The 189,864-nt window shown below is 45.8% G+C and carries 159 protein-coding genes, 1 tRNA gene, 7 pseudogenes and 1 riboswitch (1 of these 168 running past the window's edge); of the genes and pseudogenes, 63 read left to right on the top strand and 104 right to left on the bottom strand.

Going from position 1 to position 189,864, the window contains the following annotated elements:
- A pseudogene (locus tag Q365_RS0104800) lies at window positions 1-413 on the bottom strand (hypothetical protein); the annotation flags it as partial.
- A 299-nt stretch (window positions 414-712) separates the two neighbouring features.
- Window positions 713-2,035, bottom strand: coding sequence for a DEAD/DEAH box helicase (locus tag Q365_RS0104795; protein WP_028022271.1), 1,323 nt, complete (start codon window positions 2,033-2,035; stop codon window positions 713-715).
- 247 nt (window positions 2,036-2,282) lie between these two features.
- Between Q365_RS0104795 and Q365_RS0104790 the strand changes: the two genes are divergently transcribed.
- The 3 genes from Q365_RS0104790 to nhaA all read left to right on the top strand — a co-directional run bounded on the left by Q365_RS0104790 (window position 2,283) and on the right by nhaA (window position 4,858).
- On the top strand, window positions 2,283-2,804 hold the full coding sequence (locus Q365_RS0104790; RefSeq protein WP_028022270.1) for an NUDIX hydrolase: 522 nt from the start codon (window positions 2,283-2,285) through the stop codon (window positions 2,802-2,804).
- Window positions 2,805-3,044: 240 nt separating this feature from the next.
- Complete coding sequence (locus Q365_RS0104785) at window positions 3,045-3,521, top strand: PaaI family thioesterase (protein WP_028022269.1); 477 nt, start codon at window positions 3,045-3,047, stop codon at window positions 3,519-3,521.
- Between the two features lie 131 nt (window positions 3,522-3,652).
- Window positions 3,653-4,858, top strand: a complete 1,206-nt coding sequence (gene nhaA / locus Q365_RS0104780) for a Na+/H+ antiporter NhaA (RefSeq protein ID WP_028022268.1) — start codon at window positions 3,653-3,655, stop codon at window positions 4,856-4,858.
- 540 nt (window positions 4,859-5,398) lie between these two features.
- Here the strand turns inward: nhaA and Q365_RS0104770 are convergent.
- From Q365_RS0104770 to Q365_RS0104745, 6 genes are all read right to left on the bottom strand, one after another.
- Entirely contained in the window at window positions 5,399-8,467 is a 3,069-nt protein-coding gene (locus Q365_RS0104770; protein ID WP_028022267.1) for an efflux RND transporter permease subunit, read from the bottom strand.
- The gene (locus Q365_RS0104765; RefSeq protein WP_035024491.1) at window positions 8,467-9,618 is read right to left on the bottom strand and encodes an efflux RND transporter periplasmic adaptor subunit; all 1,152 of its coding nucleotides are present in this window, start codon (window positions 9,616-9,618) and stop codon (window positions 8,467-8,469) included. Before Q365_RS0104765 ends, Q365_RS0104770 begins: the two co-directional genes overlap by 1 nt.
- A gap of 2 nt (window positions 9,619-9,620) precedes the next feature.
- Window positions 9,621-10,652: an efflux RND transporter periplasmic adaptor subunit gene (locus tag Q365_RS0104760; protein WP_028022265.1), complete on the bottom strand. Its 1,032-nt coding sequence runs from the start codon at window positions 10,650-10,652 to the stop codon at window positions 9,621-9,623.
- Between the two features lie 211 nt (window positions 10,653-10,863).
- Window positions 10,864-14,205 carry an ATP-binding protein gene (locus Q365_RS0104755; protein WP_028022264.1) on the bottom strand — a complete coding sequence of 1,114 codons (3,342 nt, stop codon included), beginning with the start codon at window positions 14,203-14,205 and terminating at the stop codon, window positions 10,864-10,866.
- A 4-nt stretch (window positions 14,206-14,209) separates the two neighbouring features.
- Complete coding sequence (locus Q365_RS0104750; protein ID WP_028022263.1) at window positions 14,210-15,418, bottom strand: EAL and HDOD domain-containing protein; 1,209 nt, start codon at window positions 15,416-15,418, stop codon at window positions 14,210-14,212.
- Between the two features lie 176 nt (window positions 15,419-15,594).
- Window positions 15,595-16,482 (bottom strand): PhzF family phenazine biosynthesis protein, encoded by an 888-nt coding sequence (locus Q365_RS0104745; protein ID WP_028022262.1) that lies wholly within the window; start codon window positions 16,480-16,482, stop codon window positions 15,595-15,597.
- A 329-nt stretch (window positions 16,483-16,811) separates the two neighbouring features.
- Between Q365_RS0104745 and Q365_RS0104740 the strand changes: the two genes are divergently transcribed.
- Complete coding sequence (locus tag Q365_RS0104740; protein ID WP_028022261.1) at window positions 16,812-16,985, top strand: ATPase; 174 nt, start codon at window positions 16,812-16,814, stop codon at window positions 16,983-16,985.
- Window positions 16,986-17,086: 101 nt separating this feature from the next.
- On the opposite strand, the gene Q365_RS0104735 is transcribed toward Q365_RS0104740, so the two are convergent.
- The 3 genes from Q365_RS0104735 to Q365_RS0104725 form a co-directional block, all read right to left on the bottom strand.
- Window positions 17,087-19,843 (bottom strand): M16 family metallopeptidase, encoded by a 2,757-nt coding sequence (locus Q365_RS0104735; RefSeq protein ID WP_028022260.1) that lies wholly within the window; start codon window positions 19,841-19,843, stop codon window positions 17,087-17,089.
- Between the two features lie 293 nt (window positions 19,844-20,136).
- Window positions 20,137-22,311: a catalase/peroxidase HPI gene (gene katG / locus Q365_RS0104730; protein WP_028022259.1), complete on the bottom strand. Its 2,175-nt coding sequence runs from the start codon at window positions 22,309-22,311 to the stop codon at window positions 20,137-20,139.
- A 307-nt stretch (window positions 22,312-22,618) separates the two neighbouring features.
- A complete protein-coding gene (locus Q365_RS0104725) occupies window positions 22,619-24,562 on the bottom strand; it encodes an amidohydrolase (protein ID WP_028022258.1) in 1,944 nt (647 codons plus the stop codon).
- Window positions 24,563-24,695: 133 nt separating this feature from the next.
- Here Q365_RS0104725 and Q365_RS0104720 point away from each other — a divergent pair, with 133 nt between their 5' ends.
- The gene (locus tag Q365_RS0104720) at window positions 24,696-25,586 is read left to right on the top strand and encodes a LysR family transcriptional regulator (protein WP_028022257.1); all 891 of its coding nucleotides are present in this window, start codon (window positions 24,696-24,698) and stop codon (window positions 25,584-25,586) included.
- Between the two features lie 187 nt (window positions 25,587-25,773).
- Here the strand turns inward: Q365_RS0104720 and Q365_RS25450 are convergent, their stop codons facing one another.
- Entirely contained in the window at window positions 25,774-27,855 is a 2,082-nt protein-coding gene (locus Q365_RS25450) for a glycosyl hydrolase family 18 protein (RefSeq protein ID WP_245621494.1), read from the bottom strand.
- A 326-nt stretch (window positions 27,856-28,181) separates the two neighbouring features.
- Between Q365_RS25450 and Q365_RS26660 the strand changes: the two genes are divergently transcribed.
- From Q365_RS26660 to Q365_RS0104695, 3 genes are all read left to right on the top strand, one after another.
- Window positions 28,182-28,340 carry a hypothetical protein gene (locus Q365_RS26660; protein ID WP_155858988.1) on the top strand — a complete coding sequence of 53 codons (159 nt, stop codon included), beginning with the start codon at window positions 28,182-28,184 and terminating at the stop codon, window positions 28,338-28,340.
- A gap of 141 nt (window positions 28,341-28,481) precedes the next feature.
- The gene (locus Q365_RS26100) at window positions 28,482-29,606 is read left to right on the top strand and encodes an AAA family ATPase (RefSeq protein ID WP_051563735.1); all 1,125 of its coding nucleotides are present in this window, start codon (window positions 28,482-28,484) and stop codon (window positions 29,604-29,606) included.
- Window positions 29,607-29,625: 19 nt separating this feature from the next.
- Window positions 29,626-30,780 (top strand): hypothetical protein, encoded by a 1,155-nt coding sequence (locus tag Q365_RS0104695; RefSeq protein ID WP_028022255.1) that lies wholly within the window; start codon window positions 29,626-29,628, stop codon window positions 30,778-30,780.
- Window positions 30,781-31,255: 475 nt separating this feature from the next.
- On the opposite strand, the gene Q365_RS0104690 is transcribed toward Q365_RS0104695, so the two are convergent.
- Window positions 31,256-31,477, bottom strand: coding sequence for a DUF3310 domain-containing protein (locus tag Q365_RS0104690; protein ID WP_028022254.1), 222 nt, complete (start codon window positions 31,475-31,477; stop codon window positions 31,256-31,258).
- A 156-nt stretch (window positions 31,478-31,633) separates the two neighbouring features.
- Here Q365_RS0104690 and Q365_RS0104685 point away from each other — a divergent pair, with 156 nt between their 5' ends.
- The 6 genes from Q365_RS0104685 (at window position 31,634) to Q365_RS27310 (ending at window position 34,977) form a co-directional block, all read left to right on the top strand.
- The gene (locus Q365_RS0104685; RefSeq protein WP_028022253.1) at window positions 31,634-32,263 is read left to right on the top strand and encodes a deoxynucleoside kinase; all 630 of its coding nucleotides are present in this window, start codon (window positions 31,634-31,636) and stop codon (window positions 32,261-32,263) included.
- A 290-nt stretch (window positions 32,264-32,553) separates the two neighbouring features.
- Window positions 32,554-32,814 carry a hypothetical protein gene (locus tag Q365_RS0104680; RefSeq protein WP_028022252.1) on the top strand — a complete coding sequence of 87 codons (261 nt, stop codon included), beginning with the start codon at window positions 32,554-32,556 and terminating at the stop codon, window positions 32,812-32,814.
- Between the two features lie 179 nt (window positions 32,815-32,993).
- On the top strand, window positions 32,994-33,437 hold the full coding sequence (locus tag Q365_RS0104675) for a hypothetical protein (RefSeq protein WP_028022251.1): 444 nt from the start codon (window positions 32,994-32,996) through the stop codon (window positions 33,435-33,437).
- A 247-nt stretch (window positions 33,438-33,684) separates the two neighbouring features.
- The gene (locus Q365_RS0104670; protein WP_028022250.1) at window positions 33,685-34,074 is read left to right on the top strand and encodes an H-NS family histone-like protein; all 390 of its coding nucleotides are present in this window, start codon (window positions 33,685-33,687) and stop codon (window positions 34,072-34,074) included.
- A 210-nt stretch (window positions 34,075-34,284) separates the two neighbouring features.
- Entirely contained in the window at window positions 34,285-34,482 is a 198-nt protein-coding gene (locus tag Q365_RS27500; RefSeq protein WP_035024355.1) for a ParE family toxin-like protein, read from the top strand.
- A 93-nt stretch (window positions 34,483-34,575) separates the two neighbouring features.
- Entirely contained in the window at window positions 34,576-34,977 is a 402-nt protein-coding gene (locus Q365_RS27310; protein WP_051563734.1) for a prepilin-type N-terminal cleavage/methylation domain-containing protein, read from the top strand.
- 106 nt (window positions 34,978-35,083) lie between these two features.
- On the opposite strand, the gene Q365_RS0104650 is transcribed toward Q365_RS27310, so the two are convergent.
- The 24 genes from Q365_RS0104650 to Q365_RS27415 all read right to left on the bottom strand — a co-directional run bounded on the left by Q365_RS0104650 (window position 35,084) and on the right by Q365_RS27415 (window position 59,244).
- Window positions 35,084-38,191, bottom strand: a complete 3,108-nt coding sequence (locus Q365_RS0104650; protein WP_028022248.1) for a hypothetical protein — start codon at window positions 38,189-38,191, stop codon at window positions 35,084-35,086.
- Window positions 38,192-38,395: 204 nt separating this feature from the next.
- Window positions 38,396-39,052 (bottom strand): immunoglobulin domain-containing family protein, encoded by a 657-nt coding sequence (locus Q365_RS0104645; protein WP_028022247.1) that lies wholly within the window; start codon window positions 39,050-39,052, stop codon window positions 38,396-38,398.
- 12 nt (window positions 39,053-39,064) lie between these two features.
- Window positions 39,065-41,110, bottom strand: a complete 2,046-nt coding sequence (locus tag Q365_RS0104640) for a hypothetical protein (protein ID WP_028022246.1) — start codon at window positions 41,108-41,110, stop codon at window positions 39,065-39,067.
- A 4-nt stretch (window positions 41,111-41,114) separates the two neighbouring features.
- On the bottom strand, window positions 41,115-41,489 hold the full coding sequence (locus tag Q365_RS0104635) for an immunoglobulin domain-containing family protein (RefSeq protein WP_028022245.1): 375 nt from the start codon (window positions 41,487-41,489) through the stop codon (window positions 41,115-41,117).
- A 93-nt stretch (window positions 41,490-41,582) separates the two neighbouring features.
- Window positions 41,583-41,936: a hypothetical protein gene (locus Q365_RS0104630; RefSeq protein ID WP_028022244.1), complete on the bottom strand. Its 354-nt coding sequence runs from the start codon at window positions 41,934-41,936 to the stop codon at window positions 41,583-41,585.
- 6 nt (window positions 41,937-41,942) lie between these two features.
- On the bottom strand, window positions 41,943-45,842 hold the full coding sequence (locus Q365_RS0104625; protein WP_028022243.1) for a phage tail protein: 3,900 nt from the start codon (window positions 45,840-45,842) through the stop codon (window positions 41,943-41,945).
- 22 nt (window positions 45,843-45,864) lie between these two features.
- Complete coding sequence (locus Q365_RS0104620) at window positions 45,865-46,233, bottom strand: C40 family peptidase (RefSeq protein WP_028022242.1); 369 nt, start codon at window positions 46,231-46,233, stop codon at window positions 45,865-45,867.
- Window positions 46,221-46,688, bottom strand: a complete 468-nt coding sequence (locus Q365_RS0104615; protein WP_155858987.1) for a hypothetical protein — start codon at window positions 46,686-46,688, stop codon at window positions 46,221-46,223. The genes Q365_RS0104620 and Q365_RS0104615 overlap by 13 nt, the downstream gene beginning before the upstream one ends.
- A gap of 62 nt (window positions 46,689-46,750) precedes the next feature.
- Complete coding sequence (locus Q365_RS0104610) at window positions 46,751-47,329, bottom strand: hypothetical protein (protein ID WP_028022240.1); 579 nt, start codon at window positions 47,327-47,329, stop codon at window positions 46,751-46,753.
- Between the two features lie 44 nt (window positions 47,330-47,373).
- Window positions 47,374-49,464 carry a hypothetical protein gene (locus tag Q365_RS0104605; RefSeq protein ID WP_028022239.1) on the bottom strand — a complete coding sequence of 697 codons (2,091 nt, stop codon included), beginning with the start codon at window positions 49,462-49,464 and terminating at the stop codon, window positions 47,374-47,376.
- 52 nt (window positions 49,465-49,516) lie between these two features.
- Window positions 49,517-49,924, bottom strand: a complete 408-nt coding sequence (locus tag Q365_RS0104600; RefSeq protein WP_051563733.1) for a hypothetical protein — start codon at window positions 49,922-49,924, stop codon at window positions 49,517-49,519.
- Window positions 49,925-49,974: 50 nt separating this feature from the next.
- A complete protein-coding gene (locus Q365_RS0104595) occupies window positions 49,975-50,283 on the bottom strand; it encodes a hypothetical protein (protein WP_028022237.1) in 309 nt (102 codons plus the stop codon).
- A 47-nt stretch (window positions 50,284-50,330) separates the two neighbouring features.
- Complete coding sequence (locus tag Q365_RS0104590) at window positions 50,331-50,780, bottom strand: hypothetical protein (protein WP_028022236.1); 450 nt, start codon at window positions 50,778-50,780, stop codon at window positions 50,331-50,333.
- Window positions 50,780-51,151 (bottom strand): hypothetical protein, encoded by a 372-nt coding sequence (locus Q365_RS0104585; protein ID WP_028022235.1) that lies wholly within the window; start codon window positions 51,149-51,151, stop codon window positions 50,780-50,782. The genes Q365_RS0104590 and Q365_RS0104585 overlap by 1 nt, the downstream gene beginning before the upstream one ends.
- Entirely contained in the window at window positions 51,138-51,755 is a 618-nt protein-coding gene (locus Q365_RS0104580; RefSeq protein ID WP_028022234.1) for a hypothetical protein, read from the bottom strand. Before Q365_RS0104580 ends, Q365_RS0104585 begins: the two co-directional genes overlap by 14 nt.
- Window positions 51,755-52,084 (bottom strand): phage head completion protein, encoded by a 330-nt coding sequence (locus Q365_RS27495; protein ID WP_035024354.1) that lies wholly within the window; start codon window positions 52,082-52,084, stop codon window positions 51,755-51,757. The genes Q365_RS0104580 and Q365_RS27495 overlap by 1 nt, the downstream gene beginning before the upstream one ends.
- A gap of 2 nt (window positions 52,085-52,086) precedes the next feature.
- Entirely contained in the window at window positions 52,087-52,629 is a 543-nt protein-coding gene (locus Q365_RS0104570) for a hypothetical protein (RefSeq protein ID WP_028022232.1), read from the bottom strand.
- A 57-nt stretch (window positions 52,630-52,686) separates the two neighbouring features.
- Window positions 52,687-53,817 (bottom strand): phage major capsid protein, encoded by a 1,131-nt coding sequence (locus Q365_RS0104565; RefSeq protein WP_028022231.1) that lies wholly within the window; start codon window positions 53,815-53,817, stop codon window positions 52,687-52,689.
- Window positions 53,818-53,853: 36 nt separating this feature from the next.
- Window positions 53,854-54,495 carry an HK97 family phage prohead protease gene (locus Q365_RS25430; RefSeq protein ID WP_051563732.1) on the bottom strand — a complete coding sequence of 214 codons (642 nt, stop codon included), beginning with the start codon at window positions 54,493-54,495 and terminating at the stop codon, window positions 53,854-53,856.
- Complete coding sequence (locus tag Q365_RS0104555) at window positions 54,485-55,708, bottom strand: phage portal protein (protein WP_028022230.1); 1,224 nt, start codon at window positions 55,706-55,708, stop codon at window positions 54,485-54,487. Before Q365_RS0104555 ends, Q365_RS25430 begins: the two co-directional genes overlap by 11 nt.
- Before the next feature lie 15 nt (window positions 55,709-55,723).
- A complete protein-coding gene (locus Q365_RS0104550) occupies window positions 55,724-57,526 on the bottom strand; it encodes a terminase large subunit (protein ID WP_028022229.1) in 1,803 nt (600 codons plus the stop codon).
- Window positions 57,526-57,927, bottom strand: coding sequence for a P27 family phage terminase small subunit (locus Q365_RS0104545; protein WP_028022228.1), 402 nt, complete (start codon window positions 57,925-57,927; stop codon window positions 57,526-57,528). The genes Q365_RS0104550 and Q365_RS0104545 overlap by 1 nt, the downstream gene beginning before the upstream one ends.
- 41 nt (window positions 57,928-57,968) lie before the next feature.
- On the bottom strand, window positions 57,969-58,286 hold the full coding sequence (locus Q365_RS26875; protein WP_162176363.1) for a hypothetical protein: 318 nt from the start codon (window positions 58,284-58,286) through the stop codon (window positions 57,969-57,971).
- Between the two features lie 595 nt (window positions 58,287-58,881).
- Window positions 58,882-59,244, bottom strand: coding sequence for a D-Ala-D-Ala carboxypeptidase family metallohydrolase (locus tag Q365_RS27415; protein WP_051563731.1), 363 nt, complete (start codon window positions 59,242-59,244; stop codon window positions 58,882-58,884).
- A gap of 617 nt (window positions 59,245-59,861) precedes the next feature.
- Here Q365_RS27415 and Q365_RS0104530 point away from each other — a divergent pair.
- On the top strand, window positions 59,862-60,155 hold the full coding sequence (locus Q365_RS0104530) for a hypothetical protein (protein WP_028022226.1): 294 nt from the start codon (window positions 59,862-59,864) through the stop codon (window positions 60,153-60,155).
- A gap of 501 nt (window positions 60,156-60,656) precedes the next feature.
- Here the strand turns inward: Q365_RS0104530 and Q365_RS26650 are convergent.
- From Q365_RS26650 to Q365_RS26320, 5 genes are all read right to left on the bottom strand, one after another.
- Window positions 60,657-60,812 (bottom strand): hypothetical protein, encoded by a 156-nt coding sequence (locus Q365_RS26650; RefSeq protein WP_155858985.1) that lies wholly within the window; start codon window positions 60,810-60,812, stop codon window positions 60,657-60,659.
- A complete protein-coding gene (locus Q365_RS25420; RefSeq protein WP_051563730.1) occupies window positions 60,809-61,483 on the bottom strand; it encodes a hypothetical protein in 675 nt (224 codons plus the stop codon). The genes Q365_RS26650 and Q365_RS25420 overlap by 4 nt, the downstream gene beginning before the upstream one ends.
- Window positions 61,484-61,921: 438 nt before the next feature.
- The gene (locus tag Q365_RS0104510; protein ID WP_028022224.1) at window positions 61,922-62,350 is read right to left on the bottom strand and encodes a hypothetical protein; all 429 of its coding nucleotides are present in this window, start codon (window positions 62,348-62,350) and stop codon (window positions 61,922-61,924) included.
- A gap of 48 nt (window positions 62,351-62,398) precedes the next feature.
- Complete coding sequence (locus tag Q365_RS0104505; RefSeq protein WP_028022223.1) at window positions 62,399-63,238, bottom strand: Rha family transcriptional regulator; 840 nt, start codon at window positions 63,236-63,238, stop codon at window positions 62,399-62,401.
- A gap of 61 nt (window positions 63,239-63,299) precedes the next feature.
- A complete protein-coding gene (locus Q365_RS26320; RefSeq protein ID WP_081796130.1) occupies window positions 63,300-63,446 on the bottom strand; it encodes a ribbon-helix-helix domain-containing protein in 147 nt (48 codons plus the stop codon).
- Window positions 63,447-63,590: 144 nt separating this feature from the next.
- Between Q365_RS26320 and Q365_RS0104495 the strand changes: the two genes are divergently transcribed.
- The 5 genes from Q365_RS0104495 (at window position 63,591) to Q365_RS0104470 (ending at window position 67,702) form a co-directional block, all read left to right on the top strand.
- On the top strand, window positions 63,591-63,785 hold the full coding sequence (locus Q365_RS0104495; protein ID WP_028022222.1) for a hypothetical protein: 195 nt from the start codon (window positions 63,591-63,593) through the stop codon (window positions 63,783-63,785).
- A 381-nt stretch (window positions 63,786-64,166) separates the two neighbouring features.
- Window positions 64,167-64,463, top strand: a complete 297-nt coding sequence (locus tag Q365_RS0104490; protein WP_028022221.1) for a hypothetical protein — start codon at window positions 64,167-64,169, stop codon at window positions 64,461-64,463.
- A 16-nt stretch (window positions 64,464-64,479) separates the two neighbouring features.
- Window positions 64,480-64,863, top strand: a complete 384-nt coding sequence (locus Q365_RS0104485) for a hypothetical protein (RefSeq protein WP_028022220.1) — start codon at window positions 64,480-64,482, stop codon at window positions 64,861-64,863.
- 1,449 nt (window positions 64,864-66,312) lie between these two features.
- Window positions 66,313-67,041 (top strand): hypothetical protein, encoded by a 729-nt coding sequence (locus Q365_RS0104475; protein ID WP_028022219.1) that lies wholly within the window; start codon window positions 66,313-66,315, stop codon window positions 67,039-67,041.
- 364 nt (window positions 67,042-67,405) lie between these two features.
- The gene (locus Q365_RS0104470; RefSeq protein ID WP_028022218.1) at window positions 67,406-67,702 is read left to right on the top strand and encodes a hypothetical protein; all 297 of its coding nucleotides are present in this window, start codon (window positions 67,406-67,408) and stop codon (window positions 67,700-67,702) included.
- Window positions 67,703-67,742: 40 nt separating this feature from the next.
- On the opposite strand, the gene Q365_RS0104465 is transcribed toward Q365_RS0104470, so the two are convergent.
- Window positions 67,743-69,308 carry a recombinase family protein gene (locus Q365_RS0104465; protein WP_028022217.1) on the bottom strand — a complete coding sequence of 522 codons (1,566 nt, stop codon included), beginning with the start codon at window positions 69,306-69,308 and terminating at the stop codon, window positions 67,743-67,745.
- Between the two features lie 52 nt (window positions 69,309-69,360).
- A pseudogene (locus Q365_RS0104460) lies at window positions 69,361-69,597 on the bottom strand (glycosyl hydrolase family 18 protein); the annotation flags it as partial.
- 697 nt (window positions 69,598-70,294) lie between these two features.
- Between Q365_RS0104460 and Q365_RS0104455 the strand changes: the two are divergent.
- On the top strand, window positions 70,295-70,765 hold the full coding sequence (locus Q365_RS0104455) for an FKBP-type peptidyl-prolyl cis-trans isomerase (RefSeq protein ID WP_028022215.1): 471 nt from the start codon (window positions 70,295-70,297) through the stop codon (window positions 70,763-70,765).
- An 89-nt stretch (window positions 70,766-70,854) separates the two neighbouring features.
- On the opposite strand, the gene Q365_RS0104450 is transcribed toward Q365_RS0104455, so the two are convergent.
- Together Q365_RS0104450 and ehuR are read right to left on the bottom strand one after the other, a co-directional pair.
- Entirely contained in the window at window positions 70,855-72,798 is a 1,944-nt protein-coding gene (locus tag Q365_RS0104450) for an EAL domain-containing protein (protein WP_456072983.1), read from the bottom strand.
- Window positions 72,799-73,457: 659 nt separating this feature from the next.
- Window positions 73,458-74,870 carry a MocR-like ectoine utilization transcription factor EhuR gene (gene ehuR / locus Q365_RS0104445; RefSeq protein WP_028022213.1) on the bottom strand — a complete coding sequence of 471 codons (1,413 nt, stop codon included), beginning with the start codon at window positions 74,868-74,870 and terminating at the stop codon, window positions 73,458-73,460.
- Window positions 74,871-75,208: 338 nt separating this feature from the next.
- Here ehuR and doeA point away from each other — a divergent pair, with 338 nt between their 5' ends.
- The 5 genes from doeA (at window position 75,209) to Q365_RS0104420 (ending at window position 81,322) form a co-directional block, all read left to right on the top strand.
- On the top strand, window positions 75,209-76,396 hold the full coding sequence (gene doeA, locus Q365_RS0104440; RefSeq protein WP_028022212.1) for an ectoine hydrolase DoeA: 1,188 nt from the start codon (window positions 75,209-75,211) through the stop codon (window positions 76,394-76,396).
- Between the two features lie 81 nt (window positions 76,397-76,477).
- A complete protein-coding gene (gene doeB / locus Q365_RS0104435; RefSeq protein WP_028022211.1) occupies window positions 76,478-77,485 on the top strand; it encodes a N(2)-acetyl-L-2,4-diaminobutanoate deacetylase DoeB in 1,008 nt (335 codons plus the stop codon).
- A 108-nt stretch (window positions 77,486-77,593) separates the two neighbouring features.
- Window positions 77,594-78,073 (top strand): Lrp/AsnC family transcriptional regulator, encoded by a 480-nt coding sequence (locus Q365_RS0104430; protein WP_028022210.1) that lies wholly within the window; start codon window positions 77,594-77,596, stop codon window positions 78,071-78,073.
- 211 nt (window positions 78,074-78,284) lie between these two features.
- The gene (locus Q365_RS0104425; RefSeq protein ID WP_028022209.1) at window positions 78,285-79,799 is read left to right on the top strand and encodes an NAD-dependent succinate-semialdehyde dehydrogenase; all 1,515 of its coding nucleotides are present in this window, start codon (window positions 78,285-78,287) and stop codon (window positions 79,797-79,799) included.
- 110 nt (window positions 79,800-79,909) lie between these two features.
- A complete protein-coding gene (locus Q365_RS0104420; RefSeq protein ID WP_028022208.1) occupies window positions 79,910-81,322 on the top strand; it encodes an aspartate aminotransferase family protein in 1,413 nt (470 codons plus the stop codon).
- A gap of 196 nt (window positions 81,323-81,518) precedes the next feature.
- Here Q365_RS0104420 and Q365_RS25415 read toward each other — a convergent pair.
- The 3 genes and pseudogenes from Q365_RS25415 to Q365_RS0104405 form a co-directional block, all read right to left on the bottom strand.
- Window positions 81,519-84,602, bottom strand: a pseudogene (locus Q365_RS25415) (efflux RND transporter permease subunit); the annotation flags it as partial.
- Window positions 84,599-85,666: an efflux RND transporter periplasmic adaptor subunit gene (locus Q365_RS0104410; protein ID WP_028022207.1), complete on the bottom strand. Its 1,068-nt coding sequence runs from the start codon at window positions 85,664-85,666 to the stop codon at window positions 84,599-84,601. The gene Q365_RS0104410 and the pseudogene Q365_RS25415, both read right to left, overlap by 4 nt.
- Window positions 85,666-86,742: an efflux RND transporter periplasmic adaptor subunit gene (locus Q365_RS0104405; RefSeq protein WP_028022206.1), complete on the bottom strand. Its 1,077-nt coding sequence runs from the start codon at window positions 86,740-86,742 to the stop codon at window positions 85,666-85,668. Before Q365_RS0104405 ends, Q365_RS0104410 begins: the two co-directional genes overlap by 1 nt.
- Window positions 86,743-86,897: 155 nt before the next feature.
- On the opposite strand from Q365_RS0104405, the gene Q365_RS0104400 reads away from it, so the two are divergent.
- The 6 genes from Q365_RS0104400 to copI all read left to right on the top strand — a co-directional run bounded on the left by Q365_RS0104400 (window position 86,898) and on the right by copI (window position 95,212).
- Window positions 86,898-87,635, top strand: a complete 738-nt coding sequence (locus Q365_RS0104400; protein WP_028022205.1) for a TetR/AcrR family transcriptional regulator — start codon at window positions 86,898-86,900, stop codon at window positions 87,633-87,635.
- Window positions 87,636-87,798: 163 nt separating this feature from the next.
- Complete coding sequence (locus tag Q365_RS0104395) at window positions 87,799-88,227, top strand: hypothetical protein (protein ID WP_028022204.1); 429 nt, start codon at window positions 87,799-87,801, stop codon at window positions 88,225-88,227.
- A 94-nt stretch (window positions 88,228-88,321) separates the two neighbouring features.
- On the top strand, window positions 88,322-89,731 hold the full coding sequence (locus Q365_RS0104390; RefSeq protein WP_035024353.1) for a TolC family protein: 1,410 nt from the start codon (window positions 88,322-88,324) through the stop codon (window positions 89,729-89,731).
- Window positions 89,732-89,755: 24 nt separating this feature from the next.
- Entirely contained in the window at window positions 89,756-91,465 is a 1,710-nt protein-coding gene (locus tag Q365_RS0104385) for an efflux RND transporter periplasmic adaptor subunit (protein WP_028022202.1), read from the top strand.
- Window positions 91,462-94,590, top strand: a complete 3,129-nt coding sequence (locus Q365_RS0104380; protein ID WP_028022201.1) for an efflux RND transporter permease subunit — start codon at window positions 91,462-91,464, stop codon at window positions 94,588-94,590. Before Q365_RS0104385 ends, Q365_RS0104380 begins: the two co-directional genes overlap by 4 nt.
- 58 nt (window positions 94,591-94,648) lie before the next feature.
- Window positions 94,649-95,212 (top strand): copper-resistant cuproprotein CopI, encoded by a 564-nt coding sequence (gene copI, locus Q365_RS0104375; RefSeq protein WP_028022200.1) that lies wholly within the window; start codon window positions 94,649-94,651, stop codon window positions 95,210-95,212.
- Window positions 95,213-95,282: 70 nt separating this feature from the next.
- On the opposite strand, the gene Q365_RS0104370 is transcribed toward copI, so the two are convergent.
- Window positions 95,283-95,585 (bottom strand): hypothetical protein, encoded by a 303-nt coding sequence (locus Q365_RS0104370; protein ID WP_028022199.1) that lies wholly within the window; start codon window positions 95,583-95,585, stop codon window positions 95,283-95,285.
- 345 nt (window positions 95,586-95,930) lie between these two features.
- Between Q365_RS0104370 and Q365_RS0104365 the strand changes: the two genes are divergently transcribed.
- Window positions 95,931-96,539: a YitT family protein gene (locus tag Q365_RS0104365; protein WP_028022198.1), complete on the top strand. Its 609-nt coding sequence runs from the start codon at window positions 95,931-95,933 to the stop codon at window positions 96,537-96,539.
- Between the two features lie 167 nt (window positions 96,540-96,706).
- On the opposite strand, the gene Q365_RS0104360 is transcribed toward Q365_RS0104365, so the two are convergent.
- Window positions 96,707-97,360, bottom strand: a complete 654-nt coding sequence (locus Q365_RS0104360) for a GntR family transcriptional regulator (protein ID WP_028022197.1) — start codon at window positions 97,358-97,360, stop codon at window positions 96,707-96,709.
- 143 nt (window positions 97,361-97,503) lie between these two features.
- Here Q365_RS0104360 and Q365_RS0104355 point away from each other — a divergent pair, with 143 nt between their 5' ends.
- From Q365_RS0104355 to Q365_RS25410, 3 genes are all read left to right on the top strand, one after another.
- Window positions 97,504-98,859, top strand: coding sequence for an FAD-dependent oxidoreductase (locus Q365_RS0104355; protein WP_028022196.1), 1,356 nt, complete (start codon window positions 97,504-97,506; stop codon window positions 98,857-98,859).
- A 9-nt stretch (window positions 98,860-98,868) separates the two neighbouring features.
- Window positions 98,869-99,993, top strand: coding sequence for a mandelate racemase/muconate lactonizing enzyme family protein (locus Q365_RS0104350; RefSeq protein ID WP_028022195.1), 1,125 nt, complete (start codon window positions 98,869-98,871; stop codon window positions 99,991-99,993).
- Window positions 99,994-100,179: 186 nt separating this feature from the next.
- Window positions 100,180-101,784, top strand: coding sequence for a BCCT family transporter (locus tag Q365_RS25410; RefSeq protein ID WP_051563728.1), 1,605 nt, complete (start codon window positions 100,180-100,182; stop codon window positions 101,782-101,784).
- Window positions 101,785-101,955: 171 nt separating this feature from the next.
- On the opposite strand, the pseudogene Q365_RS27105 reads toward Q365_RS25410, so the two are convergent.
- A pseudogene (locus tag Q365_RS27105) lies at window positions 101,956-102,108 on the bottom strand (AraC family transcriptional regulator); the annotation flags it as partial.
- A gap of 397 nt (window positions 102,109-102,505) precedes the next feature.
- Here Q365_RS27105 and Q365_RS0104340 point away from each other — a divergent pair.
- From Q365_RS0104340 to Q365_RS0104325, 4 genes and pseudogenes are all read left to right on the top strand, one after another.
- Window positions 102,506-103,390, top strand: a complete 885-nt coding sequence (locus Q365_RS0104340; protein ID WP_162176369.1) for a class I SAM-dependent methyltransferase — start codon at window positions 102,506-102,508, stop codon at window positions 103,388-103,390.
- Window positions 103,391-103,411: 21 nt separating this feature from the next.
- A pseudogene (locus tag Q365_RS27410) lies at window positions 103,412-103,486 on the top strand (YitT family protein); the annotation flags it as partial.
- 142 nt (window positions 103,487-103,628) lie between these two features.
- Window positions 103,629-103,703, top strand: a tRNA-Gly gene (locus Q365_RS0104330).
- 143 nt (window positions 103,704-103,846) lie between these two features.
- A pseudogene (locus Q365_RS0104325) lies at window positions 103,847-104,078 on the top strand (ISAs1 family transposase); the annotation flags it as partial.
- 196 nt (window positions 104,079-104,274) lie between these two features.
- On the opposite strand, the gene Q365_RS0104320 reads toward Q365_RS0104325, so the two are convergent.
- The 10 genes from Q365_RS0104320 to Q365_RS0104270 form a co-directional block, all read right to left on the bottom strand.
- Complete coding sequence (locus Q365_RS0104320) at window positions 104,275-105,201, bottom strand: aminoimidazole riboside kinase (protein WP_028022192.1); 927 nt, start codon at window positions 105,199-105,201, stop codon at window positions 104,275-104,277.
- A 118-nt stretch (window positions 105,202-105,319) separates the two neighbouring features.
- Window positions 105,320-106,798, bottom strand: coding sequence for a sucrose phosphorylase (gtfA, locus tag Q365_RS0104315; RefSeq protein WP_035024351.1), 1,479 nt, complete (start codon window positions 106,796-106,798; stop codon window positions 105,320-105,322).
- Window positions 106,799-106,884: 86 nt separating this feature from the next.
- Entirely contained in the window at window positions 106,885-108,366 is a 1,482-nt protein-coding gene (locus Q365_RS0104310; protein ID WP_028022190.1) for a glycoside hydrolase family 32 protein, read from the bottom strand.
- A gap of 146 nt (window positions 108,367-108,512) precedes the next feature.
- A complete protein-coding gene (locus Q365_RS0104305; protein WP_028022189.1) occupies window positions 108,513-109,523 on the bottom strand; it encodes an OmpG porin family protein in 1,011 nt (336 codons plus the stop codon).
- Window positions 109,524-109,707: 184 nt separating this feature from the next.
- Window positions 109,708-110,841, bottom strand: coding sequence for an ABC transporter ATP-binding protein (locus Q365_RS0104295; RefSeq protein WP_028022188.1), 1,134 nt, complete (start codon window positions 110,839-110,841; stop codon window positions 109,708-109,710).
- A gap of 106 nt (window positions 110,842-110,947) precedes the next feature.
- A complete protein-coding gene (gene pgmB, locus Q365_RS0104290) occupies window positions 110,948-111,583 on the bottom strand; it encodes a beta-phosphoglucomutase (protein WP_028022187.1) in 636 nt (211 codons plus the stop codon).
- Window positions 111,576-113,918 carry a glycoside hydrolase family 65 protein gene (locus Q365_RS0104285; RefSeq protein ID WP_028022186.1) on the bottom strand — a complete coding sequence of 781 codons (2,343 nt, stop codon included), beginning with the start codon at window positions 113,916-113,918 and terminating at the stop codon, window positions 111,576-111,578. The genes pgmB and Q365_RS0104285 overlap by 8 nt, the downstream gene beginning before the upstream one ends.
- An 18-nt stretch (window positions 113,919-113,936) precedes the next feature.
- Entirely contained in the window at window positions 113,937-115,355 is a 1,419-nt protein-coding gene (locus tag Q365_RS0104280; RefSeq protein WP_028022185.1) for a carbohydrate ABC transporter permease, read from the bottom strand.
- Window positions 115,348-116,442: a carbohydrate ABC transporter permease gene (locus Q365_RS0104275; protein ID WP_028022184.1), complete on the bottom strand. Its 1,095-nt coding sequence runs from the start codon at window positions 116,440-116,442 to the stop codon at window positions 115,348-115,350. The genes Q365_RS0104280 and Q365_RS0104275 overlap by 8 nt, the downstream gene beginning before the upstream one ends.
- Window positions 116,443-116,453: 11 nt before the next feature.
- A complete protein-coding gene (locus Q365_RS0104270) occupies window positions 116,454-117,692 on the bottom strand; it encodes an extracellular solute-binding protein (RefSeq protein WP_028022183.1) in 1,239 nt (412 codons plus the stop codon).
- Between the two features lie 261 nt (window positions 117,693-117,953).
- Here Q365_RS0104270 and Q365_RS27100 point away from each other — a divergent pair.
- A pseudogene (locus tag Q365_RS27100) lies at window positions 117,954-118,439 on the top strand (integrase core domain-containing protein); the annotation flags it as partial.
- 62 nt (window positions 118,440-118,501) lie between these two features.
- Here the strand turns inward: Q365_RS27100 and Q365_RS0104260 are convergent.
- Window positions 118,502-119,479, bottom strand: a complete 978-nt coding sequence (locus Q365_RS0104260; RefSeq protein ID WP_028022181.1) for a LacI family DNA-binding transcriptional regulator — start codon at window positions 119,477-119,479, stop codon at window positions 118,502-118,504.
- A gap of 839 nt (window positions 119,480-120,318) precedes the next feature.
- Between Q365_RS0104260 and Q365_RS25400 the strand changes: the two genes are divergently transcribed.
- Complete coding sequence (locus tag Q365_RS25400) at window positions 120,319-121,185, top strand: IS110 family RNA-guided transposase (protein WP_245621493.1); 867 nt, start codon at window positions 120,319-120,321, stop codon at window positions 121,183-121,185.
- Here Q365_RS25400 and Q365_RS0104245 read toward each other — a convergent pair.
- On the bottom strand, window positions 121,172-122,041 hold the full coding sequence (locus Q365_RS0104245; RefSeq protein ID WP_028022179.1) for an AraC family transcriptional regulator: 870 nt from the start codon (window positions 122,039-122,041) through the stop codon (window positions 121,172-121,174). The two genes, Q365_RS25400 and Q365_RS0104245, sit on opposite strands and share 14 nt — an antisense overlap.
- Before the next feature lie 113 nt (window positions 122,042-122,154).
- Between Q365_RS0104245 and Q365_RS0104240 the strand changes: the two genes are divergently transcribed.
- On the top strand, window positions 122,155-123,339 hold the full coding sequence (locus Q365_RS0104240) for an aminotransferase-like domain-containing protein (protein WP_028022178.1): 1,185 nt from the start codon (window positions 122,155-122,157) through the stop codon (window positions 123,337-123,339).
- 144 nt (window positions 123,340-123,483) lie between these two features.
- Here the strand turns inward: Q365_RS0104240 and Q365_RS0104235 are convergent, their stop codons facing one another.
- The 16 genes from Q365_RS0104235 to Q365_RS0104155 form a co-directional block, all read right to left on the bottom strand.
- Window positions 123,484-123,888, bottom strand: coding sequence for a DUF4156 domain-containing protein (locus Q365_RS0104235; RefSeq protein ID WP_028022177.1), 405 nt, complete (start codon window positions 123,886-123,888; stop codon window positions 123,484-123,486).
- A 950-nt stretch (window positions 123,889-124,838) separates the two neighbouring features.
- The gene (locus tag Q365_RS0104225; protein WP_155858981.1) at window positions 124,839-125,702 is read right to left on the bottom strand and encodes a zinc metalloprotease; all 864 of its coding nucleotides are present in this window, start codon (window positions 125,700-125,702) and stop codon (window positions 124,839-124,841) included.
- A 616-nt stretch (window positions 125,703-126,318) separates the two neighbouring features.
- The gene (locus tag Q365_RS0104220; RefSeq protein WP_028022175.1) at window positions 126,319-127,158 is read right to left on the bottom strand and encodes an esterase/lipase family protein; all 840 of its coding nucleotides are present in this window, start codon (window positions 127,156-127,158) and stop codon (window positions 126,319-126,321) included.
- 450 nt (window positions 127,159-127,608) lie between these two features.
- Window positions 127,609-129,372, bottom strand: a complete 1,764-nt coding sequence (gene atzF, locus Q365_RS0104215) for an allophanate hydrolase (RefSeq protein WP_028022174.1) — start codon at window positions 129,370-129,372, stop codon at window positions 127,609-127,611.
- On the bottom strand, window positions 129,372-133,001 hold the full coding sequence (gene uca, locus Q365_RS0104210; RefSeq protein WP_028022173.1) for an urea carboxylase: 3,630 nt from the start codon (window positions 132,999-133,001) through the stop codon (window positions 129,372-129,374). The genes atzF and uca overlap by 1 nt, the downstream gene beginning before the upstream one ends.
- 120 nt (window positions 133,002-133,121) lie before the next feature.
- Entirely contained in the window at window positions 133,122-133,766 is a 645-nt protein-coding gene (locus tag Q365_RS0104205; protein WP_028022172.1) for an urea amidolyase associated protein UAAP2, read from the bottom strand.
- Window positions 133,767-133,790: 24 nt separating this feature from the next.
- Window positions 133,791-134,516, bottom strand: coding sequence for an urea amidolyase associated protein UAAP1 (locus Q365_RS0104200; RefSeq protein WP_028022171.1), 726 nt, complete (start codon window positions 134,514-134,516; stop codon window positions 133,791-133,793).
- 41 nt (window positions 134,517-134,557) lie between these two features.
- Window positions 134,558-135,385 carry an ABC transporter ATP-binding protein gene (locus tag Q365_RS0104195; RefSeq protein ID WP_051563726.1) on the bottom strand — a complete coding sequence of 276 codons (828 nt, stop codon included), beginning with the start codon at window positions 135,383-135,385 and terminating at the stop codon, window positions 134,558-134,560.
- Window positions 135,385-136,209 (bottom strand): ABC transporter permease, encoded by an 825-nt coding sequence (locus tag Q365_RS0104190; RefSeq protein WP_028022169.1) that lies wholly within the window; start codon window positions 136,207-136,209, stop codon window positions 135,385-135,387. Before Q365_RS0104190 ends, Q365_RS0104195 begins: the two co-directional genes overlap by 1 nt.
- A 9-nt stretch (window positions 136,210-136,218) precedes the next feature.
- Window positions 136,219-137,322: a putative urea ABC transporter substrate-binding protein gene (locus Q365_RS0104185; RefSeq protein WP_028022168.1), complete on the bottom strand. Its 1,104-nt coding sequence runs from the start codon at window positions 137,320-137,322 to the stop codon at window positions 136,219-136,221.
- A gap of 56 nt (window positions 137,323-137,378) precedes the next feature.
- Window positions 137,379-137,523: riboswitch (guanidine-I (ykkC/yxkD leader) on the bottom strand.
- A 636-nt stretch (window positions 137,524-138,159) separates the two neighbouring features.
- A complete protein-coding gene (locus tag Q365_RS0104180; RefSeq protein WP_028022167.1) occupies window positions 138,160-138,582 on the bottom strand; it encodes a GNAT family N-acetyltransferase in 423 nt (140 codons plus the stop codon).
- A 139-nt stretch (window positions 138,583-138,721) separates the two neighbouring features.
- Window positions 138,722-141,352 carry a hypothetical protein gene (locus Q365_RS0104175; RefSeq protein ID WP_028022166.1) on the bottom strand — a complete coding sequence of 877 codons (2,631 nt, stop codon included), beginning with the start codon at window positions 141,350-141,352 and terminating at the stop codon, window positions 138,722-138,724.
- A 525-nt stretch (window positions 141,353-141,877) separates the two neighbouring features.
- Window positions 141,878-143,146: a mechanosensitive ion channel family protein gene (locus tag Q365_RS0104170; RefSeq protein ID WP_028022165.1), complete on the bottom strand. Its 1,269-nt coding sequence runs from the start codon at window positions 143,144-143,146 to the stop codon at window positions 141,878-141,880.
- A gap of 90 nt (window positions 143,147-143,236) precedes the next feature.
- Window positions 143,237-143,542 (bottom strand): DUF6482 family protein, encoded by a 306-nt coding sequence (locus Q365_RS0104165; protein ID WP_028022164.1) that lies wholly within the window; start codon window positions 143,540-143,542, stop codon window positions 143,237-143,239.
- Window positions 143,543-143,745: 203 nt separating this feature from the next.
- Entirely contained in the window at window positions 143,746-143,940 is a 195-nt protein-coding gene (locus Q365_RS0104160) for a hypothetical protein (protein ID WP_028022163.1), read from the bottom strand.
- A gap of 325 nt (window positions 143,941-144,265) precedes the next feature.
- Window positions 144,266-145,363 (bottom strand): lactonase family protein, encoded by a 1,098-nt coding sequence (locus Q365_RS0104155; protein WP_162176368.1) that lies wholly within the window; start codon window positions 145,361-145,363, stop codon window positions 144,266-144,268.
- Between the two features lie 709 nt (window positions 145,364-146,072).
- On the opposite strand from Q365_RS0104155, the gene Q365_RS0104145 reads away from it, so the two are divergent.
- Window positions 146,073-147,236, top strand: coding sequence for a DUF5666 domain-containing protein (locus tag Q365_RS0104145; protein ID WP_028022161.1), 1,164 nt, complete (start codon window positions 146,073-146,075; stop codon window positions 147,234-147,236).
- Window positions 147,237-147,459: 223 nt separating this feature from the next.
- Window positions 147,460-150,237 (top strand): DUF2339 domain-containing protein, encoded by a 2,778-nt coding sequence (locus Q365_RS0104140; RefSeq protein WP_035024346.1) that lies wholly within the window; start codon window positions 147,460-147,462, stop codon window positions 150,235-150,237.
- A gap of 89 nt (window positions 150,238-150,326) precedes the next feature.
- Here Q365_RS0104140 and Q365_RS25395 read toward each other — a convergent pair whose 3' ends face one another.
- A complete protein-coding gene (locus Q365_RS25395; protein WP_245621492.1) occupies window positions 150,327-150,824 on the bottom strand; it encodes a M15 family metallopeptidase in 498 nt (165 codons plus the stop codon).
- A 988-nt stretch (window positions 150,825-151,812) separates the two neighbouring features.
- Between Q365_RS25395 and Q365_RS0104130 the strand changes: the two genes are divergently transcribed.
- Window positions 151,813-152,097: a hypothetical protein gene (locus Q365_RS0104130; RefSeq protein ID WP_028022159.1), complete on the top strand. Its 285-nt coding sequence runs from the start codon at window positions 151,813-151,815 to the stop codon at window positions 152,095-152,097.
- A gap of 159 nt (window positions 152,098-152,256) precedes the next feature.
- On the opposite strand, the gene Q365_RS0104125 is transcribed toward Q365_RS0104130, so the two are convergent.
- The 5 genes from Q365_RS0104125 to Q365_RS0104105 form a co-directional block, all read right to left on the bottom strand.
- On the bottom strand, window positions 152,257-152,514 hold the full coding sequence (locus tag Q365_RS0104125) for a hypothetical protein (protein ID WP_028022158.1): 258 nt from the start codon (window positions 152,512-152,514) through the stop codon (window positions 152,257-152,259).
- Between the two features lie 6 nt (window positions 152,515-152,520).
- Window positions 152,521-153,018 (bottom strand): thiol peroxidase, encoded by a 498-nt coding sequence (gene tpx / locus Q365_RS0104120; RefSeq protein ID WP_028022157.1) that lies wholly within the window; start codon window positions 153,016-153,018, stop codon window positions 152,521-152,523.
- 205 nt (window positions 153,019-153,223) lie between these two features.
- A complete protein-coding gene (locus tag Q365_RS0104115; protein ID WP_028022156.1) occupies window positions 153,224-154,450 on the bottom strand; it encodes a S1 family peptidase in 1,227 nt (408 codons plus the stop codon).
- 67 nt (window positions 154,451-154,517) lie between these two features.
- Window positions 154,518-155,132 carry a hypothetical protein gene (locus tag Q365_RS0104110; protein ID WP_028022155.1) on the bottom strand — a complete coding sequence of 205 codons (615 nt, stop codon included), beginning with the start codon at window positions 155,130-155,132 and terminating at the stop codon, window positions 154,518-154,520.
- A gap of 111 nt (window positions 155,133-155,243) precedes the next feature.
- Window positions 155,244-155,936 carry a porin family protein gene (locus Q365_RS0104105; RefSeq protein WP_028022154.1) on the bottom strand — a complete coding sequence of 231 codons (693 nt, stop codon included), beginning with the start codon at window positions 155,934-155,936 and terminating at the stop codon, window positions 155,244-155,246.
- A 508-nt stretch (window positions 155,937-156,444) separates the two neighbouring features.
- Between Q365_RS0104105 and Q365_RS0104095 the strand changes: the two genes are divergently transcribed.
- From Q365_RS0104095 to pyrC, 3 genes are all read left to right on the top strand, one after another.
- A complete protein-coding gene (locus Q365_RS0104095; protein ID WP_028022153.1) occupies window positions 156,445-157,473 on the top strand; it encodes a winged helix-turn-helix domain-containing protein in 1,029 nt (342 codons plus the stop codon).
- Window positions 157,474-157,502: 29 nt separating this feature from the next.
- A complete protein-coding gene (locus Q365_RS0104090) occupies window positions 157,503-157,931 on the top strand; it encodes a hypothetical protein (RefSeq protein ID WP_245621491.1) in 429 nt (142 codons plus the stop codon).
- 305 nt (window positions 157,932-158,236) lie between these two features.
- Complete coding sequence (gene pyrC / locus Q365_RS0104085) at window positions 158,237-159,265, top strand: dihydroorotase (protein WP_028022151.1); 1,029 nt, start codon at window positions 158,237-158,239, stop codon at window positions 159,263-159,265.
- Window positions 159,266-159,491: 226 nt separating this feature from the next.
- Here the strand turns inward: pyrC and Q365_RS0104080 are convergent, their stop codons facing one another.
- Together Q365_RS0104080 and Q365_RS0104075 are read right to left on the bottom strand one after the other, a co-directional pair.
- Window positions 159,492-160,079 (bottom strand): hypothetical protein, encoded by a 588-nt coding sequence (locus Q365_RS0104080; RefSeq protein ID WP_028022150.1) that lies wholly within the window; start codon window positions 160,077-160,079, stop codon window positions 159,492-159,494.
- A 265-nt stretch (window positions 160,080-160,344) separates the two neighbouring features.
- Complete coding sequence (locus tag Q365_RS0104075; RefSeq protein ID WP_028022149.1) at window positions 160,345-160,938, bottom strand: histidine phosphatase family protein; 594 nt, start codon at window positions 160,936-160,938, stop codon at window positions 160,345-160,347.
- A gap of 368 nt (window positions 160,939-161,306) precedes the next feature.
- Here Q365_RS0104075 and Q365_RS0104070 point away from each other — a divergent pair, with 368 nt between their 5' ends.
- From Q365_RS0104070 to Q365_RS0104045, 6 genes are all read left to right on the top strand, one after another.
- The gene (locus tag Q365_RS0104070) at window positions 161,307-162,101 is read left to right on the top strand and encodes a DeoR/GlpR family DNA-binding transcription regulator (protein ID WP_028022148.1); all 795 of its coding nucleotides are present in this window, start codon (window positions 161,307-161,309) and stop codon (window positions 162,099-162,101) included.
- On the top strand, window positions 162,101-163,117 hold the full coding sequence (locus tag Q365_RS0104065; protein WP_028022147.1) for an ABC transporter ATP-binding protein: 1,017 nt from the start codon (window positions 162,101-162,103) through the stop codon (window positions 163,115-163,117). Before Q365_RS0104070 ends, Q365_RS0104065 begins: the two co-directional genes overlap by 1 nt.
- Before the next feature lie 131 nt (window positions 163,118-163,248).
- The gene (locus Q365_RS0104060; protein ID WP_028022146.1) at window positions 163,249-164,514 is read left to right on the top strand and encodes an ABC transporter substrate-binding protein; all 1,266 of its coding nucleotides are present in this window, start codon (window positions 163,249-163,251) and stop codon (window positions 164,512-164,514) included.
- An 88-nt stretch (window positions 164,515-164,602) separates the two neighbouring features.
- Window positions 164,603-165,496, top strand: a complete 894-nt coding sequence (locus tag Q365_RS0104055) for a carbohydrate ABC transporter permease (RefSeq protein WP_028022145.1) — start codon at window positions 164,603-164,605, stop codon at window positions 165,494-165,496.
- Entirely contained in the window at window positions 165,493-166,320 is an 828-nt protein-coding gene (locus tag Q365_RS0104050) for a carbohydrate ABC transporter permease (protein WP_245621489.1), read from the top strand. The genes Q365_RS0104055 and Q365_RS0104050 overlap by 4 nt, the downstream gene beginning before the upstream one ends.
- Before the next feature lie 14 nt (window positions 166,321-166,334).
- Entirely contained in the window at window positions 166,335-167,132 is a 798-nt protein-coding gene (locus Q365_RS0104045) for a phosphodiesterase (protein WP_028022143.1), read from the top strand.
- A 128-nt stretch (window positions 167,133-167,260) separates the two neighbouring features.
- On the opposite strand, the gene Q365_RS0104040 is transcribed toward Q365_RS0104045, so the two are convergent.
- The 4 genes from Q365_RS0104040 to Q365_RS0104025 all read right to left on the bottom strand — a co-directional run bounded on the left by Q365_RS0104040 (window position 167,261) and on the right by Q365_RS0104025 (window position 169,799).
- Window positions 167,261-167,821 (bottom strand): hypothetical protein, encoded by a 561-nt coding sequence (locus Q365_RS0104040; protein ID WP_028022142.1) that lies wholly within the window; start codon window positions 167,819-167,821, stop codon window positions 167,261-167,263.
- A gap of 181 nt (window positions 167,822-168,002) precedes the next feature.
- Window positions 168,003-168,299: a hypothetical protein gene (locus tag Q365_RS0104035; protein ID WP_028022141.1), complete on the bottom strand. Its 297-nt coding sequence runs from the start codon at window positions 168,297-168,299 to the stop codon at window positions 168,003-168,005.
- Between the two features lie 16 nt (window positions 168,300-168,315).
- Window positions 168,316-168,768, bottom strand: a complete 453-nt coding sequence (locus Q365_RS0104030) for a DUF5329 family protein (protein WP_245621488.1) — start codon at window positions 168,766-168,768, stop codon at window positions 168,316-168,318.
- A gap of 5 nt (window positions 168,769-168,773) precedes the next feature.
- Window positions 168,774-169,799: an MBL fold metallo-hydrolase gene (locus Q365_RS0104025; protein ID WP_035024345.1), complete on the bottom strand. Its 1,026-nt coding sequence runs from the start codon at window positions 169,797-169,799 to the stop codon at window positions 168,774-168,776.
- 204 nt (window positions 169,800-170,003) lie between these two features.
- Between Q365_RS0104025 and Q365_RS0104020 the strand changes: the two genes are divergently transcribed.
- The 3 genes from Q365_RS0104020 to rocF all read left to right on the top strand — a co-directional run bounded on the left by Q365_RS0104020 (window position 170,004) and on the right by rocF (window position 172,635).
- Window positions 170,004-170,618, top strand: coding sequence for a TetR/AcrR family transcriptional regulator (locus Q365_RS0104020; protein ID WP_028022138.1), 615 nt, complete (start codon window positions 170,004-170,006; stop codon window positions 170,616-170,618).
- 223 nt (window positions 170,619-170,841) lie between these two features.
- Window positions 170,842-171,570: a MipA/OmpV family protein gene (locus tag Q365_RS0104015; protein ID WP_028022137.1), complete on the top strand. Its 729-nt coding sequence runs from the start codon at window positions 170,842-170,844 to the stop codon at window positions 171,568-171,570.
- 135 nt (window positions 171,571-171,705) lie between these two features.
- Complete coding sequence (gene rocF / locus Q365_RS0104010) at window positions 171,706-172,635, top strand: arginase (RefSeq protein WP_028022136.1); 930 nt, start codon at window positions 171,706-171,708, stop codon at window positions 172,633-172,635.
- A 52-nt stretch (window positions 172,636-172,687) separates the two neighbouring features.
- Here rocF and cuyB read toward each other — a convergent pair whose 3' ends face one another.
- The gene (cuyB, locus tag Q365_RS0104005) at window positions 172,688-173,392 is read right to left on the bottom strand and encodes a cysteate racemase (RefSeq protein ID WP_028022135.1); all 705 of its coding nucleotides are present in this window, start codon (window positions 173,390-173,392) and stop codon (window positions 172,688-172,690) included.
- Window positions 173,393-173,407: 15 nt separating this feature from the next.
- On the bottom strand, window positions 173,408-174,688 hold the full coding sequence (locus Q365_RS0104000) for a TRAP transporter large permease (RefSeq protein WP_028022134.1): 1,281 nt from the start codon (window positions 174,686-174,688) through the stop codon (window positions 173,408-173,410).
- On the opposite strand from Q365_RS0104000, the gene Q365_RS26645 reads away from it, so the two are divergent.
- Window positions 174,679-174,819, top strand: a complete 141-nt coding sequence (locus Q365_RS26645; protein ID WP_155858980.1) for a hypothetical protein — start codon at window positions 174,679-174,681, stop codon at window positions 174,817-174,819. The genes Q365_RS0104000 and Q365_RS26645 overlap by 10 nt on opposite strands.
- A 4-nt stretch (window positions 174,820-174,823) precedes the next feature.
- Here the strand turns inward: Q365_RS26645 and Q365_RS0103995 are convergent, their stop codons facing one another.
- From Q365_RS0103995 to cuyA, 5 genes are all read right to left on the bottom strand, one after another.
- Window positions 174,824-175,330, bottom strand: coding sequence for a TRAP transporter small permease (locus Q365_RS0103995; RefSeq protein WP_028022133.1), 507 nt, complete (start codon window positions 175,328-175,330; stop codon window positions 174,824-174,826).
- A 213-nt stretch (window positions 175,331-175,543) separates the two neighbouring features.
- Window positions 175,544-176,530, bottom strand: coding sequence for a TRAP transporter substrate-binding protein (locus Q365_RS0103990; RefSeq protein WP_028022132.1), 987 nt, complete (start codon window positions 176,528-176,530; stop codon window positions 175,544-175,546).
- Between the two features lie 245 nt (window positions 176,531-176,775).
- Window positions 176,776-178,038, bottom strand: coding sequence for a DegT/DnrJ/EryC1/StrS family aminotransferase (locus tag Q365_RS0103985; RefSeq protein WP_245621487.1), 1,263 nt, complete (start codon window positions 178,036-178,038; stop codon window positions 176,776-176,778).
- Window positions 178,031-179,344, bottom strand: coding sequence for a histidinol dehydrogenase (hisD, locus tag Q365_RS0103980; protein WP_028022130.1), 1,314 nt, complete (start codon window positions 179,342-179,344; stop codon window positions 178,031-178,033). The genes Q365_RS0103985 and hisD overlap by 8 nt, the downstream gene beginning before the upstream one ends.
- A 98-nt stretch (window positions 179,345-179,442) precedes the next feature.
- Window positions 179,443-180,453 carry a D-cysteate sulfo-lyase gene (gene cuyA, locus Q365_RS0103975; RefSeq protein WP_028022129.1) on the bottom strand — a complete coding sequence of 337 codons (1,011 nt, stop codon included), beginning with the start codon at window positions 180,451-180,453 and terminating at the stop codon, window positions 179,443-179,445.
- Between the two features lie 169 nt (window positions 180,454-180,622).
- Here cuyA and Q365_RS0103970 point away from each other — a divergent pair, with 169 nt between their 5' ends.
- Window positions 180,623-181,525, top strand: a complete 903-nt coding sequence (locus tag Q365_RS0103970; protein WP_028022128.1) for a LysR family transcriptional regulator — start codon at window positions 180,623-180,625, stop codon at window positions 181,523-181,525.
- A 43-nt stretch (window positions 181,526-181,568) separates the two neighbouring features.
- Here the strand turns inward: Q365_RS0103970 and Q365_RS0103965 are convergent, their stop codons facing one another.
- A complete protein-coding gene (locus Q365_RS0103965; RefSeq protein ID WP_028022127.1) occupies window positions 181,569-182,009 on the bottom strand; it encodes an Lrp/AsnC family transcriptional regulator in 441 nt (146 codons plus the stop codon).
- A gap of 393 nt (window positions 182,010-182,402) precedes the next feature.
- Here Q365_RS0103965 and yjeH point away from each other — a divergent pair, with 393 nt between their 5' ends.
- Window positions 182,403-183,656, top strand: a complete 1,254-nt coding sequence (gene yjeH / locus Q365_RS0103960; protein ID WP_028022126.1) for an L-methionine/branched-chain amino acid transporter — start codon at window positions 182,403-182,405, stop codon at window positions 183,654-183,656.
- A gap of 124 nt (window positions 183,657-183,780) precedes the next feature.
- Window positions 183,781-184,671: a homocysteine S-methyltransferase family protein gene (locus tag Q365_RS0103955; protein ID WP_028022125.1), complete on the top strand. Its 891-nt coding sequence runs from the start codon at window positions 183,781-183,783 to the stop codon at window positions 184,669-184,671.
- A 194-nt stretch (window positions 184,672-184,865) separates the two neighbouring features.
- Here the strand turns inward: Q365_RS0103955 and Q365_RS0103950 are convergent, their stop codons facing one another.
- The 4 genes from Q365_RS0103950 to dctP form a co-directional block, all read right to left on the bottom strand.
- Complete coding sequence (locus Q365_RS0103950) at window positions 184,866-185,654, bottom strand: alpha/beta fold hydrolase (protein WP_028022124.1); 789 nt, start codon at window positions 185,652-185,654, stop codon at window positions 184,866-184,868.
- Window positions 185,655-185,661: 7 nt separating this feature from the next.
- Window positions 185,662-186,963 carry a TRAP transporter large permease gene (locus tag Q365_RS0103945; protein ID WP_028022123.1) on the bottom strand — a complete coding sequence of 434 codons (1,302 nt, stop codon included), beginning with the start codon at window positions 186,961-186,963 and terminating at the stop codon, window positions 185,662-185,664.
- A gap of 105 nt (window positions 186,964-187,068) precedes the next feature.
- Window positions 187,069-187,608: a TRAP transporter small permease gene (locus Q365_RS0103940; protein ID WP_028022122.1), complete on the bottom strand. Its 540-nt coding sequence runs from the start codon at window positions 187,606-187,608 to the stop codon at window positions 187,069-187,071.
- Window positions 187,609-187,643: 35 nt separating this feature from the next.
- Window positions 187,644-188,648 (bottom strand): TRAP transporter substrate-binding protein DctP, encoded by a 1,005-nt coding sequence (gene dctP / locus Q365_RS0103935; protein WP_028022121.1) that lies wholly within the window; start codon window positions 188,646-188,648, stop codon window positions 187,644-187,646.
- Window positions 188,649-189,110: 462 nt separating this feature from the next.
- Between dctP and Q365_RS25390 the strand changes: the two genes are divergently transcribed.
- Window positions 189,111-189,864, top strand: partial view of a LysR family transcriptional regulator gene (locus tag Q365_RS25390; RefSeq protein WP_051563725.1) — the 5' portion only. 203 nt of this gene lie beyond the right edge of the window; only the first 754 of its 957 coding nucleotides appear in the window; its start codon is at window positions 189,111-189,113; the stop codon falls past the right edge of the window.

Below are 189,864 nucleotides of genomic sequence, written 5' to 3'. Positions count from 1 at the left end.
CCGTCTGTGCCATCACCGCCGTCCGTGCCTTCGCCACCGTCTGTGCCAACGTCGCCTTCTGATCCGTCGCCATCTTCTGAACCGCTGATTTTGGTCAGTCGAATTTCAATGTTACCTCCCAAATCACTCACGCTGATATTGCGTCTCACACTACGGTAATCGTCGTGGTAAACAGAAAACGTATGATTACCAATGGGGAGTGAGAACAGCGCATTGCCAGAAATATCAGTTTGTTTAGTGTCACTTCCCACACTCACGGTGGCGTTTGACACACCCTGATTTGTGTCTTCATTCATCAGAGCAACATTCAGATCATGAGTGAGTGCAGTGCTAGAACTGGTTTCGTCACCACCGTCCCCGCCACCACACGCAGACAGCATCAAAGCAACACATAAACAAAAATATAACTTCATGGTATTCAAGAGGTAAGCCTTATTACTACAACGAATTTGTGCGAATTATTTGTCTAAACAACGAAATGAAAGCGCTTTCTTTTTGCGAGTATAAGTATCCTCTAAACAAAATATTCATTGATGTTCACACTTAAAGGATCCTCTTTACTTTTTACTCTTCGTTTCCAAAAAATAAGACGTTTCTTAGCATGACGGGGTTGGTTGGTTCACCTGTATCCCTATTGAATGAACAGCGATATTTGGCAAACAACAGATACAAAAAAAGCGCCTTTAAAGGCGCTTTCTCAATCAGTTGAAGATTACTCTTCTGCTGGTTTTTTCTTCTTAACCATGAAGACTTGCTCACCCACAGAAACACCTTGATAGAAGCTTTTGTTACGTTTCTTCGGCGCTTCTTTCTTAGATGTAGGTTTGTTTGTTTTCTTCGCTTGAGTCGGTTTCTTGCTAAACGTCTTCTTACGCTTAGGAACCAAACCTTTAAACTTCCCAGCCAACCCTTCAAAGGTGGCAAAGGTCATTTTCTTATCAAGGAAGCCTTCGATGCTTTTGAAGCTGTTCCAGTCTTTCGGGCCAACAAACGAAATCGCAATACCTTTGTTGCCTGCACGACCTGTACGGCCGATACGGTGAACGTATTCTTCTGAGTGTTTTGGCATATCAAAGTTCACCACGTGGGAAACGTTTGAAATATCCAAACCACGCGAAGCAAGGTCGGTCGTTACTAGCACTTTGTGCAGGCCACGCTCAAACTCATTCATGATTCGGTTACGAGCGCTTTGGCTCAATTCGCCACTTAGCGCGACAGCTTTAATACCGCGTTCGATGAAGATATTTGCCAGACGGTCAGTGTCAGCACGTGTCGCTGTGAACACCATCAACTGCTGATATTCTTCATCCGCCAATACGCGGTCAAGCAATGCTTGCTTATGATCGAGGTGATCACATAGGTAGAAACGTTGCTCGATGTCTTTGTGTTCTTCGTTGACGAAGCCAATCGCTACACGCTTTGGATCGTTCAGCATATCCGCAGCAATATCGTTCACCTGATGGTGGTCGAGTGTTGCCGAGAACATCAGCGTTTGACGACGACGGTGTCCTGCCGCTGCGTTGATCGCTTTTAACTGTGGCGCGAAGCCTAAATCCAGCATGCGGTCAGCTTCATCTAGGATCAGCATTTCTAGCCCTTCAAGACTAAGATGGCGATGCTCTAGATGGTCTGCAAGACGACCCGGTGTCGCAACAACGAACACAGGGTCTTTGCGGAATTCTTTCGCTTGATCATTGAAGTTCTCACCACCAAGGATCAACACGGCTTTATACTGTGTACCAGCAATTAGTTTGCGCAGTTCACCATATACTTGTTTTGCCAATTCGCGCGTCGGCGCAAGAATGACAACACGAGGATCACGACGGGTTAACGCTTTGGCGCGCATAACGCGTTGCATCGCTGGGAGCAAAAAGGCCAGTGTTTTACCTGAGCCCGTTTTAGACGACGCCAACAGATCTTTTCCTGCATTAACGACAGGAATGGCTGATGCCTGAACATCGGTAGCCGAATCAAAACCCCAATGTTCAATGGTTTTTAGCAGGCGTTTGTCTAAACCCAGGTCTTCAAATTGCAAGGTGATACTCCAATGTTTCTTTATAGTATGTTTCTTTATATACAGGTCGTTACTGCGCAATACATAAGATGCTTCACGCGCTTTAACACCCACAAAAAATAGCGGCAAATCTTACCATATTTCTTCAGCACCACACATTTTTATTGTGTCTGATCACACTTTCTATGCCATTCACGATCTAATCGTCGGTGATTTGCGTTTGGAATTGTAGCTTAACGACTCACAGACTAAGGCGAGAACCCAATCAATGACTGCCCCAACCTCAATTTATGCATGGAAACGTTTCACGCTTGAAGCTCGCGAGCATACCTTGCCGAACGGACTGGTTACGGAACACATTACGCTTACACATCCCGGTGCAGTGCTCATTTTACCCGTCGCGAACGATGGGAAATTGGTGATGGTTCATCAATATCGTCCTTCGATTGACCGCTGGATCTATGAGTTTCCCGCAGGCACGATGGAGACAGGAGAACATCCTGAAACTTGTGCAAAGCGCGAACTCTCAGAAGAAACGCAATTGGCAGCGTCTGAATGGCACAATATCGGCGAATCTCTTCCCGCTCCTGGATTTTGTGATGAAACCCAGTATCTCTTCGTCGCCAAACAAGTGAGCGCAACTGATGGCGAGCTTGACGAAGACGAAATCATTGAGGTTATGCACTTCTCCGTTGAACAAGTCGCCAATATGATTGCAAACAACGAAATTCAGGACAGCAAAACCATCGTAGCGTTTTGTCGTGCCCAATTATTGGGATTGATTGGCTGAGCCTTTTCGCTCTTGAATTCACACTCCTGACCACATTCTCTGTACAAGCAAATGGGCTGAAGATTTCGAATTCAACGTGTTTGGCTGAATAGAAACATTATTGAATACCCAAACCAACCAGCGTTGCTTGGGTATTCGAAACATCGATCACAACCCGCCTTTTAAACAAAGTGTTAACATTGACATCCGACCAGTTGAGCCTTTACCGTTAATACGGCCATTTCAACTCAAGGAAGAACAATGAAACAGTCTCTCGCACACGCAAACCGAATGCTCAAACTATTCGGGTTCTTCAAAGTCCCTTTGATTTGGTATTGTCGTCCCAAGATTCTTGTTCTCAACGAAGAGCGCGTTCAAATTCGAATTCCTCTTAAGCGCAGAAACAAAAATCATCTAAACAGCATGTATTTTGGCGTGTTGGCGGTAGGAGCTGATGTAGCTGGCGGTTTCATGGCAATGAGTAAGTCTGAGTCTCGCGGCAAGAAAATATCACTCGCATTTAAATCCGTCTCCGCTGAGTTCCTAAAACGTCCAGAGGCCGATGTGGTGTTTACCTGTGATGACGGGAAGCTCATCGATGAGATGCTAGATCAAACAATGGCAAGCGGTGAGCGAATTAATCAACCCGTGAGAATCACGGCTACTTGCCCCTCATTACATGGTGATGAACCAATGGCCGTATTTGATTTAACGTTATCGGTAAAAGCAATAAGCTGAATGTTTCACATGACTTTGTCGGCGAAGCCAAAAAAATTCAATAAGTCTCTAAAATGAAATAACTATTTTTTGCCCTTTTATTGTTTTCGTTATTAGACTTAAGTATTAAATCGAATTCAGCGGAGTCTGTTTTGGGCAAAAAAATCAGTGACTTTTTCCAACTCGATACAGCGCCCGGCATCATTCTTATTGCCTCCGCTTTTTTAGCTCTACTTATTGCTAACTCTCCCCTCGCTCCTTACTACCTTGCCCTACTCGATACACCCATCCACTTCAAAGTGGGATCGCTAGATATCGAGAAGAATTTGCTCCTCTGGATCAACGATGGCTTGATGGCGATTTTCTTTCTCCTCATTGGTTTAGAAGTAAAACGAGAGTTAATACAAGGCGCTCTCCGCACGCGCTCTAGAGCAATGTTTCCGCTAATGGCTGCAATCGGTGGGATGGTGATACCTGTCCTTATTTTTGTGGTGCTCAATGTCAACGATCCTGAAGCACTCGGAGGCTGGGCGATTCCCGCAGCAACAGATATAGCCTTCACCTTGGGTGTGTTGGCACTGTTTGGGAAGCAAGTTCCTGTCAGCTTGAAAGTGTTTTTACTCGCATTGGCGGTTATCGATGATCTTGGAGCTGTCATTATCATTGCGCTGTTTTTCAGTAGTGACTTGTCCATCATTGCACTATCGATTGCTGTGTTAGCGAGCGTGACTTTGTTTTATATGAACGCGAAAGGCGTTGCGCGATTAACTGGCTATTTACTCGTTGGCGGCATACTTTGGGTTGCTGTGCTGAAATCTGGCGTACATGCCACGGTGGCGGGGGTGATTCTTGGCTTCGCCATTCCACTTCGCATCAAACACCACCGCATTCGAAGCCCCTTACGGTATTTGGAGCATGGTATTCACCCATGGAGTAGCTTTGCGATTCTGCCTCTATTTGCTTTCGCAAACAGCGGTGTTCCTCTCGATAACTTTAGCCTTTCCATGTTGGCTGAACCGCTGCCGCTTGGCATCACCTTAGGTCTGCTCTTCGGCAAACCAATTGGTATTTCTCTTGCTTGCTATATATCCATTAAACTTGGTATTGCCAGCATGCCAAAAGGCATCCAGTTCATGCACGTGATGTCTGCGTCTATTCTGTGTGGTATTGGTTTTACTATGTCGATATTTATCACGACGCTTGCCTTCCCGGGCACTGACAACCATGCCTTAGTGGATTTGTCGCGTATCTCTATATTCATCGGTTCGATCCTTGCCGCGGTCTGTGGTTACCTCGCGCTCAAATATTCCTTCAAAACGATATCTCGTCCCTTAGTCGACGAAAGTCAGCCAGACTGAGTTAACACCCTTTCCTCGGAACAAAGCATCCGCTCTACCCAAGAACCTGAATACGCAAGATTCAGGTTCTTGGATGTGTACACAAATTGTCATTTAAGTAATGTATTCTCTTTGGATGCCGACACTGAAGTGTATGTTCGTTGTGATATCCCCTGAGCTTTTGTTCAAAGTCATGCAAAGAACGACTGCATTTTCAGCGTGCATTTTGTCATCGAAAAGTCACAAACTTTTCAAGCCCTCCAGCCCAATTTTTTTGTCCAAAAACCAAGGTATTGACATTTAGAGAACCCGCATTGCATCTATGCTCGGCAAAGTAGTCTACCGAGTTATCAACCGTTTCTGTGGATAAAAAAATACTTATCCACACCAAAAATCACCCATTAACTTGTTGTTATTTATATATAAAATAAGTCACAGTCATCTGTGCTTTTTTTCAAAAAAATTTAGTATGTGATTTTCGACAAAAAATAGAAATGAAAAAGGCCTGCAAAACATACAGGCCTTTGAACGGTGAAAATTGGTTAACTCAGTAAAGGTTTTTTAACCCGCTGCTGGGTATTTCACTCTATAGAAAATTCGATAAAGCACGGGCACCACAATCAATGTAAGCACGGTGGCAAACCCAAGACCGAACATTATTGTTACTGCCATCGGTTTAAAGAAGACATCAGGCAACAGCGGAAGCATACCTAACACAGTCGTTATCGCCGCCATACATACAGGGCGAACACGGCTCACGGCCGCATCGACAATCGCAGTATAAGGTTCTTTTCCGCTCTGCATTTCGATGTTGATTTGGTCAATCAACACGATACCGTTTTTGATGAGCATCCCTGACAAACTCAGGAAACCCAGCAACGCCATGAAGCCAAATGGTGTATTCAGCACCAATAGACCTGTCGTCACACCAATGATCGCCAAAGGCACAGTCAACCAAACGATGAGAGAATCTTTCACTGAATTAAACAGGAACACAGTAATCAGGAACATGAACAGATAGCCAAGAGGCATGGTCGTGAACAAGCTTTCTTGTGCATCGCCCGATGACTCATATTCCCCACCCCATTCAATGCTGTAACCTTTAGGAAGAGGAATCGCCTCAATTTCTGGCTTCACCCTTTTCAGCAAGGTTGCTGCAGTCACATCTCTTAGCGGATCCGGATCGGCAAATACCGTTAATGTGCGCTTGCGATTCTCACGCACAATCAACGGGTCTTCCCAAATCAAATCGTAACCTAAGATAACCTGTTGCAGCGGAACGAAATCATTGAGCACGGGGCTCCAAATTTTTATCCCCTCAATCGTTTTCACATCAACACGTTCTAGCTCTGGCAACCTCGCCACAATGGGCATCAAGGTGGTTCCATCGCGATAAACGCCGACGCTTAAGCCTGAAAATGACATCATGAATAGGTCGTCTACATCCGCTTTAGTGATGCCATAGCGTCGTGCTTGGCTTTCATTAAACTCGGGTTGCAGAATTTTCGTTCGCTCTCTCCAATCGTGACGAACATTCACCGCATCGGGATCAGCTTTTAATGTATCGACTATCTTCGCGGCAATTGAACGCAATACGCTCGGGTCAGACCCGACTATTCGCGTTTCAATTTTTGACCCGCTCGATGGCCCTAACTCGATGCGTTTTAGCTTGTACTGAATGCCAGGGAACTCTTTATCAATGTGCGCTCGCACCGCAGCCATGGAAGGAAGTACGGCATCGTAATCCTGCACACGAATGATCAGTTCACCGTAGGCGGAGTAACTTTTCTCAGGCGCATACGTCAACATAAAACGTTGAGTGCCTTTACCTGTGCTGGTCGACACATATTCAACACTCGATTGCTCGCTCACCCACGCTTCCAACGATGACAGCGTTTCTTGAGTCGCACGAATATCCGTACCTTCTGGCATCCAAACATCCACCATATACATAGGCGTTGTTGAAGAAGGAAAGAAAGACTGTTTCAGTAACGTAAAACCGAAAAGCGAGGCAGCAAGTGCCGCTGACAGCACCAATACGGTGACATAAGCGCGGCGCATACAAATGTCGAGAAACTTCGTGTACACCACAAACAACATACCGTTGTAAGGATCACTGTCTTGTTCACCTTCCTCAACATTTTCTTCATTAAAGAACATGTTAGCGAAAAATGGCGTCAAGGTAATGGCTGTAAACCAGCTTAACATCAGCGAAATTAGCAATACGGTGAATAATGTTCCACAGTATTCACCCGTAGAGTCGCTCGACAAACCAATAGGAGCGAAAGCGGTGACTGAGATGACGGTGGCACCTAACAATGGCCACTTGGTTTGAGTGACAATGTCAGAGGCAGCTTCGACCCTCGTTCGCCCTTTCTTCAAGCCAATGAGTATGCCTTCCACCACCACAATGGCATTGTCCACCAGCATACCCAATGCAATGACCAAAGCGCCCAATGAGATTCGCTGCAAGTCGATTTGGAAATACTTCATAAATATGAAGGTACCCGATACGGTTAGCAGCAGTATCAAACCAATCAGTAACCCTGATCGCAACCCCATAAACAGCAGCAGTACCACGATAACGATCGCCACGGCTTGCGCCAAACTAACCACAAAACCTTTAACTGACGTATCGACTTCTACCGGCTGTGCATACACCACACCGATATCAATGCCAATAGGCTGATTTTCTTTGAGTTCTGCCAAGCGGCGTTCAACCCGCTGACCGATTTCTACAACATTGACGCCTTCGGCAAATGAAATGCCGAGATTCAACGCCCTTTCTCCGTTGTAAGAAAGTAAGTTGCTCGGTACATCTTGGTAGCCACGCGTAATATCAGCGACGTCTTTTAAGTAAATCAGCCCGCTGGAACCGGCTTCATTGATAATGAGATTGCCAAGTTCATCGACACTTTGGAACTCTCCGGTTGGGTGAATACGAATATATTCATCACCCACCCGCAACGCACCGGCATTGCTCACCACGTTTTGCGTCGCTAAAAGGTTGTAAATCACCTGGGGGGAGATCCCCAAGTTCGACAGACGTCGCATGGATATTTCGATAAACACTTGTTCTTGTTGGGAGCCGGTAACTTGTACCTTGGCGACACCATCAACCAACTCGAGATCACGCCGGAGAAAGTCGACGTAATCCGTCAGCTCTTTTGACGAGTATCCTTCACCCGTTATGGCAAGCAAAACACCATACACGTCGCCGAAGTCATCGATAACCTGTGGCGTGTTGACCCCAGGAGGCAGGCTTCCTTGAAGATCATTCACTTTCCGTCGCATTTCATCCCAGATTTGCGGCAAATCATCCGGGCCATAATTGTTCTTCATGGTTACCGTGATTTGTGACAGGCCTCGGCTAGATATGGACGTGACTTCATCGACATACACCAGTTGCTGTACCGCTTTCTCAATTGGGTAAGTGACTTCCTCTTCCACTTGTTGTGGCGTCGCACCCGGGTAGCTTGTCACAATAAGGGCATCTTTCAGTGTGAACGCAGGATCTTCCAATCGCCCCAATCCAAAGAAAGACGAAGTACCACCGATAATGAAAATCAGCGTTAGCATCCAACTAATGACTTTATTTTTAATAAAGTAACTCGCAATAGTCTGTTTCATCAGTTGGCGTCCTCTTCCATCAAGATATTGACGCGCTGATCAGCACGCAGTTTGTTCACACCTGCAGACACCACTTTTTCACCCATTTCTAATCCATCAACGACTAACACTCCCGTTGGCGTGAGTGCTCCCACCATAACGTGTCGTTTTTCGACTTGATTATCTTCGCTCACTACCCAAACAAACTTGTTATCACTATTCAGCCCATCACCATCTTCGTTGAATATGGTTTCCAGAGGGACTTCGAGAATGTTCGCTCGCTCCTTGAGTAGGCCTTGTTCTTTCACCACGACTTCAACGGTCATTCCATCCAAAATGAATTTGTCCTCGGGCATTGGCATGGTCAACGTCACCATAAAAGAACCTGTTGTAGGATCTGGCTCGGCCGTAAACTCCTTAACCCTTGAGGAATAAGTTTTCCCATCGTCTGTTTGAACGCTTGGGTTGATCACGCGAGAATTTTCTTCTCGGGTTCGATCGCCATGCCGAGTGAACATGACATCTGGCACTTGGATCCGAACATCCACCTGTGTGGCATCATGAATATTGAGGATGGTTTGCCCAATGGCGACGTTTTCAAATTGCTCCACGGGAACACGGCTAATGACACCATCAACGGGGGCTGACAGCGTCGTATAGGACAGTTTTAGCTTGGCGATATCCAATTCCGCCTTCGCAATCTGACGCTGTGCGGCCAGTTCATCAAACTGTGATTTCGCCAATGAACCCTTTTCAACAAGGGGTTTAGAACGACGATATTGGCTGTCCGCCACATCGAATTTGGCTTGCGCATTGTCAGCAGCCAACTTGTAGTTGATGGGATCAATGGTCGCGAGCACGGTCCCTTTTTCGACTACCTCTCCGGGTTTTACAAATATCTTGTCAATCTCACCCGCCACCAAAAATGACAATGCCGCTTTGTCGGCTGCGGCAGCAATGGCTGGAAAATGCAATTGGCTTTCAGAGTCATTTCCACCGACTTCTAGCACCTCAACATTTTGAACGGGAATTTGCGCCGTTGTCGGTGGCTCAGAACACGCGGTCAAAACAAAGAGTGCAGTCAACGACAGGGCGAAAAATTTTACTGCTCCCCCTTTTAACTGGATTCTACTTAAGGACGAGTGATGCTTTTCTCTATGTTGATTTTCCATCATTACAGTCCTCTTTCCTTCACCCAAGGGTAGACAACCATGCCATCCTCAAGACTTTGAATGCCATTTACGACAATGACATCGCCGTCAGACAACCCGCTTTCAAGTGCCTCGCCGTTAAGCACAATAGGGACGCTTTCAACCTTGCCTCCGTCTCCCACTCTCCAAACCGAAGTCGCACCTTCACGAGTGTCGATCGCGCTTGAAGGCAGTGTGTTTTGAGCAATAGCGGGTAAATTCGTTGACACTTCAGCCGCCATTCCTGGCAATACGTTCACACCATCAGGACGAGGCAAAGACACGGTAATGCGATAAGACGCCGTGGTGGTGTCAGCTTCTGTATCCACTTCTTTAAATTCAGCGGGGAAAGTCTGGTCTGGGTAGGCATCAAATGAAACAGAGGGAGAATGACTCATCGCTTCGCCGCCAGAAGAGAAGAACTTGAAGAGTCTTTCAGGCAGTTGGAAACTCACGTTAATCACTTCGTTGGTTTGGATATGCATGACAGGTTCCATCGCATTCACAAACTCAAATTTTTCTTTCACTCTTAATGACACCGTACCGCCGTAAGGTGCTTTCAATGTGGTGTAGTTGAAATTGGATTGGGCTAGCTCTAAACCCGCTTTGGCTTCATTTAGTGAAGACACCGCTTTGTCAAAATCTTGAGCCGAAATGAAGTTGGTCTTTTTTAGCTTAACCGCGCGCTGATATTGCACCGTCGCAAGTGCATGAATGGATTTTGCCTTCTCTAAAAGCAACACGTATTCGGCTTTGTCCAGCTCCGCTAGAACTTTTCCTTCCTCAACATCCTCTCCTGAAAATGCAGGCATTGACAAAATCTGCCCTGAAACGCGGAAAGCAAGCACCGCTTGATCGTCGGCTTCGACCATACCCGGAAACGAACGAATGACGTCGCTTTCTCCAATTGATACGGTCATTAGTTTTGCAGGACGAGCATCGGGCTCTGGGACGGGGGCTTCTTCACTACAACCACCTAAACTGAAGAAAAACGCAAAAATAAGCGTTCTTTTCATTGTAACTCTCCTTGTCAGCACACTTTTGTCGGGAAATTCAAAAGCTCTTCAGTCACCGAATTCGACGACTAAGCACTCTTTAGGAAAGCGTAGACAAAGAAAGGAGGAAGTTGGTCGTATATGTCCATATTCTTATGTTTCACACGCTTAAACGTATGATTTAGCAATAATCACTTTATCATCCAAATGTTTATGTGATCTTTATTCCATTCTATGCGGAGCAAATTGCTTCAACCTCTCGCGCAATTGCCACCGTTGTATCATTCAATTGAGGAAGAAATGTCTGTAAGTCTTCCGCGACTTCACAGTCCATTTTTTCAATTTGTAAGCACAAAGCAGCTAAGTCATCAGCACCAATCATTGAAGCTGCTCCTTTCATGCGATGAGCAATCTTTTTCACGGCATCAATATCTTCACTTTCTAGCGCTTTCTCAAAAGCATCAATATCCGCTTGTTGAGATGAGACATATTTGCCAAGAATGTGCTGCATGAGTTCGTCACTATCACCCACCTGATCTCTGATTCGTGACAGGTCTAAACAAGAAGCGGGGGTGTTTGCTGTTGCTGGCAATGCTGGATTTGCGCCGACTTCCTGATCATCGCTGCGAGCGTTGTCGTCCGTAAGGTTGGCAACCTCATCAACGCCGCCATACAGAGAATCATTCACCGTCGAAACATGTTCAGGGCTCACGTAGAGCAACATCAGTTTCACGAGTTGATCTTTGGTAAACGGTTTTGCTAAATGCGCGTTCATCCCAGAGTCAATGCATCGTTCGGCATCACCCGACAAAGCATTAGCAGTAACGGCAATAATTGGCGTCAACTCATCGAACTCACGTATTTTACGAGTCGCTTCGAAGCCATCCATTTCGGGCATCTGACAGTCCATGAGAATCAGGTCATACTGATTCTCGCTATGCATCCCAAGTGCTTTTAGGCCATTCTCAGCCAAAGAGGCAGTACAGCCCAAGCTATTGAGTACCAACATCATGAGATCTTGGTTAACCAAGTGATCTTCTGCCACCAGCACGTTTAGACCATTAAATCTCACATCGACGGACGTTTTTTCTTCGACATTAGTCGGTAATGGGTCATCGATGGAGAGCGCATTAAATAAAGTATCAGGGCTGACAGGGTTAATCAGACAGGGCATACCCAATTCATCGATCATTCCATCGTGACTGATCATAATGGTATTGGCAGCTCCGTTCATCACTTCGCGCATTTCACCAATTTCACTATCATCTACAAATAATAAAGTTGATTCTGTAATGACCTCTGGGGATGTTCTACTTGGGGTAAATTGAGAGACTTCAAGGCCGAGGCTATTTATGTACGCGCTAAATACGGAGTACAACTGCGGATCATGCGTTGCGATAACAACCTTGAAGGTTGAGACGTCTACGTTCAGTGACATTCCCGCAAATAATGTTTCTTGATGGTCGTTTGAAGGCTTTAAGGGTATATCTACCGTAAAAGTGGTGCCTGAACCTTCTTTACTCACCACTTTTAACCTGCCGTCCATTAATTCTGTCAAGCGCAGACAAACTGGCAACCCAAGTCCCGTTCCTTGGTAGGACCGAGAATAGGAACTATCAACTTGCGTAAAATTATCAAAAATAGCCTTTTGGTTTTCTTCAGGGATCCCTATCCCCGTATCTTTAACCTTTAACCGCAGCAATACATTGCCATCAACCACCGCTTGGCTGATGTGAACCATGACAGAACCCTTCTTGGTGAACTTAACCGCATTGCCAACCAAATTAAGAATAATTTGCGTGTATCTCACAGGGTCAATGCTCACCCAACGTGGCAACTCAGGGTCAATCAAACAATGGAGGCGAAGATTTTTCTCTACTGCACGCGCATGGAACACCACCAAGGCATCATGAACAAGATCGACGAGCTCACTATCCTGTTCAAGGAGTTGCATTTTACCCGCTTCAATTTTGGTCAGATCCAAGACATCATTAATGATGTTTAACAAGGCATTCGATGAATGCACCAAGGTATCGACAAAATAAGATTGCTGTTGATTGAGTGGTGTGTCTTTGAGCAGGTTAGACATGCCGACAATGCCATTCATCGGTGTTCGAATTTCATGGCTCATCATCGCAAGGAAGTTAGTTTTGGCTTCATTAGCGCGTTCAGCATCATCTTTCGCTTGAAGCATTTCTTCTGAGATCAAATCGTTAAGTTTTTTCTGACGCACGAAGTTAACCATGGCGCTCAAACTCGACAATACTGGCTCGATCCACGAGAGCAAATCATCGTCGTAACTGGTTGACTCATCGAACAAACAGACCACACCGACCAACTGATTCGACAGAAACAGCGGCGTGCACAAAGCATTAATAATAAGCTTATTATTGTTATTGGTTAAACCCGCCACCTGCAGGCTTCTATCGCCTTTTTGTGTCTCGATAACCTTTGTGATGACACTATTCACAAAATCTTCCGACACATAGCCATTAGCCACTAAACGTGTTTGAGCCAACGGACGATAGTTGTTCTTTTCGCTGTAATCGACCTCAACAATCAACCCATGGTTGCTCTCGCCAATTCTCAGCAGTATTTTGAGCACTTCTTTAAAGCTGTTGTGGTAATCGTCACTCACAAGGAATTTGTCTTGCAGTGTTTTCACCGCGGAGAACAATTCCGCCCCTTTAGAGACTTTTATTTTGTCGAGGTGTTGCTCAGTGATATCGCGAATAATCGCGACTTGCAGTGGCGATTCATTGACTTCAATCTTGGTTGATCGCACTTGGACAATGAGCTTGTCGTTTGCTCGACTGAGCTCATAATTTAGATTCTTGGTATTAAAGCCATATATAGCTTGAGAAAAATAGGCACGAGAGTCTGGGACGACTTTAGAAATAATGTTGGTCAGAGACAGCTGGTCTTGCGGAACATCCTCCAACTCAAACATCCGTTGCGCTGCTTCGTTGAGCGTCGTCACCTGATGGTCTTCACCAAGCACCAATAAACCGTCTTTGTAGCTATGAATGATCGTATTGAGATAGTTCTTACTAGATTCAATCTCTTGAATCGCGCGGGCATATTTCCAAATCAAGAACATGATCATGAGATCGAGCAAAAACACTTGAGCAATACCCGACAAAATCTCAGAAGTCAGCGAGCTATCAATCGGTCTGGGATCTTCGTAGACAATGAGCTCACCCACCAACCGAGGTTCACCCAACTCTTTATAAAGTATTGGGAAACGGTGCAGCCTGAACTCGTTGTCAAAACGTCCATCTTTGGGCGCGGTAATATGTCGAAAACTGTCGTCGTTAGCGATGACCTCAACACGATAAACAAAGCGAGATAGCGCCTCACTTTCTAGATCTTTAATTACCGACTCAAAATCGAAATTCCACATCTGATTTGGCAAGCGATAAGACAATCGCGTTGCTATCGACGAAATCTCATGTTCTAGCTCACCCTGCAAACGCTCGTGGGTTTTCACGTAGTTAAAAACGCCAAACATACTCAAAATGAGTGTTCCGCTAATGAGCAGGATGACCGCGAGTCTTGTTCGTATCATCAACATAACATCAAACCTGCATGCTAGCCGTTATATCAGCGGTCATGCTTCGTGCGCTTTCAAACTCACCCAAGACGCTTTTGTCGTTGAGCTTAAGATGATTGCACCAATGTAATAATCCGTTCCAGTTAGCGTGTTCAATGTCATTACACATGGACAGCAAGTTGCCATACACCCCTTCTTTCGACACCAACGCCTTTTTCACATTCGGTGATAAATCTAACTGGCTAATAATCTCAGACATGGGTTTACTCAACATAATGTCTAACATCGAGAAAGCACCTACGATGAAGGCTTCATCTTGGTTAAAATCGCTCGATTCAAGCGTCAGCATGGATAGCAGTGTGGCGCGAGTTAATGCAGTGCTCTGCAGTTGCGCGGCATGTTGGTGATTTAAATTGGACATAATTAGCAGCGACACCAATCGCCTTAATGCCTGTACGCCCAGATAGACAACCGCTTGTCGAGGGTTCGAAATCTTGTTGGATTTTGTCTTGGCCAGAATGTTGGAACTTGCGATGACCTTGTAAAGCAAGGAAACATCTTTCGAAATGATATTAGTCAGCGTATCGATGTCATCGGGGTTGCGATTAATCACAATACAAACATCGAGCAACGACATGACTGATGGTGCGACGTCTTCTGATCGAATGACCTGCGGTTTTTCAAAAAAGTAGCCTTGAAATAGCGCAAATCCAAACCCTTGGGCGGCAGTAAGCTCTTCTTGCGTTTCGACTTTACGAGCAAGAAATACTTGCTGAGAATATTGAATGATGGTGTCTTCCCAATCGGAAGGATCACTGCGCTCCATACTGACACTGACAATATCCACCAGCTCTAAATATCTTCTCCACTCGTTTTTCATGGCTTTTGCATCCATCAAGATGCGATAACCTTCCGTTCGATAGCTACGAAGTTTACTCACAAGCTCTTGCGTTGGGACGCAATCTTCAGTCACAGAAATAATCAAATGCTGTGGTGGTAATGCTAGAGGGATCTCATCAAGAAGTGACGATTCACCAAAACTCACGATGTATCGTATGTCGGCCTTTCTATCTGAACTTGCTAAGAAATTAGCACTTAGGATTCGTGATGTTGCCGTATCCTCGTCAACTGACGGGAATTTGTTCTCTAGCCCTTCACGAAATAACAGCTCGCTCCCCCAATGCTTCAATTCGTTGTCGAAGATTGGTTGACACGAAAAAAACACTTCAGTCACTTGGTCGTCATCCCATTAATGAAACACATTATTAAAATCTAGACCAAATGACGTATTTTTCCTTTTTTTTCCGAGAAATAGATGAAACCTAAGTGGCCCTAAGCGTTATCTCCTCTAAAACGAAAAAAGAAGCCTCTCGGCTTCTTTTTCTTGTTCTCTTTCAATGTACTTACCGATTACTCGGTCGTTTCCTCAATGCGAAAAGGAATACGCTGGGGTTTATCACTAAAACCACCCACACTCACGCCAGTGATTTTCTCGCCATCGGGTTCTACGCTGGCCCAGATCAATGAGCGTTTATTTAGGTTTTCACCTTGTTCAAACAAGTAGCGATACTTTCCGCCACCTTGATACACATGCAAGTAGGACGCAAGCGCTCCTGCTGCACTGCCCGTCGCGGATTCTTCATCAATGCCCAGTAGTGGAGCAAAGTTACGACAGCGCGCAGAGATATCAGATTCGGACGGCGTTAATGAAAACACATGAACCGCCCCCGTTTTCGATGATTTATTGAATTTCTTAATCGCCGCTAAGTCTGGCGAGACGTTGTTAAGTACCGCTTCGTCGGTTACTGGCACAATGATATCAACCAAGCCAGTCGATACAGCCTTCACTGGCAAGCCTGTGGCTAAAATGTCTTCCGCGGTAATTCCCAGCAAAGGCGCAATGTCTTCAACAGCGAACTCTTTGCCAAACTTCGGTAAGGCTTGCTCCATCGACACTCGGCCTTCCTCAGAAATTGTTACACCAAGCACGCCTGCACCTGTTTCTTGTTTGTAGTCACCCGCGGCCAGTTTTCCATTTTTGAACAAGACAGAAAACGTTCCGACCGTTGCGTGCCCACAAAAATCCACTTCATTGGTTGGTGTGAAAAAGCGGACGCGAAAATCTGCCTTTTTTGACGGTGAAACGAACGCGGTTTCTGAATGACCTAGCTCTTTAGCGATAGATTGCATTTGCGATGGGGAAAGGTGGGCACTGTTAAGAACCACACCCGCAGGGTTGCCGCCTTGATTATCAGCAACAAAGGCATTAACCACATAGACTTCAAGAATCTCTGACATACTACCTTCCTTGTTTTTTATTATTGTCTGTCGGCTATCCACCGTGTAGTACGACGGTGTAGCGCGCTTAGGTATATTTGTTACAGTGTTACAAAAAATCAGAAAACACAAGAAATTGATGCTCTTTCGAGAAATGAAACCCCTTCACCAACACAAATCAACTACGGGCATTGGTTACCTGATTGACTCAGTGTCATCGACAAACTGATAAACCCTTGCCTTGGGCTTATTGTTCCACCAACAAATTTCGCCGCTAGCAGCAGAATCAGTTGCTCGCATGCGGGTGTTTTCCTTAGAATACGAGGCAAACAGACTATGGGTATCAAACAATGATCGATTTAGAAAACTTGATGAAAGATGCACCCGAGCGCGAACCCGATCTTCCTTTGCCTTCTTTAGAAGATCAAAAACGCATTGCAGCTGAACTTAAAGCGCTTGAAGAGAAAGGCGAATTAACGCCAGAAATCTTAGAAAAATACTTCGGCGGAAAATCTACTCATTGATCGCTGAGCCATCAATGAATACATCTGAATAAAAACGCGCCCATTGGCGCGTTTTTGTGTTTCACACATTCCTGCTGACTTAAAGAACACTCTACCCAACATTATTCCGCCGTGTTCTGTGGTCTCAAGATGCTTTCAAACAGGATTCCGTTTTTAAACAACTGACCCGCAAGCCTGCTCAGCCACTGTTCATCAACACGCTCAATCACATCATCAGGATACAACACCCCTTCAATGCCATAATCCCAGAGATCATAACGCGCTAACATGCCAATCATGTATAACCCATCGTTACCTATGTCATACATGTCTCTGGAAAGTTGTCGAGCCGCGTTGTTTCTTTCCAATACGGTGACTGACTCGGACAGTTTTTGTTGAATTTCAGGCCAAAGTGCTTCGAGTTCTGTCTCTTTCTCTGGCGAAATCAATGCCGTCAATGTGGTGACAGACTTCAACTCCCCGTCTCCCGTCCACGATGAAAAATAAGGGTCATAAGTCAGCCCATATTTTTCTCTCACTAGGTTGTTATAGCGCTGTCGTAAAACCCGATTCAGCATGTCTTCGGCAAAAATCAAATCCAATGTTCGCGCTTCAGACTCGTCAACAATGATTCGCTCCACATAGGTTCGGTCTTCTGGCGATACATGCATCACAACGCGTGTGGGGGTGTCGCGATAACTGTTTTGTCTTGTGGGTGTCTCCCGCCTGTCTGTCGCCACTCCCCCTAGATAAGCCGATGCCAATCCCTGCATCGTCTCGACCGGCTCATCAGATACGAGATAGATCTTGAAGCCACCCAAATCGCCGTACAGTTTTTGGTATAGCTTGACGACATCATCAAATGATACGGCCTCATAATCCGCCGATGATAACGGGGAATCATAGGAATCCGCAGGGTTTAACGCATCATAGGATGCTCGCCCAAATTGGTCATAAGGTGAGTCTTCAGCGCTATTCACAAGATGAACAACCCGCGCTTTTTCTCGTTCAAATGTTTCGTTGTTAGGTGTACTTTCTTCAACCATATACCTCAAGGCATTCAGCGCATCAGGAAGAGATTCATTAGGCGTCAACAAAGACAGGTTATGACTCTTTCCAAACACTTCGGGTTCAATGAAAATACCACGAGCTTCGAGGTGGTGCGAAAAGTCATAGGCATTGATGTTGCCAACCAGCCCTGCGCGATAGGTTTCAAACAGAAGGTCTAGCGCCGCTCGCTCTCGTCGCGACAATGCCGATAAGCCACCTTTAGCTTGAACAACCACGTAGGTTTCATAAGTGGGCTGATCCATTTGATAAAACATGACCGGCAAACCGTTGGGTAATTGCCATTCATATAACCCCAGGTGTTGAGTTGTCGCGCTAATGCTGGCTTCACTGAAATATTCCGGTTGAGGAATATTCACATCAAGATAAGCAATGTCGCCTTTATTACCTCGTTTCGACACATTGGCAAAATATGCAGCGCGTTGTGAATCGGCGTCGGCGATCGACTCTCCATTGGCGTAAACCAATGTAATGGCTTGATGTTTCTCGGCGAGTAACGTTTCTAAGCTGTCATTGAATGCCGCTAACGACAATGAACTTAGGAAATCTACAAAATTGGAGCGCTCTTGCTCATCGTCCGGCGAAAGGCGATTGGTATAGAGGTACTGCATCGCAGTTTCAGCGATCTCAACAGACAGTACATCATCAAATAGACCAATCGATGATTTGTATTGCTCTACCAGCGCATTAAACTCGTCATCACTCACACCGTGGTCACGTAGTGACGAGACATTATCAGCGAGCGCTTCCAAGACACGTCGACGGTCAACATCATTGAACTCAAGCACCACCTCGTAGACATCGTACCCCGGCGTAAATGCTGTGCTGTTGTATATGCCATTATGAGAGATACCCTGACGGTCAAATTGCTCTTCCAAACGCAATTGAATGGCATCTAACACCATCCAATCTAGCCAAGTGTCTTGCTGGTCACGAAGGGTGAGAGGAACAGTATGGCGACCCGCCGGAAAGCTCAGTACTACCGCAGGTGATTCTCCCTTTGGTGCATACAACGTCGAAGGATATTGAATGTTCGGGTCAAGCTCAGGGAGCTGATGCTGGGCAGGCTCAGTATTTGTTGTTCTTAGTGAAGAGAATTCTTTTTCAATTTCTTTGCTTAGTGAGGCTTCATCAAACCCACCAATTACCACCAACTGCATGTGATTGGCTTGATACCACTGATGGTAAAACCCTCGTAAGCTTTGGCTTGTGGCATTTAGAAGTGTTTCTTCTGTACCTATGGGATCGCGTTGAATGTAAGGCGTTCCTTGCAGTAACGCATCGTACAACTGGAGCTGCCACGCGGTCGCTGAACGGTTATCCTGACGCCATTCACCAAAAATGACACCAATTTCGCCGTCTACCTCGTCGTCATCTAGCAGTAGCCCATCACCGATGTCTCTAAACCAAGCTAGGGCTTGGTTTGCGCTTTCGTCGTCAGGCAATGACAACTGGTAGATAGTACGACCATACTCGGTTACCGCATTGATATCAGGGCCAAACTCAACCCCGACTGAGGCAAATTCATCGAACACGCTGTTGTTGGGAAAACGTTGAGTGCCATTGAATGCCATATGCTCAATAAAATGCGCGTAACCTCTTTCCCCATCAGCCTCATTCAGACTTCCCACGTTGACCACAAGCCTAACTTCAACATCTTGCCCTTCTAGCGGGTAGAGGTGATAGCGAAAGCCATTGGAGAGTGTTACTGACGTCCAATTGGGGTCCGAAGTCAGTAACGGTGAAGGTGAAAGTGACGAACACCCCGCCGACAACATGACGATGGCAATTAACAGTGAGCGAAAAAGCATAATGGCTCCAAAGACCGCGCGTACGGATGTCAGCAGCCAAAACAAACGATAGAGGCTTTGCTTGGATATAAGGCTGCATACAAAAAATCGATAACACTATTAAGACACAGTGAAGACCAGAAAAATGACACACGGAGGTAAAATGTGAGGCGCAGGTTGCTATTTGTTCTGAAGAGGGCGAGCCTCTCTAGCAAAAAACCGCCCGGAGGCGGTTTTGGTTGTGATGGGAGCCTGAGCAACTAAGCCATTGCTCGGCTAGTTCGCTGCAGTTTTCGGCGCGTGCTCAGCGGATACTAAGATTGGAGATCGAAGCGGTCCAAATTCATCACTTTCGTCCACGCTGATACGAAATCATTAATGAATTTTTGTGAAGCATCTTGCGTCGCATAAACCTCAGCCAAAGCGCGTAATTGCGAGTTTGACCCAAACACCAGATCAACACGGGAACCTGTCCATTTTAGCTCGCCTGTTTTTCTATCTTTCGCTTCAAAAACATCGTCACCCTCAACAGGCTTCCACGCAACAGCCATGTCCAACAGATTCACAAAGAAGTCATTCGTCAGCGTCTCTGGTCGATGGGTAAACACACCGTGGCAATGACCACCTGCGTTGGTGTTAAGAACACGAAGCCCACCCACTAGCACGGTCATTTCAGGTGCGGTTAACGTGAGAAGTTGTGCCTTGTCGATCAACATTTCTTCTGCAGAGACAGCATATTTGGTTTTTTGATAATTTCTAAACCCGTCAGCTTCAGGCTCTAATACAGCGAAGGCATTAATATCGGTTTCATCTTGAGAGGCATCCGTTCTACCAGGGGTAAATGGAACAACGACAGATGTACCAGCAAGCTTCGCGGCTTTTTCGATACCAACACCGCCAGCAAGCACAATAATATCCGCGAGAGAAACACGTTTATCGCCACTCTCAGCACTGTTGAAAGCAAGCTGAACACCTTCCAATTTTTCCAGTACTTTCGCGAGTTGAGTTGGATGATTCACGGCCCAATCTTTTTGAGGAGCTAAGGCAATACGTGCCCCGTTTGCACCACCGCGTTTATCTGAGCCCCTAAAGGTCGATGCTGAAGCCCAAGCTGTTGAGACGAGTTCTGAAACCGTTAAACCCGTTCCGTCGATTCTCGATTTCAAATGCGCAATGTCAGTCGCGTCAATCAAGGCATGGTCGCGCTCTGGGACATGGTCTTGCCAAAGCATCACTTCACTCGGCACCTCTGAACCAAGGTAACGGGAGCGCGGACCAAGGTCTCGGTGCGTTAGCTTGAACCATGCACGCGCAAAAGCATCGGCAAATTGGTCGGGGTTGTCCATGAATCGACGTGAGATTTTCTCGTACGCGGGATCAAAACGCAGCGACAAATCCGTGGTTAGCATGGTCGGCAAATGTTTCGAGTTACTGTCGAACGCATCGGGAATCACGTTATCAGCGTCTTTCGCGACCCACTGATGAGCGCCTGCAGGGCTTTTTGACAGTTCCCATTCGTAGCCAAACAGGTTCTCGAAAAAGTAATTACTCCATTGTGTTGGTGCTTGTGTCCATGTCACTTCAAGACCACTGGTGATTGCATCGCCAGCTTTTCCTGATGCATACGCACTTTTCCAGCCAAATCCCTGCTCTTCAATCGGCGCTTCTTCCGGCGCAGGGCCAACGAGTTCTGCGTCACCAGCCCCGTGCGTTTTACCAAAGGTATGACCGCCCGCAATCAAGGCTACCGTTTCCTCATCATCCATCGCCATACGTGCGAAAGTTTCACGGATATCCGTTGCAGCAAGCAGTGGATCTGGGTTGCCATTCGGCCCTTCTGGGTTGACATAAATCAGCCCCATTTGAACAGCTGCTAGCGGGTTTTCAAGGTCACGCTCACCGCTATAGCGAGAATCATCCAGCCATTCTTTTTCTGTTCCCCAATAAACATCTTCCTCTGGCGCCCAGATGTCTTCACGTCCACCAGCAAAACCAAAGGTCTTGAAGCCCATGGATTCCAACGCCACGTTGCCCGTAAGAATCAGTAGATCTGCCCAAGAGATATGTTGTCCGTACTTTTGCTTTATTGGCCAAAGTAAACGACGGGCTTTATCGAGGTTGCCATTATCAGGCCAGCTATTGATGGGTGCGAAACGTTGGTTACCCGTACCTGCGCCACCACGTCCATCAGACGTGCGGTAGGTACCTGCACTGTGCCATGCCATACGCACAAACAGAGGCCCATAGTGACCGAAATCCGCGGGCCACCAATCTTGAGAATCCGTCATCAGAGCGTGAATATCTTGCTTCACTGCATCGAGATCTAGCAGGTTAAAGGCATCCTTATAACGAAACTCACCACCTAGTGGATTCGACTCAGGCGTGTGCTGGTGCAAGATATCGATGCGAAGTTGATTTGGCCACCAGTCTCGATTTGTGGTGCCGCGACTTGGACTGTTATGAAATGGGCATTTACCTACGTCAGACATATTAATTCCTCCAAATGAAAAACTGTCTTACCTTGCTTGTTCATTGCTCGTTAACAGGTATAGATGGATATGGAGTTGATAGCTAATTGGTTGTTACTACGACTCCAATAGGTTTTTTCGATGCCTCACCGATGTGAAATCAGTTCCCTTTAAAATCAGTAAGATAACAAATAACCCATCAGCCACAATGGGACATCAGTCTCCAATATGAGACTGGCGTTCAATATAAAGGTTTGAAATAACAGGCCAAGTTCACGTAAAAAAAAGCCGCTGATAAGTCAGCGGCAGTCTACATACTCGATATTTTTTATCTTATTGATTCATTCATTGCTTGCTGGAATACCAATGCGCTTTCACACACATCCCCATCCGCATGATTATGGCCCAAGTGCGCGTTGCTTGATGGAATGCGGCTCAGTAATTTCATCACCGTCTGATTATTTTCTGTCGATTTCAATCCTGCGTTAGCCACCTCAATCTCGGCAGTATGGCCACGATATACTGTCGCCGATACATTGATGTCTCTGATATCTTTTGGGTCTACCTTGTAAGGGCTGTCATCCAACACCGTAAAATTCGCATATTTGCCAATATCAATACTGCCTATATCGCCCTCTAATCGAGCTGTATACGCGGCGTCAATGGTAATAGCACGCATGGCTTCATCAACGGTAATTCTCTCTTCTTGCCCCATCACCTTTTCTTCAGACAACCCTAGTCGGTTAACCGCGGCCCAAACCAATGCGAGAGGTTGTGCTGGTGCCATTGGCGCGTCAGAGTGCATTGACAGTTTCCCGCCAGCATCAAGGAAGGATCGCCCTCTTGCCATGACTTCAGCCCGCTCTTTACCGACACCCTCTTCGCTGTAACGCTCCGCGAGAAGATGCGTGTAGTACGGATTCACACTGAAATTTGACCCAGTCGCAACTGCACGTGGAATATCTTCCTTGTCGGTAATACCGAGATGATGGAAGCCGGTTCTGTGGTCTTCGCGAGGCTTATCCTTGCTCAGCTTTTCTACGATATCGACGGCAGATTCAAAACCCAGATCGCCATTCGCATGCACAATAATGGTGTAGTCGTCATTCCAGTATGGGCGCATGCTGGCTTCCAAATCTTCCGGAGTTTGTAACCATTCCCCATCATGACCGTCCAGATACCCACCTTTCAGCTGCATCAACTGGCTGAACATCGCACCATCGGAGAACAGTTTCACGAATTTTGGCATCCATTGGATTTGCTCAACTGATTCAAATTGATGCAACTGTGCTTCGGCAATCTCTTTTCCTTTCTCAGGGTCACCTTCTGCCATCATGTAAGTTACGTTCCCTGCTGGCATCAACCAGTAATCCATCGGGAAATCATCTTCGAGGAGAATGCTCACCATCTGATCATACAAAGCAGGAGTCACAATCACACCAGGATCGACGGCGGTCGTAATTCCCCCGGAATGAACGTAATCACGCGTCCTTTCCATGCCGGTCGCAAAACGTCCGGTTTCCATAACAAATTTCATCAAATCTGGAAGAATGCGCTTCATGCCATTTTCAAATGCATGTCCTCGCTCCCAATCCAACTGATCGCCACCCGGCCCTTCGAACTGCCAGTCTTTTTCTTCCCAGCCCAAATAACTTAAAGCAGCATCATTTAAGAACAACTCATGAGCGCTGCGGTGCCAAACAATAATTGGTCGGGTATCTGACACTTCATTCAAAAGCGCTTTGCTCATTTCGCGGCCATGAAAGTAGTTGTGATAACCCCAAGTGACAAGTGGCTCGCCTTCATCCATTCCTGCTTCAATTTCACGCAAGCGCTCAAAATACGCCTCATTGCCCTGGATGCCTTTCACTTCACCCCAAGGAAGATTCCAATCACCGGGGGTAATGAAGTCGAAGCCTAGGAAAAAGCCACTCATCCAAAGATGGATATGAGGTTCAACAAACCCTGGGGTAATAACCTTGTCTTGAAATTGTTTATCTACTGTCAGATCAGGGTGAGCTTGGTATTTTTTCAATAGTTCGGTTTTATCACCAAGGTCCAGAATTCTACCGTTTTGAACAGCAATAGCCGTGACGTTGTCACTTGCTTCAGGTGACATAGTAATAATGTCATCCGACAAAAATATCGTTACCGGGCTTTCCAACACTGAAGTTGATAGCGAAGCTTGTTTAGAGCTTGCGTCATATTGGGAACAACCCGCTACCGCTGCGATCAAGGCTGACAACAGAGAAACTTTAAGCACCTTTTTCATATCAATACCTTTTGTGATGAGCTTCGCTATACATGTTTTTTTGCATTTCAATAATATGACTTTACCCATAAGGTACCAGCACAACCAATGCATTATGTGGGGTGTTTCCAAACATTTCCCTAAAGGAGAACCCATGTTTTCGTATGAACATCTTGCGGCATTCTGTGCCACGGTGGAGGAAGGCAGCTACAGTAAAGCTGCGCGAAAGCTCGAAAAAGACAGAACCACCATACGCGAACAAATAAAAGCGATGGAAGACAGCTACGCCATTACGCTTTTCGATATACAAGGAAAGTCTGCGGTGGTGACTGATGCAGGTCAGGCGATTTATCAGCAAGCACAGCTACTGGTAAAAAACAGTGAACGCCTAAACACGCGCTTACTAAAAAGCTATCTTGCTCCCGTCACGCAATTGGATATCTATCATGACGTACTGGTGCCAGCGCCCCTTATTCTGCACATTGAAGGTTTCATGGGTGAACACTATCCCGAGGTGAAACTAAACTGGCTACACAGAAACCGGGATGAAGCATTGAAATCTGTCTCAGAGGGGCAAAACAAACTTGCCTTGATGCAGTACAAACTCACCAACCAGTCCCCTTACCCATTGGGTTACGTGAATCTGGGCAGTGATGCCCTCAATGTATTTTGTAATCCAAATCATCCATTGACCCGATTGGAAACGGTAACAACCGGTGACTTACAACTAGAAAAGCAGTACCTGAGCGAGAACTTGATGGTGAGTGCGCCTGAACTGTTTTCCGTTTCAACTGATGTAAGGGTTGTGAGCAACAATGATGTGCTATTGGAGCTGGTAAAACGGGACGGATGGACGGTTATTCCCCAGAGTCTTGCCGAACCGCTGATCAAACAAGGCCAGCTGACAAAACTTCACTTAGATGAGTTGGCGTCCAGCCTTAATGTAGGCATTTCATTCTTCTATCCTGAGGCAAGAGAAAGCACCAAAGAGATCCAAACGTTACTCACATCCATCAAAGCGTTTGCCGCCAAATATTACCAATAGGCACTGGCACTGACATAGACACAGGCACAAACAAAGAAGCCCGCAAAAAAGCGGGCTTCTAACCATGTTATCGTTTTACATCCCGTTAATCGCTATGCCGCTCCGCTAAGTGAGCGGCATTGTCGCAACTGCGAGGCTTGATTCAATAACATCTATGTCGATGTTACTTCACTTAGAAACAATGGGATTATTGCTTTGCCCAAGGGCCCCAAGCTGATCCCGGAGTATCACCTTTTGTCCACCATTTGGCTTTGTAGGTATTGCCTTCATAGATAGTTAGATCACCACCCACATAGACTTTACCTGCACTCCATGTTTGCGCAGAACCGTCATCAAACGCTTCCCAAACAGAAGATGACCCAGGGGTTTCACCCTTCGTCCACCATTTCGCTGTGTACTCAACACCGTTGTATGTCACCTTGTCGCCAGTGTTATAGATTGTGTCTTTATCCCATGAACCGTTTACTGGGTCTGCATTGCCTTTCACGTTAACAACAACCGTCGCGTCAGCACTTGCTGCGCCGTCATTCACGCTAACAACAACGCTGATCACGCTATCTTTATCAGAATCAGGCGTTGAAACAGTGACGGTCGCGCTGTTGCCATTTTGTGCAACAACACCTGTAGACGCAGTAAACGTGAGTGCATCGCCGTCGGCGTCAGTCGCAGAGACTGAAATCACAACTGCATCACCAGCAGTCACATCCGCAGAAGCTGGCACGTTAAGCACAGGTGCCGTATTTTCAACCACACCGCTACCAGTCACGTTCACCGTAACGGAAGCAGAATCGGTACGACGACCATCACTAACAACAACAGTGATCGTATCAGCCAGGTCAGTAGCAGTGTTTGGTGCTTTGTACGTTACTGTCGCAGTACCATCACCGTTATCAATCACGTCAGCACCCGATGCAGAGAAACTCAGCGCATCGCCATCAGCATCATTTGCAGAGACAGCAAAGCTAATCACTTCTCCCGACATTGCAGACTGTGCCATTGGCACACTCAACACTGGCGCTTCATTCGGCGTCACGTTTTGGTTGAAGACCTGATCAATTTGCTCCGCCAACGGGGAACGTAAATTGGTACATTCTTTCAGTTTAGAACCGTGGTTGATGAAGGTGCCTTCACATTGAATGTCACCGTGTACCTGCCAAACGATAATACCGCCAAGATCGTGATTAACGACGTACTCAGCTTTCTTACGAATCGCTTCTTCATCGTCATAGCTTAAGAAGTACTTACCTTTCACTGCATAAGGAACTTCTGCATTCGCATCCCAGAAGTGCTCCCAGCCATTTTGCTTGATGATGTAGTTGTAGTTTGGTTGGCCTTCAAACGCTTTCCAGTTATCAAGGTCAACCGATGAAGGTGTTGGACCATCAACCGAGAAGTTCACAGTACGTTTGTCAGTCGGAGCACCCAAGTACGCGGTGGCTTCTTTAGTTTGAACACCACGACCGTAGAAGGCTGCACCAAAGTTAATCTTGTTTGATGGAATACCACGTGCCTGCATCCAAACACGCAAATCGTCCAAGGTTAATCCGTCAAACTCTTCTTCTGGGTACGGGTATAACGGTGAGTTGTGACCTGTAACATCTGACCAACCACCATTGAGGTCGTAAGTCATCATGTTGAAGTAATCCATCGAGTTAGACAGTCGATTCCAGTCATAACCTTCAAGAGCAGCCGGTACCGCTTTAAATGCAGCCGTTAGAAGTTTGTCGTCACCAATGCGCGCACGAATGTCATCCATCAATTGCTCAAAGTTAGCGTAATCAACGTCCGTACCCGTAAAGTTCATGCCGCCAGAGCCAGGGAATTCCCAGTCGATATCAATACCGTGGAAGCCCAATGCCATTAAACGATCAACATCAGCAAGGAAGCGCTCTTTCATTGCTGGATTCGCGGCCATTTCTGGGAAGTGTTTTGACATACTCCAACCACCAATAGACGCCATCACTTTCACGCCTTTTTGGTTAGCCAAGTCAATCAAACCTGGTGCACCACCGGCTTTTTTCAAAGGAATTGGCATTTGGCCAGTCACACCTGACGGTGCGTGTTTCCAACCACGGCCATCTTTTACAAAGCCTTGAGCTTGTACTTTCGCTAGCTGATCGGCTTGCCACGGTTCGTTTCCAGGAAACTCGTGAATGTACTCAAGCTCACCCCAAAGAATGTGGAAGTCCCAGCTGGAATACACGTCAGGGTGAAGCAGCGGACCCGGTTCTTGAACCGAGTTATCTTGGTAGATGTTTTTGTTTCTCAAATCACCACTGTGAAGAGAGCCATCTTTCGCCACACCGAAAGTTAATAAGGGTAGCTAATGTATTCAGTAACTTAACCCTACCAACCACTACATATAGTATTAAACTTGTTTAATAAGTTACTACATCTTCCAAAAGTTGCCTTTAAAACTTTTCTGAAAATTTTCCAAAATAATGAAGAAAGTTCTTGTGTATATACGTGTATATACATTATATTTATTTCCAACGGAGAGGCACTAAGCCAAACCAAGCTCTTTAACAACATGGAACATCATCACCCTCTCAGGTAACTGAGAGATTCCTTTCCCCCTCACAAGAGGACATACAAATGGCAAAGCCAATAGAAAAGAAAGCAATGTCAGTAAGACTTAAACTCACTCACATTGAGAAGTTAAAGCAACTGTCCGAGCAAGAAGAAAGACCTGTTCAGTGGTTCATTGATGCCGCTTTAGAGGCTTACCTCAAGGACAAGGAGACAGCCGAATGAGTATGACCATCAACCTTACTCTGAACGATGAACTAGAAACAAAGTTGAAAGCAATCGGGACTGAACGACAAGTCAGCCTATCTCAAGTAGTTCGCTCACTAATCAGCGAATACGAATTGAACCACGACAAGGGTACAAACAATGAAACTGAACATCACATCTCTAAACCAAATCGTAAATAACACAGCAAGCTGGAAACAAGCAGCTAACTGGACTATCGAAGACTACATTCCAGAACAGTCTTTTGGTTGCTTGGTAGCACCCTCGAACTCCTATAAGTCATTCCAAGCAGTAGACTTTGCCTGCTCAATTGCAACAGGTCAGCCTTGGAACGGTAAAGAAGTTAAGCAAGGTCGAGTGCTCTACATGGCTGGTGAAGGTCAGGCTGGTGTTAGTAAACGAGTAGATGCATGGGATGCTGCAACAGGTTTGAATGCATCAGCAGAAGTTGCTGTTTACGGTAACTACATTGACCTGCTAGACAACGAACTAGTTAACGACATCATCAAGCTACTTAAAGTTGAACAGGTTGAACTGGTTATCTTCGATACCTTAGCAAGATGCTTCTCAGGTGAAGAGAACAGTGCAAAGGATATTAGCCGCTTCGTAGCAGCTTGTGACCGAATCAAGCAAGAATGCAAATGCTCAATCTTAGTAGTTCACCATACTGGTAAAGACACCTCTAAAGGTGCTCGTGGTTCATCTGCTCTGTACGCAGCAATGGATTATGAATTGGTTATGGAACGTAAGGGAAACCTTCAGTATGTGCTTAGAGTAGACAAGCAGAAGGATGCAGAAGAACAAGAACCATCTACTCACAATCTGCAAGTTGTGGAACTTGGTTCAGACTCAAAAGGTAAGATAGTTAGTTCACTAGCTCCAATCTTCAACGGTGCAATTCAAAAGGCAGCAGTTACTAAAGCTACTGTTAAGAACCAAGCTGAAGAAATGGTTAAAGCAGCACTGTCTACTCCTAAGACTCGTGAAGAACTTAACCTTCACCTAGCAACACTTTCCCCTGCTAATAAGTCGAAGACACTTAAAGCAATGGAAGAGAACGGTGTTATCACTATCACCAAAGACAAGACCAACAAGAAGAAAGACGTGTTCAATCTAATTGGGTCAAAACCACAGTCGTTAATGTCACGTTTTAAAGAGGCTAACCGAGACATCTTACACCTCACTGTTCAACAGGCTGACGACCTTAGCTTAATGCCTCAGATGGCACAGCTAATTCAAGACAAATACTCTAATTACATGCATTAAGACCCAAGAGGTAAATACAATGAACGCTACCCTAAACAGCTTCACCAAATCAGCACAACGTCAGAACATCACCATCAACGAACTAGCCACTAAGAACGAACAACTAAGCGCAGTCGTTGAGCAAGGTTACAAGGTAATGCCAATCACTGAAGCTAGTCTTGAACTACTAAACGGTATGTCTCTTGATGACTTCATTGCTAAACATGCTCAACCTAAGATTGAAGTACCACAAGCCGTACTAGATGAAATGAAAGCCTTGGGTCTTAACACTCTTGAAGAGTACAAAGCTCACTACGCTGCTATCGATGCAGAGAAAGAAGCAAGACGTAAGGCAGAGAGAGAAGCTGAACTTGTAGCAGAGACTTCATCTACTCCGGTTGTAGTTGGTCAGAGCTTGTTTGGTTCAGATGAAGAAGAAGTTACTGTTGAAGAACCAACCTCTACTTATGAAGTAGTGGAGTTCACTCAGGAAGAACTAGATAGTCTGGAAGCAGAGCAAGCTGCAATCAAAGCTAAGAATGAACTAGCTAAAGAAAAGAGTGCAGCGTTCTATGCACAGTTCGAAGAACCAACTAAGCCAGCTAAGGTAGAAATCACCTTTGAAGCTAAAGACCTTGGTTCAAACCCAATTGAAGTAATTGATACCCTGATTGCTAAGAAGCAAAACAAAGACGGTATCAAGAAGACTGGTGAGATTACCAAACACTTCACAAGCTGCGGTTATGACATGGTTCAGTACCAAGAGGCAATCACTCACCTTTACGTTAACCACGCTAAACAGAAGCAACTGATTGAAGAACTACAAGCTCACTACAATGAGACCTTCAAAGATAGTCCAGAGTACAAGGTAATCGAACCAGTACTATCAGCATCAGCACAACGTAAAGAAGATGAACCAAATCCTTTCAGAGATGCAGCGAGAGAGAAGAAGGCAGCACTAGAATCCATTGCAGCAATGCAGAGTAACGGTAACTACCTAGAGCAGCTTAAAGCTAACCGAGTTGAAGCTACTACTGATACTGAAGTACTAGATATGTCTCAACCACTCTTTGCAGAAGTAGAGATTCCACGTATCCAAGCATTCGAAGCTAAGACAGAAGTAGTACCAGCTAAGGTAGATGGGTCAGTAGTCGAGAGTGACGACGGTAGAGTAGAAGTAAGCTTCAACTGGTAAGATAGTACAAATCAATAAGCCCTTTCTTCGGAGAGGGCTTTTTAGTTTCTGCTATTCCTAAAAGCTCCTGTAACGCATCAGGAAGAGAGCTAACCTAAACCTATCCATACGTATTACCTACCCTCTGAAAACCTGCCACAGTAGTGATTTAAGTACTAACTTTCACTAATTCCAAAACTATATTCTATGGTCAATTTAGACCGAATCTATATCCAACCTAGACATTAAAGTAAGCCCTTTACTTTACTTATCAAAATCATACCTTTCATACACCTAGATGGTAACTAGGGTCTCCATGTACTACTTAACAAGTACGCTGCTATATTCTCCCTAAAACCTATGTACTACTTTACGAGTACAAACATAACCTAACTATACCCCCTACATCATAAGAAGTTTATTCAATTAGTTTTATAATGAACCAATAAAAGAAAAGGGCAGCATAAGCCACCCTTCTTCAAATCAATCACTATTCTTACTGAATAGTCACTTCCCCAAACTCAAGTTCTAACATCAACTCGATGTAGTGTTTAGCCTTCAATAAGTCTTGAGCACCGTTTTTCTCTTTATACCGAGAAACATACTTCACTATATTACCAGCCATGAAGCTCATGTTATTAGCATGAATGTACTCAATAGGCTGAATGCCTTGGTTCTTGTAGTGACTACCTGACTCTTGCTTTTGTAATGCTGACATTGGTTAACCTTGAAGGTAGGAAATAAACGAGAGCAGTATAAACAAAGTCATACTAACCACAATATCGTTCATAGGATTATTCATGGGATTATCTATTTACAGATTCACTGTACCTGTTATTAATGACAGTCAATTAAATACACATGAGAACAACAGATGCAAATAGTAGCTATTGAAGGTGGAATTGCAGCAGGTAAGTCTACCCTTATTGCATCCCTAGCCAATCACCTAACAACGTTAACAGGTGATACTTGGGAAACAGTAAAAGAACCAGTAGACGAAGACCCAGAGTTCCATAGGCTACTTAAACAGTTCATTGATAATCCTAACGATGCTGATAAACGTGCTGAATTCCAAATGTACATTACCCGAACCAGACAGAAGCTATTAGCTAGTCTACCAGATGGTAACTATATTATTGAACGCTCACTGTTCAGTGACTTGGTATTTACTCAGTGCAACATGCTATCTACTGAAGGTGCTACAGGAGCTTATCAGGCTGCTTACTACGACATTAAAGAACATCTGAAGGCATACCCTAAGATTGATTTAGTTGTGTACCTGAATAGGTCTCCAGAGGCTTGCTACAATGCAATGGTAGGACGTAATAGAGAAGGTGAAGAAGGTTACACCTTAGAATACTTCCAAGACATTCATTCATTTCATAAAGCATGTTTACCTCAGATTACTAGAACGTATGGTACTAAGTATGTTGAGACTGATTTAGGATGGAAGTTTCCTGATGCACGTCTAATTGCACCAATGATTATGAAGGAACTTAATTAAGAGGCTACGGTCTCTTTTCTTTTATGGTTCAGCCCTTATAGGAAATTCTCTGCTATATATTTTGAACCATGCATTGAACCAATAACCTCATATACAAACCACCCCCCTACCCTCTATTAAGTTTAGTTAAAATCCTTTAGGAAAATCACCTCATGAAGTAAGGGTGTAGTACTTATTAGGTGAGGCTATCAATAAAGGAATACCCGCCCCCCCATACTTCACCTATACCCCTACAACAGCATCTACCGATGCTAAAGGAACTAAACCATTAACTTATTAAAGGAAACAACATGCGCAACGCTTGGTCATCTATCTGGTCATTCATCACTTCACTATTCGAAGCACTAGGCTTAATCATGCCTATCATCAATCCACTACTACGTGCATCAGCTAACATGTCTGACATCGTAGAGATTGAATCCCAAATCGCTAAAACAGAGCGTACTATTGAATTAGCTAAAGTAGCAGCTAAGGGACAAGGCAAATCAGAAAACTTCAATACAGAAGAATACTGGAAATCAGTCGGAATACCTGTACCTGACTCAGAGTAAATAAACTAGGACTACCATTGTGTAGTCCTTTGTTTTTTACACAAACACATACACAAACACATATTAGATAGTATCTAAAAGACTGTAATAGATAGTCATGGTTCTCATATTAATAAACGTCTACCGACGTTAAAGGTAATAAAGCAATTACCTCATTAACTATTAATTGGAGTAACAACATGTCTATTCAACTTGGTAACAACCCACAAACGAACCATAAAGCCAATCAACAGAAAGATGCTGAAGCATGGTTAAACATTCGTATCAGAGACGTAGAAGGTAATGCTCACAATATCCGTGCATATATTCCATTACATAGCGACAACAACATTCATGCAGCCTTAATTACTCAGGCTAAAGCTATTAAGGAATTCGAAGTAACTACTGGTGTAAAAGCTAACCCTGTAATTATTGAAGGTAGCGTAAACCTAGTATCACCTACAGCAGAAGTAGTATTAGGCACACCAACAGTACCTACTCATAAAGAGGTAGCTACTACCTATGAACATATTACTCCTGACTACTCTGATGAACCATCTCAAGAGGAACTTGAGGTAGAGGTACGTCTACTGGAAGCACGTCTACTTGCATTGAGAAGTAAGAATAAAATCACCCTAGCTTAATTGATGTACTCACGGATGAGTTAATTAATTACCCAAGATAGGCAAACCCCAATGCTATTCAAAGCCATGCTATTTGCATTCATCTCAATTACCTCATGGGCTTACTTCTTAGCTTATATGTATGTGAAACACTTATTGTGAACTGGAATATCCCTCTTGATTTATTGGTTCGTATCTATGACCAAACTCATTGCCCTCTAATTATTGATGGCGACCACAAGACTATTATTATTTGGAGTATCAAAAAATGTCTTCATGCTTAAACTTTGCCAAAACAACATTACGTGCTGATGCAGATATTGATGTAGAGAGCTTCGTATTAACCCTTCAGAAGAACCTAGATAGGATGCAACATAATCCTGATACAGTTCAATGGTCTGAAGTAATGACCCAACTGAGCAAGGTACAGACACGTAGAATCATAGCTGCTAGTAAACGTATGGATTGTGATTCTATTTATATGCTCAAAGATGTAATTGATGCTATGTGGGAAGTTAATAGAGATAGAGTTACTGCTCACCAAGAACATAACCGTAAGCTGAAGTCATATATTGAAATGCTTAAAGCTGATGGTGTTACACCTCAAGACTTTGGATTTGATGGTTCAGCTAAATACAAAATCATCATCATTGGTTAATCGAACCATCATTTAATTATCAGGAGTATCACCGTGGAATTCATTATGTTCTTTGCATTCGTAGCCTTCTTAACATTGTCCTTATTATTGAAGGATTCAAAGCAACGAGAGAAGCGACTTAAACAACGTCTCACAGCCTTAGAAGCTATCACCTTATAACTTGATTCAGTGAGAGGAGTAATCCTCTCTCTGTATATCTGAGCACCCTTCATGAAGATACCAACACATATTCAAATCAAAGCTAACCAACTTATATGTATGTATGAGAACCATGAGATTCATGCACGCATATCCCACAAACATAAATACCGAATACTAGAAGTCACTCTTCGTTACCGTCTATTAAATAAAGGTAAGAAATGGGAACTAATGACCCATGAGAAATACAACAGAGAAGTATTGAGATGAACTAGCTACCTTCGGGTAGCTTTATTTTTACCTAGATAGATTCCTTCGGAATCCTTACCGAGTGTTTTACTCATAACTTATAGAGATACAGAAATGAAACAGAAAGGCTTCAGTGTTTTGGAATTGGTAGTTGTAATTGTAATCATGGGCATCTTAGGTGCTGTAGCTATTCCTAAGTTATTGCCTGTAGTTGATACAGCTAAAGAAGCAGTTGCTACTGAATTACAAAGTACATTGAAAGAGTCTGCACGTATTGCACACGTCTCAGAGTCACTAGAGCTAATGGATGTAGTCATGGTTCATGATTACCCTGCTGCATTGGCATCAGGCATTACAGCTAGTCTCATGGACATTGAAGAGTGGAATGTTACTTACACTAAGAACCGTGCAGTATTCACATTGAAAGCTGATGAAGATTGTAAGGTAGTCTACCGAGAAGCTAAGAGTAATGAGCCATTCAAGGTAAGGAATCAATGTAACTTGGTTCAAGGCTAGATAATAAAAGACCACTCTTAATTGAGTGGTCTTATTTTTTACTACCTATCAGATAGGCTATTTATCTTTGAACAATCCCATCAAAGTACCTTTCACAAAGCTCACATCAAATCTCCGGTAACAGTTCAGGCACAATAGACGGTTTAGTGACTGGTTCGTAATACGAAGGGATAGTCATGATTGGTTCGTCTAGTGTCACCACAGAACTACCACCAATGTTATCTGCAATACCCAATGGAATCATTGTGTGATGGCAGAAGGTCTTAACCACATTACCGTTAAGGTCTGTGCGAGTAGCCTCTTTGTCAACAATAGGGATTACACCATAAGGGCTTGTGTATATTGTACCTGCAACTGTATCACCCCATCGATTATCACCACTAGAGTGATACTTCAACTCAGAGCCATGTAACTGCAAGTACAATAGACCATCTTTCTCAGTGATAGTTGATAGTGCTTTCACTGCTGGTGAGTTGTTTTGGGGTGCTGCAAAGTCTAGTTGTGCGTGGCTTATTGGGCGCACATTTGAAAGTTCACCATTCTCCAAAAAGTCTGTAACCATAGTTCCAACAAACGTGTTGATTGAACCTTGACCAGTATTCGACGTGGCAACTTTTCCAATCAAGCTTCCACACACACGGTTACCATACGTGTTCAGGTAACGTTGGGTCATCAACACATCACCCACACCACCAACCACTTTAGAGGAGTTTGCAGCTTCGGTGAAGTTTGATTTAGTTGTATACACATCCAAACCTACAGTATCTCCACTCCAAATCTCCGTAATGGAATTACGCACACTATCTATAGGTAATCCAGAAGAAGAAGAGGCCAGCCAAGTAACACCATCATCCGTTGTATATAACTTTTGGGTTAACCTAGCATCACTCACCTTACGGTTGAATAGGTACTCTTTAGACGTACCATCAGGAATCTGAGGAATCCACTGACCAACTACACCATTAGGGAATGTAGCTGCAATACGTTCAGGTTTACCAATAATATCGACCCAAGGTAAATCATCGAATTCAGGTGTTAGTTCTTTCTCAGTTCCAACGAATGTTGTTGTTGCACTATTACCATTAGTGAGAGTTGTAGACACATGAGATAACACCAACTCTGCACCAGTGTCTATTAAGATTACTTTTCCAGTAAACTTAACACCTTTGGTAGTATCCCAGACCGTAACCAACTCACCGTTAGCATAGTCACCAGATTGCCAGTCAGCATAGATATAGGCGTTCGAATTAACCATTCTATACCCCTCTGCACGCGCAGAGTGAGAACCTGAACCAATCACGCGATTAGTGAAAGTTGTAAAAGGAGCTTTACCCTTACCACGCATAGTACCTGCTACAGATTTACGGATAGCATCTTCACGTAGTTTATTCACATCTAGCTTACGAGCAGATAAACGTAAGTCTTCTACCTGACCTGCATAGATTGCATCGAAGAACTGATATGGGTCATTGGCTGGACGACCTGAGTTAGTTCCAATCTTACCTGATGAGTTGTATGCACCGTAGTCATTACCACTGTCTGGATTACCACTAGTTACAATAAAACAATCAACAAAGGTGTTTGGCACATAAATATCATCGCTGTACCACTCCTCATGACTCCATACACCAACAGTATTAAATGCACGACAACCCATAGGGTTATGAACAGGATGGTAAGCACCTTGGTTCAGACGTTGTACTAGTGCGATAGGCAATGCGAATGGGTTATTAGTATCTGAGGCATTAGGCGCTTGGAATACTGAAACATCAGATGAATCACCTTCAAACCCTGAGTAACTACTTTGATAGAAGCCCTCCGAAGCATTACCAAAGTCTGCCCAATCAGTACTAACATCTAACGTGCCTTGTGCTCTAACACCAATGTCATTGCCATCTCCTTTGTAACGCAATGCTCTTACCGAGTTAAAGTTGTAAATGCTTAACCAATCATCACCCAAACCTTCGACAACACGTATACGGTAACGCACTTGAACCAAATGCTTAGTCTCAGCATCGTAGTAGAGGTTGTTTCTTGGGTCATGCGTTAGCTTACACATATCTAGGAAAGACAGTGTAGAAGCCTTGATACCGTAACCAGTAGTTAGTTCATCCCACTCACCGAAAGCAGAATAACCCTGAGCTACTAATTCATTATCAAGGGCAAGACCTTCCCAAGAAGTAGAACCATACTGTACGTTACCAAAAGGATAGATAACGTCTTTCTCAGCTACGGTCTCATGCCATACTTCAAGGAATGCTAGGTCTTTACGAGTAGTGATTACTTTGTCTGATACCGGACGGATTGAGACACTAACAACCTCCGTGTACTCACCAGCATTAGCATACGCATGTCTTACAATAGCGGAGGTAGAGGTATGAGTAACTAGTGTAAAATCTATAACGTTCACCCCTACCTTTAAAGGGTAGAACTCACTATCCATCAAGAAATCAATGCGAGGTGCTGTAGAAGATTTAATTACAATTTCAGCACGGTATGGTGTGTTAAGTTTAAGCCCAGTACCCACACTGCCTAATTGTCCATTACCCTCAGAATCTTGAGTGAGCCTCATAACTCCCGCAACCATTCCAACAGTTGCCGCATTAGTAGAACCCCACGAAGCAGTACCTTGTCGGAAATCACCGTTTATAACCTTACCCTCAAAAGCACGAGCAACTGCTTCATTAGTGTCGGAAGCTACATCACCATACTTAGGGTCTACATCCTTAGTGAAATCTACAACTGTACCTGTAGCACTATCGTAGGTCTTAGTACCGTTAGGTGCAGGAGGGAACTTAATAGCTTTAGCAGCTTTAGGTAAACTATCATCAATAAATAGAGAAACCCCATCAACTACTGCAATAGCTTCTTTGGTTCTTGAAGTGCCTTGAGAATCGGTGTCTGAACGTCCTAGATACATAAGACTTGCAAGAGAAGTATCCCCTACAAAAGAATACATACCTTCGTTTACACGATTAACAGTAGCACCACTAGGTGATGTACCCCACTCAAGAAAACCAGAACCAGCATTATCTGACTTACGCTTGAAACGCATAGCATCAAAGTCTGATTTAGCAGTAGCAAAGTTATATGCAGTAGCAGCAGAACCACCACTACCTAAATTATGTTTGATACTAGTAACTGAACCATCATCATTTTTAATGAGATAGTCCTTAGCCGTAATATCTAAGTACGTATTCTTAAATTCGCTCATCTTTATTATTCTTATAATTGTGAGTAGAAGAAAGGGAGTCTTTGCTCCCTTATATTGTTTTACTTCTTAAATAGACTTGGTTCAATCAATTCTGACTGACGTTCTACCGCTACATGGTCTGAACCAACAATAACAGTGCAGCCTGTACAGAGAACCAATAACATTGATACTACCGCTTTCATTTATACCTTCTTATTCTTATTCTTATTTTAGAGTAACTGGGATAGTCCTACCTGCGCTCCCCGAAATGTAAGATATGATAGGAGAGTTTGTACCTGTATAATCGTTCGAATCGCTCGCCTTAGTTAACGTGACCGTATTACCGTTAACCACCATTACAACAGTATTCCCAACACTTCCTGACAAGGAGAGCCTAATTGTTGCCCCTGCAACAAATAAATCGGTAACGGTATAATCCTTAAAGGCAGTAGGAGACAGTGAGCCAAACATCCCTGAACGGTAGCCATACATACCAAAATCCTCACCCACGTATAAAGAGCAATGCAATGTAGCAGCCTTCCAATTGCCCGTTACAGTACTTGAATCTACGTAACCTCCCTCGTTACTTACACGACATTTAAACTGGTAAGACACTACTGTGCTGTACGTTACAGAATATGAGCTACCCGTAGCACCTGAAATAGCCGAACCATTTCTATACCATTGGTATTTCAACCCTGTACCTGTAGCTGCAATACTAAAGGAGTTTGCTTTACCTGCATCAGCAGTATCATTTACAGGTTGTCTTGTAATAACTGGTTTAACTACATCAGCTTTTTGTTTTTTCCAAGTACCGCTTACATTGACCCAAACTGTCATTGCTTTCTTCCAAGTCCCATTCACATTAACAAAAGTACTCATACCACACTTCTCTTAACTAATCTGAACATAAATATCACCATCAGAACCACCACTAGGTGCAGCAGTACCATAGGTAATCTTACGTCTGTTCTCAGCAGGTAATGTGGTAGAGGAGTACACTCTAACCCCGTTCTCTTTGATTTGACCTTTATAATCAAAAGCAGCAGGAGAGAAGATAGCTCTAATAGCTACACCAGACTCTACAATGTTGTAGTTACTTCCAAGCACCTCATGATGCCACGACTTATTAGCAGCATTCTTCAAAGTTAATTGCTGTGCATTACCTCGAAGCACAAGTGTAGAGGTATTAGCAGCAACACTATCCACGGTAAGAGTGTTAGAAACAGCACCACCACTTAGGGGTAGATAGTTATGTGCATGGTTCGAACGACTGAAATCAGTGGAATTTAGTCCATCTAGTTTATCTGAATCAGTAGCTTTACCATTTGCAGGTAATGCACCAACAGCAGCAGCAGAAGGTGCATTAGTTGTAGTATAAATCTCACCATTCTCTGCTTGATTCACACTTGAACCGTAGCAAAGTTTCCCTGCATCATTCATACCTAAATAACGTGTTTTGTTATTAGTTTCGAAATGGATACCCACATTAGAAGATTGGTTCGTTCTCTTAATATGAATTTGAGCAGAAGGAGTGTCAGACTGGAATACACCTTTACCACCTTGAATCCAACCAACTACATCTACACCTTCACCACGGTAAGTCTTTACCCATGATTCTTCCCAAGTCCAAGCAGAAGTACCTAGTTGAGATTTATTGTGAGTGTGGGGAATGATACCAACAGAATCTGACCCAGCCTTTAACCAACGCTTCCTTGCTACCGTGGTGTGCCCTGAATCATCAACAAACCAATCGTTACCGCCTACATCACCCCAACCAAGATTAACTACACCAGTTTGACCATTAACAGAATCAACCTTACCAGCAGCACCTAGTGCAGAATCCAAACCTTGAATATCAGCAGTAGTTAGAGTTACAACACCCTGCTTACCTGCAACAGAAGTAACTGATTCAGTGTTATCAATCTTGTAGTAGTCATCCATCTGAACAGAGTAAACAAGAGAGTCACCGATACCATACTGAGTACCTGATACCGTACCTGCCTTGGTAACCTTCCAGAAGCATGAACGTTTCTGTCCATTGCTATCTACAGCAGGAGCAGGATAGACACCACCTGACAAGTCACATTGACCCATCTCTAGCATTGCACCTGTAACAGCAGCTACAGCAGTCTCAGCACGATTAGCATACCCTTCAGCAGCCTCTTCACTTGCTTGTGCTTGAGTAGCCGAGATAGCAGCATCAGAAGCAAATACCTCTGCATCTTCTAGTAGGTCTTCAATACCATTACGGAAACCTTCAGCTTCATTACGAGCAACAATAGCAGCATCTTTAGCTCGGTTAGTCTCATTCTTATTAGAGATAACAGTAGCTTTATCAGCAGCAACAATACCCTTATTGGTAGCAACTTCTGCACGGTCAGCTTCAACTTCACGATGCTTATTCACAACGTCAGTATGCTTGGTAACTACATCACTATGTTTTGACCCAACAGTAGAATGCATATTGGTAATAGCAGAATGACGAACCACCACATCACCATGCTTATCTACAACTACAGCATGCAACTCAGTAACGTTATCCTCATGGTTCGATGCAGTAGCAGCACTTGCACTAGCACGAGTCTCAGAAGTCTTAGCATTAGTCTCAGATACCTTTGCTGCATCTTTATAAGACCTCGCTTTAGTCATGGAGGTGTTAGCATCAACTTGACTTGTACGAGCTTCTGTAGCTGATTCTGAAGCACTGTAGCTACTGTTTTGACAGATAGGTACGTAGACATCTTTTACCTGTTCATACATGTTATGAACTTCTTCATGAATACCCTTCATAAAGCTATCGTAAATACCTACGTTATGTATAACGTGAATACGGGATACTTCATTACCGATACCATTACTTTGACGAACCAATACCTTTAAAGCTAGGTTTGATGGTTCAACAGCCTTAGCTGTCTTATTATTCTTCATTACCAACATGTAATTAACCTCGTGTGGTATCACGTAGAACTTTGAAAGTACCAGCAATGAAAGTAAACACTGCTCCATTAGTTTCTAACTGAATATCATAAACAGCAGAATCAGATAATGGAGATGCAGGTAATAATAGATTCTCCGAGTCAGCTTTAGTTAATTGCCAACTGAACACACCATTGGTTGAATCTGTCTTTTCAATAGGAAGTTGATACCAGACCTCAGCACTATCAGCACCACGTCTTACTTGAGCGGTAATAGTGTATGCAGCAAGGCTAACTGGCTCTTCTTCACCAGTATCAACATTCATTTGAACAAGCTGATAAGTGAACTTTGGGGTATCACCACGATAAATCTCAATATCGTGATTAGCACGTTGAATCATGTTTACTCTCTTATTATTTTTATTATGAGTAAAAGAAAGAGCCTCATTAAGAGACCCTTTATTATTTAAGCTAATTGAGCCAATACAGCAAGATTAACTTGTAAACCACTCCGGCCTAACTGGTCTTACATCAGAACGTAAGTTATATGCTCGGAGCTTATTACGATAGTCTTTAATATCATTCAAACGAGTATCACTTGCTAAAGTACGTCCAGCATAAGTAGCATCTTCTGCAAGCATCCAATCTGTCTTAGTTAACTCTGCATTTCTCCATGCACGCTCATTAGGTACTTCAGCCTCCAACCATGAAAGGTATAACCCCTCTCTTCGGGTCTTCTCTGAGTCACGGAGAGAAGCAATAAAGTCCACCCCAACCACATTACCTACATCATCATAAAATAAGTAACCACGCTTCTCACTTGAGTAACTTGGAAATAGTTGTTCCATCTTTAATTACCTTGGGTCAACTGAGTTATTGAAATTCCAACGATACGTCACCGTACCACCACCATCATGAGTAGAGCCAACTCTCAAACGGAATCTACCAATAGCATTAGGGTCTGTAACCCACCCACCAAAGTTACCTTTATTTGAAGTGATGGTTACATCTTTCACATGGTACTTATTACTATTACAGCTTGTTACCCTCCACGGAATACCACCCACCATTACATCTCTGTTTAATACGATACCTGCATAGGAATCGAATATTTGAGCACTAGAGATAACACGTCCATTGTTAGCAACATATTCGATAGTGGCATTCAAGAAGCCTGAACCTCCTGTAGATGGTCTATGAATATCCATAGAGAAGAACCCATAAGCTACCGTCTTATATCGTGGTCTCTCTTTTGAATAGTTCCCTGCAACAGAAATATCACCTGCTGCATAATATGTAGGTAGTACATCTGGTGTTTGCCCGTTATGAGGAAAACTAACAGTCATGGTGTTAGATACATTCTCACTACAAGAAACAGGAACAGAGGTATTAGGGTAATTACGTGTTGCACTGTTATCACCCATACACAAGTAATAGGTAGTACCTGTATAAATCTCAGAACCAGTAATAACCGAACCATCAATAGAACCGCCTTGGATTCTACCACCTATAATAGAGTTACCCGTTAGCTGCCCTGTAAAGAAACCTTCAGATGCCTCAATGCGTCCAGAGAATGTACCTCTTGAAGCATAGATAGCACCATGTATTTCAGCCTCTTGTGCATACAGCTTACCTTCTTTAGTAACTGAGAATGGGGCACTATTTGGATTAGTCGAACCAGCATATAAACGATGCGTATAGCTTTGACCATCCATAATTACAGCAGTGTTACCTTGCCCTGCAATTATCTTGGTATTGGATGCAACATGATTACCCATGATTGCACCAGCAGCAATATTCTCTGCATTCAATTCACCAATCAGTGCTTCCTTAATAGTTGTCTTACCATTAACTACCTGAAAGACAGCCTGAGTACCTTGAGTACTAGCTACACGGAACTTATCAGCAATAACATCAAAGGTACTAGTTTCACCATCATTACCCATAATCAAACCTGACACTTTACCGTTAACGTCATGTTTAATTTGAGTGAGTGCTTCTACCTTCCCATCAGTAGTAGCTGTTACTTGGTTCAATGTACTAATGCTTGCCTTGTTCTTATCAATTTCAGCAGTGAGCTTTGATTCACTTGCAGCAATAGCTGTTGATACCTGACCATTAGTTTGAGTCTTGGTGTAATAGTTATTAGCTAGGTTTGCTTTCACAGAACCAACTTCACCAGACACACCATCAATCTCAGAACTAAGCTCAGTCTCTAAAGCTGTCATTGCTTTATTGGTATCAGCTATGGATACCTTGTTGGTATTAACCTGAGCCTGAACACCATCTAACTCAGAAGATAGTGAGGATTCAACTTGATTGATAACACCGTCCATATCCTCAAGAGCTTGGTTAATCTCCCCCTGCAACTCTCCAATGAAACCATGTACCTCATCAAATGTAGGTAGGTCTTCTAACTCATCATCAACACTTGTTTGAGTGAAGAACATGGGGTCAGAGTAAGCCATCTCATCAGTACCAAATACATCGAAGTGACCGATACGAAGATAGTAGTTACCTTTGCTCTGAGTGATTGGATAGGCTTCACCATGACTGATACCAACTAAGGTTTCAGAACTAGCTGTAAAGATTGGGTCAACAGATACATGGATTTCAGACCCAAGATAATCAATCTCCGGTACTTCATCCCAACGTGCATAGACAGTACTAAGTACGCCACTAACATCTACACCAGAAGGTTGAGCACACTGAGCATTCTTCAAATTCAAATCAGCAGTATCTTGAGACTTAACTCCATCCTTCGACACCATCAATACTTTGAAATGCAGAGTACGGTCAGTACCACCATCCTCAGTATTCATATCTAGCGTGTAGGTAAAGGAATTGTCTTTGCTTGTATAGGTACTTGCATAAGACTCATTCTGCCCCTTGTAAACCTGAACTTCGTAATGAGCAAACACATCTGCATAGGTACTAGAACCTAGAGGTATTTGGGTCATATCATCCCAAGAGATACGAGCACTCTTACCTTCAAATGTACCCTTCAAACCTGTAACAGTAGGCATCAAAACATCAGAGGTAACATTCACATCATTTAGGTAAGCCCAGTTCGATGTAGAGCCGTTGAAGGTTTGTGTACGGATACGGAAATCATAAGTATCTGCTAACAGCCCAACGAAATTATGAGTTAGTGCTTGGAACTCACCAACACGAGTCCATGTAGGAGCACTATCTAACTTGTACTCAATGATTGTCTTATGCTCACGTTGGTAACGTGAAACCCAAGATAGTGTACCTGTACCTGTAGTAGAGAAACCTGTCTGCACAAACTCTAACTGAACTGGCTCAAGAATCTGGTTTGAAGGTGGCAGTGTTGGGTCAGAAGTATTACCGTCTTCGTAATCTGAACCATCATAAACAGACGGCTCAAACTGAGTAGCTGTAACCTTCGTAACCATCGTTTTATCATCAAGTGACGTTACGACCTTATCAACACGGAACATTGCACCCTTGAGCTTGTAGGCATCATTATCTAGGGTGAATACGTCCCAGATACGTAGAGTTTTCTTTGTGTTGTCCAACTCGAAATCAATGGTCTGTTGATACTTAACAGCCTTCAAAGATTTATTAGCTACATGCTTAACGAATGACGCCCCATCAACTTCAGCAGTGAAGGGTAAGTTAATATCCTTAATCTTCTCGAAGCCATCATTCTGATGCACTGGAAGCACATCAACAGGTAGTACATATTTATCCGTAGCATGATAAGTAGCAGTGTTTGTGTACTCTACTTTTACAATATTGAAGTAGCTTGAATCATTGGCATTCGATAGCTTGAATGAACCAACGCAATCAGCCTCAGTAACATGAGCAACAGCAGAAGTAAGTCTGTCTGCCTTGACTCGAATCATGCCATCCTCGACGTAAATAACACCGTCAAAGCTAGTTGCCATGTCTTTAAGTGCATCACCGAAAGATTGATTCTGGTCTACATAACCATCGAAGAAGATGTTCTGACGCTCACAGTAGTTAGCAAGGTCAACGAATGACTTCACATCAATAGCATCAGCAGGAATACCCATGCCGTAGTAGGTATCAACCAAGTATGTTAGAAGCACACAAGCAGGGTTACGGTAAACGTCCTTACCATTCGATACCCAGACACGAGAACTATCAAACATAACTCCATTCAGGTTAGGGTCTAATCTTGGGTCAATTACCCTGTTACCCTGAACCATAGCTGTAACGTCTAAGGTGTCACTCACAACACGAATGTTGTTATCACCCTCAGTATTAATCCAACGCTCAATCAGCATTGATAGAGAAGCTGTCTTATCCCCTCTATGAGCTTCAGTCCATTCACCATCACTATGCTCTAATAACTCAGTGAAAACCTGCTCAGTTGCTCGACCTGTACGATAACCAAGAGATACGTTAGGAAACTCAGCACTAGCTTTGAGGTCATACCAAGCATTAGGCTGCAACACCCCCTCCAAGTAAGGCACACCATCAATATAGATTTGCTCTACTGCCTTAATCTCACCTACACCCAATGAGTAAGCCTGACACAACCAACGTGTATTTGAATCGTTTACGTTATTCCATACTCGAACAGCAGGAACTAGACAGTTACCGAAAGGAACAATCTTAGGGTTGTCTGCACCTTTACGGTCAATGTTTGCACCCGTATCTTTAGCTCCATCTGGCCTCATGGATATAGCCATAGCCAAAGAGACAATTGCTGATGCTGCTGAAAGAGCTGTAAGCACACCTGCAACAGTTACACCTGCCATATGTTCACCTTTATTATTATTGTTATTTGCTGAACACTTTCATTTGCTGAAGTGCTTCTATAGTCAAAGATTGAAACTGAAAAGTACTGGTAGCTTTATGTATACCAAATAGCGAACCATTCAAATAGATACCGCAATGGATACCATCAATCAGAATATCCCCATCAAATGCATTGAGAGGGCTTATCTGCTTATACCCTAATGAATGTATGTAGTCAGTTGGAGAATTGCACTGAGTAGCCTTGGCAATTGAAATAGCACCCCCTTTAAGAGTGCTATATGGTTCAATCTTAGATAAGTCGAAGTCAGTTAATTCAAGAACCAACAGATTACAATCCAATACACCATAGGTAAGAGATTGACCTCTATACTTCTGAATTACTGCTTCCACATCACATCATCCTTCAGGTCTTGGTTAGCATACGCAAAGAATAAGTCACCAGAATGGTAAGCCTGATGTGTGGCATTATTTGCACGACATAGTGAAGGCTTACGGTCTAAATCAAAGATAGATTTACAGCTTACCTTCAATGCCATAGAACCAGACTTGTAATCAATATTGGTTTCAGGTGTAGAAGTGAATCCTCTGTAATACACAACAGCTTCTTCAACTACGTTTGAACCATCAGGTACAAATGCTTTATGAATTAGCAATGGAGCACGACGAAAGATATTAGAGTTAACCGAGTCTTGGAAATCCATAGAGATACCAGAAAGGGTAATACTCATCTCCTTACTGGTAAGACTATTCTCAGAGGTAATCTTATCAATGGCAAGTAACGTACCAAATGCACGGTATAGAATCCCATCCTTCTCCACATCAAATGCAGCATCAGTAAGATTCATGAAACCTTGGTTCACCTTACGTAAGTCCAGTGATACCAGTGAACAGTAGAAGCCCTCCTTCATTACAGAGCCTCCATCATTTTGATAGTTACACTAGAACCACGCTCATACTTAATACTGAACTTATCTTCAGTTAGTCGAACTCTTGGTACAGGCTTGAAGTTAAGTGGTTCACGTAATGAATGGGCAGTACGTACAGCAGGATAGAATTCAACCTTATTACCAGTAACGGTAGTTACCGTATAAATCTTAGAATCATTCTGAAACTGGAACATAGTGCCTACAGGTAATGAACCAATAAGGCCAATAACAGTCATGTGCTTATTACCAATCTTCAATTGAGAACCAAGTGAACCAGACATATCAAGTGATAGTGGATTGAAGAAACCTTTACCATCAGTTGTATCTTGAAGAGATAAATTGAATGGAGTGGTTCGACCTTGAACACGTAGCATTAGTGCCTGAAACTTTCGAATATCATTTTCATCTGCAAAGTGAACACTACATTCAATATTCAAACGATGAAGACCACGACCCATACCATTACCTACAAAGTTCAAACCCTCTGTATAGAATGACGGAGTTAAGTGCTCTACCTTCACATCACTAATGATGAAATCATTATCAGATAACGTAATCATATTATTCCCAATAGCTCCCCATTAAGAGGAGCTTATTATTATTGTTATAGGTTTGGGTTTTCTCTTTGAGCCATGCGAGTGAAAGAAGCAAGACTCTCACGATGCTGACCCAGCATATAAAGGAACTTCTCTTCACTGATAGTGGTATCACCTTGGATAACCAAATCAGACTTAATAGAAGTAGCTTCTGAACCACTCTTATTAGTTTTAAGGTATTGGGTCAAATCTTTGTTGGCTGTAGGCTGAATCACTCGCTCTCCGGCCTTTAAAATGTAACTGCCTGTTTGGTCTACTTCATCCGAGCCTGAGTGAAACTGACCAATAGCAGCAGCAGTCATTTTAGCAATGCTAATACCATCCTTAACCTTTGACATAGTTGCAGCAGCAGTCGCCATAGCTAAACCACCATCAGGAGAGGAAGCAGCAGCAGGAGACTTCATAGCATTAGAGGAAGCGGTCATAGCATTGCTTTCCATCATCAGCATAGCCTCGGCAATAGCTACACCCTTCTCAGCGGCAAATGCAATCTTCTGCTCCTTACTGCCTTGCTCGAATAGAGTACTGATACCGCTCAAAGCATCACTGACCATTGCAAACTTTTGCTGCATCAAAGCAGTCTCAGCTTCAGTAATAGCTTGGGTCTGTGCCAACATTAATTCATCGTGTTCAAGTTTATTGATACGGCCTAGCTCGTATTGCTCCTTCAGCCACTCTTGAATTAACGTAGCCTGCTCAATCTGAGCCTCATGCTCATTAGCATAACCTTCAGCAGTGGCAGCAGCCTTAGCCTGAATACGTTGGTACTCTTGAGCCACCTCCAAATCATTAATAGCTTGTTGGTCTGCAACACCTTGAGCCATCAAAGCCTTATTGTTTAGACGGTCTAGCTCCTTCTGAGCAGCTAACTTATCTGCAATGGTCAAAGCCGACTGTAGCTTAATTTGCTGCATACGCTGTTGGTGTGCAATCTCATCAAGCTCTGTCTTCTTATGGCCTGTAGATTCCCCTGAGTCTACCGTAGGCTTATTAGGAGTAATTACATCACCCGTAGGAGGGATAACCTCTGGAGTAGTAACCTCACCCTTCTTCAGCTCATCTAGCTTTGCATTGAGCAGTGCAACCTTATCTACATTCTTTGCAATCTCTTCCCTGTGAGACTTAATAACCTCTTCATTAGTACCGAACCAATTACGCCCACCTTCAAGGTTAGTGATTGCAGCCTGATAAGATTCAGTACTCTTAGTTAGTCCATCAATCTCAGCCTGAACACTAGCAACAGTGATTTCATTCATTGACCCAAGGAATTCAGCAGCAGCTAACGACACATCACTAAACAACTCAGCAGAAGGTGCAAGGGCATTAGTAATGAATGTGGTGAATGCACCTGCAAGTAAATCTACATTTTCAGCTAGGTCTTTATACACCTTGGTTTTTGTAGGAGAGAGTTCAGTGTTTGCTGTCTTGAACTTATCCGTGAGCCTTGATAGCTCCATACCACCGTTAGCCAGTAGGGGCATCAAGTAAGTAAGGTCTGAACCCATACCTTCCAAGGCATTAGACATTTGATTGGAAGATAGCCCTGCTTGCTCCATCTCGGTATACATACGCTGAAGAACCTCAAGACCTGACTTGTCTTTCATGCTCTCAGCCCACTCTGTAGTAGCTTGAGTAGTCATACCCATAGCATCAGCAAAGTCTTGTAAACCACCTCCACCCGTATTGAGATAATCACCAATCTTCTCTAGCGCATCCTTGCTTGCACTTGTCATCTGACCCACATCAAGACCGTACTGCTTTGCTGCATACGACATAGCCTGATATTCAGGAACAGCCATACCAGCAACACGAGACATATTTTCCATCTCACGTACTGTAGAAGCTATCTGGGTTGTAACCGTTACGAATGCACCAGCAGCAGCAACAGCACCGATTGCAGCACCTACAGCACCAGTAACTTTACTCAGTGAATCAAAGGTGTCATTTACCTTTCCAAAGTCCCGTTTAGATTGTCGAGCAAACTTATCAATTCGCTGCTCCATCATAATCAGGTTACGTTCTGTTTGGGTCTTAGCATCCTTCAGACGTTGTACATATGTAGATGTATTAGCCGTAAGGTTGATATTAACCGTACTCATACTTCATCACCTTTATAGTTATTATTTTGTAGTGATAAAAAGAAAGGCAGTACTAAGACTGCCCTTTGGAATGCTTCTGAACCAATTCACTTAACTTAGTGATTAGATACTTATCTGGTGATGGTTCATTGGCTTCAATCTCTATTTGTTCTTTAATCTTACTAATAGTGTCTGCCAACATTTCATCAGAGCGACACATCTCAATAAACTTCTTAGCTTTCTTAACTAACTCGTGTTCCAACCATTCCTGCTCAGGCTTTAAGTAAGGTAGGAAGTCTGTTGCTAACTTCATATCCTTCTTCTTGCTTACATTCTGGTTATACATGAATTGCAACTGTAAGCCGTCCCTGTAAGCCTGAGCATCATCTGTGAAGGGACTAATATAGTTAAGAGCTTTGTATTCATTTATTACTGATAAGTCCCACTGCTCCAATTCAAAGATTGGAATACCTAACTTCAATGATAATTGCAGTAGGAACTTTCTATCAGAGTCTATTGAGAGTTGGCGTATTACTTTACTAGTGAGTCAGAACCAATAGATGAAATCTCAATTACCTTAACTGCAATCTCTTGAATTACTGCCATAGGCATAGCTGTACTTAATTCATCCTTACCTTCCAAGGTGAATAGTTGTTTACCATCTTCATCAACCAGACCAAATACAGCAGCAACCAAGAAACGGTCTTGAACAGTGGCACACAAAGACATTGCAGCAGTAGCGGCATATGACATAGGACGTACAAACACTTCAGAACCAATAGATTCAATAGTTACTTTCTGATGCTTAATACCAAATGAAAGGAATGCTTCTTTATTCATTACTATTACCCTTGGAGGTAAAGGGGTAGTTTCTACCCCTATTAAGATTAAGCCTTAGCTTTAACTGTTGAGCCGTTCTCGAATGCAATATCAGAGTCGATACTGATAACCCAAGTACAAGTACGTTGAGCATCGTATTCAGCACTCTCTGAGTAACTACCTACCAGACCCGTGAAGGTACGAGTAACAGAGTTACCAGCAGTCTTGTTAGCATCTTGGAAGTAGGTAACTTCAAACGGCTTAGAGCCTGCACCTTGCTTTGCAGCCATCAATGCAGTGTAAGAAGCCGAAGCCGGATTCAATGAACAGGTAACTTCTACAGTAGAGCTTGCTTTAGAACCAACTAGCTTACGTGGAGCTGAACGGTTGTATTGCTTAACTTCGATGAAGTTAGTCTCTTCTGATAGACCAGAGAAACTTTCAATATCGGTAATCTCAACAGCATCAATCTTGATGCTCATGTAGTTAGAGATAGAAATATCTTCGATACCAGCCATTATGCACTTTCCTTTATTTTTATTGTTATTGTGTAAGTACGTTCGAATATCTTTTGTTCTTGGTTGAAGCTATCAGCAAAGTTATTGATACGAACCAATAGAACCTTCAACTCACCTAATGTATTAGCGGATTCAAGATACTCACGCAAGTGTTTATCATTGTATATATCACTAACACTGTTAGAAGAGATGGTTAACTTAATCACCCTGCTTACAATGTTGTCATTGTTATATCTCTGAGTAGCAATACCACTACCAGCATTCTCAATACAAAATGCAGGGCTTGGAGCATCTTCAGGAATATAGAACGAGTAAACAGGAACAGAAGGGAATGCTTCTTTTAAGTAACCAATTAGACTACTTTCGAGCATTTGCTTTCTCCATCTTCTTTACTTGTTTATCAATCGAACCAATAAGCTCAACTCTAAACCTTTCCACCATACTTGATTCATGTTCAGCAAAAGTAGAACTAACAAAGTGCTTACCTTTGAAAGTGCCAATATCTCTTTGAACCATATCAGTAGGACTACCGAAGTAATGGAACACTTTACCATTACGAGTTTTAGCTACACGCTTCTGACGACCATTCTCTAATATGGAAGCCAGCTTATATACATGGTTATCAAACGTGACAGTAGCAAATAACTCAGAGGTCATATTGCCTTTAGCAAATCCTGAGCTATTGGTTCTAATCTTCTTATCGGTATTCACGGCAATCTTTATCTTCACACCATTACGTAAATCACCAGAGGTATAACCCTCTTTCTTAGATGAACCTTGATAGTGTTTATATGAATCTTGCTCTGAATCCCCTACTGGAATCTTACTCTGCAATGTTGTCTTTACTGGGTCTAATGCCTTCCTGCCAGCAGCCCTTAAAGCTGCCTTCCTAAACTTAGAATCAGTAAGTGAGTCCAACATAGCTTCAACCTCTTTAAGCCCTGTTACGTGCTTTAGAGTTCGCTTTGAGGCCATTACTTATTCCTCATTACAGCATTGAATGTAAGGTACTTGTTCAGCCTCCAATGATTGTTAGGGGGTGTAAGAATGTCATACTCAATACCATCGAGAACCAAGTACATCGAACTGGTAGGATTCTTCATGGCTCGACTGAATCTCATTGTTACCTGAACGGTATTCAAGATAGAACGAGTAGTATCACCAGTAATCTCAGCAGCTAGTTCCTTAATGGCTACAGGACACTTGTACAGGAGCTTCTTTTCCTCTTCCTCAATACCGTACTCGTTTACTGCCTTAACAACGTCCCAGAACTCACAGCGCGTTCTCATTAACCCAATACGCATACTTACCCCACTGGACTAATACGGTACAAGTCAAAGCAATAACGATGGTTCATAGGTACTTGAGCAACAGATACACCGTTACTAATGTCTTCTCTATTCTCGAACCATGTAGCAATGAGCTTTAGCATCCCAATAATCAAAGGAGCAGCCACTACACCTAGAGGGGAATCTACAAAGAACTCCACTTGGAAGTCAGAGTGCTTGGAGTAGTCCTTAGTGAAGATAAGTTGCTTGGTTACTTGGTTGAAACGATAACCATCAAGCACCTCAAGAGTGTCACCGTTGTAAGCCATAACCTGACTAACGTAAACGACATTACCCAAAGGTAAGTACACGGTCTTCTTGAATGTATCGAATGAGCCTGCAACAGATGCAGAACCAAATACTCTATTGGTGTAAGTCTCTGCAAACTGAATAGCAGCAGAACGATACAGCTTTAGTAGTGGTTCATCTTGAGGGTCATAGACTCGTGTGTAGTCCTGAACCATCTCCATTGATAGAAGCTGTTCAGCAATGTCATCTTTGGACAAGATTTGATAATGCATATCTCACCTACAAAAGAGGGAGTCACTAGGACTCCCTTAATTACATTCCCAGACTAATTACTTAGCTTTACGAGCAGCAGCAGCCTTCAAACCAACTACAGCTTCAGCATCACCTACGATTGCGCCAACACGGGTAGCAATGGTGTACTGAACACAGAAGTCAATCTTGTACGGGTTACGTACAAACTCAAGTGCAGTAGGGATTTCAACAACCTTAAACGCTTCGTCAATACGACCCAATACAACAGGAATATCAGTAGAAGCATTAGCATCAACTACAATGTCGAAACCAAAGATTTTGCCAGCCACTTCTTTATCCAAAGATGCCTGCATCAATGGACGACCTAGACCATCTTTAATGCCTGAAACACGTTGGAAGAACTTACGTTCCATTACGTATTTAGCACCAGCAAGATAACCAGACTTCAGCTCAAACTGCATAGCTTGAAGTGCTTCAAGTAGCTCTGCATCAGTACCGTGAGCAAGCTCAACTAGCTTAAAGGTTTCATGGTTAGGGGTAGCACCAAAGTGCTTGTAGAAGCCTTTAGGTTTCTCAACACCGTCACCATCCAACAGACCTTCACAAACAAGACGACCCATCTGCTTACGTACATCAGTCATTACAAATGATTCAGCATTAAAGAACGGGTCTTTCAGTGCTTCTTGAGTAACAACAGGAGTAGCAACAGCTTTACCATGAGTCATGCGAACGGTAGCGAAAGTAGGCGTACCAGTGCTCTCACCATTAACACCGTCTACATTCTCACCTTCCCAACGAGCACCAGAGCGGCCTACCTGAACACGCTTCTCAAACTTAGTAGAACCAGCAGTCTCACGACCAAATAGTTTTACTAGCTTGTGGTCTTCCAGCATTGCAGTAACGATGTTCTTAGAAACTTCGGTAACAACACCAGCACCAGCAGATGCATCTTCAGTAACGTTGAATGACTTAATCTCACCGTCTTTAACTAGGTCAGTTTGGAAACCTTCACCAGACTTAGCAACTTCGAAGAATTTAACTTTCAGTTCTTCAGTGGTTTCTTTAACTTCAATTTCTTCAGCATTAGCTGCTTCAAGACCCATGATTACATCTTTCAGGTCAGCAATATCTGATTTCACTGAATCAAGTTCAACAGTTTGAGATTCGATACCAGTAACAAGAGTATCTAGCTTTTGAGCAAGTTCCATATAACACCTTTCTTATTATTATTATTGTGTTTTGTTTTATGCAGCTTTGGCTTTGATATTCAGAACCAAGCTATTTAATCGTTTAGTAAGTTCATCAGGAAGTTCGTCAGAGTTTCCAACAGGCACTTCAACGGTGTCTTCGACCACTTCAGTTTCTTCTTGGGTTGGTTCTTCTGCTTCATTAATCGCTCGTGCAATATCTTCTGACTTAACAGATTCAATTAGGCTTTCATCATTACAAGGAAACGTAACAATACTAACTTCTCGAACATCAACTTCTTGCAGGAAGGTAATCTTCGTAGCCTTATCGTAGAATTCACGTTTAACGTTATAGCCGATAGACAGGGCATCTAATGCGCCAATCTTTAATAGCTCATAAGTCTCACGACCAATGGTTGTATTAAGGGCTAACTTACCTTTTACCTTGAGACCGTAATCATCTTCAACCATTTCAAGCCACACACCACAAACTTGTTTGTAGTCGTGCTGTAATAGCATCTTTGGAAACTTACCAGTCTCATTACTTCGTTTTACTGAACCATCAAAGCAACCGTCAATAGTACAATCACGAACACGGTCTACTACATTCTTTACGTTAGCGTAAGCAATGAATACACCTTCTTCATCTTCAATACTATCAAAGGATTTAATTTGCAAGCTAAGAGTTTTAAGAGACATCAGAATTACCTACATTGTTATTATTGTTATAAGCAGGGTTAGTGAAATCATCGACTGCACCAAACACTAAGTTATTCGAACCAACTACATAAACCTCATCAGTAGTATCAGCTTGCAAGTTCATTCGCTTACGTGCTTCGTTACGACTAATAAGACCACGAGTAAACAATCGCTCAATAACTTCAGCTTGAGTCTTAATATCACCCTTCAAGTATTCTGATACATCAAAACGAATAGCAAAGTCACGAGGTAACATTAAATTCAATCGTGCTTCAATCTTGGAAATCAAAGACTGTAGGCATGACTTGTAGAAGAATGCATTGATAGTTTCAATGTCCTTCATGTTTGGGTCTGAAATACCAAGTAGAGATACAGGTACACCAAAGATTGCTGCAATCTCACGAATAGAAGCATTACGAGCCTCTAGTACTTGAGCATCCTTAATACTGTAAGGATTGGCTGCAAACTTAGTACCGTCTTCTAGGATTGCAATCTTATGAGCATTCTCACCACCGCCGTAGTGGTCATTGAATTGCTGGCTCAACCTTGTCATAGCGTTATCTGACAAAGCCTTATCAATCATAAGGAAGCCACCAGACCTTGAACCCTGACGGTAATAGGCTTCAGCATTGGTAGTAGCTGCTAGAGCTAGACCAATAGAACTCTTTGAAGTGGCAATCTTATCTACCGCTTTAAAGGTGTTCAGAGACATATCACGGATAGTCAGTAGGCTATCTTGAGTTAGGTTTAATCCCTTACCTTCATTGGTCATACAGTGATATTGAATACCACCGTCTGTAGTCTCTACAGGTGATACCTGCTGTGGACTATTGAAAGGAATAAGAGATGTAACCTTACCGTTCGGAGACTTATTAATAAGTGCATAGTACTCAGAGAATAGAACCAACTGAGCAGCCATCTGCTCAATAAACTCAGGAGTAGTCTGTCGCTTATTAGGTCTACGAGTAAGCACATCACTCATCATTGAAGTACTATCTTCAACCCACTCTTTACCAATAAGTGTATTGGTTCGTTTGTATAACTTTAACGGTAGAGTTGAGACGGTCTGAGAGATAACACGAACACACGCTTTAATAGTTGGGTCTTGCATTGCTGTATCAAAATTAACAGCTTGCCCTGAACCAGAAATCATATTGTGTAGTTGTAGTGAATCTAAACCATCAACTCTTCCGGTTGATTTAGTTAAGAACATTGTTCACCTTAAACTTTAAATGAATCTTAAACCTTGAGTTTCATATACAGATACCTTCCTAGATTGCAGAATGGTCTGAGATAATCCGATGACAGTAGCAATACATACATCTATCTTCTTCGAGTGGTCAGCTTTATTACGAACCACTCTAATATCACCCTGACTACCTTCAAGAACCAATGCGTTTACCATGCACCATTCAAATAGGTCTGAGTTATATCTAACACCACCTGACTTAACCAATGCTTGTAGCATTACTGCTGGCTCACTTAATCCGAAACCTTGCTTTACAGCTACAGCTTCTAATTGATGGTCATCAAATAAGTCATAGGCAAACTTAGTACCACCTGCTGCCGCATCTATCGAAATACCTTGAACATCATAAAGCTCACTTGCACTAACAATATCGTTAGCTATGTACTCCATATCAGTAATCTCTGACGGAGTAAATATAAGCTCACCTTTCTTATTGGCTTCGTAGTACTTAGATTTGAGGCTAGGCTTTAATGTCATCAATGCCGATTCAGGTAGATATGACTTCTGAAATACATCAACACCACCTTCTTCATTAGGGAATATATACACCAGTGAACTCAAGTCACTTACAGATGCAATGTCCAGACCCAAGTAAACAACCTTACCTACATAATCATCAATACTGAGTGAATTATCACGGCACTTAAATAAGTCAGAGCTATCAACATAATTAGCTTCATCGAAGTCACACCATACATTCAAATGTTTAGTAAGGAAGTTAGCCCTAGCTGATGCATTACGAGTAGCTTCACTATAAGCAGCACGTAAACCCTCAAGTGATACTGCATGGCCTAATGCCGGATTAGCTTTGACCCATACAGCTTCATTATTCCAATCAGCTTCATCACCAGCATCTACGGTGTACACAATAGAAAAGAATCTATCATTCTCCTGAGCACCTTTAGCTACATCTACTGAGTAGTCGAATATCTCTCTACCATAACCCTGAGTATTCGTACCTGCCGTGCTTATCATGAGCATCTGAGGATTCTTAGAGGATTGCATACCAGTAGAAAGAACATCTACTACAGCACTGCTAGAGTGAGCATGAATCTCATCACATAGCTGTAAGCCTGAACCACGAATACCATCAAGAGTATCTGCTTCACTACTGGCAATGATGATACGTCCGTCATCAGGGCATCTGATTTCATTACGTAGAATCTCAAATCTCTTCCTGATACTAGGAGCACTAGATTTAATCATCTTGGTAATATCTTCGAATGCTAAACGAGCCTGCTTAGTTACCGATGCAGCACAGATACCTGTAGGTGAACCATTCTCATTGGTCAGGATATTAGCAATAGAAGCTACTGCTGCTAGACAGGTCTTACTGTTACCACGAGCAACGAAACAAGAGGTCTTTATAAACCTTCTTTCATAACGTAGTGTTTCCCTTGCCTTCTCCGAATAGAACCATCCAAACATCTGAGCAAGAATGAACTGCATGAATGGTAGTAGCCTGAATGGTTCACCTGCTAGAGCACCTTTAGGGTGCTTCAACTGGTTAGCAATAAGCAGAATGAAATCTACCTCATCAGTATCAAATACAAGGTCTTCACGTTGAAGGTCATAGATGTATCGTTCACATGCTGCAATCTCTGCCTGACCTGCTACACGAACACCAGTAAGTACATCGTAAGCATACTGATGTGCTGCCTGATACCCTTGAAAGTAATCACCGAGAATAGAGAAACCATAAGCATCTACTAGAGTTGGTTCATTCAATCGGTAGTTATATTGTTCAATATCTACAGAACCAATATCCCAATACTTCCACATTACTTGCCTCGCTTAGAACGAGCCTTCAATGCTGCTGTAAGTGGGTCTTCTTCCTCTACCTTCTCTGCAATTGAACCAATCAAAGCCTTAGCTTTTGGTGTCATTAGAAGCTGCTCCATCAATCCCTTAACAGCTACGTTTGCTCGTGCAAATACTTCGTTAGCAGGATTAGATTTGTGTACCTGACCGTGAGCAGTAACAGACACCAGAACTACACCATCAGTACGGATAGATACCAAAGCATCATTCATGATTCCCATGTTCAGAACCATCAAAGCAATAGCATCTAAGTCACTTGGTTGTAGTGCTCGTTCAGCCTCAAGCATGTTCTTAATTGAGGTGTATTTCTGTAGGTCTTTAGGTGGCAATTGAATTGCCGAGGGCATAGCATTAAGTTTCATCTCATTACCTTTTTATTATTATTGTTTTAGGTAAGGTGTAATTAGCTGTTCTTAACGAAGGCTTTCAATACTTTCAATCTGGTTAACTGGCATTCAACGAATTGACCCTCACCATCAGTGATACTTAAACCCACTTCCAAGAACAGAATCCGAAAGAGAGAACCATTCATCACAAGGTAATATTCACGAGTAGCACTAGGGTTAATACCGAAGTTAAACTTCCTGCACAGCTTCTCGTATTTACGCTTAGCCTTGGCTTCTTTCCTTAACTGCCTCTTGTATCCAATCGTTGAGATAATCCCTCTCAGACGGTCTAGGATGCCAATTCCAGAGGTATTGATATATTTGCTTGTGGTCATTGTCTTGAATCCATCTACGTAATTTGTTGCCTTTCCTGTAGTGACAACTTTTACAGAGACAAACCATATTCCTTTCATCGAACCAATAAAGCTCAGATGGGTCTATGCTTCGTTCTATCCAGTGGTCTACATCAGTAGCAATCTCTTTATTACAGCACTCACAAATGGGTCTACGTTGACGTAATGATTTAGAGAACCTTTTCCATCTTGGAGTTAAATAGAAGGCACTTCTCTCTACCACTTCATTTCTACGTCTAACCTTCCTGTGAGCAATACATTTATGTGAACCATCCCTAGATATGGTCTTGCATCCATTCTCAGAACAGAGCTTTGGTAATGGCATACATTCACCTGAACCAATAAAGATAAGCCTCCTACGGTCACTGTAGAGAGCCTATTGATACGGTTATTACTAACAGTTACCACTCAGGAAAAAAAGAGTCTCCGAGCAGAATTAGTGTATAAACGAGTATTAGTGGGTTATGTATATATGTACTTCTACACCCCATCTATCCCCCCCTGTCCTGCATCCATTCTCTTTTACTTGATGCTGATACCCTTGAATATCAACTCTTCTCCTGTTGCCTCTCAGGGCTTAATAAGTGAATACAATCTGATGTGGTCTAATGTCGAAGTGAATCATATCCTCACGAATACCTATACTCATGCCAGCATGTAGACCCAACCTAATTAACCTTGCCCTATCACTTGAATCAGTACATGCAATGTCTACTGCATTACCAGTAAGGTGCATACTGTTCTTAGCTCCACCTACCTTCTTATTGTAAGCCTCACACCTATATCCCGATGTAACTCTCATGGGCTTGCCAAATAACCTACGTACTAGCTCAACCCTATCAAGTAACCCTTGAGAGACTGAATTCCCACATCCACAACTACAGACCAATTTCAGGTCATATTTAGGATTAAAATGCTCAGTTCTTGCTAATATCTTCACAGAAACTACCTATTATTATAATTATTGGTATTTACTTAATCTGAGCTTATCTATATCTTACGACCTAACTTAACTCAACCGAGAGTATATAGATGGACTTAATTGATAAGGTTAATGACTACTGTGATGCTGTGTTACATGAAGCAATTGCTTTAGCCAGAACTTCAACGGTCGAACCAACAATGAAACGTGGCATCTGTAATTACTGTGAGGAAGAGTTAAGTGTTACTTCAGCAGTATTCTGTGATTGTGACTGTCGTGATGATTATTACCGAGAGTTAGCAATTAAGAGTAAGCGGTACGTAACGGTGGTGGCGTAGATTTTTTGTTAGACAAAGATGGAAGCCGAGAGTGTGATGGCTATCCAAGCGAACCATAATAACAATAATAATAAATGTGGTTTGAAGTGTTATGGCATCTGAAATGATGCTCGTTGATAGGACACAATAATCACTGACTCAGCTTATAAGCGCACCTCCTGCTGTCTGTATAAGCCTCTAACCTAAAGAGATAAACAAAGGTACTAAACCAGTCTTCGTAGACTGGTTTTTTTATATCTGTTATTTACTAAGGTAAGCATCCAGAAGAGATGTGTTAATTAATCCAAAGGAATACTCATGGAAACACAGAACGAGCGTCTCAGTGCTGTTGAGACCCAAGTACAAAACATTGCAGTGGAAGTTGCTCATATCCGTCAATCAGATGTAAACGTGACCCAAGCTATTCATAGATTAGATATGGCTATTGCTCGGCTTACTACATTGATGGAATCGAACCAAACACTTGAAGCTAGGGTAACTGCCGTAGAAAGTAAGTTAGCTAAGTATGCTGCTGCTTTACTGGCATTGACTGCCGCACTTAATGCATCTGGTATTGAGTTGGGGAGTATTATGAAGATGGCAGTACTGTAGGGAATTTAGATGTGCAAAAACCAGCTCTAGGCTGGCTTATGCTAGTAGGTGAGATTGGTAGCTATCCGGTCTCATCTACATGAACTAATCATTACCTAGCTAGGGTAACAATCAATTCAATTATAGTTGGAAGTCTATTTCCTTCTTGAGCCTTCGTAGTCTTGGGTATCACTGCATTGACCTTTCGGTTTACCATTGTGAGCCTTAACCACTACTAATTCATTTCAGAGTTAACCTTCCTGAAGTAACCGCTTTAATTCAATTCGTTTAATGCAGAACTTGTACTTCGTCCTATATCGAACCAATTAACTTAATGCCGTTAGTTGATGTAAAGATAATACAATATAACCTAGTGACTGTAAATATAATGGCTGTACATGTGATGACATATGACATACCATTTAGTTTCTGTTTATTAGTAATGTCTCCAGATGGTTTACGAATGAGTCTTACATTGGTAGTCATCGTTTAGGTCACTCTTAGTAGTGGCCTTTCTTTTATCTACTGACTTACCCTTTCTAACATCTGCTTGTACGCAACCACATCATTCATCTTAACCATTGCTGCTTTAATCGAACCACTCTCAATAAGCTGTTCCCATTCCTTCGAACGTAGAGCAATCATCTTCTCGTACCATTCACCGCAAGTGAGGCTCATAGGCTTAAACTCCATCCTTTATGCTTTTTAATTTTACCTGAAGACACTTGTACCATGCATGAATAACTCAAATTGTATTTTTCTGCCATCACACGAATATTCGAACCTGTTACAATTTCACCTACAGGTGATACAAATTTAAAAGATTTAGCACCACTAAACACCACATTGGTTGTTTTATCTATAAACTGACAAGTCTCAGGGCTATACAACTTAACATCCCCACCCAGCACATCTTTATCTAGTTGAGCACCTTCAAAGTAACCAGCAGTATTAGCCCATGCTGCAAAGTTCTGGTAGTTGTGCCATTCATCACACACACGTACACCTTTAGCACCATAGAACTTGTAAGGAGTACTGGTTGGGTTATAGCAGCGATTAATCATGCCAGCCCAAAGAACATAACATTTATTACATTTCCCAGTCTTTAAACTCTTAGTGGGGTATTTACCTATACCCATATAGCCTACTCCGGCCAATGAAGGTTGTAGAGGGTCTCCTACTTCACCTTTACGGATATTACCCGACGCAGCTACGGTCACGTAACCTGTCTTAATAAACTTAACCTTAATATGGTTTGAGTTGGTATATTCGAGAACCACTACATCACCACAATGCTTAGTTACAAATGTGCTGCCTTCTACCATATCGGCAGGAATCTTCTTAATCATATTAGTACGCTCATTTTAATGCTTATTAGGAAGGAGGATGTTGGCAGAGGAATAAGCGAACCTCGTTCAGTCGGGTAATTAAGCCGACCTAGCCAACAACGGAAGTATACAAGTTATTAAGGGTATTACCAATCAAAAGTCACCCTAACCATGCCTGCATGTGTCATTACCTTAATAGAATTGAACCAAGAATCTTATACCCTATAAACGACAAAAGGAGCAGCCTAAGCTACTCCTTATTTAGCGATACCAGCAAAGTACAATAGTGACCATGCTTCACTTTTATCTTTAGCCTCATCTATTATCTTCTGATACTTCGGAGGTAAGGATAAGTATTTCTCAGTCATCCGTAGACCATACTTAACGTTGAACTTCCTGTCTGTTGGGGTAACACTTCTAACTACTCTCTCTTGATACTGGAACTTCATCAGCTTCATGTTAGTACCAATCAAAGGTTAGTCTTGATACATGGATAGCTTCAGCAATATCAAACTTAGCCTGAACCAACTTAATCAATCGTTTGATTTCATTAGCAGCAGTCTTGTAAGCCCTGCTACCACCTACTTGACTCATTAACTCTTGAGCATATCGAAGTAGAAGTTCATTACCTTTCTTGAATAGTCCGGTTAACACGTTAGCCTTACCGATATATTCCCATCCTTTACCGAACTCAGTAAGCCTCATTGCACCTCTAAGCACTCGGTTAGCTCTACTAGGTGTAATGCCCTTCTCCTTTGCATAAACCCTTGAGAATTGATTGTGGAGCATTTCATTAAACTCACTAACAGGTAGTTGGGCATGTAACTCTAGTAGCATTGAACCAATCAGATTTAATTCAGTGATGGTCTTCTTAGGTGTCATTCTCATGTCGTATCTCCAGATACAAAAAAGGGAAGCCGTAGCCTCCCTATTCAATTAGTTGGTTTTGATTGATGCAGCAATGTCTTCTGCTGTGAAGAAAGAAGAAATACCTGTGAACGTCGGGATTACATTTGAAGCCTCTTGAACCATAGCAGCCAACTCAGCCTTAACTTCCGGTGTCTGCTCCTTAGCTTCCAACTGTTTAATACGTTGTTCAGCTTTAGTTAGGTTGTACTCAAGAATGTGCTTCTGAATGGCAATCACCTTGCCTCTTTCATTGCCTAGTGCAAGCACTTGAACAAAGTCTTCAGCTTCTTTAGCAATGACAACCTGAGTATCAATACTTCTAATCCATGCTTCCAAGAACTTCTTACGGTAAGCAATGTCTGCATTCAGAACATTAGCTTGGTTACGGTACTCACCTCTAATAAGAGCGTTAGCTTTAGCAGGGGTATTCTCTATAAAGGCTTCATTCAACAGAGAACCAACCTTTCCATGCTTAGAACCAATTGCCTCAAAGATTCTTACGTTGAGTGCTTCCTTAGCAATCGCTTTAGCTTCAGCAAGTGAAGTAGCATTCTGAACTGCTTCCAGTGCAGCCTTGTAATCTTGGAATGCTTGGTAAACCTTCATACCTAAGTTCATGTCGTAGCTCATAGCCAAAGCCATAGCTTCTTTCTCAGGTAGTAGGTAAGCAGTTCGAGTATTCTTACCAGAATTGTACGATTCCTGAACGGTCACGAAATTCGTTAGCGTGCAAGATTTAGCCAGCTTATCTGTAAGGTGTTGATGTGATTTACCAAGTACTGTAGCCAATTGAGAAGTAGCGATAACACCACCGTTCATCTTAATAACTTCTTGTAGGTTTTCAGTGGTTGTTTTTTGTAGTAACATAATCTTGTTTCCTTTGTAGTAAACATTAAGCCCTGACCACATATCAGGGCTTTTTCATTTCTTAGTTAGAATTCTTTCGAGCTTTAATTGCTTCCTTCAGCAAGACCAGCACCATATTAGTTACTGTTCTCGTTTCCTCTTCTGCCATCTTGTCGATTGCTTCAGAAAGTTCTGTTGGAATACGGAATGCTCTTAAAACAGATTTCATTATAATTATCTCTCAGGCTTTTAAAGAACTGGGTTAAGTTCTTGTCTCAACCCGATGGAGCTATTGTATAACTCAGCTATACAATAAGAAATATAACCTAAAACCCTCTGTGAAATGTTTCACAGATATATTTGGAATAGCTTAATGAAGCCTCAACTAGAACAATTATTCATCAATAACAATGACCAACTAATAATTACACTTAGAACTTCAAAGACTGCTAGCAGGTTTATTCCAATCCCTCTTGAATTAGTTCCAGCATTACAAGAACAGCTATCAGAGATAATGAACCAACAAGCTCATGATGAAGCTCAGTTCAATCTTCCCTATGAAGGGTAACTACTTGTTTTTAGTAGTGTCCGAGACTTTACGGACACACCCCAAACCCTTAAAGAAAGGGGTGGTAAACTTTTACCACACTACTAAATTCAATAACTTAGTTGGGTGACCCTCAGTGGTCACCACTATGTGAAATAGATGAACTACTTACCATAGAACCAATCTCTTCGTAGTGGGCTTCTCAGTGAGCTTAAATGAGTGTTGCGGTGTTGATGATAAATCAGGGGAAATGCTTCCAGCATTTTATTAGTGAGTTCGAGTATTAGAGCTTACTAATATATTATTTTAAGAACTTCTTTATCCATCAGAGTACCTATATAACTCACCTCCGGTGAGTAGTTTGGTTCATAAGACGTGGACTAATAGAAAAGGATTATGAAGATGTCTATTGAGTTACTTACTGTTAATCGTCCTATGGGAATAAACAATGGGACTGTAGAGATTACAGTAGATGTAGATGGTCAATTTGATGCTGAGAAGCTCGTAGAGCTTATTAATAGCCAACTCCTAGTCATTGCAGGCTCAAGTAGACAATGGGCTATTACACATGCTTGTGATGCCCTATATGACGTTACTGATTTAATGCCCATGAACCAACTAGAAGAACTGAACGATTGCATTCTAAAGGTGTGTGTATCACTTAACCTACGTTCAAAGATTGTTGTGAAACTAATTTAATAACAGGGAAACTATAATGACTATCAATGCTGCTGCTGTTGCAACTATCAAATGTGCTAAGAACCAACAACGTAATGAAGTGGTTCTACAGTCCTACACAACTAAATCACCTGTTGAGGGATATGATTGTAGCTTTACCTTCTCAATCGCTCCTGACGTTGATTCTAAGGCTGTTGTACGTAAGGCTTTAAGTTGCTTGTATGTATTAGATGCTGTCGAACCATGTAGCTTACCTGATTGGGTATTAGACCCTGAGACAGAAGTGAAGACAGACCTTTATCAGAACCAAGGTAATTACACTGGTGAAGTGAGTGTTCATATTAAGTTGATTGAAGAGACTCATACCATGCAATTGATGGTAGCTGTACCTTTCCCTAATCATAAAGGTATCTGGTCTTAATTAAGTTAACCCTTATCTTTGGATAGGGGTTATTTCTTTTAAGTGGGTATTCATATGTCACACCCTTTCCCAAGCATTAACCTTCCATCGTCACCCAGCAAGCTGGCTTCCTTGAAAGGTGAATACTTGCTTAGGGAGTGACGGTAAAGGTGGTAGAGCTGATGATTGAGAAATGAATAATGCTTTCCCCTGCTCCTACCATCACTCCGACACAGACACCCCTGCAAGGGGTAGGATGTGTTGGTGTGATATGAATTACTACTTAATAACCTTAACCAGTTTAACCCTCATAGTCCCTCATCTGAGCCTCTTCTCAAGTTAAATGGGAATCCAACTAAGCTATCGAACATGTAGCTTGAAGTAGACCAATCTCCTAACCATTTAGCTTTAGAAGTGGCATTGCTTTTATCTTCTATAACTTGCTGGGTAAGATTTTTCTTCTCCCCTCCCTTATAGGGAGGAGGTGGAAAGAAAATTCCTTCATTACCTTTCTTTCTTGGAAAATTCTAATGGAAAATTCTTGGAAAATTCTGTGAAGCCTTGTGTACCAAGGGTTGAGAGGGTATCACCTCCACTTTTTTCCAAGTAGGTAAGCAATGGAAAATTCTGTTTGGAAAGTTTTAAAAGTGTACGAAAATTGTACTGGAAAATTCTGATGGAAAATTCTGACCTATCCCTAACAGCTAACCTGATGCCCTGTTGATTACTTGGGTCAGCCCATAGAGCGATATGAGATAATGCTAAGAACACATCATCCAAAGGATTGCACTATGCCTTACTCAAACATACCTGAACTTGAACCATCTCCTAAAAGAACTCGACGTACTAAGAAGGAGATGGAACTAGCACGTAAGCATGACCAACTAGTGAAAGGTGAGATTACTGGTAAGGAGTATGCCAAATGGATAAAGACGGTTTATAAGAATTAATCGGTAATACATCTGTTCGTAAGTTAACTGACCTCTTCGGAGGTCTTTTATTTGCTTTCATGGGTCATGAACAAGAAGTGTTCGAACAGTATTTTCATGTGTGACTAATATCACAGAGTAGTTTTAAGCATCCCCTTTGCAACAAAATGACTATCTTGACAGTTACCCCGAAAAATCGACAATAAAAACACAATCATTAATGAGTTACATTTTTTTCCCTTTTTTAAATCTTCATAACTCTTATTCTATTATTACTACATAAGTACTTATGTAGTAGTTAATACCCTTCTAGTAATACCCTTCTAGTTAATCTCACATACAGACTTGTATCCAATAAGACCATTCACTATATTGCAGCCCGAACCAGTAGACTCACTTTAATTGTCTTGGCGGACTCGATACTACTGGTTCACTCTTCTCCCTCCCCTTTCTTATTTATTCTCACATCGTGTCTATTCTAGTTACATTGAAGTGGTTATATTCCCGCACCTAATCAATAGTCACTTTGAAGGAATAAACCATGTCTCTATTTGCTAAAGCACAACAAGCTGCTGCTAACGTTAAAGTTGAAGATAAAGATACTCTAGGTGGTAGCTTTACTGTTCCAACTGATGTTTATGTAGGTGCTATTAAGATGGCTTATATTGATGCTTGGAAGTCAGGTGCATTATTTGTATCCATTGAACTAGCTCTACTGATTGATGGTAAAGAACGTGCTCATAAAGAGACTATTACCATCTCTAACAAAGCTGGTGAGTTTACTTACACTGATAAGCAGACTGGTGATAAAAGACCAATGCCTAGCTTTGCAATGGTTGATTCACTATTCCGTCTAGCTTCAGGTAAAGGTTTCAATGAACAGACTCCTTCACTTAAAACAGTTAAGACCTATGATGCTACTCTGAAGACTCAAGTAGATAGCGAACGTGAAGTGTTCATGGACGTACTAGGTAAGAAGATTCACATTGCCCTTACAGAGCAAGAAGTAGATAAGACAACCAAAGATGCAATGTCAGGTGAATACGTTCCTACAGGTGAAACCCGTAAAGAGAATGTACTATCCAAGGTGTTTGATGCTGAACGTCGTACAAGTGCAGAAGCTAATGCTAAGACTGAACCAAAGTTCATTGAACAATGGCTTGAGGCTAACCGTGGTAAGCTAGTTAACCGTGTAAAAGGTAATAAGGGTAATGCCCTTAAATCAGGTGCTCCAACTCAATCAGTGCAAGCACAGACACTATTTGGTTAATTAACTAGAACCAATACCAGATTCAATACTAGGCCATCCTTAGTGATGGTCTTTTTTATACCTGAAACTAATTAGTCCCATTCATTAGATTGCTGTCTTATAGCCGTCCATAAGTCTTCTGTCTCATATTACCTAGAGATAAAATGAAGTCATTGAATAACGGTGTAGCGAGTTATCGGAGACTTCTACATGAAAGAGATAGATGCACCGTTATTCATACCAACTAGGTACAAGAACGAAAAAGGGTAGCCACTAAGGACTACCCAATTAAGACTTCCGACCCAAGGAAGCAAACACCACAGTAATAAGATTAAGTAACACCATTCAGAAGAATTAACTAAACCTCACCACAGGACTCATTTTAATGAAACGATTATTAATAGCTACCCTTTTATGTCTTGGTTCAGCAAATGCAATAGCAGATACCACTACAAAGACCAGTGACCCATGTGAACTACTTTATGAGATGGGTACTATCCATAACGTAAATAGTGAAATCTCTGCACTTACTAATGCATGTGTTGATTATATTATTGAAGGTAACAAGGAGCTTACGATTACAGCGAACCAATTCACAAAGAGTATGGTTCGAGTTAATGCTAGTCTACTTGTTCTTCGAGACACCATTAGAGAAACCACAGAATTAGTAGATGCAAAGTAACAAAGAGGGAGCACTTAGCTCCCTTCTTCATATCTACCCTTCACCGAATCCAATCATCTAACCTCCCCTCTTCAATCCACTGTTTGAACTTCACATCATCTAGCAACTCAATATCACCTTCATTTGAACCAGTAAGCAAACCAGCTTGAACCACCTTACCGTAAGCTAAGTAGATAGATGTAATGAACCCATTCTTGAAGTAGATAGTGGTAAGAGTGTTACCTCTCTTCACCTTGTAGAACTTCATTGATTGGGTCAGATTCATAAGCAGTTCACGTAACTCTTCAGGAGTCTCAGGAAGCGTATCAAAGATACTTCCCATGTGATTAGATTGCTTAACCTTATCCTCTTCAATCTGAGCTTCTAGGGCAGCTATTTCTTCATGCTTCTTAGCCATTAATGGAAGTAAGAAAGAATGCTGATGTTCCATGTAATCCTTCTCCATCGTCGCTACTGCATCACCACACTCTTTCAACTTAACTTCGAGCATAGGTAACAGTGAAGTAGATGGTTCAGGAACAAGGGACTTAAAGCTGAAATTCAATTCACGTAATGCAGCTACTAGATAGTCTGTCTTGATGCAAACTAGGTTAGGGCACTTATCGTAGATTGAACCACCTCTACAACGTACAGACTCTTTGTTCTTATCTATTACTGTAGTCATAGGACTACCACAGCTTCTACAGTACGATTTCTTATATCCGGTGAAGATAGAAACGTTATCCCACTTCTTCATACGTGTAGCAGTATGCTCAGACCTAACTGCAACTAATCGGTAGTACTCAGCCTCAGATATGATTGGTTCGATATGATTATGAAGTACATGCTTCTCACCATTGATAGTGATACTGAACTCACCAATAAGAGTCTTACGTGTATGTAATCGACGTAGGGACATTTCACCCCACTTGATAGAAGGATGATTAGCTACAAGCCAGTGCTGTACCTGACTAATAGATTTACCCTCAATCATTAACCGAACCACTTCCCTTGCAATGTCCGCTTTAGCTGGGTCAATGGTAACTTCTCCATCAACTAGCTTTACCCACATAGGGTACTTACCAGAAGTGATAGAGAGGCTATTACCATTCTTCCCTTTGATACCATCCTTGTGATTCTGGATGCGTACCAAGTTAGACTTATTGGTTCGAGTACTCTTAGCTAATGATTCATCATGCCCCCTCTGTAGTGTTGCTAGAGCCATCATTAAACCCATCATTAAGTCAGGGTCATCTTTACTGAACAAACGTCTCTCTTGAACGATATACACCCTTACCTGCTGGATAACAGATAGAAGTGTTGTACATGCAGTATGAATGTCCTGACGTGATAGACGGTCGAGGTTAGCTAGAACCAAAACTGATGAAGGAGAGAACGCTCCTGATTCCAAGTTAGCTAGGATACGACTAAATGCAGGTCTGTCTTTAGCTGACACCTTGAATGCACTTACTGCTGAATCACAGAAGGTCTCATGGTAAGGAATGACGTTATAGGTAGAACATAGATGGTTCATTTCCTCTTGAGACAATGCCTGCCCTTGAAGACCTGTACCAAGACGTTGAGAGTGTGAAGAAATACGGGTGTACTGAATTAGATAGTTGCTCATTGGTGTTTACTGCTTTGATTGGGTCGAGTGCAGTCTAACTACCTTTTTCCTACTTCGCCACGCCAAAGAATGAAAAATTAAGAATGGAGTAGATGTCCATATCTACGTTTAGGTGGGTTGCTTCGCCTTTGACGCTAAAACCTGCATCAGTCCCTTTCCACGCTTCCCATTGCGTTAGGTAACCAATCACGGCTTTATCGTGCGTTGGTGCAGCGTATACAGATGCACTCATACCGAGTGCCCCTGCTACACATGCGGCAACCGCTGTAAACTTAAGTCCTTTATACATTGTTATTTTTCTCCACGTATTGGATGTTGGTTATGTGCTCCCTATTACTGTTTCATCACTTAATTTTCGTCGCGAATATAAATTCTCAAGTTTGGCACTACGATTCGGAATGTAATTAGTCAGTTACATTTCTTTCGCCTTTTTTTTGCAGCAAAGCATCGATTCAGCACCTAAATTGAAGCAGATCACGCAGATACAGAAACAAGCAAAAACTGTTACATATCAAAGAGATTGAACGAAGATCACAGTAGGTTGAATTTCGAGAGGTAGGCCGAAAAAAAATCCCCGCCTGTTCAAAACAAGCGGGGACAAACTACAAAGGAGTATGCGCTAACTAATTATCCCCGTGTCGGGGGAGAGTGAGTATAGCTGTGCGTGTAAGCACAATTGGGTATTTAGCAAATGCCGTACCAATAAATGAAAAGCAGTCAAACCGCACTCTGCCATGGGTCTAACCGCTTTTATTCAATAGGTTACGATACGTTTTGGCGCAAAGATTGCACCAAGATAAGGCATACCTAACGCGAGACATGCCATGGCATCACATCTTGTTTATCTTTAACGATTCCAATCTGTGCAATGCTTAAGGATAATATGGACAACTACCCCCTTTCAGCTCAATCGGTCGACGCCGAGTCCCTGCGATGGACGGGTACAATTTCAGGCTCAGCCAATAACAAACAGTGAGATAGCTACCATGGATTTTGCGTTACCTCTCGTCATCATCGTGATATTCGTTTTCGTCATTCTTATTCGCCAAAAAGCCAAAAAAGTGGCTGAAGAGAACAAGCAATTAGGCGCTGAATTCTTAGAAAAAAATGCGCAGGAAGAAGGCGTTATCACTACTGCATCAGGGCTTCAATATAAAGTATTAGAGCAAGGTGAAGGTGAGGAACACCCAACAGCCACATCACGTGTTCGCGTTCATTACCACGGAACATTGCTCGATGGCTCAGTATTTGATAGCTCAGTTCAACGCGGTGAACCGATTGAGTTTGGACTGAATCAAGTCATCAAAGGCTGGACGGAAGGCGTTCAATTGATGAAAAGAGGCGAGAAAACACGTTTCTTTATTCCATCAAACTTGGCGTATGGCAATGCTGCAGCTGGCGCGATCAAGCCAGGTTCAACCTTGATTTTTGACGTTGAATTATTGGCATTCCAATAAGTTTACATACCAACACTGGCAGTATTGTCATGAAAAAGCCGCATCCATGATGCGGCTTTTTTACACCTCGAAAGTCTCATTCAAGGTCGTTACAATGCGACTTTCTCTGTTGGCAGTGAGGTATCGCTATCGACACTTAGTGTCCACACTACAGCATCTTCGAGGGGTAAAGGCCTAGAGAAATAGTAGCCCTGACAAATCTCAATATCACAGTCTTTCACGAACTGCTTTTCAGCCTGAGTTTCTACCCCTTCAGCGACAATTTCACAGCCTGTCACTTCACTGATTTTTGCCAATAACTGATACAAGTTTTGCCCGCGCTCTTCCTGAACATTCAGCAACAGTGAGCGGTCCAGTTTGACCTTGTCGAAATTGAATTTAAGCAAATGTGGAAACGACGCATAGCCAGATCCAAAATCATCGATAGCCACTGTCACGCCCATGTCTTGTAGGGCTGCAATGTTACGAGCAATATGGCTATGCTCATCTAAAATCGCTTCTTCCGTAATTTCAATTTCTAGTGCCGAAGCCTGCAGTTCATAGTGATTTAGGCGATCAATAATATAATCAACGATCCCTGGGTTTGAAATCGTATCTGCCGACACATTTACCCCAATTCTACATACCTTATCGAGCGGAAACGCCTTCATATCCGCGAGGACCAGATTGATTACCATGGTATCGAGATGCCACATAGCACCCAAATGCTGGAAGTCAGAAACAAATGTGGGTGGGTGCAACTTACCACTGTCATCTTTATAACGAACCAGAGATTCAAACGAGAGATGCTCAGGATTATTGAGATGAACTTGCGGTTGATAGAACATCACAAACTCGCCAGTGTTCAACATACGGCTCACTCGCTGGCTGACTTCATGCATATTGATGTAACCACCCATTGAACTGTTTACATCGCCAAGGAATGTTTTCATGGTGCTGTTTTCAATATCGCTTCGAATGAGTGCCTTGTCATCGACCCCACTTCGACCCGCATAGAGCAGATAGAAAGGGCGATATACAAATATGCCAATAACCACGACAAGAAGCTGCAGTAGGACACCTCCGACACTCTCCTGAGTCGCGATATACCCACTCAAGAACGGCGGTGTCATCCAGTCAACGATGGTGCTCACAGGGTTAACCCAACCTAATGACATCACCCCAAACACAACCACAAAACTCAGAATCGGAACGAGAATGAATGGAACAATCAGTATTGGGTTAAAGACAATCGGCAAACCGAACAACAGCAATTCATTGATGTTGAAAATCACCAATGGCAAGGCAGACAACGCTAGCGCAGTATGACGTCGATCTTTTGAAAACAACAAAATACACGCAAGTAAACTCAACGAATTTCCTGAACCGCCAATCGACATGAATGCATCGTAAAAGCCTTGCCCGAGAATGTTCAGTGTCGCCTCACCTGCTTCCCATGCAGCCAGATTGATCTGAGTATCTTCAAACAGCTGCTGTTTAACCCTAAACAGGAAGTTGTGACCGTTGATTCCAACAGAACCCAGAGTACCCAATATGAAGAGATAAATGACGCCGCCATCGAATGTCAGCGGGTCAATCATCAGTAGATCTCGATACTTATCAAAGTGCGAGATAATCGCCTTCGTTAGCCCAGAGAAGGCCATTGTGAGAAGTAAGAAACCAAAGAAATGCGCAACTTGTTTATACAACGAACTGACAAAATCTGCCCGCAGCGGGTTCAACGGGTACAAACGAAATGAGATACAAGACGCCGATGCGACACCCGCTGTTAGAAGCGCAACCAATGGATTGTTAGGCAGCCCGTTCGTCCCCGACACCAAGCCATTTGCCAGAGAAATCGTCACAAACATGGCGAGCGCATAAGGTGTGACCAGCATAGGGTTAACGCTGTGCTTGGACGACAAGTAGTATGTGGTTATCAAACACAGAACTGTTGGATACACCCCAATTAATATATTGGAGAAGTCAAAGAACTGCTGAGCCGCCGAAGGAAGGTTTGAGAAATTCAGTAAATGCCCGACAAATATCGACATCGCATTGCAAATTGTCAGGGGCAGAATCAGTAAAAAAACGATCGATATGTCGCGCACATACGTGTCGTAGTAATACTTAAAGGAAGGCAATACTCGCATATATAATGATGAATCTCGGTATATACGATTCAATCGTCGAAATCAGAAAGCTAATCGAACTCCGTTTTTTTGGCAGACCCAATGAAAACGCCATTTTCTGCTATTAGAAAAAGCGTATCGTTATGATTAGTGAGAACGGGAGATTAGTGGCTTTCGTTGCTAACTCAGGGTCACTCAGTCAACGACTTACGAAAGGCTGTTTCCAAACGTTGTTTCGGTATGATTGATAAAATTTTGCGAAGTATATATGCGAGAATATCGCCACTCAATTGAAATATTTGAATTTATTGTAACCAGCGTTCCAAGAACGGAAAACACCTCCAAACCGCTACAAAACTGCACATTACGCTCAACAATTACGGTGCATTTTTGTTCGTTTATTGTGTTGTCTCACTGTCAGTTCTAAAATTGCCAAGCACTTATATCTTAAATTCCCTTATGTTCAGCGATTAACTCGCATATACAATCAGTTCAATGTCTTCAATTGACATGGTTCATCTCTATACCCGACCATTCCCAAGTATTCCCAACTATTCCCAAACAACATGAAGAGGCTGGAATTACAGAAGGAAATGGGGCGGAGGCGGCTCGCTCTTCACCAAATCAGACACAATCTGCAAGCCTCGTTTTACACGATATCGACTCGCCTCAACGCCTAAACTGATACGAACATGATTAATCTTACTGTCCGCGTCCAGACTAAAGGGCTGATAACCCGTCAGTTGAACGCCTGCCTGCCTTGCCGCTTCCAAGAAATTGTCCGCTTGCCATTCACACGGCAAGGTTAACCACACATGTTGACCGTAAGGATGTGCAGAAAAAGACAGTCCCGAAAAAGATTTCGCGGTTAGGCGCTGTCTCGCAGCAAACTCCTGTCGCTGAAACGCTTCAATGCGCTCAACGGAGCCGTTTACAATCCAATGACTGGCGATTTCAAATGGCAAAGGCGTCGCCATCCAACTCGTTGCCGCTAAACGTCCAACTGCGTGTTGTTTGAGATGACGAGGAACAACCAAATAGCCCACTCGCAACCCAGGAGCGACAGTCTTAGTTAGGCTGGTTACATAGAAGCTTTGATCAGGGATCATGCTGGAAATAGGCGGCTGACGATGTGGCTCTAACGCGCCATAAACATCGTCTTCAATAAGGGTAAGATTATATCGCTGTACGACGTCAGCAATCGCAATTCGACGATCCAGTCCCATGTGTGCATTGGTGGGGTTACTCATGCTTGGCGTGCAGGCCAGAGCCTTAATTTCACGTTGCTGACAGGCTTTTTCCAGTGCTTCAGGGATGATGCCTTGCTCATCCATATCAATGCCGCACAATTTAAAGTTGAAGATTTTGGAACGAGCAATCAAACCATGATCCACCAATCTCTCGCAAGCAACCGTATCACCGGAGGAGATCGCGGTACCTAGAGCCAGTACCAAGCCATGACATGCGCCGTTTGTTAGCAAAACACATTCAGCTTCCGCATTAAGCTTCTGCTGAGACAAGTAGTGCAACGCCGCCTCGATATGACGTCGCTGACCGGGTACAGGTCTCGGTGAATTCAGAAGATGCGCAGTCTCTCCGCTTTGCGCAATAGCCATTAGCGTTTCGTTGAATAATTGCGTTATCTGATTCGTGTAAACCGGATGCGCTATCGACATATCAATCACATCATCAACAGAATGTTCGTTCTTCACATCTTGTGTGAGAAGAAACTCGCTCTCCCTACCCTGCGCAAAACTTCGTACAAACGTGCCGCTTCCGACCCACGCCTCTACCGCCCCCTGCTTTTCAACATGTGCATAGGCATTACTCACCGTCTGCACACTCACAGACAGTTGATCAGCAAGCTCGCGATGAGGTGGTAATTTCGTGCCTGACACCAAGACGCCAGCAGAAATTTGCTCAATTATCGCTTTTGAGATCGCCAGATATTTCGGGAGCCCTGAGGCCAATTCGAGGTTTAACTTAATTGTCATAGTTCAAAGTTTTTATTGACCAAAATTTAATCGATGGTGTATGTGTAATATATGTTAATGAAAAGTTTCATGACATTGGATTCACATTGATCTGCATTGAACTGCTTTGTCATATAAAAACTGTAGTCCTTCGAAATAGAAATGAAAAGGAGGCAGACCACTGAACAAAACGCGCTGCATGTTCGTTCTTATAAACATGAAGCAAAGCTGGGAGGCAAAACAGCCATCTTGCATTAACGGCGGAATATCGACCCCGAATTCCACCTGCTGATGACTGGCGATGACTCTTGTGATGTCAACGTTCGTCCAATTGGGCGGTATGTTTAGGAGAAAGGGGCATGAGTGACGTTGTGCTAAATTTTACGCTCGAAGAGTTCGGCGTCCGGCTGGCGAAAGTCCGTGCAGCCATGGAAATTAACGAAATTGACCTGCTTATCGTTCACGACCCTTCCAATATGGCGTGGCTAACAGGTTATGACGGCTGGTCGTTTTACGTTCCACAGTGCGTGGTTATTGGTCACACCGACGAACCATTATGGTTTGGTCGCAATCAAGACGCCAATGGCGCACGCCGCACAGTACACATGCATCATGACAATGTGGTGGGTTACCCTGACCACTATGTCATGAATCCGCCTCTTCACCCCATGGAATACCTTGCCACCGCGGTTCTTACCGAAAAGCTCTGGGATCGCGGACGTATTGGCGTTGAAAAAGACAATTACTATTTCAGCGCCACAGCATATGAAGCCCTTCGCGACAATCTCCCTTTTGCGTCTTTCGTCGATGCAACAGGTCTGGTCAACTGGTGTCGTGCTCAAAAATCAGAACAAGAATTATATTACATGCGCGCTGCGGCTCGCATCGTCGAGAACATGCACCGCGTCGCGTTCGATTTGATTGAACCTGGCCTGCCGAAACACATTCTGGTCGCAGAAATTAATAAACATTCGGTCATTGGTCATGATGGACACTTTGGCGATTACGCTGCCATTGTCCCCCTGCTTCCATCTGGTGTTGATGCGTCAGCCCCTCACCTAACCTACGACGACCGCCCGTTTAAAAAAGGGGAAGGAACGTTTATCGAAATGGCTGGGGTACATCGACGTTATCACTGCCCGCTTTCTCGCACGATCTACCTTGGAGAGCCTGCCGATCATTTCAAACGCGCCAATGAAGCGCTGAATGAAGGGCTAGAGGCCGGTTTAGCCGTGGCTCGCCCCGGTAATACCTGTGGCGACATCGCCAGTGCGCTCAACGCCATTATGGAAAAATACGGCTTTGACCGCGGTGGTTCTCGATGCGGATACCCTATCGGAATGAGTTACCCTCCCGATTGGGGCGAGCGCACCATGAGCTTGCGAGAAACCGATCAGACAATATTGAAAGAAGGCATGACATTTCATTTCATGCCCGGCCTTTGGATGGATAACTGGGGCATGGAAACCACTGAAAGTATTGTTATCACTCAATATGGCGCAGAAACGCTGTGTAACTTTCCAAGGCAATTGTTTGTTAAACATTGAGCTGCTATACCCAAGTAATGACAGGCTGCAGATTCAGCAAACCGAGCGACAAACAGCAACCATGCCGAGGAACGACATTCGATGGAAAAACTCCCGCCGAGCTCAGTGTCAGCCACTGTTGATTTTGATGCAGACGGAATACAACACGGTTTCTTAAAACTGCCTTACTCCCATGACGCCTCTGCGTGGGGCGCAATCATGACGCCAATTACCGTCATCAAAAACGGTGACGGCCCAACGGCGTTATTAACCGGCGGTAACCATGGCGACGAATACGAAGGCATCACCTCGTTACTCAAACTCACTCACACCCTGTCGATGGACGATGTTCAAGGCCGAGTGATTATCATTCCCATGATGAACCAACCTGCGGTGGACGCAGGAAGTCGTGTTTCCCCCATCGATAATGGAAACATGAACCGCGCCTTCCCCGGGCATCCTTACGGCAGCATGACTGAACGAATGGCTGATTACTTTACTCGCCATTTGATCCCATTATGCGATACCGCGCTCGATATCCACTCCGGCGGCAAAACACTCGACATTTTGCCCTTTGCAGCCGCTCATCGCTTGAGCGACAAAGCGCAAGAATCTCGCTGCATAGAAGGCGCGAGATTATTTGGTGCGCCCTTTTGTTTCTATATGGAAGAAATAGACCCAACGCAGCTTTATGACACGGCGGTTGAAAACCAAGGAAAGGTGTTTGTAACCACGGAGCTTCGCGGCGGCGGCACAACCACGCCTGAGACTATCGAAATGGCAGATCGAGGAATTCATAACTTCCTCGTCTACAGTGGCGTATTGAAAAGTCATTACCTCTCGCCGACCTCACCCCCTATTGCGTTGGAAATCCCCAATGCAGAATGCTATTTACAGAGCGAGCACAATGGCATTTTAGAGATGTGTGTGGCTTTAGGAGACGCTATCGAAAAAGGCGATCTGATTGCTCGTATTTACTCCACAGAGCGAACGGGACAACCACCTGTTCCCTATTATTCAGAAACTGATGGCATCATCGCCGCGCGACGTCACTCTGCAAAAGTGAGCCTTGGTGATACCTTCGCCGTACTGGCTAAAGTACTCAAATAACGCTGATGCTCTTCAATGTCGTATTCGCAAAAAATGAAACGTAAAACCCCATCGACGCAACTCTGTGCCACGCTTAATGGGTAAATCAATTCTTTGACGGAGTCATGAATGCGACTTGACCGATATGACACTAAAATTCTCCAAATCCTCAGCACTCAAGGTCGTATCACCAAGTCACACCTCGCAGAAGCGATCAACCTGTCGATCAGCCCTTGCTGGGAACGAGTAAAACGACTCGAAGAAGCGGGAATCATCGAAGGCTATGGCGCCAAAATTAACCCTCATTTTCTGAACAAGAAAACGCCTGTATTGGTCGAAGTCACGCTGGGTAAGCATGACGCATCAAGCTTTCAGCGTTTCGAAGAAGCCATGCAAGCATGCCCTGATGTTGCCGACTGTTTTGCCACGGGTGGAGGGATTGATTACATCTTGCGGGTCATGGTGCAAGACATCGATCAATATCAGCGCCTGATCGACAGTTGGCTAATTTCAGACCTCTGTATAGAACGCTACTACACCTACATCGTGACCAAAACGATTAAGCATCAAGGTGATGAGTTAGAAATCGATGACAATTTATTGCGCTAAATCCCCCCTTTTCCACGCGATGCGATGATTCATTTCTCAGCGATCCTCTATCGAAAGCCCCCGTATTTTGGCTTCACAGAAAAAACACCAAGTCTTTAGCCGTTTAATTGAAAAAAACACCATCCTACGCCTCCCTTAACAGAAAACTCCCACGCAGTAAGTGACTTACATTTATCACTAGGACAACAAAAACCTGCATGGGAGGTCATTGATGGCCGCACTAAATCTACCTTACGAAGGCAAAGCGAGCGATGCGGTACTCGCGCATCTTGAAGATGCACGATTACTTCGCCAACTCGCCTACATCAACGGGAAATGGGTGACAGGCACCCAAGATATTCCAGTCATCAACCCCGCAGACGATCGGGTGATTGGCTATGTGACCTCTTTGAAAAAATCTCAGATCGACCAAGCCATTAACGCCGCTGACAAAGCATTTGTGAAGTGGCGAGCGTTATCCGCAGAACAGCGAGCTTCGCTGCTCATGGTTTGGCATGACCTTTTGCTCGCCAACAAGGAAGATTTGGCGCGCCTCATGGTGTTAGAGCAAGGCAAAACACTCGACGAAGCACGCGGTGAAATCGAATACGGTGCGTCATTTGTGCGTTGGTTCGCGGAGGAAGGCCGTCGAGCTTATGGCGAAACCATTCCTAGCCACATTCCCAATGCACAGCTTGCGACGCTACGAGAACCCATTGGTGTCGCCGCATTGATCACCCCTTGGAACTTCCCCAATGCGATGATCACGCGCAAAGCCGCGGCCGCACTAGCCATTGGTTGCACGATCGTGATCAAGCCCGCCAACGAAACGCCATTCTCCGCATTGGCTCTCGCTGAACTAGCAGAACGTGCAGGCATCCCTGCGGGTGTATTCAATGTCGTCACAGGTGATGCACCCATGATCTCAGCCACCTTGTGTGCGTCTGATAACGTCAAAGCCCTTTCATTTACCGGCTCAACGCGTGTCGGCAAGTTATTGCTGGCGCAATGTGCCAACACCGTCAAGAAATGCAGCATGGAACTGGGTGGAAACGCGCCGTTCATCGTGCTGCCAGACATGGACATTCAAGAAGCAGCTAGCGCAGCCATTGACGCCAAGTTTCAAACCTCTGGGCAAGATTGCCTTGCCGCCAATCGCATCTTTGTCCCCCGCGAAAAACACGACGAATTTATTGCTGCCTTTGCGGCTGGCATGAAGAAGTTACGCGTCGGCGATGGGATGCGAAAAGGTATCGACCTTGGCCCGCTTATCAATCATCAAGCCGTTGATAAAGCACAATCACTCGTTGATGACGCTTTAGAGAAAGGCGCCACCTTGGTCATGGGTTCCCCACACAATGCCTTGAAGGGCAACTTCTTCAATCCGGTGTTATTGGCAGACGTCACTCCTGATATGTCGGTGTATCGCGAAGAAAACTTCTGCCCGGTTGCTGGCGTGATTGCGTACGACGATTTAGACGCACTCATCACCGCAGCCAATGACACCGAATATGGCCTCGCCGCTTATGTTTATGGCAACGACATCCGCGATATTTGGAAGCTCATGCGTGGATTAGAGTTTGGCATGGTGAGTGTGAATAGCGTGAAGATGACAGGTCATCCCATCCCCTTTGGTGGAATGAAGCAATCTGGGCTCGGGCGTGAAGGTAGCCGTCACGGGTTCGACGAATACAGCGAAATCAAATACTACTGCCTCGGCGGACTGCCAACAGCCAGCGGCTGTTAAGCCTTCGCCTATGCATTTGAAGACTATGCACTTGAAGACTAGGAACCAGAATCCTTAGCCAAAGAATATGAAGCCAGCGCTTAACGCACATGGCAGAAAAGGAGTTTGTTATGACACAGAAAATTGATACCAAAGCACTGCTCGAAATCGACCGCCAGAATGTGTTCCATGCGTCGACACATTTAAAGCAATACGCCGATGGTGATCTTCCCGGTCGCATCATTACCAGCGCAAAAGGAATTCGCATTCAGGACTCTGAAGGCATTGAACTGATTGACGGTTTTGCTGGCCTGTATTGCGTTAACATCGGTTACGGACGTGAAGAAATGGCCGAGGCCATTTACGAACAAGCCAAGAAGCTTGCCTACTATCACACCTACGTAGGGCACACCAATGAAGCCCTGATTTCCCTGTCGGAACGCATTCTAAAAATGGCAGGCCAAGGCATGAGCAAGGTGTACTACGGTATGTCGGGAAGTGATGCCAACGAAACCCAGCTCAAGTTGGTTTGGTACTACAACAACGCCCGTGGCTTGCCTGAGAAGAAGAAAGTGATTTCGCGTGATCGTGGTTACCACGGTTCAAGCATCGCGTCAGGTTCAATGACAGGATTGCCATTGTTCCACGCCCACTTTGATCTGCCTTTAGAGCGCATCAAACACACTCTCGCTCCGTACTATTATCGCCGCGAAGACGACGGCATGACTGAACGCGAGTTTTCCAAACACTGTGCTGACGAACTGGAAAAAATGATCCTCGCAGAAGGCCCAGAAACCGTAGCTGCCATGATTGGTGAACCGGTATTAGGCACAGGCGGCATCGTGCCACCACCAGAAGGTTACTGGCAGGAAATTCGCAAGGTGTTAGACAAATACGACGTGCTCCTAATTTCGGACGAAGTGGTATGTGGCTTTGGTCGACTCGGTGCGGACTTTGGCTCAATCATGTATGACATGAAACCAGACCTGATCACCGTCGCTAAAGGGCTGACCTCTGCCTATCAACCGCTGTCTGGCGTCATGGTGGGTCAGAAAGTTTGGCAAGTGCTTGAAGATGGCACTGACCAATGGGGCGCGATTGGTCACGGTTATACCTATTCCGGCCATCCGCTCGGCGCGGCGTCAGCTTTGTGTAATCTCGATATTATCGAGCGTGAAAACCTGACTGCCAATGCACGAGACACGGGCGCATACTTCCAACAACAGATGCAAGCCGCGTTTGCTAACCACCCACTGATTGGCGACAGCCGAGGTGTTGGTTTGCTTCATGCGCTAGAGTTTTCGAGCAACAAACACAAGCGCGAACACTTTGATCCGAACCTCAAGGTCGGCCCTCAAATTGCTGCTGCGTGTATCGAAGAAGGCCTCATCGCTCGCGCCATGCCTCACGGCGACATTTTGGGCTTTGCGCCACCGCTCATTGTCGATCATGCAGACATTGATGCAATTGTGTCTCGTGCCAAGAAAGCCATCGACAAAGTAACCGATAAGCTGGTTCACAGCGGAAGCTGGAAAGCGGCTTAACTCGATGGATAGTGAAACGCCTAGGTAGCAAAAAAAAGCCCCGAAATCGGGGCTTTTTGGCTATTTCACAGAGAGGTTACGATTAGAGCGCTTCTGCAGCTTCCAACGCTTTCCCTTTATTTGGCTGGCTCTCTAACAGGGAGTCATTTGGGTGGTCATTTGAGTGGTCGTTGCTGCCAGATTTTACCGTCTTCGGTGGCTTAATCTTAAACAACAGTGAGTACATCACTGGCACTACAATCAACGTCAGGATGGTGGCAAAACCAAGACCTGCCATGATGGTGATTGCCATTGAGCCAAAGAACGCATCAAACATGAGTGGCACCAAGCCAAGAATCGTCGTCAATGCCGCCATACTCACAGGACGCACACGGCTCACTGCACTGTCCACAATGGCCAGATACGGGTCTTTGCCTGAATCCATCTCGATGTTGATCTGATCCATCAATACGATGCCGTTTTTCAAGATCATGCCGCTCAGACTCAATAGACCGAGGAATGCCGTGAAGCTAAATGGCATGTTCCACAACAGCAGACCAAATGACACACCAATGATAGAAAGCGGCACGGTAAACCAAATTACCAAGGGCTTCTTCAACGAGTTAAACAACAGCATGGTGATCACGAACATCAGCAAGTAGCCCATTGGCAACGAGCCAAATAATGAGTCTTGCGCGTCTTTCGACGACTCATATTCGCCGCCCCAGCTAATGCCGTAACCGTCAGGAAGATCCAGCGCCATCACTTTTGGCTGAATGCGCGTAAACAAAGCCGCTGCAGTGTCTTCACTCAGCACATCATGGTCAGCCAATACCGTTAACGTACGCTTACGATCACGACGCTTAATCAGTGGCTCATCCCATGACAACGAAACACCATCAATCACTTGGTCGATCGGCACATACGCCTGTAACGATGGGCTCCAAATCTTAGCGTTTTGAAGCGATTCGAAATCCACGCGCTCAGATTCCGGTAGACGACCCACAATCGGCAGAATATCGGCACCATCGCGCAGCAAACCCATGGCGGAGCCACCAAACGTCATTTGCAGTGTATTCGACAAATCTTCTTTCGAAATGCCAAGACGACGCGCTTTGGATTCATTGAACACGGGTACCAATTCTTTGGTACGCTCACGCCAATCATGGCGAATGTTTCGTGCGCCCGGATCCGTGTGAAGAATGTCTTCAACTTGTAGCGCGATTTCACGCAATACCTGCGGATCAGAGCCCGTGATTCGTGCTTCTATTTTTGATGCTGGAGACGGCCCGAACTCCATCAGCTTGAACTGGAAGGTCGGCGTGTCAAACTGACGTGAGAGCTCCCCCGTCAGGCCGTTCAATACCACGAACATGTTTTCTCTATCCGTGGTTCGAACTTGAAGCTGCGCATAGGCTTCGTAGCTTTGTTCTGGCTGATAAGTCAGCGCGAAACGCTGCAAACCCTGCCCCACTGACGTTGAAACAAATTCGACGTGTTCTTGTTCGCGCACGTACTTCTCAACGCGTTCAGTCTGCTTAATAGTTTCACGTATGTCGGTGCCTTCTGGCATCCACATGTCCACGTAAAACATTGGCGTATTCGACGGTGGGAAGAACTGTTGCTTCACCATGCCAAACGCAAAGACTGCGGTAAACAAAAGCGCCACCATGCTCACTACCGTTACCCAACGAAAGCGCATCGCCAGTTTAAGCGTCCAGCCGAACAACACAAACAACCAGCCTTTGTATGGGTCGTCATATTCTTGCTGGCTTGCGCTCTGTTGAGCATCCGCGCCATCGGCGTTGTTGGAAACGTTTTCTTCCTTCAACAGCAAGTCAGCAAGGAACGGCGTAATCGTCAGCGCCGTAATCCAGCTCAAGAACAACGAATAACACAGTACCCAAAACAACGAGCCCATGAATTCACCCGTGGCATCTTCAGACAAGCCGATCGGTGCAAACGCGGTAATCGCAATAACAGTCGCACCGAGTAGCGGCCACTGTGTTTGCTTAACAATGTCTGACGCCGCTTGCATCTTGGTACGGCCTTTTTTGAGCCCGACCAAAATCCCCTCAACGACCACGATTGCGTTATCCACCAGCATACCCAGCGCAATGATCAATGCGCCTAGCGAGATGCGGTGAAGTTCAATGTCGTTGTACTCCATCAAAATGAAAGTACCGAACACGGTAAGCAAGAGCACAACACCAATGATGATGCCGCTTCGAATACCCATCGCAAACAGCAATACAAGAATAACAATGGCAACTGCTTGCCCAAGACTCACAATGAAGTCCTGCACCGACGCATCCACTTCTGCCGCTTGGTTATAGAAGTAGTTCAGCTCTATGCCGGCGGGTTTCATGGTTTCTAGGTGAGCGATTTCGTCAGTCAGACGTTGACCCACTTCAACGACGTTCACGCCACTCGCAAAAGAAACCCCAAGGTTAATGGCTGGCTTTCCGTTATAGGTAACAACATTGGTGGGCTTTTCTTGAATGCCACGCACCACGGTCGCCACGTCTTTTAATCGAATAAGGTTGCCCGTATCTCGACCGTGAATGATCAGGTTTTCTAGTGATTCAACCGAATTCAACGTGCCGCTCGGACGGATCACCAAGCTCTCGCCATTCACCATGACTTCGCCAGAAGAGACCACGTTATTTTGTTGATTCAACAAACCCGCGACCCTCGACATATCAAGGTTGAGTGACGCAAGGCGATCGAGAGAAACCTCGACGAACAACATCTCTTGCTGATCGCCAGCAATCGATACTTTGCCAACCCCATCGACCATTTCAAGGTCACGAGACATCACATCGGCATATCGCTTGAGTTCAACGTAGTCATACCCTTCACCGCTTAGCATGATCATCACACCAAACACATCACCGAAATCATCAATGATAGAGAGCGAATTCACACCCGCAGGCAACGTCGGTTTAAGGTCGTTGATCTTACGACGCATCTCATCCCAGATTTGTGGTAATTCGTCAGGACCATAGTCCATCTTCATGCTCACCATAATCTGCGACATGCCGCTTGATGACGTTGATGTAATCTTGTCGATATAAGGCAAACGACGAATTTCTTTTTCCAGTGGATAGGTGAGTTCTTCCTCCACTTCTTGCGGTGTAGCGCCCGGATAGGTCGCCACCACCATGGCATCTTTGATCGTAAATGCAGGGTCTTCTAATCGGCCCAATTCAAGAAACGAAGTCACGCCGCCAATGGCCAAGATGACAATAAATAGCCAGCTAATCACTTTGTTCTTGATGGAATATTCAGCGATGTTCATCCGTTATTTTTCTCCGCTGTTTCTACGGCTTTTCCTTCGCGTAGCTTACGCAAACTGGAGTTAATCAAAATGTCTCCCTCAACCACACCTGACGCGATGATGGCCCCGTCACCATTGACTTGCGACACCGCCACTTCCACGCGATTCACTTGGTTGCCATTTAGCTTCCACACAAAGAATCGCCCTTTGTTATCGCCAGCCTGCAACGCCGTCATCGGTACTTGGTAACCGTCCACCGCTGTGATGCCCGCCTCTACCATGTCAACGGCAACCGTTGCAGTCGTGCCCGGTAAGATAGGTTGTTCCAGTTGGTCACGTTCTAGCCACATGGAATAGCTTCCCGTTTGCTGGCTAGGTTCATTGGTGTGTTCGAGGTAATTCATTTGATGCTGCCCTTCGACACCCGAGAAGGTGACCATAGGGCGATATTGGACGCTGCGTCCGTCTGGCGTGATCATCGCGAGAACGTTATCTGACAGTTCGATCTGCACATAGACCTTGTCGTCCTGATACATATCCACCACCGACTCGCCGGCCTGAACACGTTCAAAACGTTCTTTAAATACATCAGAAATCGTGCCGCTAAACGGCGCGTTCAGTTGAGTGTATTTGAGCTGGTTTTTTGCCAATTCATACTGTGCTTTCGCCAGTTGGCGATTAGCATTCAGCTCATCCAACTCGGCTTCAGAAATCATGGAGCGTTCGAACAAGTCTTTACTTCGGCTCAATTGCTTAGACGCCAGCGAGTACTGTGCTTTAGCATCGTTGAATGCTTGCTGCACACTGCTGTCATCTAGCTGCGCAATGGGTTGTCCTCTGACAACTTTGTCTCCTGATTTCACGAAGACTTCACGAATTTCGCCCGTGGTTCGAAACGCAATCGGCGTTTGTTCTGCGGGGACAACCTGCCCTTTGAATACACGAAACTGATTTTTAACGGGTGCATCAATGGCCGTCGTCGACACATACAAAGGCTGCGCCACCACCGCTTCTTTTTCATCTTGGGAGCACGCCGACAACATCAATACGCTGACAATGGCGACGGTAAGTGTTCTTAATTTCATTAAATGCCATCCTCGCGAATCCATGCTTTCACTTCTTGTCCTTCACTCAGGCTTTCAACACCGGCGACAACCACTAAGTCGGTCACGTCTAAGCCTTGTGCAATTCGCCCTTCACCATCGAGGCGCACTGCGGTTTTGGCAACACGCTGCGTTGTCTCGTCCATGACCCATACAGTGCCTTGTTCGGCATCACGGCTAACCCAAGCAGATTCGGGCAGAGAAAGCTGAAGTCCGGTTTGAGATTTCGCGATCAGAACATGTCCCGTCATGCCACTGAGCAAGTTACGTGCTTCGGGGCGAACGATGGTCAATGTCGCTTGGTAGGTATTGGTTTCGGTATTTGGTTGGGTAGACAGTTCTTTAAACTTGCCGGGGATTCTCGTTGTCGGATCGCTGTCCATCATCACCCACAAAGGCTGTTCGGTCAGCGTATCTATACCTAACTGCTCAACATAGTGGACGGGCAAGGCAAACGACACATCAAGTTGGGTGTTATCGATAATATTGAGAATGGGCTGTTTCGCAGCAACAACTTGGTGTTGCTTGGCAAAGGTATATGCCACAACGCCATCAAATGGCGCAACAACTTGGGTATATTCGAGCTCGGTTTTTGCTTGCTCGTAATGCGCTAACTCTGCTTTGTAACGCGTTTCCGCCTGATCGTACACATCAGTGCTGACCAATTGTTTTTTATACAGCTGTTGCGTACGTTTCCATTGGGTTTTCGCCAAAGAATAACGTGCATTGGCTGAGTCCAACGCCAGTGTTAAGTCGCTTGGGTCTAACACCGCCAGCAACTCACCTTTCTTTACGTGTTGCCCCATTCGCACAGCAAGATCTTGGATTTCTCCGCCAACCTGAAACGACAACTGCGCACGCTTGGTGGCATCAATTTCTGCCAAGAAGTTATCTGTTTCTGAAACCACATAATCCTGAACGGCCAACAGTTTCACAGGTTTGATCGGCATCGCTTCCGGTGTTTCCGATATGGCTTCGTTACAACCCGCTAGTAAACCAACTGTTGTTAACATAACCAGCAAGTTCCCGAGGGTGCGTTTCAATCGTTGATATCGCACTTCACTCTCTCCAATATTTTTATTACACACCCGTGCAGTATATTTGCATTTTGAATTGGATCAATATATTTTCCACCTGTGCAGTAAAAAAATTGGTGTCGTAAACTCTTATCTGTTACAAAGCGTTAGTCATCTTACGGAGCGTTGTTAAAGCCATGCAGTCGAAAGCCACCCAAGAGAGAAAACAAGGACGCCGAAGCGCAGAAACCGCAGAGCAAACAAAGTGCCTCATCATGCACGTGGCAGCTGATATGTTTGCAGAGCTTGGTTTTGAGCGCGTATCACTGAGGAATATCAGTGAGAACGCAGGCGTGTCTCACAGTTTGATCCGCTATCACTTTGGCAGCAAAGAACAGATTTGGCAGGCCGTAAGTGACGGAATGGATAGCTATTTGCAGCGCTATATTTCTCAATTGCTATTGGAAATCTCCGATACACAAGACAGCGCTCACCGTATCTACCTGTTCTTGGTCAGGTTAAACGCTGTCATCTTGTGCGAACCTAAACCGATTCAATTTATCGCTGATGCCGTTCGCCAGAAAAACGATGCCCTTCTTGCGTACTTCTTGCGTTCGAAAGACCAATTTTCCGCGGTGTTTAAATCTTTGTTTGAAGACTACAACCAGCAGCATCCAGATGCGCCCGTTGAGTTATGGGAAATGAAGTGGCAGATGCTTCAGCACGCCCATGCGGCGATTAGCCTCAAACCTATGCTGAATGAAACATGGCCAGAGCTAGGTGGTGATGAAGATGCGCTATTGCTAAAGCATTGGGAGTTGTACAACAAGCAAGTTGCCATGCAGATGGGTATCGCCAAAAAAGATATGATTCATCCGACAAATTTGGCGGATCTGTTGCTGGATATTCCCTGCCATGTTGAGCCAGTTTCTTAAACTGCTAGAGCCAGCCTCTTAAATTGCTGGCTAACTTCATAGCAATTTGAACAAGTTAGCAGCAAACTGAGCGCTTCTTTGGTTGAAAAGCTAAAACTGATTGACCTTACCCTAGCGGTAAGCTTTATACTCTTTAGTAATATTTCATCTAAATAGTTATGTGATGCGCTTTTCTTCTTTACGCACATTCTGGATTTCAGTGATCAGCTTGCTTGTCATGCTGCTCTCCAGTTTTGCCTCTAGCGCATCTTCTATGTCTATGCAGATGGATATGATGAGCGGACATAACATGTCTGCCAACGCCGTCGATTGCGGCATGGGAATGCAACTCGACAATCTCCACGCTCAACACAACAATCACGAACTCACTGACGAACACGCTCATCAACCAAGTGCTAGCCCAATGCATTGCGGCGACGACACTGACATGATTCATAACTGCTGTTCAGCAACTTGCTTTACCTCCATTGCTTTGCTGTCCCCAGCCTACCAATCTCAACCACTCATGACACAACTCGCGTTGATCGCCTCTGAGCGAGATATCAGTGTCATTGAACGCTCCCAGTCTCTGTACCGCCCACCGATAATCTAAATCTCACTCTGAAATGTCGTACCACTGCGCCTGATTTGCGCCGTGGAGGGTAATTCCGCGTCCAATTTCGACGCGAACAGAATGGATTTACATCGTGAATATCAAACCGAGCTTATTGGCACTGGTGATCAGTGCAACCGTTGGTGTTGGTGCTGGCGTTAGCGCTCCTGCATTTGCCGCTGCAAAAGAAGACGCTATGCGCGCATCAAATGATTCGCGCACGCTAACACAACTGATTGAAACAGCATTGGCAAACGATGCCAGTCGCAAGCAGTTTTATGCGCAATCCCAAGCCATGCGCGAAATGGGCATCGCCAGCACCACCCTCATGGATCCGAAATTGAAAGTCGGTGTAGGCGGCTTTCCTATCGACAGCTTCCAATTCGACAAAGACCCAATGACCAACATTTCCCTGGGTTTAATGCAACAGTTTGAGCGTGGCGACACCTTGGCGTTACAAGGCAAAAAAGCGAATCAGCAAGCTGATGGTGTTCAGTTACAAGTGGAAGTTCGTGAGCGTGACGTTGCAAATGCAATCACCCAACTTTGGCTAGAACTCGGCTATCAACAGCAGGCGGAACGCATTCTGCACGAAAACCAGCGCCTGCTGAGAGAACTCACCCGGTTTATCCAAACTAACTATTCGATGGGCCAAAACGAAGCGCAAGACTTGCTCAACGCCCAGCTTCAAGTGAGCAAATTGGATGACAAACTCAACGCCAACGCGCAAGTTCAGCGCCGTATTGTTTCTCAGCTTTCCGAGTGGCTGGGAGCCAACTGGCTAGCGGGTGCGCATGAGCTGGAAGCCAGTAATCAACTGAATTGGCAGGCACTGACAGATTCATCGATTCAAACTCAAAGCACGGAGCATTTCTCGCAGCTTCTACAACACCCAATGGTAAAAATGGCCGATGTGGCGATCACCACGCAACAAACTCAGGTTGAGATAGCCGAACAAGCCTATGCCCCCCAGTTTGGTGTTGAAGTGATGTATGGCTACCGTCAAGCCAACGGCATGAACGGGCAACCCGCTTCTGATTTAGTCAGCGCCTACCTTACACTGGATATTCCACTGTTCACCGACAACCGTCAGGACAGAAACCTCGCCGCAGCGCAATATCAAGTCGGCGCGTCAAAGTCTCAAAAAGATCTCCTCCTTGCACAAATGAACGCCAAGGTTAACGCGCTTCTTGTCGATAAGAGCAATCTTGAGCAACGTCTGTCGCGCTACGAAAACACTCTACTGGGACAAGCCAGTGCGCGCACCAAAGCGGTAGAGCGTGGATATCAAAACAACACGGCGCAATTTAGCGATGTTATCGCAGCGGCCAACGATGAATTGACCTTGTCACTGGAGCAACAGCGACTGGTCACTGACTTAAACTTGGTCAACAGCAATTTGGCAGCCTTGTTGGGTGGATTGAATTACAACGCCAATACGCCAGATATCGCCGTACCAAACCTCAGTAGCACTTCCACAAGCCAAACAACAACCAAGCAGTAAGAAGCCGCAAGGTAGGAGATAACAATGAAAAACATACACGTCGCTACTCTCGCGTTACTGGTTGGCGGAGCTATCGGATTTGGGGCAAACCACTTTCTTTCAGGGCATGACATGTCCGCAATGGCGGCGGCTACGCCAGCCAGCGGAAACGATGAACCACTCTATTGGGTCGCACCAATGGATGCCAATTATCAAAGAGATAAGCCTGGAAAGTCGCCAATGGGCATGGACCTCGTCCCCGTTTATGCCGACGACATGGCAGGCAAAGATGACAAGCCCGGTACAGTGAAAATCAATGCGTCGGTTGAAAACAACCTTGGCGTTAAAACGGCGGGCGTGGAATGGGCACCGCTATCGCCGCGTATTGAAACCGTCGGCTATATTGCATTCGATGAAAGCCAACTCTGGCAAACCAATGTCCGCGTCGCAGGTTGGGTTGAGAAACTTTATATCAATGCCGTTGGTGAAGAAGTCCAAAAAGGAGACGTACTTTTTACCCTGTACTCTCCAGACTTAGTCAAAGCACAAGAAGAACTGCTGAATGCCTACCGCACAGGCCGCAAAGGGTTAGTGAAAGGCGCAACCGAACGCCTTGTCACTCAAGGGGTTGATCGCGAACAAATCCAGCAAATCGTAAAACGCGGCAAGGCACAACAAACCATTGATATCAAAGCGCTCGGTGATGGTGTCATTGCGAGTCTTAACATCCGTGAAGGTGGATACATCTCGCCTGCACAAGCCGTGATCAGTGCAGGTCCTTTAGATAAAGTCTGGGTTGATGCCGAAGTCTTTGAACGCCAAGCCCACTGGATAAGCGCTGGCAGCAAGGCCGCGATGACACTTGATGGTCTCCCGGGCAAAGAGTGGCTCGGTGAAGTTGACTACGTCTACCCCATTCTGGACCCAAAAACCCGTACCTTGCGCATGCGTTTGAAATTTGACAATGCCAACGGCGAATTGAAACCTAACATGTTCGCCAATATCGCGCTTCAACCTGTCACTGACGATGCCGTTCTCACGATTCCTAAGTCATCTGTTATTCGCTCTGGCGGCATGACACGTGTTGTTTTGGCCGAAGGTGAAGGCAAGTTCCGCTCGGCGCGCATTGAAATCGGCAGAGAAGCAGGTGAAACCATTGAAGTGCTTCAAGGGCTGACGGATCAAGATCGTATCGTCACGTCTGCGCACTTTATGTTGGACTCGGAATCTAGCCAATCTGCGGATCTTGCCAGAATCAATGGAACAGACGCGCCAGCAGAAACCCAATGGGCAAAGGGTGAAATCACCGATGTCATGATGGGCCACCGCATGCTCACCATTAACCATGAACCCGTCCCTGAATGGAATTGGCCGGGCATGGTGATGAATTTCACCTTCGCCGACGGTGTTGAAATGGAGGAATTCAAATCAGGACAGTCCATCGATTTTGAAATGAAAAAAGCTGACTCTGGGCAATATGAAATCGTCGACTTCACATTGAGCGAGAGTGCAACACCCAATGAAGTATGGGTATCGGGTGAAATCTCCATGTTAATGGCTGACTTTGGCATGATCACCCTCTCCCACCAACCCGTTGATGCGTGGAAATGGCAAGCCGGAGAAATGAATTTCTCCGCCGATGACAGCGTCAATCTCAACGATTTTTCTGAAGGCCAAACCGTGCGTTTTTTGGTCGAAAAGAATGGTTCTGATTTCGTATTGAAAGCCCTTGAACAGCAAGGAGGCGAACAATGATTGGTGCCGTTATTCGATGGTCGATCGCCAATCGTTTCTTAGTATTGGTCGCCACCGTATTTCTTACTTTGGGTGGTTTATACAGCGTAAAAAATACGCCTGTTGATGCCTTACCCGACCTGTCTGATGTTCAGGTGATCATCAAAACCAGCTATCCGGGTCAAGCGCCACAAGTGGTCGAAGACCAAGTAACCTATCCGCTTACAACAGCCATGCTGGCTGTGCCGGGAGCAGAAACGGTTCGCGGATATTCCTTTTTTGGTGACTCCTACGTTTACATCATTTTCAACGACAATACCGACATGTATTGGGCACGTTCGCGTGTGTTGGAATACCTAAGCCAAGTTGCACCCAAACTGCCGCCTAGCGCCAAACCGACACTGGGGCCGGATGCAACGGGTGTGGGTTGGATCTACAGCTACGTCCTGCAAGACAAAACCGGACAACACGATCTGGCGGAACTTCGTAGCTTGCAAGATTGGTTCTTAAAGTACGAACTACAAACCGTGGAAGGCGTTTCTGAAGTAGCCACTGTGGGCGGCATGGTGAAGCAATATCAGGTGCAAATCGACCCCGCTAAATTGCGTGCTTACAACCTGACGTTGCAACAAATCAACATGGCAATCCAAAACGGCAATCAGGAAGCCGGCGCATCCGTGATTGAAGTGGCAGAAGCCGAACACATGGTGCGAACCACGGGTTACCTATCTAGTGTGGAAGATATTCAATCTCTGCCATTGAAAGTCACCGAAAAAGGCACACCGTTGTTGCTTGGCGACATTGCGGATATCAACATTGGTCCTCAAATGCGCCGTGGCATTTCCGAATTCAACGGAGAAGGTGAAGCTGTCGGCGGTGTCATCGTGATGCGATTCGGTGAAAACGCGAGCGAAGTGATCGACAACGTAAAAAACAAGCTCAATGAACTTCAGCGCAGCTTGCCGGAAGGCGTCGAAATTGTCGCCACGTACGATCGCTCAACTTTGATTGATAACGCTGTAGAGAACCTTTGGAAAAAGCTTGCCGAGGAATTCATTGTTGTCGCAGTAGTGTGCGCCTTGTTCCTTTTCCATATTCGCTCATCACTGGTTATCGCGATCAGTTTGCCCATTGGTATTCTGTCAGCGTTCATTGTCATGCACTGGCAAGGCATTAACGCCAACATCATGTCTCTCGGTGGTATTGCCATTGCCATCGGTGCCATGGTGGATGGTGCCATCGTCATGATTGAAAATGTGCACAAACACATCGAACGCACGCCCTTAACTGACAAAAACCGTTGGCAGGTGATCAGCAAAGCTGCGGAGGAAGTTGGTACACCACTTTTCTTCTCATTGATCATCATTACCTTGAGCTTTGTGCCTGTGTTTGCGCTTGAAGGTCAAGAAGGCAAGATGTTCTCGCCGCTCGCATTCACCAAAACCTATGCCATGGCGGCTGCCGCCGGCCTCGCGATAACCTTAGTGCCCGTGCTTATGGGGTACTTTATTCGCGGTAACGTGCTACCAGAGAAAAAGAACCCAGTGAATCGCGGCTTAATCGCCTTGTATCGTCCGGTTCTCAACCTGAGCCTGACTTACCCAAAAACCATGATTGTCCTTGCTATCGCGCTCATGGCATCGGCCTATTATCCCACCAGTAAGTTAGGCAGTGAGTTCATCCCGCCATTGGATGAAGGCGATCTGATGTACATGCCTACCACCTATCCAGGGATTTCCATTGGTAAAGCACGTGAGCTGCTGCAACAGACGAACAAGCTGATCAAAACCGTTCCTGAAGTAGATACCGTCTGGGGAAAAATTGGTCGTGCGGAAACAGCCACTGACCCTGCGCCGTTGACCATGATCGAAACCGTGATCCAATTGAAACCGCGTGAAGAATGGCGTGAAGGCACCACGACAGAATCACTTCGCAAGGAATTCGACGATCTTGTTCAATTCCCCGGTCTAACCAACGCTTGGGTTATGCCCATCAAAACGCGTATCGACATGCTGGCAACAGGGATTAAAACCCCTATCGGCATTAAGATCGCAGGCCCTGACCTTGAAGTTATCGAAGGGATTGGCGCGGATCTCGAACCGATTCTGAATCAGGTATCCGGAACCGCTTCTGTGTATGCAGAGCGCGTCGCGGGCGGACGCTATGTCACTATCGATATCAAACGCCTTGCGGCTGCTCGCTATGGCCTGAGCATTAAAGACGTTCAACAAGTTGTTTCTACGGCAGTTGGCGGCATGAATGTCGGTGAAACCATCGAAGGGCTTGAGCGTTATCCTATCAACGTGCGATACCCGCAGGACTATCGTGATTCAGTGGTGAAGCTGCAAAACTTGCCATTGGTCACCCCTAATGGCGCACGTATTGCGCTAGCGGATGTGGCGGATATTCGTTACGAAGATGGCCCGCCAATGATCAAAACCGAGAATGCTCGTCCTAACGGTTGGGTATTTGTCGACATCGAAGGACGCGACCTCGGCTCCTACGTGGCTGAAGCACAAGTAACGGTGGCGGAACAACTCATACTGCCTGCAGGATATTCACTCACGTGGTCAGGGCAATATGAATACATGGAACGCGCGAAAGAGCGCTTAAGTGTTGTCGTTCCTATCACCATCGCCATCATCATGCTGCTGTTGTACCTCAGCTTCCGCCGCGTTGGCGAGGTTATGGTCATCATGGCGACATTGCCGTTAGCGATGGTCGGTGGCCTATGGCTGATGTACTACCTCGGCTTTAACTTTTCGATTGCAGTCGGCGTTGGATTTATTGCACTTGCGGGCGTAGCCGTCGAGATCGGCGTCATTATGTTGGTGTATTTAAACCAAGCATGGGACTCGGCAAAACTAGAAGCACAAGAAAACAACAGACCATTGCTACTAGACGACCTCACTGGAGCCATCCGTGAAGGTGCAGGCTTGCGTGTTCGCCCCGTCATGATGACGGTGCTAACCGTCATCATCGGCCTTATTCCCATCATGTACGGCGAAGGCACGGGTTCCGAAGTCATGCAGCGGATTGCCGCTCCAATGATTGGCGGTATGGCATCAGCATTGATGCTCACGCTATTGGTTCTTCCTGCCATCTACAAACTATGGAAAAGTCGCGAAATTACTCAACTTAAATAATCACTTTGCCGCGTCGACAAGACGCGGCTTATTCACCAATTTATAAAAGGAAAACACCATGAAAAAGACACTACTTGCACTATCAATCGCTTTTTTTGCCACCACCGCAATGGCAGCCGAAATGGACCATTCTAAAATGGACCATGGCAGTATGGAGCAGGACAAAATGGATCATGCTGCGATGGGTCACGGAGATATGGACAATGCCAAAATGGATCATTCAAGCATGATGAACATGGAAGGCATGTCTGCGGTGGGTATGCCAGCAAATGGCGCTAAACCTGACAAAGTGGTTCATGTCATCCTTAGCGATGACATGCGCATTAACTTCAAAAAAGACGTGACCATCGAACCTAATGACGTCGTGCAATTTGTGGTGATGAATGTCGGTAAAATCGACCACGAATTTTCTATTGGCTCAATGGAAGAACAACTGAAACACCGTGAAATGATGAAGAAAATGACGGGTGGTCATGACCACGATTCAGGCGGCACAGTGACGGTTAAGCCGGGCAAAGCGAAGCAATTATTGTGGCATTTCCACGGTGATAAGAACGTTGAATTTGCTTGCAACATTCCAGGCCATGCCGAAGCTGGCATGGTGAAAAGTGTGTCTCTATAACTCCTTGAGTTGAGACAAAAATAAAAATAGCCGCTAGTTAGCGGCTATTTTTTGATTTTCGCACAAATCTTCATGTGTTTGGATCAGCGTGCTCTCGCTCACGGCTATAAATCTCTTTTTCAAAGCTCGACTCACGAAGATGCCACACAACCAGATATACCAACGACAAAACCGTCACTGACACCAGCAAAGGAACAAGAAGTTGCCATTCAACATCAGAAGGCCAAGGATTCCCGTTGAAATAGTAAAATCCAATCGCACGCCCCAACACAACGCCCAAGCTAATCATTAGCGTATTGGCGACAACATATCGAAACGCCCCTTTCCGGCGAATCTTTGCCCATCGCAAGAATGCTTTATCTTTATTATTCATTCTCTCTTCCTACTTACGTATTCATTGGCCTGAACGGCCACAGTCGATAATAAAAACGTAATTTACGACCCGCATTCTTTCCATATTGATCGATGAAAACTCACAACGGCTCACAACATTCTAACGGTGGCTCACAAGCGATTTCACGGTTTGTGGCAGTGTGAAAGTTCTCACTAGCGCCCAAAGTTCGTGACAAAAGTGACTCACTGTAAATTTCGCTAAACACTATACATCACCCTAATTCCGTCATTTTCTCGACAAATCCACCCAAGAAACGCATCGTACTTAGCCAATTACCTGCATGAATTGATGGATACGCAGGCGCAATGAAAGGAATCAACAACCATGGATAAAGACCATAATCTTCGAGAAAACTTACTGGCACTCTTGCTTGGCAGTGCTCTCGTCTCTCTCGGTGTTATATTTTTCAATCAAGTTGGCTTGCTAACAGGCGGCACTGCGGGTTTGGCGATATTCGTCACCAAAGTCAGTGACTTCACGTTCGGACAAGTGTTCTTCGCACTTAACCTCCCGTTTTATATTCTTTCAGTGATGCGCATGGGCTGGCGATTCACGCTGAACACATTTGTGGCCGTGACGCTGGTTTCTATCGCCGTTGACCATTTGCACCATGTTATTCAAATCACTCACATTGCACCGCTTTACGCAGCGTTAATTGGCGGAGGATTGATTGGCATGGGAATGTTGGTGATTTTCCGTCACAAAATGAGTTTAGGGGGCTTCAATATTTTGGCGTTCTATCTTCAAGAACGTTTTGGGATTCGCGCTGGGAAAGTACAAATGGCCTTCGACTGCGCCATTGTGGTGATGTCTCTGTTCATCGTCGATATCACGCTGATCGTCCTATCGATACTTGGCGCTATCACGACCAACCTGATTTTGGCCATGAACCATAAACCCGGTCGTTACCAGCCCAAGCCTGAGGCGGTATAATGGCCTAGTGCATCGGTGGAAATATCACCAACCGCCTTTCAATGTCACAATAATACCTTGATAGAAAAGCATTATCTTACGGCGGGGATACAAGGCCATTACATTTATGCCAAGCGAGTGCGTCGTAAAATGGCTCATACCTTGCACAAGATTGATTCGGCATACACTTACTTACGGAGTTTGATACTGCGATAAGCAAAATCCGTTAGGTAGTCATTTAAACGATGTGATGCAGCTACCGCAGCTTCTGCATCCGTATGGCTCACTGCGCGTAATACGGCGGCATGAAGCGATGACGCCGCTATCAAATCTTGCCCTTCATCTTTGTAGGCAAACCAAAAACGGCGAGACAAACCTTGTAGCGGAGCCATCGCCAATTCTAGATATTCGTTATCAGCGGCTTTTACTAAAAGTGTGTGAATTTCTTTTAATAGCTCTGCGTATTTGAATTCGTCTTTATTTTGTGCGCATTTCTCTAGGTCAGCGGCCAGTTGCTGCATTTGCTGTTTCTCATCAACACTTGCTCGTGACGTTGCGTAACGGACACATAGCGCTTCTATATCACGACGAACTTCCAGTATTTTGAGCTGACTTTCCACTGAAATGGGTGGGATTTGAATGCCACGTCGTGGATGAATTTCAGCCATACGTTCGTAAGACAAACGCTGTAACGCCTCACGTACTGGCGTTCTTCCCAAGCCCAAATTTTCCGCAAGCTGCTTTTCACTCACCATACTTCCCGGCTCTAATTCGCGGAAAATAATCATCTTCTCTAATTGATGGTACGCCACTTCATTCTTATTGACGGGGCTGATTTTCATTTCTTTTTTACCTCGCTAATTGGTTTAGTGAGCGAACTCACAATAAGAGTGGAATTAATTGTACCACAAATAATACAAGCATATATTAAAAACACACAACTGATATATCAGATGAACATCAGTCATCTATTAGTGAGGAATCAATGAAATCTTGGAAAATCATCCATCGTTATGAATCTCTACCCGAGCTGCCAATCTTGGCCGAAGCTGAGGTATTGGTTATTGGTGGAGGCCCAGCAGGTGTAGCCGCAGCGGAGACTGCAGGTCGTATGGGTAAGGATACATGGCTGATTGAAAAGTATGGATTTTGTGGTGGTGCAGCAGTTGCTGGCCTATCAGGCACCATTTGTGGCATGTACATGGCAACAGACGACGAGAACCCAAAACCAGAACAAGTTGTATTTGGTTTTACCGAGCGTTTCCGCCAAGCACTAGAAAATAAAGGTGGCGTCACTGGGCCACAGATTTATGGCAAAACCTTCACCGTTACACACGACCCACTAATGTGGCGTGAAGTTGCGGATGACTTCCTTGAAAAAGCTGGTGTCACCACCCTATTCCACACCGCGGTTACTGGCGTAATCATGGACGGCGATGTATTTAAAGGCGTCGTAGTTGAGTCAAACGCTGGCCAAAGCATCATCCTAAGTAAGCAAATTATCGATGCTTCTGGTGACGCTGCGGTCGTAGCCCGCGCAGGGATGGATTACTACTTTGGTGACAATGGCCGCATTCAAAACCCAACTATGTTCTTCCGCTACGCGGGCGTCGACATGGAGAAGTACCTAGCGTACTACGGTGACGACACCATCTGCCCACCAAAAGTGACCGAGAACATTATCGCGGCGAACGCGACGGGTGATTACAACCTCCCTCGCCACAAGATTTGGATTTTCCCCACCACTCGTCCTAGCGAGCTAATGGTTAACGCAACACGTTTAGCTGGCCAAGATGGCCGTATGTTGAACGTCATTGACCCTAAAGATTTCACTGAAGCCGAAGTGTTTGGTCGCCGCCAAGTTCGTGATTACGCGCGTTTTTTAAATAACTACGTACCAGGCTGTGAAAACGCTTACGTCGTGGATACGGGAGTTGAAGTCGGCATTCGTCAAACCCGCTCAATCGTCGGTGTGGAAACATTGACCAACGAAGACGTAGTGAACTGCCGCAAGCGTGAAGATGGTATCTGCCGCACGCCTTGGCCAATCGAACTGCACTCTGGTGATAAACCAAAACTACATTGGTTGCTGAACGATTACTACGACATCCCTTTCCATACATTGGTACCCATTGTCGGAGAGAACATCATCGTTGCAGGCCGCTGCCTAAGCGCAGAACACGAAGCTCTCGCTTCAGCTCGAGTGACTGCGCAATGCTTTGAACTTGGCCATGCAGCGGGTGTTGCTGCGGTACAAGCTATTGATACAAATTCGGCGATCCGCGACCTAAACGTTGCAGATATTCGCGCCATCATGATTCAAAATGGCTCTAGCCTTTAAGGGTATAAAATGTCAAATCTGAAAATTGAACGTGTTGAACTTTACGCTGTTGCAGATCGCTTAGCAGCGCCAGTTCCATGGGCAGATAACCAAGAACCTCTACTGTACACCAACAACATCGTTCGCTTGATTTGTAATGATGGAACTGAAGGTGCGGGCGCAACCATCAGCTACACTGAGAACGACTTTGACCGTTGTATCATTGAATCACAACGTACTATTGTTCCTGGCCTCATCGGCAAAAACCCACTTGCGACGCAAGAACTTTATAACTGGCTTCAATCTCGTTGCACTTGGGGCGGCCTGCCAGCCAAATCCCCTATCGACATCGCAGCGTGGGACATCAAAGGTAAAAAAGCAGGCATGCCTTTATACATGCTGTTGGGCGGTGCTCGTTCAAAAATGCTTTCTTACGCATCAACGCCAATGTTTGACACAGTAGAAGAGTACTTCCCGTACCTAGACGACTGCATTGAGCACGGCTTTACCGCTATCAAACTTCATTGCTACTGCGTATATGCGAAAGATGTCGCACTCGTCGACGCGGTGCAAGAACGCTACGGTAAAACCGGCATTCGCTTCATGTTAGATACAGCAACCTTCTATACGCCAGAGCAAGCAATGGCAATGGCAAAACGCCTCGAGAGCTACAACTGGGAATGGTTCGAAGCTCCTGTTTCTGATTACGACTACAACACTTACAAACGTCTAGTTGACCATACCAATCTAGAGATTTCGAGCCACGGTAACTGCCTACTGACACTTCAAGAAGTGACATACGCACTTTCACAAAACATGTGGTCTGACATCCGTCAAGACGCAACAGTATGTGGCGGTATCACTCCGTTAAACAAATGTTTCCACATCGCGGAAGGCTTCTCTAAGAACCTAGAAATTCAATCGATGGGTTATACGCTAACGCAAGCAGCAAACCTGCATGTAGCCCTAGCACACAACAACTGTAAGTTCTTCGAACAGTTCTACCCATACGATGACTTCGAACTAGCATCAATCAATACCATTCGCACAGATAAAGAAGGCTTTGTCCATGCACCTGAAGGCAATGGCCTTGGTATTGAAATGGATTGGGATAAAGTGAAAGAAATGTCTGTAGCGTCTTACGTGTTCGAGTAATTGCTTGTTAATGAATAAATATAACTAATACAAAGACAGCAAAAACTGACACGCCTCTACCTACATTGTTTGCCCTTCAAGTTGCACGTTTTGGAAACGGTTGAAGGGCAAACAAACCTAATGTCAGTCATCAAGAACACGCCGTCCGAGTATTCTCAAAATTAGACAATATTGGAAAGTCACTCAATGAAATTGAATACTTCAGAAATAGACTGGAAACTCACCTTTGGCAGCTTTGGATTTGTTCTGCTCTTGGGAATTCTAGCGGTACTTTACCCAGAAGCGGTTAAAACCACGATGGGCAGCATGCTAGATTTCACGGTGATGAACTTCGGTTCTGGTTTCCTTTGGTACACTATTTTTGCTACTGGCGCTCTTTTGTACCTCGCTTTCTCGAAATACGGCAATATCCGTATGGGTGACAGCAAGCCAAAATTCACTAAGTTCCAATTGTTCGCTATGGCACTATCCGCTGGTATGGGTGCAAGTACGATGTACTGGGGCTTTATCGAAGCGATTTATTACTTCATGGATCCACAGTTTGGCATTGAAGATAAAGCGATGGCGATGGAGTACGCTTCTGCGTACAACATGTTCCACTGGGGCGCAGCTGGTTGGTTTATTTACCTAATCGTTGCAATTCCATTCGCAGTTGTTTTTTACCTAAAAGGCAGCCGTCGTATGAGCTTAAGTGGTGTTATCAACGCACTATTTAATGACCGTCTACCAGCCTGGGCGCAAAAATTCATCGACTTACTGTTTATCATCACAACACTTGCAGCAACAGCATTGACACTCGGTCTTGGCATTCCAATGATATCGTCAAACCTTGCAAGCCTAACGGGTATTCCAGATAACTTGATGTTGGGTATAGGTGTAATTCTTGGCCTATCTGTGATCTTCTCTATGAGTTCATACATCGGTATCGAAAAAGGTATGGCTCGTCTATCTAGCGCAACAATCTACATCTGTGCTGCGTTCGTAGGTATCATATTCATCATCGGTCCTTCAGCACTGATCATGAACAACCTAACCAACGGTATTGGTATCATGCTGTCTGATTACATCCGCATGAGTACAAACACGGATCCATATGGCACGACCATGTTCCCTCAATACTGGACTGTATTCTTCCTTGCAAACTGGATTTCTTACTCTCCTGGTGTTGGCGTTTTCATCACTAAGATCATTCAAGGTCAAAAACTACGTGACGTCGTGCTGATTCTGGTGATCGGCGGAACCATGGGCTCAGCGGTTATCTTCGGTGTTTGCGGTACCTTCGCAATGGACCTTGTCAACACTGGTACTGTTGATGGTGTGAAAATGATCACTGAAGGCCAACCAACGACACTAGTAAAAGAGATTTTTAACTCTACGTCGATTCCAATGATTCTCACTGCGATTTACCTAGTGACTATGGTTCTATTCACAGTAACAACCCTAGATGGTACATCGTACTCGCTAGCGGGTATTGCAACCAAAGAGCTAGATGAAGAAGCAAACGTAAACCCAATGTTCCGCTTGTTTTGGTGTCTACTACTTACAGCACTACCAATCATCTTCTTGCTGATTGAAGCGGACCTAAATATTCTAAAATCGTTCCCTGTACTCATCATTGTTTTAATTGTGCCAATCTTCTTTGTTGCAGCCGTTAAAACTCTTCAATACTTGAGAGTAAACTACAACAGCATCATGGCTCACCAGCGCGAACAAGATAAGATCTTAGGTATCGAATCTGAAGATACGTCAGAAGCAAACACCAAAATGCAAGAGACTGCTATTCAAGCATAATACGGCTCTTTTCAAGACCACATAAAAGCACCATCGACAATCTCTTGATCGCAATTTACGCGATCAAGAGATTTTGCCAACAGACTCTCCCTTTCGCCAGCCCAACAGTATCACGCTGATAATCGTTGTGGTTGCTATAACCTTCGATACACCTCAAAGCTAAATCAAACGCTTAGGTTGAGGTAAGCATATTGCCGATACCCGTTCATACCCCGCCGACACGTCGGGATCTTTTAAGTAAGGCTTGTCTGAATTTTCCATATCGTGCTTTCGCCACTCACCAGGCGCAACTTGAAACGTTGCTTTGAATGCGCGACTGATCGTGACACCACCGATTAGTTCAATAATTAAGGAAACAACGCCGCTCTCGACTATGGGATAACGCCTAAAGGATAAAATCCCTCATTTGGGGGATGTGACTTTGCTGGGAGTACTCTAAGGTGGATTTACAACAAAATACGCTTACTGTTCTGCAGAAAAAGAGTTAAAAAATAATGACAGAAAATAGTCAACAAACCGCATATAAATATGACGACTGGAAGGAACAATTTGATGGGTGCGTACGTTGAAAGGGAACCTTAACGAATAACATTAAAAAATCGAAAAAAATTTAATTACACACATTTTCACCATGAGACTTGGACCGCTGTGGTTATTTAGATCATCACAGATTCCAGTTCCTCGTTCTGAAAAAAGCAGTATTGCATACGAAAGGAACGATATGATGCAAACCCATATGGACTACATCCGAACATTAGTAGACAGTGGCGGGCCTAAGCCCGATCAATACGATGATCTCAATCAATGGTTTCAATTAATTGGAGAGAAGTCTAGAACAAAGGCAATCACACAAGATCAGTTGACAGAGATGTGGTCAGCCTTTGGTGACGCGTTCTCAACCAATACGATGCAAGGGTTTGTAGTGAATAAACCCCATGGATATGCCGGAGATTTCGAAATAATTGATAAAATCTATACTAAATGGCTTTCTCCTACCAAACACTTAGAGAATTGGGATAGATTTTTCCATTGGCAAAAGGCTTCAATTGCAGTTAGAAATAGAAAAGCATATTTTAAATCCTTGCTATCAGAAGTTGACAATTCAGAAGTTGAGAATCCACTCATATTGAATGTTGGTAGTGGCCCTTGCCGAGATATTTTTGAGTATCAAGAAGAAGAACCATCAACAAAAATTAAATTTGAATGCATTGATATGGATAGCCGAGCAATCGAATACTCTAAAACCATACTCAGTGGCGAAAATGTAGAGCATTTTTGTCTAAACGCGTTCAAATTTCGACCTAATAAAGAATATGATTTAGTGTGGTCGGCTGGCCTTTTTGACTATCTTGACGACAAACAATTTGTGTTCTTGCTTCGCTCATTATTAGATAGTGTGGCTACTGGCGGGGAGCTTGTGGTCGGCAATTTTTCCGAGAAAAATCCTTCCAGAGATTACATGGAGTTTGGCGGATGGTTCCTACATCATAGAACTGAAGAGAAACTAACCCAATTGGCACAGAAGGCCGACGGTGATAACTATGTAATCACCATAGATAGAGAGCCGTCAGGAGTTAATTTGTTTTTGAGGATTACAAAGCCATGAATGCTTATGAATTTCTTCACCGCTTTCACGACCAACCTGATTTTGGCCATGAACCATAAGCCTGGTCGTTACCAGCCTAAGCCTGAGGCGGTATAAGCCTGAGGCGGTTTAACCCCCCGTTAATGGCCTACTGCATCGGTGGAAATATCACCAACCGCCTCTTGATGTCACAATAATACCTTGATAAAAAAGCATTATCTTGCGGTGGAGACACAAGGCCATTACATTTAAATCAAGCGCGTGCATCGTATAATGGCTATTACCTCAGCCTTCCAAGCTGATGATGCGGGTTCGATTCCCGCTGCACGCTCCAGCTTTCTTAAACCTCAATTGTCCCCGCGCAAATTTCAGATCATCTACTTAACTCAATATACCCAAACAACCTGAAGATGCAGGGTTCAGCGAGCTTGACTGACGTTATGATCAAGGCGTCCCTTTGCCGATCTAGTGAGCTCTAACAAAAAGGTGCTGACCCCAGAGCAGGCTGGGGATGCTATCAGAGCACAGGGGCATAGAGTCCATGCATTGGATTTTAGGTGTCAGTATGCGGGAAGATGCTTACCAGATTTACCGAGAAAACGCCGCTGAAAACTTGGCAGTGTTAAGGCACATGGCACTGAATATGCTCAGATCTGAACCCACCAAGGTTAGTGGGCCGATGAAGCAGAAACACACCATGATGAAATAGGCCTTCTTGGAGCAACTCCTCGTCGCTGGATTGACGTCCATGGCTAAAACTTGACCATTCATGCGGACGCCTTGACCCTTAAGCAAAGATACTCAAGAGTATTTTTATCCAGTCACCGGCTCATTCAATTGCTCGTTTTCTTAATTGGACAGTGTTAGCTACAAATGAAGAGGTTTCTATTGATCGAACTACAGAACTAGTTATCGACCAATTCGTTTAGCTGTTCTATAAATGGCAGTGCCGTCATTGCCCCTTTCTGTGTCGTCGCCAGAGCGCCACATGCGTTGCCCCAGTGAACTGCCGCTTCGATCTGAGGCCATGAACACCAGTCATCACTCTGAGAAAGCTTAGCTAACAAGCCACCGACAAATGCATCACCAGCACCCGTGGTATCAATAACTTGCTCGACTTTGGTGCCTTCAATTACACGGCGTTCACCATTGAAAACCGCTAGAGCACCACGAGCCCCCAGAGTCACAATGATCAATTTGTTAGATGCAAAATTTAACGCATCCAAAGCCCAATCGAGGGTTTCAGCGTGTGTTAGGAACGTCAGTTCCTCTTCAGAAAACTTCACCACATCTGCTAACTTAACGGCACTCATCACCACATCTTGGATCTCTGATGGATCTGCCCATACTTCTTCCCTTAGGTTAGGGTCAAAGCTGATGAAACCACCTGCTGATTTCATTCGTTTCATTGCTTCAAGCGTTGCACTGCGTGATGGTTCGTTAGCCAAAGCGATAGAACAACTGTGCATCCATTGTCCAGATGCAAATGTTGGGATGTCTTCGACATTGAAGAATTGGTCGGCACTTGGCTTCACCATAAAGGTAAAGCTTCGCTCACCATCATCATCTAAGTCGACAATCACCGTTGACGTTCGCTGAGATTCATCCAGAAGCATGTCGTCGGTATTTACCTTCTCATCCGTTAGGGCTTGCTTCATAAATCGACCTAATGGGTCTTGTCCAACGCGCCCAAAGAAGGCGGTGTTCCCACCTAGGCGAGAAATGGCAACAGCAACGTTTGCTGGAGCACCACCAGGGCATTTTAAATAACGAATATCACTATCTGGAATCAAATCCACAACAGCATCCCCGGTTACCCAAACCTTGTTCATATCACTTTACCTCTCGCAACGACGAATAAATTAGAATTATTAAAGCAAACGAACAGTAGCCCGCTGACAATACCTACCAAACTAGCGGGCACTTGAGTTAAACCTCATTAAACTTTACTTAGATTTGTCCGTTTGCCAGCTTAACTAAGTCATATTTGGTTGTTTCATTGCCTTTGGTTAGAGTAATCGTACCGCTTGGTGCCTTAAGATTTAGATCCAAGACGGCTTTAGATACATTGTTTGACCAAGTCATGTTTAGTGAGTGACTCTCACCTACTACAGTCACTTCACCGTTAAATGCATCCGAGGTGTTACGAATTTCAATTAGCTTAACCAGCCCTTTTACTACAGGTTTAGTCAATTGCTCTGCAACGACTTCTTCGGTTAGGTAAGGGCGGTTTATGTCACGACCTACATTCGTATTTTCTAGTAATGTCATGTCATTCTGCATAGCAAACAGACCACCGTAGTACACCTGAGGTACTCCTGGGCTAAAGAACTGAATAGCGCGAGAGAATAGGTAGTGCACATCGTTACGACCAAGCGCATCGTAGTAAGTACAGTTCACTTGGTACAAGTCAACATTGCTAGCTGCCGCACCAGTTGCTTTACGGCTCTGTTCAAGGCTGTTGTCGTGCATGGTTTCTACCAGAGTATCAATTTCTTCTGGTGTCAATAACCCCGGCTTATCACCTTCAGGTCCAGCATCAATGATGCCAATACCATCGTGAGTATCTAAGACAGTCAGACAGTTCTTTGGCGCTATTTTTAGCCACTCAATCAATGCATTAACGTTGTTATTGAACAAACTATGAAGGATAAGCGGTGGAAGTGCGAAATCGTAAACTCGGTTAACTTTGCTTGCCACATCAACTTGTGTTTTGTAGTGGCTGTGGATCTCAGCAATGGTTTCCATACCAAGCTCGTTTGCTCGGTTTGAAAGCTTATTGATAAACGCAAAAGCTTCATCAGTCATGAAACAGCTAGTGCCAGCACGTTTTATTGCATAGCCTGCGGCATCAAGACGAATGATCTTAACGCCATTCCCAGCGAAGAGTTTTAGTACCTTCTCAAGGTAAGCATCACCCGCCGGCGATTCCACGTTAATATCCATTTGGTTGTCAGTAAATGTCGTCCAAAAATTTACTTTCTTTCCTGATTTCAACTCTTTTTCACTGAAACAGCTACCCGGACGAGGACGATAAATCGTTGCAGCTTCTACTTCTGTCATGCCATTTGGGAAAACATCTGTTTCTTTTAGGAACATTTGCCAGTATTCAGACTCTTCACCTTTTTCCAATACGTCTTGGAATTCTGGTGATTGAGCAGATGCGTGGTTAACGATCAAGTCAGCCATGATCTCTACTTTGTCACCAAGCTTCTTAACGCTATCCCAACTGCCAAGTCGTTCGTCAACTTTTGCATGGTCGATAGGGTCAAAACCTGCGTCACTGCCATCAATTGGGTAGTAGAACGGCAAAACATGTACGCCAGAAAATAGGTTGTTTAGCGAGCTATCAAGCATGTTAGATAGATCATCAATGCCACCATTTGAAAGACGGTCTGCGTAAGTGATCAGTTGTACTTGGTTTTTCATAGGTATTTCCAAATGTTATTAACGAACGTAAATGGCGTTACGTTCAAATCGTTGTAGTAAGTGAACTAAGTCGGTACTTTTTCTGTTTAACATGATTTATTTACTGCCACGCTTGATACTTCAACATTACTCAGCCCCAATGTGCCGCTATCCACGTTCAGGGCGACACTTGCTTGCGTTTCTTTGGCATAAACAAGGTTGGTAAAGCTGTATTGGCCAGCATTGATCAACAACTCGACTGAGCCTTTGTCGATCAACACTTCGACTTGGAATTTATTCTGAATCGGTAAGGTCACGCGATAGTCGTGTGGGAAGTGTTCATCAATGCGTTCCGAGCCAAACTGACCACGACGTACAGAGCGCACTTCTATGCCTTGCTCGACACAAACAAACTCAAAGTAAGCGGCATTATCTTTGTACACATTCAGGTGCAACGTTTGTGTGTCTTGTAGCGTCACATCAGCGCTGAACTTCATGACTTCTTTCAGGCTATAAAGGCTAATCGCTTGTTCGTCACTTGGCTCAGGCGTTTGCACATCAAGACTTAACGCCTGATTAAGCTCTTTGACAAAGCGTTGTCCAACGCGTACCCCTGTTTTATTTTCAAACAGGAAGAGCTCACGAGGCATAGCCATTGAACTGCGAAACTCTTGGGTCGGTAACTCAAGCGAGTATTGGTGATTACTCATCCATGTACTGACGATACGGCGACCGTCTTCAGCAGGGACGTCAGAAAATGACTGAGTCGCGTAGTAATCACGGCCGAAATCGAGCCACAATACGGTATTTGGATGATTGTGATTGATGAAGGTTTCGCCATCAAAGTCGCCGATAAAATACTGCGTACCTGCTCCGCCACAATGAGCACCCTCACCAATGCCAACCACCAATACCCAACGTGTTTCTTGTGAGCCTTCGATAGGTAGTTCAAACAAGTCTGGGCATTCCCAAGGACCTTTACTGTGCGCACCATGACGGTAGCCAAACTCGCTCACTAAACGCCAATCCAATAGGTTGGTCGAACGGTAGAACTCGATATGTTGACCGCAAGACACCACCATCACCCACGCTTGGCTTTGCTCATGCCAAATCACCTTAGGATCACGGAAATCCGGATTGCCCCGTGCAGTAATGATCGGTGCGCCGTTGGCGAACTTCTTCCACGTCATGCCATCTTGGCTATAAGCGAGAGACTGCTGCTGAATTGGTTCTTCAATTTCAGTGCCATCAGCCAATGTCACTTTAGGTTGAATAAACGAGGTGTAGAACGCCAATAAACCTGGTTTACCGGCCTCAAATAAACCTGAGGTGTTGTGCCAATCGACAATCGCACTGCCCGAGAAGCACATACCAGATTCATCTGGATACAGTGCAGGCTCAAGCTTTTGCCAATCTATCAGATTGGTGCTGATTTTGTGTCCCCAGTGCATTGGTCCCCAAACCGTATCGTTTGGGTAATACTGGTAAAACTGGTGATAATAACCATTGAAGAATACCAGTCCGTTTGGATCGTTCATCCAACCTGAATTAGGCGTCATATGCAATAAAGGGCGATACTGTTCGCTCATAAGCCAATCCAATGTTGTTGTGAATACATTTAGCTTTGTGAGGGTGTTGACATGGGCTAAGCGGCGAATCTCCCCCTTCCATCCAAAGCTAGCCATATTCAAATAGACGGCTCTCCCATACAGAGATTGGGAGAGCCGGACGCTATTTAGAAGCTGTAGTTCAGACCAAGGATCACCAATGGAATGTAGCCATCAAATTGCTCGCGCTGAGCGCCACTTGCGAAGTCGATTTTTTTGTAGCTTGCTTCGCCAAACACGCGCCAGTTATCAGACAAAGGGTAATTTGCAGACACACCAAGCTTTGAATATTCTTCAGTCCAAGCGTGAGCACCAGTAGCATCGACGTTTTTCTCAAACGCACCAAACTCACCCCAAATAGACGCGGACAGTTTGCCAAAGTTGTGCCAAATACCAGGTTTGATGATCCACTCAGTCTCCGTTTCTGAGTAACCATCTTTCGCATTCCATTGACCTTCTTGCAGACGGAAGTTTAACCAAGCACCGGTATTATCATTGATGCGGTAACCAAATCCTGGCTCAATTTCCCAGTATGGAAACTCACCCGTTCCGCGTTTGTATTCCACGTGGTATAGCGCGTAACCATGCATGCCAAGGCGGTCTGTTAACTGATAAGAACCAAACACTTTCGCTCCGGGCGTTGTGCGTTTATCAATGCTTTCACCCGCCAGTTTCAGTCCCCAACCAATATTGCCTTTTTCATGGCTGTAACTGCGGTTAACGTAGATCTCTTGAATCGAGTTGACACCGCGGTTGTATGTTGCGTGTTTTAAGTTGCCGTTAAACAGCTCTTCACGACCAGAATAAAAACCAAAATCCCAACCAGGCAGATCATCATGGCGGAAACCACCCTGAGCAATGGTGTACTTCACTTTGCCTTCATTGACACCGTCATCGCGAATGATTCGTTCAACTTCCACATTCGTGCCAAAAGAGCCATGAAACTTGCTTGGCTCTGGCTGAGGCACATTGAGCGCAGACAATAGCTCTGCATTTGAATACTCAGACTTAAGCTCTTCTACCTGAGCGGCAAGTTTGGCGTCTTTCTTTGCTTGTTCACTAAGGGCCTCAGCTGCAAGTGACTGGGATGAGAACGTAAGCGCAAAGAGTATAGAAGATGCTACTACTGTTTTTTTCATTGTTATTGCCTTATTATCACGTCTTTACTGATGCCCCCGAAGGGAGCGACACAATGCCTGCTGAAACAGGCGTTAAATTACGCTCGATTTGGGCTGCAACCCAAAATGAGAGCGCAGTAATGCTTAAGCCCGCCGCGATGCGGGCTTATTTTTAAAATTCGTTTTCTATTCGGTGTCTTGCGAATTAACTCGCTTGTTTGATTTGCGGCGGAGGCGTAATCAAATCGCTCAACGTCATGCCACGTTGGAACGCCTGACCTTTGCTATCGAATAAGTGACATTTCTCAGCCGGAATGCGGATGTTCAATCGTTGGCCGATTTCTACATACACGGTACCTGGCACTCGAACCAATACTTCCTGACCACCGCGTACTAGCGTGGTGTAAAGAAGCGATTCTGTCCCTAGGCGTTCGAAGCCCTCAACAATCACACCCACACCTTCTTCATCAAGATGGATGTCTTCAGGGCGGATACCAAGCGTCATCAATGCGCCTTGTGTTGCGCCTTTTGCGTTAACGTCCGCTTGGAAGGTGTAGTCACCCACTTCTACCGTTGCTTTTTCATTGCAAGCAGAAACCAGTGTCGCTGGCAGCAGGTTCATTTTTGGAGAGCCGATAAAGCCTGCTACGAATAGCGTTTGAGGAAAGTAGTACAGCTCCAGAGGCGAGCCTACTTGCTCTACAACGCCTGTGCGAAGTACCACGATTTTGTCGGCTAGCGTCATTGCTTCAACCTGATCGTGGGTTACGTAAATCACGGTAGATTTGAGTTTTTTGTGATATTCCGCTAACTGCAAACGCATTCGAACGCGCAACGATGCATCCAAGTTTGACAATGGCTCATCAAGAAGAAAGAGTTTGGGGTTGCGCACGATGGCACGACCTATCGCCACTCGCTGACGCTGACCGCCAGAAAGCTGACTTGGCTTTTGCTTCAAAAGGCTAGTCAGCTCAAGCATTTCTGACACTTCACGGACAGAAGATTCAATAGCTTGCTTACTTTTCTTCGCCAACTTTAAACCAAACGCAATGTTTTCGTAGACCGTCATATGCGGATATAACGCATATGATTGGAACACCATGCCAATACCGCGATCAGTGGGCGAGAGATTATTTACGACCTCACCATCTAAGCACATATCACCTGATGAGATATCTTCCAAACCCGCCACCATACGTAGCATGGTAGATTTACCGCAGCCCGATGGCCCAACAAATACCGTGAACTCACCGTCTTCAATCGTCAGGTTGGCATCTTTGATAATATGGGCACCATCTGGATAAATTTTGTTGATGTTCTTCAGTTCTAAACGTGCCATGGTTCTACCTATAATTCTCTATCTGGGCATTAGGTGATTTTGGAGCAGCGCCCTGAAACCAGCGACTGCTCCATCTCACTGTTTGGTTGCGCTCACGCTCAACCCATTAACCGATTATGTCGGCCAAGTTCATACCTTTAGTGTCGTCGAAGCGCCAGTTCGCATGACCCACACGCTCATCAGGGCCGATGCCTACCACGCGCATGCCTGCTTCTTTGGCTGCATCTACGCCTGCTTCGGCATCTTCCACCACAATGCATTCATTCGCATTGACGCCCACTTGACCAGCGGCGTGAATGAACACGTCTGGAGCAGGTTTAGAACGAGTCACCGACCAACCATCACCGATAGCATCAAACAGTGGGGTTAGCCCAAGACGGTGCAGGATAGGACGAGCATTCTTACTTGCTGACGCCAGTGCCACTTTGATGCCACGTGCGTTTAGCTCAAGTAGGAATTGCTCAATACCCGGTAGAACGTCTTTCGCAGAAATCGTGTTCAACAGATCCACGTAGTAATCGTTCTTACGCTTCATTAGCTCATCAAACTTCTCTTCGCTGATCTCTTTGCCGTTCAAGATGATGTTCAGTGACGCTTGACGAGACACGCCACGAAGCTGCTCATTGATTTCACGGTCGAAGTAGTAACCTTCTTCGTTCGCCATACGCTGCCACGCTTGGTAGTGCAGCTCAGCCGTATCCGTGATAACGCCATCTAAGTCGAAAATGAATGCCTTACACATTGAACGTCACCTCTGTTGAATCGATAGCACGTGGCTCGCCTGCAACTTCGATGTTTAGCACTTGGCCGCTGAACTCTGGACGCTCGATACGAACTTGCGCTTGGTCAACCGTCACTTCTAGACGCTCACCTTTCCAGTAGATTGGGAAGTTCAGGCTTTCCCATTGCTTAGGAAGGTTAGGGTTGATACGCAGGTTGCCACCTAGCATACGAACGCCACCAAAGCCGTAAACCACACACTGCCACATGCCGCCGATAGACGCCGCGTGAATGCCGTGATCCGAGCTCTTCATGTTCTGACCGATGTCGATAGACGCGGCTTGTTGGAACAGGTCGTAAGACAGTTCTGGGTTGCCAACATCTGACGCCAGAACCGAGTGCGTAGACAGACTTAGCGACGAATCGTGTAGCGTCTTCGGCTCGTAGTAGTTCCAGTTTGCCAGCTTGGTTTCAAGGTCGAACTTATCTTCTTGCTGAAGGAACAGCACCATGATGTCCGCCTGCTTAGAAACCTGCATGTCGTTAACCTGTTCTAGGTTGTAGTCTTGGAACAGACCACCAACGAATGGCTGCTCTTTGTACTTAGTCAGGTCGATGATTTCTTTCTGTAGGTAAGTGTCATCCTGTGGGATTACCTTATCTTCAGCACGTGGCTTCGGTAGGTAGATGTTGTCTACGCGATCTAGCCACATTTGACGAGCTTCAACTAGGTTTAACTTGTCAGACAGCTTAGCCAGTAGCTCTGGGTTCGACGCTTCTAGATCCTCGTAGTAACGAATCGCTAGTTTGATGTTCTCTACCGCCATGTAGTTAGTGAACGCGTTGTTGTCGATGTGCTCTTTGTACTCATCAGGACCGATTACGTCACAAATACCCCACATGTTGCGGTCTTCTAACCAATCTAGGCGGCTTGTCCAGAACGTTGCTGTGTCGAACATAACCTCGTAGCCCATGTCGTCCATGAACTTCTGGTCGCCTGTGATTTGGTAGTACTGCCACAATGCGTAAGTGATGTCACACGTGATGTGCTGCTCGATAAAGCCAGACCAAATCTTCGTAGATTTACCCGTGATGATGTCTACTGCGCCCCATACTGGCGTTACTTCTTCACCCGTTAGTGCCGATTCCCATGGGAACTGTGCACCGATGTAGCCGTTGTCTCGCGCTTTCTTACGAGCACCGTCTAGTGTCTTAAAGCGGTACTCAAGTAGGCTGCGCGCCACTTCTGGCATGGTGTAGATGAAGAACGGAAGCATGAATACTTCGGTATCCCAGAACGAGTGACCTTTGTAGCCTTCGCCAGATAGACCTTTCGCGCCGATACCGAAGCGAGAGTCATGCATTGGCGTAAAGATGTTTAGCTGGTATTGAGCAAAACGGATCGCAAGTTGGTCGAAATCGCTACCACCGATGGTGATGTTCATGCCTGCCCAACGCTTATCCCACTCTGCTGCGCTCTCTTCTAGAAGCTCATCAAAGCTGCGGTCAGCATTGGTTTTTAGGTTCGTTAGAGCGTGGTCACGAAGTGCTTGAAGCTCGTAACCTTCAACATCGAACTGCTTGTCGCGAGATGTATGAACCACACCGACTTTTTCTGTGCCGAACGTTTCGCCCGCTTTCAGATCGTAGTTGATGTTGACCCATACTTTACGACGGTCCATCGCAAGTGATGGGTCGATTTCTGTCTCTTGGCCGTCAACTAGGTAGCGGTGAGACGTTAGGAATACAAAGTCTACTTTGCTCTCTGTGGTGTGTTGTAGAAGCTCGATAAAACGCTTATCGTAAATACGCTTTTCGCCTTCGTGGAAGTGCTGTGCACCAGAGTTAGAAAGCTGCGCATCCACACCAGAGCGGATTTCGATTTTTGCATCGCTGTTCAGTGCTTTTACTTGAACGTCGAATGCCATTAGGTGAAGGTTTGCTTGCGAGAAGAAGCGACGGAAACGCATCTCAAAGCTTTTACCTTCGTTGTTTGTCCATGTGAATTCACGGATTAGCTCACCGTTTTTCACGTTTAGGCGACGAGAGTAATTACCCACGTCACCTGTTTCTAGGTGGAAACGGCGACCATCGATGAAGATTTCAATCGAGCTCATGTCTGCAGAGTTTGGCAGCTCAGTTACTTCGTCTGCATCAAACTTATTGTAAGTACCAGCAACGAAAAGGTTGCGAACTTGGCCCACGTATTTTTCTTCCGTTGCACTACGCGCACCCATGTAGCCATTACCTTGGCTCATAACCACTTCACATTTGCCTTGGAAAGCTGAGTCAAACGCCGTCTCTTCAACGATCCAATTTTTAAGTTCGCCTTGACCAGCGTTGTAGTTCATAAACATCTAAAATAACCCCGAAATTTAACCTTTAACAGCGGAAGAAATGTCGTTACCCACGAAGTAACGTTGGAAAACCATAAATACAATCAGTGCTGGGATTGTTGACAGGAAAGCCCCCGCCAAGATGAGGTTCCAGTCACCTGCAACGCCATAGGCGTTACGTAAACTCAGCAGACCAACAGGAAGCGTGAACGCGTCAGCTGGGCTGTTAATCACCACAAGCGGCCAGAAGAAGTCGTTCCAAGCACCTTGGAAACCAAGGATGGTGACCGACAAGATGGCTGGCTTCGCCAGTGGCATAAATACCTTCCAAAGAATCACAGCAGGACTTGCGCCATCTACGATTGCGGCTTCTTCCAGCTCTTTCGGAATGTTCTCGAAGAACTGTTTCATGATCAGAACCTGACCCGAAGCGACGACCGCGGTGATGACCGCCCATGGCGTATTCAATAATCCGATATCTTTATAAATCAGATAGTTAGAAATGAAGGTCACTTGACCCGGAATCATCATGCTGAACAACATGAAAGCGAACACAGCACGTGCACCAGTGAACTTCAATCGAGCCAAGGCATAACCCGCAGTACATGCAAAGAACAGGGTAAGAATCACCTTACCAATCGCAATGAAGAACGAGTTGATGGTCCAGCTCATAAATAAGCTCTTACCTGTATCTAGGCTCACCGACTCGGTGTACACGCGAACGTAAGACTTAAATACATAACCAATCACACCCGGCGCTGCGTTATCCCATGCCGCGACACGGCCACGACGTTCCATCTTGCTTGGTGCTAGCGTGCTATCAATCAGCACTTGGCCGCGCGGCGCTTCTACCGTTAGTGGTAACGTTGCAATCTCCGGACCTTGCCCTTGATACTTGATGGAAAACGCCCACGTTTGGCTGTGACCTTGCTTAGTAAGTTCACGACGACCACGCCTCTCAACAAACGTCACGTTGTCGTTAGTGTCTACCAGCACAGGCTCGCTGACTTGCGCGTAATCGGCAGCAAAGTCGGTCACGATAGCCGCAGCCATGCCTGTACCTGGACGACGGCGTGGCACTTCAATCTCTGGCGTTGCCAACTCTTTGCCGTCTTCCACCGCGTAAGTCACGGTGAAGTTCACTTCTGCGCCCGGAGCAAAACCACCGAACATTGGCGCATCGTTACCTTCTTTACCTAGTTGGTAAGCAGCACCCCAGTTGCTTGGTTGAACCTGAGCAAAGTTGAACTTAAATGGCTGCTCTAGTGGGTTATCTTTCAAACTCGCTAAGAAAGCCACCACGAACGTACCTAGCATGATAGTCGCAACCAGTAGCAAAGCACTGTAAACCCAAGCGACTTTTGCCCAGCGACGGCGCGCTTGGAACTTGGAAATCTCTTCCATTGATGCCATAGGTTTCGCATCATCGTGATTCATGGTCGAAACGGGATTAGTCATCTGCCTTCTCCTTCACACCAAAGATTTTCTGCAGATAAACCACTGCCAACGTGATGAATGCCAATACCAATGCTGCTGCACTTGCCATGCCGATTTGTGGCGTACCACCCGGTGGGAAGGCATTGTGGTAAACGTAGTAAGCCAGCGTAATACGTGATTCCAACGGTGCTGCCGAGCCAAGTAGTGCTACTTGGTCAAACATTTGTAGCGTACCGATAATTGAGAAGGTCACGACGACGAACGTCACCGGTGCTAGTTGAGGAATCGTAATGTTCCAGTGTTGTTGCCACTTGTTCGCTCCATCAATGCGCGCCGCTTCGTAAAGCTCACCCGGAATGCCTTGCAAGCCAGCGAGGAACAGCAGCATGAACGTAGGAATCGTGGTGTAGATGTTCTGAATAACAATCGCCCAAAGCGTCAGTGGCATAGGACCTACATGATCCCGTGTGTTTAGCCAGTTAACCTCAACAACATTTTGAGTTACTTCAATCCAACCGATTGCACTTGCGATAACGGTTGCCACGCCAGCTACAATCACGGAGATGATTGCCCAAGCTGGGTCTAACCAACCTACAGGTAAACCCTTAACGCGATCTTTTGTTACAAGAGCAAACTGTGTTGCAATTGCAATAAGTGCGAAGCAACTGATGTGTGGGTAGTGATTGACTACATCCGTTACGAAACCGTTTAGGTAACCATTCTTTTGGTAAAACCAGATAAAGATAAGCGTAACCGCCGCACTCGAAAGAACACTTGGCAGATAAAAAGCGGTTCTAAAGAAACTTTTCGCGCGAATCTTAGAGTTCACTAAGATGGCTAAACCAAGTGCCAACACCGTTTGAACGCAGGTGACGATTAGAGAAAACCAAACTGTATTTGCCAGTGACAGAAGAAATAAATCGTCAGAGAGCAAAGCTTTAAAGTTTGCCAGGCCGACCCAGATTGCGTCGCTAAACAGATCATAATCAGTAAAACTGAAATAGACCGTTCGAACTAATGCATAAAGGAAGAACACCACTAAAGTCAGTACAAATGGCCCAGTAAGGAGCCATCCGTAAACTTGTTGGCGTAAACGTAAAGAGTTCATCGTACGCCCTGTTAGTTAGCTGTCAGCGTTTCGTACTTTGCCTGTGCCATTTTGATCGCTTCTTTTTGCGTCATTTGACCAAGAAGTACAGAGTTCAACGCTTCATTGATTGGTGTCATCCAAGCTGTTCCATGGTCACCAAATGCAAATGGTTCAACATTGCCTTCTAATGCGCCATTAAACACCTGCTTCGCCAGCTCGCTTTCTGCATCCTCAACGTCAAAGAAATCGGAATTGCTCAGTGCCTCACGGCTTGGCAGTGCCAGACCAGAATCTAATACCCACTCTTGCGCTTTTTTACTGGTTAAGATCTCAACCGCTTTTTGCGTTGCCTCTACGTTTTTGCCGTCTGAATTTACGCCCCAAGCAACAGTGAATAATAGGTTGCCACGTTCACCCGTTTTCGGATCGGTTGGCATTAGCGTTGTGCCGTAAGGTAAGTTTGGCGCTTTATCGCGAAGATAACCGCTAATCCAGTTACCTTCGAAAGCTACTGCTGTTTCTTCTGTACCAAAACAGCCTCCCCCCCATCCATGACCAAAGTCAGAGGCTAAAATGCCCACTTTGTCTTCAGAAACAAGGCCGGTATAAAAATTGAATGCGCGCTCAAAGTTCTCGTCAAGAACCGTCATTCCTTGATCATTGAATGGTTTCCAACCCGTCGCTAAGGCGAACGGCGCAAAGCGTGCGTAGTCAGGCATTACACAAAGACCAGAAACTTCATCACCTAACGCATCTTTCACTGCGATAAGTTTTTTACGTAAATCTTCCCAAGAGTCTTGGTCGGTTGGGTAGTCAACGCCTGCATCATCAAAAATGTCTTTGTTGTATTGCAGTGCAATGGTGTTGAAGTCTTTTGCGATGCCGTATTGCTTGCCGTTTAACGTAAATGCGTTATTTAGGCTTGGGATCACACTTGAACTAACGTTGTTTAGTGAGTCATTGTTTGCTGCAACTTTGCCTGAGTTAACTAATGTATTGGCGTTAACCACATCAATATAGAACGCATCAGGTGCAGTACCAGCAGACAACGAGTTAGTAATAAACTGAGAGAAATCGCCTTCTACCGCTAGGTATTTAACGCTAAGGCTCGCTTTTTCAAAGTCGTCCGCTAGCACTTCTTTCACTAAGTTGTTTAGTACTACGACATCATTACCACCCCAACCAGCAATAGTAATTTCCGTTTTCTCAGCAGCATTAGCAGATAGGCTTGCGGCAAGTAGGGACGCTGCCAATATTGTTTTTTTCATGTTGCCCTCAGTACATTCATTTCAAAGTCTGAACGTATTATGCCGCACTTAACGTAAGCGCTTACGTTAAGGTGGTCACAAAAAACTCTCTTACGTACCTGGACGCACTAAAAAAGTGATCAAGATAGCAAAAAAGGTGCATTTTTGACTAAGTTCTTCTCTTTGACATCCTAGAAGTAAACGAATCAATCAGATAAAAGGTTTATACAAAGTTATGCATACGTAAAAATTACTCAAAGGAAGCGTATGCGTAATTGACAAAAGCGCGCACCACCGCCACGAATTGCTATGCCGCTGGATGCGCTGGATGTGGTGGATACACCAAACCACCAATGGGCACTCGACTTTGTAGATGTCTCCCTGAATTACGGAAAACGCTTTCGGACGCTCAATATTCTTGATGAGGCAACACAATAGAAGTAGATACCCGCTTGCCAGCGGGACGTGTGATACGTGTCCTCGAGCAGTTGGAACAAGAGCGCGGCCTTGCCTAAACAGCTGCGAATGGATAACGGCTTTGTTGAACGATTTAATGGCTCATTCCGTCGCGAGTTCTTGAACGTCTATTTGTCTGATTCTCTCGAGCAGGTTCGGGATATGGCATGGGTATGGATGTGTGATTATAACGAAGAGCGAACCCACGAAGGTTTAGGCAATATCCCTCAGGCGGAATACCGGAGAAAACTGGAAACCTCTAGTGATGAGTTGTCTCATCAAATGGGAAGTGGACACGATCTGTTTGACTGAGGATGACAGACAAAAAAAAGAGCATGACCATTGCCATGCTCTTAACCAATGATACTTTATTGTTATGTAGTCTTACCTACTCGCAGCGATACAGGAACCACCGACCCTACAGGCTGCCCACCAAGCATGGCTTGCTCTAGCATACTAGCGACTCTTGCCGCAATTTTGTCTGTATCTTGAACAATAGTTGTCAACTCTCGTGAAATACCTGGCAGGTCATCGTATCCCACTACTGAAAAGTCTTTAGGTAAGGAATACCCACGATCTTTCAACGCCGCAATGACACCTAGTGCAGTCTCATCACACTCACAAACAAAACCTTGATAACTTTCAAGCGCTGATTTCTCTAATTGAATAAAGTAGCGGTATGCGGCAATTTCACCCAACGGATCTGACCCCGTTCGAAGCTCTCGTACAGGTAAGGCATTACTCGCCATCACTGACATGTAGCCTTGATGTCTAAACTGATAACCGTCGCCGTAATTCGTTGGAGTCACAAAGCAAATGTCTGTTAAGCCTTTACCTACAAGGTGTTGCGCAGCTTCGCGGCCACCATTGAAATCATCTGGAGCAACCCAAAAAGAGCCTTCACTCATGCCGATACAAACATAAGGTAAGTCCATTTCTTTGCAAGTTTCAATGCGCGGATCGTTGTGGGTAATACCAAGTAAAATAGCGCCACCAACCTGCTCTAAATCCACTTCACCAAAGCTTACAGGCAATAAGTTGCGTCCAGAGTTACGGATTGAAGCAGACAATGAAGGCCATAGCATACCGAGGTAACGAGAGGCGTAAAAATCGTGCGGACCGAGTGAAATTGCGATGGTATTTTTGTGACTACCAGTCAATTCACGAGCAGACGTGCTTGGTACATAACCCAATTCTTTACATATATCGAGAATCTTTTTACGCGTTTTTTCGCTGATCCCCGGTTTGTTATTTAAAGCTCGACTAACAGAAGCGATTGATACACCTGCGATTTTTGCAGCTTCGTGTATCGTAGCTTTTTTAAATTCAGCACCCATTTTAGATGTAGTCACCGTATACTCCTATCCCGCCTGCAGTGCCAGCGTAAGTATTTACGTCAACTGTGTCAATCAATTCCCACAGTACGAGTAAAATTACGTAAATAAAATTGTGCTGATTTATCAACAAGAAAGCTTAATTCAGCAGACCTGTGATGTGCCAGATTGAACTTGTACGACGCTTGATGGTCTCTAATTTAACTATAACTTTTGTGCAATCCTTCCAGCCCAATCCTAAATTGATTCGCTAGGAATACCTGTCGATTGTCCTTCTACTCACTTAGGGTGAGATATATCAATACGCTTTTCGAACCAAACATGGTATCCATCTCTTGTGCTGACAATCCCATAGACATTATCAATACGCCTCTTTTGATTCGAGAAAGCAGTTCTTTCCAATTGCGCGTATCAATCTGCCGTATACATTTTGTGGAGATCCATTCACTCAGTCCTGTTACATAAACGTCGAGTAAGTCATTCAAATGACCATTTCGCTCCATGACAACACAACGAATCATTGAATGCCGAAGTAGATGAATATTCCTACAAGAGTTTGCCTTGAATTGAACACTCTGATGGCCTCTGAAATCGAGCATCTTCAGGTTGCTTGATGAAATGGTCTCCTCCCGCCCCATACGGCGTCATTAAAAATGCGCCAAGATAGAGTTACTAAGCACTATCTAAGTCGGACAGGAGAAGACCATGAAGAATTGTAAGGTGATTGGCGTTGATTTAGCAAAGAACAGCTTTTATTTATTTGGGCTCAACCATCAAGGTAAGCCTATCGGCAGGAAAAAATTCAGCCGAACCCAGTTTTCACATTTTTCTCCCAGCAAATGCCGGCGGTGGTTGCCATGGAAGCGTGTGCCTCAGCGCACCATTGGGGGCGAGAAATTCGAAAGTTAGGGCACGATGTTCAGTTGTTGCCACCTCAGCACGTAAAAGGTTACTTACGAGGTCAAAAAAATGATTACAACGATGCGAGAAAAATCGTAGAAGCCAGCCTCCATGGTGCCATCCGCCAAGTTTCAATTAAAAACTTAGCTCAGCAAGATGAACAGAGTTTTTTACAAATGCGCAGGCATTTATCGACAGAGCGTACTCGCTTAATCAACCATATCAGAGGGTTGATGGCGGAATATGGGGTTGTTTTACCTATAGGCAGTCAAGTTTTAAGGCAGATGCTCCCCCATATTCTAGAAAATACAGAGGAGGGTTTAACGGATTATTTCAAGCAATTACTTCGTCGTCAGCAGGTTAGGTTGATAAGCCTTGATGAAGAATTAGCTTGGTATGATGAACAACTAAAGTATGCCGTTAAACAAGATGAAACGTGTCAGCAATTAATGACGCTGCCAGACTTTGGCCCTGTGGTGAGTTACGCAGTGAAAGCTTGGATAGCAGAAGGCAAGCAATACAAACGGGGACGAGATGCTTTAGCGGCACAAAGGTTAGTACCAAGGCAATTCAGTACGGGAGGTCGCGAGGTGCTACTAGGAATAACCAAACGCGGAGACAAAAACCTGCGGTCTTTGGTTATTCATGGCGCCCAGGCGGTGGTGAGCCAAGCAAAAACAAAGACGGATAGGCTGAGTCTTTGGATTAATCATTTAGTGCTGACGCGAGGGTTCAATAAAGCGACAGTGGCGCTGGAAAACAAACTCGATGTCTTGCAAAAAGGGAGGAGACCATATATGCGTATAGATCTTAAAAGAAACTGATCGGCAAATAGAAATCGAGTTCAAACCTTTCATCGTCTTCAATGAAATGATTCTTTCGGTAATGCACGTATGCGGGCGTCGAGCCTAGTTTAAACCCCGAAGCGGGCAGCCACTGCTCAAGCACTTTGCTTATTTGTGGCAACAATTCGCCATAAACGCCTTTAAGTGGAAACACGGCGTGCAATCCCCCCGGTACCACCAACTGATTCACAACACCGCGCACTTTTATGGGCTTATCAATGGCAATGCAGGCAACGTATCGGCATTTGTCTAACTCGACCCATGCAGGATTGGAGTGATGTAAGCCAAACTGAACGGACGAATCTCGACCTTCGCTGTCAGCCCACGCCATGAGCACGCGCCATGCGTTTTTAATTGAACGGTTATATCCCACATGGCGAACATAAGCCGCGAATCGCTCCGGGACTTCCTCAATTTTCGGTTGAGGTAAGCTAATTGCCGATACCCGTTCATACCCCGCCGACACGTCGGGATCTTTTAAGTAAGGCTTGTCTGAGTTTTCCATATCGTGCTTTCGCCACTCGCCAGGCGCAACTTGAAACGTTGCTTTGAATGCGCGACTGAACGAAGACACCGAGCTAAAACCGCATTTGCTGGCAATATCGACCACAGAGGAGTGAGTATCAAACATCAGTTGGTTTGCCGCATATTCCATGCGGGTACGGCGGATGTATTGATGAATCGACTCCCCCACGACTCGCTTGAAAATACGGTGAAAATGCTGCTCAGAATACGCCGCCACATCGGCAAGCGATTTTGCAGGAAGATCGCGACCAATATCTTGGTGAATGTAGTAGAGCACATCATTGATGCGGGAAATATGTTGCTGGCTCATTCGAAGAAATAGCATAAATGGACATATCGAACAGCATAAATGGACATGCCAAAAAACACAATGCGATGTAATATTCGCTGATAGCTCACTCATTTCATCGTTCAGGTACAGATATGGAAATCGCAACAGCGCTCCAGCAAATCCCATCTTCATACATTCGAGAGATTCTCGCCGCAGCGTCTGACAAAAATGTCATCTCCCTTGCGGGTGGATTGCCTGATGAAAAAACCTTTCCCATCGATTTAATGAAAGCCACGCTTGAAAGCCTGTCCGACATGCCAGAAGTGTTTCAATACGGCGCGACAGCAGGTTATGGGCCTTTGCTCGACTACCTCAATTCATACTTTGCTCTGCCTGAGAGTCACATGGCGATGGTTTGCACAGGGTCACAACAAGGGTTGGACTTGATTGCACGTGCCTATGTTAATCCGGGTGACAAAGTTGTCATGGAAGCGCCAAGCTATTTGGGCGCGATGCAGGTGTTTGGCTTGGTGCAAGCCGACATGGTGACTGTGCCTCAAACCGAGTTTGGGCCAGATCTGACGGCGCTTGAAACCTGCTTTGCAGAGCAATCTCCGAAGATGTTCTACGCCGTGCCTGATTTCCATAACCCAACAGGGGTATGTTGGTCATTGGAAACGCGACAACAGGTCGCTGAATTGTGCGTGAAATACAATGTCGCTTTGATTGAAGATGCCCCGTATCGCGAACTGCGTTTTTCCGGTGATGCGCTCCCGTTGGTGTCTGAATTCTGCCCGCAGCACTCTATCGTGCTTCGCTCTTTCTCAAAGATTGCCTCGCCAGGACTTCGTATTGGTGTGGTAACGGGCAAACGAAGCTATATCGAGCCGATGGTGAAAGTAAAACAAGGCGCGGATCTGCATTCAAGTGTGCCAATGCAAGCCTTGCTTCTTGGGCTGCTCGAACACCCAGCTTTCGACCAACACATTGATACGATTCGCTCGCTGTACAAATCTCGCTATGAAACCTTGTTTAGTGAATTGCAGCAAAAACTGCCTGCGGGTTGTGAATTGAACGCGGTTGATGGCGGCATGTTTGTATGGGTATCTCTGCCAGCATGCGATACCTTCGCCTTGGCAAAATCCCTGCTAAGCAATGGCGTTGCTGTTGTACCAAGCCCAGTGTTCTATCCGAAACCTGAAAGTGCGAAAGCAGCACTTCGTTTGAACTTCACTAACGCGACCAATGAAGAACTGGCAGAGGCCGTGACGCGTTTAGCACAAGGGTTAAACGAACAGCTTAGTGCGACCAGTGCGCAAGAGAGTGTGTTGGCTTAACGCTGACGTCTTGTTTCCGTCCCCCTTCTCGGCAAACGGCGAGTATAAAAAAGGGCATCACCGATAACGGTGATGCCCTTTTTTGATTTCTGATGGCTTGCTGATGGCCTTCTTAACAATGACTGATAGTTTGCTTATCGTCGCCTATTGGCCTTCGATGATGTCAGCCACGGCTTCCATTTCCATCGATGTCGCAGCTTCAAGCTCAGCCATTGTTTCATCTGCACACGCATACGCGTTGCCAAACATGGTCACAGAGCTTGAGAAACCAAATGGTTGATACAAGTACAACACGTTGCCACCATTTGCTGCTGCTTTCGCACGCATTTGGTTCAACGTTCCCCATACCATGTCTTTGTCTGCATGAAGCCAGTAATCATAGAAGTGACCTTCCGAGCCGATCACTGTCCCTTTATGCTCACATCCTTGAATCGCATTTACATCATCCCAAATCACTTTAACTTGTTCTGATTCCTGAGTCGGGAATGTCACACAACCCGATAGTAGTGCTGCTGAAGCCAATGCTGCACATAGCGATAGTTTGTTCATTTAAGGCAAGTCTCTGAGTATCAAGGGCGCGAATTTTATCCTGCGTTGGTGCAAAAGCAAGCGAAATATCGGGTGACGAGTTCCCGTTCTATTACTTGCCAAAGGGCGACAGGAAGAACGCCACTGCCTTAAAGCACTAACGCTTTGAATGTTAGATGCCGCGCAACTTAGCCAACCCCCTGCTCACTCTTCAACTGACACATTTAATTGAACAAAATCTCCCCACTCAAACGCCCATGCGATCAAAATCAAGTCTCGTTTTATGAACGTCATGGTACATTCTAGCCAGATAAACTAGACAAGAATGGCGTGTTGCGTGCCGATAAGTAAAGGGCGGTAGCGTGAGAAGGTTTTGCCCCAAAGTGAGTTTGAAAAATCGACAGTTGGCTTTTCAGGCATTCCCAGGTGCCATACTTTTTGTAATCTGAACCGCACACTCCCTGAATTAAGAGGGTGCTTTTGCCCTTGGTGCAATAAAGGCCTACATGTTAGGCGGGCATAATACGGGCATCATGCCCGAACTTGATGAATTCTCACGCCCAATAATGTGCGATACTGCATGCTTCTATGCCTATACACATAGGTGGAGTATTTTCCCTCTTAGTCAGTGTGTTAGCCCGTGATATGGGCTTGTTTTCAACGGTCATCAATCACCTGTAGGGAAGTGGTGTTTGGTAAGACCAACGCCACAAGAAAAGCTGGAACAGGCTTATTAGGCCCTTGTACTCGACGTTTAAAACGATACGCGTTTTTTAGCATCGTTCAGGGCGTTGAGATAACTTCGATTCAGGCGTGTTATACTGGAATCTCGCTGGTACGCGGTGTCAGGATAATTTATCGAGAGCTCGAGCGCGGTATTGGAACTAAAAGAGTTGTGGCTTTCTGGTGACCGCGTTTAATGATTAACTGAAGAAAAGAACGCCGACGATTGGCCAGCGTTTTTCATGTCATTAATTTTCTACAATCAAACTATCAAATGGTTGCCCTTGCGGATTTTGACCGCTGTACATCGTCTTCAAAACACGTTCAGCATTTTTCCCCCACGCACCATCAAAGCCAAATCCACTAAAATGATTGTTCAAGCCTAAAGCATGTGCAAACTCATGGGTCGCAACAGCTTGTGGCGCAGTTGCACTGCAGGTGATCAGCCCGTTATTGGCGCCAGTAACACTGTCTAAATTTACCCATGTAAATTTATGATCTTTACCCCATTTAGCTGCAGGGTATTTAATGCCGTAGTCAGTTGCAGAAACGATATGGGATGTGATGTTGTACGAATACGGTGCAACAGAGACAGTTCCCTGACTACAGAAACCACTCATTAAGCCAATTGAAGTACCTTGGCTTAGTATGAATCCCCAATCGGTATCTAAACTGGATAGGTCGATGTTATTGGGGTCAGAGATGTCAATATTAACCACGCCTTTGCGCTCAAACATCTGATAGCCCACTAAACCCTCGATATAATCCATGGTCGCAACGAAACGTGGATCAATCTTGTCTCGATAGTAAACAGGGATCAGTGTTCCTTCGACAAATCGCGTTAACCCGGGGTTTTGCGGTGCTTCGGAGCCATCATCAAAGCAATATATGCCAGAGTTGCAGTTATCTGGGTAGAAGTTGTCAATCACACCCCAAGTATTGCCTCCGATATTATTTTCACACAAGCCACCTTCAGCTTGGTTTGTACATTTTACTGCACTCGCCACCTGTTCATCGGTGTAGCCTTTACTTTCGTTACCACTATCACCACATCCAGCGACGGCAAAAATCGACAATGCGAGTGTTGAGATTTTTAGTTTATTTATACTCAAGATGTTACCAACCAATCTGCAAAAAAACGGCTGATTATAAGTGGTTAGCCTTCTTGAACAATTGATTATTGTCAGTACTAAAATCGTTTGCACAAACAATAAACTGATTTCGAAGCATGTTTGTACAGGACGTTGAGAACACAAGATTTGAAGTGCATTCTCGTTCGAAATTCTTGTGGGTTGTCGTGCATTTTCCCCTAAGGTTGTTGGGTGGGCGTAAAGCAAAAGCTCGCACCAAAAAGTTGATGGAGTTGTAACTGGGTGAGCCAGTGAAAAGCCACACGCACTCTCGCATGTGGCCTCCAGACTTCCATAAGGAAGATGCTTTTGATGGTGTTATTTGAATAGCCACCGATTCATTAGATACATGTGAGACTTTTTTCACAAACTCAACTTATCTGAACAGCATGGCTTAGAGCACCAACGCCAACTCACTTTTGTCCAAAAGCAGCCTAGGCCGCCTCTCCATCACCTATCGAATATGCTCATCCAATAGGCCTGCTATCAATCTCCTACTCACCGACTCCCTTCCCCATATAACCCCATAACTAGGCGCTTGATCACCAAAAAAACAGAGCCGACATTTGCCGGCTCTGTTTATTGCCACTGTTAACCACTACAACAGCGATGCTAAGTGTTCAGAGAACTCAGGGGTACGCAGGTAGCCGTATGATTTATGTTCGTTGTTTGGGTAATCATTGCAGACCAAATGATCTTTCACCCCAATGTGGGTGCTGTTACGGCTGTAGTCATCGGCAAGGTGGGTATCAATACACACGTAGTCACCTGGGTCTGAGAAATTCGCCCAAGAGTTTGTCACACAAGATGGGGTACGAAGTTGGTTTAGATGGTTCAGCATATTACCTTGTACTGCCGCCATGCCAAGTGGCGACCCCATGGTGATAAAGTGATCAAGCTGATAGCCCGTTTTACCCAGATCGCGCAGTACTTCATAAGACACAATAGTGCCCATGGAATGGGAAATGAGAATGACTTCGTCGTTGCGATGCTTTTTCAGTATATCTTCAAGCCGCTTGTCCACGCTGTTGCGAAAAGCAGGTTGACTATAGTACTTGCCCAAGTCTTCTAGCAGATTCTTGGCGACACTTCGCGCCAGCCCTGAAAACACGCCGCTGTATTCTTCAACGTTATCAATCACCCCTTCAATCCAATTGCCGGACAACGTTCTTATTCGGTCAAGGAAGCCCTTTTTGTATCGCTTGATCGCGCCTGATTCTGCTTTTTTATAGGGTTCGGTGTTATTAGCATCATCCACAGGGCCACTTGTATAATGCAAATCAGCGTAATACGCCATTTCGACTTGGGTGTCGCCCAGTGACGTCAGCGCCGTATTCGCTCTTAATCCCTCGTTGATGGCTTCAATCCAGCTGTCTTTTAATGTCGCTGGCGCGGGCTTATTTGAGCGCCCGTGAATCAATACAATTACCTTTGCCATTTTCATCACCTTTCATTCTATTTCTTGGTATGCCATCAGAGGGTAGATTGGCATGGGAAGACAAGCTGTATACATACCGCTACAAACGCTGAGAAAAATTCTCGACATAGAACCCAGAAGAAATAGGAACAAATGAAAAAGCACTAAACGAATTGAGATGAAGGCTGATTGATGAGAGGTTAAATAGAGGAATTTGTACGTTGAGGAAAAGAAGGTTCCCCTGCCAGCCGACATAATATCGAACGTGCAGAGGAACAAATTTTAACAACAAGGAGTAAACGTTTTATGTCTGTTGGACATGTGCCTTACGCACGTTAGTTACATTGCAAACCCCTTGCCACTTTATTATCTAATTGTTTTATAAATAGTTTAATCGTCCCCAACGAAAATTTCGATGTGCCAAGCCCTTTTGTTGTGCAAGGTTTGCACTCTTGTATCACGCGATATCAATCAAGGCGCGGTGTTGCTCGCTAAATACTCGCGCCAGCTGCCATAGTGCGAGATATCACGGCCACCCGTTGCGCCCGCTTCTTCACAAATAAACCCTGTCACCCACGAGCCATCCTCCAACTCCACTTTGCCCAGCCCGAGCGGATGAGGAATACCTGCGAGGAAATCTCCAAGCCGAGACATTGGCATCTCCCAAAGCTCCAGTTCGATTCTGTTTCCGCCCTTGTTTTTTCTCACCATACCCGGACGTTTAGGTCCTTCGCCCTCTAAGGCAAAGAATTGATAACGTGCCGCACTGCGCTTCTTCTCCAAAAATGACGCCTGACGACTCACCAATTGATGATTGAGCGGCAAGCCATTCATGTGCGCGCCGCACACGGCAATCACAATGGATTCTGGTACGCCATCACTCACCTTGAATGCTGAGCCTTCCGAATACGCCTTTGCCAAAGCCAGTAATCTTGGCTCTGTTCCCTTATCGGAAAACAGGGTGATCCCGAACGGCATGGCGTCAGTGTCATCGTCTGCAGGAATGGCGATGGCGGCGTAATCCAGCAGGTTCATAAAATTGGTATAAAAGCCGAGGTTCGTGTTCAGTTGGATTGGGTCTTCAAGCATCTCTGCAATGGTATAAATGCTCCCCGCCGTTGGCGTTAAAACAGCATCCACCGACTGCAAAATCGCATCGCATCGTTTTTTTAGTGCCTGCAATTCATATTGTGCATTGAAAGCATCCACCGCCGTCAATGAACGTGCTCCCCCTACAATGGCTTGAATCGCCGGATCGCAGTGGGTTTCATGATCATCGAAAAACTCTTGAATCGCTGCATAGCGCTCTGCCACCCAAGGGCCGTGATACAACAATGCTGCCGCTTCCAAGAATGGGCTGAAATCTAGCTCGACCAATTCCGCGCCTAACGATTCACATTTTGCTTTGCTCGCTGAGAATCGGTGCATGTAATTGTCATTGCCGAAGAACTCAAGTTGGCTTTCCCGCGGCACCCCAATTCGAGGCGCGTCAAACGCCGACATGCTGGCTGCGGCATCGCTGTCAGAAAAATCACGAGCATAGCTGTCAGACGGATCGTATTGCCCTGCAATCGGCAACAAGTAATCAATGTCATCCACCGAATGGGCAAATAAGGTGATGCAATCAAGTGTTCGGCATGCAGGCACCAGACCGCGACAGCTAATTCTGCCAATGCTGGCTTTCATGCCCACTAAACGGTTAAACGCGGCGGGAATACGCCCAGACCCTGCCGTGTCCGTGCCTAGCGAGAACAACACTTGTTTTAGCGCTACCGACACCGCGCTGCCCGCGCTTGAGCCACCAGAAATGTATTCTGGGTCAATGCTATTTTTACACGCCCCGTATGGGCTTCGTGTTCCGTTAAGTCCGGTCGCAAACTGGTCGAGGTTCGTTTTACCGATCGGCACAGCACCCGCGTCGATCAATGCTTGCACCACAAACGCTGAACGCCCCGGTGAATAGGCAAATTGCTTACAACCCGCCGTGGTAGGAAGCCCCAGCAAATCGATGTTGTCTTTTATGGCAAACGGCACGCCGTATAGTGGTTTCGTCAAAGGGCTGCTGTTTTTCAGTGCCTTTAGATAGCCGTCTAGCTGCGCTTCGCTGATCACTGAAATCCAGCAATGGTTAGCGTCGGATTGCGCGGATTTCCATTGCTGACGCAAATAATCGTCTGGCGTGATGTCGCCTTCTCGGTAAGCATCCAACAGGGATTGAATTGATGAGAATTCCATTAGATCTGCTCCATAATTAACAACGTTTGACCTGCACGAACTTGTTCGCCTTCTTGTTTGGCAAATTGAACCACTCGACCGGATTCGGTCGCTGTTACTTCGATTTCCATTTTCATGGACTCAACAATGAGTAGAGGCTGCCCTACCTCAATCGTGTCGCCAGGAGACACCAGTAATTGCCAGACATTTCCGGCGAGTTGGCTGGAAACCACGAACTGCCCCGCTTCCAGCACCTCATCGTCCGCACTTTGCTCTGCCACCGTTTCGGCGACAAAGTTCGCTTCACCACTTTCTTCCCAACGTTGACGCTCTTCGTCAAAGGCTTGTTGCTGTGATGATTTGAACGCCGAAATGGTCTCTTTTTCTTGCTCAAGCATGGCTTCGTATTCAGCAAGGCTGAATTGCGTTTCTTCGATGCGAACGTCGAACTGACCTCGCGGAAAATCGCGACGAATATCGGTGAGTTCATCGTGCGAAACGGGGTAAAAGCGGATTTGGTCGAAGAAGCGCAACAGCCAAGGTTTGCTAAAGGCTTTGCCCTTGCCATAGCGGTTCCACATTTGGAGTGTGCGGCCCATTAACTGATAGCCGCCCGGCCCTTCCATGCCATAAACACACATATACGCCCCACCAATACCAACGGCATTTTCCGGCGTCCATGTGCGGGCAGGGTTATATTTGGTGGTGACCAATCGATGACGGGGATCCATCGGCGTAGCAACAGGTGCGCCAAGGTAGACATCGCCTAGCCCCATCACCAAATAGCTCGCATCAAACACGATGTTCTTCACCTGCTCGATGCTTTCAAGCCCGTTAATACGACGAATGAACTCGATGTTATTCGGGCTCCACGGCGCGTTTTTGCGCACCACTTCGTCATATTTGCGCATCGCCATTTGAATGGAAGGATCATCCCACGACAACGGAAGGTGAACGACCCGCGACGGCACGGTAAGCTGTGAAATATCCCCAATCGCTGCTTCGGCGCGCTCAAGGATCGCTAGCATGTCCTGACATGATGACTGCAAGTTGTCGTAATGCACCTGCAGTGAACGAATGCCTGGCGTGAGTTCTTTGATCGCCGCAACGCCCATGTTTTCGAGCGTCATCATGAGTGCGTGAACGCGAAAACGCAGTCGGATATCCAGCATTTGAGGGCCGTATTCGACAAGCAAGAAATCTTCTCCACTCGGTCGATACACCACATCTTCGCCATATTGCTCGGCGGCGAGGGTTTTAAGAATCGGTGTGCTCGGCATGGAATGCGCCAGACCCAATTCGTGAGATGCCAGTTGCGAAATACCCACACTCTGGTGCTTTTCCGCATCTTCAGCGTCCATCATAGAAACAGGCTGAAAGCGCACTTTGTCGCCCGCTTTCAGTTGCCCCATCTTCCACAAATCGGCTTTGATGATGGTGGCAGGACACACAAAACCACCCAGACTTGGGCCATCAGGCCCCAAGATCACGGGCATGTCTCCAGTGAAATCGACCGTGCCCACGGCATAGGCATTGTCATGTATGTTTGATGGGTGAAGCCCAGCTTCTCCACCGTCAGTGCGCGCCCATTCCGGCTTAGGACCAATCAGGCGAACGCCCGTTCGGCTTGAGTTAAAATGCACTTCCCAATCGGCGTCAAAGAAGGCTGAAATGTCGTTCGCGGTAAAGAAATCTGGCGCACCATGTGGGCCATAGATCACGCGCAGTGTATGAATCATCCCCATATCAGGGCGTTCCATGGTGCGCGCGGAAAGGCTTTTGTCGAAATTGGCTGCATTGAGATGAAGCACATCACCCGCCATCAGCGCACGCCCTGCGTGTCCACCGAACTTGCCCAAGGTGAACGTAGAGCGGCTTCCTAGATATTCAGGGCAATTGAAGCCTTCTTTGATCAACAAGTAGGCTCGCGCTCCCGCGCCTGACATGGCACCAAGTGCCAGCGTGTCACCTTTCTTGATGTCGATCACCGTCCACATCGGCGCGTGTTCTCCATTCACTTGAACAGCAATATCCGCCCCAGTGATGGCAATTTGTGTCGGCTGGTTAAATCGCAATGACGGGCCATTGGCAATGATCTCCAACCCTGCACAGGTTTCTTCGTTTTCCAGCAATTGGTTTCCAAGACGGAAGCTTAAACTGTCCATCGGCCCAGAAGGCGGAATGCCCACGTGCCAATAGCCGCTTCGTGCAGGAAAATCTTGAATGGTGGTTTGTGTGCCACTCGACAGTACATCAACGGTTAACGGCTGGTAATCAAACGATGCAAGGCTGGCAGTCAGCACTTCGCCGTTTTTCACCATCGGCTCTACGGCAAGTTGCGCCAAATACGCAAGGTTGGTTTCGATACCGTACAACTGTGTTTGGTCGAGTAAGTCAGCGATGTCATCCAGTGCCGTTTCACGGTCATCGGCATGTACCATCACTTTGGCGATCATGGGGTCGAAAAATGGGCTAACTTCCACGCCGGATTCTACCCATGTATCTATTCGAATAGTGCTGCCATTGTCTTGTGTCGCCACCTGATTCGCTTCAATGCCGTATGGAAATGCCAGCGACGTGATCAACCCAGTCGAGGGCTGGAATTGTCGATTAGGATCTTCGGCATAGAGACGGAATTGAATTGCATGACCGCGACTTGGGGCGCTTTTCGCTTCTATCCAGCTCGCATGAAATTCTCCCGCACCGATTTCCACCATCAGCTTGACGATATCAATGCCAAAAATCATTTCTGTCACGCCATGCTCTACTTGCAGGCGTGTGTTCACTTCAAGGAAGTAAAACTGTTGGGTGGATTGATCAAGAATGAACTCGACGGTGCCAGCACTGCGATAGTTCACGGAAGCGGCCAATTGAATTGCAGTCTCTTGCAGCGCTTGGCGTGTGTTTTCATCCAGATTCGGGGCTGGCGTTTCTTCCATGACTTTTTGGTTGCGACGTTGTGCCGAGCAGTCACGTTCGCCAAGGGCAATCACATTCCCTTCGCCATCTCCTATCACTTGTACTTCAATGTGGCGTGCTGCGGTGATGAATTTTTCCATGAACAAGCCGCTATGGCTAAAATTGGCTTCACCGAGGCGTTTTACTGCGTCAAACGCTTCTTTCAGTTGGTCGGCATTTTCACAAAAACGCATGCCGATCCCACCGCCACCCGCGGTGCTTTTCAACATAATGGGATAACCCATTACCTCTGCACTTGAGAGTGCTTCTTCAATGCTTGAAAGCAAGCCTGTGCCGGGCAGCAATGGCACGTTTGCGTGTTCTGCAAGTTCTCGCGCCGTGTGCTTTAATCCAAATTGATTGATCTGATGCGGTGTTGGGCCAAGAAACACCACGTTCTCGCGTTCACACGCTGCCACGAAATCTGGGTTTTCACTTAAAAAACCGTAACCGGGATGAATCGCTTCTGCGCCACTTTCTTTGGCGATGCGAATCACCTTGTCCATGTTGAGATACGTCTCAGCGGCACTTCCTTCACCCAGACTAAATGCCTCGGTCGCGTTTCGCGTGTGCAAGCTGGCGGCATCGTCTTCGTGATAAACCGCCACACTCGCGATACCCATCGCATCTAACGTGCGGATGATCCGACATGCAATCGCTCCGCGGTTTGCAATCAACACTTTTTTAAACATAAATTCTGTCTTCAATTCGTTGGGTCGTCCCACATTAAGACTGAAGGTGTATCGCCATCACTGAACCAGTGTCAGTTAGCGCTAGGGTCGTCCCTCACCTTTATGACTCGTTAACTTTGCTTATGCCGCGTTCCATACCGCGACTTCAATCGGGGTCGGGTTGTACGCGTTGCAAGGGTTGTTCAACTGAGGGCAGTTCGATACCAAGACGAGCACATCCATTTTGGCTTCAAGCTCGACGTATTTGCCCGGCGCACTGATGCCATCAGCAAACGTCAGCCCGCCTTCCGCAGTTACGGGCACGTTCATAAAGAAGTTGATGTTATGGCTGATATCTCGCTTGGTGAGGCCATATTCAGGGTTCTCGGCAACCGCCAGCAACCATGAATCTCGACATGCATGCATACAGCGTTTTTCGTGGGCGTAACGTACCGTGTTACTTTCGGTAGAACATGCGCCGCCTAAGGTGTCGTGACGACCACAGGTATCCGCGACAATGTCGAGCATGGGATTAGCCAAATTCGAGATCAGCACAGACTCTGCGGTTAAGTAGGCATTGCCTTGTTCACGCAGGGTATCCATGGCGCTGTAACGCTCGGTCGGGTTACTGGCGTTATAGAACAGCGTATCTGCGGCTTGGTTGCCTTCGAGATCGGTGATACGAACACGCTCGCCTTTTTTGACGATTTTCAGGTAGTAGTCGCCCGCATCGACAGTGTCACGAGAAACGGCGTTATCAAGGGTGAGTTCACTTTCTTTAATCATCTTATGCTCCTTAATAGAGGGTGCTTAACCGAGGCTGACAGGCTGATATTGGCGAGTGTTGGTAAACCCACGTCGGTTTTCATCGCAGTGGTTTAAGCAGGCGTCGTCGGCAGACACAGGCGCAGACTTCACCATTTCGACATCAACAGGATCTCTAGGATAGGTGGCAGCTTTGTTCATGGGATGCGGGCAGGTGCTAAACAGAACAATGGTGTCCATTTCAAAGCGTAATTCAACGACAGCGCCGGGGTTGCTTCGTCCCTGCACGAAAGAGAGCTTTCCTTCGTCGGTGGTTTCAACTTTGCTGAACACGTTAAGGGTGGCCGCTAAGTCTCGTAATCCAAGACCAAACTTCGCCATTTCCACCAGCATGGCGTCATGGCCGTTTTGTAGCCAGTCGTTGCGATGCGTTTGATAGTCGCGCACGCCCCATGCTTTCTCTACCTGGGCTTTGTGACTCAGGCCGCCGACACTGTCTATCCAACCGGTATCGTCTTTCACGATGGAGCAAAAAATACGCCCCATGTCGGAATACACACAGTGGCCTTGCGTCAGCTTGAATGTGTGCTGGCATTTGAGCGTATCAGGCAAGTTGATGCGCTCTAGGGGGTTACGAGGGTTGAAGAACAATAAGCTCGTGTTCGCTCCCCCTTCAATGTCTGTCAATCGAAGGGTGTAACCCGCGGGCACTTCTAATCCACCGTGTTGACCACCTACATATCGGTGGTAAAACAAACTCTTTAGTTCCATGTTTATGTTCTCCTTACTGTTTACTCGCGTAGCGGTCATGTTTAAGCGACGCTTTTCTCGTTGGCCTGCTGCTTGGCCTGCAAGCTGGCTATTAACGCGTCTTGGCCACCGGAATTCAGTGGAATATCAAACGTGACTTGCGAGCCAAAGCGTTCTGGCTCTTGAGGATCAAAGCGTGGCTTGTCAAACACCCAAAGCCGCGACCCCAACTTAAAGCCTTCATGTAAGTCATGCGTGATCATGAAAATGGTGAGCTTTTGCTCCTGCCATATCTGATTGATCAATGCGTGCATGTCTTTGCGAATACCTGGGTCAAGTGCGCCAAAGGGTTCATCCAAAAGCAAAATGCGCGGCTTCTTCATCAATGCTTGCGCAATCGCCAAGCGTTGCTGCATTCCGCCTGACATTTCTGCCGGATATTTGTCAGCCGCATGGGCAAGCCCGAGCTTTTCCAATTGCGCCATGGCTTTGTCTTTCAACGCGGCTCTGCCACTGCCCCAGACTTTGCCGGTTAAACGGCTCAGTTCGAGTTCATCAGCGACCATGATGTTCTGAAGCGCAGTCATGTGTGGAAACACGGAGTATTTCTGAAACACGATGCCTCGCTCAGGGCCGGGTTCAGAACTGAGTGGTTGTCCATCCAGCAACAATTGGCCACGCGACGGCGCTTGCGTGCCCAACAGCATGTTGAGAAACGTTGATTTCCCGCACCCTGACGTTCCCAAAATACTGATGAATTCGCCCGCCATCACTTGGATGTTAAGACGCTCAATCACCACATGGCTGCCGTACTCTTTCCACAGACCTTTTGCTTCGATGATCGGTGTCTCTGATTGGCTCGACGGCGCGCCTTTTTCATTTAATTCCATTAAGACTTCCCTCCCTGTGCGTGAAACCACGGGTAACGATTGGCAGACAGCTTCTGTAGCGCCCAATCCATCAGGAACGCCAAAATCGTTATCCAAAGCACGTAAGGCAAAATGACATCCATCGCCAAGTAACGACGAATCAAGAAGATGCGATACCCCAATCCTTCTGTTGCAGCAATGGCTTCCGCTGCAATCAAGAACAGCCAAGCGCTACCTAAGGTGAGGCGAACCGCTTCTATCAATCTCGGCATCACTTGTGGCAACACAACGCGAACCATGAGGGTCCATGAGTTTGCGCCCAAGGTTTGGGCTTTGATGATTTGCTCGCTTGGAAGGCTTTCGGTACGAAGTTGGAGGTCGCGTATCATCATTGGCGTAATACCAATGATGATCAGTGCGACTTTTGACAACTCACCTAAGCCCAAAGCAATAAACAAGATGGGCAATATCGCCATCGGCGGGATCAGTGACAAAGCGCGCACCACGGGTGACATCGGCGCTCGCACGTAAGGGATCATGCCATTTGCCACACCCAAGGTTAAAGCCAGCAACGCACTAATACCCACGCCGAGACACAGGCGCTGCAAGCTCGCCCATGTGTCGGCCCAAAGCAGGTATTCGCCGGTTCTTTTGCTCGGCTCGAATGCCATGCGATCAATGGCAGCGGCGAAGCTATCGAACGAAGGAAGCAGCTTGTCATTTGGGTTGATCGCCAGTCTCGCGTCTGACGCTATCAAGTAACCGACAATCAACAGAACAAACGGCAAACACGCCAGAATTGTTCGTCCAAATGCAGATGGCTTTCGGTTAATAATCCGAGTCATAAAGCCACCTTACAGCGCGTTATCTGCTGCCATTTGCATGTATTCAGGGTTGAATCTGAGGGTGATATTTTGCTCGTCACCATACACACCTGAAGGGGTTTCAATACCAATGAAGCCAGCGTCTGGCGCACCATCACCGAGCAAGCCGTGTTCGAACGAGAATTCAGCCACTTTTGCCATTGTCTCTTTCAGCGCCGCGGATTCAGTGAAGGCAACGGCCTCTGAAGGTTGGTAGAACATCTTGGTCGAAGCCAGTTGGTCTTTATAACCCGCCAGATCGGTCCCAGAGGCTTCAGCCATAAACATCAAGGCTTTCTCGCCTGCTTCGTCGTCTTTCTGCATGGTCGCCATGATCTCGTACCACGCACCAGTGAGTGCTTTCCCTAACGCAGGGTTTTGCGCCAACGTGTCGCTGTTCACGACCAGCAAATCGATGATCTCACCCGGGATTTTTGAGGAATCAAACACCATGTTTGCGCTTGGCATCTTGGTGATTTCAGCCAACAGTGGGTTCCATGTCGTCACTGCGGTTACATCTTCCGTCGCAAACGCCGGAACCAAGTCAGCGTCAGCGGTATTCACCACGGTCACGTCGCGCTCGGTCATATCGACGGTTTCTAGCGCACGAGCCAACAAGTAGTGCGACACACTGAGTTCAACGAGATTCACACGCTGGCCTTTAATATCCGCGAGTTTATCGGTGCTTTTAAGCACAATGCCGTCATTGCCGTTTGAAAAGTCGCCGACGATCAAGGCCGTTGAATCCACGCCACTGGCAGCAGGAATCGTCAATGCATCCATGTTGGTCATGACGGTGGCATCGAATGAGCCCGCGGTATATTGGTTGATGGATTCGATGTAATCATTCACCTGAACCACATCAATATTGACGTCGTACTTGTCGCCCCATTTTTTAATGATCCCTGCATTGTTGCCGTAATCCCACGGCATCCATCCCACGTAGATTGACCACGCTAAACGAAAAGTGGGTTTGTCTTCTGCCGTAACGGGGGTTGATAAAAATGAGACGGACAATGCGGTCGCTAACACTAAACGGGACATTGTCTTTCGCGTTGACGTGATGTTGCGGAGTATTGAAGAGAACTTTTTCATAATTACCTCTACCTTGAGTTTCACAAACTGACGGAGCCAAAGAGATATCTGCGTTCATCTCCCGGGCTTTTATCCCTCCGTGTGACCTCTGGTGAGGTTGACAGCTCTCGGACCAGTCACTGTTACCTTGTTGATGTGTAAACCAACACACGTTGGAATATTCTTCAGAAGGAAAAAGCCGGAACCCTAGTTGTCTATTTCAAATTGTATTAATAGCAGTGGGTGATTAGCGATCATTTCGTTTCACCCCGAGTTTCAATCAACGATAGCGATTACACTGCTGTCGCCGATACATCTTTGGCTCGCTATTAATAAATGTATTAGCAATGACCTTGCCAATTCTTCACCTCATTGAATTAATTGGATTTATAGGCATCCGTACGCTATCGAATCCCATCTTTTGCTCCGATATTGTGCATGGCTTGCACTGAAATAACCCTTTGCCGCACGTACAAAAAGCACAAGAAAATCAAGTGACGCGCTGGAATATTCTGTGAAGAAGAGAACGCTACGCTGTCTCTGATATATAAAATTCAGGTGAGAAGTGAATGCTGGAAACAATGAGACAAAAGGTAGATATGAAGAAAAAGAAGGTTCCTCTGCCAACCGACATGATATCAAACGTGCAGAGGAACAAATTTTAACAGCAAGGAGTAAACGTTTTATGTCTGTAGGACATGTGCCTTACGCACACTAATTACATAGCAAACCCCTTGCCACTTTTTTATCTGATTGTTTTATCTTCATTTCTATAGATGGTTTGATAGTTCCCAACGAAATTCAAGATGCTCCAAGCCCTTTTGTTGTGCAACGTTTGCACTCTTCTGTCACTCGATATCAAGCACTTGATGGGAGGGATATACCCATTTTGAAATACGGGATGTCGCCTTTGTAGAAACGCTCGCCCTCTGGCGACAAACCAAAGCGCTGGTACAACCCCATTGCCGCTTCACGGGCATCACACCAAAACCACTCGACGCCATGATCGGAAAGAAAGTCGCCGTTCAACAAAATAGAAAGAACAGCCCCGCCGATACCCTGCCCTTGGTACTCAGGCAGCGTGGCAAACTTTCTCAATCGAGCGCGATTGCCATCAACAAACACCGACGCGACACACACAAGTTGCCCTTCAATGAACGCGCCTAGGTGCAATGCATCGGCATCGCCGTCTAATTCACAAAATGAAGCGGGTTTCTCAGGCCACAACACACGATGGCGAATATCGATTGTCTCTTGCCAAGTAATCTCTCGAATGTCGATAAGCCAATCCTCCTTTTCAATGCGCCATCTTCAACGCACCATATTCAATGCACCTTCCAATAAACGCTAGCACGATAGACAAGCAAAAAACATCCCCGACGAATCGAGGATTTTTTAATACAGTCAACGTTATCGACGTTTAGTCGTCCACAAGTTCAACCACGCCAATACCACCGATATAATCACCACTCCCTAACTCGTAGTTATCGAAGTTTTCATCAATATATGTGGTTGTGCCATCTGAATTGGTAAGCAAAATATTGTCTAAAATGCTGCGATACTCTGCGCCAAAGCCATTGTCATCAAACGTATACGTCAGCGAGTAATCTTCATCCAAGTGATCAATTTCTCTTGATACGTCATAAGTGTCACCAGCTTCATCAGTGATTTTTAAGCTGAAGACAATTTTGCCATTATTCTCAACAAGCTCTGCGTCCATTTTCACCACAGAACCTATCACTTTCGGATCTTCAAACAACCAATCTCGGTCATCACTGATATTATCGCTATGTTTCAATATGTGTAATGAACCAGTGATCGCCAAATAGTCATATTTGATGTAGCCCTTCCATTCACTTGAAGTGGTATGAAATGCTAACTCCCAATTTTCATTAAGTGCCGAAACCAAAGAGAGCTTGTGGTCAAACTCTCTTTCACGATCGATGAGCGGGATTTTTACATTGGTCCCAAATACATTGATGGCTTTGCCCGTGGTAAAGCCATAGTTGTCAGCTTCCGCATCAACAATCGTTAATCCTTTCTCGATGCGTGTTGACCAATCGAAAGTACGTTCACTATCACTTTGAGAGACTGACAGAGGAACACCTTCCAGATTTCTACCATCACCACCGAAAGAAATCTGATAGTCTGTGCCAAATTTCAGCGGTTGATTTGACGAACTGCCAGAGCCGCTTGCCGTATCATAGATAAGGTGGACGACCTTACCGAGCCAAATTGGCATGACATCCACGTCTTCCACATAACCACCAAATTGATCACGCTCAGTCACACTCATATTCGCTGACACACTATCGATATCCATCCAATGGTTGAATTCGATCGTACTGGCGTAGACTTCTTCTTGAGGTTGAATATGATGAGTGATTTCGGGGGCGCCCACATTTACACGATCTTCTTCGCTAACTAACAACTCTAAGTCGCGTATCTCCAGTACATCCTCAGAAACAGACGCGGTATCACCAAGCACCAAGTATTCAGACTGCGGACGGCCTTCAGCGAGCGCTTTAACATCGATAGTCCCACTCACCATGGTGCTTTTTGCATTGTTAAGCCCGGTGAAGTAGATGGTGTCACCGCTGAGTTTCCAGGTTTCAATGTCTAAGCGAACGTCGCTGAGCGCATCGCCAAATAGGAGGGTTGCTGACTCACCCGATAATGGCTGAACGCCAACAATATCATACTGACCGTAGGCAGGATGGGTTTGCTCTTCGACATAGTAGGCATTCCCTTTTGATACATGAAGCGGCGTCTTCCAATACCCAAGATCAGGTATTTTTACAGCAAGAACTTCTCCAGCGGCATAAGGCAAAATACGCTGCATCTTTTCGTATCTACTAAAGTCACCTTCAGAATCATCTTCGTAAGTGGCATACATACTGTAGATGTAACCATCATCACCAACAATCACTCGGTTTGACCAGCTCAAACTGTCTGGGCGATAACTCTTAATTGTGCGTTTTTCTATGCCACCCTCGAAGTCGTCACTGGCTCTGGCAATGCTAATATCGTCATTAGCCGTGAGATTATCGCGATAAATTACTGTGCCATTGTCGTCGGTCGCATAGTAGCCATCGGTCCAATATGTGCCTTCTGTCAGTGTCACAGTACTAAGAGATGTCGCCATCACATTGGGGATCATGTTTAATGTATCGGTTCGATACACCAATGCATCGGCAGCAGTCACAACAAAACTATTCACTCGGTCAGCATCCGAGGTCATGGATACTACTTTGCCTGTTTCACTATCCACTCTCACTAACGTGGAATTCCCAAGAAGTGAGTAATCGATTGACTTGAATTCAATGTCTGTACCGGGATTCAACGTTGTCACCGTAAATCCACGGCTCAAAAAGTACACGTTATTTTGGCTATCAAACTGAATAGGTTTGTAGCGTCCATCATTAACTTCTTTCCACCAAGTACCCCAAGGGGCTTCAGCAAAAAGGCCTTCAACAAGGCAACTTACACTATTATCCGCGATGGTGATTTTGAAGATGGCGCAGTTTTCTTCTCTCACCAAAGAGGAGCTGGTGTAGTAATTCGACCAATCCAACGCAGCATATACATGCTTCCCGTCTGGACTTTTCACGGTAAACGAAAAATTCGCATCAAAATCAGAAGTTACGACGGGTGAAAGCGCCCCGTCAGCGCCAAGTGAGAATAAGTTGGTACTCCCAGAGCCTGTAGAATGGGTTTGTTTATCCGTTGCCCCAACAAACTCGTGAAATTGTACCGAAGGTAGCGATTCATATTTATTGCCACCACTCGACAATTCTGCCCTTAATTGGCTTTGAGAAAACGCTTTCTCGGTGGTCACTAAAGTAGAGGCGTTACGTAGATCAAATGCGATTTGCGTATAGTTCGATGTTTGGGTTCCGCTATCTGAGCCACTACCTGAACCACTGTCTGAACCGCCACCACCGTCAGACCCACCTCCGGCTGAAGAATCTCCGCCACCTCCCCCGCCACAGGCTGAAAGTAGCAATGATAGGATAACCAACGATGCCGTTTTATTTTTGTAGAAAACCATGAATGTCCCTTTCTGAGCAATTAGATTTCACAATGCTTAAGCTCAAAAACCTTATCCATTCCAGGTAATCCCCTGGCCGAATATGACTCTTTTAGCTGCTGCATCCTTTGCTTCTGTTTTCATGCATATGCATGATGCCAACCAATAAATAATTTCACATTTCAGCAACACGAGTTGTCGCAAAAACTGTAAAATCAAGCATTAAAAATGCTTCGACTGTGAGACACGAAAATTCAGGTTGAAGGGAAAGCCAGTAGCCACATTTTGTGGGAAATCATGGGTCAAAAATCAAAACAAGAGGAGGGATCATATTAACCAAATGGTCAATAAAAAAATGCCGAATAATCTACGCAGTGCATAAAGATAGAATGAAGAAAAACAAAGGAAAGCAAACATTGAGGAATGTCGCATTAATTCATAGGGTTAGTCTATATATTCACTCCATCGAACATGCTGTCGGGCACACCCTACGACTGGACGATTTCGTCTTCGCCCGACAGCGCCTCGCTCTCTTCTTCACATGCCTCAATCGATATTCTGTGCGCCAATACTTCCCGCATCATAGCCACCAAACTTCTGAAAAGGTCGTAAGCCAAAGAGCGGCATAATGGCGTAGATATGGTCAAAAATATCTGCCTGTACGCCTTCATAAAATACCCAATCTGTATTATTGGTAAATGCATAGATTTGTAGCGGCAACCCTTCAGACGTTGGCGCCAATTGGCGAACCATAAACAGCATGTAGGGATGAATATCTTTGTGTGATCGAAGGTAGGTGTTTAGGTAGGCGCGAAACACACCTACGTTGGTCATCTTTCGAAGGTTCGCCACATGATGCACGTCTTCGAGATTGTCATTGAATTCCTTTATCTCGCGTGATTTCTCAAACAAAAACTCACGCAATATACGAATCTCTTTTAGGGCCTCAATTTCATCGTCGCTCATGAAGCGAATCGAGTTGATATCAATGTTAACCGATCGAATAATCCGACGACCGCCGGAGTCCGACATGCCCTGCCAGTTAATGAACGCATTTTGTACCAGCGCATAAGCGGGCAGCATGGTGACCGTATTGTCGAAGTTACGCACTTTTACCGTGGTGAGCGACACCTCTTCGACCGAACCGTTTGCGCCATAGTCATTCATCTCAATCCAATCGTTGAGGCTCACCATGCGGTTAGCCGCCAGCTGAATTCCTGCTACGAATCCTAGAATGGTGTCTTTGAACACCAGCATCACTAAGCCCGTCGCAACCCCTAAGCCACTGAGGAAAATGACTGGTGATTCGTTGGCCAGAATCGAGACCGATACAATGATGCCGACAAAGAAGGTGAAGAGCTTTATCAGCTGAACAAAGCTTTTCACTGGCATACGACGCGTGACACCCCTTTTCTCGGCAATATCATGTAGCGCATCGAGCAATGCAAATATCATCCAGATGAACATGACTAGCACGGCGACACCGAGCACTCTGTCGGACAGTGTGGCGAGCAGAGTGTGATGCGTAAGAATGGGGGGAACCAATAGATCGAGGAGCATGGTGGGAACGAGCAATGCCATTTTCTCAAGCACTTCGTGTTTGGTTAAGCTATTCCCCCACGATTTCTTGTTTTTACTAATAGCAAAATTCACCGAGCGAACAATCACCTTGTGGACAATCAGGTAGCTGATCAGTGATATGCCTATCGCGGCAAGAAGAAAAATGACCGTAGGCTCTGTGCCATAGGGAGTAGAGTTAAGCCCCATGGACGTCAATTTTTCGCTCACATAACTGCGAACCCCATGATCAAGCATATTGCCGCTCCTCTTAGACAGAAATTTAAGCCTAACAGGCTCAAACGGACTTCGATGCGGCAGTTTTGATACAGGGTTTGTTTCGTCTATTTAATACAATTTGTTGTCACTGATATACACGTCCAAACGGTTTCCGTCGCCTTTATCTGGCGCACCCACCATTTCATCGTACGCACTTTCTTGTCGCATTCGCTGCGATTTAGATGGGATGTTCTGGCATTGCCTTTGGATATCTGTCAACGAATGGGCACGAACCAAATTGCCTATGTCATCAGCGACGTAGAACTCTTCATTGTCAATAATCACCGACGCTTGATACAAGCACAAATCCAGAGAATGGATAATTAAGGTGTCGATGTTTTGGTGCTTCGCTAACTCCCGCAGCGTTTTCTTCATTTTGGTTATCCTCGTCATGCCATCACTCGTTAACTATTACGCGACAAGCCCAAATAAGGATTACTCCGCGCCATGTCCTTAGCACGCTTCAACTATTGGCGACACCGTAGCCACATCAATGGGCTCTTTGTACCTCTTTAAAAATGCAAAACGGTGCCAATCAGCACCGTTTATTTATTCTTGATTTTTCATCACCGATACAATCAAACATACTCGTCAATTGTGGGTAAATCCCGACGATCTGCACTATGACGGCGTTCATACCCCTGATACTTCAGGTGACTATGTCGACGTTCACGTGGAAGCCTTCGCTCGATCACATATAAGCCATCGACCAGCTGAGTCTCTAATGTATCGAAAATATCATCATAGGATTCAAGGTAGTTTTGGATTTTCATCTGCCGCTCTCCTTTCGTCTCATGCCTATGTTTACTTGGCGGTTAGCGTCTATACCCAAGCAACCTGAAGATGCTCGTAAGAATAACCAGACTGATAAATGCTGGGGTGTTTTAGGTTATCTCGGGCGTCATTCGAAGCAAACGAACTAACACCAGCCTTAGAACAAGACACAGTGTCACATCATAGACATCGCCACTCCAGCCAATATGCATGCAGACTCATCACAATTCTCACTTGTGAATCTTATGTTCAACTAAGAGACAAAATAAGCGCCTTAATAAGGCGCTTATTGATTAAACATTGAAGAAACAACGTGGTGATAACTTAGAAGCCAGTGATACCTTGGTTACCACCAATGGCAGCTAAGTCGGTATCGCGATCCACTTCAACCAAAGAACCATCATTTTTGATCGCCAGCGTCACTACTGTGCCTTCCGCAGAATATAACTGGTAGACGTATTTAGAGGTGGTAAAGAGGTCAGTTAAACCCGCCCCTGATTGACCATCGTCTTCCTGAAATGCAACGCCGCTTGTGAGATTGGCTTCGCCTGAGGCGGTGGAGTAGTAGTTTGAAATCGTGTCCGATGCGGTATTCGCCGTAAACATACGATTCGTAAACTCATTGAAGACGACCCAACATAGTGCCAACGAACCGCCATTGCTGACATCAAGGCTAATTGGATCGAGCTCGCCGTTGTGTGCAATTTTGAACGTGGAAACAGAACCGCCTTGAATATCGTTCTCGCCATCTTGAGTGAACACTCGCGCTTCACCAACAACAAGGTATTGACCATCAGCCCCTTTGAAGGTTTCTATACCAAAAGGATTAGGGACGTTACGACCTTCCGCTGGAGTTGGGTATTCAAACGTTGTCGCTTCTTCAGACAAGTAGCGACCATCACGCGCGAAAACCTGCAAACGCTGGGTATTCACTTCCGCTGCAATAAGATGTTTACCATCCTCAGAGAAACGAATCGCCGTGGCTCTTCCTGTTAAATCACGTGCGGAATCCGGCAATGGCGTGAGCTTTCCACCACGATTGAAAACGAAACCTTGTAGTGAACTTTGTCCTTCATTCACATTCATGACGTAAACAACGTTGCCCGTTGTTGCCACGCTGACTGGGTTCTCACCGCCAGAATCAAGGGTAGACATCAGTTTCAAATCGGCATTTCGCTTAACACTGAAAGAAGAAACTTCGTTCGATCCAGCATTCACGGCAAACAACGCCCGATTGTTGTCAGACATGACCACCGCATAGTTAGACGCTAGCGGGTCAATAGTACCCGCTCCTGGGCCAGGGACAGATTCAATACCTGACCCCTGACCTCCCGTACTCACCGAGTTCATATATTCTAGCGTGCCATCAAACCCATTACGTTTATAAACAACGATCGTATTATCTTCCGCTGAATTATTCATTGCGTAGATAGCACCGTTATTATAACAACCAAAAAGCATGAGTGAACTCAACAGTAACACTGCTCTAAATGCATATTTCATTTAAACCTCACCAATAGACATTAACGACGAGAAACATACTCGACCATTAAATACTATCCATTTTCAAACCAGATCATACCTTCAGACTTAACTAGCAACCCGAAACATTATTTATTCCTGAAAGTGCAGAGCATTTCTTTACTTTAGATCAGGTCGCAAAAATCATCCATTACAACAAGTTGCATCAATTTAATTTCTTCACCATGTTTATTTCTGGAGAAAAAATAAATAATGATTCTTTGCGTGCCTAAAATGAGCCATAACTTAGTGACAAGCATTAATAGTTAAATTTTTTCGCTCCCACCAAACACTTATAAAGAACCATTTATCCGATTAAAATTTCATCGATAGAAGTTATCTTCCGATTAAAAAGCAGCTAATTGTTGAAATAATAGACATCCACTAATTTAGCAATAAATAAATTAGCATCGTTTGTTTTTTCAACAACGCAAAACCGTTAACGAAACGCTGTCGATGATTTTCTGTTCAAACCCTTCACTTTAACCTAGAAAATTCTGAACAAGCATCACATCTGACAAAACCCTGACAATTGTGCTGATATTTCAGCGAAATCCTTGTGCTAGATTCCGCGTCGCTAATTTAACACTTTGTCTTTTAGGGATTTTTAATGAAACAATACGCAATGATTTCTCTGCTGACTCTCACTTTGACCGCTTGTGGCGGCAGCAGCGAAGGCGACAGCAACACAAATACTACTCAGCCTGTCACGCCTGCGTCTGTAGAAGGCAAGATTGAACGTATTACTGGCAGCACATTGACCATAAACGGCCACAACTATGTGGCCGATGACGTGCAATACCGAGATGTCAGCATCAGCTCGGATTTTCTCGAAGCCAATATGATGGTCAACGCCAATACCATCAGTCGCGGTCAAACCGGTGCGCATATCGAACTAGAGCCAACTTTTACTGGTCGAATCGAAAAGATTGGAGAGCCTAAAGGCACATTCACTATTAATGGTATTGAATTGCGCTTTGCCACACTTTCACCACGTATTCAAAATGGTGATTGGGTTATGGTGTCGTCACTTCCAACCGCCAACGCGGGTTACAAAGTGCTTTCTGTCATCAGTTTCGATTTTGATGACAAAGGCATGGTTGAAGCTGAAGGCCGCATTTCAGCCATTGATTTCAACAATGGCACGTTCAAAATTGGAAAATCCCTCACCGTTTTGTTTGATGAAGATCTTGCGAACAACCCGAAAAAGCTGCGCAATGGCTCATGGGTTGAAGTGATTGGGACTTACAACGAATATAACGCTGTACTAACCGCCACTGAGCTTAAGCTGAAAAACTATAACGACGTGTATGGCGACGGCGAAATTGAAGGTATCGTGACCTGGGTAGCCAGCGACAAGAGTACGTTCGAGTTAAACTATCGCGGTACATTTGAAACGCACCCTTCTACCAAATATGAAGATGGCAACCTGTCATCATTGCGTATCGGTGCGGAAGTTGAAGTGGAATACATCAAGAAGGGTGACAAGCTAATCGCCAAAGAAATTGAATTTGAAGATGCCGATCAAGACAACGATTTCGACTGGGACGCCTTTGAATTTGAAACCGAGGGAATGGCATCAAACGTTAGCACTGACGATGACACATTCCAGATTGATGTTAAAGGCAAAGCGAAAACCATCCATATAGACGTGCTAACCCAGTTTGATGACGGCCTAACCTTAGATTCACTTAATGGTGAAATGTTGGAAGTAGAGGGTGTGATCATCAGTGGTGAATACGTTGCGCGTGAAATTGAACGCGAAGACGACTAATCACGCTCGCTGAGTCAAAAACCAAACACAATAAAGGGGCTTTCGCCCCTTTTGTCTTTTCGGGATGTAAAACGCGAATCCGAGACCACAAAAAATTTTGAAGCACGACTAAAGTTTGTAAGGTTATTGATACTGATAGGGAATCTCCCTCTGTGAAGCCAATGTGTGGTGACCTTTTGAGATAGCATAAAAGTATACCCAGTAAGCAGGCAGAGTTGGAGACATGGACTTGTTGACATTGATAGCCGTTGTTTTGGCCGTCGTCGCTATGATGACCGCGGTAAAAGCATCAAAACGCACGTACAAGTTGGAGAAGGAACTGTCCGATTTGCGCGCTGAACTTTCAGCGCTTCGCGCTAGTTTCATTAAAGCCTTTGTCGAACCCGAAACCGCTACTAAAGCGGATACCGCCGCCGTAGACACTTCGTCCGCTATCGACGTGACTCCAACACCTGATACCAACGTTGACACTGATGCCCACACCAATGTCGATAAGCCGACAATTCATCAAAGCGCCACAACATCCACTGAACCGGACATGGCAGCAAATTACGATGCGCATACCAATGACAATGTGCAAGTGCTAGCCGTTTCCGAAGACGACAAAAACCTTGCGACGTTCGAGCATCCTCAACAGCAGGCAACCAACAACAAAGAACCTTTGTCTAACACTTTTGACCGTGGATTAAAGAAACTCGAATCCAGCTTTCGCGAGAATTGGTTAGTCTGGGTTGGCGCATTGGCTATGTTGGTTGGCGGCGGATATCTCATGCAGGTTATCGGTAGCCGAATTGAGTTTTCGCCTCTGATGCGTGTGGCGATTGCCTTCTCACTATCGGCATTAATGATCATTGCGGGTGAATGGTTTCACCGAAAAGAACAGAAACATCCTGAACGAGCCTCTCGATCTTCAAGCTTTACCTACGTACCCGCTGCCATTACAGGAACAGGATTAACAGGCATTTACTGCACGGTGATATTCGCCTTTGTGTTTTATCAACTGCTCGCGCCCAGCACGTCCCTGCTCATTCTTGCCATCGCCGCGTTTTCTAGTCTTGCCTTGTCGCTTCGCCAAGGACCACTAATGGCCGCATTAGGTTTGATTGGCGGATATACCGCGCCCTTTTGGATTGGCGGATCTGACCCCAATTACACACTGTTGGCAGGCTATATCACTGCCGTTTCAGTAGCAGCAACCTTGCTAATGCAAAGAGTGAAACACGCATGGTTAACGCCCAGTGTCTCATTGCCACACACTCTATGGATGTTGTTACTGATCGATGCCATACCTGCAGAGCAGCTATTTGGTTGGAGCGCGATTTTTCTTTCAATCACCTTGTATCTGTTGTTTGCCGTTCCGCGTTTGGGGTGGGCATTCAATACCCGATACCGTCACGGACAAACGCCCAATTCGAATCATCCCATACTTGTATCTCTGGCGATGGTGTTACTGCTGTTTTGTTCGGTCGCGAAAATGGCTCCTCTATCAGGGGCAGCATTGTTCTATAGCTATGCTTTCCTCGTTGCCTTGGTGTGGCTTCCTGCCGTGAGAAAAGGCATTTCATCGCGACTGTATTACTCATCAATACTCGTCCCTGCCATTGCCGTTATCCTGTTGTCCTTCGTATTCCATTTTCTCAACATGTGGCTGTCTGATCGTCTGACACTTGTGTACCTTGGCGCGAGCATCATGCTCATCGCTCTGCGCACACTGTGCCAGTATGCTAACGGCGATCGCTCGCTCTTTTCACGAATAATGTTAATCACGCTAGCCCCTGCACTTACGCTATTGGGGCTAGGTTTGGTGAAAGTATTTATTATTGAGCAACTCGCGTTCTGGTCAATTTTCACCGTGTTATTGGCGGGGTTCTACTCACAACTCGGTATTCGTATACCCGTTCTACGCCAGAATATTTCAGCCTGCATTCACGCCATGGTTCTCTGTTTGTCGTTCGTTTGGCTCAACGATAGCGTGCTCACCACTGCCATATCCGCACAAGTTGCGGTCATGGCATTGCAAGCCCAATATCAAATATTCCGCCCCGCTGACTGGGCGATCAAAGTCGGCATGAGCCTACTCGTTGTAAGACTTACGCTGCTACCGTTCGTGCCAGACTGGCAGCCCGCCGACAATGCCAGTTGGACATGGTCCATCATCAGTTATTTGCCGTCACTGATCTTGCTCGGTTACGCCCGCTTCTTACTACGTCGAGTGAATACAGACATTGCGAACTGGTTTGAAGGGGCATTTCTTCATGTGTTCCTCGTCGCCTTGCTAACGCAAACCAACTATTGGCTAACGGGTAGCTATGGGATAACTGCCCACCTCAATTTCACCTCGGCCATTGTCTATGCCAATCAAGCCTTGGTCATGGCTCTGGTGTACGCTTATCGCAGTCAATTTGCAGATAAACTCTCGCTGCTCTATCGCGGATACAGCACCTTGCTGCTCATTGCATTCGCGGGCTTAGTCGGTCAACTCAACGTCATATTCTCACCGCTGTTCGTTAACACAGTGCCAGCAGATGCTTGGCCAGTCTTCAACATGATGGCGTTGGGTTGGTTGCTGCCGGGAGCGCTATTAATGGGGCAATATGTCTACCGGATTCCATTCTCAAACATTCCCCCGCGTGCCTTTGCGATCGGCGGTATTACGCTCATGGGCGTGTGGTTAGCAATGTCTATTCGCCAATTTTGGCAAGACACCTCCATGACCCTATTCAACGCCACCAGCATGGCAGAACTGTTTACCTATTCCATAGCAGGGTTGATTGTTGGCGGCATGCTCACATGGATTGGCGTCACGCGTCATGCCCTTCAAGTGCAAAGAGTCGGATTGGCGGTGCTTGGTGGGGTGACATTGAAAGTCTTCTTACTTGATGTCAGTTTCCTAGAAGGTTTCTGGCGAGCGATTAGCTTCCTTGGTTTGGGCGCAGCCTTGATCGGCTTGGGGTGGTTGTTCCAGAAATTAAATCGGTCAGTCGCTGAAAAGCCTGAATAATCATAATAAATGAGGGGCGTTTACCGCCCCTCAGTACTCTTTCCACGAATACTTAAACCTCACCGTCAACCTCGCCGTCGCCTTCACCTTCACGTAGACGGATAGGTCGCACTGGGCAGCTCGAAGTGAGCACCATCAAAAAATGGCTTTTTGTTAGCCCTACGACAGCGGGCTGCATAATCTGCCATCATATCTTCTGGGGAGTCATCTGAGTCTGTAAGCATCGTCCAAGAACCACCCCAGCGAAGCTCGATACCTTTTTCACGCGCCGCCACACGAACTGCTTCCGCAATATCATAAATGGGGTCCCACTCCCAACGCAGTTTTCCATTGATATAAGGTACGAGATCAACCGCATGACCCGACAAGTGGCGAGAGTTAAGTGTTTTACTAGCACCTCTCGCTACCAGCTCTTGTTGTTCGGCGAATGTTCGCATTCCGTCATGCACGGAGAAATCTTGTACCGAGATTTCGATGGCGCGCTCGACAACCCCAACGAGATCAGAATGAACGCCTTTGAGTTCTTGAAGAGAACGTTTTCCGAGTACAAATCCACTCATCATTTCTTCTCCACATTGCTCAGTCATTAAGTCACCTGACGATATGGCTTAATCACTTGAATGTATTATTGTTAAAAACCAATGAACCTAGCCTTTACCAACACACAGCATCAACTTCTTTCAACAGACTGAATTTATTCTTCAAGTTTGAAACTTTATTTGAACGCAAAGCAAGATCATCAGACGCATAATAAACCGAGACATTTCGAGAAGATTGACAAATCAAACGTCTTTTTTGGCCAGCCTCAATACCCTAACGACCTGAAAATGCATGATTCAGCGAGCTTGACTGACGTTATGATCTAGGCGCCCCTTTGCCGATGTAGTGAGCGCCATCAAAAAGGGACAAGAAAAACTCGGGGACACAAACGGAATGATAAATTATTGCTCGCGTGAAAATATAGAAAACCCTTGAAACCCACGATGTCTTAAATCTTGTTCAGGGAGGGAAATTCAATCTACAAACTAGATTTATAAACCACACAACTATGAATCTATGAATCCATGAAACCCATACAAATGCGACCAGTCTCATGCACCCGCTGCTGACGGAAAACGAAACGAAGGTTGAAAGAAAATAAGAGTGCCACTGCGACATGCACAGTCAGTCCATGTCCTTACAGCAACACACAGTATTTCTTCAAAGTGATAAGGTATTTTTGTTTAAAACAACGGTGACTCATATTATTCTGTTTCAACGACATATACCCAAGTAACCAGAAGATTCAGCATATACCCAAGCAACCTGAAGATGCAGGATTCAGCGAGCTTTACTGACGTTATGATCAAGGCGTCCCTTTGCCGATGTAGTGCGCTCCATCAAAAAGGGACAACACCGAGCATGGCGTCAGTAAACTCGCCCGAAGGGAGGCCATCAGAGTGCCCACTTCATCGTTAAATTCCCGTGAAATAGAATGACTATTCTTACAAGAATTTGCCTTGAATTGAACACTCTGATGGCCTCTGAAATCGAGCATCTTCAGGTTACTTGGGTATAGATAGGGAGACAAGATCGGTGAAGGTCACGCAATTCTTCAAGCAGTTAAACAAAAACCTGATTGGCAAACTCCACCGCACAAGCGAGTTCCATCAAAGAATGTGGATAGTCAATGTGCGAGAAAGTACGTTGAACAATGATACCTTCGTGATCAGCGAAGACAGCTTCACCGAGCCGATGCAATGGATGAAACGTCATCACTACACTGATTACATGATTGATGAGTTAGACCAACTGAAGCTTTCCCAATCGGTCAGTTTCAAAATTGGTACGGCAGAGCACTGTTTATTTAGAGTGAAATAGCCCAAAACAACTTGCCTTCTTTACATTTCCCCTTGTGAGCCTCGCTTCCCAGAATGCAACACATTGAGCGATTGCCATTCGGTTGTTGAAAAAAAGCAGCGATAACTCGCTGCTTTTAATTGGCTTCAACCACAAAGATAACCCGCGACCTAGATAAGTTTACGAGCTCTCAATGAGGTTATACATACACTTCATCACATCAATAGATTCATATTTCTCAGTGTTTTCACACCACACAATCTCTTGTTTGACCCGCTGAAGTGTTAGCGAACGAAGTGTCGTTTTATCTGTTACTTCCAGGTACTTACTTTTGATATACAAGCACTTAACCAGCGCACTCAATTCATCGATATGCAAGCCTTCTTGGCCGGTTAAGGCTTGATACTCTTCAAGTAACCTTGTTAACTGAAGCATCATGAGTGACTATAGCGCGTTCAACGCTGCGCCATATGAAGGCTCTTCAATTACCTCAGAAACTCGCTCGCTATAAACAACCGTGCCTTTCTCGTTAATCACGATCACCGCCCTTGTCGCCAAACCGCGAAGTGGGCCTTCCGAAATCGCAACGCCATAATCAGTGGCAAAGCACTCAGAACGGAATAGAGACGCCATTTTTACATTCTCAATACCTTCGGCACCACAAAAACGCCCTGCCGCAAAAGGCAAATCTGCAGAAACACATAGAACGGTCGTATTTTCTTGGCTTCCCGCGATTTCATTGAAAGCTCTGACACTGTTCGCACACACTGGGGTATCGATACTAGGGAAAATATTGAGTATCAATTTTTTACCCGAAAAGTCAGCCAACGTGATATCTGACAAGTCATCAGCACACAGCACGAAAGATGGCGCAGCATCGCCTTCGGCTGGGAAGTTACCCATGATGTTCAGTTCGTTTCCTTGAAAAGTGACAATAGACATTTACGTTCTCCATTTGATTATTATTGTTTTCAGGTAATGTATTCACCTGATTGTATTTATGCTTGTTTAAGCCATTGTTCTAAAGCTGCACAGGCAATCTTTGTCACCTTTAATTGGCAGCACCCACCTCCTAAAAACTATTTGGGGAATATGTAGTTATCGTGCGTTGTTAACTAACCCGCTCGCGGGAACAACTTGGTGTTGCTTAGCGAGCACTGCGAAGGTTTTTCGCAAGCGCGGCATTACGGCGGCGTAGAGAAATTACGATTAGGAATGGCAGAGACAGCCAACCAATCGAGCCACCAGATCCACCCTTTTTATTCGTTGTTGGCGGTACAATCGTTTTTGTATCCGTCCCATTATCGGTGTCTGGTGTTGTTGTGGTGCCGGTTCCAGGATCATCAGCCCGTTTGATGACTTTGGCTTCATTGCAAATGCCATCCATGCACGCTTCTATCCACGCGGTATAGTTTGAAACTTGCGTGTAAACTGCTGAGGTATTACCGCAGCGGTAAATAGACCCAAAGTAGCTTCCACCCCAACTCGTCACTCCTACCAGGTACTGCTCCTGAGAGTGAGTATCTTTCCACACCATTGGGCCACCTGAGTCACCCTGACAGGCGCCAATCTGATCGATGGGATTAATACTCCCGACCGATTCAGCACCTGCACAAATAAATGCATTGTCGTCATCTAACATGGAAGGCAATAGCGCATCATGTTGATTTGAAAATGTGTTGAACTCTTGTCGGCACGCTTCATCCGTAATTGCGTAGGTGTTTACCGATTGCAGCTTGCGTGGCATATCGAACTGGCTGTGACGGGGATTGATAAAACCATAGCCGCTAATAAGTTGCGATTTCTCAGGCGCATAGCGATTCTGCCATGCAGCATTGTCATAAGCAGCTTGCACAGAGGTCGACGCGATCTTAATGGCTTTGGCCGGAGACGCTACAGACGAATCCAATTCGATCAATGCGATGTCTGCATTCATTGAGTGACTTTCATTGTCCCAGCCAGCATGGATATACACTTTTCGGGCAGAAACAGCTCTCGCCTTAAATTCAGGTGCTTGTGTGTCGGCTTCGCCTGTTGATACAAATACGTCCGCTGCATCTTGAGGCAGCATCGTAATGACGATCCCGCTTATGTCGTAATCAATATCAAAACAATGTGCCGCCGTTAGAATCCATTTGGCTTCACCCGTTTTATTGTCTTCAATCACGGTGCCTCCACAGCGTCCCACTTTGTCAAACAAATGGGATTCAACATAGGCTTGCCAAGGCGCCTCCGAAATATCCGTGTCTGAACCGTTCAAAATATACGGAGAGAAAGGCGAATCCTTCAAAGCGGCCTCTGAAGCAGAAACAGTGGTGCTCACCGAGCATACAGTCGCGATCGCTAAAGAAAGAAACCCAAAGACGTTTTTCATATATTTTCCAAAAGTAGAGTAAAAGAGGGCAACCGTTCCGGTGCTAGTAGCAACCCTAGGGTGAAAACTAGTGCGCATTGTTCGCGATGACATTGACTTTCTCTATGAACCGATGGCTGCAATCTTCCACTGTAGTGATCCAGACACGTCCTAGAAACTCAGTGAAAGAAACCGCAAAAAGGCTATCGAAAGGCATCAATAAATGGGAAGTCGTTTCACCACTCGACATTTCATCGGAAAATGAGCAGGTTTCTCTTTGTGTCAGGAGCAGTTGGTTACTGCTATCAAAGAGCTCGTAGACGATTTCTGCTTTCGCATGGCTCTCGCCAAACACCGTACTCGGAATAGACAATTCTTTGTGTTCAATGTGGTAGGCAATGGCATAGTGTGGAAAATCAGTTCTGCCAACAGTAAGGACGTTGCCATCAGCAACGGAATAGTTACTGTTCAACAACTCAGTTCTAGTCACGTTAGCAACGGCCTGATAGAAATTGATTTCATAGCCTTGAAGCGCTGACTGTTCGATTTCTTCTTTTGCGCTCTTGGTCGGGTCAACAAGTACTTCAACGTTTGCGATACAGTGCTGTCCGCATGTACTGCTTTTGTCTGTTTCCGGAAGATTAACGCCGATAGTGCATGCCGAAAGGGATAAAAGAGAGAGTACTAATAATAGTGTTCGCATAAGTTTCACATTTTGATTTTCATTAAGATCCGCACTTCATCCCTATGTGCGAACCTTTTACGTTAATGACTCTAGTTTTCAATAAATACCATCGCGATTGATGACTATTCTCTAGAAGGTATAATTAACACCAGCAAAGAAACCAAACTGGTTTTCGTTCTTATATTCTAGATCTGCACCGCTATTTTCGAATTTGGTAGAGTTCCCATTAAGGCGCATATAGTTAACACCAGATTCAAACGCCCAGTTTTCATTAAGCGCGTAGCCAATACTGGTATTCAAACCCACAGCCAAACCACTAGATTCAATGTTTGTTTTATCGGCAAAGCCAAACATTGATTTTGACTCCATCTCAACTTCTGATGAATAGCGACCAAGACTACCACCAACAACCCAATACATTCTGTCATTAATCGGCAGCATGTAGTCCAACCCTAAACCACCAATGGTTTCCTGACGCTTAATATCAACCGTACCTAATTGAACTTGATTAGAGGATAATACTCTCGTTTGCGCTGAATCTTCACTCGTCACACGCCAAAAAGCATATGCACGCAAATTATCATTGAATTTGTAACCGAGTTTTAGATCATTATAAATTGAGTCATCAATTGCTCCACCCAATCCGCCAAGCGTCGAGTCCATCTGACTATTACCCAAATCCGATATCAGTTCTGAATCTGTATTAAGGAAACCAATATCAAAACCAAGGTACAATGCATCATTGTTAAATGGTGTCGCGGCAAATGAAGATGTAGAAGTAAAAGCCAAAGCGATTGCTGCGAAGTGAATTTTTTTTCTCATTACGAATACTACTCTATTGTGTTTGCATTTGGTTTGAGCCCCGTATAACACAGAAGGCTCTATTATCATTTGTAAGCCTGTATAAGCCACCGCATTGGATTTTCGCACCACGTTGAGTGCATGCTGCAATGAGCCAGTTTGATACAGGTCATGAATTCGGCGGCCATTCTCTAAAAAATGGGACGAGCGGTCTAAATGCAAATCAAATGGATTTCAAATCACTTTGAAATCCACCTGATTTTTTCATGGTTATTTTTACCATAAGCTAATGTTTTATTTGATTTTATGTTTTCTCCGGCTTCAGAGCCAAACATTAGCCTTTCATAATATTCAAATACACAAGGAAATATTCATTCAATATCGTTCATCAGGTAATGGCAAAAATTGGTCAACAATTATCGGTGTTAAGCGAGAAGTTTCTGGCCAATGTCCTTGAGGCACTTCGCACAGTGGACATTTCCAACTTGCTTTGCTTTAATTAGTTATGATTTTATTTTGGAAAAAATAAATGCCCGAAAGTTCTCAACTTTATAGTTTCTCTGATGCTGTCTATGATACTGGGAAAAGAACACTCTCCTTTTCAACGGGACACTCGGAATCACTAAGCCCAATAGCGGGAAAAGTTTTCGTCTACCTTTTAGACAATGCAGACATTAGTGTCAGTAAGGATGAATTATTTTCAGCTTGCTGGGGCAATGCGGTGGTTTCAGATCAGTCATTAACCAATGTCATTTCCACATTGAGAAAATCAATCAAGAAAAGTAATAATAGTGACATAAAGATAAAAACAATAAGCAAAGTTGGATATATCATTAGTTTTGATGGAAACTTAACCATCGGAAATGTAAGTAACGAATCAGTAATAGAAAACAATTCACCAGCAATAGAGAAAGAAAAATCACAAGCACCTAGTGCGGAACAGGAGATTTCGGAAAACAATCAACCAAAGAAAAAAGAAATATTCAGTGGAGTTAAAGAAAGCAATAAAGATGAATTAATAAACACTCAGCACCCATCAAATGAACCGCTTGAAGATTTGAAAAATACAACGTCTGATGTTGATAAAGATAACCAGTGTGAAAACGATGCTGAAAACAACGCATCGACACGTCGACTATCAGCACCTCTAATGATCAGTTCATGTTTATTGATTCTTATGATGGTAACCATGGCGGTTTTTTCTCTCAAGGCGAGTGATGAAAAGCCCTACTTCGTTAATCAATCAGAATACGCATACAGCAATACAGTAGGTAGCATTCACGTATTTTCGAACAAGGAATCAGAAGTCGAAGAAGGGAGTTCATTGCTTAACGGTATTAAAAGTAGCCTGCCTCACACGTGCGAACTAGACGTTTTTCTGAGGCTTTATCCTTCCATTGATCATCCAAGTCAAAATGCATTGTATGTTTTCATATTGACCCCAAAACACACAGCACTTAACTATGCTGTATCAAAATATCAGAGTGAATCATCATGGATAGCGTTAGAAGCGTTTTTCTCAGAAGCAAATTTACTGTGTCAATCATCGCTGTCTTGATAATGCTATTGGCCTACATGGCTTATCACATGATCAAAGAACATCGCAGCGTGAACCTAGTGTCGACCAGTTGGCATTGTGAAACCATCAAAACAGGTTTCGCCTCTCAGGCGTATTCTGAATATCGTTCTGTGCTTGAAAAGATGACGCTCACCTTCACATCTCGTCATCACTTCTCCATCAGAGAGTTTGTTCAGGTCACAGACATGAAAGGGCAAATCGACAAGTTAGAAAACTTCTATTTTGGCTCATATGATCTTGAAGGCGATGAGCTTGCGATGAAGTTCGAAACCGTAAAGCAAAATGTCACGCATCATGATCCCGTGCTAAACAGTGATTACAAGGAATACGAAGGGCTAACTATCAGGTACGCACTCAGCATGACTGCTCGTAACCTCTTCTTCTATGCCAAGAATCGTTCGGAGATTTTCAACCTCGTCTGCTTTTCACCGTCCTAGCAACGTCAACTTGATTAGGGTGGCATTGCCCCCTAATCAAGTTGGCGCTTCGAGAAAACAAACCACGCAAACCAATCAACAAACCAAAACGAGCAAGCCTCATATTCACGTTCATTGTTCGTCGAATTTCTTATGGTGACAGAATCGAACTCAGCCACTAATCAGACACTTTAGGCAGAAAGAGGATGAAATATAGTGCCTTTTACACTATTATCCTGCCGCCTGAGCGCAAGCGTTTGCTTCTTTCTTGCAATCCTTGCTGACAGGCGCCAATCCGATATTTTTTCTATGGAGGGACGCCTTAAATGACCACACTAACTATTACTCGCCCTGACGACTGGCACGTTCATCTTCGTGATGGTGAAGTCCTTACCCATACTGTTCAAGACATCAGCCGCTACAACGGTCGCGCACTTATTATGCCGAACACGGTTCCACCGGTAACCAACACCGAAATGGCCATTGCCTACCGTGAACGCATCATGGCAGAACAGCCTTCTGCGCAGTTTGAACCTCTGATGGCGCTATACCTCACCGACAACACCACACCAGAAGAAATCAAAAAAGCCAAAGAATCTGGTGCTGTCGTTGCGGCAAAACTCTACCCTGCTGGTGCAACCACCAACTCGGATTCCGGTGTGACATCTGCGCGCAATATCTATCCGGTGTTGGAAGCGATGCAAGAAGTCGGCATGTTGTTGCTGGTTCACGGTGAAGTCACTTCCCACGACGTTGATATCTTCGACCGTGAGAAAGAATTCCTCGACACTGTCCTCGCGCCAATCGTTAACGATTTCCCAGAACTTAAAATCGTCCTAGAGCACATCACTACCGCTGACGCAGCGACCTTTGTGAAGAATGCTAACGAGAACGTGGCTGCAACTATCACAGCACACCACTTGATGTACAACCGCAATCACATGTTGGTTGGCGGCATTAAGCCACACTTCTACTGCTTGCCAATTTTGAAGCGCAACACACACCAAAAAGCCTTGGTTGAAGCAGCAACAAGCGGCAGCAAGAAATTCTTCTTAGGCACAGACTCAGCTCCTCACGCTAAAGGCGCGAAAGAGTCTGCTTGTGGTTGTGCAGGTTCTTACACCGCACACGCTGCGCTAGAGCTTTACGCTGAAGTGTTCGAACAAGAAGGTAAGCTGGAAAACCTAGAAGCATTCGCCAGCTTCAATGGCCCAGATTTCTATGGCCTGCCACGCAACAGCGACACGGTGACGCTAACAAAAGCGGAATGGCCTGTGCCAGCGACCATGCCGTTTGGTTCCGACGTTGTCGTGCCAATTCGTGCCGGTGAAAACATCACTTGGACGGTTAAATAACCGAAGTGATTCGCTAACACTTGAAAACTGAGTAGTGATTGAATGATGAAAGCCTAACCACCATGCGGTTAGGCTTTTTACGTTCATTAGCTATGAACAAACACGATATGCCAACATACACAATCGAGTTTACTGAACTCGAGATTACCCAAATAAAAAACCACGTTCGTAAACGTGGTTTTTTGTGACTACCGAACTGCCGATTGCAGCGTTGCAATGATTTGGTTTACAGCACTCTTAAACTTTTCACGCTTAACGTGCTTGTTTCACCTGTTTCAAAGTTCAGCTTCGGTGACAGGTAAATGTCTTTCACGTTGCTGAGGTTGAGTGCAATTTTCTTCGTGCTTTCTGGTGCCCAGTTTGGTTGTGCAAAATCACTGGCATCGAGTTTGATCGTTGTCCACTCATCAGATGCAGGGATCACGGTTTGATAGTGCGCGTAAGAACCATCGCCTTTTGAACCAAAATCAGATTGGTTGAACTTAACCGAAACGTCCGCGCCAGAACGGTAAGTGATCTCGACGCTCGACACACCCGTTAACGCAGTATCCGTTGCACAAATCAGTTCGACAAATGGCCAGTTCTTACCTTCCTGCTTTTTGAACAAAGTGAACTCGACTTGGATTTGATCATTTTGAACCAGTGGGTCAGACGCCTTAAAGCTTGAACCAAAGCCATCCGTTGCAGCCTTCCAATTCGCGGTATGAAGTAGATTTACGCCTTTAATGTCGTCTGCAGCCTGCGCTAATGGCATCGCTAAGCAGCTAAAAATAAACGCGCCAAACATAAAGAGTTTACGAGAAGTGAGTTTCATCTTGTTCAAAAACCTCATTTTATTGATGGTTTCTGCAGTATGAGTTGAGCCAATTGGCATGTCTTTCATCAACAAAGCAAAGTACGAGACAGGTCATTTTGACGCCATTCTGGTGGGTAGATTTGCGAGTGGTCGCAGCTTTGGTCGGACGGTTCACAATACACGCCGCCATGCTCAGCAAGAGCTCCTTGGCTGTCTGGTTCGGCGACAAAGTAGGAATACAAAAAGTGCGCGCTGAGCGCACTTTTGTTGGTGATTTTCGGAATTAGAATGGCGTAGGTTCGCCTTGCTCCACAAGCACTTTGAGTTCACCGGTTTCGTGATGGGGTAAAGTGCGATGTTTGTTTGGCGGTAAATCATTAAACGCGGTGGCGAGTATTTGTAACGTGTCACCGTGTGCCACCAGCAATATCACTTCGCCTTGGTATTTCGCGTCCAATTCGTGAATGAGCGCCAGTGCGCGCGCTCTCACTTGGGCGGTGCTTTCAACACCATTTTCGTTGTTATATGCCGTGAGTGCATCTATTGTCCACACCTGCTCGTAAGCGTCTGATGTTTTCCCTTCCCACTCTCCGAAATACCGCTCTCGCAAGCGAGTATCTTGCTGCGGTTCAGACATATTTAGCGTGTCAGCCACAATGGCCGCAGTTTCTTTGGTGCGCTTGAAATCGGAGGTGAATATTTGAGTAATGGGCATGCCTTGGTATTGCTGCGCAGCGGTTTTAGCTTGTTGCTCGCCAGTTGGCGATAAGCCATATTGCTCACACCCAATCGCCGGATCGCTCACCACAATGTTAGCCACATTCGCTTGGCTTTGCCCGTGTCGCATTGCCAAATAGGTATTGTTGAATACCGTCATCTCCATTCCTCATTTTGTTGACTCATGCCGCCCTTTTTGGCGAGGGCGACGTAAGGCTAATGCAGTCGCGCCGACTTTTCTATCGCTATAGCGGAAACATCCTGCACGCCAATTCTTCATCTGATTGAAACCAGACTTTCACATTCCCTTGCTAACAATACGCACCAGCAACATAGAAATGACCATTTGCTCATAAATTCGGCTTCAGTTCATTTTAGTGAGCACTTGAACATAAATATGCTCAAAAATGAGCATTTGGTCAATATTAGTACAGTTTGATTATTCAAACGCTCAAAATGTTGGCGAAATGTTAAATCCGCGTCTACGTTAGTTGAAGCTACCTTGAGTGGAATGGAGAAACAGGTCGTATGGCTCTAGATTCAAAACTCAAATCAAAAACCGAGGTTCGTCGTGAACTCATTCTGGAGATGACACACGCCAAGGGCAACGTATCGGTTGAAATGCTCACTGAATTTTTAGGTGTCTCAGCACAAACGGTGCGTCGAGACATTAACCAGCTTTGCAGTGAAAACCTGCTTCGTCGACGCCATGGCGGTGTGGAAAGTTTTGAGCGACAGCTGAACGACCCATATCAACAACGTGCCGTTACCAACTCGGAAGCGAAGCACGCTATAGCTCGTGCCGTTGCTGATCTTATCCCTGACGGATCGACCGTCTTCATATCTATTGGCTCGACCCCTGCCATTGTGGCGGAAGCACTCACGCAAAAGCGCGAATTAACGGTGATGACAAACAACCTCAATGCCGCCATGACACTCAGTAACGAACCGTCAAACCGCATCATTATTCCCGGCGGCGAAGTGAGAATGCCTGACCGCGATGTATTGGGTGATGACGTGTTGGCGTTCTTTAATAGCTACCGAGCTGAGTTCGGCATTTTCGGTGTCGCTGGCGTTTCCGAAGACGGCGGTATGTTGGATTTTCATGCTTCTGAAGTGCGAGTGCGCGAAGCCATTCGCACCCATTGTAAAACCTCGGTATTGGTGATGGACAGCACCAAGCTGACACGCATCGCGCCCGCCGTGGGTGGCAGTATTTTTGATGTTGACCAAATCATTATGGATCAGCATCCCGGTGATGATTTTTCTTCGCTTATTGAGCGCGTTGGAGATCGTCTGAAGTTAGTTGGAGGCGAGATTTAATGAACGCAGCGCCATTTGTGATATTCGACAATATTGGTAAGCGCTGGAACGGTCAGTTGGGTGTCGAAAACATTTCGATGGAGATACCTGAAGGGTCATTTGTAGCATTACTCGGGCCGTCAGGCTGCGGTAAATCTACCACGTTGCGGTTACTGGCAGGGTTGGAGATACCCGATGAAGGTGAGATCCATATTGATGGCCTAGACGTGACGGAATTAGCACCGTCTGCGAGAAACCTGTCCATGGTGTTTCAATCTTATGCCCTATTCCCTCACCTTTCAGTCGCAGAGAACGTCATGTTCGGCATGAAGGTTCGCAAAGTGCCTGCGCCAGAGCGAATGGAAAAGCTAAATGACGCGTTAGAGATCACGGGCTTGCTTGGCTACGAAGACAGAAAGCCAGGTGAGCTATCAGGCGGGCAACGTCAACGTGTGGCATTGGCTCGCGCCATCGTGGCACGCCAGCCATTGTGTTTGATGGATGAACCCCTTTCTAATCTTGATGCCAAGCTGCGCCATTCAGTCCGCAAGGATATTAAGAAGCTGCAACGTGATCTTGGTATGACCGTGGTGTATGTCACCCACGATCAAACCGAAGCCATGAGCATGGCAGACATCATCATATTGATGAAAGACGGCCACATCATGCAAACCGGTTCACCGCGTGAACTCTATAACCAACCACAAAACACCTTTGCTGCAGAATTTATTGGCGCGCCACCAATGGCGTTGATCAACGGCGGTGTGATTGAAGGCAGCGACCACGCCACCAAGGTGGGTTTACGAACAGAAAACGTGCGTGTGGTGGATACGGGACAAGGCCGCTTAACCTGCAAAGTGGCAGAAAGTGAATACCTTGGCGAAGAAACCCACGTGCTGTTGGAACACCCAGAAGCAAAAGGTCTGGTGGTGAAAATGCAAGGTTACACCTCGTTAGTGGAAGGCAGCACCGTTGATATTACGTTCAACGATGACGTGCTGCATTTCTTTGATGACCAAGGAAACCGAATGTCTTAGCAAAGCATGCTGAGCTGTTATTCCCGCGCCGCTTATCAACATTGTTTGTTAGCAGATCTTGCTAGCAAAGCTTGATAGCAGGCAGGGAATCCAACTTGAGATTAATTTTCTACGAAATCAATGGTGAATCTATGAAGTTCTCTACGTTATTCAGTTGTGCCTTCGCAGGTACGTTTGCTTTAGCCACCCACTCCGCGGCAGCGGTTACTGAACTCAACATGTACTACCCGATTGCGGTCGGCGGCTCTTTAACCAAGGTTGTCGATGAATTAGTGACGGATTTTGAAACTCAGAACCCTGACATTAAGGTCAATGCCATTTATTCAGGCAACTATGATGACACTCGCGTTCGTGCGCTCTCTGCATTGAACTCGGGCGAACCTGCACAGCTTGCGGTCATGTTCTCAATTGATGTGTATGACCTCATCGACCAAGAAATCATCTCGCCGTTTGACGAAGTGATTGAGGGGGACGCTGACAAAGCTTGGCTAGAAGGCTTCTACCCTGCATTAATGGAAAACGGTCAAGCCGAAGGCCAAACGTGGGGGATTCCATTCCAACGTTCAACCATTGTTGCTTACTACAACAAAGACATGTTCAGAGCAGCCGGACTTGATCCAGAAAAGCCACCGACAACATGGACAGAGTTGGTAGAGATGGGCAAAAAACTCACCAACGATGATACCTACGGCATCATGATCCCATCCACGGGTTACCCCTACTGGATGTTCCAAGCCTTGGCGATTCAAAACGGCAAAAAGCTCATGTCTGACGATGGTTTAACCACCTATTTCGATGACAAAGAAGTGGTCGATACGCTGAAGTTCTGGCAGTCATTGTCACAAGAACATGGCGTGATGCCGACAGGCACAGTGGAATGGGGCACGCTACGTCAGGCATTCCTCGAAGGCAACACCGCGATGATGTGGCACTCCACGGGTAACCTTACCGCGGTGAAAAACGCGGCGAAATTTGATTTCGGTGTCGCCATGCTACCGGGCAATGTTCGGCTTGGCTCGCCAACGGGTGGCGGTAACTTCTACATTTTCAAAGACACATCTGACGAAGAAAAAGCCGCCTCTCTGAAACTCATCAAATACATGACTGCGCCAGAGCAAGCCGCAAAATGGTCTATTGCGACAGGTTACATGGGCGTATCGAAAGACGCGTATGAAACCGATGCGCTGAAGAGCTACACCGCGACGTTCCCACCTGCACTGGTTGCCCGTAACCAACTGGAACATGCTGTCGCAGAGTTCTCAACCTACGAAACCGCCCGTGTGCGTGAAGGTTTGAACAACGCTATTCAGTCGGCTCTAACGGGTTCAAAAACACCGGAAGACGCACTGGAAGAAGCGCAAAACTCGGCGAAACGTCTGCTGCGTAATTATCAATAAGTCACGACAGTAAACTCAGTTTGAGCAATACACCGAATACGTCCCGCCGTTTCTTCGGCGGGACGAGCCTCCACTACCGAGCAGTATTATGAATCATTACGCGGAAATGGAACGACGTCGGCAACACCTCTATGGGTGGTTTTTACTTACGCCTGCGGCGATTCTGTTAACACTGTTTGCGTTTTATCCGTCGTTGGCGACCTTCTGGGAAAGTCTGTTTTCCAAGGGAACACGACGCAGACCTTCAGAGTTTTCCGGTTTGGAAAACTATACGGATCTGTTCAATGATCCGACCTTTTGGCTTGTGGTGAAGAACAACCTTTTCTATGCCGCGATGACCATTCCTATTTCCATTGCTATCGCGCTAATCATGGCGTTATGGGCCAATTCCAAGATCTCAGGCAAAGGGTTTGTGCGCACGGCTTACTTCACACCTACCGTGCTGCCCATGATTGCTGCCGCCAACCTTTGGCTGTTTTTCTACACGCCAGATCTGGGCGTGTTAGATCAAATCGGCGCACTGTTTGGCTTTGAATCGGTTAACTGGTTAGGCCGACCTGAAACTGCTTTATGGGCAGTGATTATCGTGACTATCTGGAAAGAAGCCGGATTTTTCATGATTTTCTATCTGGCGGCATTGCAAACCATTCCGGCTGACTACAAAGAAGCCGCAGATATAGAAGGCACGAGCCGCTGGACATACACACGTCGCATCGTACTGCCACTGCTGATGCCAACCACCTTGTTCATTACGGTGAATGCGATGATCAACTCCGTCAAATTGATTGATCACCTGTTTATCTTGACCAAAGGCGGCCCATCGGACGCGTCCAAACTCATTCTTTACTACATCTGGGAAATGGCATTCGCCTTCTTTGATGCGCCACATGCCGCCGCCATGACGGTGCTCGTGCTGCTGGTGCTGGGTATCGCCGCTGCCGTGCAGTTCATGTACCTCGATAAAAGGACGCATTACCAATGAGAACCGTATCTCCAATGAAAAGCATTGAGAAATATCTTGATACGTTTGGTGCAACGCTATTAGCGGTTATCTGGATTTCGCCGTTGTTCTTTGCGTTCTGGGCGGCCTTTCACACCACGTCTGATGCCGTGAACTTCAACCTGCTGTCAGCATGGACGTTGGATAACTTCCGCGTGGCATGGGACGGTGCGCCTTGGATCAAGTACTTCATCAACACCTTCTTTTTGGTCACCATTGTGTTGATTGGGCAGTTTGTTATCACTACTTTGGCAGGCTTTGCGTTTGCGCAGGTGTCGTTCCCAGGCAAAGATTTTGTGTTCATTCTGGTGTTGCTTCAGTTGTTCATTTTGCCGGAAGTGCTGATTGTCGAAAACTACGCCGTCACATCCAAGCTTGGCTTGTTCGACACCATATTGGGTGTGGGTATGCCTTACATGGCGAGCGCCTTCGGTATATTTCTGATGCGCCAATCGTTCAAATCTGTGCCCTATGAATTGCACGAAGCCGCCAGTGTGGAAGGCTGTTCTCTGTTTGGGATTTTGATGAAGGTCTATGTGCCTTTGGCGAAGCCAACGTATTTGGCGTACGCACTGGTATCGGTATCGACACACTGGAACAACTTCCTATGGCCGTTGATCGTCACTAACTCCGACGATACACGTCCATTGACCGTGGGGTTGTCGATTTTTGGCGCACCCGAGAACGGCGTGGATATTTCGGTGATTTCCGCTGCGACCATGATGTCCGTTGCGCCACTGTTGATTGCGTTCCTGATCTTCCAACGTCAGTTTGTACAGGCATTTCTGCGCGCTGGGATTAAGTAGGGAGCATCGTTAACGTGACTAGAATTATTCAAATCACCGACATTCACCTGACCGTGCCACCGACAAAGGTTTCCGGTCAGTTGAATACCTTCGCCTTGTTTGAACAAGCGATTGATAAGATCGAACAGGATTTACCTCTTTTTGGCGATGTTGACGCTGTTATTGCGACCGGAGACATCACTGACTATGGCGACGAGGAAAGCTATCAGCTATTCAAAACCCAGATTGAACGCTTGAACTTGCCGTATTTGGTGATCCCCGGCAATCACGACAGCCGCGATGCCATGCTCACCAGTTTTCCACAATTAGCGGGCGGCACTGAACATGGCGAGCTGAACTGGGTTGAGACATTTTCTGCGTTTGATGTGATTGGGCTCGATTCCATTATTCCCAATCAAGGTGGCGGCGCGTTATCAGATTCAACACTGCAATTTCTGAAGCGCGCTTTGGCCTCCAATCCAAATAAGCCTGCATTAATCGCCCTGCACCACCCTCCATTTGAATCAGGCATCCATTTTATGGACAACATTGGATTAAAAGGTGCGGACACACTGAGCGAGTTACTCAATCACACATCGCGAGAAGTGCGCGTCATTTGCGGGCATTTACACAACAGCATTGTGTGCAGTTTAGGCAACACCACAGTGCTTTCCTCCCCCGCAGTCGCCAGCAGTTTCATGACGGATCACCGCCCCAACGCGCCGGCCGGCTTTACTAAAAAGCCAGGCGGTTACATGCTTCACGAATGGATCAACGGCTTTCGCAGCAGCTATCTGTCGCTGTCGACGAACGGGGACTTGTATCCGTTTTAGGTTGGATAAATTTGATACGCAGGCTTTCTGGCTAGCGACCAACCACAAAAAACGACGCCTATGGCGTCGTTTTTTCAAGCTTAAACACTGTGATACACGGCGAAAGCATTACATCAAAAGACGCAGAGTTACCATTTCACAATGCCTCGTGTCACTTTAATGCCGCCCACCAGCGTCGATCCGCCATAGTCTTTGGCTAGGCGTAACAAGGTGTCGTGAAATCCGAAGTTAGGAAATGCCTCTTCGACCTCTTTGATGTATGACTTTGGCAAACCCTTGTGGATCATGCCTTTTGAAGCATCAATCCAATCCGCTTTACGACACGCTTCCACGACAAGGTGGTTTAGCCCTTTGTATGGCGTGATTTTATGATGCCAATGGATTGCCGCACGTAAGGTGTTTGGGTCTAACTCCCAACCAAACGTTTCGTTGTCTGCTATTGCGACTTCTTCTGAAGGTTCTAAATACGCCAGTTCATGATCTGTCCAAAGGCCAATATCATGATAAGCAAACGCGGTTTCAACCATGCGTTCATATTGATCATCATTCCCTAGAAAATGCATCGCGTAAGTGATGGTGCGATAAACATGATTGCGGTATCCGTTAAAGTCCTGACCAATCTCTGCTTGGTAACGTGCGAGAATTTCTTCAACGTGCGGACGAAGTCGTTTAATTTTAATCGGTGTCATTGTTCCTTTGCTCACTGCCTATCAGTCAATCCGTTTCTAATATTGTGTTCCATTGTCCGCCACATCAACTCATATACCCAAACAACCTGAAGATGCTCGATTTCAGAGGCCATCAGAGTCAGTGTGTTCAATTTAAGGCAAATGCTTGTGGCTGCTTATGCTCTATTTTCTTCCCTTCCTTTCAGAGAATCAGCCCGGCTTGCGCTCTCAAGTTATAGAGTATGGTTTCCGCGACGTCTTCATCACCACTGTGCAAGCGAGAGAACAATTCACTTAGCAGCACCGCTGTGAAGTACTCTTCATTGGCGGGATCGATGTCGGACAAGGTAAGGTCGGCATCTTCGAGTTGCGACATGGCGGCGGCAACGCGATTTTTTATCACCTGTTCTACGTCTTTAACCATAAGCTGTTCCTGCAGATCAAGAATACCTGAAATCTTACCAATTTCCGCTTCGCTCAGTTCTTGTTCATCTCTCATCACTGATCACCTTTCTCTATTGTTGCTCCAATTGTTGCTGAAACCACTGCTGACTCGTGTGTTCACCATTGCCGCAAATCACTTTGTATTCACGCCCCGTGAACCAGCTTTTTGATGCCACTTCATTGATAAACATCTCTGTCGATTCCACTTTGTTCTTGGCGTAATCCCACTTATTCTTGAGATGCTCTACAGCTTCCTCACGCGTATAAGTCGTTCCGTTTCGCTCAAAGTGACAGTCAGACTCTAGCATTTGCTCCACCAGATAGGACACGTCATCTTCCACTGTGGTTGGCTTTTGATCGCTATTGTCCGCAAATGACACACTGCTTATCATCAGCATCGCGGCACACAATACTGACGCAGAGTATTTGACAGCCTTTTTATCAACGCGTTGTTGCATGAGATTTCGCATGACTTTTGCCAACGGGTTCCAGATAGGCTTTATCGACACAGACGTTATCGACATAGGCATTATTTTCCTTCTGACGCATTATTCCACCACGTCGCTATCGGCATCGCTTCGCCGACTTCTAAGCGTTGACCGATTTCAGGGCTTACCACAGTAACGCCGAGCGCTTCGCTTATTGCAATGGCTTTTTCCATCGGCTCTTGCCAATCATGCATCGACAAATCAAAGGTACTGTTGTGGATTGGCATCATCACCTTACCTTGTAAGTCGATGTGCGCTTGTACACTCTGCTCCGGGAACATGTGAATGTTCGACCACAACGTGTTATACGCGCCCGTTTCAACCATGGTTAGATCAAACGGCCCAAGCTTTTCACCAATCTCTTTGAATCCGTCGAAGTAGCCAGAGTCACCACTAAAGAACACATTCTTCTCTGCGGATTTAATCGCCCAACTTCCCCACAACGTGGCATTGCCATCTGCCAACGTACGGCCAGAGAAATGCTGAGTGGGTGTAAAAGTATAAGTGATGCCGTTGATCTCTTTAGACTCCCACCATTCGAGCTCGACAATTTTGTCTTCTGAAATGCCCCAGTCCAACAGATGCTTTCCAACCTTTAACGGCACAAGAAACACCCCGACTTTTTCTTCTAGGGTCTTCACTGAATGCTTGTCGAGATGGTCATAGTGGTCGTGACTGATCACCACAACGTCGATGTTAGGTAAATCTGCCAAGCTAATCGGCGTAGGGTGAAAGCGCTTCGGGCCGATAAACTGAAACGGTGATGCGCGATCGCTAAAGACCGGATCAGCCATAACCAATTGTCCGTCCAACTTCATGACCACGCTTGAATGCCCCAGTCGATACACAACGTCACTCTTTTCAGTCAATAGCTGCTTTGCGGTGATCGCTTGAACAGGCAACGCAAAGGTTGGCGTCGGGTTTTTACGCTCAACCGTGAAATAGGCTTTGATAATTTCAAACAGGTTTCCTTGCGCTACAAATGCAGGATCGCTGTTTACAAATTTTGCTGGGTAACGTGGATTTTCATTTTTCGATGATGAGCATGACGCCAGTAAACCACTCATTGCTAATACTCCAAGTACGGCTAAAAATGTTTGTTTCAAAGTGTTTTTATTCATACCGTCCACGCCGAAGTTTGTTGGTTGAAAATGACCTTGATGGTTCGCAGAATTAAGTAAACTACTCGGTGTAGTTTACATTTTAACAATGAAAAGTAAACCGGTTAGTGTAAAATGGCGATAACAAATTTTTCAGCGACGTTTAACCTGATGAATGAAAAGAAAAAATCTCGAAGTGAATTAAAAAGAGAGGCCATTCTTTGTGCCGCTCGACAGGCATTCCAAGAAGTTGGCGTGCAAAACACCAGCATGGATAAACTGGCAGCGCTGGCGAATGTGTCTAAACGCACGGTCTACAATCACTTCGATTCTAAAGAAGCCTTGGTGATGGAATTACTCGCTGTGCTTTGGCAGAGCTCGATCACGGCTGATGCTCTAGAGCAACTTGCGGAACTCCCCCTTGAAGATCAGCTCACGAGTTTGCTGTACCAAGAAATCGCAGTGTTCTCAACGCATGACTACCTTGATATGGCCAAAGTGGCTGTCGGTCATTTCCTGTTTAAGCCAGACGCACTTCAAGAGCAAATGGCGAACATCTCGAAAGAGCACACCGCCCTACACACTTGGCTTGTACATCAATCAAGTAAAGGCACACTAAGGATAGACAGCGTTGAGAAAGCACGTACGCAACTGCACAGTCTTATCAAAGGCGAAGCCTTCTGGCCACAATTGATCGGTGCCTGCTCTCCGATTGGCGAAGAAGAAGGACAGCAGCTCGCAAGAAATACCGCGCAGCTATTTTTGAGCCATTATCAAAAACGATAACCGCCTCTGGGCAACTGTACTTCGGGAAGCTTCTAGTAGAAGCCTATGGCGGAAGCTCTCGTCGATATTTGTCGGCGAGATTGAAGCATTAGCAATCCTCACAGAATGCTCTCAATGCCCTTCTAAATCTCTCAATTCTCAAACAATTCAAGATTCGCGTCATTTTTTGGTTTCATCCGGTTCTGTTTATGTTCAATGCGCAGAAAATGATGGGAATAAATCCATGATGAAATTCGGTTTGGCTCCAATGTCAGGGCTTACGTTGTTGGTGTTATCTATGAATGTCGCCGCCAACGACAAGTACGACGACTACGGCTTTGTAGGAGGCAGTGTCACCGTCGGCGAATCCGTATTTTCCAACGACGGCACAAGCGGCGGCGTCGAACCCAACATTTTCTACAACGGTGAATACGGATTCATTGATGGCAGTTTGTTGAACTATGCCGTTTTGCCTTGGGTGGGAATTTCTGGTCAGTGGCGATTCGCTGAAGTCTCCGATGATTTTGATGATATTCCTAATGGCATCAATGATCGTGACGGCAATGGCGAATTGGGTGTCACCATTGGCAGCGTCGGCGCTCGACTGACGTACTTGCATGATGTTACCGACGAGCATAACGGCTACGAAGTGCAACTGCATTTAGGACGCGCCTTTGATACCCCTTTCGAGCAATTCACCCTCTCTCCGTATGTCGAAGTGGATTATCGTGATGCTAAGTTGTCGAATCATCTTTATAGCGTGTCAGCGAACGAAAGCCGAACTTCTGGGCTCGATTCATTCAACGCAGGCAGCACTTGGGTCTACAAATCTGGATTGATTGGTATCTACGATTTCTCAGAAGAATTTATTGGTTTGTCCAAGTTAGAGCTTGAACACCACGACAGCGACAGCCCGCTGGTGCAGCAAGATCTCGGCTGGCAATTCAGCATTGGTGCGGCATATAAGTTTTAGTCAACAGCACCTTTTTCTACGACAACTTTCTTTTATGAACCCTACAATGTTAATAGAACATTAACGCCGCACATTTTTCTTCAGCGTTATATGAAAAACTGCAGGTTCTAGAGCCGGACGTAGAGGGGCAAACTGATGGAAGAAAAATGCGTATCTAAATCCATTCAAATCATCGGTGTGCCTGTGGATTTAGGGGCATCACGCAGAGGCACGGACGGTGGCGTGTCTGCCGTCCGTATCGCTGGGCTGGGTGAGCAACTTAAAAAAATGGGTTTTCACATTTCACAGGAAGTCGATATTAATGTGCCTTCCAAAGAATCTCGCCCTGTTGAAACAAGCGGCAATATGCGGTTTCGCAATGAAATACTGCAAGTTTGCCGTGACCTCGCTATCGCTACCAATAGCGCTCTCGCCAATGGCGATATTCCCTTGGTGGTTGGCGGTGACCATTCTATTGCGATGGGTTCAATCTCTGGCATTGCAGATTTCTACCACAAGCAGAACCAAAACATCGGTCTCGTGTGGTTTGACGCCCACGCAGACATGAACATTCCGGGGATTTCGCCTTCAGGCAATGTTCACGGCATGCCGCTTTCTCACCTGCTTGGCTATGGAGACAAAGACTTCACCAGCATCATGAGCGCGAACCCCAAAATAAAACCTGAAAACGTGGCACTGGTTGGGGTCAGAGACATTGATGAAAAAGAAAGAGAGCTCATCAAAGAGTCGGGCGTGAAAGTGTATAGCATGCGTGATATCGACGAGTTAGGCATGAGCCGCGTCAGCGACGAAATTATCGACATTGTCACCAAAGACACGGTCGGCTTTCACGTCAGCTTTGATGTGGATGGATGTGACCCTGAGTTTATACCTGGCTCTGGCACACTCGTTCCCGGCGGCGTCACGTATCGAGAAGCGCATTTACTGTTGGAGAAGTGCGCCGAAACCAACCTGATCACATCAGTGGATCTGGTCGAGCTCAATCCGTTTCTTGATAAAGGAAACATCTCTGCGGAACGAGCGGTGTCGTTGATGCTGAGTGCGTTTGGAAGAAGTGTTATCTAGCCCTAAAAAGACAGCGCGAGGATAACACCCGCGCTGATTTTCAATCGCACACTTACCCCTTCACCCTTTTCACAATACGCTCCGCTAGGATCTGCGAAGCATCGAGCTTGGGCAGTGGCGTTTTCAGCGTTTTAGCAATCACTGATAACTCTGTGCAGGCAATCAGTAGACAACCCGCCCCCTGATCTTCTAAATCTTCTGCCGCTAAGTTGAAGGCGTCAGTCAATTCCTCGGTGTGCGTATTCGCTTTAACGGCACGAATGAGCGCCATCAGTGCTTCTTGCCGATCGGTATCAGGAAACACGGTTTCAATGTCCCTCGCAGCAAATGCGGGCGCATAAAGCTGGGTGATTTGTAAGGCGCTTGAACCCAAGAGCCCCACCCTATTGATGTCTGGGTAAAGACGGTGAATCTTCTCTGCTGCCAATTCCAAGATGTTAAGCACAGGTACTGATACCGCTTGCGCCACGTCATCATAAAAATGGTGGGCGGTGTTGCAGGGGATCACCAAGACGTCAGCGCCACCTTCAACTAATCCACATGCCATCTTTGCCATGTAAGGCGCGGGAGACTCTCCCGTTTTCTCAATCAAATATCGAATGCGAGAAGGTACTTTTGGATCATTATCAACCAGCAGACGTATGTGGTCTGCATCATCGGTTGCGGGCGTCGCTTTGATAATACGACGCATCAAATCCACCGTGGCTTCTGGACCCATACCGCCTAGGATCCCTACGGTCATTTCCTTACTGCTCACTCCCGTGCCCTCCCTCTAATAACCCATCATATTCGGTAGCCAGAGCACAGTGTCTGGGAAGTAACTCATGATGAACACCACCAGAATCTCCACCAGCACGAATGGCAATGCCTTCACCGATATCTCTTCAATGGACACCTTGGCAATACTGGAACTGATAAACATGTTTTCGCCAAGCGGCGGTGTTGAAAATCCAATTTCACAACAACACACCAAGACCACACCGAAGTGGACTGGATCAACGCCAAACTGAACCATTACCGGCAACAGAACAGGCGTGACAATCATGATGGTGGCAAGGGTCTCCATGAACATGCCGATTAATATCAAAAACAGAATAACTACCAACCAGATCAGCGCGAGGCTGTCTGTCATCGACAGTAACGCATTCGCGATTTCAGTAGGCGTATCATTTTCGACAAGAATGCGACCAAATGCGGTGGCAGCGAACATAATGATGAGAACACGACCGGTTAACCACGTGGTAGAACTCAGGGAGCCTTTCAATCCGTCTAGCGTTAGTTCTTTGTGAATGAACTTGCCGACAAACAAGGTGTAGAACACCGACACCACAGCAGCTTCTGTTGGTGTAAATAGGCCGGAATAGATACCACCGAGGATCACAAACGGCGCAAGAATTGACCAGATGCCGTCTTTGCAGGCTTTTCGCAGCTCACCGGACTCTTGATTCGGTGCGCCAACGTAGCCATTCTTTTTGCTGATAACGTAGTTTGTCATCATCAAACCACCCGCCAACATGATCCCCGGCACCACACCCGCGATGAACAGCTTACCAATGGATTCGCTGGCCGTGACACCGTATATCACCATCGGAATACTCGGCGGGATCACCACGCCAAGCCCACCAGATGACGCGGTTAACGCGGCGGAATAACCTCGGTTATATCCCTTATCAACCAGTGCGGGGATCATCAGCATGCCCACGGCGGCAGTCGTCGCGGGGCCAGATCCAGAAATCGCGCCAAAGAACATGCTGGCAAGAATCGCTGAAAAACCTAATCCCCCCGCCATCGGGCCAGCCATTAATTCAGCAATATGTACAAGGCGTTTGGAGATACCTGACGCTTGCATGAGTGCGCCAGAAAGAATAAACGCGGGAAGCGCCATAATGGGGAATGAATCGACGGCATTCCATGCGGTTTGTACAAGCGAGACGTAATCATCACCGGAGAGCAAGTACACCAGCATGGCCGAGCCACCCAAGGCAATAACGATGGGTGCGCCGATGAAAAGTAGCCCAAAGAATGAGCCAAAAAGAACTAACGATGCCGACATTGACGGCTCCTTTTCTATTTGGTGCAACACTCCGTGTTGCTCGCTCTACGATCAATAACGTCATGACCCTAGAGCTGATTGACGTGTATAAGAGGCCAATAACGCAGAAACGTGCCGAAGCACGTGATTGACGCATCAATCCACTTGAGGGTCATCCATATCTTTGAATTCGTGCCCTTTCACCAATTTGAGGTAATTAACCTGAATAATGCGTATTGAGGTGAGCGTGAAAGAAATGGGGAAAACCCAATAAAGAAATGCCATTGACCAGTCCAATGCGGGGGAAAGGAATGGGTATTCCATCAAGCTTTCAATCACCTCGACACTCTTGATGGTCATCATGGTATTGAACGCAATCCAAAGCATGTCAGCAAAGAATTCAATGCCATTGCGCACTTTGACGGGGAGTAATTTAAGATGGAAAGTCACACGGTTATGGGCGGAGAGGCGTGCTGCATAAGAAGCGCCCAAAAACACGAACCAAACGAAAGCGAAGCGGGATAACTCCTCGCTCCATGGAATGCCGTAATTGAATGCCACCCGCATGATGACTTGAATAAACAGCAAGGTGACAAATAAGCAAAGCAAGGCTTGGCACGCGTAGCTTTCAAACTTGTCTAATGTCTTTAATACGCTCTTCATGGCGGCGTCCCTTTACACAATGCTCAAAAGCGCGTTCGCTAAGAAGCACGTTCACAATATTTAGAAGCGCGACGCTTTTGCCTGTCGTCCTCTTTAGGGGAGCGTTCCCACTCCCCTAGCATTTGCGTTTGCTGGGCTTCATCTGGCCTTTACTTCACCTTCGCTTGGCCTTAGCTTGCCTTGGTTAGGCGCAATCAAACCCAGCATCTGCTGTTATTGCTGCAGCTTGCTTAGCACGTCATCGAAGCTTTCTTTGCCGCCGATGTCTTCATAAAACTCAGGCCACACTTTTTCTTTCGCCAGCGAAATCCACTTGTCTTCGTCTTCCAAGGTGAACACTTCAACACCATTCGCAATCATGTTTTGCTTGGCGTTTTCTGCTTCCGTCATTTGGAACACCAAGGCGTATTGCTGCGCTTCTAGGCCCGCACGGTTCAAAATAGCGCGTTGTTCATCGCTCAGTTTGTCCATGGTTCGATTGCCAATCAGCAGCGGTTGCAGTGAGTATTGATGATGCACTTCGGTAAGGTATGGCTGCACTTCGTAGAACTTCATGGTGTTGTTTACGATGTACGGGTTGTCTTGACCATCAACCACTTTCTGTTGCAGTGCGGTGAAGGTTTCTGTCCATGCCATAGCAATCGGGTTCGCGCCAAACACTTCCCATGATTTCAACATGATGCTGTTCTGGGGAACACGAACTTTCAGGCCATTCACGTCTTCAAGGTTTCTGACGGGGCGTTTTGAATTGGTCAGATGGCGGAAGTTGGAATACGTCCAGCCGAGAATGTTAACGCCAGCTTCTTTAGTCGCTAATGTGTTCCAATATTCACCCAACTCGCCCGTCGTGATAACCACGGCATCTGATGAGTTGGTGATCAAATACGGCATGGTTAACGCGCCTAACTTTTTAGAAAACGGCGTCACGTTACCAATGCCCACCAATGCCATGTCCAATGAACCTAAACGGGTGTTTTGCACCATTTCTGTTTCACTGCCCAATGCACCGCCGGGATACAGTTTGATTTTGATATCGCCGTCGGAATAGAACTCAACCAACTGCTGAAATCGAATCGCATACGCGCCCTGATCAGATTCAATCGGGTCGCCCATACCCACTTTCATGGTTTTGGCACTTGCAAGAACGGGGAGAGCCAAGATGGAAATGGCTGCAAACTTTGCAAACTGCTTTAACTTCATATCCTTTACCTCTTAGTCGATAACATCCGTGAATGCTTAGGTACTGGCGCACCTAAGGATTTGGCTTTGCGAGATTTTCTTTACTCGGTGTTGCCACGCTTTTATGTTGTGCGCTTGTGTATTGCTAGTTTGCTGTTAATCAAAATTGCCTGACGTTACTTATTGTTATTCCCAAACAACTTGAAAATGCAGGATTCAAAGAGTTTGGGTTTATGCCGTTGAAGCATCCGATCTGAATCGGACATCTACAGCGTTTCGAGCACCTCTGAGATCACCTGAGCGATACTGTCTGCATCAGATTCGTCAAAGGTAAGCGGGATTCGCATATCAATCAGACACGCGAGAACTCGCTCGGTGTTAGGAAGAGGCGCAAAACCTTCCAAGTACTCCCAATGGTTATATTTACTGCTGTAACCTGAGGGTTGGCTGTCGCCCACCCATTTCACACTCACCCCACGTGCAGCGCAGCGAATCACAAACTTGGCGCACTGTTCAGGGGAGAAATCAGGTAACGAGAATTGAATCGAGCTGCCAACAAAATGTTCATTGGCGTGGCGCTGGGTTAAACGAATTCCGTTAACGATTGAAAGCGCTTTTTCCATGGCGCGATAAAGTTGGTTCCAACGCTCACACTGTGCGTCTAACGCCGCCAACTGCGGGCGCAATATCGCGGCACGCAAGTTATCCATTCTTCCGCTGAAGTTAGGCGTGCCTTTTGCGATGTCTTTAAATGTTTCAATCGGTGGTAAGGTCGGATGTTGGTCAAACAACATGTAAGAACCTGAATAAATGATGGATTTGGCCATCACTTCATCGTTGTTCGTAACCAGAAACCCACCTTCGCCGGAGTTGATGTGTTTATAGGTTTGCGTGCTAAAGCACGACACTAGCCCAAACGTGCCGCTCTTTTTTCCGTTCCAGTCCGCGCCCATGGTGTGGGCGCAATCTTCAATCAATGCCACGCCGCCGTGTTCACAAATCGCCATCACGGCATCCATGTCAGCGATGTGGCCGCGCATGTGGGAAAGCAACAGGACCTTCGCGCCAGACTGTGCGATTTTATTGGCTAAATCATCCAGATCGATCGTCAAATCTTCCGTGGTTTCAAGCAGAACGGGTTCCCCGCCAGCATTGTTAATCGCCCCTGGCACAGGGGCTAATGTGAAGGCATTACACAACACGGCATCACCCTGTTTTACACCGGCGCACAACAACGCGATATACAGGGCATAGCCACCAGAGGCGCAGCTTAAGCAGTACGTCACACCGAGATACTTTGCGAACTGCTTGTCGAGTAAATCTGCCTCACTCAACTCGCCATTTACCGTGTTGTAACGGTGTAGTCGCCCTGTTCGCATCACCTCAACCGCACTGGCAATCGCGCTTTCAGAGATCGGCATTTGCTGAGTAAACGATTTTTTGAACGTATGCATTTTCGTTTTTCTCGCAGCTCGCGTGTTTTCAACCCGCGTTAAGTCGAACCCAAACATGACGGAAGAATCAGTCATAGCGTTTTTGTTGGTAGACGTCGAAATCCCACTCGGTATCAGGGAAGTATTTGGTTAAGCGCCAGTCACATGCTCGTGCATGGCCTTCCATCCCTTCAGTGCGAGAAATACGAGAGCCTGCCGTGCTGAACATCAGATTCGCGTCAGCGCTTAACTCTTGTGTCGTGAGGATTTTCAGAAACTTCTGAACGTTCAAACCGCCGCTGTACCGTGCTGCTTTTTTAGTCGGTAAAATATGGTTGGTTCCTGAGCACTTATCACCGTGAGTAACGGTGCTGCCTTCTCCCAAAAACAATGAGCCATAGTTAGTGAGATTGCCTTTCCACCAATCGAGGTCTGCGGCTTGAACTTGTACGTGTTCACACGCCCATTCATCGCTGACTTTGGCGGCTTCTTCTCTATTTTCAAATACCATGACCACGCCATAGTCACGCCACGCTGCTTCACATACGTCTGCATTTGGCATATCGGCAATCACATGAGGCATCAGTTCAATGACCTTCTCACCCAGTGCTTTATTGGTGGTGAACAACCAGACGGGTGAATTTGGGCCATGCTCGGCTTGCGAAACCAAATCGACGGCGATGGTCATTGGGTCTGCGGTTTCATCAGCGATCACGGCGGATTCTGTCGGCCCTGCGAACACATCGATACCCACTTCACCAAACAGCAAGCGTTTGGCTTCAGCAACGTAAGCATTTCCTGGGCCAACAAGAATATCGGCGGACTTTCCGGTGTATAAGCCGAATGCCATAGTGGCAATAGCATGTACGCCGCCCATTTCTAGGATGATGTCTGCACCAGCAAGATCCATGGCGTACACCACCGCGGGGTTAATGGAATCGCCACGGGGTGGCGAACACGCAACCACAGTCGGCACGCCCGCCGCTTTAGCTGTTGCAACACTCATCAGTGCAGAGGCTGCGTGGGCATAGCGCCCACCTGGCACATAGCAACCTGCGCAATCAACGGGGATCACGCGTTGGCTCAGTTTCACGCCTTCTTCGGTTTCAATTTCGAATGCTTGTAAGCTGGCACGCTGCGCTTCCGCAAAGCGGCGAACTTGTCGGTGAGCAAAGTCGATGTCGTCTTTTACTCGCCGTGGCACAGACGCGATAAGTGCCGCCCTCTTTTCATCCGACAAGACAAAATCGCCCTGCCAGTTATCAAAATGTTTGGCGTACTCTTCTACTGCACTGGTGCCTTCGCGTCGGATCTTCGCCAGCATGTCTTTCACCACCTGCTGAATGCGTTCGTCATCCGTTTGCACATCAGCTTCACGCTCACCGCGTTTTAGATATTCCATTGTTTTACTCGCCGAATTCCAAAGTTAGCCATAGCGAGCTTAAAAACTCGCGCCGAGAAAGGTCAGCTAGCCACGGGGCTGGCTGAGTGCTAAGTGAGTTAGCAGTAGGCGTCGAAGCCAAATGCGTCACGGTAACCCGGCAAGGCTTGTGCGCCACCTGTGTGCAGGAACACCACATTTTCGCCTTCTTTGAAGTGGCCTTTGCGAATCAAATCAATCAGACCTGCTCCGCCTTTTCCTGAATAAACAGGATCCAACAAAATGCCTTCGTGCTCCGCGAACATGGAAATCGCTTCTAAGGTGCTTTCAGCGGGGATGCCGTAGCCTTCACCGACGTAATCACAGTTCGCCACGACACTTTCTCGTGGCACAGCGCCCGGAATACCCAGCAGATCGCAGGTGCGTTCGGCCAGCGCAAAGACGTTGTTTTCTTGTTGCTCTTTCGGCACGCGCACACCGATGCCCAATAGCGGGATGAGGCTGTTCGAGGCACAGAGTCCTGTCACCAATCCCGCTTGCGTACCGGCAGAACCCGTAGCGTGAACGAGGTGGTCTATTTTCAGGCTGCGGTCGTTGGCCTGAGTCAGTAGCTCCAAGGCACAGTTCACGTAACCCAACGCGCCAATCGGGTTAGAACCGCCGCCCGGAATGATGTATGGCTTTTTACCTTCCGCACGCATTGTTGCTGCCACATCTTCCATCGCCGCGTTCATGTCGGTAGCGGCTGGATATTTTTGCAGGGAAGAACCAAACAATTGATTCAACATGACGTTTCCGTTGAACACGTAGTCAGGGTCATCAGAGCCCGTGCGGTCTTCCAGCAGGATGTGGCAAGCCATGCCGCACTTGGCTGCGATCGCCGCGGTTTGACGAGCGTGGTTTGATTGCGTCGCCCCTTGCGTGATGATGGTGTCAGCGCCTTGAGCCACCGCATCCGCCATCAAGAATTCCAGTTTGCGTGTTTTGTTACCGCCACCCGCAAGGCCTGTGCAGTCATCACGTTTGATCCACAACGTGGGGCCACCCAATGCTTTTGATAGATTCGGCATCGGTTCTAACGGCGTTGAGAGATGGGCGAAATGCAGGCGAGGAAAACGGGCAAGATGCATGGGTTATGTCCTTATCAAGAAGTAGTTCAATGGATTGCTTGGGTATATAAGTCTTTTGCAATGTTTACAGCCTGTGAGACACCGTTGTTTTTCGCCAATACCTATATTGAATAAACACCGGTTACTTTTCGGCATAACGGTTTTAGCGGGACGCTAAAGGATTGAATTAATGGAATTGAAATGGCTGGAAGACTTTATTGCGCTCAGTGAGAACGGCAGTTTCTCAAAAGCCGCCAACGCAAGATATGTGACTCAACCTGCATTTAGTCGGCGCATTCGTTCACTGGAGAATTGGCTCGGGATTGTATTGGTGAATCGAGATACGCTCCCCACCAGCTTGACAGAAGCAGGCACTGAATTTGTCGATGAAGCGCAGCGGCTAATCAACGACATCACGGCAGTAAGAAATCGCCTACAACAACGGAAAAACCCTCACTCGCTGATTTTCCTTGCTCAACACTCTACGGCAGTTTCTTTCTTCCCCGCGTGGATCCAAACCCTCAGCCCACTCGTTGCGGATGCCGTGGTCAAACTGGTGCCGGGGAATATTCACAGCCTCAATGAAGCTTTCTTGGCTGGTTCAGGGGATTTCCTTCTTACCTTTGCGTCTCAAGCATTTGATAGCCCTCAAATGAAGCGAAAAAGCCTATCCATTCAAGTAGGTCGGGATCGATTGATCCCCGTTTCCGCGCCTGATGAATACGGAGCGCCGCTGCACTTTTTTAGCAAAGATGCGCCCTGTCGCCTACTGGCGTTTCCCGAAGAAACCTACCTAGGCGGGCTGATTCAAAAATCGGCCATCAGCCTGCTACCTTCGCAGTTTCGCTATGACGTGGTATGTGAAAATGAAATGGCGGAAGGGTTAAAAGCGATGGCGACACAGGGGTTTGGTGCCACATGGTTACCATCGAGCTTGATCAAGCAAGAGTTAGAGGAAAAACGACTTGTAGAATTGGATACGGCTTTGCCAAGGATTGATTTACGCATTTTGCTGTATCGCAACCGTCACAGTGCCAAGCCCGAAGTAGAGCGGTTTTGGAACTATCTCAATGAGCTGTATGGCAAGGAATAGCGGCGACCCAGAGCCTAGCGGCGGTCTTACTCGCCACTCGTCGTTATTTGGTATTAAAAAACTCGGTAAGCACCGTATGCGTGATCAAATGTATCAGCTCTGGATAAGCTTGTATGTGTTCACGAATCTCATTCAAGCGCGCCATATTAGGCACTTCGACATACAACATCATGTCGGTTTCGCCGCTGATAGCGTGACACCATTTCACACCGTCTAGGGTATAGATATCCGCAGCGTACGACTCACAATGGTGCCCGTTTGATGACGTATCAAACTTCAATGCCAAATAGGCAGTGACGCCTTGAACCGTTTCTTCTTCAGCAATATCTGCGTGATAACCGAGGATGACTTTATCCTGTTCCATCTTCCGAATTCGGGCGGTGACGGCAGATCGCGACAAGCTGACATCTCGTGCTATTTCACTGACGGTTCGACGAGCGTCAACGCGCAATATGTTTAAGATCTGCGTATCAAATTTGTCCATTACTTATCTCTGTACTTCCATTTCTTCGTTGCTGACCGCCAATTCCGTCGGCTTATCTATGTGTATAGTCTGTCTGTACATGCCCTAGCAACCAGAAGATGCTTGGGTCATTCTCCTTACACTTTATCGCTACACGCTCTCCGCTGCTCGCAAAAATGTTCAGATACCCCTAAGAGTTCGCGAAAAACCGTCACATTGTCATCTTTAACGCTGAAAACCGTTAATTTGACGCTTAACAAAGACACTTTGAGCGATGCTTTTTCAGCCTATTCCCTTTAATCTTGCCGTGTATACCCAAGTAACCTGAAGATGCTCAGTGTCAAATGCCCTCTAGGCAAGTGTACTGAAACACTGAGCTGGATCTAATCCATTCCGCTGCACATAGAAGTGACGATGAATCAGCTAAAAAAAGAAATCACCCTGTTATCAGGTATCGGGCAGCTCTCCACCACACTGTTGGGCACGGGCTTGTTTATGATCCCCGCTATCGCTGCAGGCATCGCTGGGGAATTATCACTGTGGGCGTGGCTGCTGCTTTTTGTTGCCATTTGTCCAATCGCGTTGACCTTTGCGCAACTCGGCAAACGCTACCCGAACGCGGGTGGAACAGCCTATTTTGTTCGTCAGGCATTCAATCCACGTTTAGAGCGCAGCGTCGCTTGGCTTTTTGTCAGCGTCATACCTGTCGGCGTGCCCGCAGCAATCGCATTGGCGGCAGGTTTCTTACAGCAACTTTTACCTGAAGGGCTTAATGATTTTCTCCTCGCGCAGCTGATTACGGTCATGCTGCTAATCGGCGTTAACCTGATGGGTGCGAAATCGTCAGGCCAGCTACAAACCGTTATCGCAATCAGCATTTTCGCCCTTGTCGGCGCATTTTTGTGGCGTGGTGACGTTGGTTCGGCAGATCTCACCATGCCAGTACTCAGTGGCGATTCCATCTGGCCAATTGGCGCAGCATTAGGTGTGATGTTTTGGTGCTTTGTGGGCATTGAGGCGTTTGCACACATGGGCGAGGAATTTAAGAACCCCCAGCGAGATTTCCCCATCGCCATTATCGTGGGTTGTTTTGTAGCAGGCGCAACCTACTGGGCCATGTCGGTGGTTATTCTCAAATTCCATGCGTACGGCAGCGTTGAATTCGACAGTGCGTCGATTCCGTTTTTGAGTGAACAGCTCTTTGGACCAAGCTTTAAACTACTCGTCAGTGTGGTTGGTTTCTCTGCGTGTTTTGCCAGTGTGAATCTCTATACACAGAGCCTTTCACGCATGGTGTGGGCACAAGCCCGTGAATACAAACCCAATGGAAAAATGGCACAAGTATCAGCACGCGGTGTCCCCATGAATGCGACCTTGGCAGTAGGCGCTGTGTTGGCAATTTCTTGTGTGGCAGGCGAATTGTCGGGGCTGAACCTTGAGTTCTTCCTCAAGCTCGCTAACAGCATTTTTGTGCTGGTGTATTTAATGGCTATGCTCGCGGCGTTCAAACTGCTTCAGGGCGCGTCCAAATGGCTGGCGGCGGTTTCGCTTGTGCTGTGTACCTTTGTGTTTATCTGCCTAGGTTGGTCGATGCTCTATGCGCTCACGATTTTTGGTTTGCTCATGTTTCAGGGCAAAAAAGACAACCGCAAGGTCGTTAATTTGTAACTGGGTTTTAGTCACTGGGTGCTTATAAAATTTGCCACAAAACATTCGCTTCCGAAATTCTATCGACAATACTGTCAACATGTGCGATTTTCTCGCTCATAGACGTGACAAGGAAGATAAACGGATGTTTGTACTATTGGATGGCGGCATGGGAAGAGAACTTCAGCGCATCGGCGCTCCTTTCTCTCAGCCACTATGGAGCGCTCAAGCGTTAATTGAAGCGCCCGATGCGGTATATCAAGCGCATCAAAACTTTATTGACGCAGGTTGTGACGTGATTACCGTTAACAGTTATGCCTGCGTGCCCTTTCATCTGGGTGAGGCTCGCTATCAAGAACAGGGGTTTGAGCTCGCCGAGCTTGCGGCTCAAATCGCTCAACGTGCTGCTGAAGACAGCGAGCGCGAGGTGCGTATTGCAGGCTGTATTCCGCCGGTACTTGGATCATACCGCCCCGACCTATTCAACGCTGAAGCGGCAACGCCCATCATTCAAAACCTGATTGACGCACAAGGTGGCTACGTCGATTTTTGGCTGGCAGAAACCATCGGGTCTATTGAAGAATTTCATACCATTTGCGATGCCTTAACTGCTGAGACCTCGAATAAGCCCGCGTACTTTGCGTTCTCTCTAATGGATTCAACCATGGATCAACCTCGCCTTCGTTCCGGCGAAGCGGTTGCTGATGCAGTGAAAGCGGCATGCGAACGCGATGTGAATGGCATCTTGTTCAACTGTTCTCAACCGGAAGTCATGCTGGATGCAATCGCCGTTGCACGTGTGATTGTCGATGCGCACTCCAACACCATTTCCTTGGGCGCTTATGCGAACGGGTTCTCCGTGATCCAACAGGAACACCAAGCCAACGATGCGCTGACAACCGTACGTGAACTATCCGCCGACCAATACGCGGCGTATGTAAAAGCATGGTTGGATGCAGGGTCTAACATGGTGGGGGGATGCTGCGCGATTTTCCCAGAGCACATCGCCTATCTCGATTCGCTAAGAAAGAAATAGCGCGGCTTTTCCCTATATATACCCAAGCCACCTGAAGATGCTGGATCAAGGTTAATTGGGTATAAAAATGCCCCGCACTCGGATCACCGAGGCGGGGCATTGTTGGTTTTGTTGCTGGTTTTAATGTTGAGCTTATGTCGTTAGCGACAGCCAAGTATTACGGCGTCACTTTTTCAGTGCTGACTTTTCATCCATTACAAACATTCGTTCAACGCCAATCGCCGCTGCTTCACCACATCACTTTGCAGGAAGTCGAGTACCAAGAGGTTAAACACCTGCGTTCTCTCAAGGTGAATGTTATGCGCCGCTTGCGGAACAACCGCGAGGTTTGCCCCTATGATTCCGCGCCATAACGCTTCTGTTTGTGTCCACATGTAGGACCGATCACTATCTGGCCAAAGCACCAAGGTTTTTGCCCGAATCTCGTTGAGTCGCTCCAATGAACGCCAGCCTGCCATCGCACGAAGACCGTTAATATAGGTCTGCGTTTGGACGCGATTGGCAAGCGCCATTCCCCCTTCGAAATCTGGATCTTCCGCGCCGTCTGAAAACCATGTTTTCACCGTGTCATAAGCCACTTGTGTGGTGCCTTCCGTTTCGGCGCGAACAATGCTGTCTTCAATCGATTCAAATCGACCCGGTAAATCGCCCATTGGCCCTGTGGCATATAGCACCAGCCCAATGACACGCTCTGGCGCTTTGAGCGCCACTTCCTGCACGATCATGCCGCCCATAGAGTGACCCATTAAATGGAACTGATCGATACCCATTTCATCAAGACGAGTCAGCACATAGTCGGCAAACCCATCAACGCTATCAAGGCCAACCTCATCAGCCTTACCACCGTAGCCGGGTAAGTCGAATGCGACGACATCAAAGCGCGAAGAAAATAACGCAATCTGTTTTTCCCAATAAGCGAGACCACTCAAAAACCCATGCACCAATACCAGCGTGGGCCCAGTACCTACACGTAAACAATTCATCGTATTCTTATTCCATTAATTCAGGGAGCCAAAGCGCAGTATCTGGCATGCCAATCAACACAAATAACAGGATGACCAACGCAGCAATGAAAGGAAGACACCCAATAATGACATCGCCGATGGTCACCTTGTCCCGAGCAAGGTTTTGAATCACGAAGAGGTTTAACCCCACGGGAGGTGTTAAAACCGCTATTTCCATGGTGATGGTGTAAACCACACCAAACCAGATAAGGTCAAAACCCGCCGCATGCACCAAAGGGAACAGCGTCGGCAAAGTGATGAAGGTCATGGAAACTGGCTCTAGGAACATGCCAAGAATGATGTAGAACACGATGATCATGGCGAGCACGGCGTAAGGCGAGAGCTGCATATCCACAAACAGTTGCGTAAATTGCTGTGGGATTTGGTGATAGGTCATGACAAAGCCAAACAACACACCAGACGACAACAACAGCCCCAAATAGCCCATGGTTTGCATGGTCGATTTCAACGATTCCAGCAAGCCTTTAAATCGCAGCCCACCAAAGAAATACGCAAGCCCCAACATGAAGATGGCAGACACACCCGCCGCCTCGGTTGGCGTTGCAATACCTGCATAAATGGAAATGGTGATCACCAAACCAATAATGGTGATAGGTAGCAAAGAAGAGAACGCAATCAACCACGGGATAGGTGTGACATTTTCATGCCCCGGAATATCCTCCGGTTTTACTTTCCCCCACACCGCAACGATGATGAAGAACATGGTCACCAGCACCAAGCCCGGTACGACGCCAGCGATGAACAATGCGCCGATGGATTGATCTGTCACTATCCCATAGAACAACAGAATCAAACTCGGCGGCAACAACACACTGAGCGTGCCACCTGCGGCCAACACGCCACTGGATAAACGCTTTCCGTACCCTAGTTTGAGCATTTCAGGCAGCGCCACACCGCCAATGGTTAGCGCCCCCACCATGCTCGAACCACACACCGCACCAAAACCTGCGCACGCGCCAATACTTCCGTAAGCTGCCGCACCGCGAACGGGCAGTTTGCTGTGCATGAACCAATACAAATTTGGCCCAATACTGGAACGTCCGATCAGTTCGCCCAAAAACACAAATAGCGGTACCGCCAACAAAATATAATCAAACCACACGCCCCACAATTTTAGCTCAACCGTCACGAGTGACGATTTGACACTCAAAATATCAAGCAAAAACGGGATTGATGCGGCGGCGAGCGCAAAGGGGATCGGCAAGCCAATGAGGATGAACCCCATCAACAGACCTAGCATCCCTAAACCAACTACATACCATTCCATCACTGATCCTTGTTGTTATACCCAAGTAAGCTGAATCCTGTATTTTCAGGTTGCTTGGGTAAATTCATTGCCTCGTTTAACGAGGCTCACACCCTGTGGATTTCTCTAATTCACATCTGCTTGTTGCGCATTTTCTTCCGCTTCGCTCAATGGCTTTTTCTCATCGTCCATGGGGTTGCCATAACACAGGAGAAACAGCGCAGTGAGGCAAAAACTAAGTAGTGCTATCACAACGGGGATCCAAAAATAGAAGCGAGGCCAAAGCAAGATTTCAGAAGCGGCACCAGAGTCGATGGACTTGAGCATGGCTTTTGAAGAAGCGGCGAAGAAAAATCCCCCGACCAGCAGCATCATGAACAGGTTGAATTTATCGACCCAGAACTGAATGTTCGGCGGGAGTTTGTCTCTGATGATATTGACCTTGGGATAGGAATTGTTGAGCAAAGCATACGAAACGCCAAGAAAGGCCACAGGCACTAGCAAGAGTGCCGTGGCTTCTGTCACCATGCCGTCGGGGCTGTTGAGTATGTATCGTACCCCCACCCCGTAAGTGATCCAGGCAGCCTGGATCAATACGATGGCAGCACCCACATACAGCATGGCCAAGGCGAGGAATCGTAGCTTTGAAAACAGGAATGCCTTCATTTAGCGAACCTCAGTGGTTATCTGTGATTTAAGGATTATTCAGAATGTGCTGCAAACAAGCTGCGAACCTTGTCAGCCAATGGCACGCCGCACGCTTCGTTCACTTCCGGCGTCCATTTCTCCTGAATATTCACCAGCAACTCGTCAGTGCGATCTTCATCCATAGAGATCGCCGAGCCACCATTGGCCATCACAGCATTGCCTACGCGCTCATCAACCCAGTTTTCATAGCGCGGTTTGAGCCAGGTTTCTGCCTCAACAGCCGCCTCTTTCAGGGCTTTTTGATTGGCAGGACTGAGGTCATCGAACTTGTCTTTGTTCATCATGTAGATGATGTTGCCGTAGAACATGTTGGCATTCACCATGTACGGCATCACCGACCATAGTTTCCATGAACTGTAAGTGGCGACACCCATGTTGATGCCATCAACCACACCACGCTCGGCAGATTGGAATACCTCTTTGGGTGCAACAAACACGGGCTTACCACCCCATGTTTCAATCATTAAGCTCACCAGAGGCCCAATCGAGCGCACCAGTTTTCCGTTCAGCTTGCCAATGTCAGACACAGGCTCTTCAAACCACCACTCCTGATCGTAGGAATAGTTCGAATTGATCAGCGGGATCAAATCGGCTTTCGCGGCTTCTGATTCCACCAAGCTGGCGTAGGCGGCATCCAATTCGATTTGTTTTTCCAAGTTAATCGCAACCGGATACAACGAGGTCACGCGGTAGCACGGCAGACGCTTGTCGGCAGGCACCCAACTGATGTCAGACACGCCACCTTGCACCGCATCAACACCCTCACTCCAGCCGTGAAGCGTTGAGGAAGGGAAGATTTGCACTTTCAAATCGCCATTACTTTTCTCGGCGGCAAGTTCAGCAAACTTTTGGAAGCCTTGATAACGAACATCCGATTCGTTGACATAGGTTGAAAGACGGATCGTTTCAGCCGCCTGTGCGGTCAATGGCATGGCACCAATGAGCGCGACAGTGAGTGCGGTTAGGCTAAAGGTTTTGGCTGACGTTGATATTTTCATGGGACTTCTCCTTGTCTCTTCCGACATAGATGTAATTTGAAATAGTGTGAACACTTCAGATTTTGTCGCCGTCGATTTCCGCTGACAGCAATGTCTATTAATAAGCATGGCCACTTGTCGGGTTTGTGCGTTATGCCGATTCGATTGGTCGGTATACCGATTTTTAAGTGCCGCCAAACTCACGCTTTAAATCAGCGACTTAATCGAAATGTCTCTCGCATACCCATGAAAAATAAAGGGCTTTTATATCAATAGATCTTCTCTTAATTGGCATTTTCTTATCCTTAAGCCCTGCGCGGCACATCAGCTTTGGTAGGTTTATATATGTACCCAAGTAACCTGAAGACACAGAATTCAGCTTGCTGAGGTAAAGGTGGTTTGTGCGCGTTTTAAACACAAAGGATTGTGTTATGGCCTGATCACCATGTGCAATTTGGACGCAAAAAAGTTTGGAGAAGTTGTTTGGACTTTAAACTATTGGAAGATTTGGTTTGTCTCGCCCACTCCACCAGCTTTACCTCGGCCGCGAGAGAACGATTTGTCACACAGCCCGCGTTTAGTCGACGTATCAAAGCCCTTGAGCAGTGGGTGGGTACGGACCTCGTTAACAGAGAATCACCGCAGCTTGAATTAACCCCGCAAGGGCAAGCCTTTGTGGTTGAAGCAGAAGAAATACTGAATCGCTTATACATGGCGCGAGACGCTGCCCGTTCACTGAACCAACAAGCCAAAAATGAAATATCTGTCGCGGCGCAAAATTCCATTGTGCAAACACTGTTCATGCAATGGATGCAGCACATTGAAAAGGCCGTCGGCCCTGTTTATGTGCGCCTTTCCTCAGACAGGTTGTCAGATTGCATCGAGATGTTCCGCAATGGGTCAGTCGACTACCTGTTGTGTTACACCCACGACACGCTCGGCATCGCGATTGACTCCGAACGTTTCCATAGCACAGTGATTGGTATGGAAACGTTGGTGCCCGTATCACTGAACATGAATGGGCATCCTCAGCATCAATTACCAGGTTCGGAGAGCAAACCGATACCTTTGGTGGCATATACCCATCAATCTTTGTTTGGAAAAGCCATCGATCAACTGCTTGAAAAAGAACAGGGCGTTTTGAATCGACGCTATGAAAACCCGTTTGCACACACGCTTAAATCCATGGTACTCGCTGGCTATGGTTTAGCGTGGCTGCCACGTTCATTCGTGAGTG

Source organism: Enterovibrio calviensis DSM 14347 (assembly GCF_000621165.1).
GTDB lineage: Bacteria > Pseudomonadota > Gammaproteobacteria > Enterobacterales > Vibrionaceae > Enterovibrio > Enterovibrio calviensis.
This window is presented reverse-complemented; position numbering and strand designations above follow the sequence as displayed.

What these genes read in the sequence shown, in the direction of transcription:
- Q365_RS0104790 (WP_028022270.1), top strand. Translation starts at nt 2,283, where the DNA reads ATGACTGCCCCAACCTCAATTTATGCATGGAAACGTTTCACGCTTGAA.
- Q365_RS0104785 (WP_028022269.1), top strand. Translation starts at nt 3,045, where the DNA reads ATGAAACAGTCTCTCGCACACGCAAACCGAATGCTCAAACTATTCGGG.
- Q365_RS0104770 (WP_028022267.1), bottom strand. Translation starts at nt 8,467, where the DNA reads ATGAAACAGACTATTGCGAGTTACTTTATTAAAAATAAAGTCATTAGT.
- Q365_RS0104765 (WP_035024491.1), bottom strand. Translation starts at nt 9,618, where the DNA reads ATGGAAAATCAACATAGAGAAAAGCATCACTCGTCCTTAAGTAGAATC.
- Q365_RS0104760 (WP_028022265.1), bottom strand. Translation starts at nt 10,652, where the DNA reads ATGAAAAGAACGCTTATTTTTGCGTTTTTCTTCAGTTTAGGTGGTTGT.
- Q365_RS0104755 (WP_028022264.1), bottom strand. Translation starts at nt 14,205, where the DNA reads ATGTTGATGATACGAACAAGACTCGCGGTCATCCTGCTCATTAGCGGA.
- Q365_RS0104745 (WP_028022262.1), bottom strand. Translation starts at nt 16,482, where the DNA reads ATGTCAGAGATTCTTGAAGTCTATGTGGTTAATGCCTTTGTTGCTGAT.
- Q365_RS0104740 (WP_028022261.1), top strand. Translation starts at nt 16,812, where the DNA reads ATGATCGATTTAGAAAACTTGATGAAAGATGCACCCGAGCGCGAACCC.
- Q365_RS0104735 (WP_028022260.1), bottom strand. Translation starts at nt 19,843, where the DNA reads ATGCTTTTTCGCTCACTGTTAATTGCCATCGTCATGTTGTCGGCGGGG.
- katG (WP_028022259.1), bottom strand. Translation starts at nt 22,311, where the DNA reads ATGTCTGACGTAGGTAAATGCCCATTTCATAACAGTCCAAGTCGCGGC.
- Q365_RS0104725 (WP_028022258.1), bottom strand. Translation starts at nt 24,562, where the DNA reads ATGAAAAAGGTGCTTAAAGTTTCTCTGTTGTCAGCCTTGATCGCAGCG.
- Q365_RS0104720 (WP_028022257.1), top strand. Translation starts at nt 24,696, where the DNA reads ATGTTTTCGTATGAACATCTTGCGGCATTCTGTGCCACGGTGGAGGAA.
- Q365_RS26660 (WP_155858988.1), top strand. Translation starts at nt 28,182, where the DNA reads ATGGCAAAGCCAATAGAAAAGAAAGCAATGTCAGTAAGACTTAAACTC.
- Q365_RS26100 (WP_051563735.1), top strand. Translation starts at nt 28,482, where the DNA reads ATGAAACTGAACATCACATCTCTAAACCAAATCGTAAATAACACAGCA.
- Q365_RS0104695 (WP_028022255.1), top strand. Translation starts at nt 29,626, where the DNA reads ATGAACGCTACCCTAAACAGCTTCACCAAATCAGCACAACGTCAGAAC.
- Q365_RS0104690 (WP_028022254.1), bottom strand. Translation starts at nt 31,477, where the DNA reads ATGTCAGCATTACAAAAGCAAGAGTCAGGTAGTCACTACAAGAACCAA.
- Q365_RS0104685 (WP_028022253.1), top strand. Translation starts at nt 31,634, where the DNA reads ATGCAAATAGTAGCTATTGAAGGTGGAATTGCAGCAGGTAAGTCTACC.
- Q365_RS0104680 (WP_028022252.1), top strand. Translation starts at nt 32,554, where the DNA reads ATGCGCAACGCTTGGTCATCTATCTGGTCATTCATCACTTCACTATTC.
- Q365_RS0104675 (WP_028022251.1), top strand. Translation starts at nt 32,994, where the DNA reads ATGTCTATTCAACTTGGTAACAACCCACAAACGAACCATAAAGCCAAT.
- Q365_RS0104670 (WP_028022250.1), top strand. Translation starts at nt 33,685, where the DNA reads ATGTCTTCATGCTTAAACTTTGCCAAAACAACATTACGTGCTGATGCA.
- Q365_RS27500 (WP_035024355.1), top strand. Translation starts at nt 34,285, where the DNA reads ATGAAGATACCAACACATATTCAAATCAAAGCTAACCAACTTATATGT.
- Q365_RS27310 (WP_051563734.1), top strand. Translation starts at nt 34,576, where the DNA reads ATGAAACAGAAAGGCTTCAGTGTTTTGGAATTGGTAGTTGTAATTGTA.
- Q365_RS0104650 (WP_028022248.1), bottom strand. Translation starts at nt 38,191, where the DNA reads ATGAGCGAATTTAAGAATACGTACTTAGATATTACGGCTAAGGACTAT.
- Q365_RS0104645 (WP_028022247.1), bottom strand. Translation starts at nt 39,052, where the DNA reads ATGAGTACTTTTGTTAATGTGAATGGGACTTGGAAGAAAGCAATGACA.
- Q365_RS0104640 (WP_028022246.1), bottom strand. Translation starts at nt 41,110, where the DNA reads ATGTTGGTAATGAAGAATAATAAGACAGCTAAGGCTGTTGAACCATCA.
- Q365_RS0104635 (WP_028022245.1), bottom strand. Translation starts at nt 41,489, where the DNA reads ATGATTCAACGTGCTAATCACGATATTGAGATTTATCGTGGTGATACC.
- Q365_RS0104630 (WP_028022244.1), bottom strand. Translation starts at nt 41,936, where the DNA reads ATGGAACAACTATTTCCAAGTTACTCAAGTGAGAAGCGTGGTTACTTA.
- Q365_RS0104625 (WP_028022243.1), bottom strand. Translation starts at nt 45,842, where the DNA reads ATGGCAGGTGTAACTGTTGCAGGTGTGCTTACAGCTCTTTCAGCAGCA.
- Q365_RS0104615 (WP_155858987.1), bottom strand. Translation starts at nt 46,688, where the DNA reads ATGAATCTTACTGATGCTGCATTTGATGTGGAGAAGGATGGGATTCTA.
- Q365_RS0104610 (WP_028022240.1), bottom strand. Translation starts at nt 47,329, where the DNA reads ATGATTACGTTATCTGATAATGATTTCATCATTAGTGATGTGAAGGTA.
- Q365_RS0104605 (WP_028022239.1), bottom strand. Translation starts at nt 49,464, where the DNA reads ATGAGTACGGTTAATATCAACCTTACGGCTAATACATCTACATATGTA.
- Q365_RS0104595 (WP_028022237.1), bottom strand. Translation starts at nt 50,283, where the DNA reads ATGAATAAAGAAGCATTCCTTTCATTTGGTATTAAGCATCAGAAAGTA.
- Q365_RS0104590 (WP_028022236.1), bottom strand. Translation starts at nt 50,780, where the DNA reads ATGGCTGGTATCGAAGATATTTCTATCTCTAACTACATGAGCATCAAG.
- Q365_RS0104585 (WP_028022235.1), bottom strand. Translation starts at nt 51,151, where the DNA reads ATGCTCGAAAGTAGTCTAATTGGTTACTTAAAAGAAGCATTCCCTTCT.
- Q365_RS0104580 (WP_028022234.1), bottom strand. Translation starts at nt 51,755, where the DNA reads ATGGCCTCAAAGCGAACTCTAAAGCACGTAACAGGGCTTAAAGAGGTT.
- Q365_RS27495 (WP_035024354.1), bottom strand. Translation starts at nt 52,084, where the DNA reads ATGCGTATTGGGTTAATGAGAACGCGCTGTGAGTTCTGGGACGTTGTT.
- Q365_RS0104570 (WP_028022232.1), bottom strand. Translation starts at nt 52,629, where the DNA reads ATGCATTATCAAATCTTGTCCAAAGATGACATTGCTGAACAGCTTCTA.
- Q365_RS0104565 (WP_028022231.1), bottom strand. Translation starts at nt 53,817, where the DNA reads ATGGAACTTGCTCAAAAGCTAGATACTCTTGTTACTGGTATCGAATCT.
- Q365_RS25430 (WP_051563732.1), bottom strand. Translation starts at nt 54,495, where the DNA reads ATGTCTCTTAAAACTCTTAGCTTGCAAATTAAATCCTTTGATAGTATT.
- Q365_RS0104555 (WP_028022230.1), bottom strand. Translation starts at nt 55,708, where the DNA reads ATGTTCTTAACTAAATCAACCGGAAGAGTTGATGGTTTAGATTCACTA.
- Q365_RS0104550 (WP_028022229.1), bottom strand. Translation starts at nt 57,526, where the DNA reads ATGTGGAAGTATTGGGATATTGGTTCTGTAGATATTGAACAATATAAC.
- Q365_RS0104545 (WP_028022228.1), bottom strand. Translation starts at nt 57,927, where the DNA reads ATGAAACTTAATGCTATGCCCTCGGCAATTCAATTGCCACCTAAAGAC.
- Q365_RS26875 (WP_162176363.1), bottom strand. Translation starts at nt 58,286, where the DNA reads ATGACCACAAGCAAATATATCAATACCTCTGGAATTGGCATCCTAGAC.
- Q365_RS0104530 (WP_028022226.1), top strand. Translation starts at nt 59,862, where the DNA reads ATGGAAACACAGAACGAGCGTCTCAGTGCTGTTGAGACCCAAGTACAA.
- Q365_RS26650 (WP_155858985.1), bottom strand. Translation starts at nt 60,812, where the DNA reads ATGAGCCTCACTTGCGGTGAATGGTACGAGAAGATGATTGCTCTACGT.
- Q365_RS25420 (WP_051563730.1), bottom strand. Translation starts at nt 61,483, where the DNA reads ATGATTAAGAAGATTCCTGCCGATATGGTAGAAGGCAGCACATTTGTA.
- Q365_RS0104510 (WP_028022224.1), bottom strand. Translation starts at nt 62,350, where the DNA reads ATGAGAATGACACCTAAGAAGACCATCACTGAATTAAATCTGATTGGT.
- Q365_RS0104505 (WP_028022223.1), bottom strand. Translation starts at nt 63,238, where the DNA reads ATGTTACTACAAAAAACAACCACTGAAAACCTACAAGAAGTTATTAAG.
- Q365_RS26320 (WP_081796130.1), bottom strand. Translation starts at nt 63,446, where the DNA reads ATGAAATCTGTTTTAAGAGCATTCCGTATTCCAACAGAACTTTCTGAA.
- Q365_RS0104495 (WP_028022222.1), top strand. Translation starts at nt 63,591, where the DNA reads ATGAAGCCTCAACTAGAACAATTATTCATCAATAACAATGACCAACTA.
- Q365_RS0104490 (WP_028022221.1), top strand. Translation starts at nt 64,167, where the DNA reads ATGTCTATTGAGTTACTTACTGTTAATCGTCCTATGGGAATAAACAAT.
- Q365_RS0104485 (WP_028022220.1), top strand. Translation starts at nt 64,480, where the DNA reads ATGACTATCAATGCTGCTGCTGTTGCAACTATCAAATGTGCTAAGAAC.
- Q365_RS0104475 (WP_028022219.1), top strand. Translation starts at nt 66,313, where the DNA reads ATGTCTCTATTTGCTAAAGCACAACAAGCTGCTGCTAACGTTAAAGTT.
- Q365_RS0104470 (WP_028022218.1), top strand. Translation starts at nt 67,406, where the DNA reads ATGAAACGATTATTAATAGCTACCCTTTTATGTCTTGGTTCAGCAAAT.
- Q365_RS0104465 (WP_028022217.1), bottom strand. Translation starts at nt 69,308, where the DNA reads ATGAGCAACTATCTAATTCAGTACACCCGTATTTCTTCACACTCTCAA.
- Q365_RS0104455 (WP_028022215.1), top strand. Translation starts at nt 70,295, where the DNA reads ATGGATTTTGCGTTACCTCTCGTCATCATCGTGATATTCGTTTTCGTC.
- Q365_RS0104450 (WP_456072983.1), bottom strand. Translation starts at nt 72,798, where the DNA reads ATGTCGATATTTGTCGGGCATTTACTGAATTTCTCAAACCTTCCTTCG.
- ehuR (WP_028022213.1), bottom strand. Translation starts at nt 74,870, where the DNA reads ATGACAATTAAGTTAAACCTCGAATTGGCCTCAGGGCTCCCGAAATAT.
- doeA (WP_028022212.1), top strand. Translation starts at nt 75,209, where the DNA reads ATGAGTGACGTTGTGCTAAATTTTACGCTCGAAGAGTTCGGCGTCCGG.
- doeB (WP_028022211.1), top strand. Translation starts at nt 76,478, where the DNA reads ATGGAAAAACTCCCGCCGAGCTCAGTGTCAGCCACTGTTGATTTTGAT.
- Q365_RS0104430 (WP_028022210.1), top strand. Translation starts at nt 77,594, where the DNA reads ATGCGACTTGACCGATATGACACTAAAATTCTCCAAATCCTCAGCACT.
- Q365_RS0104425 (WP_028022209.1), top strand. Translation starts at nt 78,285, where the DNA reads ATGGCCGCACTAAATCTACCTTACGAAGGCAAAGCGAGCGATGCGGTA.
- Q365_RS0104420 (WP_028022208.1), top strand. Translation starts at nt 79,910, where the DNA reads ATGACACAGAAAATTGATACCAAAGCACTGCTCGAAATCGACCGCCAG.
- Q365_RS0104410 (WP_028022207.1), bottom strand. Translation starts at nt 85,666, where the DNA reads ATGAAATTAAGAACACTTACCGTCGCCATTGTCAGCGTATTGATGTTG.
- Q365_RS0104400 (WP_028022205.1), top strand. Translation starts at nt 86,898, where the DNA reads ATGCAGTCGAAAGCCACCCAAGAGAGAAAACAAGGACGCCGAAGCGCA.
- Q365_RS0104395 (WP_028022204.1), top strand. Translation starts at nt 87,799, where the DNA reads ATGCGCTTTTCTTCTTTACGCACATTCTGGATTTCAGTGATCAGCTTG.
- Q365_RS0104385 (WP_028022202.1), top strand. Translation starts at nt 89,756, where the DNA reads ATGAAAAACATACACGTCGCTACTCTCGCGTTACTGGTTGGCGGAGCT.
- Q365_RS0104380 (WP_028022201.1), top strand. Translation starts at nt 91,462, where the DNA reads ATGATTGGTGCCGTTATTCGATGGTCGATCGCCAATCGTTTCTTAGTA.
- copI (WP_028022200.1), top strand. Translation starts at nt 94,649, where the DNA reads ATGAAAAAGACACTACTTGCACTATCAATCGCTTTTTTTGCCACCACC.
- Q365_RS0104370 (WP_028022199.1), bottom strand. Translation starts at nt 95,585, where the DNA reads ATGAATAATAAAGATAAAGCATTCTTGCGATGGGCAAAGATTCGCCGG.
- Q365_RS0104365 (WP_028022198.1), top strand. Translation starts at nt 95,931, where the DNA reads ATGGATAAAGACCATAATCTTCGAGAAAACTTACTGGCACTCTTGCTT.
- Q365_RS0104360 (WP_028022197.1), bottom strand. Translation starts at nt 97,360, where the DNA reads ATGAAAATCAGCCCCGTCAATAAGAATGAAGTGGCGTACCATCAATTA.
- Q365_RS0104355 (WP_028022196.1), top strand. Translation starts at nt 97,504, where the DNA reads ATGAAATCTTGGAAAATCATCCATCGTTATGAATCTCTACCCGAGCTG.
- Q365_RS0104350 (WP_028022195.1), top strand. Translation starts at nt 98,869, where the DNA reads ATGTCAAATCTGAAAATTGAACGTGTTGAACTTTACGCTGTTGCAGAT.
- Q365_RS25410 (WP_051563728.1), top strand. Translation starts at nt 100,180, where the DNA reads ATGAAATTGAATACTTCAGAAATAGACTGGAAACTCACCTTTGGCAGC.
- Q365_RS0104340 (WP_162176369.1), top strand. Translation starts at nt 102,506, where the DNA reads ATGATGCAAACCCATATGGACTACATCCGAACATTAGTAGACAGTGGC.
- Q365_RS0104320 (WP_028022192.1), bottom strand. Translation starts at nt 105,201, where the DNA reads ATGAACAAGGTTTGGGTAACCGGGGATGCTGTTGTGGATTTGATTCCA.
- gtfA (WP_035024351.1), bottom strand. Translation starts at nt 106,798, where the DNA reads ATGAAAAACCAAGTACAACTGATCACTTACGCAGACCGTCTTTCAAAT.
- Q365_RS0104310 (WP_028022190.1), bottom strand. Translation starts at nt 108,366, where the DNA reads ATGAGCGAACAGTATCGCCCTTTATTGCATATGACGCCTAATTCAGGT.
- Q365_RS0104305 (WP_028022189.1), bottom strand. Translation starts at nt 109,523, where the DNA reads ATGAAAAAAACAGTAGTAGCATCTTCTATACTCTTTGCGCTTACGTTC.
- Q365_RS0104295 (WP_028022188.1), bottom strand. Translation starts at nt 110,841, where the DNA reads ATGGCACGTTTAGAACTGAAGAACATCAACAAAATTTATCCAGATGGT.
- pgmB (WP_028022187.1), bottom strand. Translation starts at nt 111,583, where the DNA reads ATGTGTAAGGCATTCATTTTCGACTTAGATGGCGTTATCACGGATACG.
- Q365_RS0104285 (WP_028022186.1), bottom strand. Translation starts at nt 113,918, where the DNA reads ATGTTTATGAACTACAACGCTGGTCAAGGCGAACTTAAAAATTGGATC.
- Q365_RS0104280 (WP_028022185.1), bottom strand. Translation starts at nt 115,355, where the DNA reads ATGACTAATCCCGTTTCGACCATGAATCACGATGATGCGAAACCTATG.
- Q365_RS0104275 (WP_028022184.1), bottom strand. Translation starts at nt 116,442, where the DNA reads ATGAACTCTTTACGTTTACGCCAACAAGTTTACGGATGGCTCCTTACT.
- Q365_RS0104270 (WP_028022183.1), bottom strand. Translation starts at nt 117,692, where the DNA reads ATGAAAAAAACAATATTGGCAGCGTCCCTACTTGCCGCAAGCCTATCT.
- Q365_RS25400 (WP_245621493.1), top strand. Translation starts at nt 120,319, where the DNA reads ATGGAAGCGTGTGCCTCAGCGCACCATTGGGGGCGAGAAATTCGAAAG.
- Q365_RS0104245 (WP_028022179.1), bottom strand. Translation starts at nt 122,041, where the DNA reads ATGAGCCAGCAACATATTTCCCGCATCAATGATGTGCTCTACTACATT.
- Q365_RS0104240 (WP_028022178.1), top strand. Translation starts at nt 122,155, where the DNA reads ATGGAAATCGCAACAGCGCTCCAGCAAATCCCATCTTCATACATTCGA.
- Q365_RS0104235 (WP_028022177.1), bottom strand. Translation starts at nt 123,888, where the DNA reads ATGAACAAACTATCGCTATGTGCAGCATTGGCTTCAGCAGCACTACTA.
- Q365_RS0104220 (WP_028022175.1), bottom strand. Translation starts at nt 127,158, where the DNA reads ATGGCAAAGGTAATTGTATTGATTCACGGGCGCTCAAATAAGCCCGCG.
- atzF (WP_028022174.1), bottom strand. Translation starts at nt 129,372, where the DNA reads ATGGAATTCTCATCAATTCAATCCCTGTTGGATGCTTACCGAGAAGGC.
- uca (WP_028022173.1), bottom strand. Translation starts at nt 133,001, where the DNA reads ATGTTTAAAAAAGTGTTGATTGCAAACCGCGGAGCGATTGCATGTCGG.
- Q365_RS0104205 (WP_028022172.1), bottom strand. Translation starts at nt 133,766, where the DNA reads ATGATTAAAGAAAGTGAACTCACCCTTGATAACGCCGTTTCTCGTGAC.
- Q365_RS0104200 (WP_028022171.1), bottom strand. Translation starts at nt 134,516, where the DNA reads ATGGAACTAAAGAGTTTGTTTTACCACCGATATGTAGGTGGTCAACAC.
- Q365_RS0104195 (WP_051563726.1), bottom strand. Translation starts at nt 135,385, where the DNA reads ATGGAATTAAATGAAAAAGGCGCGCCGTCGAGCCAATCAGAGACACCG.
- Q365_RS0104190 (WP_028022169.1), bottom strand. Translation starts at nt 136,209, where the DNA reads ATGACTCGGATTATTAACCGAAAGCCATCTGCATTTGGACGAACAATT.
- Q365_RS0104185 (WP_028022168.1), bottom strand. Translation starts at nt 137,322, where the DNA reads ATGAAAAAGTTCTCTTCAATACTCCGCAACATCACGTCAACGCGAAAG.
- Q365_RS0104175 (WP_028022166.1), bottom strand. Translation starts at nt 141,352, where the DNA reads ATGGTTTTCTACAAAAATAAAACGGCATCGTTGGTTATCCTATCATTG.
- Q365_RS0104170 (WP_028022165.1), bottom strand. Translation starts at nt 143,146, where the DNA reads ATGCTTGATCATGGGGTTCGCAGTTATGTGAGCGAAAAATTGACGTCC.
- Q365_RS0104165 (WP_028022164.1), bottom strand. Translation starts at nt 143,542, where the DNA reads ATGAAGAAAACGCTGCGGGAGTTAGCGAAGCACCAAAACATCGACACC.
- Q365_RS0104160 (WP_028022163.1), bottom strand. Translation starts at nt 143,940, where the DNA reads ATGAAAATCCAAAACTACCTTGAATCCTATGATGATATTTTCGATACA.
- Q365_RS0104155 (WP_162176368.1), bottom strand. Translation starts at nt 145,363, where the DNA reads ATGAATAATTCAGCGGAAGATAATACGATCGTTGTTTATAAACGTAAT.
- Q365_RS0104145 (WP_028022161.1), top strand. Translation starts at nt 146,073, where the DNA reads ATGAAACAATACGCAATGATTTCTCTGCTGACTCTCACTTTGACCGCT.
- Q365_RS0104140 (WP_035024346.1), top strand. Translation starts at nt 147,460, where the DNA reads ATGGACTTGTTGACATTGATAGCCGTTGTTTTGGCCGTCGTCGCTATG.
- Q365_RS25395 (WP_245621492.1), bottom strand. Translation starts at nt 150,824, where the DNA reads ATGACTGAGCAATGTGGAGAAGAAATGATGAGTGGATTTGTACTCGGA.
- Q365_RS0104125 (WP_028022158.1), bottom strand. Translation starts at nt 152,514, where the DNA reads ATGATGCTTCAGTTAACAAGGTTACTTGAAGAGTATCAAGCCTTAACC.
- tpx (WP_028022157.1), bottom strand. Translation starts at nt 153,018, where the DNA reads ATGTCTATTGTCACTTTTCAAGGAAACGAACTGAACATCATGGGTAAC.
- Q365_RS0104115 (WP_028022156.1), bottom strand. Translation starts at nt 154,450, where the DNA reads ATGAAAAACGTCTTTGGGTTTCTTTCTTTAGCGATCGCGACTGTATGC.
- Q365_RS0104110 (WP_028022155.1), bottom strand. Translation starts at nt 155,132, where the DNA reads ATGCGAACACTATTATTAGTACTCTCTCTTTTATCCCTTTCGGCATGC.
- Q365_RS0104105 (WP_028022154.1), bottom strand. Translation starts at nt 155,936, where the DNA reads ATGAGAAAAAAAATTCACTTCGCAGCAATCGCTTTGGCTTTTACTTCT.
- Q365_RS0104095 (WP_028022153.1), top strand. Translation starts at nt 156,445, where the DNA reads ATGCCCGAAAGTTCTCAACTTTATAGTTTCTCTGATGCTGTCTATGAT.
- Q365_RS0104090 (WP_245621491.1), top strand. Translation starts at nt 157,503, where the DNA reads ATGATCAAAGAACATCGCAGCGTGAACCTAGTGTCGACCAGTTGGCAT.
- pyrC (WP_028022151.1), top strand. Translation starts at nt 158,237, where the DNA reads ATGACCACACTAACTATTACTCGCCCTGACGACTGGCACGTTCATCTT.
- Q365_RS0104080 (WP_028022150.1), bottom strand. Translation starts at nt 160,079, where the DNA reads ATGAAACTCACTTCTCGTAAACTCTTTATGTTTGGCGCGTTTATTTTT.
- Q365_RS0104075 (WP_028022149.1), bottom strand. Translation starts at nt 160,938, where the DNA reads ATGACGGTATTCAACAATACCTATTTGGCAATGCGACACGGGCAAAGC.
- Q365_RS0104070 (WP_028022148.1), top strand. Translation starts at nt 161,307, where the DNA reads ATGGCTCTAGATTCAAAACTCAAATCAAAAACCGAGGTTCGTCGTGAA.
- Q365_RS0104065 (WP_028022147.1), top strand. Translation starts at nt 162,101, where the DNA reads ATGAACGCAGCGCCATTTGTGATATTCGACAATATTGGTAAGCGCTGG.
- Q365_RS0104060 (WP_028022146.1), top strand. Translation starts at nt 163,249, where the DNA reads ATGAAGTTCTCTACGTTATTCAGTTGTGCCTTCGCAGGTACGTTTGCT.
- Q365_RS0104055 (WP_028022145.1), top strand. Translation starts at nt 164,603, where the DNA reads ATGAATCATTACGCGGAAATGGAACGACGTCGGCAACACCTCTATGGG.
- Q365_RS0104050 (WP_245621489.1), top strand. Translation starts at nt 165,493, where the DNA reads ATGAGAACCGTATCTCCAATGAAAAGCATTGAGAAATATCTTGATACG.
- Q365_RS0104040 (WP_028022142.1), bottom strand. Translation starts at nt 167,821, where the DNA reads ATGACACCGATTAAAATTAAACGACTTCGTCCGCACGTTGAAGAAATT.
- Q365_RS0104035 (WP_028022141.1), bottom strand. Translation starts at nt 168,299, where the DNA reads ATGAGAGATGAACAAGAACTGAGCGAAGCGGAAATTGGTAAGATTTCA.
- Q365_RS0104030 (WP_245621488.1), bottom strand. Translation starts at nt 168,768, where the DNA reads ATGTCGATAACGTCTGTGTCGATAAAGCCTATCTGGAACCCGTTGGCA.
- Q365_RS0104025 (WP_035024345.1), bottom strand. Translation starts at nt 169,799, where the DNA reads ATGAGTGGTTTACTGGCGTCATGCTCATCATCGAAAAATGAAAATCCA.
- Q365_RS0104020 (WP_028022138.1), top strand. Translation starts at nt 170,004, where the DNA reads ATGAATGAAAAGAAAAAATCTCGAAGTGAATTAAAAAGAGAGGCCATT.
- Q365_RS0104015 (WP_028022137.1), top strand. Translation starts at nt 170,842, where the DNA reads ATGATGAAATTCGGTTTGGCTCCAATGTCAGGGCTTACGTTGTTGGTG.
- rocF (WP_028022136.1), top strand. Translation starts at nt 171,706, where the DNA reads ATGGAAGAAAAATGCGTATCTAAATCCATTCAAATCATCGGTGTGCCT.
- Q365_RS26645 (WP_155858980.1), top strand. Translation starts at nt 174,679, where the DNA reads ATGCCGACATTGACGGCTCCTTTTCTATTTGGTGCAACACTCCGTGTT.
- Q365_RS0104000 (WP_028022134.1), bottom strand. Translation starts at nt 174,688, where the DNA reads ATGTCGGCATCGTTAGTTCTTTTTGGCTCATTCTTTGGGCTACTTTTC.
- Q365_RS0103995 (WP_028022133.1), bottom strand. Translation starts at nt 175,330, where the DNA reads ATGAAGAGCGTATTAAAGACATTAGACAAGTTTGAAAGCTACGCGTGC.
- Q365_RS0103990 (WP_028022132.1), bottom strand. Translation starts at nt 176,530, where the DNA reads ATGAAGTTAAAGCAGTTTGCAAAGTTTGCAGCCATTTCCATCTTGGCT.
- Q365_RS0103985 (WP_245621487.1), bottom strand. Translation starts at nt 178,038, where the DNA reads ATGACTGATTCTTCCGTCATGTTTGGGTTCGACTTAACGCGGGTTGAA.
- hisD (WP_028022130.1), bottom strand. Translation starts at nt 179,344, where the DNA reads ATGGAATATCTAAAACGCGGTGAGCGTGAAGCTGATGTGCAAACGGAT.
- cuyA (WP_028022129.1), bottom strand. Translation starts at nt 180,453, where the DNA reads ATGCATCTTGCCCGTTTTCCTCGCCTGCATTTCGCCCATCTCTCAACG.
- Q365_RS0103970 (WP_028022128.1), top strand. Translation starts at nt 180,623, where the DNA reads ATGGAATTGAAATGGCTGGAAGACTTTATTGCGCTCAGTGAGAACGGC.
- Q365_RS0103965 (WP_028022127.1), bottom strand. Translation starts at nt 182,009, where the DNA reads ATGGACAAATTTGATACGCAGATCTTAAACATATTGCGCGTTGACGCT.
- yjeH (WP_028022126.1), top strand. Translation starts at nt 182,403, where the DNA reads ATGAATCAGCTAAAAAAAGAAATCACCCTGTTATCAGGTATCGGGCAG.
- Q365_RS0103955 (WP_028022125.1), top strand. Translation starts at nt 183,781, where the DNA reads ATGTTTGTACTATTGGATGGCGGCATGGGAAGAGAACTTCAGCGCATC.
- Q365_RS0103950 (WP_028022124.1), bottom strand. Translation starts at nt 185,654, where the DNA reads ATGAATTGTTTACGTGTAGGTACTGGGCCCACGCTGGTATTGGTGCAT.
- Q365_RS0103945 (WP_028022123.1), bottom strand. Translation starts at nt 186,963, where the DNA reads ATGGAATGGTATGTAGTTGGTTTAGGGATGCTAGGTCTGTTGATGGGG.
- Q365_RS0103940 (WP_028022122.1), bottom strand. Translation starts at nt 187,608, where the DNA reads ATGAAGGCATTCCTGTTTTCAAAGCTACGATTCCTCGCCTTGGCCATG.
- dctP (WP_028022121.1), bottom strand. Translation starts at nt 188,648, where the DNA reads ATGAAAATATCAACGTCAGCCAAAACCTTTAGCCTAACCGCACTCACT.